This is a genomic window from Streptomyces sp. NBC_00631 (assembly GCF_045206895.1).
Classification (GTDB): Bacteria; Actinomycetota; Actinomycetes; order Streptomycetales; family Streptomycetaceae; genus Streptomyces.
In genome coordinates this window covers 2118314-2346992 of record NZ_CP107734.1, presented here as the reverse complement: position 1 = coordinate 2346992, position 228679 = coordinate 2118314, and the positions used below count along the sequence as shown (strand labels likewise).

Annotated in this window: 201 protein-coding genes, 3 rRNA genes, 2 pseudogenes and 2 riboswitches (2 of these 208 cut by a window edge); of the genes and pseudogenes, 139 read left to right on the top strand and 67 right to left on the bottom strand. The window is 71.3% G+C overall.

Annotated elements, in window-relative coordinates:
- The 4 genes in view from OHB00_RS10730 to OHB00_RS10715 are tightly spaced (each overlapping or abutting the next) and all read right to left on the bottom strand, a layout consistent with a single transcriptional unit that may run on beyond the window.
- Positions 1-558, bottom strand: the 5' portion of a protein-coding gene (locus OHB00_RS10730) for a response regulator (protein WP_406433617.1). 66 nt of this gene lie to the left of the window's left edge; 558 of the gene's 624 nt are visible here — the first part of the coding sequence; the start codon lies at positions 556-558; its stop codon lies off the left edge, out of view.
- The gene (locus OHB00_RS10725; RefSeq protein ID WP_406445717.1) at positions 555-1748 is read right to left on the bottom strand and encodes a sensor histidine kinase; all 1194 of its coding nucleotides are present in this window, start codon (positions 1746-1748) and stop codon (positions 555-557) included. Before OHB00_RS10725 ends, OHB00_RS10730 begins: the two co-directional genes overlap by 4 nt.
- The gene (locus tag OHB00_RS10720) at positions 1745-2593 is read right to left on the bottom strand and encodes an ABC transporter permease (protein WP_406433615.1); all 849 of its coding nucleotides are present in this window, start codon (positions 2591-2593) and stop codon (positions 1745-1747) included. Before OHB00_RS10720 ends, OHB00_RS10725 begins: the two co-directional genes overlap by 4 nt.
- The gene (locus tag OHB00_RS10715) at positions 2590-3456 is read right to left on the bottom strand and encodes an ABC transporter ATP-binding protein (protein WP_406433613.1); all 867 of its coding nucleotides are present in this window, start codon (positions 3454-3456) and stop codon (positions 2590-2592) included. Before OHB00_RS10715 ends, OHB00_RS10720 begins: the two co-directional genes overlap by 4 nt.
- A 146-nt stretch (positions 3457-3602) precedes the next feature.
- Here OHB00_RS10715 and OHB00_RS10710 point away from each other — a divergent pair, with 146 nt between their 5' ends.
- The 3 genes from OHB00_RS10710 to rpsD all read left to right on the top strand — a co-directional run bounded on the left by OHB00_RS10710 (position 3603) and on the right by rpsD (position 6577).
- Positions 3603-4259 (top strand): vitamin K epoxide reductase family protein, encoded by a 657-nt coding sequence (locus OHB00_RS10710; RefSeq protein WP_406433611.1) that lies wholly within the window; start codon positions 3603-3605, stop codon positions 4257-4259.
- A 43-nt stretch (positions 4260-4302) separates the two neighbouring features.
- Complete coding sequence (locus OHB00_RS10705; RefSeq protein ID WP_406433609.1) at positions 4303-5658, top strand: replication-associated recombination protein A; 1356 nt, start codon at positions 4303-4305, stop codon at positions 5656-5658.
- A gap of 304 nt (positions 5659-5962) precedes the next feature.
- Entirely contained in the window at positions 5963-6577 is a 615-nt protein-coding gene (gene rpsD, locus OHB00_RS10700) for a 30S ribosomal protein S4 (RefSeq protein WP_181803162.1), read from the top strand.
- Between the two features lie 27 nt (positions 6578-6604).
- On the opposite strand, the gene OHB00_RS10695 is transcribed toward rpsD, so the two are convergent.
- The gene (locus OHB00_RS10695) at positions 6605-8770 is read right to left on the bottom strand and encodes an ATP-binding protein (RefSeq protein WP_406433606.1); all 2166 of its coding nucleotides are present in this window, start codon (positions 8768-8770) and stop codon (positions 6605-6607) included.
- A gap of 147 nt (positions 8771-8917) precedes the next feature.
- On the opposite strand from OHB00_RS10695, the gene OHB00_RS10690 reads away from it, so the two are divergent.
- The 13 genes from OHB00_RS10690 to nusB all read left to right on the top strand — a co-directional run bounded on the left by OHB00_RS10690 (position 8918) and on the right by nusB (position 21924).
- On the top strand, positions 8918-9358 hold the full coding sequence (locus tag OHB00_RS10690; protein ID WP_406433604.1) for a DUF948 domain-containing protein: 441 nt from the start codon (positions 8918-8920) through the stop codon (positions 9356-9358).
- 12 nt (positions 9359-9370) lie between these two features.
- On the top strand, positions 9371-9718 hold the full coding sequence (locus tag OHB00_RS10685; RefSeq protein WP_406433602.1) for a hypothetical protein: 348 nt from the start codon (positions 9371-9373) through the stop codon (positions 9716-9718).
- The gene (alaS, locus tag OHB00_RS10680) at positions 9718-12390 is read left to right on the top strand and encodes an alanine--tRNA ligase (protein WP_406433600.1); all 2673 of its coding nucleotides are present in this window, start codon (positions 9718-9720) and stop codon (positions 12388-12390) included. The genes OHB00_RS10685 and alaS overlap by 1 nt, the downstream gene beginning before the upstream one ends.
- A 14-nt stretch (positions 12391-12404) precedes the next feature.
- On the top strand, positions 12405-12869 hold the full coding sequence (gene ruvX, locus OHB00_RS10675; RefSeq protein ID WP_406433599.1) for a Holliday junction resolvase RuvX: 465 nt from the start codon (positions 12405-12407) through the stop codon (positions 12867-12869).
- A gap of 123 nt (positions 12870-12992) precedes the next feature.
- Positions 12993-14690: an endolytic transglycosylase MltG gene (mltG, locus tag OHB00_RS10670; protein WP_406433597.1), complete on the top strand. Its 1698-nt coding sequence runs from the start codon at positions 12993-12995 to the stop codon at positions 14688-14690.
- Positions 14671-15510, top strand: a complete 840-nt coding sequence (locus OHB00_RS10665; protein WP_406433595.1) for a shikimate dehydrogenase — start codon at positions 14671-14673, stop codon at positions 15508-15510. The genes mltG and OHB00_RS10665 overlap by 20 nt, the downstream gene beginning before the upstream one ends.
- A gap of 188 nt (positions 15511-15698) precedes the next feature.
- Positions 15699-16883, top strand: a complete 1185-nt coding sequence (gene aroC / locus OHB00_RS10660) for a chorismate synthase (protein WP_406433593.1) — start codon at positions 15699-15701, stop codon at positions 16881-16883.
- A gap of 32 nt (positions 16884-16915) precedes the next feature.
- Entirely contained in the window at positions 16916-17398 is a 483-nt protein-coding gene (locus OHB00_RS10655; protein ID WP_406445715.1) for a shikimate kinase, read from the top strand.
- On the top strand, positions 17395-18486 hold the full coding sequence (gene aroB, locus OHB00_RS10650; RefSeq protein WP_406433591.1) for a 3-dehydroquinate synthase: 1092 nt from the start codon (positions 17395-17397) through the stop codon (positions 18484-18486). Before OHB00_RS10655 ends, aroB begins: the two co-directional genes overlap by 4 nt.
- Before the next feature lie 142 nt (positions 18487-18628).
- Positions 18629-19444, top strand: a complete 816-nt coding sequence (locus OHB00_RS10645) for a Pro-rich N-terminal domain-containing protein (RefSeq protein WP_406433589.1) — start codon at positions 18629-18631, stop codon at positions 19442-19444.
- A 320-nt stretch (positions 19445-19764) separates the two neighbouring features.
- On the top strand, positions 19765-20871 hold the full coding sequence (locus OHB00_RS10640) for an aminopeptidase P family protein (RefSeq protein ID WP_406433587.1): 1107 nt from the start codon (positions 19765-19767) through the stop codon (positions 20869-20871).
- A gap of 52 nt (positions 20872-20923) precedes the next feature.
- Entirely contained in the window at positions 20924-21490 is a 567-nt protein-coding gene (gene efp / locus OHB00_RS10635; RefSeq protein WP_365796417.1) for an elongation factor P, read from the top strand.
- Positions 21491-21492: 2 nt separating this feature from the next.
- Entirely contained in the window at positions 21493-21924 is a 432-nt protein-coding gene (nusB, locus tag OHB00_RS10630; RefSeq protein WP_406433584.1) for a transcription antitermination factor NusB, read from the top strand.
- Positions 21925-22214: 290 nt separating this feature from the next.
- Here the strand turns inward: nusB and bldD are convergent, their stop codons facing one another.
- The gene (gene bldD, locus OHB00_RS10625; protein WP_020938842.1) at positions 22215-22718 is read right to left on the bottom strand and encodes a transcriptional regulator BldD; all 504 of its coding nucleotides are present in this window, start codon (positions 22716-22718) and stop codon (positions 22215-22217) included.
- A gap of 252 nt (positions 22719-22970) precedes the next feature.
- Here bldD and pyrR point away from each other — a divergent pair, with 252 nt between their 5' ends.
- The 14 genes from pyrR to OHB00_RS10555 all read left to right on the top strand — a co-directional run bounded on the left by pyrR (position 22971) and on the right by OHB00_RS10555 (position 39691).
- Complete coding sequence (pyrR, locus tag OHB00_RS10620; RefSeq protein WP_406433582.1) at positions 22971-23570, top strand: bifunctional pyr operon transcriptional regulator/uracil phosphoribosyltransferase PyrR; 600 nt, start codon at positions 22971-22973, stop codon at positions 23568-23570.
- Between the two features lie 83 nt (positions 23571-23653).
- Positions 23654-24634: an aspartate carbamoyltransferase catalytic subunit gene (locus OHB00_RS10615; protein ID WP_406433580.1), complete on the top strand. Its 981-nt coding sequence runs from the start codon at positions 23654-23656 to the stop codon at positions 24632-24634.
- A gap of 5 nt (positions 24635-24639) precedes the next feature.
- The gene (locus OHB00_RS10610; protein ID WP_406433578.1) at positions 24640-25926 is read left to right on the top strand and encodes a dihydroorotase; all 1287 of its coding nucleotides are present in this window, start codon (positions 24640-24642) and stop codon (positions 25924-25926) included.
- Positions 25923-26492: a hypothetical protein gene (locus tag OHB00_RS10605; RefSeq protein ID WP_406433576.1), complete on the top strand. Its 570-nt coding sequence runs from the start codon at positions 25923-25925 to the stop codon at positions 26490-26492. The genes OHB00_RS10610 and OHB00_RS10605 overlap by 4 nt, the downstream gene beginning before the upstream one ends.
- Positions 26489-27631 carry a glutamine-hydrolyzing carbamoyl-phosphate synthase small subunit gene (gene carA, locus OHB00_RS10600; protein ID WP_406433574.1) on the top strand — a complete coding sequence of 381 codons (1143 nt, stop codon included), beginning with the start codon at positions 26489-26491 and terminating at the stop codon, positions 27629-27631. The genes OHB00_RS10605 and carA overlap by 4 nt, the downstream gene beginning before the upstream one ends.
- Positions 27624-30932, top strand: coding sequence for a carbamoyl-phosphate synthase large subunit (carB, locus tag OHB00_RS10595; protein ID WP_406433572.1), 3309 nt, complete (start codon positions 27624-27626; stop codon positions 30930-30932). The genes carA and carB overlap by 8 nt, the downstream gene beginning before the upstream one ends.
- 155 nt (positions 30933-31087) lie before the next feature.
- Positions 31088-32194 (top strand): quinone-dependent dihydroorotate dehydrogenase, encoded by a 1107-nt coding sequence (locus OHB00_RS10590; RefSeq protein WP_406445713.1) that lies wholly within the window; start codon positions 31088-31090, stop codon positions 32192-32194.
- Entirely contained in the window at positions 32191-33036 is an 846-nt protein-coding gene (pyrF, locus tag OHB00_RS10585; RefSeq protein ID WP_406433570.1) for an orotidine-5'-phosphate decarboxylase, read from the top strand. Before OHB00_RS10590 ends, pyrF begins: the two co-directional genes overlap by 4 nt.
- A gap of 278 nt (positions 33037-33314) precedes the next feature.
- Positions 33315-33638: an integration host factor gene (locus OHB00_RS10580; RefSeq protein WP_003977346.1), complete on the top strand. Its 324-nt coding sequence runs from the start codon at positions 33315-33317 to the stop codon at positions 33636-33638.
- A gap of 60 nt (positions 33639-33698) precedes the next feature.
- Complete coding sequence (gene gmk / locus OHB00_RS10575) at positions 33699-34292, top strand: guanylate kinase (RefSeq protein ID WP_189264612.1); 594 nt, start codon at positions 33699-33701, stop codon at positions 34290-34292.
- Positions 34293-34343: 51 nt separating this feature from the next.
- A complete protein-coding gene (gene rpoZ / locus OHB00_RS10570; RefSeq protein WP_005319902.1) occupies positions 34344-34616 on the top strand; it encodes a DNA-directed RNA polymerase subunit omega in 273 nt (90 codons plus the stop codon).
- 97 nt (positions 34617-34713) lie between these two features.
- The gene (gene coaBC, locus OHB00_RS10565; protein ID WP_406433568.1) at positions 34714-35919 is read left to right on the top strand and encodes a bifunctional phosphopantothenoylcysteine decarboxylase/phosphopantothenate--cysteine ligase CoaBC; all 1206 of its coding nucleotides are present in this window, start codon (positions 34714-34716) and stop codon (positions 35917-35919) included.
- Positions 35920-36158: 239 nt separating this feature from the next.
- On the top strand, positions 36159-37367 hold the full coding sequence (metK, locus tag OHB00_RS10560) for a methionine adenosyltransferase (protein WP_406433566.1): 1209 nt from the start codon (positions 36159-36161) through the stop codon (positions 37365-37367).
- Between the two features lie 152 nt (positions 37368-37519).
- Complete coding sequence (locus OHB00_RS10555; RefSeq protein ID WP_406433564.1) at positions 37520-39691, top strand: primosomal protein N'; 2172 nt, start codon at positions 37520-37522, stop codon at positions 39689-39691.
- Between the two features lie 99 nt (positions 39692-39790).
- On the opposite strand, the gene OHB00_RS10550 is transcribed toward OHB00_RS10555, so the two are convergent.
- Positions 39791-40360 (bottom strand): hypothetical protein, encoded by a 570-nt coding sequence (locus OHB00_RS10550; protein WP_406433562.1) that lies wholly within the window; start codon positions 40358-40360, stop codon positions 39791-39793.
- A gap of 325 nt (positions 40361-40685) precedes the next feature.
- Between OHB00_RS10550 and fmt the strand changes: the two genes are divergently transcribed.
- The 4 genes from fmt to OHB00_RS10530 all read left to right on the top strand — a co-directional run bounded on the left by fmt (position 40686) and on the right by OHB00_RS10530 (position 45203).
- On the top strand, positions 40686-41618 hold the full coding sequence (fmt, locus tag OHB00_RS10545) for a methionyl-tRNA formyltransferase (protein ID WP_406433560.1): 933 nt from the start codon (positions 40686-40688) through the stop codon (positions 41616-41618).
- Positions 41619-41702: 84 nt separating this feature from the next.
- Positions 41703-43121 (top strand): RsmB/NOP family class I SAM-dependent RNA methyltransferase, encoded by a 1419-nt coding sequence (locus OHB00_RS10540; protein ID WP_406433558.1) that lies wholly within the window; start codon positions 41703-41705, stop codon positions 43119-43121.
- Between the two features lie 273 nt (positions 43122-43394).
- Complete coding sequence (gene rpe, locus OHB00_RS10535) at positions 43395-44081, top strand: ribulose-phosphate 3-epimerase (RefSeq protein ID WP_406433556.1); 687 nt, start codon at positions 43395-43397, stop codon at positions 44079-44081.
- Positions 44082-44159: 78 nt separating this feature from the next.
- Positions 44160-45203 carry a sugar-binding transcriptional regulator gene (locus tag OHB00_RS10530; protein WP_406433554.1) on the top strand — a complete coding sequence of 348 codons (1044 nt, stop codon included), beginning with the start codon at positions 44160-44162 and terminating at the stop codon, positions 45201-45203.
- Between the two features lie 78 nt (positions 45204-45281).
- Here OHB00_RS10530 and OHB00_RS10525 read toward each other — a convergent pair whose 3' ends face one another.
- A complete protein-coding gene (locus OHB00_RS10525; RefSeq protein WP_406433552.1) occupies positions 45282-45872 on the bottom strand; it encodes a TetR/AcrR family transcriptional regulator in 591 nt (196 codons plus the stop codon).
- Positions 45873-45927: 55 nt separating this feature from the next.
- Positions 45928-47244 carry an MFS transporter gene (locus OHB00_RS10520; protein WP_406433550.1) on the bottom strand — a complete coding sequence of 439 codons (1317 nt, stop codon included), beginning with the start codon at positions 47242-47244 and terminating at the stop codon, positions 45928-45930.
- A 212-nt stretch (positions 47245-47456) separates the two neighbouring features.
- Between OHB00_RS10520 and OHB00_RS10515 the strand changes: the two genes are divergently transcribed.
- The 3 genes from OHB00_RS10515 to OHB00_RS10505 all read left to right on the top strand — a co-directional run bounded on the left by OHB00_RS10515 (position 47457) and on the right by OHB00_RS10505 (position 50558).
- Positions 47457-48410 carry a Dyp-type peroxidase gene (locus tag OHB00_RS10515; RefSeq protein ID WP_406433548.1) on the top strand — a complete coding sequence of 318 codons (954 nt, stop codon included), beginning with the start codon at positions 47457-47459 and terminating at the stop codon, positions 48408-48410.
- 141 nt (positions 48411-48551) lie between these two features.
- Positions 48552-49994: a GuaB1 family IMP dehydrogenase-related protein gene (locus OHB00_RS10510; RefSeq protein ID WP_406433546.1), complete on the top strand. Its 1443-nt coding sequence runs from the start codon at positions 48552-48554 to the stop codon at positions 49992-49994.
- A gap of 111 nt (positions 49995-50105) precedes the next feature.
- The gene (locus OHB00_RS10505) at positions 50106-50558 is read left to right on the top strand and encodes an Lrp/AsnC family transcriptional regulator (RefSeq protein ID WP_046726552.1); all 453 of its coding nucleotides are present in this window, start codon (positions 50106-50108) and stop codon (positions 50556-50558) included.
- 178 nt (positions 50559-50736) lie between these two features.
- Here the strand turns inward: OHB00_RS10505 and OHB00_RS10500 are convergent, their stop codons facing one another.
- The gene (locus tag OHB00_RS10500; RefSeq protein WP_406433544.1) at positions 50737-51477 is read right to left on the bottom strand and encodes a GntR family transcriptional regulator; all 741 of its coding nucleotides are present in this window, start codon (positions 51475-51477) and stop codon (positions 50737-50739) included.
- 237 nt (positions 51478-51714) lie between these two features.
- Between OHB00_RS10500 and OHB00_RS10495 the strand changes: the two genes are divergently transcribed.
- From OHB00_RS10495 to OHB00_RS10450, 10 genes are all read left to right on the top strand, one after another.
- Positions 51715-52875, top strand: a complete 1161-nt coding sequence (locus tag OHB00_RS10495; RefSeq protein ID WP_406433542.1) for an ABC transporter substrate-binding protein — start codon at positions 51715-51717, stop codon at positions 52873-52875.
- Positions 52872-53771: an ABC transporter permease gene (locus OHB00_RS10490; RefSeq protein WP_406433540.1), complete on the top strand. Its 900-nt coding sequence runs from the start codon at positions 52872-52874 to the stop codon at positions 53769-53771. Before OHB00_RS10495 ends, OHB00_RS10490 begins: the two co-directional genes overlap by 4 nt.
- Positions 53756-54574 carry an ABC transporter permease gene (locus tag OHB00_RS10485; RefSeq protein WP_406433538.1) on the top strand — a complete coding sequence of 273 codons (819 nt, stop codon included), beginning with the start codon at positions 53756-53758 and terminating at the stop codon, positions 54572-54574. The genes OHB00_RS10490 and OHB00_RS10485 overlap by 16 nt, the downstream gene beginning before the upstream one ends.
- 6 nt (positions 54575-54580) lie before the next feature.
- Positions 54581-55645: an ABC transporter ATP-binding protein gene (locus OHB00_RS10480; RefSeq protein ID WP_406433536.1), complete on the top strand. Its 1065-nt coding sequence runs from the start codon at positions 54581-54583 to the stop codon at positions 55643-55645.
- A 43-nt stretch (positions 55646-55688) separates the two neighbouring features.
- Positions 55689-57140 (top strand): HAD-IA family hydrolase, encoded by a 1452-nt coding sequence (locus tag OHB00_RS10475; protein WP_406433534.1) that lies wholly within the window; start codon positions 55689-55691, stop codon positions 57138-57140.
- A 92-nt stretch (positions 57141-57232) separates the two neighbouring features.
- Positions 57233-59509: a nitrate- and nitrite sensing domain-containing protein gene (locus OHB00_RS10470; protein WP_406433532.1), complete on the top strand. Its 2277-nt coding sequence runs from the start codon at positions 57233-57235 to the stop codon at positions 59507-59509.
- The gene (locus OHB00_RS10465) at positions 59499-59999 is read left to right on the top strand and encodes a roadblock/LC7 domain-containing protein (protein WP_406433530.1); all 501 of its coding nucleotides are present in this window, start codon (positions 59499-59501) and stop codon (positions 59997-59999) included. Before OHB00_RS10470 ends, OHB00_RS10465 begins: the two co-directional genes overlap by 11 nt.
- Before the next feature lie 8 nt (positions 60000-60007).
- Positions 60008-60388 (top strand): DUF742 domain-containing protein, encoded by a 381-nt coding sequence (locus OHB00_RS10460; protein WP_406433528.1) that lies wholly within the window; start codon positions 60008-60010, stop codon positions 60386-60388.
- Positions 60389-60533: 145 nt separating this feature from the next.
- Positions 60534-61322, top strand: a complete 789-nt coding sequence (locus tag OHB00_RS10455; RefSeq protein ID WP_406433526.1) for a carbon-nitrogen hydrolase family protein — start codon at positions 60534-60536, stop codon at positions 61320-61322.
- 78 nt (positions 61323-61400) lie between these two features.
- Positions 61401-63098: a flavin monoamine oxidase family protein gene (locus tag OHB00_RS10450; protein WP_406433524.1), complete on the top strand. Its 1698-nt coding sequence runs from the start codon at positions 61401-61403 to the stop codon at positions 63096-63098.
- A 13-nt stretch (positions 63099-63111) separates the two neighbouring features.
- On the opposite strand, the gene OHB00_RS10445 is transcribed toward OHB00_RS10450, so the two are convergent.
- The 3 genes from OHB00_RS10445 to OHB00_RS10435 all read right to left on the bottom strand — a co-directional run bounded on the left by OHB00_RS10445 (position 63112) and on the right by OHB00_RS10435 (position 66327).
- Entirely contained in the window at positions 63112-64041 is a 930-nt protein-coding gene (locus tag OHB00_RS10445; RefSeq protein WP_406433522.1) for an LLM class F420-dependent oxidoreductase, read from the bottom strand.
- Positions 64042-64135: 94 nt separating this feature from the next.
- Positions 64136-64822 (bottom strand): DUF5995 family protein, encoded by a 687-nt coding sequence (locus tag OHB00_RS10440; RefSeq protein ID WP_406433520.1) that lies wholly within the window; start codon positions 64820-64822, stop codon positions 64136-64138.
- A gap of 125 nt (positions 64823-64947) precedes the next feature.
- Positions 64948-66327 carry a uracil-xanthine permease family protein gene (locus tag OHB00_RS10435; protein ID WP_406433518.1) on the bottom strand — a complete coding sequence of 460 codons (1380 nt, stop codon included), beginning with the start codon at positions 66325-66327 and terminating at the stop codon, positions 64948-64950.
- 132 nt (positions 66328-66459) lie between these two features.
- Here OHB00_RS10435 and OHB00_RS10430 point away from each other — a divergent pair, with 132 nt between their 5' ends.
- Entirely contained in the window at positions 66460-67728 is a 1269-nt protein-coding gene (locus OHB00_RS10430) for an alginate lyase family protein (protein ID WP_406433516.1), read from the top strand.
- Positions 67729-67826: 98 nt separating this feature from the next.
- Positions 67827-68285 (top strand): acyl-CoA thioesterase, encoded by a 459-nt coding sequence (locus OHB00_RS10425; protein WP_406433514.1) that lies wholly within the window; start codon positions 67827-67829, stop codon positions 68283-68285.
- Here the strand turns inward: OHB00_RS10425 and OHB00_RS10420 are convergent.
- Positions 68245-69459 (bottom strand): MFS transporter, encoded by a 1215-nt coding sequence (locus OHB00_RS10420; RefSeq protein ID WP_406433512.1) that lies wholly within the window; start codon positions 69457-69459, stop codon positions 68245-68247. The genes OHB00_RS10425 and OHB00_RS10420 overlap by 41 nt on opposite strands.
- Positions 69460-69581: 122 nt before the next feature.
- Here OHB00_RS10420 and OHB00_RS10415 point away from each other — a divergent pair, with 122 nt between their 5' ends.
- From OHB00_RS10415 to OHB00_RS10370, 10 genes are all read left to right on the top strand, one after another.
- On the top strand, positions 69582-70904 hold the full coding sequence (locus OHB00_RS10415; RefSeq protein WP_406433510.1) for an ROK family transcriptional regulator: 1323 nt from the start codon (positions 69582-69584) through the stop codon (positions 70902-70904).
- Between the two features lie 246 nt (positions 70905-71150).
- Positions 71151-71281: riboswitch (FMN riboswitch) on the top strand.
- 156 nt (positions 71282-71437) lie between these two features.
- Positions 71438-72043, top strand: coding sequence for a riboflavin synthase (locus OHB00_RS10410; protein WP_406433508.1), 606 nt, complete (start codon positions 71438-71440; stop codon positions 72041-72043).
- On the top strand, positions 72040-72690 hold the full coding sequence (pnuC, locus tag OHB00_RS10405; protein ID WP_406433506.1) for a nicotinamide riboside transporter PnuC: 651 nt from the start codon (positions 72040-72042) through the stop codon (positions 72688-72690). The genes OHB00_RS10410 and pnuC overlap by 4 nt, the downstream gene beginning before the upstream one ends.
- The gene (locus OHB00_RS10400; protein WP_406433504.1) at positions 72687-73985 is read left to right on the top strand and encodes a bifunctional 3,4-dihydroxy-2-butanone-4-phosphate synthase/GTP cyclohydrolase II; all 1299 of its coding nucleotides are present in this window, start codon (positions 72687-72689) and stop codon (positions 73983-73985) included. The genes pnuC and OHB00_RS10400 overlap by 4 nt, the downstream gene beginning before the upstream one ends.
- A gap of 23 nt (positions 73986-74008) precedes the next feature.
- Positions 74009-74494, top strand: a complete 486-nt coding sequence (gene ribH / locus OHB00_RS10395) for a 6,7-dimethyl-8-ribityllumazine synthase (RefSeq protein WP_406433502.1) — start codon at positions 74009-74011, stop codon at positions 74492-74494.
- A 34-nt stretch (positions 74495-74528) separates the two neighbouring features.
- On the top strand, positions 74529-74801 hold the full coding sequence (locus OHB00_RS10390; protein WP_401439697.1) for a phosphoribosyl-ATP diphosphatase: 273 nt from the start codon (positions 74529-74531) through the stop codon (positions 74799-74801).
- Between the two features lie 44 nt (positions 74802-74845).
- Positions 74846-75694 (top strand): ATP phosphoribosyltransferase, encoded by an 849-nt coding sequence (hisG, locus tag OHB00_RS10385; protein WP_406433500.1) that lies wholly within the window; start codon positions 74846-74848, stop codon positions 75692-75694.
- 14 nt (positions 75695-75708) lie between these two features.
- Positions 75709-76164, top strand: coding sequence for a PH domain-containing protein (locus OHB00_RS10380; RefSeq protein WP_406433498.1), 456 nt, complete (start codon positions 75709-75711; stop codon positions 76162-76164).
- A gap of 256 nt (positions 76165-76420) precedes the next feature.
- Positions 76421-77749, top strand: coding sequence for a hemolysin family protein (locus OHB00_RS10375; RefSeq protein ID WP_406433496.1), 1329 nt, complete (start codon positions 76421-76423; stop codon positions 77747-77749).
- Complete coding sequence (locus tag OHB00_RS10370) at positions 77746-78834, top strand: hemolysin family protein (RefSeq protein ID WP_406433494.1); 1089 nt, start codon at positions 77746-77748, stop codon at positions 78832-78834. Before OHB00_RS10375 ends, OHB00_RS10370 begins: the two co-directional genes overlap by 4 nt.
- A 196-nt stretch (positions 78835-79030) precedes the next feature.
- Here the strand turns inward: OHB00_RS10370 and OHB00_RS10365 are convergent, their stop codons facing one another.
- Positions 79031-80893 (bottom strand): AAA family ATPase, encoded by a 1863-nt coding sequence (locus OHB00_RS10365; RefSeq protein WP_406433492.1) that lies wholly within the window; start codon positions 80891-80893, stop codon positions 79031-79033.
- Between the two features lie 508 nt (positions 80894-81401).
- Entirely contained in the window at positions 81402-81911 is a 510-nt protein-coding gene (locus OHB00_RS10360) for a uridine kinase (RefSeq protein WP_406433490.1), read from the bottom strand.
- A 357-nt stretch (positions 81912-82268) separates the two neighbouring features.
- Between OHB00_RS10360 and OHB00_RS10355 the strand changes: the two genes are divergently transcribed.
- The 7 genes and pseudogenes from OHB00_RS10355 to OHB00_RS10325 all read left to right on the top strand — a co-directional run.
- Positions 82269-83219 carry a hypothetical protein gene (locus OHB00_RS10355; protein WP_406445711.1) on the top strand — a complete coding sequence of 317 codons (951 nt, stop codon included), beginning with the start codon at positions 82269-82271 and terminating at the stop codon, positions 83217-83219.
- 79 nt (positions 83220-83298) lie between these two features.
- Positions 83299-84753 carry an amino acid permease gene (locus OHB00_RS10350; protein ID WP_406445709.1) on the top strand — a complete coding sequence of 485 codons (1455 nt, stop codon included), beginning with the start codon at positions 83299-83301 and terminating at the stop codon, positions 84751-84753.
- Between the two features lie 220 nt (positions 84754-84973).
- The gene (locus tag OHB00_RS10345; protein ID WP_406433488.1) at positions 84974-86398 is read left to right on the top strand and encodes a peptidase C39 family protein; all 1425 of its coding nucleotides are present in this window, start codon (positions 84974-84976) and stop codon (positions 86396-86398) included.
- 96 nt (positions 86399-86494) lie between these two features.
- Positions 86495-86635 (top strand): SCO1431 family membrane protein, encoded by a 141-nt coding sequence (locus tag OHB00_RS10340; RefSeq protein ID WP_406433486.1) that lies wholly within the window; start codon positions 86495-86497, stop codon positions 86633-86635.
- Between the two features lie 65 nt (positions 86636-86700).
- The gene (locus OHB00_RS10335) at positions 86701-87360 is read left to right on the top strand and encodes a TetR/AcrR family transcriptional regulator (RefSeq protein ID WP_406433484.1); all 660 of its coding nucleotides are present in this window, start codon (positions 86701-86703) and stop codon (positions 87358-87360) included.
- Positions 87361-87817: 457 nt separating this feature from the next.
- Complete coding sequence (locus OHB00_RS10330) at positions 87818-88999, top strand: acyl-CoA dehydrogenase family protein (protein WP_406433482.1); 1182 nt, start codon at positions 87818-87820, stop codon at positions 88997-88999.
- Positions 89000-89448: 449 nt separating this feature from the next.
- A pseudogene (locus OHB00_RS10325) lies at positions 89449-89670 on the top strand (phosphotransferase family protein); the annotation flags it as partial.
- Position 89671: 1 nt separating this feature from the next.
- On the opposite strand, the gene OHB00_RS10320 reads toward OHB00_RS10325, so the two are convergent.
- Complete coding sequence (locus OHB00_RS10320; RefSeq protein ID WP_406433480.1) at positions 89672-90130, bottom strand: hypothetical protein; 459 nt, start codon at positions 90128-90130, stop codon at positions 89672-89674.
- A gap of 267 nt (positions 90131-90397) precedes the next feature.
- Here OHB00_RS10320 and OHB00_RS10315 point away from each other — a divergent pair, with 267 nt between their 5' ends.
- The 4 genes from OHB00_RS10315 to fxsA all read left to right on the top strand — a co-directional run bounded on the left by OHB00_RS10315 (position 90398) and on the right by fxsA (position 94760).
- Entirely contained in the window at positions 90398-90838 is a 441-nt protein-coding gene (locus OHB00_RS10315; RefSeq protein WP_004002750.1) for an Lrp/AsnC family transcriptional regulator, read from the top strand.
- Positions 90839-91090: 252 nt separating this feature from the next.
- Positions 91091-92695 (top strand): amidohydrolase, encoded by a 1605-nt coding sequence (locus OHB00_RS10310; RefSeq protein ID WP_406433478.1) that lies wholly within the window; start codon positions 91091-91093, stop codon positions 92693-92695.
- 628 nt (positions 92696-93323) lie between these two features.
- A complete protein-coding gene (locus OHB00_RS10305) occupies positions 93324-94118 on the top strand; it encodes a polyprenol monophosphomannose synthase (protein WP_406433476.1) in 795 nt (264 codons plus the stop codon).
- Positions 94119-94196: 78 nt separating this feature from the next.
- A complete protein-coding gene (gene fxsA, locus OHB00_RS10300) occupies positions 94197-94760 on the top strand; it encodes an FxsA family membrane protein (RefSeq protein ID WP_406433474.1) in 564 nt (187 codons plus the stop codon).
- 82 nt (positions 94761-94842) lie between these two features.
- On the opposite strand, the gene OHB00_RS10295 is transcribed toward fxsA, so the two are convergent.
- The 4 genes from OHB00_RS10295 to OHB00_RS10280 form a co-directional block, all read right to left on the bottom strand.
- Entirely contained in the window at positions 94843-95217 is a 375-nt protein-coding gene (locus OHB00_RS10295) for an RNA polymerase-binding protein RbpA (protein ID WP_010046329.1), read from the bottom strand.
- 255 nt (positions 95218-95472) lie between these two features.
- The gene (locus tag OHB00_RS10290) at positions 95473-96819 is read right to left on the bottom strand and encodes an MFS transporter (protein WP_406433472.1); all 1347 of its coding nucleotides are present in this window, start codon (positions 96817-96819) and stop codon (positions 95473-95475) included.
- A gap of 41 nt (positions 96820-96860) precedes the next feature.
- On the bottom strand, positions 96861-97628 hold the full coding sequence (locus OHB00_RS10285) for a glycerophosphodiester phosphodiesterase (protein WP_406433470.1): 768 nt from the start codon (positions 97626-97628) through the stop codon (positions 96861-96863).
- Positions 97625-98278, bottom strand: a complete 654-nt coding sequence (locus tag OHB00_RS10280) for a YitT family protein (RefSeq protein ID WP_406433468.1) — start codon at positions 98276-98278, stop codon at positions 97625-97627. Before OHB00_RS10280 ends, OHB00_RS10285 begins: the two co-directional genes overlap by 4 nt.
- Before the next feature lie 101 nt (positions 98279-98379).
- On the opposite strand from OHB00_RS10280, the gene OHB00_RS10275 reads away from it, so the two are divergent.
- A complete protein-coding gene (locus tag OHB00_RS10275) occupies positions 98380-99882 on the top strand; it encodes a PLP-dependent aminotransferase family protein (protein WP_406433466.1) in 1503 nt (500 codons plus the stop codon).
- 212 nt (positions 99883-100094) lie between these two features.
- On the opposite strand, the gene OHB00_RS10270 is transcribed toward OHB00_RS10275, so the two are convergent.
- Positions 100095-101654 (bottom strand): hypothetical protein, encoded by a 1560-nt coding sequence (locus OHB00_RS10270; RefSeq protein WP_406433464.1) that lies wholly within the window; start codon positions 101652-101654, stop codon positions 100095-100097.
- 37 nt (positions 101655-101691) lie between these two features.
- Positions 101692-101886, bottom strand: a complete 195-nt coding sequence (locus OHB00_RS10265) for a hypothetical protein (protein WP_046731976.1) — start codon at positions 101884-101886, stop codon at positions 101692-101694.
- Between the two features lie 292 nt (positions 101887-102178).
- On the opposite strand from OHB00_RS10265, the gene OHB00_RS10260 reads away from it, so the two are divergent.
- The 5 genes from OHB00_RS10260 (at position 102179) to OHB00_RS10240 (ending at position 107700) form a co-directional block, all read left to right on the top strand.
- Entirely contained in the window at positions 102179-102571 is a 393-nt protein-coding gene (locus OHB00_RS10260; RefSeq protein ID WP_406433462.1) for an ankyrin repeat domain-containing protein, read from the top strand.
- Positions 102572-102872: 301 nt separating this feature from the next.
- Positions 102873-104291 carry a HEAT repeat domain-containing protein gene (locus tag OHB00_RS10255; protein ID WP_406433460.1) on the top strand — a complete coding sequence of 473 codons (1419 nt, stop codon included), beginning with the start codon at positions 102873-102875 and terminating at the stop codon, positions 104289-104291.
- Positions 104292-104519: 228 nt separating this feature from the next.
- Complete coding sequence (locus OHB00_RS10250) at positions 104520-105650, top strand: glycosyltransferase family 4 protein (RefSeq protein WP_406433458.1); 1131 nt, start codon at positions 104520-104522, stop codon at positions 105648-105650.
- Positions 105647-106852, top strand: coding sequence for a glycosyltransferase (locus OHB00_RS10245; protein ID WP_406433456.1), 1206 nt, complete (start codon positions 105647-105649; stop codon positions 106850-106852). Before OHB00_RS10250 ends, OHB00_RS10245 begins: the two co-directional genes overlap by 4 nt.
- On the top strand, positions 106849-107700 hold the full coding sequence (locus tag OHB00_RS10240; RefSeq protein WP_406433454.1) for an SGNH/GDSL hydrolase family protein: 852 nt from the start codon (positions 106849-106851) through the stop codon (positions 107698-107700). Before OHB00_RS10245 ends, OHB00_RS10240 begins: the two co-directional genes overlap by 4 nt.
- A 16-nt stretch (positions 107701-107716) precedes the next feature.
- Here OHB00_RS10240 and OHB00_RS10235 read toward each other — a convergent pair whose 3' ends face one another.
- Genes OHB00_RS10235 through OHB00_RS10215 form a run of 5 tightly spaced genes read right to left on the bottom strand, consistent with a single transcriptional unit; the run spans position 107717 to position 112182 of the window.
- Positions 107717-108586, bottom strand: a complete 870-nt coding sequence (locus tag OHB00_RS10235; protein ID WP_406433452.1) for a biotin-dependent carboxyltransferase family protein — start codon at positions 108584-108586, stop codon at positions 107717-107719.
- The gene (locus tag OHB00_RS10230; protein WP_406445708.1) at positions 108583-109200 is read right to left on the bottom strand and encodes an allophanate hydrolase subunit 1; all 618 of its coding nucleotides are present in this window, start codon (positions 109198-109200) and stop codon (positions 108583-108585) included. The genes OHB00_RS10235 and OHB00_RS10230 overlap by 4 nt, the downstream gene beginning before the upstream one ends.
- A gap of 38 nt (positions 109201-109238) precedes the next feature.
- Complete coding sequence (locus tag OHB00_RS10225; RefSeq protein ID WP_406433450.1) at positions 109239-109997, bottom strand: LamB/YcsF family protein; 759 nt, start codon at positions 109995-109997, stop codon at positions 109239-109241.
- Positions 109998-110017: 20 nt separating this feature from the next.
- The gene (locus OHB00_RS10220) at positions 110018-110866 is read right to left on the bottom strand and encodes a putative hydro-lyase (protein ID WP_406433448.1); all 849 of its coding nucleotides are present in this window, start codon (positions 110864-110866) and stop codon (positions 110018-110020) included.
- A complete protein-coding gene (locus OHB00_RS10215; protein ID WP_406433446.1) occupies positions 110863-112182 on the bottom strand; it encodes an MFS transporter in 1320 nt (439 codons plus the stop codon). The genes OHB00_RS10220 and OHB00_RS10215 overlap by 4 nt, the downstream gene beginning before the upstream one ends.
- 185 nt (positions 112183-112367) lie before the next feature.
- Here OHB00_RS10215 and OHB00_RS10210 point away from each other — a divergent pair, with 185 nt between their 5' ends.
- The 4 genes from OHB00_RS10210 to OHB00_RS10195 all read left to right on the top strand — a co-directional run bounded on the left by OHB00_RS10210 (position 112368) and on the right by OHB00_RS10195 (position 120338).
- Positions 112368-113063: a GntR family transcriptional regulator gene (locus OHB00_RS10210; protein ID WP_406433444.1), complete on the top strand. Its 696-nt coding sequence runs from the start codon at positions 112368-112370 to the stop codon at positions 113061-113063.
- Between the two features lie 134 nt (positions 113064-113197).
- Positions 113198-114727: a hypothetical protein gene (locus OHB00_RS10205; protein WP_406433442.1), complete on the top strand. Its 1530-nt coding sequence runs from the start codon at positions 113198-113200 to the stop codon at positions 114725-114727.
- Between the two features lie 106 nt (positions 114728-114833).
- On the top strand, positions 114834-115703 hold the full coding sequence (locus OHB00_RS10200) for a hypothetical protein (protein ID WP_406433440.1): 870 nt from the start codon (positions 114834-114836) through the stop codon (positions 115701-115703).
- A gap of 39 nt (positions 115704-115742) precedes the next feature.
- The gene (locus OHB00_RS10195) at positions 115743-120338 is read left to right on the top strand and encodes a hypothetical protein (RefSeq protein WP_406433438.1); all 4596 of its coding nucleotides are present in this window, start codon (positions 115743-115745) and stop codon (positions 120336-120338) included.
- 26 nt (positions 120339-120364) lie between these two features.
- Here OHB00_RS10195 and OHB00_RS10190 read toward each other — a convergent pair whose 3' ends face one another.
- Positions 120365-120847, bottom strand: coding sequence for a hypothetical protein (locus OHB00_RS10190; RefSeq protein WP_406433436.1), 483 nt, complete (start codon positions 120845-120847; stop codon positions 120365-120367).
- 433 nt (positions 120848-121280) lie between these two features.
- Here OHB00_RS10190 and OHB00_RS10185 point away from each other — a divergent pair, with 433 nt between their 5' ends.
- Genes OHB00_RS10185 through OHB00_RS10165 form a run of 5 tightly spaced genes read left to right on the top strand, consistent with a single transcriptional unit; the run spans position 121281 to position 129197 of the window.
- The gene (locus tag OHB00_RS10185; protein WP_406433434.1) at positions 121281-124115 is read left to right on the top strand and encodes a nitrate- and nitrite sensing domain-containing protein; all 2835 of its coding nucleotides are present in this window, start codon (positions 121281-121283) and stop codon (positions 124113-124115) included.
- The gene (locus OHB00_RS10180; protein WP_406433432.1) at positions 124112-124546 is read left to right on the top strand and encodes a roadblock/LC7 domain-containing protein; all 435 of its coding nucleotides are present in this window, start codon (positions 124112-124114) and stop codon (positions 124544-124546) included. The genes OHB00_RS10185 and OHB00_RS10180 overlap by 4 nt, the downstream gene beginning before the upstream one ends.
- A gap of 9 nt (positions 124547-124555) precedes the next feature.
- Entirely contained in the window at positions 124556-124951 is a 396-nt protein-coding gene (locus OHB00_RS10175; protein WP_406433430.1) for a DUF742 domain-containing protein, read from the top strand.
- 24 nt (positions 124952-124975) lie between these two features.
- Positions 124976-128611 carry a hydantoinase B/oxoprolinase family protein gene (locus OHB00_RS10170; protein WP_406433428.1) on the top strand — a complete coding sequence of 1212 codons (3636 nt, stop codon included), beginning with the start codon at positions 124976-124978 and terminating at the stop codon, positions 128609-128611.
- Positions 128592-129197 (top strand): GTP-binding protein, encoded by a 606-nt coding sequence (locus tag OHB00_RS10165; protein WP_406433426.1) that lies wholly within the window; start codon positions 128592-128594, stop codon positions 129195-129197. Before OHB00_RS10170 ends, OHB00_RS10165 begins: the two co-directional genes overlap by 20 nt.
- A 60-nt stretch (positions 129198-129257) precedes the next feature.
- Here OHB00_RS10165 and glpK read toward each other — a convergent pair whose 3' ends face one another.
- The 5 genes from glpK to OHB00_RS10140 form a co-directional block, all read right to left on the bottom strand.
- On the bottom strand, positions 129258-130775 hold the full coding sequence (gene glpK / locus OHB00_RS10160; RefSeq protein WP_406433424.1) for a glycerol kinase GlpK: 1518 nt from the start codon (positions 130773-130775) through the stop codon (positions 129258-129260).
- A gap of 56 nt (positions 130776-130831) precedes the next feature.
- A complete protein-coding gene (locus OHB00_RS10155; protein WP_406433422.1) occupies positions 130832-131569 on the bottom strand; it encodes an MIP/aquaporin family protein in 738 nt (245 codons plus the stop codon).
- A 307-nt stretch (positions 131570-131876) separates the two neighbouring features.
- Complete coding sequence (locus tag OHB00_RS10150) at positions 131877-133517, bottom strand: EAL domain-containing protein (RefSeq protein WP_406433420.1); 1641 nt, start codon at positions 133515-133517, stop codon at positions 131877-131879.
- Positions 133518-133628: 111 nt separating this feature from the next.
- Positions 133629-134819, bottom strand: a complete 1191-nt coding sequence (locus tag OHB00_RS10145) for a lipid-transfer protein (RefSeq protein WP_406433418.1) — start codon at positions 134817-134819, stop codon at positions 133629-133631.
- Positions 134816-135262 carry a Zn-ribbon domain-containing OB-fold protein gene (locus OHB00_RS10140; RefSeq protein WP_406433416.1) on the bottom strand — a complete coding sequence of 149 codons (447 nt, stop codon included), beginning with the start codon at positions 135260-135262 and terminating at the stop codon, positions 134816-134818. The genes OHB00_RS10145 and OHB00_RS10140 overlap by 4 nt, the downstream gene beginning before the upstream one ends.
- 194 nt (positions 135263-135456) lie before the next feature.
- Here OHB00_RS10140 and OHB00_RS10135 point away from each other — a divergent pair, with 194 nt between their 5' ends.
- On the top strand, positions 135457-135990 hold the full coding sequence (locus tag OHB00_RS10135) for an NUDIX domain-containing protein (protein WP_406433414.1): 534 nt from the start codon (positions 135457-135459) through the stop codon (positions 135988-135990).
- A 10-nt stretch (positions 135991-136000) separates the two neighbouring features.
- On the opposite strand, the gene OHB00_RS10130 is transcribed toward OHB00_RS10135, so the two are convergent.
- A complete protein-coding gene (locus OHB00_RS10130; RefSeq protein WP_406433412.1) occupies positions 136001-138361 on the bottom strand; it encodes a glycoside hydrolase family 31 protein in 2361 nt (786 codons plus the stop codon).
- A gap of 212 nt (positions 138362-138573) precedes the next feature.
- On the opposite strand from OHB00_RS10130, the gene OHB00_RS10125 reads away from it, so the two are divergent.
- On the top strand, positions 138574-140541 hold the full coding sequence (locus tag OHB00_RS10125; RefSeq protein ID WP_406433410.1) for an acetoacetate--CoA ligase: 1968 nt from the start codon (positions 138574-138576) through the stop codon (positions 140539-140541).
- A gap of 18 nt (positions 140542-140559) precedes the next feature.
- On the opposite strand, the gene OHB00_RS10120 is transcribed toward OHB00_RS10125, so the two are convergent.
- The gene (locus tag OHB00_RS10120) at positions 140560-140949 is read right to left on the bottom strand and encodes a hypothetical protein (protein ID WP_406433408.1); all 390 of its coding nucleotides are present in this window, start codon (positions 140947-140949) and stop codon (positions 140560-140562) included.
- A 115-nt stretch (positions 140950-141064) separates the two neighbouring features.
- On the opposite strand from OHB00_RS10120, the gene OHB00_RS10115 reads away from it, so the two are divergent.
- Positions 141065-141958 (top strand): hypothetical protein, encoded by an 894-nt coding sequence (locus OHB00_RS10115; RefSeq protein ID WP_406433406.1) that lies wholly within the window; start codon positions 141065-141067, stop codon positions 141956-141958.
- Between the two features lie 68 nt (positions 141959-142026).
- Here OHB00_RS10115 and ptsP read toward each other — a convergent pair whose 3' ends face one another.
- Positions 142027-143697 (bottom strand): phosphoenolpyruvate--protein phosphotransferase, encoded by a 1671-nt coding sequence (ptsP, locus tag OHB00_RS10110; protein ID WP_406433404.1) that lies wholly within the window; start codon positions 143695-143697, stop codon positions 142027-142029.
- Between the two features lie 110 nt (positions 143698-143807).
- A complete protein-coding gene (locus OHB00_RS10105; RefSeq protein ID WP_406433402.1) occupies positions 143808-144257 on the bottom strand; it encodes a PTS glucose transporter subunit IIA in 450 nt (149 codons plus the stop codon).
- A 537-nt stretch (positions 144258-144794) separates the two neighbouring features.
- Here OHB00_RS10105 and OHB00_RS10100 point away from each other — a divergent pair.
- The 13 genes from OHB00_RS10100 to OHB00_RS10040 all read left to right on the top strand — a co-directional run bounded on the left by OHB00_RS10100 (position 144795) and on the right by OHB00_RS10040 (position 160196).
- Positions 144795-146319 (top strand): 16S ribosomal RNA (locus OHB00_RS10100).
- Positions 146320-146610: 291 nt separating this feature from the next.
- A 23S ribosomal RNA gene (locus tag OHB00_RS10095) occupies positions 146611-149717 on the top strand.
- 93 nt (positions 149718-149810) lie between these two features.
- Positions 149811-149927: ribosomal RNA gene (gene rrf, locus OHB00_RS10090) — 5S ribosomal RNA — on the top strand.
- The 16S, 23S and 5S rRNA genes sit together here, the layout of an rRNA operon.
- A 112-nt stretch (positions 149928-150039) precedes the next feature.
- Positions 150040-150648, top strand: coding sequence for a CDP-alcohol phosphatidyltransferase family protein (locus OHB00_RS10085; protein WP_406433400.1), 609 nt, complete (start codon positions 150040-150042; stop codon positions 150646-150648).
- A gap of 128 nt (positions 150649-150776) precedes the next feature.
- Entirely contained in the window at positions 150777-153272 is a 2496-nt protein-coding gene (locus OHB00_RS10080) for a sugar phosphate nucleotidyltransferase (protein ID WP_406433398.1), read from the top strand.
- A 106-nt stretch (positions 153273-153378) separates the two neighbouring features.
- Entirely contained in the window at positions 153379-154290 is a 912-nt protein-coding gene (locus OHB00_RS10075; protein WP_406433396.1) for a DUF881 domain-containing protein, read from the top strand.
- A complete protein-coding gene (locus OHB00_RS10070) occupies positions 154287-154619 on the top strand; it encodes a small basic family protein (RefSeq protein ID WP_046727248.1) in 333 nt (110 codons plus the stop codon). Before OHB00_RS10075 ends, OHB00_RS10070 begins: the two co-directional genes overlap by 4 nt.
- 5 nt (positions 154620-154624) lie before the next feature.
- Positions 154625-155461, top strand: a complete 837-nt coding sequence (locus OHB00_RS10065) for a DUF881 domain-containing protein (RefSeq protein WP_406433393.1) — start codon at positions 154625-154627, stop codon at positions 155459-155461.
- 190 nt (positions 155462-155651) lie between these two features.
- Positions 155652-156482: an FHA domain-containing protein gene (locus tag OHB00_RS10060; protein WP_406433391.1), complete on the top strand. Its 831-nt coding sequence runs from the start codon at positions 155652-155654 to the stop codon at positions 156480-156482.
- 42 nt (positions 156483-156524) lie between these two features.
- Positions 156525-157262 (top strand): MerR family transcriptional regulator, encoded by a 738-nt coding sequence (locus tag OHB00_RS10055; protein WP_406433389.1) that lies wholly within the window; start codon positions 156525-156527, stop codon positions 157260-157262.
- A gap of 91 nt (positions 157263-157353) precedes the next feature.
- Entirely contained in the window at positions 157354-157827 is a 474-nt protein-coding gene (locus tag OHB00_RS10050; RefSeq protein WP_026253112.1) for a bifunctional nuclease family protein, read from the top strand.
- Positions 157828-158094: 267 nt separating this feature from the next.
- Complete coding sequence (locus OHB00_RS10045; RefSeq protein WP_181803611.1) at positions 158095-158739, top strand: MerR family transcriptional regulator; 645 nt, start codon at positions 158095-158097, stop codon at positions 158737-158739.
- 92 nt (positions 158740-158831) lie between these two features.
- Positions 158832-160196, top strand: a complete 1365-nt coding sequence (locus OHB00_RS10040) for a DNA polymerase IV (RefSeq protein WP_406433386.1) — start codon at positions 158832-158834, stop codon at positions 160194-160196.
- 132 nt (positions 160197-160328) lie between these two features.
- Here the strand turns inward: OHB00_RS10040 and OHB00_RS10035 are convergent, their stop codons facing one another.
- Positions 160329-160709, bottom strand: coding sequence for a PRC-barrel domain-containing protein (locus tag OHB00_RS10035; protein WP_406433384.1), 381 nt, complete (start codon positions 160707-160709; stop codon positions 160329-160331).
- Positions 160710-160823: 114 nt separating this feature from the next.
- Positions 160824-160917: riboswitch (glycine riboswitch) on the top strand.
- A gap of 180 nt (positions 160918-161097) precedes the next feature.
- Here OHB00_RS10035 and gcvP point away from each other — a divergent pair.
- Positions 161098-163983 (top strand): aminomethyl-transferring glycine dehydrogenase, encoded by a 2886-nt coding sequence (gene gcvP / locus OHB00_RS10030; RefSeq protein ID WP_406433382.1) that lies wholly within the window; start codon positions 161098-161100, stop codon positions 163981-163983.
- A gap of 65 nt (positions 163984-164048) precedes the next feature.
- Here the strand turns inward: gcvP and OHB00_RS10025 are convergent, their stop codons facing one another.
- The 3 genes from OHB00_RS10025 to modA all read right to left on the bottom strand — a co-directional run bounded on the left by OHB00_RS10025 (position 164049) and on the right by modA (position 167198).
- Positions 164049-165041: an ABC transporter ATP-binding protein gene (locus OHB00_RS10025; RefSeq protein WP_406445706.1), complete on the bottom strand. Its 993-nt coding sequence runs from the start codon at positions 165039-165041 to the stop codon at positions 164049-164051.
- 484 nt (positions 165042-165525) lie between these two features.
- Complete coding sequence (modB, locus tag OHB00_RS10020) at positions 165526-166374, bottom strand: molybdate ABC transporter permease subunit (RefSeq protein WP_406433380.1); 849 nt, start codon at positions 166372-166374, stop codon at positions 165526-165528.
- The gene (modA, locus tag OHB00_RS10015) at positions 166371-167198 is read right to left on the bottom strand and encodes a molybdate ABC transporter substrate-binding protein (protein ID WP_406433378.1); all 828 of its coding nucleotides are present in this window, start codon (positions 167196-167198) and stop codon (positions 166371-166373) included. Before modA ends, modB begins: the two co-directional genes overlap by 4 nt.
- Positions 167199-167402: 204 nt before the next feature.
- Between modA and OHB00_RS10010 the strand changes: the two genes are divergently transcribed.
- Positions 167403-167891: a molybdopterin-dependent oxidoreductase gene (locus OHB00_RS10010; RefSeq protein WP_406433376.1), complete on the top strand. Its 489-nt coding sequence runs from the start codon at positions 167403-167405 to the stop codon at positions 167889-167891.
- A 139-nt stretch (positions 167892-168030) separates the two neighbouring features.
- On the opposite strand, the gene OHB00_RS10005 is transcribed toward OHB00_RS10010, so the two are convergent.
- From OHB00_RS10005 to OHB00_RS09990, 4 genes are all read right to left on the bottom strand, one after another.
- On the bottom strand, positions 168031-168426 hold the full coding sequence (locus OHB00_RS10005) for a molybdopterin-binding protein (RefSeq protein ID WP_406433374.1): 396 nt from the start codon (positions 168424-168426) through the stop codon (positions 168031-168033).
- A gap of 51 nt (positions 168427-168477) precedes the next feature.
- Positions 168478-168999 (bottom strand): hypothetical protein, encoded by a 522-nt coding sequence (locus tag OHB00_RS10000; RefSeq protein WP_406433372.1) that lies wholly within the window; start codon positions 168997-168999, stop codon positions 168478-168480.
- A gap of 119 nt (positions 169000-169118) precedes the next feature.
- A complete protein-coding gene (locus OHB00_RS09995; RefSeq protein WP_406433370.1) occupies positions 169119-171074 on the bottom strand; it encodes an amino acid transporter in 1956 nt (651 codons plus the stop codon).
- 562 nt (positions 171075-171636) lie between these two features.
- Complete coding sequence (locus OHB00_RS09990; protein ID WP_406433368.1) at positions 171637-173196, bottom strand: Na+/H+ antiporter; 1560 nt, start codon at positions 173194-173196, stop codon at positions 171637-171639.
- 333 nt (positions 173197-173529) lie between these two features.
- Between OHB00_RS09990 and OHB00_RS09985 the strand changes: the two genes are divergently transcribed.
- The 6 genes and pseudogenes from OHB00_RS09985 (at position 173530) to OHB00_RS09960 (ending at position 180954) form a co-directional block, all read left to right on the top strand.
- On the top strand, positions 173530-175338 hold the full coding sequence (locus tag OHB00_RS09985; RefSeq protein ID WP_406433366.1) for a potassium channel family protein: 1809 nt from the start codon (positions 173530-173532) through the stop codon (positions 175336-175338).
- A 344-nt stretch (positions 175339-175682) separates the two neighbouring features.
- Positions 175683-175772, top strand: a complete 90-nt coding sequence (gene kdpF, locus OHB00_RS09980; protein WP_016434100.1) for a K(+)-transporting ATPase subunit F — start codon at positions 175683-175685, stop codon at positions 175770-175772.
- 22 nt (positions 175773-175794) lie between these two features.
- Positions 175795-177055: pseudogene (locus OHB00_RS09975) on the top strand (HAD-IC family P-type ATPase); the annotation flags it as partial.
- 5 nt (positions 177056-177060) lie between these two features.
- The gene (locus tag OHB00_RS09970) at positions 177061-177729 is read left to right on the top strand and encodes a potassium-transporting ATPase subunit C (RefSeq protein ID WP_406433364.1); all 669 of its coding nucleotides are present in this window, start codon (positions 177061-177063) and stop codon (positions 177727-177729) included.
- Positions 177729-178412: a response regulator gene (locus OHB00_RS09965; protein WP_406433362.1), complete on the top strand. Its 684-nt coding sequence runs from the start codon at positions 177729-177731 to the stop codon at positions 178410-178412. Before OHB00_RS09970 ends, OHB00_RS09965 begins: the two co-directional genes overlap by 1 nt.
- Position 178413: 1 nt before the next feature.
- On the top strand, positions 178414-180954 hold the full coding sequence (locus OHB00_RS09960; RefSeq protein WP_406433360.1) for a DUF4118 domain-containing protein: 2541 nt from the start codon (positions 178414-178416) through the stop codon (positions 180952-180954).
- Between the two features lie 27 nt (positions 180955-180981).
- On the opposite strand, the gene OHB00_RS09955 is transcribed toward OHB00_RS09960, so the two are convergent.
- A complete protein-coding gene (locus tag OHB00_RS09955; RefSeq protein ID WP_406433358.1) occupies positions 180982-181515 on the bottom strand; it encodes a universal stress protein in 534 nt (177 codons plus the stop codon).
- A gap of 235 nt (positions 181516-181750) precedes the next feature.
- Between OHB00_RS09955 and OHB00_RS09950 the strand changes: the two genes are divergently transcribed.
- From OHB00_RS09950 to OHB00_RS09930, 5 genes are all read left to right on the top strand, one after another.
- Complete coding sequence (locus OHB00_RS09950) at positions 181751-183265, top strand: glycoside hydrolase family 43 protein (RefSeq protein ID WP_406433356.1); 1515 nt, start codon at positions 181751-181753, stop codon at positions 183263-183265.
- Between the two features lie 148 nt (positions 183266-183413).
- Positions 183414-184703, top strand: coding sequence for an extracellular solute-binding protein (locus OHB00_RS09945; protein WP_406433354.1), 1290 nt, complete (start codon positions 183414-183416; stop codon positions 184701-184703).
- A 9-nt stretch (positions 184704-184712) separates the two neighbouring features.
- On the top strand, positions 184713-185711 hold the full coding sequence (locus tag OHB00_RS09940) for a carbohydrate ABC transporter permease (protein WP_406433352.1): 999 nt from the start codon (positions 184713-184715) through the stop codon (positions 185709-185711).
- Between the two features lie 65 nt (positions 185712-185776).
- Positions 185777-186541, top strand: a complete 765-nt coding sequence (locus OHB00_RS09935; RefSeq protein WP_406445705.1) for a carbohydrate ABC transporter permease — start codon at positions 185777-185779, stop codon at positions 186539-186541.
- Positions 186542-186591: 50 nt separating this feature from the next.
- Positions 186592-187644: an endo-1,4-beta-xylanase gene (locus OHB00_RS09930; protein WP_406433350.1), complete on the top strand. Its 1053-nt coding sequence runs from the start codon at positions 186592-186594 to the stop codon at positions 187642-187644.
- 107 nt (positions 187645-187751) lie between these two features.
- Here OHB00_RS09930 and OHB00_RS09925 read toward each other — a convergent pair whose 3' ends face one another.
- Positions 187752-187958, bottom strand: coding sequence for a DUF5999 family protein (locus OHB00_RS09925; RefSeq protein WP_181807334.1), 207 nt, complete (start codon positions 187956-187958; stop codon positions 187752-187754).
- 348 nt (positions 187959-188306) lie between these two features.
- Positions 188307-188891, bottom strand: a complete 585-nt coding sequence (locus tag OHB00_RS09920; RefSeq protein WP_406433347.1) for a hypothetical protein — start codon at positions 188889-188891, stop codon at positions 188307-188309.
- 557 nt (positions 188892-189448) lie between these two features.
- Here OHB00_RS09920 and OHB00_RS09915 point away from each other — a divergent pair.
- The gene (locus tag OHB00_RS09915; RefSeq protein ID WP_406433345.1) at positions 189449-190969 is read left to right on the top strand and encodes a glutamate--cysteine ligase; all 1521 of its coding nucleotides are present in this window, start codon (positions 189449-189451) and stop codon (positions 190967-190969) included.
- Between the two features lie 166 nt (positions 190970-191135).
- Here OHB00_RS09915 and OHB00_RS09910 read toward each other — a convergent pair whose 3' ends face one another.
- Positions 191136-192899 (bottom strand): substrate-binding domain-containing protein, encoded by a 1764-nt coding sequence (locus tag OHB00_RS09910; RefSeq protein WP_406433343.1) that lies wholly within the window; start codon positions 192897-192899, stop codon positions 191136-191138.
- A 119-nt stretch (positions 192900-193018) separates the two neighbouring features.
- On the opposite strand from OHB00_RS09910, the gene OHB00_RS09905 reads away from it, so the two are divergent.
- Complete coding sequence (locus OHB00_RS09905) at positions 193019-193819, top strand: CPBP family intramembrane glutamic endopeptidase (RefSeq protein WP_406433341.1); 801 nt, start codon at positions 193019-193021, stop codon at positions 193817-193819.
- Here OHB00_RS09905 and OHB00_RS09900 read toward each other — a convergent pair.
- Together OHB00_RS09900 and argG are read right to left on the bottom strand one after the other, a co-directional pair.
- Complete coding sequence (locus OHB00_RS09900; RefSeq protein ID WP_406433339.1) at positions 193809-194621, bottom strand: PhzF family phenazine biosynthesis protein; 813 nt, start codon at positions 194619-194621, stop codon at positions 193809-193811. The two genes, OHB00_RS09905 and OHB00_RS09900, sit on opposite strands and share 11 nt — an antisense overlap.
- Before the next feature lie 673 nt (positions 194622-195294).
- Positions 195295-196743 carry an argininosuccinate synthase gene (gene argG, locus OHB00_RS09895; RefSeq protein ID WP_406433337.1) on the bottom strand — a complete coding sequence of 483 codons (1449 nt, stop codon included), beginning with the start codon at positions 196741-196743 and terminating at the stop codon, positions 195295-195297.
- A gap of 142 nt (positions 196744-196885) precedes the next feature.
- Here argG and OHB00_RS09890 point away from each other — a divergent pair, with 142 nt between their 5' ends.
- On the top strand, positions 196886-197515 hold the full coding sequence (locus OHB00_RS09890) for a PadR family transcriptional regulator (protein ID WP_406433335.1): 630 nt from the start codon (positions 196886-196888) through the stop codon (positions 197513-197515).
- Positions 197516-197597: 82 nt separating this feature from the next.
- Here the strand turns inward: OHB00_RS09890 and OHB00_RS09885 are convergent, their stop codons facing one another.
- Positions 197598-198026 carry an SRPBCC family protein gene (locus OHB00_RS09885; RefSeq protein ID WP_089105600.1) on the bottom strand — a complete coding sequence of 143 codons (429 nt, stop codon included), beginning with the start codon at positions 198024-198026 and terminating at the stop codon, positions 197598-197600.
- Between the two features lie 78 nt (positions 198027-198104).
- Entirely contained in the window at positions 198105-198311 is a 207-nt protein-coding gene (locus OHB00_RS09880) for a hypothetical protein (RefSeq protein WP_406433332.1), read from the bottom strand.
- A 200-nt stretch (positions 198312-198511) separates the two neighbouring features.
- On the opposite strand from OHB00_RS09880, the gene OHB00_RS09875 reads away from it, so the two are divergent.
- Both OHB00_RS09875 and OHB00_RS09870 read left to right on the top strand, forming a co-directional pair.
- Complete coding sequence (locus OHB00_RS09875) at positions 198512-199105, top strand: Clp protease N-terminal domain-containing protein (RefSeq protein WP_406433330.1); 594 nt, start codon at positions 198512-198514, stop codon at positions 199103-199105.
- A 10-nt stretch (positions 199106-199115) separates the two neighbouring features.
- Positions 199116-200126: an EamA family transporter gene (locus OHB00_RS09870; protein ID WP_406433328.1), complete on the top strand. Its 1011-nt coding sequence runs from the start codon at positions 199116-199118 to the stop codon at positions 200124-200126.
- A 110-nt stretch (positions 200127-200236) separates the two neighbouring features.
- Here OHB00_RS09870 and OHB00_RS09865 read toward each other — a convergent pair whose 3' ends face one another.
- On the bottom strand, positions 200237-200935 hold the full coding sequence (locus OHB00_RS09865; RefSeq protein ID WP_406433326.1) for a pyridoxamine 5'-phosphate oxidase family protein: 699 nt from the start codon (positions 200933-200935) through the stop codon (positions 200237-200239).
- A gap of 36 nt (positions 200936-200971) precedes the next feature.
- On the opposite strand from OHB00_RS09865, the gene OHB00_RS09860 reads away from it, so the two are divergent.
- Positions 200972-202303, top strand: coding sequence for an aminotransferase class I/II-fold pyridoxal phosphate-dependent enzyme (locus OHB00_RS09860; protein ID WP_406433324.1), 1332 nt, complete (start codon positions 200972-200974; stop codon positions 202301-202303).
- Positions 202304-202384: 81 nt separating this feature from the next.
- On the opposite strand, the gene OHB00_RS09855 is transcribed toward OHB00_RS09860, so the two are convergent.
- Positions 202385-203338 (bottom strand): DMT family transporter, encoded by a 954-nt coding sequence (locus OHB00_RS09855; RefSeq protein WP_406433322.1) that lies wholly within the window; start codon positions 203336-203338, stop codon positions 202385-202387.
- 74 nt (positions 203339-203412) lie between these two features.
- Between OHB00_RS09855 and OHB00_RS09850 the strand changes: the two genes are divergently transcribed.
- Positions 203413-204315 carry a LysR family transcriptional regulator gene (locus tag OHB00_RS09850; protein WP_406433320.1) on the top strand — a complete coding sequence of 301 codons (903 nt, stop codon included), beginning with the start codon at positions 203413-203415 and terminating at the stop codon, positions 204313-204315.
- 6 nt (positions 204316-204321) lie between these two features.
- Here OHB00_RS09850 and OHB00_RS09845 read toward each other — a convergent pair whose 3' ends face one another.
- Positions 204322-204789 (bottom strand): pyridoxamine 5'-phosphate oxidase family protein, encoded by a 468-nt coding sequence (locus OHB00_RS09845; RefSeq protein ID WP_406433318.1) that lies wholly within the window; start codon positions 204787-204789, stop codon positions 204322-204324.
- A gap of 82 nt (positions 204790-204871) precedes the next feature.
- Here OHB00_RS09845 and OHB00_RS09840 point away from each other — a divergent pair, with 82 nt between their 5' ends.
- Positions 204872-205519, top strand: a complete 648-nt coding sequence (locus OHB00_RS09840; RefSeq protein ID WP_406433316.1) for a cysteine hydrolase — start codon at positions 204872-204874, stop codon at positions 205517-205519.
- Between the two features lie 3 nt (positions 205520-205522).
- On the opposite strand, the gene OHB00_RS09835 is transcribed toward OHB00_RS09840, so the two are convergent.
- Entirely contained in the window at positions 205523-206020 is a 498-nt protein-coding gene (locus OHB00_RS09835) for a Rieske (2Fe-2S) protein (protein WP_406433314.1), read from the bottom strand.
- Positions 206021-206223: 203 nt separating this feature from the next.
- On the opposite strand from OHB00_RS09835, the gene OHB00_RS09830 reads away from it, so the two are divergent.
- From OHB00_RS09830 to OHB00_RS09800, 7 genes are all read left to right on the top strand, one after another.
- Positions 206224-206988: a HipA family kinase gene (locus tag OHB00_RS09830; RefSeq protein WP_406433312.1), complete on the top strand. Its 765-nt coding sequence runs from the start codon at positions 206224-206226 to the stop codon at positions 206986-206988.
- A gap of 29 nt (positions 206989-207017) precedes the next feature.
- Positions 207018-207434 carry a DUF3037 domain-containing protein gene (locus OHB00_RS09825; protein ID WP_406445703.1) on the top strand — a complete coding sequence of 139 codons (417 nt, stop codon included), beginning with the start codon at positions 207018-207020 and terminating at the stop codon, positions 207432-207434.
- A 137-nt stretch (positions 207435-207571) separates the two neighbouring features.
- Positions 207572-208333 (top strand): 3-oxoacyl-ACP reductase FabG, encoded by a 762-nt coding sequence (fabG, locus tag OHB00_RS09820; protein WP_406433310.1) that lies wholly within the window; start codon positions 207572-207574, stop codon positions 208331-208333.
- A gap of 22 nt (positions 208334-208355) precedes the next feature.
- Positions 208356-209117 (top strand): SDR family oxidoreductase, encoded by a 762-nt coding sequence (locus tag OHB00_RS09815; protein ID WP_406433308.1) that lies wholly within the window; start codon positions 208356-208358, stop codon positions 209115-209117.
- Between the two features lie 210 nt (positions 209118-209327).
- A complete protein-coding gene (locus OHB00_RS09810; RefSeq protein WP_406433306.1) occupies positions 209328-210902 on the top strand; it encodes an ABC transporter substrate-binding protein in 1575 nt (524 codons plus the stop codon).
- Between the two features lie 93 nt (positions 210903-210995).
- Complete coding sequence (gene ung, locus OHB00_RS09805; protein ID WP_406433304.1) at positions 210996-211682, top strand: uracil-DNA glycosylase; 687 nt, start codon at positions 210996-210998, stop codon at positions 211680-211682.
- 212 nt (positions 211683-211894) lie between these two features.
- Entirely contained in the window at positions 211895-212419 is a 525-nt protein-coding gene (locus OHB00_RS09800; protein WP_406433302.1) for a hypothetical protein, read from the top strand.
- A gap of 18 nt (positions 212420-212437) precedes the next feature.
- On the opposite strand, the gene OHB00_RS09795 is transcribed toward OHB00_RS09800, so the two are convergent.
- Together OHB00_RS09795 and OHB00_RS09790 are read right to left on the bottom strand one after the other, a co-directional pair.
- Positions 212438-212911 (bottom strand): hypothetical protein, encoded by a 474-nt coding sequence (locus OHB00_RS09795; RefSeq protein WP_406433300.1) that lies wholly within the window; start codon positions 212909-212911, stop codon positions 212438-212440.
- 112 nt (positions 212912-213023) lie between these two features.
- Positions 213024-213536: a DinB family protein gene (locus OHB00_RS09790; protein ID WP_406433298.1), complete on the bottom strand. Its 513-nt coding sequence runs from the start codon at positions 213534-213536 to the stop codon at positions 213024-213026.
- 109 nt (positions 213537-213645) lie between these two features.
- On the opposite strand from OHB00_RS09790, the gene OHB00_RS09785 reads away from it, so the two are divergent.
- Positions 213646-214557 carry a Gfo/Idh/MocA family protein gene (locus OHB00_RS09785; protein ID WP_406433296.1) on the top strand — a complete coding sequence of 304 codons (912 nt, stop codon included), beginning with the start codon at positions 213646-213648 and terminating at the stop codon, positions 214555-214557.
- Here OHB00_RS09785 and lnt read toward each other — a convergent pair.
- Both lnt and OHB00_RS09775 read right to left on the bottom strand, forming a co-directional pair.
- On the bottom strand, positions 214475-216049 hold the full coding sequence (gene lnt / locus OHB00_RS09780; RefSeq protein ID WP_406433294.1) for an apolipoprotein N-acyltransferase: 1575 nt from the start codon (positions 216047-216049) through the stop codon (positions 214475-214477). The genes OHB00_RS09785 and lnt overlap by 83 nt on opposite strands.
- A 76-nt stretch (positions 216050-216125) precedes the next feature.
- Complete coding sequence (locus OHB00_RS09775) at positions 216126-216587, bottom strand: nuclear transport factor 2 family protein (RefSeq protein WP_406433292.1); 462 nt, start codon at positions 216585-216587, stop codon at positions 216126-216128.
- A gap of 400 nt (positions 216588-216987) precedes the next feature.
- On the opposite strand from OHB00_RS09775, the gene OHB00_RS09770 reads away from it, so the two are divergent.
- The gene (locus OHB00_RS09770; RefSeq protein WP_406433290.1) at positions 216988-217281 is read left to right on the top strand and encodes a hypothetical protein; all 294 of its coding nucleotides are present in this window, start codon (positions 216988-216990) and stop codon (positions 217279-217281) included.
- A gap of 539 nt (positions 217282-217820) precedes the next feature.
- On the opposite strand, the gene OHB00_RS09765 is transcribed toward OHB00_RS09770, so the two are convergent.
- Positions 217821-218384, bottom strand: coding sequence for an ester cyclase (locus OHB00_RS09765; protein ID WP_406433288.1), 564 nt, complete (start codon positions 218382-218384; stop codon positions 217821-217823).
- A gap of 94 nt (positions 218385-218478) precedes the next feature.
- On the opposite strand from OHB00_RS09765, the gene OHB00_RS09760 reads away from it, so the two are divergent.
- The 3 genes from OHB00_RS09760 (at position 218479) to OHB00_RS09750 (ending at position 221644) form a co-directional block, all read left to right on the top strand.
- Entirely contained in the window at positions 218479-219090 is a 612-nt protein-coding gene (locus tag OHB00_RS09760; protein ID WP_406433287.1) for a TetR/AcrR family transcriptional regulator, read from the top strand.
- A gap of 308 nt (positions 219091-219398) precedes the next feature.
- Positions 219399-220607, top strand: coding sequence for a phospholipase D-like domain-containing protein (locus OHB00_RS09755; RefSeq protein ID WP_406433285.1), 1209 nt, complete (start codon positions 219399-219401; stop codon positions 220605-220607).
- A 296-nt stretch (positions 220608-220903) separates the two neighbouring features.
- A complete protein-coding gene (locus OHB00_RS09750) occupies positions 220904-221644 on the top strand; it encodes an SDR family oxidoreductase (protein WP_406433283.1) in 741 nt (246 codons plus the stop codon).
- A 12-nt stretch (positions 221645-221656) separates the two neighbouring features.
- Here OHB00_RS09750 and OHB00_RS09745 read toward each other — a convergent pair whose 3' ends face one another.
- Positions 221657-221836 carry a hypothetical protein gene (locus tag OHB00_RS09745; protein WP_406433281.1) on the bottom strand — a complete coding sequence of 60 codons (180 nt, stop codon included), beginning with the start codon at positions 221834-221836 and terminating at the stop codon, positions 221657-221659.
- A gap of 262 nt (positions 221837-222098) precedes the next feature.
- The gene (locus OHB00_RS09740; RefSeq protein WP_406433279.1) at positions 222099-222923 is read right to left on the bottom strand and encodes a helix-turn-helix domain-containing protein; all 825 of its coding nucleotides are present in this window, start codon (positions 222921-222923) and stop codon (positions 222099-222101) included.
- 132 nt (positions 222924-223055) lie between these two features.
- Here OHB00_RS09740 and OHB00_RS09735 point away from each other — a divergent pair, with 132 nt between their 5' ends.
- On the top strand, positions 223056-223763 hold the full coding sequence (locus tag OHB00_RS09735; RefSeq protein ID WP_406433277.1) for an alpha/beta fold hydrolase: 708 nt from the start codon (positions 223056-223058) through the stop codon (positions 223761-223763).
- A 53-nt stretch (positions 223764-223816) separates the two neighbouring features.
- Complete coding sequence (locus OHB00_RS09730) at positions 223817-224203, top strand: DUF4440 domain-containing protein (protein ID WP_406433275.1); 387 nt, start codon at positions 223817-223819, stop codon at positions 224201-224203.
- Between the two features lie 217 nt (positions 224204-224420).
- On the opposite strand, the gene OHB00_RS09725 is transcribed toward OHB00_RS09730, so the two are convergent.
- A complete protein-coding gene (locus OHB00_RS09725; protein ID WP_406433273.1) occupies positions 224421-225296 on the bottom strand; it encodes an undecaprenyl-diphosphate phosphatase in 876 nt (291 codons plus the stop codon).
- Between the two features lie 315 nt (positions 225297-225611).
- Between OHB00_RS09725 and OHB00_RS09720 the strand changes: the two genes are divergently transcribed.
- Together OHB00_RS09720 and OHB00_RS09715 are read left to right on the top strand one after the other, a co-directional pair.
- Positions 225612-226769, top strand: coding sequence for a Gfo/Idh/MocA family protein (locus tag OHB00_RS09720; RefSeq protein ID WP_406433271.1), 1158 nt, complete (start codon positions 225612-225614; stop codon positions 226767-226769).
- Positions 226766-227695 (top strand): PmoA family protein, encoded by a 930-nt coding sequence (locus OHB00_RS09715; protein WP_406433269.1) that lies wholly within the window; start codon positions 226766-226768, stop codon positions 227693-227695. The genes OHB00_RS09720 and OHB00_RS09715 overlap by 4 nt, the downstream gene beginning before the upstream one ends.
- Before the next feature lie 105 nt (positions 227696-227800).
- On the opposite strand, the gene OHB00_RS09710 is transcribed toward OHB00_RS09715, so the two are convergent.
- Positions 227801-228271 (bottom strand): winged helix-turn-helix transcriptional regulator, encoded by a 471-nt coding sequence (locus OHB00_RS09710; RefSeq protein WP_406433267.1) that lies wholly within the window; start codon positions 228269-228271, stop codon positions 227801-227803.
- Positions 228272-228374: 103 nt separating this feature from the next.
- Between OHB00_RS09710 and OHB00_RS09705 the strand changes: the two genes are divergently transcribed.
- Positions 228375-228679 carry the start of a thiolase family protein gene (locus OHB00_RS09705; protein WP_406433265.1) on the top strand. It continues 868 nt past the right edge of the window, so 305 of the gene's 1173 nt are visible here — the first part of the coding sequence; the start codon lies at positions 228375-228377; its stop codon lies off the right edge, out of view.

Sequence of the window (228679 nt, the reverse complement as noted above, 5' to 3'; positions counted from 1 at the left end):
GGCGAACGCCCGCAGCAGGTGGGTCTTCACCGTCGATTCGCCGATGAAGAGCCGGCGCCCGATCTCCGCATTCGTGCACCCCTCCGCCACCAGGCGCAGTACCGCCACCTCTCGCTCCGACAACCTCGGCCGCTCCGGCCGGACCCGGAGCTGGTCCACCAGTCTCGCCGCCACCGACGGCGCCAGCACGGTCTCGCCCCGCGCAGCGGCCCTCACGGCGTCCGCCAGTTCGCCACGGGGCAGATCCTTCAGCAGGTAGCCCGCCGCGCCCGCCTCCACCGCCCGCAGGATGTCCCGGTCGTTCTCGTACGTCGTCAGCACCACCACCCGGCAGCGCAGTCCGGCCTCGGCCATGCGGACGATCGAGTCGACGCCCCCGCCGCCCGGCATCCGGAGGTCCATCAGCACGATGTCGGGGCGGAGTTGCGCCGCCAGCGCCTCCGCCTGCGGCCCGTCGGACGCGTCGGCCACCACCTCCAGGTCCGGCTCGGCGCTCAGCATCGCGCGCAACCCCTCGCGGACGACGGGATGGTCGTCGGCGAGCACGATCCGGATCACCGCGGATCACCTCCCACGGGGAGTCGTACCGTCACCGTCGTACCGGCCCCCGGCGCGCTGCGCACGGTGGCCGTCCCGCCCGCCTCGGCCGCCCGGGCCCGCAGCCCCGCCAGGCCGTAGCCGGAACACACGGCCGCCGGGTCGAACCCGCGGCCGTCGTCGTGGACGGCGACGGTGAGGCCGTCGGCGTCGTAGCACAGCCGGATGCCCACCGAGACCGAACCCCCCGCGTGCTTACGGGCGTTGGTCAGGGCCTCCTGGCACGAGCGGAGGGCGACCACCTCCGCCCCGGCGGGCAGCGGCCGTACCGGGCCGGTCACGTCCAGGCCGGCCGCCCCGTGCCGGTCCACCAGCCGGCGCAGCGCGTCCGGCAGCGAGGCGCCGTCCAGATCGGCGGGGGTGCCGCCGGCGACGAGCGCACGGGCCTCGGCGAGGTTCTGCCGGGCCGTCTCGTCCATCAGTGCCAGGTGGCGGCGGGCCTGCGGCAGGTCGTGGTCGAGCTCCGCCTCCACCGCCTGGATCAGCATCAGCAGGCTGGTGAACCCCTGGGCGAGGGTGTCGTGGATCTCGCGTGCCATCCGCTCCCGCTCCGTGAGCGCGCCGTGCGCCGCCGAGAGCCGGGAGATCTCGTGCCGGCTGGCGTCCAGCTCCGCGATCAGCTCGGCCCGTTCCTCGCTCTGCTCGATGATGCGGATGATCCAGCTGCCGATCACGACCGAGAAGACCAGACTCACGAGGGAGGTCAGGGAGTTGGCGAACAGGTCGGGGAGCGTCGGCCGCCACAGCACCGCCCAGCCCGCCACCGGAGCCAGGTTGATCACGGTGACCGCGACCAGCGCCCGGCGCCTGCGCAGGGTCATGAAGCACTGGGGGACCAGCGCGAACGACATCAGCCGGGCCTCGGGGACCAGCACCGCGGACGGCAGGAACAGCACCATCGCCCCGACGAGATAGCGCACCCCCGGCCGCTCGTCCGGTGCCTCCTGCTGGATCAGCGCCCGCCCGACCATCGCGTACCAGGGCACCAGCGGCACCAGCAGCACCGCGGCCAGCCGCTCCGGCCACCGCAGGTGCTCCGCACCGAGCACGAAGGCGAGGGTCGCCGCCCACGCGACCGCGAAGTACCCGTCCCAGAGCCGGATCGTGCGGTCCCAGGCGTGCGCGTCGCGCGCCGCGCCCCGGCCGCTCATCCGTCGCGCCGGTTCTTCCACCGGAAGGTCAGCAGACACAGCGCCAATCCTCCGACGCACCAGGCGGCCAGCACCAGGGCGATCCGCCCGAACTCCCAGTCACCCGCCTGCTCCAGGACCTTCGCCGAGTCCGGCAGGAACACCCCGCGCAGCCCCTGGCACAGCCACTTCAGCGGGAACAGGGCGCCGACGTCCAGCATCCAGCCGGGGATCGTGTCCACCGAGATGTAGACCCCGGAGATGAACTGCAGGACCAGGAAGGGGAGTACGACGACCGAGCTGGCGCTCTTCGCCGACTTCGGCACCGAGCTGATCGCGATGCCGAGCAGCGCGCACCCGGTCAGCCCCAGCACGAAGATCCACGCGAAGTCCAGCCAGCGCCCGGCGTCCGACGGGAGTGAGACGTCGTAGAGGGTCGTGCCGACGGCGAGCAGGATCGCTGTCTCCAGCACGCCCGTGAAGAGAACGAGCCAGATCTTGCCCAGGAAGTACGCGGACGGCGGCATCGGCGTGCCGCGCAGCCGGCGCAGCACCTTCTCGTCGCGTTCCACCGCGATCGAGATGCCCAGCGACTGGAAGCTGGTGGACATGATCCCGGAGGCCATCATGGCGGGCACGTAGAGCTGCGAGGCGGTGACACCGCTGCCCCGGACGTCGTCGTGGAAGATCGACGCGAACAGGAAGAGGAAGACGACCGGGAAGGCGAAGGTGAAGACCACCTGGTCGCGCTGGCGGAAGAACTGCCTGATCTCCAGGGCGCCCCGGCGCAGGCCCAGGGTCCAGGCGCCGGGCAGGCGCCCTTCCTTGCCGCGGGCCCGCACGGACCCGGCGGTCGTCGTGGTCATCGTGTGGTCTCCTGTCCGGTCAGGCGGAGGTAGACGTCCTCCAGGGTGGGGCGGTTCACTCGCAGCCCCGGTATCTCGCCGTCGAAGCGGCGCATCAGCTCGGCGACCGTCCTGGTCGGTGTCTCGGTGTGCTCCGACCGCGCCGCGCCGTCGGGTTCGGTCCACTCGACGGTGGCGCCGGTGCCGAACCGGTCCCGCAGCGCCTGCGGCTCGCCCTCGGCGACCACCCGGCCCCGGGCGACGATCGCCAGCCGGTCCGCCAGCGCCTCGGCCTCCTCCAGGTAGTGGGTGGTGAGCAGGATCGTCGTGCCCTCGTCCGCGAGCAGCCGGATCAGGTCCCAGAACCGGCGCCGGGCCGCCGGGTCGAAACCGGTCGTCGGCTCGTCCAGCAACAGCAGCTCCGGGTCGCCGATCACGCCGAGCGCCACGTCCAGGCGGCGCCGCTGGCCGCCCGAGAGGGACTTGATCCGGCTGTCCGCCTTGGCCTCCAGACCGACCAGACCGATCACCTGCTCCGGGTCGCGCGGCCTCGGGTAGTAGTGCGCGAAGTGCCGCACGGTCTCGCGGACCGTCAACTCGGCGGGCGCCGATTCGTCCTGCCAGACGATGCCCACACGGGACCTCCACGCGCGCGTGCCCGTCGCCGGGTCCGCGCCCAGGACCGAGACCTCGCCCGCGTCCCGGGCGCGGTTGCCCTGGAGGATCTCCACCGTCGTGCTCTTGCCCGCCCCGTTGGGTCCCAGCAGGCCGAACACCTCGCCCCGCCGGATGCCCAGGTCGATGCCGTCGACCGCGGTCACGTCGCCGTACCGCTTGCGCAGTCCCCGGACGTCCACCGCGAGTTCGTATCCGTGTGCTGTCATGACCCCGAGCATCGGCCGGAACCTGACTCTCCGGGACGACCGTGCGTACTTCCTTATGTCCACCGAACGGTGGACAGGGCGCCTCGTGCGGCACAATGGCCCCTGCCCGAAGAAGTTCCAACTCTCAAACAGACGGAATCGGCGTGATGAGCAAGACGACAGTCAAGGACGTCTCCACCGAGCCCGAGCCCGAGCACGCCTCCGCGGCAGCGCGCACGGAGGGCGGCAGTCGCGCCTTCGCGCTGCTGCTGGTCATCACGGGCGCCGCCGGTCTGCTGGCCGCGTGGGTCATCACGATCGACAAGTTCAAGCTGCTCGAAGCCAAGGTCGAAGGCAAGACGTTCACCCCCGGGTGCAGCCTCAACCCGGTCGTCTCCTGCGGCAGCGTCATGGAGTCCAAGCAGGCGGCCGCCTTCGGCTTCCCGAACCCGATGCTCGGCCTGGTCTGCTATGGCATCGTCATCTGCGTCGGCATGAGTCTGCTGGCCCGGGCCCGCTTCCCGCGCTGGTACTGGCTGACCTTCAACTTCGGCACGCTCTTCGGTGTCGGCTTCGTCACCTGGCTGCAGTTCCAGTCCCTGTACCGGATCAACGCGCTGTGCCTGTGGTGCTCGCTGGCCTGGGTGGCCACGATCACCATGTTCTGGTACGTGACCTCGTTCAACATCCGCAAGGGTTTCCTGCCCACCCCGAACTGGCTGAAGTCGTTCTTCGGCGAGTTCACCTGGGTGGTGCCGGTCCTGCACATCGGCATCATCGGCATGCTGATCCTGACCCGCTGGTGGGACTTCTGGACCAGCTGACAGCCCTGAGGGGATTGTCAGTGCCGTCATTTAGGGTTTCAGCGTGGAACCCGACCTGTTCACCGCCGCCGCAGAAGAACGCCAGGAGAAGGACCCGACCGGCAGTCCCCTGGCGGTGCGGATGCGCCCGCGCACCCTCGACGAGGTGGTGGGCCAGCAGCACCTGCTGAAGCCGGGATCCCCGCTGCGCAGACTGGTCGGCGAGGGTTCCGGCGGCCCGGCCGGACCGTCGTCCGTGATCCTCTGGGGGCCGCCCGGCACCGGTAAGACGACCCTCGCGTACGTCGTCTCCAAGGCCACCGACAAGCGGTTCGTGGAGCTCTCCGCCATCACCGCCGGCGTCAAGGAGGTCCGCGCGGTCATCGACGGCGCCCGCCGCGCCACCGGGGGCTACGGCAGGGAGACCGTCCTCTTCCTGGACGAGATCCACCGGTTCAGCAAGGCCCAGCAGGACTCCCTGCTCCCGGCCGTCGAGAACCGCTGGGTCACCCTGATCGCCGCGACCACCGAGAACCCGTACTTCTCGGTGATCTCCCCGCTCCTCTCCCGCTCCCTCCTCCTCACCCTCGAACCGCTCACCGACGACGACGTCAGAGGACTCCTGCGCCGGGCCCTGGGCGACGAGCGCGGCCTCAAGAGCGCCGTCGCCCTCCCCGAGGACACCGAGGAGCACCTGCTGCGCATCGCCGGCGGCGACGCCCGCCGTGCCCTGACCGCCCTGGAGGCCGCCGCAGGGGCCGCCCTCGACAAGGGCGAGACGGAGATCGGTCTGGAGACCCTGGAGGAGGTCGTCGACCGGGCCGCGGTCAAGTACGACCGCGACGGCGACCAGCACTACGACGTCGCCAGCGCCCTCATCAAGTCCATCAGGGGCTCGGACGTCGACGCGGCCCTGCACTACCTGGCCCGCATGATCGAGGCCGGCGAGGACCCCCGCTTCATCGCCCGCCGCCTGATGATCTCGGCGAGCGAGGACATCGGGCTCGCCGACCCCAATGCCCTCCCCACAGCCGTCGCCGCCGCCCAGGCCGTCGCCATGATCGGCTTTCCCGAGGCCGCCCTCACCCTCAGCCACGCCACCATCGCCCTCGCCCTGGCCCCCAAGTCCAACTCCGCGACCACCGCGATCGGCGCCGCCCTGGAGGACGTCCGCAAGGGCCTGGCCGGTCAGGTGCCCCCGCACCTGCGCGACGGGCACTACAAGGGCGCCGCCAAGCTCGGCCACGCGCAGGGCTACGTCTACCCGCACGACCTGCCGGAGGGCATCGCCGAGCAGCAGTACGCCCCGGACACCGTCAAGGACCGCGAGTACTACACCCCGACCCGGCACGGCTCCGAGGCGCGGTACGCCGACGCCGTCGAGTGGACCAGGAAGCACCTCGGTCGCAGGCGGTCCTGAGCAGCCTGTAGAATCCCTCGGAGCGCTGAGTCCCGCGCTGTCAGAGCGGGACAGTCAGCCGGAACCCCCGTCAGGGGGATCCAGGAGCGTCGCGCACCGTCGAACGGTGTCGCGGGCAGCCCACCACCATCCGCCGCACGGCGGGAGAGGTCGGTGGGCCACTCGCGTGCTGCACGTATGTGCCCAGACCAGGGGAGCGGCTGCCCACCAGGCCCGGCAACGGGTCCCGGCGGGTTTCCCCGGCTGCGGATTGCGACCTCCCTCAACCCTGACAAGCCGAAAACCCAGAAGGAAGAAAGAGACAGTGGCGAACCAGTCCCGCCCCAAGGTCAAGAAGTCGCGTGCCCTCGGCATCGCGCTGACCCCGAAGGCCGTCAAGTACTTCGAGGCCCGCCCCTACCCGCCGGGTGAGCACGGCCGCGGCCGCAAGCAGAACTCGGACTACAAGGTCCGTCTGCTGGAGAAGCAGCGTCTGCGCGCGCAGTACGACATCTCCGAGCGTCAGCTGGTCCGCGCCTACGAGCGTGCCTCCAAGGTGCAGGGCAAGACCGGTGAGGCCCTGATCGTCGAGCTGGAGCGCCGCCTCGACGCGCTGGTCCTGCGTTCGGGCATCGCCCGCACGATCTACCAGGCCCGCCAGATGGTCGTCCACGGCCACATCCAGGTCAACGGCCAGAAGGTCGACAAGCCGTCCTACCGCGTGCGTCCGGACGACGTCATCCAGGTCCGCGACCGCTCGAAGGACAAGACGCTCTTCCAGATCGCCCGCGAGGGTGGCTTCGCCCCCGACGGCGAGACCCCCCGCTACCTCCAGGTGAACCTCCGCGCCCTGGCCTTCCGCCTGGACCGCGAGCCGAACCGCAAGGAAGTTCCGGTCATCTGCGACGAGCAGCTCGTCGTCGAGTACTACGCCCGCTGATCATCAGCCGGGTGTAGCACCTCAGCGTCAGCCCGCCGTCTCCCCGCCCTTCCGGGTGGGCGAGGCGGCGGGCTTCCGCATGTCCGCGCCCTCGCGCCGCTGCCGTACCGGCCCACGCGGCGCGGGCAGCGCGTCCAGCGGCCGTACCCCGAAGTACTCCAGCGCCCGGGCCACCGCCGCGTCCCGGTCCAGCTCGGCCCCCCGCCGAACGCACTCCGCGTACCGCTCCTCACCAAGCGCCCGCCGGGCCGTCGCCTCGCACAGCTCGTGCGGGGCGTTGTAGTACGCCGAGCCGAACAGCGGCAGGCCCACAGAGGGCCACATGCGTCCCGCCGCGCCCTGCAGCACCGCCGCCTCCGCCGGATCGCCCTGCGCCACCGTCACCAGGGCGAGGAGCTCGATCGACAGCACCGAGGCGAGCAGGTCCCGGAAACCGTGCGCATGGCCCAGGCAGTCGGTCAGCAGCTCCCGGGCGGCCGCGTGGTCGCCGTCCTGCCAGGCCGCGTACGCCAGCACGTACAGCGCGTACGAGCGGGCCCAGCGCTCGCCGTGGTCCTCGCACACCCGCCGCACGTCCTCGCACAGCCGTACCGCGTCCGGCAGATCGCCGAGGAAGGCCCTGGTCATCGCCAGCTCCACCTGGCCCATCAGGACGTTGCTGTTGAGCTCACCGATCTCCTGGTAGCGGTCCAGCGCCGAACCCAGCAGCGTCTCCGCACGCGCCATGTCATCCGTGACCAGTGCCAGACAGCCGGTCCGGTGCTCCGCGTACGCCACCGCCGTCGCGTCGTCGACCAGCTCGGCCTCCGCACGGCACTCCTGGAGCGCGACCAGCGCGGGCACGGCGTCGCCCTGGAGGATCGCCACATAGCCGAGCACCCACAGCGCCTTCAGCCGGGACCGCGGATACTCCGAGTCCAGCTCCAGACTCCGCTCCAGCCAGTGCCGCCCCTCCGAGAGCCGCCCGCAGCCCGCCCAGCAGAACCACAGCGAACCCGCCAGGCACTGGCCCAGGTGCGCCTCGTCCGGCTCGGTCAGGCAGTGGTCCAGGGCCGCCCGCAGATTCGGCAGCTCGGCCTCGATCCGCGCGGCCACCTCGTCCTGCCGCGGCGAGAACCACTCCAGCTCGCACCAGGTCGCCAGCCCCATGAACCAGTCCCGGTGCCGGCGCCGCAGCCGCCCCGCGTCCCCCGTCGCCGCCAGCCAGTCCGCGCCGTACGCGCGCACGGTGTCGAGCATCCGGTAGCGCACGCCCGACCGGGTCCTCGCACGGGACACCACCGACTGGGCGAGCAGCTCCGCCAGCACGTCCAGGACCTCCTCGGAGGCCAGCCCGTCCCCGCTGCACACGTACTCGGCGGACTCCAGGTCGAAGGTACCCGCGAACACCGACAGGCGCGCCCAGAGCAACCGCTCGGCGGGCGTGCACAGTTCATGACTCCAGCCGATCGCCGTGCGCAGCGTCCGGTGGCGGGGGAGCGCGTCCGGCCCACCGCCGGTCAGCAGCCGGAACCGGTCGTCCAGCCGTTCCAGCAACTGCCCCGGGGACAGCGCCCGCAGCCGCCCCGCCGCCAGCTCGACCGCCAGCGGGATCCCGTCCAGACGCCGGCACACCTCCCGCACCTCCGCACAGTCCCGCACCTCCAGCCCCTGCGCCCCGGCACGCTCGGTGAACAGCTCCACCGCCTCGTCCTCGCCGAGCGGCGCCAGCGGGAACAGCCGCTCGCCGGCCACCCCGAGCGGCCGCCGGCCGACCGCCAGCACGGCCAGGTCCGGCAGGCTGCGCAGCAGCTCGGCGACCAGTTCCGCGCACGCGACGACCAGGTGCTCGAACCCGTCGAGGACCAGCAGGATCCGGCGGCCCGCCAGCTGCTCCAGCAGCGTCTCGCGCGGCAGCCGGGTGGTGTGGTCGGTCAGGCCGAGCGCCTCCACTACCGCGTAGTCGACGAACTCCGCATCGCGCACCGGCGCCAGCTCCACCCGCCACACCCCGTCCCGGGGCGCCGCGCCGGCCGCCGCCCGGGCCGCGAGCCGTGACTTGCCGACCCCGCCGGCCCCGGTCACGGTCACCAGCCGCCCCGACTCCAGGGCCCGGGACAGCTCGCCGAGTTCGGCGGAGCGGCCCACGAAGGCGGTCAGTTCCAGGGGCAGATTGCCGTCCGCCGAAGGGCCGGGGCGCTGAGGACCTCGCATGGGACACGGAGCGTACTTAAGCGTGTTCGGTCCGTACAATCGCTTCCCGTGACTCCGCCGCTCGCGGGCGGTAATCCGGTACGGAGCCCGACGTCCCGCGCGATAGGCTCAGTGCTCGATTGATTTCGCGGAAAGAGCGGGAAGCAGGTGCGCACAGTGTCCGGTGGAGAGGTGGCCGGCATCTTGGTGGCTGTCTTCTGGGCGATCCTGGTCTCCTTCCTCGCGGTGGCGCTCGTGAGGCTGGCCCAGACGCTCAAGGCGACGACCAAACTCGTGGCGGACGTGACCGACCAGGCCGTCCCGCTGCTCGCCGACGCCTCCGCGGCCGTACGCTCCGCGCAGACCCAGATCGACCGGGTCGACGCGATCGCCTCCGACGTCCAGGAGGTCACGTCCAACGCCTCCGCGCTGTCCACCACCGTGGCCTCCACCTTCGGCGGTCCGCTGGTCAAGGTCGCGGCCTTCGGCTACGGCGTGCGCCGGGCGCTGGCCGGCCGCAAGGCGGACGTGCCTGTGAAGGAGCCCGGGCGTACGGTGATCGTGGGCCGGACCGTCCCCGCCGCACGGCGCAAGAACCGGGGAAAGTAGGAGCCAGGCCATATGTTCCGCCGTACGTTCTGGTTCACCACCGGCGTCGCCGCCGGAGTGTGGGCCACCACCAAGGTCAACCGCAAGCTGAAGCAGCTGACTCCCGAGAGCCTCGCCGCGACCGCCGCGAACAAGGCGCTGGAGACGGGTCACCGGATCAAGGAGCGGGCGGTCGGCTTCGCACTGGACGTCCGCGACAACATGGCCCAGCGGGAGGACGAGCTGGGCGAGGCGCTGGGCATCAACGCGAACCCCGAACTCCCCGCGCCCCGGCGGCTCGCCGCCATCGAGGATCGCAGCAACCCGAAGTACGCCGACGACAGCACGACGTACTCGTACAACCGGAATGAGGACCACTGATGGAGTCGGCTGAGATCCGCCGCCGCTGGCTGAGCTTCTACGAGGAGCGCGGGCACACCGTCGTCCCTTCGGCGTCGCTCATCGCGGACGACCCGACTCTGCTCCTCGTCCCCGCCGGCATGGTGCCCTTCAAGCCCTACTTCCTCGGTGAGGTCAAGCCGCCGTGGGCGCGCGCCACCAGCGTGCAGAAGTGCGTGCGCACCCCGGACATCGAAGAGGTCGGCAAGACCACCCGGCACGGCACCTTCTTCCAGATGTGCGGCAACTTCTCCTTCGGCGACTACTTCAAGGAAGGCGCCATCAAGTACGCCTGGGAGCTGCTGACCAGCCCCCAGGACAGGGGCGGTTACGGCCTGGAGCCGGAGAAGCTCTGGATCACCGTCTACCAGGACGACGACGAGGCCGAGCGCATCTGGCACGACGTCATCGGTGTGCCCAAGGAGCGCATCCAGCGCCTCGGCATGAAGGACAACTACTGGTCCATGGGCGTCCCCGGCCCCTGCGGCCCCTGTTCCGAGATCAACTACGACCGCGGCCCCGAGTTCGGCGTCGAGGGCGGCCCCGCCGTCAACGACGAGCGGTACGTGGAGATCTGGAACCTGGTCTTCATGCAGTACGAGCGCGGCGAGGGCATCGGCAAGGACAACTTCGAGATCCTCGGCGAGCTGCCCAGCAAGAACATCGACACGGGCCTCGGCCTGGAGCGTCTCGCCATGATTCTGCAGGGCGTGCAGAACATGTACGAGATCGACACCTCCATGGCCGTCATCAAGAAGGCCACCGAGCTGACCGGCGTCCACTACGGCGACGCCCACGCCTCGGACGTCTCGCTGCGCGTCGTCACCGACCACATGCGCACGTCGGTGATGCTCATCGGCGACGGTGTCACCCCCGGCAACGAGGGCCGCGGCTACGTGCTCCGCCGCATCATGCGCCGCGCCATCCGCAACATGCGCCTCCTCGGCGCCACCGGCCCGGTCGTCCTCGACCTGATCGACACCGTGATCGCGATGATGGGCCAGCAGTACCCGGAGCTGGTCACCGACCGCGAGCGCATCGAGAAGGTCGCCGTCGCCGAGGAGAACGCCTTCCTCAAGACGCTGAAGGCCGGTACCAACATCCTCGACACCGCCGTCACCGAGACCAAGGACGCCGGTGGCAAGGTCCTCGCCGGTGACAAGGCGTTCCTGCTCCACGACACCTGGGGCTTCCCGATCGACCTCACCCTCGAAATGGCCGCCGAGCAGGGCCTCTCGGTGGACGAGGAGGGCTTCCGCCGCCTGATGAAGGAGCAGCGGGAGCGCGCCAAGGCCGACGCCCAGGCCAAGAAGACCGGGCACGCCGGTGCCGGCGCCTACCGCGAGATCGCCGACAGGACCGGCGAGACCGACTTCATCGGGTACTCCGACACCGAGGGCGAGACCACGATCGTCGGCATCCTCGTCGACGGCGTCTCCTCGCCGGCCGCCACCGAGGGCGACGAGGTCGAGATCGTCCTCGACCGCACCCCGTTCTACGCCGAGGGCGGCGGCCAGATCGGCGACACCGGCCGGATCAGGGTCGACACCGGTGCCGTCATCGAGATCCGCGACACCCAGAAGCCGGTCCCGGGCGTCTACGTCCACAAGGGCGTCGTCCAGGTCGGCGAGGTGACGGTCGGTGCCAAGGCCCATGCCTCGATCGACTTCCGTCGCCGGACCGCCATCGCCCGTGCCCACTCGGCCACCCACCTCACCCACCAGGCGCTGCGCGACGCCCTCGGCCCGACGGCCGCCCAGGCCGGTTCCGAGAACCAGCCCGGCCGCTTCCGTTTCGACTTCGGTTCGCCGTCCGCCGTTCCCACGGCCGTGATGACCGACGTCGAGCAGAAGATCAACGAGGTGCTCGCCCGCGACCTCGACGTGCGCGCCGACATCATGGGCATCGACGAGGCCAGGAAGCAGGGCGCCATCGCCGAGTTCGGCGAGAAGTACGGCGAGCGGGTCCGCGTGGTGACCATCGGCGACTTCTCCAAGGAGCTGTGCGGCGGTACCCACGTGCACAACACCTCCCAGCTGGGCCTGGTGAAGCTCCTCGGCGAGTCCTCGATCGGCTCGGGTGTGCGCCGTATCGAAGCCCTCGTCGGTGTCGACGCCTACAACTTCCTCGCCCGTGAGCACACGGTCGTCGCCCAGCTCCAGGAGCTGATCAAGGGCCGTCCGGAGGAGCTCCCGGAGAAGGTCTCCGCCATGCTCGGCAAGCTGAAGGACGCCGAGAAGGAGATCGAGAAGTTCCGCGCGGAGAAGGTGCTCCAGGCCGCCGGCGGCCTGGTCGAGTCCGCCAAGGACGTGCGCGGGATCGCCGTGGTCACCGGGCAGGTACCGGACGGCACCACCCCGGACGACCTGCGCAGGCTGGTCCTCGACGTGCGCGGCCGCATCCAGGGCGGACGGGCCGCCGTGGTCGCCCTGTTCACCGTCAACAACGGCAAGCCGCTGACGGTCATCGCCACCAACGACGCCGCCCGCGACCGCGGTCTCAAGGCCGGTGACCTGGTCCGCGCCGCCGCCAAGACCCTCGGCGGCGGCGGTGGCGGCAAGCCGGACGTCGCCCAGGGCGGCGGCCAGAACCCGGCCGCGGTCGGCGAGGCCATCGACGCCGTCGAACGCCTTGTCGACGAGAACGCCAAGTAAGGAAACGGTCGGAAATGCGCAGAGGACGTCGACTCGCGATCGACGTCGGGGACGCCCGGATCGGGGTCGCCTCGTGCGACCCCGACGGGATCCTCGCCACCCCGGTCGAGACGGTCCCCGGCCGGGACATCCCGGCGGCCCACCGCCGGCTGCGGCAACTGGTCGAGGAGTACGAACCGGTGGAGGTCGTCGTCGGACTCCCGCGCTCCCTCAAGGGAGGCGAGGGCCCGGCCGCCGTCAAGGTCCGGGCCTTCGCCCAGGAGCTCGCCAAGGGCATCAAGCCGGTGCCGGTCCGGCTGGTCGACGAGCGGATGACGACCGTGACGGCCAGTCAGGGCCTGCGGGCCTCGGGGGTGAAGTCCAAGAAGGGCCGCTCGGTCATCGACCAGGCCGCCGCGGTGATCATCCTCCAGCAGGCGCTGGAATCCGAACGGGTGTCAGGTAAACCACCCGGCGAGGGCGTCGAAGTAGTCATCTGATCGCGATACGGTAACGTTCCGCGCGATGCGATGGTTTTCGAACAGCCACCGCACAGCAAGAGGCGGAACGGTCGGTCGGCCCACCAGCCGCGTGACGCGCCGCCTCGCGGCTCTAGGGGATCGATGACTGAGTATGGCCGGGGCCCAGGCTCCGAACCGTGGCACCCGGAGGACCCGTTGTACGGGGACGACGGGTGGGGAGGACAGCAGGCCCACGTGGGCCGGCAGTCCCCCTACGGCGGCCAGCCGCAGCACTACCCGCAGCAGTCGCAGCAGGAGCAGTACGGCGACTGGGGCCAGCACCCGCAGGGCGGGTACGACCAGCAGTACGCGTACTACGACGAACAGGGCCAACTCCAGTACGCCGACGGGCACGGTCAGCAGCAGTACGACCAGCAGTACGTCGGACATGCTCCGCAGCAGTACCACCAGGGCACCTGGGACGCGACCGGCACCCATGGCCACGTTCCCTATGCGGCCGACCCCGGCGACCCCTACGGCCAGCAGCCCGTGGCCTACGGCGCCGAGCAGCCCGACTTCTACGGCACCGAGGACGCCTACCCGCCCCCGGAGCCGCCCGGCCGCCGGCGCCCCGAGCCGGAGCCCGCCGTCGAGGAGGAGGAAGAGCAGCACCCCTTCTTCACGGGCGCCGACGACGATGACGACGACGGGGACGACGACCCCAAAGGACGCCGCGGTGGTGGCCGCGGCAAGGACGCCAAAGGCGGCAAGGGCGCCAAGAAGCGCCGCAGCGGCTGCGCCTGCCTGGTGGTCTGCCTGGTCTTCGGCGGCGGCGCGGCCACCGTCGGCTACTTCGGCTGGCACTTCTACCAAAATCGTTTCGGCGCGGCCCCGGACTACGCGGGCAGTGGCTCCGGCGAGACCGTGACCGTCCAGATCCCCAAGGGCGCGGGCGGATACGAGATCGGCCGTCGGCTCAAGGAAGCCGGTGTCGTCAAGAGCGTCGACGCGTTCGTCCATGCGCAGTCGCAGAATCCGAAGGGCGACACGATCCAGGCGGGCGCCTACACGCTCAAGAAGGAGATGTCCGCCGCCAGCTGTGTGCTGTTGATGCTCGACCCGAGCAGCCAGGCCAATGTGGTGGTGACCCCGGGCGAGCGTGCGGCGGCCGTCTATGTGGCCCTCGACAAGAAACTCGGCCTTTCCGCCGGCACCTCCAAGAAGATTGCCAGGGCCGAACACAAGAACCTCGGTCTGCCGAGCTACGCGAACACCAACAGCAAGATCATGGATCCGCTGGAAGGATTCCTCTACCCGGGTACCTATCCCGCGGCCAAGGGCATGAAGCCCGACGCGATCCTGAAACAGATGGTCGCCGCGGCCAAGGAGGAGTACGCCACCTACGACCTCGCGGCGGAGGCCAAGAAGTACGACCTGGACAGCCCGCTGCAGGTCATCACGGTCGCGAGCCTCGTCCAGGCCGAAGGAAAGACGCACGACGACTTCCGCAAGATGGCGGAGGTGGTCTACAACCGTCTCAAGTCCACGAACACCGAGACGAACCAGTTGCTCCAATTCGACTCGACCTTCAACTACCTGAAGGGCACGAGCAACATCCACATCAGCGAGTCGGAGATCAACAGCAACCGGAACCCGTACAACACCTACACCCAGAAGGGGCTTCCGCCCGGCCCGATCGGCAACCCCGGCGAGGACGCGCTGAAGGCGGCACTGAACCCGACCGACGACGGCTGGATGTATTTCGTGGCGACCGACGGCGTGAACAACACAGAATTCGCAAAGACCAACGCCGAATTCGAGAGGCTCAAGGACAAATTCAATGCCAACTCGGGCAACTGACGCCCGCCGGGCCGCCGTGCTCGGTAAGCCCATCGCCCACTCCCTCTCCCCGGTGCTGCACCGGACCGCGTACGACGAACTCGGGCTCACCGACTGGTCGTACGAACGGTTCGAGATCGACGAGGCCGCGCTGCCCGGCTTCCTCGGGACGCTGGGACCTCAGTGGGCAGGGCTGTCGCTGACCATGCCGCTGAAGCGGGCGGTCATCCCGCTGGTCGACGAGATCAGCGGGACGGCCGCCTCCGTCGACGCGGTCAACACCGTCGTCTTCACCGAGGACGGCCGCCGGCTCGGGGACAACACCGACATCCCGGGCATGGTGGCCGCACTCCGCGAGCACGGCATCGAACAGGTCGACTCCGCCGCCGTCCTCGGCGCCGGCGCCACCGCCTCCTCGGCACTGGCCGCCCTGGCCCGGATCTGCACCGGCGAGGTCGTCACCTACGTCCGCAGCGAGGAGCGCGCCGCCGAGATGCGGCACTGGGGCGAGCGGCTCGGCGTCGAGGTCCGCACCGCCGACTGGGCCGACGCCGAGCAGGCCCTGCGCGCCCCCCTGGTGATCGCCACCACCCCCGCAGGCACCACCGACGCCCTCGCCACCGCGGTACCCGAACGCCCCACCACCCTCTTCGACGTCCTCTACCACCCCTGGCCCACCGCGCTGGCCTCCCGCTGGTCCATGTTCGGGGGCGCCGTGGTCAGCGGCCTCGACCTCCTGGTGCACCAGGCCGTGCTCCAGGTCGAGCAGATGACAGGGCGCACCCCCGCGCCGCTGGACGCCATGCGCCGGGCCGGGGAGAAGGCGCTCGCCGAGCGCTGACGCCGGACAGCCGAGCCGCTGACCCGGCACATCCCCGTCCGTCTGCTGGACCGGGGACCGGGTCGCGCGCCCGGACGTGGGAGGATCGGAGATGGCGGACCGGGGCCCGCGCACCCGGTCGGCCGTCGCCGTACGCGAGGACGCGCGTACGCAGGGCAGTACCAGGGCGCGAGCACTGAGGAGCATCGTTGAGCAGGCTGCGTTGGCTGACCGCGGGGGAGTCCCACGGTCCCGCCCTTGTCGCGACGCTGGAGGGCCTTCCCGCCGGCGTGCCGATCACGACCGAGATGGTCGCCGACCACCTGGCGCGACGGCGGCTCGGCTATGGCCGCGGTGCGCGCATGAAGTTCGAGCGCGACGAGGTCACCTTCCTCGGCGGCGTCCGGCACGGTCTGACCCTCGGCTCCCCGGTCGCGATCATGGTGGGCAACAGTGAGTGGCCCAAGTGGGAGCAGGTCATGGCGGCCGACCCGGTCGACCCGGAGATCCTCGCCGGGCTCGCCCGCAACGCCCCGCTGACCCGGCCCCGTCCCGGTCACGCCGACCTCGCCGGTATGCAGAAGTACGGCTTCGACGAGGCCCGTCCGGTCCTGGAGCGCGCCTCCGCCCGGGAGACCGCGGCCCGCGTGGCGCTCGGCGCCGTCGCCCGGTCGTACCTGAAGGAGACGGCCGGCATCGAGATCGTCTCGCACGTCGTCGAGCTGTGCTCCGTGAAGGCCCCGCAGGGCGTGTACCCCACCCCGGCCGACGTCGAGAAGCTGGACGCCGACCCGCTGCGCTGCCAGGACGCGGACGCGTCGAAGGCGATGGTCGCGGAGGTCGACCAGGCCCACAAGGACGGCGACACCCTCGGCGGTGTGGTCGAGGTGCTCGCCTATGGCGTCCCCGTCGGCCTCGGCTCGCACGTCCACTGGGACCGCAAGCTGGACGCCCGCCTCGCCGGGGCCCTGATGGGCATCCAGGCGATCAAGGGCGTCGAGATCGGCGACGGCTTCGAGCTGGCCCGGGTGCCCGGCTCCAAGGCACACGACGAGATCGTCAACACCCCTGAGGGCATCCGCCGCGTCTCCGGCCGGGCCGGTGGCACCGAGGGCGGCCTCTCCACGGGCGAACTGCTCCGGGTCCGGGCCGCGATGAAGCCCATCGCGACCGTGCCGCGCGCCCTGCAGACCATCGACGTGACGACCGGCGAGGCCACCCAGGCCCACCACCAGCGCTCCGACGTCTCCGCCGTGCCGGCCGCCGGCATCGTCGCCGAGGCCATGGTCGCGCTCGTCCTCGCGGACGCGGTCGCCGAGAAGTTCGGCGGCGACTCGGTGACCGAGACCCGGCGCAACGTGCAGTCGTACCTCGATCACCTGGCCATCCGGTGACCAGCGCACCGAGGGTGGTGCTGATCGGGCCGATGGGCGTCGGCAAGTCCACGGTCGGGCAGCTGCTCGCCGAGCGGCTCGGTGTCGGCTACCGGGACACCGACGAGGACATCGTGGCCGCCGAGGGCCGCACCATCGCGGACATCTTCGTGGTCGAGGGCGAGCCGGTGTTCCGGGAGATCGAGAAGCGGGCGGTGCGGACGGCACTGACCGAGCACGAGGGTGTCCTCGCGCTCGGCGGGGGCGCGATCCTCGACGCGGAGACCCGCGCCCTGCTCGCCGACCGCCGGGTGGTCTACCTCTCGATGGACGTCGAGGAGGCCGTCAAGCGCACCGGCCTGAACGCGGCCCGGCCGCTGCTCGCCATCAACCCGCGCAAGCAGTGGCGCGAGCTGATGGAAGCCCGGCGGCACCTGTACGAGGAGGTCGCCACGGCCGTCGTCGCGACCGACGGCCGTACGCCCGAAGAGGTCACCCAAGCAGCCCTGGACGTACTGGAGTTGAAGGAAGCATGAGCGAGGCAGTCACCCGGATCCAGGTCGGTGGCACGGCGGGTACCGAGCCGTACGAGGTCCTGGTGGGCCGCCAGCTCCTCGGCGAGCTGGGCGGACTGATCGGGGACAGGGCCAAGCGGGTCGCCGTCATCCACCCCGAGGCGCTCGCCGAGACCGGCGACGCGCTCCGCGCCGACCTGGCCGGGCAGGGCTACGAGGCCGTCGCCATCCAGGTGCCGAACGCGGAGGAGGCCAAGACCGCGGAGGTCGCCGCCTACTGCTGGAAGGCGCTCGGCCAGTCCGGCTTCACCCGCTCCGACGTCATCGTCGGCGTGGGCGGCGGCGCGACCACGGACCTGGCCGGTTTCGTGGCCGCCACCTGGCTGCGCGGGGTCCGCTGGATCGCCGTCCCGACCACCGTCCTCGCCATGGTCGACGCGGCGGTCGGCGGAAAGACCGGCATCAACACGGCCGAGGGCAAGAACCTGGTCGGCGCCTTCCACCCCCCGGCGGGCGTCCTCTGCGACCTGGCCGCCCTGGACTCCCTGCCCGTCAACGACTACGTCTCCGGGCTCGCCGAGATCATCAAGGCCGGCTTCATCGCCGACCCGGTGATCCTGGAGCTCATCGAGTCCGACCCCGAGGCCGCGCGCACCCCGGCGGGCCCGCACACCGCCGAGCTGATCGAGCGCTCCATCCGGGTGAAGGCCGAGGTCGTCTCCTCCGACCTCAAGGAATCGGGCCTGCGCGAGATCCTGAACTACGGCCACACGCTCGGCCACGCCATCGAGAAGAACGAGCGCTACAAGTGGCGGCACGGTGCCGCGGTCGCCGTCGGCATGCACTTCGCCGCCGAGCTGGGCCGGCTGGCCGGGCGCCTGGACGACGCGACGGCCGACCGCCACCGCGCGGTCCTGGAGTCCGTCGGTCTCCCGCTGCACTACCGCTACGACCAGTGGCCCAAGCTGGTCGAGACGATGAAGGTCGACAAGAAGTCCCGCGGCGACCTGCTCCGCTTCATCGTCCTGGACGGCCTCGCCAAGCCGACGGTCCTGGAGGGCCCGGACCCGGCCGTGCTGCTCGCCGCGTACGGCGAGGTCGGGCAGTAGATCCGGTCGTGCTCCTTCCGCCCGATTCGCCTCGCGGACCGGGCACTTCGGACCGCCTCCGGCCGTTTCACCAAACGACGACCGGGGGCGGTACCGTTCGGTAACGAGCGTGGCCGACCATGACGAGACGGAGTGGCACCGGATGCAGCACGCAGTGGGATCTCCGCTGCCGCCGCCCCATCAGCCGGGGCAGGGAACGACCGGCTGGCAACCGGCCGCACACCACCCGGGACCGCCGCAGGGCCCCGCGCCCGTGCCGCCTCCACCGCCCGCACCCCCGCAGCCGCCGCTCCCCCCGCTTCCCTCGCCGCCCGACACCACGGGCCACGTCCCGCTGCCGCCGGGCGCCCCGGTGGGCATGCCGAGCGCGCCCCCCGCGGCCACGGTCCCCGATCCGACGACCACCACCCTGGCGGTCCTCCTCATCGGTCCGGCCGGCGCGGGCAAGACCAGCGTGGCCAAGTACTGGGCCGACCACCGCCGGGTCCCCACCGCCCACATCAGCCTCGACGACGTCCGCGAATGGGTCCGCTCCGGCTTCGCCGACCCCCAGTCCGGGTGGAACGACCACTCCGAGGCCCAGTACCGCCTCGCCCGCCGCACCTGCGGCTTCGCCGCGCGCAACTTCCTGGCCAACGGCATCTCGTGCATCCTCGACGACGCGGTCTTCCCGGACCGCCCGGTCGTCGGCCTCGGCGGCTGGAAGCGGCACGTCGGCCCCGGCCTCCTCCCGGTCGTCCTCCTCCCCGGTCTCGACATCGTCCTGGAGCGCAACGCCGAACGCACGGGCAACCGCCGCCTCACCGACGAGGAGGTGGCCCGCATCCACGGCCGCATGGCGGGCTGGTACGGCTCCGGCCTCCCCATCATCGACAACTCGCAGTTGGACATCCCGTCCACGGCCCGCATCCTGGACGACGTCCTGGCGAGGGCGATAGCGAGCCCCCCGAACTGGTAATCAGCGACCAGCCGAGAAACCCAGGGGCCACGGGGCTGTATCGACATGCGGCTCCGCCGCGTGGGCGCGTGCAGCCCCCGCCGGCCGACAGTCGGGGGGCGGCCCGCGGTTTCAGGGGCGCGGGGCTGTGCCGATGTGCGGCTCCGCCGCGTGGGTGCGTGCAGCCCCTACCGGCCGGCAGTCGGGGGGCGGCCCGCGGTTTCAGGGGCGCGGGGAACTGCGCAAAAAGTCCACGGACCCGCACTTCACGACGGCGCCCCGCCACCCCACTCGGCCCCCCTCAACCGGCACAAAACGCCCATCCCTCCTACGCTCGACTCATGTCAGACGTGTACGCGGCCCGCCGAACCAGGCTGAGGGAACGCTGCCACGCGGCCGGCAGCCAGTCCGCCGTCATCTCACACCCGGCCAACGTGAGATACCTGGCCGGCGCCGCGCCCCACGGCTCCGTCCTGCTCCTCGGCAGACGCGAGGACCTCCTCGTCTGCCCCGGCCCGCTGGAGGACCGCCCCACCGAGCCCCGCCCCGACGAGTCCCTGCGGCCCCACCTCCTGGCAGGCCCCGGCGGCGACCCCGCCGTCGCCGCCGCCGACCTCGCCGCCGCCCAGGACGCCGACGCCCTCGCCGTCGAGGAGCACCACCTCACCGTGGCCCGGCACCGCGCCCTCGCTTCCGTCGCCCCGCGCCTGCGCCTGACCGACCTGGGCGGCGCCGTCGAGCAGCTGAGGGTCGTCAAGGACGAGGAGGAGATCTCCTGCCTCCGCATCGGCGCCGAGATCGCCGACCAGGCCCTCGGCGAACTGCTGGAGTCGATCCTCGTCGGCCGTACCGAACGGCACCTCGCCCTGGAACTGGAGCGCCGCCTGGTCGACCACGGCGCCGACGGCCGGGCCTTCCCCACCTCCGTGGCCACCGGCCCGAACTCCGGCCGCCGCGGCCACCGCCCCACCGACCGGCGGGTCGAGGAGGGCGACTTCCTGACCGTCTGCCTCGGCGCCACCTACCGCGGCTACCGCTGCGAGATCGGCCGTACCTTCGTCATCGGCACCTCGCCCGCCGACTGGCAGGTCGAGCTCTACGACCTCGTCTTCGCCGCCCAGCGAGCCGGCCGGGAGAGCCTCGTGCCCGGCGCCGCCTGCCGCGATGTCGACCGTGCCGCCCGCCAGATCCTGGACTCCGCCGGCTACTCCGAGGGCCTGCAACCCCTCACCGGACACGGTGTCGGACTCGAAATCGACGAGGACCCGCAGCTCGCCCCCGCGGCCATGGGTAAACTGGACGCTTGCGTGCCGGTCACCGTCGAACCGGGGGTCCACCTCCCGGGCCGGGGCGGCGTCCGGATCGATGACACGCTCGTCGTGCGCCCCGAGGCGGACGGCGGACCCGAGCTACTCACCATCACGACCAAGGAGCTGCTCGCACTCTAGGCAAGGTGCGTGCCCCGGGGTCGTCCACGTCAGTCCAGGAGATTCCGCAACCGTGGCTTCCACGAACGACCTCAAGAACGGCCTGGTGCTCAAGCTCGAAGGCGGCCAGCTCTGGTCCGTCGTCGAGTTCCAGCACGTCAAGCCCGGCAAGGGCCCCGCTTTCGTGCGCACCAAGCTCAAGAACGTGCTGTCCGGCAAGGTCGTCGACAAGACCTTCAACGCCGGCGTCAAGGTCGAGACGGCCACTGTCGACAAGCGCGACATGCAGTACTCGTACAAGGACGGCGAGTACTTCGTCTTCATGGACATGGAGACGTACGACCAGCTGCACATCGATCCGAAGGCCGTCGGTGACGCCGCGAACTTCCTGATCGAGGGCTTCACGGCCGTCGTCGCCCAGCACGAGGGCGAGGTGCTCTTCGTCGAGCTGCCGGCCGCCGTCGAGCTGGTCATCGCCGAGACCGAGCCGGGCGTCCAGGGCGACCGCTCCACCGGCGGCACCAAGCCGGCCACGCTGGAGACCGGCCACCAGATCCAGGTCCCGCTCTTCATCACCACCGGTGAGAAGATCAAGGTCGACACCCGCACGAGCGACTACCTCGGCCGGGTGAACAGCTAACCGTGGCTGCCCGCAACACGGCCCGCAAGCGCGCCTTCCAGATCCTCTTCGAGGGCGACCAGCGCGGGGCCGATGTCCTGACCGTTCTCGCGGACTGGATCCGGCTTTCCCGGGACGACACCCGGCAGCCGCCGGTGAGCGAGTACACCATGCAGCTGGTCGAGGGCTACGCCGAGCACGTCACGCGTATCGACGAGCTGATCGCCCAGTACGCGGTCGGCTGGACGCTGGACCGGATGCCGGTGGTCGACCGCAACATCCTGCGTCTGGGCGCCTACGAGCTGATCTGGGTCGACGAGACGCCGGACGCCGTCGTGCTCGACGAGATGGTGCAGCTGGCCAAGGAGTTCTCGACGGACGAGTCGCCCTCGTTCGTGAACGGGCTTCTGGGGCGTCTGAAGGAGCTGAAGCCGTCGCTGCGCCGCGAGGTGTGAGCCGATGAAACGCCGGAGGGCCTGCAGCGTGCCCTGCTGCAGGCCCTCCGGCGTTCTCGTGCGCCCAATGGGGCGGGTGGTGGGGTTCCGGGCGGCTGCGGGCCGTGTGGGGCTTGTCGCGCCCACGCGGCGGAGCCGCATATCAATACGGCCCCGCGCCCCCAGGCGTTCTGCGGCCGCCCCGGGTGAAGGCTCGCGCCGGCTGTCCCGGAAAGAAACCGCCGGGGCGGCCCGGAACCATCGAGTTCCGGCCACCCCGGCGGCACGTTTCTGCTCAGGTGTGGTGCGGGTCAGGCGTCCTCGTGGGTGGCCACCGCGCGGCGGGCGTCCGCGTCCAGGACGCCCCAGCTGATCAGCTGCTCGGTGAGGACCGAGGGGGACTGGTCGTAGATGACGGCCAGTGTGCGCAGGTCGTCCTGGCGGATCGACAGCACCTTGCCGTTGTAGTCACCGCGCTGGGACTGGATCGTCGCCGCGTAGCGCTGCAGCGGGCCCGCCTTCTCGGCCGGCACGGTGGCCAGCCGCTCCAGGTCGAGGACCAGCTTCGGCGGGGGCTCGGCGGCACCGCCGGGGGTGGTGCCAGGCAGCAGCTCCTGCACCGGAACCCCGTAGAAATCCGCCAACTCTGCAAGGCGCTGTACGGTCACGGCACGGTCGCCGCGCTCGTACGAACCGACCACCACGGCCTTCCAGCGACCCTGGGACTTCTCCTCGACACCGTGGAGGGAAAGGCCCTGCTGGGTGCGGATGGCCCGGAGCTTGGCCCCGAGCTGTTTGGCGTATTCGCTGGACATATAGCTCCCCGGACACTGTGTCGACGCGGCCGGCCTTGGTCCTGCCGCGCGGCTGGTAACTCACTGTGAGGTTACGCAGCGTTACTCTGCTGCGTCAAGCCGAATGGTCCGCACCGACTCTTCCGTGGCAGCGATGGCCGATTACGCCAGGGGGGTGATCAGGGGCCTCTCGGTCACCTGCTACCGTGGATGGCGCAAATCCGACGTCCTTTAAAGTCCGTCCCGTGAGGCGGAGAAGGGGGTCCGTTTCGTATGGACAAGCAGCAAGAGTTCGGCAAGCAGGAAAAGCCCGGCGCCGTGGCGCCGGCATCCGATGCGCGGCCCGTTCTCGAAGGCCCGGACATCGCGCGGGTGCTGACCCGCATCGCCCACGAGATCGTCGAGCGCGCCAAGGGCGCCGACGACGTGGTGCTTCTCGGCATCCCGACCCGCGGCGTCTTCCTCGCCCAGCGTCTCGCCGCCAAGCTGGAGCAGATCACCGACCGCAAGACACCCGTCGGTTCGCTCGACATCACCATGTACCGCGACGACCTGCGCATGCACCCGCCGCGTGCGCTGGCCCGCACCGAGATCCCCGGTGACGGCATCGACGGCAGACTGGTGGTCCTCGTCGACGACGTGCTCTTCTCCGGCCGCACCATCCGCGCCGCCCTCGACGCCCTGAACGACATCGGGCGCCCCCGCGCGGTCCAGCTCGCGGTCCTCGTCGACCGCGGCCACCGCGAACTGCCCATCCGCGCCGACTACGTCGGCAAGAACCTCCCCACGTCGCTGCGGGAGACGGTCAAGGTACTGCTCGCCGAGGAGGACGGTCGCGACACCGTGCTGCTCGGTGCGAAGCCGACCTCGTAGCCGGCCGAGGGATCGCACCGCCGCGGTGCGCCCAGGCCTGCCCGCAATCTCCCCTATGTGAACTGCCTTACGGAGCCTGACAGATGCAGCGTCATCTCATCTCGGCCGCCGACCTCACCCGCGACGACGCCGTCCTGATCCTCGACACCGCCGAGGAGATGGCCCGGGTCGCCGACCGGCCGATCAAGAAGCTGCCGACCCTGCGCGGCCGCACCGTCGTCAACCTCTTCTTCGAGGACTCGACCCGGACCCGGATCTCCTTCGAGGCCGCCGAGAAGCGCCTCTCCGCCGATGTCATCAACTTCACCGCCAAGGGGTCCAGCGTCTCCAAGGGCGAGTCCCTGAAGGACACCGCCCAGACCCTGGAGGCGATGGGCGTCGACGCTGTCGTCATCCGGCACGGCGCCTCCGGAGCGCCCTACCGGCTCGCCAACTCCGGCTGGATCGACGCGGCCGTCATCAACGCCGGCGACGGCACCCATCAGCACCCCACCCAGGCCCTCCTGGACGCCTTCACCATGCGCCGCCGCCTCGTCGGCCGGGACGCCGGCACCGGGCAGGACCTGGCCGGCAAGCGCATCACGATCGTCGGCGACGTCCTGCACAGCCGCGTCGCCCGCTCCAACGTCGACCTGCTGCACACCCTCGGCGCCGAGGTCACCCTGGTGGCCCCGCCCACCCTGGTGCCGGTCGGCGTCGAGAACTGGCCCTGCGAGGTGTCGTACGACCTCGACGCGGTCCTCCCCAAGTCCGACGCGGTGATGATGCTCCGCGTGCAGCGCGAGCGCATGAACGCCGCGTTCTTCCCGACCGAGCGCGAGTACTCGCGCCGCTACGGTCTCGACGGCGAGCGGATGGCGAGGATGCCCGAGCACGCCATCGTGATGCACCCCGGCCCGATGGTCCGTGGCATGGAGATCACCGCCGAGGTCGCCGACTCCGAGCGCTGCACCGTGGTCGAGCAGGTCGCAAACGGAGTCTCCATCCGGATGGCCGTTCTGTACCTCCTGCTCGGCGGCAACGAACCCGCCGTCAGCCATGCCCGCACCACCGAGGAGAAGTAAGACCCATGAGCAAGATCCTTATCCGTGGTGCGAAGGTGCTCGGCGGTGAGCCGCAGGACGTCCTGATCGACGGCGAGGTCATCGAGGCGGTCGGCTCCGGACTGTCCGTCGAGGGCGCCGAGGTCGTCGAGGCCGCCGGCAAGGTGCTGCTGCCCGGGCTGGTCGACCTGCACACCCACCTGCGCGAGCCGGGCCGCGAGGACTCCGAGACGGTCCTCACCGGCACCCGCGCGGCCGCCTCCGGCGGCTACACGGCCGTCTTCGCCATGGCCAACACCTTCCCGGTCGCCGACACCGCGGGTGTCGTCGAGCAGGTCTACCGGCTCGGCCAGGAGCACGGCTACTGCGACGTCCAGCCGATCGGCGCGGTCACCGTCGGCCTGGAGGGCAGGAAGCTCGCCGAGCTCGGCGCCATGCACGAGTCGGCCGCCGGGGTCACCGTCTTCTCCGACGACGGCAAGTGCGTGGACGACGCCGTGATCATGCGCCGCGCCCTGGAGTACGTGAAGGCCTTCGGCGGGGTCGTCGCGCAGCACGCCCAGGAGCCCCGGCTGACCGAGGGCGCCCAGATGAACGAGGGCGTGGTCTCCGCCGAGCTGGGGCTCGGCGGCTGGCCCGCGGTGGCCGAGGAATCGATCATCGCCCGGGATGTCCTGCTCGCCGAGCACGTCGGCTCCCGCGTCCACATCTGCCACCTCTCCACCGCCGGCTCCGTCGAGATCGTGCGCTGGGCCAAGTCCCGGGGCATCGACGTCACCGCCGAGGTCACCCCGCACCACCTGCTCCTCACCGACGAGCTGGTGCGGTCGTACAACCCGGTCTACAAGGTGAACCCACCGCTGCGCACCGAGCGGGACGTCCTGGCCCTGCGCGAGGCGCTCGCCGACGGCACGATCGACATCGTCGCCACCGACCACGCCCCGCACCCGCACGAGGACAAGGACTGCGAGTGGGCCGCCGCCGCCATGGGGATGGTGGGCCTGGAGACCGCGTTGTCGGTGGTGCAGGCGACCATGGTGGACACGGGCCTGCTGACCTGGGCCGGTGTCGCCGACCGCATGTCCGCCAAGCCCGCGCGGATCGGACAGGCCACCGGCCACGGCCGTCCCGTCTCGGCTGGTGAGCCCGCCAACCTCACCCTCGTCGACACGGAATACCGTGGCCTGGTGGACCCCGCGGGCTTCGCCTCGCGCAGCCGCAACACCCCGTACGAGGGACGCGAGCTGCCGGGCCGTGTCACCCACACGTGGCTGCGGGGCAAGGCGACGCTCGTGGACGGGAAGCTGACGTGACACCTCTGATCCTGCTGGCCGACGAGAAGAAGTCGGCCGCGGTCACCGACTGGTCCGCCCGCATAGGCTGGCTGGTCGGCCTCGCCCTCTTCGTCGCACTCGTCTACTGGCTGATGCGCGAGGGCTGGAAGTGGCGCGGCACCCTCCAGGGCGACCTCCCGGAGCTGCCCAGCGCGCCGGACGACCTCGGTGCCGTGAGACTGACGATGAGCGGCCGCTACCACGGCTCCACCACCGCCGGGCAGTGGCTGGACCGCATCGTGGCCCGCGGCCTCGGCTCCCGCAGCCGGGCCGAGCTCACCCTGACCGACGCGGGCCTGGACGTCGTACGCCCCGGCGCGACCGACTTCTTCATCCCCGCCGACGCGCTCCGCGAGGCCCTGCTCGGCAAGGGCATCGCGGGCAAGGTCCTCACCGAGGGCGGACTCCTCGTGGTGACCTGGGCGCACGGCGACAAACTGATCGACTCCGGTTTCCGCTCGGACCACGCGGCCGAGCACACCGAGTGGGTCGACGCCATCAACTCCATGATCAAGACACCCAGCACGGAAGGCGCCGAACGATGACGACCTCCACAAGGGGAGCCGGCAAGGTTCCCGCGGTACTCGTCCTGGAGGACGGCCGGATCTTTCGCGGCCGCGCCTACGGGGCCGTGGGGGAGACCTTCGGCGAGGCCGTCTTCTCCACCGGCATGACCGGCTACCAGGAGACCCTGACCGACCCGTCCTACGACCGCCAGATCGTGGTCGCCACCGCCCCGCAGATCGGCAACACGGGGTGGAACGACGAGGACGACGAGTCCAGCCGCATCTGGGTCTCCGGCTACGTCGTGCGCGACCCCGCGCGCGTGCCCTCCAACTGGCGCGCCAAGCGTTCGCTGGACGAGGAACTGGTCGCGCAGGGCGTGGTCGGCATCTCCGGGATCGACACCCGCGCTCTCACCCGCCACCTGCGCGAGCGCGGCTCCATGCGCGCGGGCGTCTTCTCGGGCGAGGCGATCGCCTCCGACGCCGAGCTCCTCGCGCGCGTGCAGGCCCAGCCGCACATGAAGGGCGCCTCGCTGTACGAGGAGGTCGCCACCAAGGAGGCCTACGTCGTCCCCGCGGTCGGCGAGAAGCGGTTCACCGTCGCCGCCATCGACCTCGGCATCAAGGGCATGACCCCGCAGCGGATGGCCGAGCGCGGCATCGAGGTGCACGTACTGCCCGCGACCGCCACCGCCGACGACGTGTACGCCGTCTCCCCGGACGGCGTGTTCTTCTCCAACGGCCCAGGCGACCCGGCCACGGCCGACGGCCCGGTGGCCCTCATGTCCGCCGTCCTGGAGCGCAGGACCCCGCTCTTCGGCATCTGCTTCGGCAACCAGATCCTCGGCCGCGCGCTCGGCTTCGGCACCTACAAGCTGAAGTACGGCCACCGGGGCATCAACCAGCCGGTCCAGGACCGTACGACCGGCAAGGTCGAGGTCACCGCGCACAACCACGGCTTCGCGGTCGACGCGCCGCTCGACAAGGTCAGCGAGACGGAGTTCGGCCGTGCCGAGGTCTCGCACGTCTGCCTGAACGACGACGTCGTGGAGGGGCTGCAGCTGCTCGACCAGCCGGCCTTCTCCGTCCAGTACCACCCCGAAGCGGCAGCCGGCCCGCACGACGCCGCCTACCTGTTCGACCGCTTCGTTTCCCTGATGGAGGGCCAGCGTGCCTAAGCGCACCGATATCCAGTCCGTCCTGGTCATCGGCTCCGGCCCGATCGTCATCGGCCAGGCCGCCGAGTTCGACTACTCCGGCACCCAGGCCTGCCGCGTGCTGCGCGCCGAGGGCCTCAGGGTCATCCTCGTCAACTCCAACCCGGCGACGATCATGACCGACCCGGAGATCGCCGACGCGACCTATGTCGAGCCGATCACCCCGGAGTTCGTCGAGAAGATCATCGCCAAGGAGCGCCCCGACGCCCTGCTGCCCACCCTGGGCGGCCAGACGGCCCTGAACACCGCGATCTCGCTCGACGGGAACGGTGTCCTGGCCAAGTACGGCGTCGAACTGATCGGCGCCAACGTCGAAGCCATCAACAAGGGCGAGGACCGCGACCTCTTCAAGGAGGTCGTGGCGGAGGTCCGCAAGAAGATCGGGCACGGCGAGTCCGCGCGCTCGGTCATCTGCCACTCCATGGACGAGGTCCTCGCCGGTGTGGAGGAGCTCGGCGGCTACCCGGTCGTCGTCCGGCCCTCCTTCACCATGGGCGGCGCCGGTTCCGGCTTCGCGCACGACGAGGTGGAGCTGCGCCGCATCGCCGGCCAGGGCCTGACCCTCTCCCCGACCACCGAGGTGCTCCTGGAGGAGTCCATCCTCGGCTGGAAGGAGTACGAGCTGGAGCTGATGCGCGACAAGCACGACAACGTCGTGGTCGTCTGCTCCATCGAGAACTTCGACCCCATGGGCGTGCACACCGGCGACTCGATCACCGTCGCGCCCGCGATGACGCTGACCGACCGCGAGTACCAGATCCTGCGTGACATCGGCATCGCCGTCATCCGCGAGGTCGGCGTCGACACCGGCGGCTGCAACATCCAGTTCGCGGTCAACCCGGAGGACGGCCGGGTCATCGTCATCGAGATGAACCCGCGGGTGTCCCGGTCCTCGGCGCTCGCCTCCAAGGCAACCGGCTTCCCGATCGCGAAGATCGCGGCGAAGCTGGCCGTCGGGTACACCCTCGATGAAATCCCCAACGACATCACGCAGGAGACCCCTGCCTCCTTCGAGCCCACGCTCGACTACGTGGTGGTCAAGGCCCCGCGCTTCGCGTTCGAGAAGTTCCCGCAGGCCGACTCCACGCTGACCACGACCATGAAGTCGGTCGGCGAGGCCATGGCCATCGGCCGCAACTTCCCCGAGGCCTTCCAGAAGGCGCTGCGCTCGCTGGAGAAGAAGGGCAGTCAGTTCACCTTCGTCGGTGAGCCCGGCGACAAGCAGGCGCTGCTGCACGAGGCGGTACGGCCCACCGACGGCCGGATCAACACCGTCATGCAGGCCATCCGGGCGGGCGCCACCCCCGAGGAGGTCTTCGAGTTCACGAAGATCGACCCGTGGTTCGTCGACCAGCTCTTCCTGATCAAGGAGATCGCCGACGAGCTCGCCGAGGCGCCGGAGCTCACCGCCGACCTGCTCGCCGACGCCAAGCGGCACGGCTTCTCCGACCAGCAGATCGGTGAGATCCGCGGGCTGCGCGAGGACGTGGTGCGCGAGGTCCGGCACGCGCTGAGCGTCCGCCCGGTCTACAAGACGGTCGACACCTGCGCCGCCGAGTTCGCCGCCAGGACGCCGTACTTCTACTCCTCCTACGACGAGGAGACCGAGGTCGCGCCGCGCGAGAAGCCCGCCGTCATCATCCTGGGCTCCGGTCCCAACCGCATCGGCCAGGGCATCGAGTTCGACTACTCGTGCGTGCACGCGTCCTTCGCGCTGAGCGACGCGGGTTACGAGACGGTGATGGTCAACTGCAACCCGGAGACCGTCTCCACCGACTACGACACCTCCGACCGGCTCTACTTCGAGCCGCTGACGCTGGAGGACGTGCTGGAGATCGTCCATGCCGAGCAGCAGGCCGGTCCGGTCGCGGGCGTGGTCGTGCAGCTGGGCGGCCAGACCCCGCTCGGCCTGTCCCAGGCGCTGAAGGACAACGGCGTGCCGATCGTCGGCACCTCCCCGGAGGCCATCCACGCGGCCGAGGACCGGGGTGCCTTCGGCCGCGTCCTCGCCGAGGCGGGCCTGCCGGCCCCCAAGCACGGCACGGCGACCACCTTCGCCGAGGCCAAGGCCATCGCCGACGAGATCGGCTACCCGGTCCTCGTCCGGCCCTCGTACGTGCTCGGCGGCCGCGGCATGGAGATCGTCTACGACGAGACCCGCCTCGCCACCTACATCGCCGAGTCCACCGAGATCAGCCCCTCCCGGCCGGTCCTGGTCGACCGGTTCCTGGACGACGCGATCGAGATCGACGTCGACGCCCTCTACGACGGCGAGGAGCTGTACCTCGGCGGCGTCATGGAGCACATCGAGGAGGCCGGCATCCACTCCGGCGACTCGGCGTGCGCCCTGCCCCCGATCACGCTCGGCGGCTTCGACATCAAGCGGCTGCGCGCCTCCACCGAGGCCATCGCGCGCGGGGTCGGCGTACGCGGTCTGATCAACATCCAGTTCGCGATGGCCGGGGACATCCTGTACGTCCTCGAAGCCAACCCGCGCGCGTCCCGCACGGTTCCCTTCACCTCGAAGGCGACCGCGGTGCCGCTGGCCAAGGCCGCCGCCCGGATCTCGCTGGGCGCGACCGTCGCCGAGCTGCGCGCCGAGGGGCTGCTGCCGGCCCGCGGCGACGGCGGCGAGCTGCCGTTCGACGCGCCGATCTCCGTGAAGGAGGCGGTCATGCCGTGGTCGCGGTTCCGTGACATCCACGGCCGGGGTGTGGACACCGTCCTCGGCCCGGAGATGCGCTCCACCGGCGAGGTCATGGGCATCGACTCCGTCTTCGGCACGGCGTACGCCAAGTCGCAGGCCGGGGCGTACGGGCCGCTGCCCACCAAGGGCCGCGCGTTCATCTCCGTAGCCAACCGCGACAAGCGCTCGATGATCTTCCCGGCGCGCGAGCTGGTCGCCCACGGCTTCGAGCTGCTGGCCACCTCCGGCACGGCCGAGGTGCTCAAGCGGAACGGCATCAACGCGAAGGTGGTCCGCAAGCAGTCGGAGGGTGTCGGTCCCAACGGCGAGAAGACCATCGTGCAGCTCATCCACGACGGCGAGGTCGACCTCATCGTCAACACCCCCTACGGCACCGGGGGTCGTCTGGACGGGTACGAGATCCGGACGGCCGCGGTGGCGCGGTCGGTGCCGTGCCTGACGACCGTGCAGGCGCTTGCGGCGGCCGTGCAGGGGATCGACGCGCTGAACCACGGGGACGTGGGGGTGCGGTCGCTGCAGGAGCACGCGGAGCGTTTGACGGCCGCGAGGGACTGAGGCCGTAGTGAGGCTGCGGGCCGGTGGGGGCCGGTCGCGGCCACGCGGCGGAGCCGCATGTTGAGCACTGCCCCGCGCCCCTGAAGCGGCGCGTGGCCCAGCCGTCTACCGAGGGGGGCACCGGAAAGCGGTGTCCCCCTCTTCATGAGGACATGATGTACAAGATCTTCTTCCAGCTCGTCTTCCGGCGGATGGACCCCGAAGCCGCCCACCACCTCGCCTTCCGGTGGATCCGGCTCGCGGCCCGTGTCCCCGTCCTGCGCACCTTCGTCGCGGCCGCCCTGGCTCCCCGCTACAAGGAGCTGCGCACCGAGGCCTTCGGGCTGCGGATGCACGGGCCCTTCGGGCTGGCCGCCGGGTTCGACAAGAACGCGGTGGCGATCGACGGGATGTCGATGCTGGGGTTCGACCACGTCGAGATCGGGACCGTGACCGGGGACGCGCAGCCCGGCAATCCCAAGAAGCGGCTGTTCCGGCTGGTCGCCGACCGGGCGCTGATCAACCGCATGGGTTTCAACAACGACGGTTCGCTGGCCGTCGCCGCGCGGCTGGCGACCCGTGAGGCCGTCTTCAGGACCGTCGTCGGTGTCAACATCGGCAAGACCAAGGTCGTACCGGAGGCGGAAGCCGTCGGCGACTACGTGAAGTCCGCCGAGCGGCTCGCACCGTACGCCGACTACCTCGTCGTGAACGTGTCGTCCCCGAACACCCCGGGGCTGCGCAGCCTCCAGGCCGTCGATCAACTGCGTCCGCTCCTGACGGCCGTGCGCGAGGCCGCCGACCGTGTGGCCGCGAACCGCCGGGTGCCGCTGCTGGTGAAGATCGCGCCGGACCTCGCCGACGAGGATGTGGACGCCGTCGCGGATCTGGCCCTCGAACTGGGGCTCGACGGGATCATCGCGACCAACACCACCATCGCGCGGGAGGGGCTGGGGCTGCGGTCCGATCCCGCCCTGGTGAAGGAGACCGGCGGGCTCTCCGGGGCGCCGCTCAAAACGCGCTCGCTGGAGGTGCTGAGGCGCCTGTACGCCCGCGTGGGCGACCGGATCACCCTGGTGGGCGTCGGGGGCGTCGAGAACGCCGAGGACGCCTGGCAGCGCATCCTGGCCGGTGCCACGCTGGTCCAGGGCTACAGCGCCTTCATCTACGAGGGGCCGTTTTACGCTCGCGCCCTCCACAAGGGCCTCGCCGCGCGTCTGCGCACCAGCCCGTACGCCACCCTCGCCGACGCGGTCGGCGCCGACGTGAGGAAGACCGTATGAGCCCGTCGGAGCCCTTCGGCGCGCGGCTGCGCCACGTGATGGACGAGCGCGGCCCGCTGTGCGTCGGTATCGACCCGCACGCCTCGCTGCTCTCCGAATGGGGTCTGAACGACGACGTGGCGGGCCTGGAGCGGTTCAGCCGTACCGTCGTCGAGGCGGTGGCGGACCGGGTCGCCGTGATGAAGCCGCAGAGCGCGTTCTTCGAGCGGTTCGGCTCGCGGGGGGTCGCGGTCCTTGAGCGGGTGGTGCAGGAGGCGCGGGCGGCCGGGACGCTGGTCGTGATGGACGCCAAGCGCGGCGACATCGGCTCCACCATGGCCGGGTACGCCGAGGCCTATCTGCACAAGGACGCCCCGCTGTTCTCGGACGCCCTGACCGTCTCGCCCTACCTGGGCTACGGCTCGCTCAGCCCGGCCGTCGCGCTGGCCAGGGAGAGCGGGGCCGGCCTGTTCGTGCTGGCGCTGACCTCCAATCCGGAGGGGCCGGAGGTGCAGCACGCGGTGCGCGCCGACGGCCGTACGGTCGGCGCCACCATGCTGGCCCACCTGGCCGCCGAGAACGCGGGGGAGGAGCCGCTGGGCTCCTTCGGCGCCGTCGTCGGTGCCACGGTCGGCGACCTGTCGTCGTACGACCTCGACATCAACGGTCCGCTCCTCGCGCCCGGCGTGGGCGCCCAGGGGGCGACGGCGGCCGACCTTCCCACGGTCTTCGGGGCCGCGGTGCGCAACGTGGTTCCAAACGTGAGCCGAGGTGTTTTGCGTCACGGTCCGGACGTGACGGCGCTGCGGGCGGCCGCGGAGCGGTTCGCGGGCGAGATCCGGGGTGTCGTCGCAGGTCGGTGAGGGCTCCGACGAGACGCCGGTGACTGCTCCGGTGGGCACTTCGGCGACGGCCCGAGCGTGAATACATCCTCAAATCCGGGGCAGTATGTCTGAAATGTCCGGCCTCACGGAGGCTGACCAGGACTTTTCCGCTGTTCTCGCTGACTCCGGCGGACTTGCCCGCTAGTCTCCGAGCAGAGTCCGCGGGCAAGCGTGTTGCTCGTAGCTCCCCAGGTGTGGGGCGACTAGGTTCCTCACCGGTCCGTATCCGACAGTTCGACATCCGAGGTGACGTAGGCGTGGCTCTTCCGCCCCTTACCCCTGAACAGCGCGCAGCCGCGCTCGAAAAGGCCGCCGCGGCTCGCCGGGAGCGGGCCGAGGTCAAGAATCGACTCAAGCACTCCGGCGCCTCTCTTCACGAGGTCATCAAGCAGGGCCAGGAAAACGACGTCATCGGCAAGATGAAGGTCTCCGCCCTGCTTGAGTCCCTGCCGGGCGTGGGCAAGGTCCGCGCCAAGCAGATCATGGAGCGACTCGGGATCTCCGAGAGCCGCCGGGTGCGTGGCCTCGGGTCCAACCAGATCGCCTCCCTGGAGCGCGAGTTCGGCAGCACCGGCTCCTGATCGCCGGGCTGCCCGGGACAGCCGTCCCGGGCAGCCCGCGATTGCTGGAATAATCGCTGCATGGCTGCAACATTCCGGGGGACGACCCCCGAGCCCCCGGACGTACGTCCGCGGCTGACCGTGCTCTCCGGCCCCTCCGGGGTCGGCAAGAGCACGGTCGTCGCTCATATGCGCAAGGAGCACCCGGAGGTCTGGCTCTCGGTGTCGGCGACCACCCGCAGGCCCCGCCCGGGTGAGAAGCACGGAGTCCACTACTTCTTCGTCTCCGACGAGGAGATGGACAAGCTGATCGCCAACGGCGAACTCCTGGAGTGGGCCGAATTCGCCGGCAACCGCTACGGCACCCCGCGTGCCGCGGTGCTGGAGCACCTCGAAGCCGGCGTGCCGGTCCTCCTGGAGATCGACCTCCAGGGCGCCCGTCAGGTCCGCGAGACCATGCCGGAGGGCCGGCTGGTGTTCCTGGCCCCGCCCTCCTGGGAGGAGCTGGTGCGCAGGCTCACCGGACGCGGCACCGAGGCGCCCGAGGTGATCGAGCGCCGGCTGGACGCGGCCAAGATCGAACTCGCGGCCGAGCCGGAGTTCGACGAGACACTGGTCAACACCTCCGTCGAGGACGTGGCGCGCGAGCTGCTAGCCTTGATGGACGTTGTGTGATCGTCACTGATCATGCACACTGAATCTTTCCCATCCATCGGAAGGCAGAGCGTGTCCTCTTCCATCACCGCGCCCGAGGGCATCATCAACCCTCCGATCGACGAGCTTCTTGAGGCCACCGACTCGAAGTACAGCCTCGTGATCTACGCGGCCAAGCGCGCGCGCCAGATCAACGCGTACTACTCGCAGCTCGGCGAGGGCCTCCTTGAGTACGTCGGTCCGCTCGTCGACACCCACGTCCACGAGAAGCCGCTCTCCATCGCCCTGCGCGAGATCAACGCGGGTCTGCTGACCTCCGAGGCCATCGAAGGCCCGGCTCAGTAGTACTTTCGTATTGCAGTTGACTTATCCACAGGCCCGGCAGCTGACTGTCGGGCCTGTGGTGTGTGATGGCGTCATGGAATCGACGAGTGGAGGCCCGGTGGACAAGCCGAAGGTCGTGCTGGGGGTCAGCGGCGGCATCGCCGCGTACAAGGCCTGTGAGCTGCTGAGAAGGTTCACGGAGTCGGGCCATGACGTCCGGGTCGTCCCCACCGCCTCCGCGCTGCACTTCGTCGGCGCCGCCACCTGGTCCGCCCTCTCCGGCAACCCCGTCTCCACCGAGGTCTGGGACCACGTCGAAGAGGTCCCGCACGTCCGGATCGGCCAGCACGCCGACCTGGTCGTCGTCGCCCCCGCCACCGCCGACATGCTGGGCAAGGCGGCCCACGGCCTCGCCGACGACCTGCTCACCAACACCCTCCTCACGGCCCGCTGCCCGGTCGTCTTCGCCCCCGCGATGCACACCGAGATGTGGGAGCACCCGGCCACCCAGGAGAACGTCGCCACGCTGCGCCGCCGTGGCGCCGTCGTGATCGAACCGGCGGTCGGCCGCCTCACCGGCGTCGACACCGGCAAGGGCCGCCTGCCCGACCCGGCGGAGATCTTCGAGGCCTGCCGTCGCGTCCTCGCCCGGGGAGCGCGGGAACCCGACCTGGCCGGCCGCCATGTCGTCGTCTCCGCCGGGGGCACCCGCGAGCCCCTCGACCCCGTCCGCTTCCTCGGCAACCGCTCCTCCGGCAAGCAGGGCTACGCCCTCGCCCGCACGGCCGCCGCCCGGGGTGCCCGGGTGACGCTGGTCGCCGCGAACACCGCCGGCCTGCCGGACCCGGCCGGCGTGGACGTCGTCCCGGTCGGCACGGCCGTCCAGCTGCGCGAGGCGGTGCTGAAGGCGGCCGCCGACGCCGACGCGGTGGTGATGGCCGCGGCCGTCGCCGACTTCCGTCCCGCGGTCTACGCCGCCGGGAAGATCAAGAAGAAGGACGGGCAGGATCCCGAGCCGATCGTCCTGGTGCGGAATCCGGACATCCTCGCGGAGATCTCGGCCGACCGGGCGCGGTCCGGACAGGTGATCGTCGGCTTCGCCGCCGAGACCGACGACGTCCTCGCCAACGGCCGGACCAAGCTGGCCCGCAAGGGCTGCGACCTGCTCGTGGTGAACGAGGTGGGAGAGCGGAAGACCTTCGGCTCCGAGGAGAACGAGGCCGTGGTGCTCGGCGCCGACGGCAGCGAGACTCCTGTGCCGCACGGGCCGAAGGAGGCTCTGGCCGACACCGTGTGGGACCTGGTGGCGGCCCGTTTGGGTTAACTTATTTCAGCCATATGTCAACTTTCTCGGGTGTGACATTACGGTGCGATGGCTCTGGCCAAGGCCGTCGGCCATTGGGCAGAATGCCCGTGCCGCAGGTCACAGCACTCCCGAGTGTCGAGACAGGTGGGCCGGCGGCCGAGTGCGACCGATAAACTGTTCTCGGACGATGCCCGGGTGCAGCCCCCGTGTCGTCCGCCAATGATCAGCCAGCAGCCGCTGCAACCCCAGGGAGCGTTGTGTCCCGTCGCCTGTTCACCTCGGAGTCCGTGACCGAGGGCCACCCCGACAAGATCGCTGACCAGATCAGCGACACCATTCTCGACGCGCTTCTGCGCGAGGACCCGACCTCCCGGGTCGCCGTCGAGACGCTGATCACCACCGGCCTCGTGCACGTGGCCGGCGAGGTCACGACCAAGACGTACGCGGACATCGCGACGCTGGTCCGCAACAAGATCCTTGAGATCGGCTACGACTCCTCGAAGAAGGGCTTCGACGGAGCCTCCTGCGGCGTCTCGGTCTCGATCGGCGCGCAGTCCCCGGACATCGCCCAGGGCGTGGACACGGCGTACGAGAACCGGGTCGAGGGCGACGAGGACGAGCTCGACAAGCAGGGCGCCGGCGACCAGGGCCTGATGTTCGGCTACGCGACCGACGAGACGCCCACCCTGATGCCGCTGCCGATCTTCCTGGCGCACCGGCTGTCGAAGCGGCTCTCCGAGGTCCGAAAGAACGGCACCATCCCCTACCTGCGCCCCGACGGCAAGACGCAGGTCACCATCGAGTACGACGGCGACAAGGCCGTCCGCCTCGACACGGTCGTGGTCTCCAGCCAGCACGCCTCGGACATCGACCTGGAGTCGCTGCTCGCCCCCGACATCCGCGAGTTCGTCGTGGAGCCGGAGCTGAAGGCGCTGCTGGACGACGGCATCAAGCTCGACACCGAGAACTACCGTCTGCTGGTCAACCCGACCGGCCGCTTCGAGATCGGCGGCCCGATGGGTGACGCCGGCCTGACCGGCCGCAAGATCATCATCGACACCTACGGCGGCATGGCCCGCCACGGCGGCGGTGCGTTCTCCGGCAAGGACCCGTCCAAGGTCGACCGCTCGGCCGCCTACGCCATGCGCTGGGTCGCCAAGAACGTCGTCGCGGCCGGCCTGGCCGCCCGCTGCGAGGTCCAGATCGCCTACGCGATCGGCAAGGCCGAGCCCGTCGGTCTCTTCGTCGAGACCTTCGGCACGGCCAAGGTCGACCACGAGAAGATCGAGAAGGCGATCGACGAGGTCTTCGACCTGCGTCCGGCAGCCATCATCCGCGACCTCGACCTGCTCCGCCCGATCTACGCCCAGACCGCCGCGTACGGCCACTTCGGCCGCGAGCTCCCCGAATTCACCTGGGAGCGTACGGACCGCGTGGACGCCCTGCGCACGGCCGCGGGCCTGTAACCCCGAAGCCGCCTCGCCGAAGGCCCGGTCTCCCCGCGGGGAGACCGGGCCTTCGGCGCGTCCCGGAAGCTTTCTTCCCGCTGCCGGTGTCCGGTTGCCGGAGTGGGCTCGGGCGGCGTCGGTTGTCAGTGGCGTTTGGTAAGAATGCAAGGGTGAGCAGCGAGAACGGGCAGGGGGGCGGGGGCGCCGGAGGGGTGCCGCCGGAGCAGCTCGCGCTCATTCGGGAGAGCGTGCGGGGGGCCAAGGTGCCGCGGGCCAAGCCGCGGACCTGGCGGGGGGCCGCGCTGGCCGAGCGGTTGCCGGTCGCGCGGGTGCTCGTGGACAAGGGCGTGCTCCATCTCGACCGGTACTTCGACTACGCCGTCCCCGCCGAGCTGGACGCCGACGCGCAGCCCGGGGTGCGGGTCCGGGTGCGGTTCGGGGCAGGCCGGCACCGGGTGCGGGACGGGCGCCGGGAGGGCGGGGGGCTCATCGACGGGTTCCTCGTCGAGCGGCTCGCCGAGTCCGACTACTCGGGGCCGCTGGCCGCGCTGGCCCAGGTGGTGTCGCCCGAGCCGGTGCTGAGCGAGGAACTGCTGCGGCTCGCACGGGCGGTCGCCGACCGGTACGCGGGGAGCCTCGCGGACGTGCTCCAGCTGGCCGTGCCGCCGCGCAGCGCGCGGGCCGAGAAGCGGCCGTCCCCCGAGCCGCTGCCGCCCCCGCCCGTGCCGGGTACCGGGAGCTGGTCGCGGTACGAGCACGGGGCCGCCTTCGTCGAGGCGCTGGCCTCCGGCGGTGCGCCGCGCGCGGTGTGGAACGCCCTGCCGGGGTCCGGATGGAGCGAGGAGATCGCCCGGGCCGTCGCCGCCACACTCGCCTCGGGACGCGGCGCGCTCGTCGTCGTACCGGACGGACGGGCCGCCGCGCGGGTCGATGCCGCGCTCACCGCGGTGCTGGGCGACGGACGGCACGCGCTGCTCACGGCCGACGCCGGGCCCGAGAAGCGGTACGCGCAGTGGCTCGCCGTCAGCCGTGGGTCGGTGCGGGCGGTGGTGGGGACGCGGGCGGCCATGTTCGCGCCCGTGCGGGACCTCGGGCTCGTCGCGATCTGGGACGACGGGGACGACAGCCACAGCGAGCAGCACGCCCCGCAGCCGCATGCGCGGGACGTGCTGCTGTTGCGTGCCGCGCTGGACAAGTGCGGTTTTCTGCTCGGGAGTTGGAGCTGCACGGTGGAGGCCGCGCAGCTCGTGGCGAACGGCTGGGCGCGGCCCTTGGCCGCGGGCAGGGAACAGGTACGGCAGGCCGCGCCCCTGGTGCGGACGGTCGGGGACGGAGACCTCGCGCGGGACGAGGCGGCGCGGGCCGCCCGGCTGCCGACGCTCGCCTGGCAGGCGGTCCGGGACGGACTGCGACACGGGCCGGTGCTGGTGCAGGTGCCGCGGCGGGGGTATGTGCCCCGGATGGCCTGTGCCCAGTGCCGGGCACCGGCGCGCTGCCGGCACTGCGCCGGCCCCCTGGAGGCGCGGGACGCAGGCGCGCTGGGGTGCGGGTGGTGCGGGCGCGAGGAGAGCGACTGGCACTGCCCGGAGTGCGGTGGGTTCCGGTTGCGGGCACAGGTGGTCGGGGCCCGGCGGACCGCCGAGGAGCTGGGGCGGGCCTTTCCCGCCGTACCCGTTCGGACCTCGGGTCGTGAGCAGGTGCTGGACACCGTGCCGGGGACGCCCGCGCTGGTCGTGAGTACACCGGGTGCGGAACCGGTCGCCGAGGGGGGGTATGCGGCGGCCCTGCTGCTGGACGGGTGGGCCATGCTGGGGCGGCCGGATCTGCGCGCCGGTGAGGACGCGCTGCGCCGGTGGATCGCGGCCGGGGCGCTGGTGCGGCCGCAGGGGGACGGTGGGACGGTGGTCGTCGTCGCGGAGCCCACCCTGCGGCCCGTGCAGGCGCTGGTGCGGTGGGATCCCGTCGGGCACGCGGTCCGGGAGCTGGCCGAGCGGGCGGAGCTCGGGTTTCCGCCGGTGTCGCGGATGGCGGCGGTCTCGGGGACGGCGGAGGCGCTCGCCGAGTTCCTCGGTACGGCCGGACTTCCTCCGGACGCCGAGGTGTTGGGGCCGGTGCCGGTGCCCGTGGCGCGGGCCGGGGCGCCTCGGCGGGCGGGGGCGCCGCCGCCGGGGGAGCACTGGGAGCGGGCGCTGGTACGGGTGCCGCCGGGCAGCGGGGCGGCGCTGGCCGCCGCGCTGAAGTCGGCTCAGGCCGCGCGGATGGCGCGGGGGAGCGGAGGCGGCAGCGCGGGCGGGGGCGGGGAGGCGGTTCGGGTGCGGATCGATCCGCCGGACATCGGGTGACCTGGCAGACGGCTGCCCTCCCGGATGCTTGCCGGGAGGGCAGGGGCGGGCGGATCAGCCCTTGAGGTCAGCCGTGGGGCCGTTCGGCCGTGGCGTGCGTCAGCTGTGGTGGACGTCAGCCGTTGCGTTGCGGGGGCCGGGGAAGGCGGTTGGCCTGGCCTCGTCGCGCAGGGTGGGGCTGCCGGCGGTCGGCTGGGTCGGCATGGAGCGGGCGGCCGGGACCGTCGGCACGGTGGGGAGTCCGCCGCCCACGTTGATCGTGCGGGTGCCCGACACTTCCGTGGACAGGTCGGGCTCGGCCGTGGCCGCCGTCTGGGAGGCGGCGCGCCGGGCGCCGTAACGGCGGTGCACCGCCTGCTTGGTGACTCCGAGCGCGGAGCCCACCGCGTCCCACGAGAAGCCGAGTGAACGGTCGAAGTCCACGGCGGCCGTGACCAGGGTTTCGACGCTGTCCCGGAGTTCCTGGGCGAGACGGACCGTCGGGGCGGGGGCGCGTCCGTAGACGACGAAGCCCGTGGACGGGCCGGAGCGGCGCGGGCGGTAGACGTTGCCCAACTGGGCGGTGAGCGTGCGTAGTGCGTCCACCTGGCGGCGGACCCGCTCGATGTCCCGCACCAGCAAGTGCAGGCTGGCCCGGGCCTGGGCGTCGTGGGTTGCGTGGTCGGCCATGAACAAGCCTCTCGAACCGGCGTGAAAGGAATGGGCCGCGCGTATGCGGCCCGTTGTGGTCAACTCTCTCTTGACCAACGCGTGGGCGCTCCGCTGGTCACGGTGTGGGGGCGTATGGGCATATGCGTACGCCGTGCGGCGGGGGTGCACCACCGGGGAGTTCTCCCACTCACGCACCACCCGTCCCGGTCAGCAGAGAGGTTGAGCGACCTGCGGGGGTGCCCACCGCCGGCGGCTTGCCGTGGGCTGTGGGGGTGGGTGATCGGGGCGGCATAGACTTGTTTGTTGCCCGTGTCGATGTCGTTGGAGAGGGTCGCAGTCGCCCATGAAGCTTGTCTTCGCCGGTACTCCCGAAGTCGCCGTTCCTGCTCTGGACGCTCTCGTCTCCTCCGGACGGCACGAGGTGGCCGCCGTGGTCACGCGGCCCGACGCGCCGGCCGGGCGGGGGCGCAGGCTGGTCGCTTCGCCTGTGGCCGAGCGGGCGATGGAGGCCGGGATCGAGGTGCTGAGGCCGGTCAAGCCCCGCGATCCGGAGTTTCTGGAGCGGCTGACGGAGATCGCGCCGGACTGCTGTCCGGTGGTGGCGTACGGCGCCCTGCTGCCGCGGGTCGCGCTCGACGTACCCGCCCACGGGTGGGTCAACCTGCACTTCTCGCTGCTTCCCGCCTGGCGCGGTGCGGCTCCCGTCCAGCACTCCATCATGGCGGGGGACGAGATCACGGGCGCTTCTACGTTCCTCATCGAGGAGGGGCTGGACTCCGGGCCCGTCTACGGGACCGTCACCGAGGAGGTCCGGCCCACCGACACCAGCGGTGACCTGCTCACCCGGCTCGCCTTCGCCGGGGCCGGGCTGCTCGCCGCGACCATGGACGGTATCGAGGACGGCACGCTCAAGGCCGTACCGCAGCCGGCGGAGGGCATCACCCTCGCGCCGAAGATCGGCGTCGAGGACGCGAAGATCGACTGGTCGGCGCCGGCGCTGCGGGTCGACCGGGTGGTGCGGGGCTGCACTCCGGCCCCGGGTGCCTGGACCACCTTCCGCGGTGAGCGGCTCAAGCTCATCCAGGTGACGCCGGTGCCCGAGCGGACCGATCTCGCCCCGGCGCAGATCGCCGTCGGGAAGAACAACGTGCATGTGGGGACGGGGTCGTACGCCGTGGAGATGCTGTGGGTTCAGGCCCAGGGCAAGAAGCCGATGCGGGCCGCCGACTGGGCCCGCGGTGTGCGCATCGGCGCCGGGGAGACGCTCGGCGACTGAGTCCCCGTTCCCCAGCAGCGGCTCTCCGGCGTACCCGGCGTACGCTGGGAGTCGCCTCATTCCCATGACCGGAGCACCTTTTTCGTGAGCGAGCAGTCCCGGCGGCCGCGCAGGCCCGCCAAGCCCTACCGCCGTCCCCAGAAGGACCCCGTCCGCATCCTCGCCTTCGAGGCGCTGCGCGCCGTGGACGAGCGGGACGCGTACGCCAACCTCGTGCTGCCGCCACTGCTGCGCAAGGCACGGGAGAAGGGCGACTTCGACGGACGGGACGCCGCGCTCGCGACCGAGCTGGTGTACGGGACGCTGCGCCGGCAGGGGACGTACGACGCGATCATCGCCGAGTGCGTCGACCGGCCGCTGCGCGAGGTGGACCCGCCGGTGCTGGACGTGCTCAGCCTGGGGGTGCATCAGCTGCTCGGGACCCGGATTCCCAGCCACGCCGCCGTCTCCGCCTCCGTCGAACTGGCCCGGGTGGTGCTGGGCGACGGGCGGGCCAAGTTCGTCAACGCCGTGCTCCGCAAGGTCGCGCAGGACGATCTCGACGGCTGGATCGCCAAGGTCGCGCCGCCTTACGACGATGACCCCGAGGATCATCTGGCCGTGGTGCACTCACACCCCAGGTGGGTCGTCTCCGCGCTCTGGGACTCGCTGGGGGGCGGCCGTGCGGGGATCGAGGAGCTGCTGACCGCCGACAACGAGCGGCCCGAGGTGACGCTGGTCGCCCGGCCGGGGCGGGCCACCACCGAGGAACTGCTCGGGGAGGAGGCCGCCGTACCGGGGCACTGGTCGCCGTACGCCGTGCGGCTCGCGGAGGGCGGGGAGCCCGGCGCCATCACGGCGGTGCAGGAGGGCAGGGCGGGTGTGCAGGACGAGGGCAGCCAGCTGGTCGCCCTCGCGCTCGCCAACGTGCCGGTCGAGGGCTCGGACGAGAAGTGGCTGGACGGCTGCGCAGGCCCCGGCGGCAAGGCCGCGCTGCTCGGCGCGCTCGCCGCCGAGCGGGGGGCCGTGCTGCTCGCCTCCGAGAAGCAGCCGCACCGGGCCGGGCTGGTCGAGAAGGCGCTGCACGGCAACCCGGGGCCCTACCAGGTGATCGCCGCCGACGGCACCCGGCCGCCGTGGCGTCCCGGCAGCTTCGACCGGGTCCTGATGGACGTCCCGTGCACGGGCTTGGGCGCGTTGCGCCGCCGTCCCGAGGCACGGTGGCGCCGCCGCCCCGAGGACCTCGACAACTTCGGCCCGCTGCAGCGGGCCCTGCTGCGCACCGCCGTCGACTCCGTGCGGGTGGGCGGTGTCGTCGGCTACGCGACCTGTTCCCCGCACCTCGCGGAGACGCGCGCGGTCGTGCAGGACATTCTCAAGCAGCGTCCGGAGACGGAGCTGGTGGACGCGCGCCCGTTGCTGCCGGGGGTGCCGGAGCTGGGCGAGGGGCCCGACGTGCAGCTGTGGCCGCATCTGCACGGCACCGACGCGATGTACCTGGCACTGATCCGCCGGACCGGCTGAGGTGGGGGTGGGGGCGCTCCCGGCGCCGGCCGGGTGCTTCCCCCAGAGGGGGCCCCAGCGCCCACCCGTGCCGCCCTGGGGGTACCTCCCAGGCCCTTGAGGCACTGGGGGAGGCACGACTGCCCGCGGCTGGTGAGACACGGTGGGCGAAGCGCCCGGTAGGGGCGCGGGGAACTGCGCGACCAGCCCCCGCACGCCCGCGGCTCACAACGGACCGCATCCACCCCCGAACCCCACTCGGCCCACCCCGTCAGGGCATGGCACGCTTGGGGCATGGCCGTGCAGATCAACCCCAGTATCCTGTCCGCCGACTTCGCCCGCCTCGCGGACGAGGCGAAGGCGGTCGAAGGCGCCGACTGGCTCCACGTCGACGTCATGGACAACCACTTCGTCCCGAACCTCACGCTCGGTGTGCCGGTCGTAGAGTCCCTGGCCCGTGCTACGGACACCCCGCTGGACTGCCATCTGATGATCGAGGCCCCCGACCGGTGGGCACCGCAGTACGTCGAAGCGGGTGCCTCCTCGGTCACCTTCCACGTGGAGGCGGCGGCCGCCCCGGTGCGGCTCGCGCGCGAGATCCGGGCGAAGGGCGCCCGCGCCTCCATGGCCCTCAAGCCCGCGACGCCCATCGAACCGTACGAGGACCTGCTCCCCGAGCTGGACATGCTGCTGATCATGACGGTGGAGCCGGGCTTCGGCGGTCAGGCCTTCCTCGACATCATGCTGCCCAAGATCCGCCGCACCCGGGAGTTGATCAGCAAGCACGGACTGGAGCTCTGGCTCCAGGTCGACGGCGGAGTTTCCGCGTCCACGATCGAGCGGTGCGCGGACGCCGGAGCCGACGTTTTTGTGGCAGGTTCCGCGGTGTACGGGGCAAACGACCCGGCAGAGGCGGTACGTGCACTACGCACGCAGGCGGAGACGGCCATCGCCCAGGCGTCCTGGGCGTGCGACCACTGAGGTACGGGAACGTGAACGGCTCCGATCAGGGCTGATCAAGTGCGCCGGATCTGCAAGGATGAACGGCGTATCCAGAGTGTGAACAGCAGTGAGGAGATGGCCGTGTCGGGTATGTCGGCGGGCCGGTCAGCCATGCGGATGGGACCCGCAGAGCTGGTGCAGGCGGCGGCCATGGCCCGCCGCTTCTACCTCGAAGGCAAGTCCAAGATCCAGATCGCTGAGGAGTTCGGCGTCAGCCGCTTCAAAGTGGCCCGGGTACTGGAGACTGCCCTCGAAAGGGATCTCGTACGCATCGAGATCCGCGTACCGGCCGAACTGGACGCCGAGCGCTCGGACGCGCTCCGCGCCCGCTACGGCCTGCGGCATGCCGTCGTGGTCGAGTCCCCGGCCGAGGCGGAGGAGACCCCTGACCCCGAGAACCTCGGCGAGGTCGCCGCGGACCTGCTCGGTGAACTGGTGAACGAGGGGGATGTACTCGGCCTCGCCTGGGGCCGGTCCACCATCCACATGGCGGCCGCGCTCGACCGGCTGCCGCCCTGCACGGTGGTGCAGCTGACCGGCGTGTACGACGCGGGGACCTCCGAGCGCGGCTCGGTGGAGGCCGTCCGGCGCGCCGCCCAGGTGTCCGGCGGCGACGCGCACCCCATCTACGCGCCGATGCTGCTGCCCGACGCGGCCACCGCGGTCGCGCTGCGCAACCAGACCGGGATCGCCCGGGCCTTCGAGTACTTCGACAAGGTCACGGTCGCCTGTGTCTCCATCGGCTCCTGGGAGCCCGGCATCTCCACGGTGCACGACATGCTCAGCGACGAGGAGCGCGCGCACTACGCCACGCTGGGCGTCGCCGCCGAGATGGCCGCGCACCTCTTCGACGCCGAGGGCCGCCGGGTCGGACGGGACCTGGGGGAACGGTGCATCACGGTCAAGGCCGACCAGTTGCGCCGTATCCCGGAGGTCGTCGCGATCGCGGGCGGCCAGCGCAAGGCGGCCGCGATCGACGCGGTGCTGCGGTCGGGGCTGGTCACCAGCCTCGTCACCGACACCTCGGCCGCCGACTACCTGATGACGGCGGGCACCACCCCCAGGCCCGCGCTGAACCGTGCGGACCCGGACGGACCCTGACCGGGAACAGGGCGGCGCCGCGGCAGCCGAGGTGACAACGCTGCCGTGGCGGCCGGGCGGACCCTGGAGCAGCGGCTCTCAGGACCCGGCCGGCAGTGCCGCGTCGATCAGGAGGGCGGCCGCCTCCCGGGCGACCGCGCCCACCGACGGGTCACGGTCCATCCGCGCGGACACCGCGCCCCCGTCGTACAGCAGGTGCAGCCGGCGGGCCAGGCCCTCGGGATCCGGGGCTCCGGCGTCCCGGGCGAGGTCGGTGAACAGCGCGCGGACCCAGGCACGGGAGGCGTCGGAGGCCTCCTCGATGGCGCTGCCGTGCTTGGCCTCCGCGCTGGCCGCCATGAAGGCGCACCCGTGGTAGTTCTGCTCGGAGAAGAGCTCGGCCTGTGCGTCGAAGACGGCGAGCAGCCGGTCCCGCGGGGTGCCGGCGCCCGCGACACCGCGCAGCAGCCGCTCGGTCAGCCGGGCGTGCCGCGAGTCGAGGTAGGCGCGGATGAGCTGTTCCTTGCCGCCGAAGGTGTTGTACAGCGAGGCCTTGGCCACCCCGGCGTGCTCGATGATCCGGTCGATCCCGACCGTCTGCACGCCCTCCGCGTAGAACAGCTCGTTCGCCGCCGAGAGCAGCCGCTCCCGGGCCGTGGGGGCCTTGGCGGCGGTCAGCGTCTTCGTCATGCCACTCACCTTCCCGACACTTCCAGTCTACGGATGACCAGACCGGTCTACTCAGTCAGCGCGCCGGTGTGGCGGCCTGGGGCTGCTCCGCCCGGACCGGCACCGTCTGCGGGCCGCCGGAGGCCACCTTCACCCCGGGCGCGGTCTGCGGCCCGCCGCGCAACAGCAGGGCGGCCAGGGCCAGCAGCGCCAGGCCGATGACCACCGCGCCGTACTCCTCGGAGGTCGGGACCAGTCCGCCCCCGTGCACCACCAGCGCACCGGCGGCGACCGAGGGGACGCCCATGCCGAGGTAGGCGACGACGAACAGCAGGGACAGCACGCCCGAGCTCTCGTGGGGCCTGGTCAGCGGCAGCACGGTGCGGATGCCGCCCTGGAAACCGCTGCCGAAGCCGAGGCCGGCGACGGCCGTACCGACGAAGAACAGCGCCGGCATGCGCTGGTCGACGGCCACCAGGGTGAGCGTCACCCCGGCGACGAGCGCCGCGATGCCGGTGTACATCAGGGTGGTCGCCGAGGCCTTGCGCAGGGCGAGGACCGAGCTTGCCGCCACGAACGCGAGGACGAAGAGGCCGAGGCCGCCCCAGACGGCGGAGGTGGAGCCGACCAGGGTGCGGACCAGGGCGGGGCCGAGCGAGCCGTAGAACCCGGCGAGCGCCCAGACGGCGAAGATGACGGGTGCCGCGGCGAGGGCGGCGCCACGGACCGTCCGCGGCAGCCTGATCTCGGGCACCAGGCCGGCCAGGGCGCCCGGCTTCTTGGTGACGGTCTCGTCGATCAGGGCGACGGCGACCGCCTGGGCCGCGAACACGGCCAGCAGGCCGAGGTAGATCGTGTGGGTCGGGGCGGGCAGGTACTGCACCACGAAGCCGCTGACCAGCGAGCCCGTCGCGGTGCCGAGGCCGGGGGCGAAGGCGTTCGCCACGGTGCCGCGGGAGCGGTTGATGTCCATCATCGCGGCGCCGACCGCGCCCAGCGCGGCGCCGGTGGACAGGCCCTGGACGACGCGGGCGACCAGCAGTTCGCCGACGCCCCCGGCGGTGGAGAACAGCAGCATCGCGGCGGCCTGGGCGGCGATCGCGGTGATCAGGACCGGGCGGCGGCCGACGTGGTCGGACAGCTTGCCGAGGACCAGCAGGCCGGCCAGGACGACGATCGCGTAGACGCCGAAGACGACCGTGGTGGTGATCGGGGTGAAGCCCCATTCGGCCTGGTAGGTCGCGTAGAGCGGGGTGGGCGCGCTGGAGGCGGCGAGGAAGGAGACGATGACGGAGGCGAGCAGGTAGAACGCCGCGCGCGGCGGGATCGGCCTGCGCGATGCCCTGGTCTGCTCGGTCTGCGCGGTTCGCTCGTGCGGTGCGGGGTGGTTCATCGGAGATCCTTCGCGGGGACGGGGCCGAAGACCGTCGTTCGGAGGTCCTGGGTGAGTAGACCTGTCTGTCTACCTGGCCTGGGTAACCCCGTAGACAGGTCTGTCTATTCCGTCGGTGGGGGAATTTTCGTGGAGCGTCTTCGTCCACTCGCCGCCGCCGGCCCCGAGTATGTGTACGACAGGCCGTGTGCCGATCGCATCGGGAGGACGCGTTGACCACCGAACCCCACTCCGTGCCGGGAGCCGAACCGCAGCCGGTGCTCGGTCCGTTGACCACCGCCGCGATCTTCCTGGTGCTCACCGTCCGCCCCGGCGGCGAGGAGGCGGCACGGGAGGTGCTGGGCGATCTCCGCGCGCTGGAGCGCAGCTTCGGGTTCGGCGCCCCGGAAGCCGCGCTGAGCTGCGTCGCCGGGGTCGGCTCCGCCGCCTGGGACCGCCTGTTCGACCATCCCCGCCCGGCCGGCCTGCACCCCTTCCGGCCGCTGGAAGGCCCCCGGCACACCGCGGTCGCCACCCCCGGCGACCTCCTCCTGCACATCCGGGCCACCCGGTACGACCTGTGCTTCGGGCTCGCCGCCGAGATCATGCGCCGGCTGCGCGACGCGGTGACCGTCGAGGACGAGGTGCAGGGCTTCAAGTACCTCGACGCCCGCGACCTGCTGGGCTTCGTCGACGGCACCGAGAACCCGGTCGGTGCCGCAGCCCGCCGGGCCGTCCTGATCGGCGCGGAGGATCCCGGCCATGCCGGCGGCAGCTATGTGGTCGTGCAGAAGTACGTCCACGACCTCGACGCCTGGAACGCGCTGGCCGTGGAGGCGCAGGAGCGGATCATCGGGCGTACGAAGGCCACCAACCTCGAACTGGAGGAGCCGGCCTCCCATGTGGACCTGAACACGATCACCGGACCCGATGGCGGGGAACAGCAGATCCTGCGGGACAACATGCCGTTCGGCAGCCCCGGCGGCGGCGAGTTCGGCACCTACTTCATCGGGTACGCCCGGACGCCGGACCTCATCGAGCACATGCTGCGCAACATGTTCCTCGGCACCCCGGACGCCACCCACGACCGGATCCTCGACTTCTCCACCGCACTCACCGGCACGCTCTTCTTCGTGCCCTCCGACGACTTCCTGGACGGCCTGCCCGCGCTTCCCGGCTCCCTGTAGGTTCCTCCAACAGGGCCCTGACCTGCCTGGACGTTCGTCCCGGGCATGACGTACCGGTCCGCATGGGAGAATGAAGTACGTGCTTCTCCCCTTGGCCGGCCGGTCCGGGGGTCACCTCTGATCGACTGGGATGTGCGGCACGTGCGTTTCCTCAATGACATCCAGCCCGCGTACGACCTGACGTACGACGACGTCTTCATGGTGCCGAGCCGCTCCGCGGTCGGCTCGCGTCAGGGCGTGGACCTCGGCTCGCCGGACGGCACGGGTACCACCATCCCGCTGGTCGTCGCCAACATGACCGCGATCGCGGGCCGGCGGATGGCCGAGACGGTGGCCCGGCGCGGCGGACTCGTGGTGATCCCTCAGGACATCCCGATCGACGTGGTCACCGATGTCATCACCTGGGTCAAGAGCCGCCACCTGGTGCTGGACACCCCGATCGTGCTGGCCCCGCACCAGACCGCCGCCGACGCGCTGGCCCTGCTGCCGAAGCGGGCGCACAACGCGGGTGTCGTCGTGGACGAGGACGGCCGCCCCGTCGGCGTCGTCACCGACCGGGACCTGACCGGCGTCGACCGGTTCACCCAGCTCGCCGAGGTCATGTCCCGCGACCTGCTGCTCCTCGACGCGGACATCGACCCCCGCGAGGCCTTCAACAAGCTGGACGCCGCCAACCGCAGGTACGCCCCGGCGGTCGACCGGGACGGCAAGCTGGCCGGCATCCTCACCCGCAAGGGCGCCCTGCGCGCCACCCTCTACACCCCGGCGACCGACGCGAACGGCAGGCTGCGCATCGCCGCCGCCGTCGGGATCAACGGCGACTTCGCGGACAAGGCGAAGCAGCTGCTCGACGCGGGCGTCGACACGCTCGTCATCGACACCGCGCACGGTCATCAGGAATCGATGATCAGCGCGATCAAGCTGGTCCGCGGCCTCGACCCGCACGTCCCGATCGCGGCCGGCAACATCGTCTCCGCGGAAGGGGTCAAGGACCTCGTCGACGCCGGTGCGGACATCATCAAGGTCGGTGTGGGCCCGGGTGCCATGTGCACCACCCGCATGATGACCGGCGTCGGCCGGCCGCAGTTCTCGGCGGTCCTGGAGTGCGCCGCGGAGGCGAGGAAGTACGGCAAGCACGTGTGGGCCGACGGAGGTGTCCGGCACCCCCGTGACGTCGCCATGGCGCTGGCCGCCGGTGCGTCCAACGTGATGATCGGCTCCTGGTTCGCGGGCACCTACGAGTCCCCGGGCGACCTTCAGCAGGCCGCCGACGGGCGGCTGTACAAGGAGTCGTTCGGCATGGCCTCGGCGCGGGCGGTGCGTAACCGCACGTCGGAAGAGTCGGCCTACGACCGGGCCCGCAAGGCGCTCTTCGAGGAGGGCATCTCCACCTCCCGGATGTTCCTCGACCCGGCCCGGCCGGGTGTGGAGGACCTGATCGACTCGATCATCGCGGGTGTGCGGTCGTCGTGCACGTATGCCGGTGCGGGGTCGCTGGAGGAGTTCGCCGAGAAGGCGATCGTGGGGATCCAGAGTGCGGCCGGTTACGCGGAGGGGAAGCCGCTGCACGCGAGCTGGAGCTGACCGGAGGGGGCCGGTCGCGGGGTTCCCCGCGCCTCTGACGGGGCTCGTGTTCTACTTCGTGTGCGGCTACCGCCGGCCCCGTCCTGCAACACCTGAGAGCTGAACAACCCCTTGCTGAACGATCTCGACGAACGCATCGTGCACGCCCTCGCCGAGGATGCCCGCCGCTCCTACGCGGACATCGGGCAACTGGTCGGTCTGTCCGCGCCCGCTGTCAAACGGCGCGTGGACCGGCTGCGCGCCACCGGGGCGATCACCGGATTCACCGTACGGGTCGATCCGGCGGCCCTCGGCTGGGAGACCGAGGGGTTCGTCGAGATCTACTGCCGGCGCAACACGTCGCCCGAGACCATCCAGCGGGGGCTGGAGCGCTACCAGGAGGTGGTGGCCGCGTCCACCGTCACCGGGGAGGCCGACGCGGTCGTGCAGGTCTTCGCGTCGGACATGCGGCACTTCGAGAGAGTGCTGGAGCGGATCGCGGGTGAGCCGTTCGTGGAGCGGACCAAGTCGGTACTGGTGCTGTCGCCCCTGCTGAGGAGGTTCTCCTCGGGGGCACCGGGGTGAGAGCGGGGGAGAGGGGGCGGGGGGTGCGGTGGCCTGCCGGGTGCGGGCCGGTGAGGGGTGTTCGCGCAGTTCCCCGCGCCCCTTCAGGGCGCGGTTCCACCGCCGACCAAGGGGCGCGGGGAACTGCGCGACCAGCCACGAACCACCCGCACCCGGCACGCCACCGCACCCCCACCCCCTACTCCGCGGTCTTCCTCGCCAACGCGTTGTTGCCGATGGAGTTGTGGACGCTGAAGCTCACCGCGTCCGACCGGTAGCGGTCGTCCGACCACTCCACCGGCCGCCCCTCCCGCGTCGTCGTCACCCGCCGCACCCGCAGCAGCGGGCTCGTCCGGCGGATGCCGAGCAGCTCCGCGTCCTGTGCCCCCGCCGCCACCGCGTCGATGACGTGCTCGCCGTACGCGAAGACCAGCCCCGTGTCCTCGTACAGGCGTTGGGTGACCGACGGGCACTCCGGCTCTATCGCCTCGACCGCCGGGGAGATCCAGTCCGCGTACACAGTGCGCTCCAGCAACACCGGTTCGCCGTCCAGGCCGCGGATGCGCAGTACGTGCAACACCGGTGCACCGGCGTCCAGTTGGAGACGGACCGCGTCCTCCTGGGAGGCGGGCCGGTACTCCTGGGACACCACGTGTCCCGTCGCCTCGCGGCCCATCGCCTTCGCCCACTGCGCGAAACTGCGCAGCTCCGCGAAGCTCTGGCTGCGGCGGCTGGCCAGCACCACCCGGCGGGCGCCCTGGCGGGAGCCGATCAGGCCCTCGGCGGTGAGTGCGGCGACCGCCTGGCGGACCGTGCCGCGGGAGACGCCGTACTCCGCGGCGAGCTCCGTCTCCGAGGGCAGCCGACTGCCGACGGTGTACTCCTCGCGGTCGATGGCGCGCCGCAGCTCGTCGGCGATCTCCTCGTGTCGCGCCGTCATGCTTCCCCTCTGAGTAGGCCGCTGTGCACAGCGTGACCAGCCTAATCGACGTTCCCGAGTGATTCGTGTCAGCCCGGAACCGGCCAGGACTGTGCAGGGAATTGGGGTTCAGGATTTATACGGCGTTCATGTGCCCGACATCCATGACGGGCGTACTGGGGCCAACTTGTTCAGACAAGTTCGCTCGGCGCCGCCCCACAGCGCCGCCCACCCTCGTGCGTACTCCCTGGAGAGACCGTGACCGTGTCCCTGCCGAGAACCGCCCTCCTCGGCGGCTCCCTCGCCGCCGTAGCCGCGCTCGCCCTGAGCGGCTGCGGTGCCGCTCCCGACAACGCGTCGTCCACCACCTCCGACGGCAAGAGCGCCGCCACCGCCACCTCCGCCGCCGACCTCGGCGGCATGGACAAGCTGATCGCCGCCGCCAAGAAGGAGGGCACGCTGCACATCATCGCCGTGCCCCGCGACTGGGCGAACTACGGCGCCATCATCGACGGCTTCCAGAAGAAGTACGGCATCAAGATCGAGGACGAGAGCCCCGACGGCTCAAGCCAGGACGAGATCAACGCCGTGACGTCGCGGAAGGGGCAGGACCGGGCCCCGGACGTGCTCGACCTCGGCTCGTCGTTCGCGCTCAGCGCGGCGCAGCAGGGGCTGCTCGCGCCCTACAAGGTGACCTCGTACTCCGACATCCCCGAGGGCCAGAAGGACCCGCAGGCCCGCTGGTACAACGACTACGGCGGCTACATCTCCATCGGCTGCGACGCGAAGCGGGTCAAGACCTGCCCGACCACCTTCGCCGACCTGCTCAAGCCGCAGTACAAGGGCCAGGTCGCCCTCAACGGCAACCCGACGAAGTCCGGTTCGGCGTTCGGCGGCGTCTACGCGGCGGCGCTCGCCAACAAGGGCTCCTTCGACGACATCCAGCCCGGCCTGGACTTCTTCGCCAAGCTGAAGAAGAACGGCAACTACACGCCCGTCGAGTCCACCCCGGCCACCGTCGAGAAGGGCGAGACGCCCATCTCCATCGACTGGGACTACCTGAACGCCGGTTACGCCGACGAGTTCAAGTCCAAGGGCGTGGACTGGAAGGTGTCGATCCCGACCGACGGCCAGTACGCCCAGTACTACTCCCAGGCCATCAACAAGGACGCCCCGCACCCGGCGGCCGCCCGCCTGTGGCAGGAGTACCTGTACAGCACCGAGGGCCAGAACCTGTGGCTCAAGGGGTACGCGCGTCCGGTCCTGATGTCCGCCCTGGAGAAGGCCGGCACGCTGGACAAGACCGCCGCCGCCAAGCTGCCCGCGGTCACCGGCACGCCGGCCTTCCCGACCGAGGCCCAGCAGGACAAGGCCAAGACCGTCCTCTCGACGGGCTGGTCGAAGGCCGTCTCCGGATGACGGCCACGCTCACGCGGGCCGACGTGGCGTCCGCCGCTTCCCGGAAGCGGCGGCGCCGCGCCCCCGGCTGGATCGCCGTCGCCCCGCTCCTCGTCTTCACGGCCATCGCCTTCGGGCTGCCGGCCGTGGCCATGCTGAACGGCGCCTTCACGGTCAAGGACCCGGCGAGCGGGGTCTCCTCGTACACCGGGCGGAACCTCGGCGACTCCCTCCAGGGGCCGTACCTCACCGCCCTCGTCGGCAGCGTGAAGCTGTCCGCGCTCTCCGCCCTCATCGCCGCCGTCCTCGGGCTGCCGCTCGCGCAGGCCGTCGTCAGCTCGCGCTCCCGGGCGCTGCGCGAGGCCGTGCTCACCGCCTCCGGCGTCCTCGCCAACTTCGGCGGTGTGCCGCTGGCGTTCGCCTTCGTGGCGACCCTCGGCAACGCCGGTGTGCTGACCGTGCACCTGCACCTCGCGGACCACGGCTGGGACCTGTACAGCTTCTGGGGGCTCGTACTGGTCTACCTGTACTTCCTGATCCCGCTGATGGTCCTCACCATCACCCCGGCCCTGGACGGGCTGCGCGTCCAGTGGCGGGAGGCCGCGCTCAACAACGGCGCCACCGGCCTGCAGTACTGGCGGTTCGTGGCCCTGCCCGTGCTCGCGCCCTCGCTGCTCGGCGGGCTCGTGCTGCTCTTCGGCAGCGCCTTCGCCGCCTACGCCACCGCCGCCGCCATGGTCGGCAGCGCGGTCCCGCTGGTCACCCTGCAGATCGCCGACGCCCTCTCCGGCAACGTCCTGGTCGGCCAGGAGAACGTGGCCCTCGCCCTGAGCCTGGACATGGTGCTGGTGGCCGGTGTGGTGATGGCCGTGTACCTGCCCCTGCAACGACGGAGCGCCCGATGGCTCGACGCCTGACCCCCTGGCGCTGGGCCGTCCTCGGCCTGGCCGCCCTCTACTTCCTCGTCCCGCTGGGCGCCTCCGTCCTCTTCACGGTGGACGTGCCCGGCCAGGGCGTCACCTTCGACGCCTACACCCAGATCCTGTCCGCCGACGGGTTCGTGTCCAGCCTGCTGCTCTCGCTGGAGCTGGCGGTCGCGACCATCGCCGTCGTACTGCTGCTGACGGTGCCCGCCGTGGTGGCCCTGCGGCTCAGCGCGCCCAGGCTGCGTCCCGTCGTCGAGATCGTCTGCTCGCTGCCGCTGGTGGTGCCGCCGATCGCGTTCGTCGCCGGCATCGTGACCGTGCTCAAGTGGGGCCCGGACTATCTGTCCCGGACCCCGCTGTTCGAGACGTTCGTCGCCATCCAGAACCCGGGCTTCCCGGTCGTCCTGGTCCTCGCCTACGTCGTGATGGCGCTGCCCTTCGTGTACCGGGCGCTGGACGCGGGACTGCGCGCGATCGACGTGCGCACCCTCGTGGAGGCCGCCCGCAGCTGCGGTGCCAACTGGCCGCAGGCCCTCGTCCGGGCCGTACTGCCCAACCTGCGCGGGGCGCTGCTCAACGCGGCCTTCCTCACGCTGGCCCTCGTGCTCGGCGAGTTCACCGTGGCCCGGCTGCTCGGCTTCGAGCCCTTCGCCGTGTGGATCTACGACGTCGGCGGCTCGCAGGCCCAGATGTCCGTCGCCGTCTCCGTGCTCAGTCTCCTGGTGACCTGGGCCCTGCTCCTCGCGCTCGCCGGTGCCGGCGGCCGTGACCGTACCGCTTCCTCCCGGGGATGAGACACCATGACCACCGCCACCCTTGAGAAGGCCGCGACCGTCGAGTTCCGGTCGCTGCGGCGCGAGTTCGGCGCCACCGTCGCCCTCGACGGACTCGACCTGACCGTTCAGCAGGGCGAGTTCCTCGCCCTGCTCGGCCCGTCCGGCTGCGGCAAGACCACCGCGCTGCGCATGCTCGCCGGGTTCGAACACCCCGACTCCGGCGCCGTGCTGGTGGACGGCGAGGACGTCACCCAGGTCCCGGCGCACCGCCGAGACGCCGGGATGGTCTTCCAGTCGTACAGCCTCTTCCCGCATCTGAACGCCGTCGACAACGTGGCCTTCGGGATGCGGATGCGCAAGGTGCGCACGAGTGAACGGCGGGCGCGGGCCGCCGAGTTGCTGGAGCTGGTCGGGCTCGGCGACAAGGGGGAGCGGTTCCCGCACCAGCTCTCCGGCGGCCAGCAGCAGCGGATCGCGCTCGCCCGCGCCCTCGCCCTGCGGCCCCGGGTCCTGCTGCTGGACGAACCGCTGTCCGCCCTCGACGCCAAGGTCCGGCTCAGCCTCCGCGAGGAGATCCGCCGGCTCCAGCAGGAACTCGGCATCACCACACTGTTCGTGACGCACGATCAGGAGGAGGCGCTGTCCATCGCCGACCGGGTCGCCGTGATGCGCGCCGGGCGGCTCGAACAGTGCGCCGAACCCGCCGAGCTGTACGGCCGCCCGGCCACCGCCTTCGTCGCCGAGTTCGTCGGGACGATGAGCCGGATCCCGGGGACGGTCAAGGACGGCTCGGTCGAGGTGCTCGGGCAGCGGCTGCCGGCCGACGGGCAGGTGCCGGGCACGGGCGAGGTCGACGTGCTCGTGCGGCCCGAGGCGGTCCAGGTGCGCGGGGACGGCGCCGGTACGGCCACCGTCGTCGCCACCGCCTTCCTGGGCGCGGTCGTCCGGGTCACGGTACGGCTCGCCGACGGCACCGAGGCCAAGGCCGACCTGCCCGCCCACGAGGCCGCCGAGCTGGGCGCCGGATCCGCCGTGAGCGTGTCGCTGCCCGAGCGGCCCGTGCTCGTGGCGGAACGCGTCCAGAAGTAACGCTGCCCGAAGTCCCGCCCCCCACGTGAGGAATGACAACAACGTGACCCCCCACCCCCGACTCCCGCTCCAGGCCGTCCTGTTCGACATGGACGGAACGCTGGTCGACACCGAGCGACTGTGGTGGGAGGCGGTGGAGAGCGTCGCCGGACGGTCGCTCGGCGAGGCCGACGAGCCCGACGTGCTGGGCCGTCCGGTCGAACACACCGCCCAGTGGCTGGCCGACGCCGGCGGCCGGTCGGCCGCCGGCCTGGCAGCCGAGCTGCACCGGGAGTTCGCGGACCGCGTCCGCACCGGCATCGTGCCCCGCCCCGGCGCCCTCGACCTGCTGGACGCCCTGGACGCGGCCGACGTGCCGACCGCCCTGGTCACCGCGTCACCACGCGCGGTCGCCGACCTCGTCCTCGACGCCCTTGGTCCCGGCCGGTTCGCCGCCTCCGTCACCGCCGACGACACCGGCCGCACCAAACCCGCCCCCGACCCGTACCTGGCCGCCTGCCGCGCCCTCGGCGTCGACCCGGCGGCCTGTGTCGCCGTCGAGGACACCGAGACCGGGGTCGCCTCCGCCGAGGCCGCCGGATGCGCCGTGCTGGCCGTGCCCTCCCTCGCGCCGATCGGCAGCGCGCCCGGCCGGACCGTCCGTGACACGCTGGTCGGGGTCACCCCGAGGGAGCTGAGCGAGATGGCCGTACCGGAGCTCCGCGTGATGTCCTGGAACCTGTGGCTCGGCGGCAGCCGGATCGACGACCACCGGGCCAAGCAGATCAAGGCGATCATGGACGCGGGCGCGGACGTCGTCGGGCTCCAGGAGACCGCCGGGACCAGTGCGCGGGAACTCGCCGAGGCCCTCGGCTGGCACCACCACGCGGCGGGCGAGAACCTCGGGATCATCAGCCGCTTCCCGGTCACCGCCCGCCTCGGCGACCCGGACGTCGGCTTCTACGGAGCCGCCGGGGTGCGGATCGCCGTCCGGCCCGGCCGCGAGGTCGAGATCTGGACCGCGCACCTGCACTACACGCCGTACGGGCCCTACGAGTTCCACTTCGACGGGCTCGGCGCCGACGAGCTGATCGCCCACGAGGAGGTGCGGCTCGGGCAGCTGAGGGAGGCCCTGCGGTGGATCGGGGACGGAGACGTGCCCGTGGTGCTCGTGGGGGACTTCAACTGCCCGTCCCACCTGGACTGGCCGGCGGTCCAGTGGCCGGTGACCCGGGCCGGGGAGGAGGCCGGGTTCCGTGACTCCTACCGGGAGGCGCACCCGGACCCGGCCGCCGCGCCCGGCCACACCTGGTCGCCGGTCCACCCCGTCCACGAGGACGGCAGCGGGCGACCCGAACCGCAGGACCGGATCGACTACGTGCTGCACAGGGGGCTGCGCGTACTCGGCTCCCGGACCTGGGTCACCGGCACCCCGGTGCCCTGGCCCGAAGTGGCGGGCAACGACTGGCCCTCCGACCACGCGGCCGTCGTCACCACGTTCGCCGTCGAGCCCTAACCAGGGGTTACCGGGGGCAACCATTGCGGACGGGATGACGATCCCGTAGGTTTTGCGGGCCCCTTACTGGCTGGTAACACCGGTAGGTAACCATGCGCTGGCCCCTCGGCCGACCCACCACCGTCCGTGCGCGGATCGTGGCGCTCGCGCTCGCCCCGGCCGTCGCGCTGACGGTCCTGTGGAGCTTCGCCATGGTCTCCGTCACCGCCGAGCTACGCGCGCTGATCCGGCTCCAAGGGGTGTACGACGACTTCGGCACCCCCGTCGACACCGCCGTCGGGCAGCTCCAGATCGAACGGCGGCTGTCGGCGGCCTACCTCGGCGCCCGCCTGGACACGGCCACCGCCGCCGACCTGCTCGCCCAGCAGCGGCGCACCGACCGGGCGGTGGCCGCCATGCGCGACGCCGTCCAGGGCGGCGACCGCGGGCGCCTCAGCGACCGGCAGCGCGAGGCGCTCGACGCGATGGTGACCGCCACCGGCACCCTGGAGAAACTGCGCGGGCAGGTGCTGTCCCGGCGGATCTCCTGGGACGGCGCCGTCGCCGGCTACAGCGCCCTGGTGGAACCCGGCTTCGACGTCGAGTCCGCCCTCACCGCACTCCAGGCGGGCCGGCTGGCCCGGGAGTCCCAGGTCGTCATCGAGCTGGTGCGGGTCCGGGAGTTCGTCTCGCGCGAGGACGCGCTGGTCGCCGGGGCACGGGCCGCCGGACGGCTCACCGACGGGCAGTACGACACCCTGACCGCGACCATCGAGGACCGGCGGGTCTTCGAGCGGACCTATGTCCCGGACCTGCCGTCCGACTCACGGGCACTGTTCGAGAAGTTCCAGGGCGCAGAGCTGCACCGCTCGCTGGTGCGCGGCGAGGACGCGCTGCTGCGGGCGGGCGCGGACCGGGCCGGTGCGGCCGTCGCCGCGGACACCTGGCGGTCGACCACCGACCAGGCGGTCAAGCAGTACATGCTGCTGTGCACACGCTCGGCAGAGAACTCCGCCGCCCGCGGCCGGGCCTTCGCCTACCGGGAGCTGGGCAAGACGGTCGTCGTCGGCGTGCTCGGGCTGGTGGCGGTGGCACTGTCGCTCTGGCTCGCGGTGCGCGGGGCCCGCCGTGTCTCGCGCCGCCTGGAGACGCTGCGGGACGCGGCCGATCTGCTGACCGCGCGCCAACTGCCCGCCCTGATGGAGCGGCTCAGCGCCGGTGAGGACGTGGACGCGGTCACCCAGGCGCCACCGCTGGCCGCCGGCGAGGCCGGGGACGACGAGATCGGGGACGTCGGCCGGTCGTTCAACCGGGCCCGGCTGGCCGCCGTCGAGGCCGCGGTCAGGCAGGCCACCCTGCGCCGGGGCCTGTTCGCGGTCCTCCTCAACATCGCCCGCCGCAACCAGGCTCTCGTCCACCGCCAGCTGAAACTCGTCGACACACTGGAGCGGCGCACCGACGACCCGGCCGTCCTGCGCGAACTGTTCCGCATCGACCACCTCACCACCCGGATGCGCCGGCACGCGGAGAGCCTGATCATCCTCTCCGGCGCGACCCCCGGACGACGCTGGCGGCGGCCCGTGCCGATCGCCGACGTGGTGTCCTCGGCGGTCGGTGAGATCGAGGAGTATCCGAGGGTCGTGGTGCCGCCGATGCCCGAGGTGGGGGTGGCCGCCGACGCCGTCGCCGACGTGGTGCACCTGCTCGCCGAGCTCCTGGAGAACGCCACGGTGTTCTCGCCGCCGCACACCCAGGTCACCCTGCGCACCGGCCGGGCCGGCCACGGCTTCACCCTGGAGATCGACGACCGGGGCCTCGGCCTCGACGCCGACCAGCTCACCGAGGCCCGCCGCACCCTCACCGCCCCCGACGCCTTCGACCCGACCCGCCACGACCGGCTCGGCCTCTACGTCGTGGGGCGCCTCGCCGCCCGGCACGGCATCGAGGTGACCCTGCGGGAGTCGCCGTACGGGGGGACGACGGCGCTGGTGCTGCTGCCGGGGGCGGTGCTGGCGGAGGTGGAGCCGGAGACCGGCGGGCGGGGCGGCGAGCGAGCCGGACGGCCGCACTCGGCGGACGAACGCGGAGGCCGGCCCGCGCCGGCGGTCGGTGCGGGCAGCGACGCGGGGCCCGCACCGGCCCGGCCCGCGCACCCCGCCACGGCACCGCCGCCCCCGGCCCTGCCCACCCGCACCCGCCAGGCCTCCCTCGCCCCCGAGCTGCGCGCGGAGCCGGCCCCCGGCGAGAGGCGTGACCTGGACGCCGACGAGATGCGGGCGGTCTTCGGAGCTTTCCAGCGCGGCCTGGACCGGGGGCGCAGGGGAGTGCCGACCGGCCCCGAGGAGCCGAACCACACCGAGGAAGGGACACGTGCCGACCATGACCAGTGACCACCAGCCCCAGCCACCCGGCACCGCGACCGCCCCGGACACCGGTTCCACGGCCGCCCCCGGCCCTGGTTCTCCCGAGGCCGGTCCCGGGGCCGTCGCGCAGCCCGGGAGCGATCTCGGCTGGCTTCTCGATGATCTCGTCGCCCGGACCGATCACGTCCGGCAGGCCGTGCTGCTCACTGCCGACGGGCTGCCGCTCAGCCACTCCGAGGGGATGCGGCGGCGCGACATCGAGCACCTCGCGGCCGTCTGTTCCGGCTTCCACAGCCTGGCCCGCTCGGCGGGGGACCGGTTCGGCGCCGGGGAGGTGCGGCAGACCATGGTGATGCTCGACGACGCCTACCTCTTCGTCACCCCGGCCGGACACGGCAGCCGCCTCGCGGTGCTCAGCGACGTCCGCACCGACGTCGGCCAGCTGGCCCACGAGATGGCCCTGCTCGTCCGCCGCCTCGGCCACCACCTCGACGCGGCCACGCGCTCCGCCCCCTGACGACACCGGTGAGCGACGAGCACTGGTACGAGGACGAGACCGGTTCCCTGGTCCGTCCGTACACCGTGACCCGCGGCCGTACCGAACCCTCCGGCCGGCACACCATCGACCTGATGTCGCAGGTCACGGCGGTGGACGCGGATCCGGCCCAGCCGGACGTCGACCATGCCCGCGCCGCCCTGCTCGCCCTGGTGCGGCGTGCCGCCCGGCCGGTCGTGGAGCTCGCCGCCGACGCCGACCTGCCGCTCACCGTCGTACGCGTGCTGCTCGGCGATCTCGCCGAGGCCGGCCTGGTACGGATCGACCCGCCGCGCCGGGTGGAGCCGGCCGGCCCCGCCGCCGACCCCGAACTGCTGAAGGAGATCGTGGAGCGGCTGCGGGAGCTCTGACCGCGCAACGAATCGCCGCCGCACGCCCGCCGCACGCAACGAACCGCTCACCGGCACGCAACGGCTCCTTCTTGTCCGGCCCGGCCCGCCGACCGTACGGTCTAGATGGCCCCCAGAACCCCGTCCGTACCCGGTGAGGACCCGCATGCGCACCGCCCTGCTCCAGAGCTCCGGCCGCCCCGGCTCGATCGTCGAGAACCTCAAGGTGCTCGACGAGGCCGCCGGCCGGGCCGCCGCCGCGGGCGCCGGGCTGCTCGTCGCCCCCGAGATGTTCCTGACCGGCTACGCGATCGGCGACGACATCGCCCGCCTCGCCGAGCCCGCCGACGGCGACAGCGCGGACATGATCGCCGAGCTGGCCCACCGGCACGGCCTGGCGATCACCTACGGCTACCCCGAGCGCGACGGCGACCGCGTCCACAACTCCGCCCAGCTGGTCTCCGCCGACGGCACCCGGCTCGCGAACTACCGCAAGTCCCACCTGTTCGGCGGCTTCGAGGCGGACCACTTCACCCCGGGCGACCAGCCGGTCGTCCAGGCGGAGCTGAACGGCCTCACCGTCGGGATCATGATCTGCTACGACGTGGAGTTCCCGGAGCTCGTCCGCGCCCACGCCCTGGCCGGCACCGACGTGCTCCTCGTCCCGACGGCGAACATGCACCCGTTCCAGCTGGTCGCCGAATCCCTGGTCCCGGTACGGGCCTGGGAGAACCAGATGTACGTCGCCTACGCCAACCGGGTCGGCCACGAAGGGGAGTTCGAGTTCTTCGGGCTCTCCACGCTGGCCGGACCCGACGGGGTCGCCCGCGCCCGGGCCGGTCACGGTGAGGAACTCGTCGTCGCCGACGTCGACCCGGTCCTCCTCGCCGCCTCCCGCGCGGCGAACCCGTATCTGAAGGACCGCCGCCCCGGCCTCTACGGGTCCCTGGCCTGACCTCCCTCCCTGCTCTTCTCCCCCCGGCTCTTCCTCCCCTCGCTCTTCTTTCAGCCTTTCGCAAGGAGTCCGTACCCCATGACGTCCACGGTGCCCAACGCCGTCGAGCACGCAGACGAGCAGCAGCCGCCGATCACCATGTTCGGCCCGGACTTCCCGTACGCCTACGACGACTTCCTCGCCCACCCGGCGGGCCTCGGCCAGATCCCGGCGACCGGGCACGGTACCGAGGTCGCGGTCATCGGCGGCGGCCTGTCCGGCATCGTGGCCGCCTACGAGCTGATGAAGATGGGCCTGAAGCCGGTCGTCTACGAGGCCGACAAGATCGGCGGGCGGCTGCGGACCGTCGGCTTCGAGGGCTGCGACCCCTCGCTGAGCGCCGAGATGGGCGCGATGCGTTTCCCGCCGTCCTCCACCGCCCTCCAGCACTACATCGACCTGGTGGGCCTGGAGACCCGCGCGTTTCCCAACCCCCTCGCGGAGGCGACGCCTTCGACCGTCGTCGACCTCAAGGGCGAGTCGCACTACGCCGAGACGATCGACGATCTCCCGCAGGTCTACCGGGATGTCGCCGAAGCCTGGAACAAGTGCCTGGAAGAGGGCGCCGACTTCTCCGACATGAACCGTGCGATGCGCGAGCGGGACGTGCCGCGCATCCGCAAGATCTGGGCGAAGCTCGTCGAGAAGCTCGACAACCAGACCTTCTACGGCTTCCTCTGCGACTCCGAGGCCTTCAGATCCTTCCGGCACCGCGAGATCTTCGGCCAGGTCGGCTTCGGCACGGGCGGCTGGGACACCGACTTCCCCAACTCCATCCTGGAGATCCTGCGGGTCGTCTACACCGAGGCCGACGACCACCACCGCGGCATCGTCGGCGGCTCCCAGCAGCTGCCGCTCCGGCTCTGGGAGCGCGAGCCGGAGAAGATCGTGCACTGGGGGTACGGGACGTCCCTGAAGTCCCTGCACGAGTACGGCGCGCCCCGCCCCGCCGTGACCCGGCTGCACCGCACCACCGGAAACCGGATCACGGTGACGGACGCCAATGGCGACATCCGCACCTACCAGGCGGCGATCTTCACCGCCCAGTCCTGGATGCTGCTCTCGAAGATCGCCTGTGACGACTCGCTCTTCCCGATCGACCACTGGACCGCGATCGAGCGCACCCACTACATGGAGTCCTCGAAGCTGTTCGTCCCCGTGGACCGGCCGTTCTGGCTGGACAAGGACGAGCAGACCGGCCGGGACGTCATGTCGATGACGCTCACCGACCGGATGACGCGCGGCACCTACCTCCTCGACGACGGTCCCGACCGGCCCGCCGTCATCTGCCTCTCCTACACCTGGTGCGACGACAGCCTGAAGTGGCTGCCGCTGTCCGCGCAGGAGCGGATGGAGGTCATGCTGAAGTCGCTCGGCGAGATCTACCCCAAGGTCGACATCAGGAAGCACATCATCGGCAACCCGGTGACCGTGTCCTGGGAGAACGAGCCGTACTTCATGGGCGCGTTCAAGGCCAACCTGCCCGGTCACTACCGCTACCAGCGGCGCCTGTTCACGCACTTCATGCAGGACCGGCTGCCGGCCGACAAGCGGGGCATCTTCCTCGCCGGCGACGACATCTCCTGGACGGCGGGCTGGGCCGAGGGCGCCGTCCAGACCGCGCTGAACGCGGTCTGGGGCGTCATGCACCACTTCGGCGGAGAGACCGACGCGGCCAACCCCGGCCCCGGTGACGTCTACGACGAGATCGCACCGGTCGAGCTCCCCGAGGACTGACGGGCGAGGCCGGCTAGACCCCGGCCGCTCGCGCCTTCTCGTACACCTCGGTGGCGACGTCCTTGAGTTCCCGGGCGTCGCGCGGGGTGCTCTGGAGGTCGATGAGGATCTCCTCCAGGCCGACCGCCGCGTGGGCCACGAGGTCCTCGACGATCTGGTCGGCGCTGCCCTGGAAGGGGCTGCGGTCGGAGCCGTCGTAGGCCTTGGGCGTGTACACGGCGTTGACCCGCACGACCGTCTGGATCCGTTCCTTCCGGCCGCGTTCGGCCGCCAGGTCCTGCAACTCCTGCCACTGCGCGGCGAGCTGCTCCACGCCCATGCCGACGGGCAGCCAGCCGTCCGCGTGGTCGACCAGCCGGCGCAGGGCCTTCCTGCCGTGCGCGCCCAGCATGATCGGGATCGGCCGGGCGGGTTTGGGGCCGACCACGGCCGAGGCGATCTTCGTGATCCGCCCGTCGTAGCGCACGGGGTCGGGGCCCCATACCGCCCGGCACACGTCGATGACCTCGTCGAGCACCTTGCCGCGGTCCTCGAACGGCCGGACACCGGCCGCCGCGTACTCGTCGAGGGACCAGCCGGTGCCCAGGCCCGCCACCACGCGGCCGCCGCTCGCCGCGTCCAGCGAGGCCAGGGACTTGGCCAGTTGGAAGGGGTTGTGCAGGGGCGCCACCAGCACACTGCTGCCCAGCCGGGCCCGCTCGGTGGCCGCGGCGGCGAGAGTGAGCGTGACCAGCGGGTCGGCCACGCCCCGGTAGTTGTCGGGCCAGGGAACGCCCTCCATGCCGTACAGCCCCTGGGTGGCGGGCTCCGGGAACAGCGCCCGCTCGAAGACCCACAGGCTCTCGTAGCCGACCTGTTCGGCGGCGCGTGCCACGTCGGGGACGTCGGTGCCGAGGGAGTACTGCCGCATCTGGGGAAGCGAAAGGCCGAGCCGAACGGTCATACCGGTGCTCCTTTGCAGTCGAGTGCCTGCCGTGAACGTACGGCGGACGTCGGGGATTCCGGTCGCGGCTCGCGGCCGATCGGATCAGGCCACCTCAGTCGCCCAGCGGCGTGAGCAGCATCCGGCCTGCCAGGCCCACGGCCGCGTCCAGCCGCTCGGTGAACTCCTCGACCAGTTCCTCGAACCCGCGCAGCGCCCACAGCGCCCGAGCCGCCGCCCAGGTCGCGTCCCGGGCCCGCTCCAGGCTCCAGGAACCGAGCAGATGGGTCAGCGGGTCGGCGATCTGGAGCAGGTCGGGGCCCGGCATCAGATCCTCGCGGATGCGCTCCTCCAGTGCGACGAGCAGGTCGCCCACGCGGTCGAACTCGTCCTCCAGATCGGCCGGTTCACAGCCGAGCGTACGGCAGGCGTCGACCACGGCCAGCGCCAGGTCGTGGCCGATGTGCGCGTTGATGCCGGCCAGCGCGAACTGCAGTGGGCGGACCCCGGGATGGCGCCGGAACTGGAACAACGGCCGCCAGCAGGCCGGGGGTCGGCGGCCCGCCGCCTCCGCGGCCACGGCGGCCAGGTAACGCTCCGCGAACCGTACGTCGAGGGTGGCCGCGGCCCCGGGGTCCGTGAACCGGCCCGCGTCCAGGCGCCGTTCGACCTCCTCCGTGACGGCGAGGTACACCCGGTTGAAGACCGCGATCCCGTCCCGCTCGGGCAGGTCCGCGTCCAGGGCGCGCATCCGGGAGACGACGGTGCCGACCGGGGCGGTGAGGTGTTGCGACTGCGCCATGGGGGAAGGGTCCCAGCCCCGGACCGGCCCGCGCGGCGACGGGCCCGGCACTTCCCCGGAACGGGGGAACGGGCCCCGCCGGCGCGGAGGGCGAGCGGGGCCGTGCGAGAGGTGGTGCCGACTGCCTACGGCCGGGTGTCGTCGTAGGAGCTGGTGCCCTCGTCGAGGAGCGGTTCCCGGCCCTTGAGGTGGGCCGGGGCCATCGCACGCAGGGCGTGGTAGCCGATGATGACCACCAGGGTGCCGAGGGCGATGCCGCTGAGGGAGAAGGTGTCGGTGAACTTCATGCTGACGTTCCCGACGCCGATGATGATGCCGGCCGCCGCCGGGACCAGGTTCAGCGGGTTGCGCAGATCGACCTCGGCGTGCAGCCAGATCTGGGCGCCGAGCAGGCCGATCATGCCGTAGAGGATCACCGTGATGCCGCCGAGGACCCCGCCCGGGATCGCGGCCACGATCGCGCCGAACTTGGGGCAGACGCCGAAGAGCAGCGCGAAGCCGGCGGCGGCCCAGTAGGCGGCGGTGGAGTAGACGCGGGTCGCCGCCATCACGCCGATGTTCTCGGAGTAGGTGGTGTTGGGCGGGCCGCCCACCGCGGTGGAGAGCATCGAGGCGACGCCGTCGGCCGAGATCGCCGTGCCCAGCTTGTCGTCGAGCGGGTCGCCGGTCATCTCGCCGACCGCTTTGACGTGCCCGGTGTTCTCGGCGACCAGGGCGATGACGACCGGCAGGGCGACCAGGACCGCCGACCACTGGAAGGACGGGCCGTGGAAGGACGGCAGCCCGATCCAGTGGGCCTTGCCGACGCCGGAGAGGTCCAGGCGCCAGTGGTCGGTGACCTTGCCGCTCGGGCTCATGGAATGGATCCTGCCGAAGATCCGGTCGAGGGCCCAGGACAGGACGTACCCGAAGACCAGGCCCAGGAAGATCGCGATGCGGGACCAGAATCCACGCAGACAGACGACGGCCAGACCGGTGAACGCCATCACCAGCAGGGCCGTCCACTGGTCCTGCGGCCAGTAGGTGGAGGCGGTGACCGGCGCGAGGTTGAAGCCGATCAGCATCACCACCGCGCCGGTGACGATCGGCGGCATCACGGCGTGGACGACCCGGGCGCCGAAGCGCTGGACGGCCAGCCCGGTCAGGAACAGCACGGCGCCGACCACGAGGATCGCGCCGGTCACGGTGGCGCTGGTGCCGCCCTGCGCGCGGATGACGGCGGTCACCCCGACGAAGGACAGCGAGCAGCCCAGGTAGCTGGGGACCCGGCCGCGCGTCGCCAGCAGGAAGATCACGGTCGCGACGCCGGACATCATGATCGCGAGATTGGGGTTCAGACCCATCAGGACCGGGGCGACGAAGGACGCGCCGAACATGGCGACCACATGCTGGGCGCCGAGCCCGATCGTGCGCGGCCAGGAGAGCCGTTCGTCGGGGCGAACCACCGCTCCGGGCGCGGGCGTGCGCCCGTCGCCGTGCAGTTTCCAGCGCACACCGAGATCCATGGTGGGCTTCGCTTTCCTTGTACGTGAAGTTGGTCCGCACCATTGTCACGGCTACCTGGGGGTCCTACGCTCGCACGGTCCTACTCATGAACTACGTTCACGTATCTGATCGATATGGAATGGGAGTGCTCGATGAGTGGAAGATCCCGCGCGGCCGCTCTGCTGACGGCTCTGATGGCGTTCGGAGCCGTCCTCGTCCCCTCCGCGCACGCGACGGCCGGGGTCCCCAAGGCTCCGGACACCGCCGTCCTCGACGGCAGCCGCCTCCAGCGGGCCAAGGCCGAACTGGACCGCGGGGACCCGCGACTGAGGCGCGCGCTGCGCGACCTGACGACCCGCGCCGACGCCTGGCTGGACCAGGGCCCCTGGACGGTCGTCGACAAGCCCAGGCCCGCCCCGGGCGGCGACGTCCACGACTACCTCAGCCAGGCCCCCTACTGGTGGCCCACCACCACCCCCACCGCAGGCAACCCCTGGGGCTGCCCCTACGTCCAGCGCGACGGCCTGCGCAATCCCGAGGTCGACAGCGGCACCGACCGCCAGGACGTCGAGAAGGTCTTCGACTCGACGTACGACCTGTCCCTGGCCTGGTACTACACCGGCAAGCGGGCGTACGCCGAGAAGGCCGGGCGGATCCTGCGCACCTGGTTCCTCGACCCGGCGACCCGGATGAACCCGAACCTCGACCACGCCCAGTTCATCCCGTGCAAGTACGACGGCCGGGCCATCGGGATCATCGACTTCTCCCAGTCGTACACGAGCGTGGCCGACGCGCTGGCGATCCTCGGCGCGGGGGCGCCCGGCTGGAGCGCCGCCGACCGGGCGGCCATGCGGAGCTGGAACACGGACTTCCTCGACTGGCTGAAGGACAGCGCCTTCGGCAAGGAGGAAGGGGCCGCCGCCAACAACCACGGCACCTTCTACGACATGCAGCTCGCCGCCCTCGCCTACGCGACCGGTGACAAGGCGCTGGCCAGGAGGACCGTGCTGGACGCGCGGGCCAGGCGGATCGACCCGCAGATCGCCGGGGACGGCAGCCAGCCGCAGGAGCTGGCCCGCACCAGGAGCTGGCACTACTCGACCTTCGATCTGGTCGCCTACACCCGGCTCGCGGCCATCGGCCGGCATGTCGGCGTGAACCTCTGGGCCTACCGTGGACCGGACGGCCAGAGCCTGTTCAAGGCCGTGGACTACCTGCTGCCGGCCGCGACCGGGTCGGCCGCCTGGCCCCACCCGGAGCTGGAGTTCCACCGCTACGCGGCCAGTGACGTCGTGCACGCGGCGGCCGACGCCGGCGACCGGGCGGCCCAGCAGGCGGTACGGCGGCTGGAGGCGCCGCCCGGGGGCGACCTCTGGGCGCTGCGGCCCGCCGCCGAGCAGCTGGACTCCATCGCCGGCTGAGGCGGGGCACGGGTTCGGCCGCCGGCCGGACCTGCCGGACAGGGCTCCTGAGCGCTCGCTTAGGATGGCGTCGTACCCGATGCTCAGGAGCCCCTCCCGTGACCGCCGAAGCCGTGCCCGCCCCCGCCCTCGCCCACGGCCGGCTGCTGCCGGTCAGCGTTCACTTCGACGACCTCGACGCGCTCGGGATGCTGCACAACGCCCGCTACCCGCTGCTGGTCGAGCGGGCCTGGACCGAGCTCTGGCAGGGGCACGGCATCCGCTTCGACGGCGACTGGGCCACCGCCGGGGACGCCTGCAACGTGGTCAAGGAGCTGCTGATCAGCTACGAGACGCCGGTCACCAGGTCGGGCACCTACGCGGTCCACCTCTGGCTCGAACGGCTGGGCACCACCGGCCTGACCTACGGCTTCCGCTTCTGCTCGCCCGACGGCGCGACCACCTACGCGCGGGGCACCCGGGTGCTCGTCCGGCTGGACGCGGCCACCCTGCGCCCCGCGCCGTGGAGCGAGCCGTTCAGGGCCGTGGGCCGGGAACTGCTGCGGCCTCGGGGCTGACCTCCCGACGCGCGCCCCGCGCCCCGGCGCGCAGCACGCCCGCGAACGCCACCAACCCCAGGGCCAGCGCCGTGACCAGGCAGAACGACACCACCAGACTGGTCGCCTGGGCGATGCCGCCGATCAGGCTGGGGGCGATCAGGCCCGAGGTGTAGGTGATCGTCGCCACGCCCGCGATCGCCTGACTCGGGTTCGGCCCGGCATGCCCGGCCGCCGCGAAGCACAGCGGTACGACGACCGCGATGCCGAGGCCCATCAGCGCGAACCCGGTCATCGCCACCGCGGGCTGCCCGGCGAGGACCACCAGCAGCCCGCCGAACGCGGCCAGCACACCCCCGGCGCGCACGGTACGGACCGCACCGAAACGGTTCACCACCGCATCCCCGCTGATCCGGGCCACCGCCATGGCCAGCATGAAACCGGTGGTGGTGGCGGCCGCGAGCCCGGCCGAGCTGTCCATCCGGTCCCGCAGGAACACCGCCGACCAGTCCAGACTCGCCCCCTCCGCGAACACCGCGCAGAAGCCCACCGTGCCGATCAGCAGTGCCGACCGGGGCGGCAGCGTGAACCGCGGCGGCGGCTCCTCGTCCTCCCCGGCCTGGACGTCCAGGACGAAGCCGGCCGTCAGCACGCCGAGCACGGTGAGGACCGCCGCCGCCAGGGCGAAGTGCACACGCGCGTCGGTGCCCAGATGCGCGGCGAGAGTGCCCGCGGCCGAGCCGATCAGGGTGCCCGCGCTCCACATGCCGTGCAGCCCCGACATGATCGACCTGTCGAGCAGCCGCTCGATCTCCACGCCGAGCGCGTTCATCACGACGTCCGCCATGCCCGCGCTCGCGCCGTACACGAACATCGCCAGGCACAGCAGATACAGGTTGGTCGCCAGAGACGGCAGGACCAGCGACAGCGTCCACATCGCGATCAGCCCGCGCAGCGCCGCACGGCTGCCGAAGCGGTGGCTGATCCGGCCGGCCAGCGGCATCGCGCACGAGGCGCCGAACGCCGTGAAAGCGAGCGCGAAACCCAGCTGGCCGGCGCTGAGCGAGGCATGGTCCTGGATCCACGGCACCCGGGTCGCGAACGAGCCGGTGACGGCGCCGTGCACGGTGAACACGGCCGCGACGGCGTACCGCGCCCGCCTCACCTCACGCTGCTCGTGACCCACGTCTTTCATGTTCCTGTCCCTCCCCGGGAGGTGCCGCCCCGCTGTCCGCCGTAAACTATCAGGGACCCTGCCTGATAGATAGGTCGTCAAGTGGCCGTCCTGCGCCGTGCGGATCTGGGAGGATGCCCGTCATGCCCGCCTCACCGAGCACCGCCCGGGCCATCAACGACCGGCTCGCCCTGAGCCTGCTCCAGGAGCAGGGGCCGCTGACGGCAGGCCAGTTGAAGCAACTGACCGGACTGTCCCGGCCGACGGTCGCCGACCTCGTCGAACGGCTCGCCGTGTCCGGCCTGATCGCGGTCGTCGGCGAGTCCGGCGAGCAGCGCCGGGGACCCAACGCCCGGCTCTACGGCATCGTCGCCGACCGCGCCTACCTGGCCGCGCTCGACGTGCGCACCGAGAGCGTCTCCGTGCTGGTGTCCGACCTGGTGGGGCGGGTGCTGGCCGAAGGGTCGGTACCGGTCGGGCCGGAGGAGGGGGAGGCGGCGGCGGTGGAGCAGGCGGTGGGCCTGGTGGAGCGCGCCGCCAAGGAGGCGGGCGCTTCGGAGGACACGGGGCACCTGCACACCGTGGGCATCGGCGCGCCCGGGCTCGTCGACCCCGCCACCGGCGAACTCCGCGACTCGGCCGGCCTGCCCGCCTGGCACCGCCGCCTGGTCGCCGCCCTCCAGGAGCGATTCCCGCAGGCCCGCGTCAGCATCGAGAACGAGACCAACCTCGCCGCCCTCGCCGAACAGCGGGAGGGTGCCGCCCGCGACCGTGACACCTTCGTCCTGCTCTGGCTGGACGACAGTTGCGGCGCCGCCGTCGTCCTCGACGGCACGCTCCGTCGCGGCGCCTCCGGCGGCACCGGCGAGATCGGTTTCCTGCCGGTGCCGGGCACCCCCGCGCTACCGACGGCCACCGACTGCTCCGGCGGCTACCACTCCCTGGTGGGGGCGGCGGCGATCGTGGAGCTGGCGGGGGAGTGCGGGATGCCCGTGGACGGAGCACCCGCATCCGGTCCGACCGCCGCATGGCTGGTGGGAGAGGCGGTACGGCTCGCGGCCGAAGGCGACGGCGGCCCGGCAGCGCCCCGGAGGGGCGCGGGCCGTACCGACACGCGGGTCCGCCGCGCGGGCGCGGCCGGCCTCGACGGACCCGCAGACCACCGGGGACCTGACCCGGCACTCGCCGCGGACCGCTTTCTCGATGCCCTCGCCGACCGCATCGCCCTCGGCGTCGCCGCCGTCGTCGCCATCCTCGACCCGGGCTGCGTGGTCCTCGGCGGCGAGATCGGGCCGGCCGGTGCGGCCGCGCTCGCCGCACGCGTGGCGGAGCGGATCCGCCGGATGTCGCCGCTGACCACCGAGGTGCGGGCAAGTGCCCTGGGCGGCGCGGCCGTTCTGCGCGGCGCCCTGCTGACGGCACGGCAGCGTGCCCAGGACGAGCTGTTCGCGCCGCGGGAGCGTTGAGTCCGCGTGGGCGACCCGGCGACGGGCAAGGGCCGTCGTCACCGTCACCGGGTCCGCCTGAACCCTAAAAGGACTAGACCAGTAGGGTCAATAGAGGTGAATCGGAGTCAAGAGTCCCGGTCCGGGCGCCGGTTGGGCACATGGCCGTCCGCCTGGGAAGTCCAGCGGCACGAGCTGTGAGGCACCCCACACGGGTCCCCTGTATGGACCGCTGTCGGGCGTGGCACACTGGCCGTGTACCAGAAGCAGCGCACTCCGGGGTCGGTGAAACTCCGAACCGGCGGTTACAGTCCGCGACCCGTCCGCTTCCAGCGGCCGGTTGACCAGGTGAAATTCCTGGACCGACGGTTAAAGTCCGGATGGGAGGCAGTGCGCGGCGGGCGAGCATGTACGTGTGCGCGCCGCCGTATCTGGTCTCGTCCCTCGCGGACGGGGCCTTCTCGGCGTCGCCCTCGGTGTGATCGTCCGTCCATTCTGTCGTTCGTCGACAGGCCCCGGAGTCCGTGCCCCGTTGAGGCAGGAGGACCCGGGAAGTGTTCACCGGAATCGTCGAAGAGCTGGGTGAGGTCACCGCCGTCGAGAACCTCGGCGACGCGTCCCGTTTCCGGCTCCGTGGCCCCGTAGTGACCGAGGGCGCGCAGCACGGCGACTCCATCGCCGTGAACGGCGTCTGTCTGACCGTCGTGGAGCACGAGGGTGACGAGTTCACCGCCGACGTCATGGCGGAGACCCTCAAGCGTTCCTCCCTCGGCGCCCTGGGCGTCGGCTCCCGGGTCAACCTCGAACGCCCCACCGCGGTCGGCTCCCGCCTCGGCGGCCACATCGTGCAGGGCCACGTCGACGGCACCGGACAGGTGCTGGCCCGCACGCCCTCCGAGAACTGGGAGATCGTCAAGGTCTCCCTCCCGGCCGACCTCGCCCGCTATGTCGTCGAGAAGGGCTCCATCACCGTCGACGGCATCAGCCTCACCGTCGTCGAGGCCGGCCCCGACTACTTCACCGTCAGCCTCATCCCCACCACCCTCGACCTCACCACCCTCGGCCACAAGCAGCCCGGCGACCCGGTCAACCTGGAGGTCGACGTCGTCGCCAAGTACGTGGAGCGCCTGCTCGCGAACACGCAGGGAGCGGACCGGTGAACTGGCTGAACTCCCAGGCCTTCACCCTGTTCGGCCAGCACATCATCTGGTCCGACATGATCGGCAACGTCCTCGGCCTGATCACCCTCGCCCTCGGCTGGCGCCGCTCGCTGCTCACCTGGCCCGTGCAGTTCCTCTCCGGCCTGGTCCTGTTCGTCGCCTTCTACGGCCACCTCGCCGGCAGCGCCGGCAAGCAGGTCGTCGTCATGGTGGTCGCCCTGTACGGCTGGTGGCAGTGGAACCGCGACAAGGGCCGGACCGAGGACGGCGGCGACGGTCACATCGTCCCGCGGTTCGCCACCTGGCGGGAGCGCGGCGCGATGGTCGCCGCCGCGGCGGTCGGCACGGTCGCCGTCGCCCTGCTCTTCAAGGCCTACCCGTCGCTGTCCTGGGACCCCTGGCCGGACGCCTACATCTTCGTCGGCACTGTCGTCGCCATGTACGCGCAGGCCCGCGGCATGGTCGAGTTCTGGATCGCCTGGCTCCTGGTCGACGTGGTCGGCGTCCCCCTCAACTTCGCCAACGGCTACGCCTTCTCCGGCTTCGTCTACGTCATCTACGGCGCGCTCGTCCTGTGGGGCATGCGCGACTGGTGGCTGCGCTCCCGCCAGGGCTCGCGGCCCGCTCTGGAAGGAGCACCCGCATGACCGCGGCACCGATTCTCTACAGCACCGACGCCATCGACGGCATCGAGGACCTCACGCTCGACCCGGTCGAGCAGGCCATCGCCGACATCGCGGCCGGCCGCCCGATCGTGGTCGTCGACGACGAGGACCGCGAGAACGAGGGCGACCTCGTCATCGCCGCCGAGAAGATCACCCCCGAGATCGTCGCGTTCATGATGAGCGAGTGCCGCGGCCTGATCTGCGCCCCCATGGAGGGCGAGGAACTGGACCGGCTCGATCTGCCGCAGATGGTCGGTGACAACACCGAGTCCATGAAGACCGCGTTCACGATCTCCGTGGACGCCTCCGCCGCGCACGGCGTCACCACCGGCATCTCGGCCGCCGACCGCGCCACCACGCTCCGGCTGCTGGCGAGCGGCCAGGCGGAGCCGACGGACCTCGTCCGCCCCGGCCACGTCTTCCCGCTGCGCGCCCGGCCCGGCGGCGTCCTGGTCCGCAACGGCCACACCGAGGCCGCCGTCGACCTGGCACGCCTCGCGGGCCTGCGCCCGGCCGGTGCCATCGTGGAGATCGCCGGTGAGGACGGCCGGATGCTCCGCCTCCCGGAGCTGATCCCGTTCGCCCGCAAGCACGGCCTGACCATCATCTCCATCGCGGACCTCATCACCTACCGCCGGGCCGCCGAGCCGACCGTCCGCCGCGAGGCCGAGGTCAACCTGCCGACCAAGCACGGCACCTTCACCGCCTACGGCTACCGCTCCACCACCGACGGCGTCGAGCACGTCGCCCTGGTCCACGGCGAGATCGGCGACGGCGAGGACGTTCTGGTCCGGGTCCACTCCGAGTGCCTCACCGGGGACGTCTTCGGATCCGCCCGCTGCGACTGCGGCCCCCAGCTCGACGAGGCCCTGGACCGCATCCAGGACGAGGGCCGGGGCGTCGTCGTCTACCTGCGCGGCCACGAGGGGCGGGGCATCGGACTGCTGTCCAAGCTGCGCGCGTACGAACTCCAGGAGCGTGGCCGCGACACCCTCGACGCCAACCTCGAACTCGGGCTGCCCGCCGACGCCCGTGACTACGGCGCCGGCGCCCAGATCCTGGCCGACCTCGGGGTGCGCAGCGTCCGCCTGATGACCAACAACCCCGACAAGAGCAACGCGCTGCTGAGCCACGGCCTCAAGATCAGCGGACGCGAGCCGATGCCCGTGCAGGCGGGCGAGCACAACCTCCGCTACCTGCGCACCAAGCGCGACCGGATGGGCCACGACCTGCCCTGGCTGGACGCGGCCCCCCTGTCCACCTGCAGCAACCAGTAAGCACACCGAGGAGACAAGAGAACGTGAGCGGCAAGGGTGCACCTGAACTGTCCGTACGCAACGTCAGCGACCTGCGGGTCGCCGTCATCGCGTCCCAGTGGCACGAGAAGGTGATGGACGGCCTGGTGGACGGCGCCCTGCGCGCCCTGCGCGATCTGGGGATCGACGAGCCGACCCTGCTCCGGGTCCCCGGCAGCTGGGAGCTCCCGGTCACCGCCAAGGTCCTGGCCGGGCGCGGCTACGACGCGATCGTGGCCCTCGGCGTCGTCATCCGCGGCGGAACCCCGCACTTCGAGTACGTGTGCCAGGGCGTCACCCAGGGCCTCACCCAGGTCTCGGTGGAGACCGGCGTCCCGGTCGGCTTCGGCGTGCTCACCTGCGACGACGAGGAGCAGGCCCTGGACCGGGCGGGCCTTGAGGGCTCCAACGAGGACAAGGGCCACGAGGCGGTGACGGCGGCGGTGGCGACGGCGGCCACCCTCCGCTCAGTATCCGAACCCTGGCACTGAGCGAGGCGGCCTTTGGCGTAGTCTGGCGCTCACCATGTCCAAGAAGACTTTCGAGGAGCTCTTCTCCGAGCTCCAGCACAAGGCCGCCCACGGCGACCCCGCCACCTCCCGCACCGCCGAGCTGGTCGGCAAGGGCGTCCATGCCATCGGCAAGAAGGTCGTCGAGGAGGCCGCCGAGGTCTGGATGGCAGCCGAGTACGAGGGCAAGGAAGCGGCCGCCGAGGAGATCTCGCAGCTGCTCTACCACGTCCAGGTGATGATGGTCGCCCGCGGCATCTCGCTGGACGACGTCTACGCCCACCTGTAAGTCACCCGCCGCACAACCCCCTCCGAGCAAAGGAAGCCGACCTCATGCTGCGCATCGCCGTCCCCAACAAGGGTTCCCTCTCAGGCCCTGCGGCGGACATGCTGCATGAGGCCGGCTACCGGCAGCGGCGGGAGTCCAAGGAACTCCGCACCGTCGACCCGGTCAACGACGTCGAGTTCTTCTACCTCCGCCCCCGCGACATCGCGATCTACGTCTCCTCCGGCCGCCTCGACATCGGCATCACCGGCCGTGACCTGCTCGTCGACTCGGGCGCCGACGCCGAGGAGATCCTCCCGCTCGGCTTCGCCCGCTCCACCTTCCGCTTCGCCGCCAAGCCCGGCGAGGCGAACGGCCTGGCGGACCTCAAGGGCAAGACGGTCGCCACCTCCTACGAGGGGATCGTCGCCGGGCACCTCGCCGACAACGGCGTCGACGCCTCCGTCGTCCACCTCGACGGCGCCGTCGAGACCGCCATCGAACTGGGTGTCGCGGAGATCATCGCCGACGTCGTGGAGACCGGCACCAGCCTGCGCAACGCGGGCCTGGAGGTCTTCGGCGAGCCGATCATGAAGTCCGAGGCGATCGTCGTCCGCCGTACCGGCGCCGACGCCGAGGAGCCCAAGGTCCAGCAGTTCCTGCGCCGCCTCCAGGGTGTCCTGGTCGCCCGGACCTACGTGATGATGGACTACGACTGCCGGGTCGAGCAGCTGGAGAAGGCCGTCGCCCTCACCCCCGGCCTGGAGTCGCCGACGGTCTCCCCGCTGCACAACGAGGGCTGGGTCGCCGTCCGCGCCATGGTCCCCACCAAGGACGCCCAGCGGATCATGGACGACCTGTACGACATCGGCGCCCGCGCGATCCTGACCACGGCCATCCACGCCTGCCGCCTCTGAGGGATCCGCGCGAGATGTCCGAGCTTCCTTCGCTGCCCGTCACCTTCCGGCCGGGCCACACCCGCGCCATCCTGCTCACCGCGGGTGTCGCGATCTTCGTCACCATCTCCGGGGTCGCGCTGCTCCTGGAGCAGCTCGGCCCGGGGGAGAAGCTCAGCTTCGTCGTCACCGGCGCGCTGATCTTCTGGGTGCTGGCCCAGCTGGCCCGGGTGAAGGTGGTCGCCGACGAGTCCGGGGTCACCGTCGTCAACATCGCCGGCAAGCGGCGCCTGGAGTGGGCCGAGATCCTCCAGGTGAACCTCCGCCCGGGTGACCCGTGGGTCTTCCTCGACCTCAGCGACGGCACCAGTCTGCCCGCCCTCGGCATCCAGCCGGGCATCGCCAAGCAGCGCGCCATCGCCGACGCCAAGGCCCTGCGCGCCCTCGCCGAGGCCCACGCGGTCCACGACCCCGAGAAGCATCAGGGCTGAAATCACGCAACTTCGGGGTCGTCCGGGGGCCGTCGCCCCTGCCGCACCGGCCCCTGTCTTGATTAATCTGTTGGCGGAGGCTTTTCACGTCCCGCCTCCACCCCTGTCGCGCGCCCGGCGCACAGGGGTTCCTGCTACCCGAGGAGTGACCCTCTCCGGCGATGGACGGATCGTCCTGTAGTACCTGCGCCGCCCCCTCCCGACATACCGCGGACCGCCTTTCGGCAGTCCGCGAGGCTTCGGAGGCGGCGGCATCATGACCACCCCCCTGCTGCTCCTGGCTGCCGCGTTCCTGCTCATCCTCGCCAACGGCTTCTTCGTGGCCGCCGAGTTCGGCCTGGTGACCGTGGAGCGGCCCGAGGCCGAGAAGGCCGCGGCCGACGGCGACAAGCGCGCCCGTACGGTCGTCGAGTCGCTGAAGGAGCTGTCCTTCCAGCTCTCCGGCACCCAGCTGGGCATCACCATCACCTCCCTCGTCGTCGGCATGCTCGCCGAACCGGCACTGGCCGGGCTGCTGCGCGGCCCGCTCTCCGCGATCGGCCTTCCCGACGGCGCCGTCTCCGGTATCGCCGTCGTGGTCGGCATGCTGCTGGCCTCGGCGATCCAGATGGTGATCGGCGAGCTCGTGCCCAAGAACTGGGCGGTCTCCAAGCCCCTCCAGGTCGCGCGCTTCGTCGCCGGCCCCCAGGCCCGCTTCTCCCGCCTGTTCCGCCCGGTGATCGCCGCGCTGAACACGGTCGCCAACCGGCTCGTCCGCGCCCTCGGTGTGGAACCCGCCGACGAGCTGGCCTCCGCCCGCACCCCCGGCGAACTGGTCTCCCTGGCCCGGCACTCCGCCCAGGCCGGCGCGCTGGAACAGGACACGGCCGACCTGTTCGTCCGCACCCTGTCCCTGGGCGAGCTGACCGCCCAGCACGTCATGACCCCCCGGGTGAAGGTCAGCGCGCTCCAGGACACGGCGACCGCCGAGGACGTCGTCAACCTCACCCGGGCCACCGGTCTGTCCCGCTTCCCGGTCTACCGGGACAAGATCGACGACATCGTCGGCATGGCCCACCTCAAGGACGCGCTGGCGGTTCCCGTGCACGACCGCCTGCACACCCCGGTCGGCCGGATCGCCCGGCAGGCCCTCCTCGTCCCCGAGACCCTGCCGGTCCAGCCCCTCCTCGCCCGGCTCCGCTCCGAGCAGCCCATCGCGGTCGTGGTGGACGAGTACGGCGGCACGGCGGGCGTGGTCACCCTGGAGGACATCGTCGAGGAACTCGTCGGCGAGGTCCGTGACGAGCACGACAGCCCGGACGCGCCGGAACTCGCCGCCGCCCCCTCCCAGGACGGCAGACCCGCCTGGGACGTCGACGGCAGCGTCCGTGTCGACATCCTCCAGCGGATAGGCCTGGACGTGCCGGAAGGCCCTTACGAAACGGTCGCGGGCCTGGTCGCCGATCTCCTCGGCCGTATCCCGGCGCCCGGCGACCGCGCGGAACTGCCCGGCTGGCGGCTGTCGGTCCGCCGGGTCGGCCACTACCGCGCGGAACGGGTCCGCCTGGTCCGCACCGCCCCCGCCGTCGCGGAGGCCGCCCGATGAGCGTCCTCCAACTGGTCTTCGCCGCGCTGCTGGTCCTGGCCAACGGCTTCTTCGTGGGTGCCGAGTTCGCTCTCGTCTCCGTCCGCCGCAGCCAGATCGAACCCCTGGGCACGGCCCGCGCGCGCCAGGTCCTCTACGGCCTGGAACGCCTTCCGCAGATGATGGCCGCGGCCCAGTTCGGCATCACCGTCTGCTCGCTGACGCTGGGCGCGGTGGCCGAACCGACGGTGGCCCACCTGCTGGAGCCGCTGTTCGAGGCCGTCCACCTGCCCGACGGCATGATCCACCCGCTCGGGTACGTCATCGCACTGGCCGCCGTGGTCTTCTTCCACCTGGTCATCGGCGAGATGGTGCCGAAGAACCTGGCCATGGCGGCGCCGGAGAAGGCGGCGCTGTGGCTGAGCCCCGGCCTGGTGGCGTTCGCCCGCGTCTGCCGGCCGATCACCGTCGCCCTCGGCGCCTGCGCCCAGGGCATCCTGAAGCTGTTCCGGGTCGAGCCGAAGGACGAGGTCGAGGCCGTCGTCACCAGCGAGCAGCTCAACCGGCTCCTGGAGGACTCCGGCCAGGCGGGCCTCCTCGACCCCGAGGAACAGGAGCGGCTGGAGGACGCGCTGGAACTGGGCTCGCGCCCCGTGACGGACGTGCTCCTGCGACGCGAGTCCCTGATCACGGTCCCGCCGTCGGTCACCCCGGGCCAGATCGTCGAGCTCACCGCCCGGACCGGCTACTCCCGCTTCCCGGTGGCGGCCGAGTCCGGTGCCTTCATGGGCTACGTGCACGTGAAGGACGTCCTCGACCTGGAGGACTCGGACCGTGCGGTACCGCAGCAGATATGGCGGCCGATGACGACGCTACGGGCTGAGCTGCCGCTCGACGACGCGCTGACGGTGATGCGCCGGGCCGCGACCCACCTGGCCCAGGTGGCCGACGCGAACGGCAGGGTGCTGGGCCTGGCGGCGCTTGAGGACGTCCTGGAGCTGCTGGTCGGTGAGGTCACGGACCCGGCGCACCGGGAGCGGCCGGCACCGCCGCGGGCTCCCGAGCCGAGGGTGAGTGGGGAGCCGGAGGAGGCCATGGCCGGGTGAGGTCGTAGTTCGGCCGCGGGTGCGTGGGGGCCGGTCGCGCCCACGCGGCGGAGCCGCACATCGGATACAGCCCCGCGCCCCTTACGGGGCGCGTCCCAGCTGCGGGCAGTCGTGCCGCTGGGGCGGCACGGGTGGGCGCTGCGGCGCCCGGCCAGCGCCGGTGAGCGTCCCACCCCCGGCCCCACCCCACCCGCACCTACATCCCGGCCGCCGGATCCTGCGGTCCCCTCCCCGACAGCACCTCCCCGTACGCCTGCATCAGGTCCGGCAACCGCAACGTCGCCAGGTCGTCCCGCGTCAGCACCCCCGGATACGCGGACAACCGCAGATCCCGGTACGCACAGCTCTTCTCGTACAGCGTCCGCAGGAACCGCCCGTTCCCCAGTTCGTCGATCCACCCCTGGTCGACCACGTGCCCGGCGATCGACCGCAGCTCCTCCAGCGCCTCCTCGTCCCACGCGTCCCCGTTCTCGGCGGCCAGCACCTCGCCGATCGAGGTCAGTTCGAGGGGGCGGTAGGAGGGAAAGTCCACACGGGTCGTGAAGCGCGAGGAGAGCCCCGGGTTGGCGGCCAGCAGGCGGTCCATGCCCTCCGGGTAGCCGGCCAGGATCACCACCAGGTGGTCGCGGTTGTCCTCAGCCCGCTTCAGCAGCACCTGCAGCGCCTCGTCGCCGTACGCGTCCCCCTTGCCGTAGCCGGAGTTGGAGAGGGAGTAGGCCTCGTCGACGAAGAGCACTCCGCCGATCGCGGAGTCGATGAGTTCGTTCGCCTTCACGGCGGTCTGGCCCAGGTACTCACCGACCAGATCGGCCCGCTGCGCTTCGACGAGGTGGTCCCCGCCCAGCAGCCCCAGCGCGTAGAAGACCCGCCCGAGGATCCGGGCGACGGTGGTCTTCCCGGTCCCGGACGGTCCGGAGAAGACGAAGTGGCGTTTCGGCGGCTGCACCGGCAGCCCCTGCCCGGCCCGTAGCCGGGCCATGTTCAACTGCGCGGACAGCGCCTTGACCTGCCGCTTCACGGGCTCAAGCCCGACCATGCGCTCAAGTTCGGCGAGCGCCTCCTCAAGTAACGCGGGGTCGGTCGGCCCGGCCGGCAGCGGGGGCACCGGCACGGACTTCTCGCGCACCGCCGGATCGATCACCGACGGCATCGCCCCGGCCGGCGGCTCCGGGTCCCCGAGCCGCAGATCGCGCCCCTCGGTACCGAAGAGCGGGTCGAGCATGTCCGGCCCGTCCATGACGTCCTGCCCGACGCCGGTGAGGGTGATCGCCGCGAGGTCGGCGGTGTCGTCGTACCCGTCGCCCTCGGCTATGGCGGCCAGTCGGGCGGAGGTGTCCATGAAGGCGGGGTCGACGCGGTGCACGGCCCGGTAGAGGGGGAGCGCGGCGGCGCTGCGGCCGGTGCCCTCGTGCGCCCGGGCCAGCCAGTAGCGCAGCTCCTTGCGCTGCGGCTGCTCGCTGCGGCAGCGCATCAGCGCGGCGGCCAGGTGCGGTTCGGCCTGGCCGTACATTTCGAGGCGGACCCGGGCCATGCCGCCGAACAGGCCCGCCTCGATGCCGAGCATGGAGTCGTCGAGGAGCGGGTCGGTGTGCCGAACCAGCTGCTCCCAGTCCTTGACCAGGTAGGCCCGGCAGGCGTGCAGGAAGCGCACCTGGGGGTCGGCGTCCACGCGCGGGAGGCCGGCGAGGGCCCGGTCGAGCTCCGGGACGTGCCGGCCGTCCAGCCAGTGGGAAGCATGGGCGAGCAGCAGGTCACGCGGGCTCTCCAGGACCGGCTGCACCCACCAGCCCAGCCAGTACCAGGAGTTCAGAGTGCGGCGATGTCGGCCGCGCTGCTCGCCGAAGCGGTCGCGGTGCCGGAACATCCGCAGCAGCGCGGTCGTCGTGTCGACGCGCAGCGCGTGCAGCCCGAGCCAGGCGTCGGCCATCCCGGGATCCATCCGTACCGCGGCGCGGAACTCCTCCTCCGCCTGCGGATAGGCGCCCATCGTGTAGGCGTCCACGCCTCGCAACCAGGCGAGGTCGGCCGGGGCCTCGGGGCCCCGCGTGCCGAAATCCATCACGTCCCCCACAGACCGTGCCCTCGTGGTCCAGGGGATGTCAGGTGGCCCAGGCCGGGCTCGCGGGCCCTGGCACTCCCTGATCCGGCCTGATCCACCTGACACCCCCTCGCCCCCGGGCTCCCCCCGATGGCTGCCGTTGGTCGAACCGCTGTGCCGCGGAACGGAGTTGCAGGTGCGCGAAGCAGCCGTTCGAAGGTCGCACCGAGGGCATCGTACCTGCGGTTCCACCGCCCGCCGAAGGGTGCCGCACAGGCCGTTTGACGAGGTGGGGGCAGAGAGGGCGCACGCGGTTCGGTGACCGAGGGTGAGCGGAAGAACGCACGTGGCGCACACAAAAGGGGTAAAGGGCAGAACGAAGCCCCCGATCACGGGGGAACAACCGGGGGCTTCGCGTCTCTGTTGCGGCTTCGAGGGCCGCTTATTCAGAACGTAAGACCTGTACGGCCCCCGGGTCAAGCCGAGTTGAGGTACTCGGGCAACTTCTTGGAGCCGCGTCTTCACAAGTTCAGCACACCGCGGACGGCCCGTCACGGTGGGTGACTGTCTGGTCTGGGCCAACGGTTCTCGCAGGCCCCGGCAGTACCTCATATCCCTTGCGTGACTGTGCCACCAGGAGGTCGGCGTAGGGCCTTGAGGGGTCTTCGCTGAAGTGTTCGTGTTCCGCCCTGACCCACTCGGCCCAGAAGTCCCGTTGTTCCGCGCCGTCCCGCGCCCTGCCGCGCGTCCAGGACTCCTCGCGCGGCAGCTCCATCCACAGCAGCCGTGCCAGAAAGGGGCGCAGTGCCCGGCGGCCGGCGCCGACGCCCTCGACGAGGATCACCGGGGCCGGCGGCAGGGGGCGGGGCGGGCCGAAGCGGCGGGCGTGCCAGTCGTAGGGGGAGTAGTGCGCCGTTCCGCCGTGGCCGAGCGGCTCGATCACCTGGGTCAGCAGCCGGCCGGTCCAGGCGAACGGCTCGTCGTGGCTGGCGATGTCGTCGAGGTGCAGCACCGGTGCCCCGCCGAGGGCGGCGGCCAACTGCCCGGCGAAGGTCGTCTTTCCGGACCCGGCGTGCCCGTCGACGCCGACGAGGCGGACCGGGCCGCAGGAGGGTGGCAGGGCCCGGAGTGCGGAGGCGAGCTGGTGAATGGCCGTTCCCTAGGTGTGCTGCGGTGTGGGGTGTTTTCCGGAAACATTCTAGTAGTGCGGCGCATAGCGGGCGTTTGCGCCCCCGCGAAGGTCTCGTCTTGAACTAATTTCGAGCCGTTCTTTGCCGTCCCCATTAATATTTCCGAGCGGCTGACCGATATGTCGATCTCGTGTGTTTCCGGTGTGCCCGGCCCTGAGTAGGGTGCCTTCAGCGTGCACGCGTCGAACGGGGACGGACAGGGGAAGATGGTCGCGGAGTTATTCGAGGGGCAGTACGTATGGCATCCGGCGGCCGATGACCGCTTGCTCGCGAGCGTATGTGTGGACGTGCGCGCCGGAAGATATCTGAGTGCCCGTGAGTCTCTGGCCGAGACGCGTGCCGACTTCGCCCTGCGCGCCCACCGTTCCCTGGTCCTCGCCTCCGAGGCGGCCGGCACCGATCTGGTGGAGCGCTGGCTGGCCGAGGAACCGGGCCCCGAGTCCGCGCTGATGTGGGCCCGGGTGGCCGTGCAGCGGGCGATCCGGGCCGCCGACGCCCGTGACGAACGGGCCGAGGCGCTGGAGCGGATAGCCCTCGCCGCCTGCGACCGGGCCAGCGCCATGAACCCCGCCGATCCCACGCCCTGGGCCGCCAAGCTGGCCATGGCCCGGCTGCACCGCCCGCACGATCCCGCCCCCGGTGGCCTGCTGACCTCGCCGCCCGGCCCCTGGCGGCTGTTCGCGCACACCCTCACCCTCGACCCCTGGCACCGCGAGGCCCACCACCGCTTCCTGTCCTTCTTCTTCACCCGGTACGGCGGCTCGGTCAACGCGGCCTGGGACGTGGCCGCCTTCCTCGCCCAGCGGGCCCCGACCGGCTCGGCGTTACGGCTGTTGCCGCTGGTCGCGTTGGTGGAGAGCCACAACCCCACCCAGCTGCTCGCCGAGCGGGTCTGGGAACAGCCGCAGTGGCGCAGCACCGCGTTGTCGATCTACCACAACTGGCTGCCCACGGTGGCCGGATACCGCTTCACCCCGGTGCTCGACCTGGCCTACCTCGCGCACGCGCTGGTCATGGCGCAGTGCGCGTTCGAGGCCCGGGCGGTCTTCACGGCCATGGGGCCGTACGCCTCACGCATGCCCTGGAGTGTCTTCGGCGAACCGGCCGACCAGCTCTCCCGGGCCCGCCGCGCCTGCGGCCTGCCCATCCCCTCCTAGACTCCCAGAGAAAGGCCGGCACGTGTCAGAACGCACAGCGCACCCCGTCACGCTCGACGACGACGCGACCCTGCACGCGATGGGTTATCCGCGGAAACTCACCCGCCGATTCAAGGCCTTCGACAATTTCGCCATCTCCTTCACCATCATCAATATTCTCTCCGGGATCTTCTCGTCCTTCGGATTCGGCATGAACGCGGGCGGCCCCCGTATTCTCGTGTTCGGCTGGATCGGCGTCTGCGTGATGGTGCTGTGCATCGGCGCCGCCATGGCGGAAGTCGCCTCGGCCTATCCGACGAGCGGCGCCCTGTATTTCTCCGCCGGTAAACTCGCCAAACGGCACAAGGGCGCCTGGTCCTGGTACACGGGCTGGCTGAACTTCGTGGGCCAGATCGGCGGCACGGCCGCCACCGGATACGCGGCGGCCACCTTCATCCAGGCGTTCATCGCCCTGCAGTGGACCTCGTACACCCCGACCGCTCACCAGACGGTCCTGATCACGGCCCTGATCATCGTCGTCCAAGGGCTCGCCAACACCTACACCGTGCAGCTCGTCGCCCTGCTGAACCGGATTTCCGTGTGGTGGCTGCTGATCGGACTCGTGGTGATCGTGAGCACACTGACCGTGATGCCGGACCACCATCAGTCGGCGTCCTTCGTGACGCATTTCGTGAACAACACCGGTTTCACCAACGGCCTTTACGGCGGTCTGCTCGGGCTCCTGGTCACCAGCTGGACCTTCACCGGCTTCGACGGCAGCTTCCACATGTCCGAGGAAACCGTCCAGGCGACCGTCAACGCTCCCAGAGGGATCATCCGTTCCATCGGGTATTCGGCGATCACCGGCCTGATCCTGATGCTCGCGCTGGTGTACAGCATCGGCGACTACGTCAAGGTGGCGAGCTCCTCCGCGCCGCCGGTCCAGATCCTCATCGACGGACTCGGCATGGGCTGGGCCAAGGCGATGCTGCTCGTCGTCATCGGCGCCATGCTCTTCTGCGGCCTCGCCAACCTCACCAGCAACACCCGGCAGATCTTCGCCTTCTCCCGGGACGGTGCCATGCCCGGCTCCCGCCTGTGGCACACGGTCTCGCCCCGCACCCGGACCCCGGTCAAGGCCGTCTGGCTCGCGGTGGCCTGCTCGCTCGCCCTGGTGGTGCCGGGCTGGTGGTCGCACACGGCGTTCACCGCGATCGTCAGCGTCAACGTCGTCGGACTGTTCCTCGCCTACGCCGTGCCGGTCTTCCTGCGGCTGCGCCTGGGTGACGACTTCCGGCCGGGGCCGTGGAACCTGGGCCGCTGGAGCAGGCCGGTCGGCTGGCTGGCGGTGGTCTGGATCCTGCTCAGCAGCATCCTGTTCATGCTGCCGCAGGCCTCGCCGATCACCGTCGACTCCTTCAACTACGCGCCGATCGCCCTGGCCGTCGTCCTGGCCGTGGCCACGGTCTGGTGGTTCGCCACCGCCCGCCGCCGCTTCCAGGGCCCGGTCAGCTACGGGCGCCCCGACGAGGTCGCCGCGATGGATCTCATCTGAGCCGCCCGGAGGGATCCCGTCCGAGCCGCGGAGGGATCCCGTCCGAGCCGCACGAAGGGGCCCCGGCGACCGCGCCGGGGACCTTTCGGCGGACGAGACCAATATTGGTGGGCGTGGCATGGGCGGAAGTGCTGGCAGGGGCATGGCGCCTGCTCCATAGTTGGCCCACAGCCCTTGCTCCGGATCAGCCGTGACGCGCACACCTGGGGGTCCTCCACCCATGAGCAGAGCCGAACAGCCGTCCCGCAGAACCGTTCTGGCAGCCGCCGCCGCCGTCGCGGCCGCGGCCGTGGCCCAGGGAGTGGTCCCCGCGGTGCCGGCGGTCGCCGCCCCGGAGGCCGACGCCGACGAGACCGCCCGGACCGAGACCCGCCGGGCCGGGAACGGGCGCACCGGCCACGGCCGGGACGGCACCCGCCCGATCGACTACCGTTCCTGGACGACGTACAGCGACTGGCGGACCGGCACCGCCAAGGGCGCCAGGGCCGTCGCCGGAGACCGTCCCGGAGTGGTGATCGGCACCCCGGCCGGCACCACCTCCTACACCGACCCCCACACCGGCACCACCGCCACCTGGGAGTACGCCACCTGGACCGGCCCGGTGCACCAGTCGGCCGCCCCCGCCACCGAGACCATCGCCTCCTGGAACGCGGACACCCCGGCCGGCACCTGGATCAAGGTCGAACTGCACGGCACCTACTCCGACGGCACCGACACCCCCTGGTACGTGATGGGCTGCTGGGCGGCCGGCGACCAGGACATCAAGCGGACCTCGGTGGACGGCCAGACGGACGGCAAGAGCACCATCTGGACCGACACCTTCGCCATCGACGACGCCACCACCGGCCTGCGCCTCACGTCGTACCAGCTGCGCCTGACCCTCTACCGCAAGCCGGGCACCAAGCTCACCCCCACCGTGTGGCGGATCGGCGCCATGAGCTCCGACATCCCGGACCGCTTCACCGTCCCCGCCTCCACCCCGGGCCTGGCCCAGGAACTCAAGGTCCCGCGGTACTCCCAGGAGATCCACAAGGGCCAGTACCCCGAGTACGACAACGGCGGCGAGGCCTGGTGCAGCCCCACCTCCTCGCAGATGATCGTCGAGTACTGGGGCGGCCGGCCCACCGCCGCGCAACTGGCCTGGGTCGACCCGTCGTACTCCGACCCCCAGGTCTGCTACGCGGCCCGCTACACCTACGACTACCAGTACGGAGGGTGCGGCAACTGGCCGTTCAACGCCGCCTACGCGTCCACGTACAAGGACCTCCAGGGCGTGATAACGCGACTGGCCTCGCTCACCGACCTGGAGACCCTGATCGCGGCCGGTATTCCGGCCATAACGTCGCAGTCGTTCCTGGCGAGCGAGCTGACCGGGGCCGGTTACGGCACCTCCGGGCACCTGATGACCGTGATCGGCTTCACCGCGGACGGCGACGTGATCGCCAACGACCCGTTCTCGGCCGACGACGACGCGGTCCGGCGGGTCTATCTGCGGCGGGAGTTCGAGAACATCTGGCTGCGGACCAAGCGGTACAACGCCAGCGGCAAGGTCGTCTCCGGCACCGGGGGGGTCTGCTACCTGTACTTCCCGGCCTGCCCGAGCCCGGCCCAGCTCAAGGCGCTCGCGGCGGTCGGCGTGCGCTGACCTGGCACGGCAGCGGCCCCCTGGCGTTCTGGGGGCCGCTGTCCTGTGACCGAACTCTCCGCCGCAAAAGCCGCAATCAATGGCATGGTGGACGTCATGACCACGCACTCCGCCACCGCCGCCCAGGCCCGTACCGGCGGCCCCAAGGACAACGGCCCGAAGGTTCTGGAACACGTCATGGGCTGGACCCTTGTCGTGGTCATCGCGATGTTGGTGACTCAACTCGGTCTGCTGTGACCTGACCCACGACCCGACCTGACATACTGCGGATGTCCCGCAGCCCGTTGAGACCAGGGTCGAAATTGAATATCAGTCAACAGCGTGCCGCCACCCGTCCCCGGGCGCGCGGCACCGAGCGTTCCGTGGCTCGTCGTGCCGAACTCATCGCCATCGGGCGGAAGTTGTTCGCAGACACCTCGTACGACGCGCTCTCCATGGACGACATCGCCAAGCAGGCGCATGTCGCCAAAGGGCTGATCTACTACTACTTCCAGTCCAAGCGCGGCTACTACCTGGCGATCATCCAGGACTCCGTCGCCGACCTGGTCACCTACGCCGCCAGCGGTCTTGAACTGCCCCAGGTGGACCGCGTCCACCGGACCATCGACAGCTATCTGCGCTACGCCGAGCACCACCAGGCCGCGTACCGCACCATCGTCAGCGGCGGGGTCGGCTTCGACACCGAGGTGCACGCCATCCGGGACGGGGTGCGCGAGGCGATCGTCGCGACCATAGCCGAGGGTGCCTACGGCCGCACCGACATCGCCCCGCTCGCCAGGACCGGCCTGCTCGCCTGGCTGTGCAGTGTGGAGGGTGCCACCCTCGACTGGATCGACCGGCCCGTACTCTCCCGCGAGACCATGTGCGAGCTGCTGGTCAAGACGCTCGGCGGCACCCTGCGCGCCATCGAGGAACTGGACCCGTCCTACCGCGCCCCGGCCCCGGCCCGCCGGGACACCTGACGTGGACGGGGCGGAGGGCTCGTGGTCCCCCCGCCCCGAGTCCCCCCGTGAAGGGGCCTGGTTGATGGCCTTGATCAGCTCACCGTTGGTGGTGTCGCCGCTCAGCTCCCAGGGGAAGGTGCCCCCCCAGGCCCTGCTGGGGTCACCCCGGGCCCGCGCGCCGATTGGCATGAACGCGGTAATGCGTTGGTCATGAACCCTAGGAGGACTAGACCAGTCAGGTCAATGGTTCGGACCAATTTCGCGACTTTCGGATGTTGGCCTGGAATTCCTGAAGTAAGCGGTCGTTAACTGGTGACGGGAGGTCCCCGATCGGGCATACTCACTGCGCAGCCGCAGGTCAGCAGCTTCCGAGACCCGGAACGCCGACCCGCGGCCGCACCCGAACGACAGGCGGAGCCGCCCCCTATCCCGCGGGCCGTGACCGCCGCTGCCCGACAGGGAGGAGAGCGACGCCATGTCCGACCGCGACCCGCAGCCGGTGGAGCGTCAACTGCCCACGGACGAGGCGAGGGACCTGCTGGCGCTGGTCCGTGAGATCGCCCACCGCGAAATCGCGCCGAAGGCGGCCGAGGAGGAGGATGCCGGGCGATTCCCGCGCGAGGTCTTCACCCTGCTCTCGGAATCAGGCCTGCTCGGCCTGGTGTACGACTCCGGGTACGGCGGTGGTGACCAGCCCTACGAGGTCTACCTCCAGGTCCTGGAGGAGCTGGCCGCGGCCCGCCTCACCGTCGGCCTCGGCGTCAGCGTGCACACCCTCGCGAGCTACGCGCTCGCCGCCTACGGCACCAAGCAGCAGCAGGTCGAGCACCTGCCCGCGATGCTCGGCGGCGGCCTGCTCGGCGCCTACTGCCTCTCCGAGCCGGCCTCCGGCTCCGACGCGGCCTCCCTGCGCACGAAGGCGGTCCGGGAGGGCGACGACTGGGTGATCAACGGCACCAAGGCCTGGATCACGCACGGCGGCATCGCCGACTTCTACACGGTCATGGCCCGCACCGGCGCCGAGGGCTCGCACGGGATCACCGCCTTCCTGGTCCCCGGCGACGCCGAGGGCCTCAGCGGCGCGGTCCCCGAGAAGAAGATGGGCATGAAGGGCTCGCCCACCGCTCAGGTCCACTTCGACGACGTGCGCGTCCCCGACGAGCGGCGCCTCGGCGAGGAAGGCCAGGGCTTCGCCATCGCCCTGGCCGCCCTGGACTCCGGGCGGCTCGGCATCGCGGCCTGTGCGATCGGCCTGGCCCAGGCGGCCCTGGACGAGGCGGTCGGCTACGCCACCGGGCGGCGGCAGTTCGGCCACCCCATCTCCGACTTCCAGGGCCTGCGCTTCATGATCGCCGACATGGCGACCCAGATCGAGGCCGGCCGGGCCCTCTACCTCGCGGCGGCCCGGCTGCGCGACGCGGGCCGGCCGTTCGCCAAGCAGGCCGCCATGGCCAAGCTGCACTGCACCGACACCGCGATGAAGGTGACCACCGACGCCGTCCAGATACTCGGCGGGTACGGCTATACGGCGGACTTCCCGGTCGAGCGCTACATGCGCGAGGCCAAGGTCCTGCAGATCGTCGAGGGCACCAACCAGATCCAGCGGATGGTCATCGCCCGTCATGTGGCGGGCCCGGAAAGTCGCCCAAGTCGCTGAACTGTCCGCGGGTGACCGTCGGAGCCGCCAGCCTGACCCACTCCGGGTCGTGGCGGCCCGGCAGGGCACGGCCCCGGTCCGCCCAGATCCGCATCAGGTCGCGGTAGATGGGCGGATCCTGCGGCTGGGGCGGCGGAAGCGATGCCGCGGGCGGGGGCACGAAGATCCGGCGCTGACGGCCGAGGGCGGTGTAGGTGGTCGTCATACCTGGCCAACGCCCGGGCGGCCGCGCCGGTCACCGATCCCCCGAATCGCGCGTGAGTTCACGGACGTCCGGTCCCGGATCTGGCCTCCCCCCATTTCCTGACGTACCGTCAGCCGGGCCGTCTCCAGCCTTCGGGAGGCCTGCCGTGGCTGTCGCCAAGGGGTCGTTCAGTCACTCGCGCGGGTGACCTTGATCGATTGCGTGCGCGGGTGGGGAACGTGACGCCGATGAGAACGCAAGTACCCGCGTCGAGGCCCGCTACGCGCGCCTCACCGGCCACACCCCGGGACATGGACTTCTGCACCCTGTACGCCGCCCTGCGGCACGCGATCGTCATGCTGCGCGTCGCCTGCCGGCAGGTGTACTTCAAAGAGGCCGCGTCCCCGCGGATCCGGACACCCTGATCCTGCACCACGGCAGTCTGCGGGCCATGGTGCAGGGGGGTTACTGGGACGCGGTGCGGTGACTCAGGCGGCCTGACGGCTGACGAGCGCGTCGCCGTGGCGTATCGCCGGTACGCGCATCGGGCGCGAGCTCGGGCCGCCGACGTGTGAGAAGGGCTGCGTCCGCCAGTCCAGACCCTGCGGGAGGGTGAGCAGGAGGGCGGTGTCCTGCTCCTGCGGCTCGACCGACTCGTCCGCGGACGGGGCGTCGCCCGCCGCGCGGCCCGTACCGGCACAGACCGTGAGGCCGAACGGGTTCCACGGCGAGGCGCACAGCGCGTGCTCCGGCAGGAACTCCTCGTCCGCCAGCAACGCGATGGACTGCGCGCAGTCCGGGCAGATCACCCGGAACATCTCGAAGGTGTCGTAGGTGTCCAGCTCCTCGGCCTCGTAGAGGTCGGGTTCGACGCCCTCCGGCTCGGGCTCGACGACCAACTGCGGGCGCTTGGGCACGGTACGACCAGGGCGCTTAAGACTCTGCATGGGTAACTCCCCCTCGGGCTGGGCCGATACGGCGCTGCGGCCTCGACCACAGCAAGCACTTCCCGTCCCGTCTCGGCGGTAATCACGAGAACGTCACGGAGCCCGTTCGGGGGCTGTGGCCTTCGTCACATGCCGAACGCAGGTGCCCGCTGCGGTGGATTTGTCCCTCAGGCGGCGCACAACCCGCTCTCTCCGACATCACGAACCGGCCATGACCTGGGCCGCTGAGCTACCGGAGGAGATCAGGCGCACGGTAGCTTTTGCGCCATGGAGGAGCTGGACCGTCAAATCGTGCAGCTGCTCGTCAAGGACGGGCGGATGAGCTACACGGACCTGGGCAAGGCCACGGGTCTGTCCACGTCGGCCGTGCACCAGCGGGTGCGCCGGCTGGAACAGCGTGGCGTCATCCGCGGCTACGCCGCGGTCGTCGACCCGGAGGCCGTGGGGCTGCCCATGACGGCGTTCATCTCGGTGAAACCGTTCGACCCCAGCGCCCCCGACGACATCGCGGACCGCCTGGCCGGCGTCCCCGAGATCGAGGCGTGCCACAGCGTGGCGGGCGACGAGAACTACATCCTCAAGGTACGGGTGGCGACCCCGCACGAACTGGAGGAACTGCTGGCCAGGCTGCGCAGCCTGGCCGGGGTCTCGACGCGGACGACGGTGGTGCTGTCGACGCCGTACGAGGCGAGGCCGCCGAGGATCTGACCGCCGCACCCGCCGCTGCGGCTGCCACCGCCGTGGGCAGGCGTTCCTCCTCCAGTGCCTTAAGGGCCTGGGAGGTGCCGCCATGGCGGAACGGGTGGGCACGGCCGACAGTGCCGGGTGCCTTGTGAACATGCTCCGAGTGTCGACTGCAGGTGGTTCGTGGCTGGTCGCGCAGTTCCCCGCGCCCCTTTGGGACGCGTTGAGGGTGCCCCTCGTTCAGAGTGATCGGTGTGAGGGGCGAGACTGGTCCCCATGAGTGAGCGCGCCCCCGAGCCCAAGACCGTCCTCCTCCGCCGCGGCGAGGTTCACAGTCCCGCCGATCCGTTCGCGACCGCGATGGTCGTGGAGCGGGGGCAGGTCGCCTGGGTCGGGTCCGAGGGTGCCGCCGACGCCTTCGCGGAGGGCGTCGACGAGGTCGTCGACCTGGACGGGGCGCTGGTCACCCCTGCCTTCACGGACGCCCATGTCCACACCACGTCCACCGGCCTCGCGCTGACCGGTCTCGACCTGTCCGGGGCCGGCTCCCTGGACGCGGCCCTGGTGCTGGTGCGGGACTTCGCCGCCGCCCGCCCGGACGACCGGGTCCTGCTCGGGCACGGCTGGGACGCCTCCCGCTGGTCCGGCGGTCGCCCGCCGACCCGCGCCGAGCTGGACGCGGCCACCGGCGGACGCCCGCTCTACCTCTCCCGTATCGACGTCCACTCGGCGGTCGTCACCACGGCCCTGCTGGACCTCGTCCGGGGCGTGGTCCCGGGCGCCGACGCCCCGCTCACCGGCGACGCCCACCACGCCGTACGCGCCGCCGCGTTCGCGGCCGTGACGCCGGCCCAGCGTGCCGAGGCCCAGCGCGCCGCCCTCGCGCACGCGGCCTCCCTCGGTATCGGCACCGTGCACGAGTGCGGCGGGCCGAAGATCTCCTCCGAGGACGACTTCACCGGACTGCTGCGGCTCGCCGCCGAGGTGCCCGGCCCCCGGGTCGTCGGCTACTGGGCCGAGGAGAACGCCGAGAAGGCGCGCGAGCTGGGCGCGCTCGGCGCCGCCGGTGACCTGTTCGTCGACGGCGCCCTCGGCTCCCACACCGCCTGTCTGCACGAGCCGTACGCCGACGCCGGCCACACCGGCGCCGCCTACCTGGACGCGGACGCCGTCGCCGCCCATGTCGCCGTCTGCACCGAGGCCGGTCTGCAGGCCGGGTTCCACGCCATCGGCGACGCCGCCATGACCGCCGTGGTGGCGGGCGTGCGCGCCGCCGCCGAGAAGGTCGGCCCGGCCCGCGTCCGCGCCGCCCGGCACCGCGTCGAGCACGCCGAGATGCTCACGCCCGAGCACATCGCCGCGTTCGCCGAACTCGGCCTGTTCGCCTCTGTACAGCCGGCCTTCGACGCGCTCTGGGGCGGCGGGGACGGCATGTACGCCCAGCGACTCGGCGCCGAGCGGGCCCACACCCTCAACCCGTTCGCCGCCCTCCTCAGGGCCGGGGTCCCGCTCGCCTTCGGCTCCGACAGCCCGGTCACCCCGCTCGATCCCTGGGGGACCGTGCGGGCCGCCGCCTTTCACCACACCCCCGAGCACCGGGTCTCGGTCCGCGCCGCCTTCACCGCGCACACCCGCGGCGGCTGGCGGGCGATCGGCCGGGACGACGCGGGCGTGCTGGTCCCCGGCGCGCCCGCGGACTACGCGGTCTGGCGCACCGCCGAACTGGTGGTGCAGGCGCCGGACGACCGGGTCGCCCGCTGGTCGACCGACCCGCGCTCCGGCACGCCCGGCCTGCCCGACCTGACTCCCGGCCACGAGCTGCCGGTCTGCCTGCGCACCGTGGTGGGCGGCCGGACCGTCTTCGTACGACCGGGCGAGTGACCCGCCGCATTCGTACGGCCGGGCGAGTGATCTCCCGGGGTGGCGCGGCCGTGATCGACGGCCGCCGCCCCGTCGCGCGACCTGCGCATCCTCCGCGCTGACCAGGGGTTTGAGGCTTTTTCCGCAGGTCAAACGGCTGTTGACAGCCAGCGGCAGCGGGCCGGTAGGTTCGGCCAAGTCCACCACCGGACGCCCGACCGGGGAGCAGTTCGCGCACTCGTCGCAGCGCCGCTGGGTCAGGGACGGTGTGCCGCACCGGGGCACCGTCACTGGGAGCCAGGCTCAGCGCCCGCGCCGACGAGGGAACGTTCCGGCCGGTCGGGAGGTGTGACCCGGGTGGGGCCCGGACGCTCAGTAGACAACGGCTTTCGGTCGACCCGCAGCCAGCGGGTCCCAGGTCGGCCCGAAGGGCGCCGGGCCCCCATCCGTAGGAAGAAGAGTGGCTCCGAGGGGGAACAAAGTGGCGCCGCGGGGGAACACGGTGGCGAAAGCGCGGATGACGGGCACCCGAAACGGGCATCCTTACCCCGTTCTTGCGGAATCGACACCACCATACGAATGAGCTGTCACGTCAGTGCAGGCCGTGGCCACTATGGTGGTCCCCTGCGTACGACATGAAGGGGCAGCAGTGAACGACGGCGACGGGACCCTCGCGGCACAGGCCCAGGGGAGGCGGTTCGGCCCGCTCGGCACGGCCTTGGTGATCATTCCCACGTACAACGAGTCGGAGAACATCAAGTCCATCGTCGGCCGGGTGCGGCAGGCCGTCCCCGAGGCGCACGTGCTGGTGGCGGACGACAACAGCCCCGACGGCACGGGCAAGCTCGCCGACGAACTGGCCGCCGAGGACGACCATGTCCAGGTGCTGCACCGCAAGGGCAAGGAAGGGCTCGGCGCCGCCTACCTCGCGGGCTTCCGCTGGGGCATGGACAACGGCTACGGCGTGCTCGTCGAGATGGACGCGGACGGCTCCCACCAGCCGGAGGAGCTGCCCCGGCTGCTGACCGCGCTGAAGGGCGCCGACCTGGTGCTCGGCTCCCGCTGGATGCCCGGCGGCCGGGTGGTCAACTGGCCGAAGTCCCGTGAGTTCATCTCCCGCGGCGGCTCCCTGTACTCCCGGCTCGCGCTCGATCTTCCGCTCCGGGACATCACGGGTGGCTACCGCGCCTTCCGCCGCGAGACCCTGGAGGGCCTGGGCCTCGACGAGGTCGCCTCGCAGGGCTACTGCTTCCAGGTGGACCTGGCCCGCCGCGCGGTCAAGGCAGGGTTCCAGGTCGTCGAGGTGCCCATCACCTTCGTCGAGCGCGAGTTCGGCGACTCCAAGATGAGCCGCGACATCCTGGTCGAGGCGCTGTGGCGGGTCACCTCATGGGGTTTCACCGAGCGGGTGGGCAGGATGTCCGGCAAGGGCAGGCCGTCCTAGCGGACGCCCGGGAACCTCACAGTTCCGGCTGATCATCCCCTTATGCCGCACTGAGCCGGGCCCAGGCACACTGGGTGCATGACGACTGGCGCGCAGACCCCTCCGTACTCCACCCGGCCCAGGCGCTCCCGGCTCCGCAGATACCTGCCGCTGGGTCTCGCGGCGTGGCTGGTGCTGGAGATCTGGCTGCTGACGGTGGTCGCGGGTGCGGCGGGCGGCATGACCGTGTTCCTGCTGCTGGTGGCGGGCTTCGTCGCCGGCTCCGTGGTCATCAAGCGCGCCGGCCGGCGCGCCTTCCAGAGCCTCAACGAGGCGATCCAGCGCGGCGGCTCCCCGGAGCGCGGCGGCGGCAACGGCCTGATGATGCTGGGCGGCCTGCTCCTCATGATCCCCGGTCTGGTCTCCGACGCCCTCGGTCTGCTGCTTCTGCTGCCGCCGGTCCAGAAGGCGGTCTCCCGCCTCGCGGAGAGCACCTTCGACCGCAGACTTCGCGCCGCCGCCCCCGGCACCCTGGGCAACGCCTTCCAGCAGGCCCGCATGCACCGCCCGGACGGCAAGGTGGTCCAGGGCGAGGTGATCCGCGACGACGGCCCCGAGCCGGGGGACGCGTCGGCGGGAGAGCGGCCGCCGCTGACGCGGTGACGAGAACAACCGAGGGCGCCGTACGTTCGATGAACGTACGGCGCCCTCGGTTGTGTGTTATGTCGGCTTCCGGTATACGGAACTATGCGGACTTGCGGCTGTCCCTGGGATGAATCGCGATGTTCATCGCCCCGGAACGCAGAACCGCCAGACGCTCCTCAAGGACCTCTTCGAGTTCCTCACGGGTGCGTCGCTCCATCAGCATGTCCCAGTGGGTACGCGCGGGCTTGGCCTTCTTCTCTTCCGGGCCGTCGCCGTCCACGAGGAGTGCCTGGGCCCCGCAGACCTTGCACTCCCACTCCGGCGGGATCTCCGCCTCGACCGAGAAGGGCATCTCGAAACGATGTCCCTTCTCGCATGCGTACTCCACGGCCTGGCGCGGGGCCAGGTCGATACCGCGGTCCGTCTCGTAGCTGGTCACCACGAGGCGCGTACCGCGAAGAGCTCGCTCACTCATGAATCGTGCCTCCCGGGCTTGTCGCCCACAGGACAGGTGTCGCTGTCGTCGTCATCCGGTCAACGTCCGGTCGGCGGTAAAGATTCCCGTTCCGGGTCATGCGTCGCCGTCGTAGCCGCCCCTTGTTGTACCCACCAGCGCCCGGTTTGTCACATCTGCTAACAGATGTCACCCAGCGTTTCGGTATCTTTGACGCGCAGTAACGGTACGCCTGGCAGGCCAAACGCGTACACTACCGCCCTTCCGCGTTGAACGCTAAATCTTCTGTGGGACCGGGTTTCCGGCCTCGCCGATCGCCCGTCGCACCGGCACCCGCGCGAGCAGCGCGAACCCGATGACGAAGAAGGCCACCAGCGAGATGATCGCCGAGCGGTAGCTCCCGCTCAGCTGGTAGGTGATCCCGAACAGCAGAGGTCCCAGCCAGCTCATCCCCCGATCGCTCATCTCGTACGCCGCGAAGTACTCGGCTTCTTTTCCTGGCGGCACGAGATGGGAGAACAGGGAGCGGGACAGGGCCTGGCTGCCGCCCAGAACGAGACCGATGGCGGCCGCCAGGACGAAGAACCACGCCGGCGCCCCGGCCGGCAGGAAGTACCCGGCCGACAGCGTCACGGTCCAGGCCACCAGCGAGCCGAGAATCGTGCGTTTCGCCCCGTACGTCCTGGCCAGCCGGCCCATCGTCAGGGCGCCCGCCACGGCCAGCACCTGCACCAGCAGGACGGCGCCGATGAGCGTCGACTGGCCTAGCCCGAGCTCCTCGGAGCCGTAGACGGACGCCTGGGAGATCACGGTCTGGATGCCGTCGTTGTAGATGAGGTACGCCAGCAGGAAGGAGAGCGTCAGCGGATGGCGGCGCATGTCCCGGGCGGTCGCCGCGAGTTGGCGCAGACCCGGTGCCGTCGCCGCTGCCGTCCGGCCGCCCCGGTCGCGCAGCCGCCGCAGCGGAATGAGGGTGAAGGCGCCCCACCACACGCCCGCCGCGGCCAGGCAGATGCGGACCGCTTCCGTCTCGGAGAGGCCGAAGGAGTCGTGCGCGGAGTAGAGGACCAGGTTGACGATCAGCACCAGGGAGCCGGACGCGTAGCCGAAGGCCCAGCCCCGGGAGGAGATGGTGTCGCGTTCCTCGGGCGGGGCGATCTGGGGCAGGTAGGAGTTGTAGAGCATCAGGGCGACGGACTGGGCGGCGTTCGCGACGATCAGCAGCAGTCCGCCGAGCAGATAACGGTCGCCGTCCAGGAAGAACATGCCCGTCGTCGCCGCGGCTCCGGTGTACGCGGCCGCGCCGAGGAGCTGCTTCTTGCGGCCGGTGCGGTCGGCCGCGCTGCCCACCAGGGGCATGAGCACGACCGCGACGATCACCGACAGGGAGACCGAGTAGGCGAAGAAGGAGCCCGCCCGGACCGGGATGCCGAGCGGATGCACATAGCCGTCGGCGTCCGCCGCGTGGCCGGCGACCGACGTGAGGTACGGGCCGAGGAACACGGTGAGGACGCTCGTCGAGTAGACCGAGCACGCCCAGTCGTAGAAGTACCAGCCGCGCTGTTCGCGCCGCAGCTCGGTGGCCTCGTCGAAGACCCCCGTCCGCACGGTTTCGGTGCCCACCCGTGCCCTCGCCTCTCCCGCAGCAGTGCCGCCCGCGCGCCTCAGAACCAGACGCCGCGCTTCTGCATGACCTCGCGCAACGTGTCGATGTGATCGGTCATGATGCCATCGACACCCAGGTCCAGGAGGCGGTGCATCCGCTGGGGCTCGTTGATGGTCCACACGTGGACGTGCAGCCCGCGCGCGTGGGCGGCGCGCACGAAGCGCCGGTCGACCACCGGGACCCCCGACTGGGACTCGGGCACCTGGGCCGCGACCGCCGACCGGCGAACCGCCGCGGGCAGTCCCCAGGAGCGCAGCCGCAGCCCGACCACACCGCGGGTGCCGAACGAGGTGGCGAGACGCGGCCCGGCCAGCCGCTGCGCCCGCAGCACCCGCGCCTCCGAGAACGACCCCACGCACACCCGGTCGTAGGAGTCCGTCTTCTCGATCAGGTCGAGGAGCGGCCGCAGGGCCGGCTCCGCCTTGGCGTCCACGTTCCAGCGGACCTCCGGGAACTCTTCGAGCAGCTCCTCGAAGAGGGGGAGCGGCTCACGGCCGGCCACGCGCGCGTGCCGTACGTCCTCCCACGGCAGGTCGGCGATCCGGCCGGCGCCGTCGGTGACCCGGTCCAGGGTGTCGTCGTGGAAGGCGACGAGCCTGCCGTCCACCGTGGCGTGCACATCGGTCTCGATGTACCGGTAACCGAGCTCGACCGCGCGCCGGAACTGCGTCACGGTGTTCTCCAGCCCGTCCGCGGCTCCGCCCCGATGGGCGAAGGCGATGGGGCCGGGGTGGTCCAGGTACGGGTGGCGTGTCGGCGTGCTCACCGACGCAGTATCGCGCGCTCGGGTGACCCCGTGGCAACGACCGCGCTGCGGCCGGATGCCGCCGGGACGGCGAACACCTTCAGGAACATCTGCGCGAGCGGGCCGATGGCCACGGCGTAGAGCAGGGTGCCGGCGCCGACGGTCCCGCCGAGCGCGAAGCCGGTGACGACGACCGCGACCTCGATCGCCGTACGGAGGAGCCGGATCGAACGGCCGGTACGCCGGTGCAGCCCCGTCATCAGGCCGTCCCGGGGGCCCGGCCCGAAGCTTGCCGCGATGTACAGTCCGGTCGCCGCCCCGTTCAGCACGATCCCTGTCGCCATCAGCGGAATCCGCACGGCGAACGCGTGCGCCGCGGGCAGGGCGGCGAGCGCCGCGTTCATGGCGAGGCCGATGACGAAGACGTTGGAGACCGTGCCCAGGCCCGGCCGCTGGCGCAGCGGGATCCACAGGAGCAGCACGGCCGCCCCCACGATGATCGACACCGTGCCGATGCTCAGCCCGGTGTGCTCGGCGAGCCCCTGGTGCAGCACGCCCCAGGGCTCCAGCCCGAGGCCCGCCTCGACGAGCAGCGCGGAACTCACGCCGTACAGCGTGAGCCCCGCATACAGCTGGACCAACCGCCGCCCGACCCGGCCTTGCGTGGACAAGAGATACCCCCCTGGTGGTAAAGGTGGCCTGACTCATGTCACTCTGTGGCTTGAGAAGGAATGCCATCCATGGCCAATTCGGGGAAGGTGGACTGATTCTCATGGCGCAGTGGACCTCGGCGGTGGGGCCCGCGCAGCTCGCCCGGCTGCTCAACTCGCAGCAGGACCGCCCAGCCGGCCCCGGCACCCGGCGTCCGCCCGCCTATCGCGCCCTCGCCGACGGCATCCGGCTGCTGGTCCTGGAGGGCCGCGTCCCGGTCGCCGCCCGGCTGCCCGCCGAACGCGAACTGGCCCTCGCCCTGTCCGTCAGCCGTACGACGGTGGCGGCCGCGTACGAGGCGCTTCGCGCGGAGGGCTTCCTGGAGTCCCGCCGGGGCGCGGGAAGCTGGACCGCCGTCCCGGCGGGCAACCCCCTCCCGGCCCGCGGCCTGGAGCCCCTGCCCCCCGAGGCGCTCGGCTCGGTGATCGACCTGGGCACCGCCGCGCCGCCCGCGCCCGAGCCGTGGCTGACCCGCGCGGTCCAGGGTGCCCTGGCGGAACTCCCGCCGTACGCCCACACCCACGGCGACTACCCGGCCGGGCTTCCCGTCCTCCGGTCGATGATCGCCGAGCGCTACACCGCGCGCGGCATCCCCACCATGCCCGAGCAGATCATGGTCACGACGGGTGCGATGGGCGCGATCGACGCGATCTGTCATCTCTTCGGCGGCCGCGGCGAGCGCATCGCCGTCGAGTCACCGTCGTACGCCAACATCCTCCAGCTGATGCGGGAGGCGGGCGCCCGGCTGGTACCGGTGGCGATGGCCGAGGGGCTGGGCGGCTGGGACCTGGACCGCTGGCGCCAGGTGCTGCGGGAGGCGGCGCCCCGGATCGCCTACGTCGTCGCCGACTTCCACAACCCCACCGGGGCGCTCGCCGACGACGACCAGCGCCGCCGCCTGGTGGACGCGGCCCGCTCGGCGGGGACGGTGCTGGTCGCCGACGAGACGATGAGCGAGCTGTGGCTGGACGACGACGTGGAGATGCCCCGCCCGGTGTGCGGCTTCGACCCGGCGGGCTCCACCGTCATCACCGTCGGCTCGGCCAGCAAGGCGTTCTGGGCGGGCATGCGCATCGGCTGGGTGCGGGCGGCACCCGACGTGATCCGCAGCCTGGTCGCCGCGCGGGCCTACGCCGACCTGGGCACGCCGGTGCTGGAGCAGCTCGCGGTGAACTGGCTGTTCAGCACGGGAGGCTGGGCCCAGGCCGTCGACCTGCGCCGGGCCCAGGCCCGCGAGAACCGGGACGCCCTGGTGACGGCGGTACGCCGGGAGCTGCCAAGCTGGGAGTTCGAGGTGCCGAAGGGCGGCCTGACCTTGTGGGTCCGGGCGGGTGGCCTGTCCGGCTCCCGGCTGGCGGAGGCGGGGGAGCGGGTCGGGGTACGCGTCCCGTCCGGGCCGCGGTTCGGGGTCGACGGCGCCTTCGAGGGCTATGTACGCCTTCCGTTCACCGTGGGGGGAGCGGTGGCGGAGGAGGCGGCGACGCGACTGGCAGCCGCGGCGCGGTTGGTGGAGTCGGGGGCGAGCGGAGGGGGCGCGGAGGCGCCGCGGTCTTTTGTGGCGTAGCGGCGGGACGGCTCTGGCAGTTCTTCGGCTGCGGGTGGGTGGGGGCTGGTCGCGCCCACGCGGCGGAGCCGCATATCGGATACAGCCCCGCGCCTCTTACGGGGCACGTCGCAGCCGCGGGCAGTCGTGCCGCTGGGCGGCACGGGTAGGTGCTGGGGTTCCCCCTCTGGGGGAGGCACCCTGCCAGCGCCGGTGAGCGTCCCCGACCCACTTCAGCCCTCAGCCACCGCGGCTTCCAGGGGAGCCCCCGCCTGCTCCACCATCCCGCTCCGCGGCGGCAGCAACGCCAGCACCGCCTCCCGGTCCCCCTCGCTCGTCGCGTCGTCGTACGGATCCGGAGTCGCCGGCACCTGGAGTCGCAGTACCGGCCCGTGCCCCAGCCGCGCATACCCCCGCCCGGGCGGCACCTGGGCCAACGGAGTCGTGTGCGGCGGAGCCCCGAGCGCCGCTGTCAGCTCGTCCGGCAGCGCCGGTCCCAGCACGACACGCGCACGCGTGTGCTGTCGTACCGCCTCGCTCAACGCGTCCGCGCTGTCGAGCTGTTCGGCGACCACCACGGTGACGTTCGCCGCGCGGCCGTGCCGGAGGGGGACCTGGAGGAGGGTCTGCGGGTCATGGTGGCCGTCCGCCGAGGCCAGGTGGACGAAGGCGCTCGGGCGGTCGAGGAGGATCCACAGAGGCCGGCGGCAGTCGTCCGGCGGCGGGTGACCCGCCTGGCGCGCGCGGTTGAGCGCGATGAGCCGCCGCTCCGTCTCGTTCGCGGCCCACTCCAGGCTGGCCAGCGCCCCGGCGAGCCCGCACTCCACGGCGAGGACCCCGTCCCGGCCGGCCAGGCACAGGTACTCGCCGGTGCCGCCGCCCTCGACGATGAGGACGTCGCCGTACTGGAGGGCCTGCAGGGCGATGGAGCGCACCAGGGTCGAGGTGCCGCTGCCGGGGCGGCCCAGGACCAGCAGGTGCGGCTCGGTGGAGCGGGCGCCGGTACGCCAGACCACCGGCGGCACGTCACGCTGCTCCTCGCCGTACGCGAGCGGGAGCGTGCGCTGGACCTCGCTGGGATCGGTGAAGCCGAGGACCGTCTCGCCCGGCGCGGTGACGAAGCGCTGGGCGGCGATGTCGGTGGGCAGCGGGGCGAGGACGGTCACCGTGAGCCGGTTGCCCTCCTCGTCCCACGCGAAGTGGTACTCGCGGCCGCGCCCGGACTTCGCGGTGAGCAGGTTCTCGATCCGCGCGCGGGCGTCGGGCTCACCGTCGGGGAAGTACGCGGGGTAGCGGAGCAGGAGCTGGCCGAGGCGGCCCGCGTCGTCGAACTCGTGGGAGAGGAAGGCCTTCTCCCACTCCCCGCCGTGTGCGTACAGCGGCGCCGGGTCCTCGGCGGCCGAGAAGTACGGCACCAGGGCCTCGTACAGGGACTGGAGCCGCTGGGTCTGCGACTCGTCGGGGCCCTCCGGCGGGGGCGGGTTGCGGTCACGGCCCTGCCAGGCGCTCGCCGCCATCAGGGTGATGACGGCGAGCAGCGGTCCGTACGGCACCAGCGCCACGACCAGGACGACCGAGGCCGCCAGGAACAGCAGCGGCCCGCGCTTGTCCTTCGGGGTCTCCGCCCACCTGCGCCGCCCGGCCGAGGCCAGCCGGCGCAGCCCGCGTGAGACGGTGATCAGCGGATGGAGGACGTCGGTGGCGCTGTCGGCGGCCGTCCGGGCCAGCTCCCGGCTCCGGACGAGCTGCGCGCTGCCGTTGCTCAGAATGCGGGGAAGAGGGCGCCGGGCCACTGCTGTCTCCTCACGGTGCGTACGGTCGGGAGGGGGGTCAGAACTTGATGCCGCCGAGCAGGCTCGCCAGGCTCTCGCCGCCCGCCTTGATGCTCGGTGCGATGGCCGTGCTGGCGAGATAGAACCCGAAGAGTGCCGAGACCGTGGCGTGCGACGGCTTCAGTCCGTCCTTGCGGAAGAAGAGGAAGACGATGATGCCGAGCACGATGACGCCTGAGATGGAGAGGATCATTTGAGATCTCCTGGTGTCGAAGGGGGACAGTCACCATGAGTTCTTCCAGGATCACAGCAGGTATCCATACGATTAAAGGTGCAATCGGGTGAAATGATGGGAATTTCACTCCATTGGTGGAATGTGGCCGTTCGGCGCGGCCGCGGTGATCTTTACCTCGGGCAGATCCGGTCATGTTCACCCTGGGCCAGTACGCTGGCGATTCACTCGTACGGCTCCACGGCCCGCCCGTTGCCGTACGCTCCCTCCGTCCATGCAAGTCCCGCAGCGCACAGGAGAGGCGGTCCGGCCGATGAGCGAAGCCCCCGACCCCGAGGTCGTGGAGCTGGCGACCAAGATCTTCGATCTGGCCAGGCAGGGCCGGACCGAAGCGCTCGTGGCGTATCTCGACGCGGGCGTTCCGGCCAACCTCACCAACGACCGCGGTGACTCCCTCGTGATGCTCGCCGCCTATCACGGCCATGCCGACGCGGTGCGCGAGCTGCTCGCCCGCGGCGCCGAGGCGGACCGGGTCAACGACCGAGGCCAGACGCCACTCGCCGGAGCGGTCTTCAAGGGCGAGACGGACGTGGTCAAGGTGCTCGTGGAGGCAGGCGCGGACCCGGCGGCGGGCACGCCGTCGGCCGTCGACACCGCGCGGATGTTCGGCAAGGTGGAGGTTCTGGAGCTATTCGGTACCTCCTGACCCATCTGTTCTGACCAGCTAAAACACACAAAACGGGGGAGGCGGTACAGGGCCGCCGAAATTTCGGTCGCGGCAGGTCGAAGTGCCGAGTCATCATGACGTCGTGATTCACGGACGCGATGGCTGGGCAGCTGTTGCCGCACCGCGCGGGCCGTGATGCGGCCCGCATGGGCCACTGACGAGAGGCAGAGAGAAATGGTCTACAGCAAGCAAGAGACGGCGGGCGCTCCGACGTTGTGTCACGCGGCCAGGTAGTGCGTGTTCTCCGGTTGCGTCGACGCTTGATGTGAGGCTGTTTCCCATGTTCGATCCGGTCATAGCGCCCAGCGGTACGCTGCTCGGCCTGCTTCAGCGGGGCCGCGGCGACGGCACGCTGCACGCGCTCACCGCCCCGCGCGCCGAGGCGCTCGCGGCGCTGAACCACTGCGTGCTCCGCGACCCCCGCCACGACTGGCAGGTGGAGAACCGCTCCCTGTACTACGCCCGGCTCTACCTCGACCTGCACGGCGAGCTGGACGCCATCGAGGCGCACCTCTTCGATCCCGAGGACGTCCTCGACACCGAGGAGTCCCGCACCGGCCTCGCGCTGGCCGTGCTCGGGCACCTCGCCTCCTACGGCAGGCGGGACGCGCTCGAACTGCTGCGCAGGTACGCCGCCACCGGCTCGAACTGGGCCTGGGCCCTGGACGAGCTGGCGCTGCGCGACGACGACGCGGGCCTGCGCGCTCTCGCCGCCCCGGTGCTCGCGCGGTTCACCACGGACGCCGAGGGCGAGGCCGAGCTGGCCGTCGCCGTACGGGACGCGTTCGAGCCACGGCCCTGGCGGCTGTGGGCCGAGGATTCCCGCGAACCGATCGCCACGCGCGTGCGTGCCGCGCAGGAGACCGGCTGTTTCGACCGCTGGCAGCGCCAGATGCGACCCGCCGGGCCCCGCCCGGGGTGGAGCGTGCGGGCCGTCCTCGAATGGGCCCAACAGGGCGTCGAGCGGGGCGCGGCCCTCCATGTGCCGGCCGCCCGCTGTCTGGTGGCCGTGGCCGGACCCGAGGACCGGCCGGAGATCCTCCAGGCCGCCAAGGACGGCACCGACGGAGCCCGCTGCACCGCCCTGCGCTACCTCGCCGACAGCAACGACCCCGACGCGCTGAACCTGATCGAGGTGGCGGTCGCCGACGGCACGGCCACCGTCGTGGAGGCCGCCGTCGACGCCTTCGAACGCATGCGCAGTATCGCCGCCGTCGACCGTGCCCGCGGCTGGGCCCGCCGGCCCGACGTCCTCGGCGCCGCCGCCGGCCGGATGCTGGCCTGCCGGGGCGGGACCAAGGACAGCGAACTGGTCCTCGCCGCGCTGCGGGAAGCCGTCCGCGGCGAAGGCCCCGACGCGCCGACCCTGTGGACCCTCGTCGACGGCACCGGACGCCTCGGCATCGTCTGCGCCGCGCCCGTCCTGCGCCACGTCTACCGCGAGACCGCCTCGTCCCACCTGCGCGGCCGCGCGGCCCGCGCCCTGGCCGCCACCGACCCCTCCTTCGCCACCGGCTTCGCCGTCGAATGCCTGTGGGACTGCGAGGAGACCACCCGCGAACTCGCCGCCCGGCACGCCGAGACCGGTGACGCCCGGGTCGTCGAACAGCTCCGCCGGCTCGCCGCCGACCCCGCCGAGGAGGCGGAGGTGCAGACGGCCGTACGCAGCCGCATCGGACCGGACACGGCCGCCATGTGACCCGCCACCGCGCCGGATCACTGCTCCACCACGGGAACCACGGGGGATCCCGCACACGTTCCATACGCGGAAGACCGCCCGCCGGGTGAACAACCGGTGACCGGCAGACCGGCCCGGCATGGCCACCGGCTGGCCCGCTCGGGTGTACAGGGCAACGCTCATGGGACGTTTAACAACCGGAAAGATCCACTTTGACGCGGCCACGTCCAGCGCGGCGACAACACCGGTATGCGTGTCGTCATCGTGACCGAATCCTTTCCCCCCGATGTGAACGGCGTGGCCCACTGCGCGCTCCAGACCGCCCGACACCTCGTCGATCGCGGTCACGCTCCCCTCGTCGTCGCTCCCGCTCCCGCCCCCGGAAACAGGCTCGCCGCGGCCGCCGCGCCCTGCCCTGTCGTCCACGTCCCCTCCCTACCGCTCCCGGGCTATCCCCAGGTCCGCGTGGCTCTCCCCAGCCGCAAGCTCGCCGCCGCACTGATCGAGCACCGTCCCGACGTGGTGCACCTGGCCAGCCCCTTCATCCTCGGCGTCCGCGGCATGGCCGCCGCCGCCCGGCTCGGCATCCCGACCGTCGCCGTCTACCAGACCGACCTGGCCGGATACGCCCGGACCTACGTGGGCGCCGGCGAGGCGGCCGCCTGGCGGCGGATCCGGTCCGTCCACGGCGCCGCCGACCGCACCCTCGCCCCGTCCACGGCCTCGATCAGCGACCTGGAGGCGCACGGCGTCCCCCGGATCCAGCTGTGGCAGCGCGGAGTGGACACCGTCCGCTTCCGTCCCGAGTTCCGCGACGAGGCGCTGCGCCGCGAGATCGCCCCGAACGGCGAGGTGATCGTCGGCTACGTCGGCCGTCTCGCCCCCGAGAAGCAGGTCGAACTCCTCGCCGGGGTCTGCGGCCTGGAGGGCGTGAAGGTCGTGATCGTGGGCGACGGGCCCGCTCAGGCCCACCTCACCGAGGCGCTGCCCGGCGCGGTCTTCCTCGGCCGCCGCACCGGCGATGACCTCGCCCGGATCTTCGCCTCGTTCGACGTCTTCGCGCACACCGGCCCCTTCGAGACGTTCTGCCAGACCGTGCAGGAGGCCATGGCCAGCGGTGTCCCGGTCGTCGCACCGGCCGCCGGCGGCCCGATCGACCTGGTCGACCACGGTCGCACCGGGTTCCTGGTCCCGCCGCGCGACGCCGGTGCCGTACGGGAGGCCGTGGCCTCCCTCGTCGCCGACGCCGGGATGCGGGCCGCGTTCGGCCTCGCCGCGCGGACCACGGTCGAGGGCCGTACCTGGGCCGCGGTCGGTGACCAGCTGATCGGCCACTACGAGGACGTGCTCGCCGCGCGCCGGCCGGTGGTGGCGGCATGAGCGTCACCTCGTCGGGGCCGCTGCGCATCGTCCGGCTGGCCAACTTCGTCGCCCCCGCCTCCGGCGGTCTGCGCACCGCGCTGCGCGAACTCGGCAAGGGCTTCGTGGCGGCCGGGCACGAGTCGGTGCTGATCGTGCCGGGCGAGCGCTACTCCGACCGGTACGAGGAGCAGGGCCGGGTCATCACGCTGCCCGGCCCTGTCCTGCCCGGCACCGGCGGTTACCGCGTCCTCGTCGACAAGAAGCGGGTCCAGAGCCTGCTGGAGCACCTCGCTCCGGACCGCCTGGAGGTGTCCGACCGCACCACCCTGCGCTGGACCGGCCGCTGGGCCCGGCGCGCCCGGGTCCCCGCAGTGATGGTCTCCCACGAGACCGCCGACGGAGTCCTGCGCACCTGGGGCATGTCCGAGAACATGTCCCGGCGCACCGCCGACGCCCTCAACATCCGTACGGCGCACACGTACGCGCGGGTGGTGTGCACCACCGAGTTCGCCGAGCGCGAGTTCCTCCGCATCGGCGCGCGCAACGTCGTACGCGCCCCGCTGGGCGTCGACCTGGTGGGCCGCCACCCCTCGTTGCGCGACCTCGACCTGCGGGCCCGGTACGCGCGCGAGGACGAGGCGCTGCTCGTCATGTGCTCCCGGCTGTCCGTGGAGAAGCGGCCCGGCACCGCCCTCGACGCCCTGGAGGCGCTGGTACGGCGCGGGCGCCGGGTGATCCTGGTCGTCGCCGGCGACGGGCCGCTGCGGGCCCGCCTGGAACAGCGGGCGCGTGAGCGCCGGCTGCCGGTGACCTTCCTGGGACACGTCTCCGACCGGGACACGCTGGGCGCGCTCCAGGCGTCCGCCGACGTCGCCCTGGCTCCCGGACCCGCGGAGACCTTCGGGCTCGCCGCCCTGGAGGCCATGGCCTGCGGGACGCCCGTGGTCGCCAGCGCCTCCTCCGCGCTGCCCGAGGTGATCGGGTCGGCCGGGGCCACCGCGGCCGACCGCGGGGAGGCGTTCGCCGACGCCGTGGAGATGCTCCTGGAGCGGCCCGGCGCCGAGCGCCGGGAAACGGCACGCGCGCGTGCGGAGTGCTTCGGCTGGGGAACGGCCGTGGAGGCGTTCCTCGCCGCGCACGACGCGCCGGTGCTGTGCCGTCGGGACGAGGACGCGGCGACGGCGCCGGTCCGCCGTGTCGTGCCGGAGGGCGTGGCATGAGAGCGGTTCGCTTCGTGGCGCTCGGGGACTCGCTGACCGAGGGCGTGGGCGATCCCGCCGGCGACGGGTGGCGCGGCTGGGCCGCGCTGCTGGCCGGCGGACTCGCCGCGAAGGACGTGGAGTTCACCAACCTCGCGGTCAGCGGGGCGCAGACCCGGGACGTGCTGGAACGCCAGACCCCGGTCGCGCTGGAACTGCGCCCCGACATCGTCGCCGTCGTCATCGGCGTCAACGACACCCTGCGCTGCACCTTCGACATCCACGCGGTGGCCGAGCGGCTCGACGAGGTCTACGCCGCCCTGACCGCGCAGGGCGCGATCCTGCTCACGGCGTGCCTGCCCGACCCCGGTTCGATGTGGGGGCTCCCGGGCGCTCTGGCCCGCCCGCTGGCCCGCCGGGGGCGTGCGGTCAACATGGTGGTGCACGCCCTGTCCGAGCGGTACGGGGCGGTCCATCTGCACGCGGCGGAGGGAGCATGGCTGACCGACCGCGCGATGTGGAGCGCGGACCGGCTGCATCCGGGTGAGCGCGGGCACCGGCAGCTCGCCGTCCGCTTCCACGCCCTGCTCGCCCCGCTGGGCATGGCGACGGGGACGGCGCCGTCCCCGGAGCCCGAGTTCCCGCCGCCGACGACGAAGGCGAGTCTCCTCTGGCTGGCCACGGCCGGCACCGCCTGGGTGATCAGGCGCTGCCGGGACCTGCTGCCCCAGCTGCTGCGGCTGGCCGTCGACGAGATGCGGCACCGCCGCAAGGGCACCAGTGCCCGTCTGGACCTGAGCGCGTCCGCCGCGGTCTCCGCCGCGCTGGCCGCCCTCCAGCCCCCGGAGCGGCCCGCCGACGCCGCGTGACGGGCCGCTGAGGGGTTCAGCGACGGCGTACGGCGACGAAGCGGACCGGGATGCCCGGGACGGCCTGGGCCGCCGCCGGAAGGTCGGCGGCGCGGACCACCGCGATCACCGGATAGCCGCCAGTGGTCGGATGGTCGGCCAGGAACACCACCGGACGGCCGTCCGGCGGAACCTGCACGGCGCCGAGGACCATGCCCTCACTGGGGAGTTCACCAGGACGGGACCGCTCCAGGGCGGGGCCTTCCGTGCGCAGCCCGATGCGGTTGCTCGCCGACGACACGCGGTACGCGCGCGAGGTGAACGTCCGGACGGCCGCGGGCGTGAACCAGTCGGCCCGTGGGCCGAGCGCCACCCGCAGCACGAGTTCCGCCGGCGGGGACGGGTGCGGTACGACGTCCACGCGCGCGTGCGGGCCCACGGGTGTGCCCAGCGGCAGCACCGCGCCATCCGCCAGCGGGGCGGGACCGAGCCCGGAGAGCAGATCCGTCGCCCGGCTGCCCAGCACCGGCTCCACGGCGATCCCGCCGGAGACCGCCACATAGCTCCGTACGCCGGACCGGGCCGGTCCCACGTCCAGCAGTTCCCCGGCCGCAACCACGACGGGCGCGCCCCAGGCGGCCGGACGCCCGCCCACCGTGACCGGGCACGGCGCACCGCCGACCGCCACCACGACGGTCGAACGCGGCCGCACCGCACACCCGTTGAGCGTCGTCTCCAGAACGGCCGCGGCCGGTGCGTTGCCGACCAGCCGGTTGACCAGCGCCGCGGCGGGCGCGTCCAGCGCCCCGGAGCGCGGCACCCCCAGATGCGCGTACCCGGGCCGCCCCCGGTCCTGCACGGTGGTCAGCGCACCGGCCCGTACGACGACGAGCGCACGGTCGGTCATACGTCCCCCACCGGCACGAACCGCACCCGCGTCCCCGGCGCCAGCAGCGCGGCGGGCACGCGCGCGTGATCCCACAGCACCGCCTCCGTCGTCCCGATCAGCTGCCAGCCGCCCGGCGAGGACCGCGGGTACACACCGGTGTACGGCCCGGCCAGCGCCACCGCGCCCGCGGGCACCGCGGTACGCGGAGTGGCACGGCGCGGCACGTCGTAGCGGGCCGGGAGCCCGGCGAGGTAGCCGAAGCCGGGCGCGAAGCCGCAGAAGGCGACCGTGAACTCGGTCGCCGCGTGAATCCGGGCCACCTCCCGCTCGGGCACCCCCCAGTGGGCGGCGACCTCGGCGAGATCCGGGCCGTCGTACCGCACCGCCAGCTCGATCACGGCACGCGCGCGTGGGGGAGCGGGCGGGAGCACGGTGGCGGCCAGTTCGGTGGCCCGGCGTGCCGGGTCGTCGAGGCCGTCCAGCAGGACCGTGCGGGCCGCGGGTACGATCTCGCGCACCGTCAGCGAGCCCTCCGCGCGACGACGCAGCAGTTCGGCGTGCAGGGCCTGGGCCGCCGCGCCGGAGCCGACCTCGACGAGGAGGGCGTCGTCGCCGACCCGGTGGATCGTCATGGGCGTGGCCGTCTGGGTGCTCACCCTGGTGCCGGTGCTCATGCGAAGGCCGTGACGGTCACGCCCGCTGCCGCGAGCCGCGCACGCACCCTCCGCGCCAGCTCCACGGCGCCCGGGGTGTCGCCGTGCAGACAGAGCGAGCGTGCGCGTACGAGGATGCGCGCGCCGGAGTGCGCGGTGACCGCGCCGGAGCGCGCCAGTTCCACAGAGCGCTCCACGACCGCCTCCGGATCGCTCACCACCGCGCCCTCGCGCCCGCGCGGGACCAGCGTCCCCTGGTCGGTGTACGCGCGGTCCGCGAACGCCTCCGTGACGGCCGGCAGCCCCGCCGTCCCCGCCAGCGCGAGCAGCCGGGAGCCGGGCAGCCCCAGAACGGGCAGCGAGGCGTCCGCGAGGAGCACGCCGTCCACCACCGCGGCGGCCTGCTCCTCGTCGTGCACGACCCGGTTGTAGAGCGCGCCGTGCGGCTTCACGTAGGCCACGCGCGCGCCGGCGGCACGGGCGAAGACCTCAAGGGCGCCGATCTGGTAGGCCACCTCGGCCGCCAGCTCGGCGGGCGGCACGTCCATCGCGCGCCGCCCGAACCCCGCCAGGTCCCGGTAGGAGACCTGGGCGCCGATCGTCACCCCGCGCTCGGCTGCCATCTCGCACACCCGCCGCATGGTGGCCGCGTCCCCCGCGTGGAAGCCGCAGGCCACATTGGCGCTGGTCACGACCGACAGCAATTGCTCGTCGTCGGTGAGCCGCCAGCGGCCGAAGCCCTCGCCGAGGTCGGCGTTCAGGTCGATCGAGGTCATGGATGCGCTGTCTCTCCTGTTCAGGCCACGCGGTACTGCTCGTCGCGGGCGTCGCTGATGAACATCTGGCCCGGCGCGTGCGTGATGGCGAACGGCGGCCGGGACGCCGTCACCGCGGCCTGCGGGGTCACCCCGCACGCCCAGAACACCGGTATGTCGTCCGGGGCGGCGTCCACCGGGTCGCCGAAGTCGGGCCGGCCCAGGTCGTCGATGCCGAGCGCCGAGGGATCGCCGCAGTGCACGGGACCGCCGTGCACCGCCGGGAGCAGACTGCTCTCCCTGATCGCGGCCGACAGATGCTGCGGCGGCACCGGGCGCATGGACACCACCATCGGCCCCCGCAGCCGTCCCGCCGGCCGGCACGGCCTGCTGGTCACGTACATGGGAACGTTCCGGCCCTGCTCGACATGGCGTATCGGCACGCCCGCCTCGGCCAGCGCCCACTCGAACGTGAAACTGCACCCGAGCAGGAACGACACCAGGTCGTCCCGCCAGTACGCGCGCACGTCCGTCGGCTCGTCCACCAGCTCCCCGTCCCGCCACACCCGGTAGCGCGGCAGGTCGGTACGCAGGTCCGCGCCCTCGGCGAGTTCCGTGCCGACAGCGCCGGCGTCGGTGACGTCGAGCACCGGACAGGCCTTCGGATTGCGCTGGCAGAACAGCAGCATGTCGTACGCCCAGTCGGCGGGCACCGAGATCAGGTTGGCCTGTGTGTGACCGGCCGCGACCCCGGCCGTGGGGCCCGTGAGGCCCTCCCGGAAGCGGGCCCGGGCACTTCTGGGGCTCCACGCGCGCGCGTGCTCGTCGACGAGGGTGACGGGAAGATCGTGGCTGGCCAGGGCGAGCAGGTGATCTCCCGTACGGTTCACGTCAGTTCCTTTCCGCGCGTCTCCGGCAGCCCGAACAGGGCCAGGGCCGCCAGTGCGTAGCCGGCCGCGCCGAAGACCAGCGCGCCGCCCACGCCCCAGCTGTCGGCCAGGAAGCCCACCAGGGTCGGGAAGACCGCGCCCACCGCGCGGCCCGCGTTGTAAGTGAAGCCCTGCCCGGTGCCGCGCACCGCGGTCGGGTACAGCTCGCTCAGGTACGAACCGAAGCCGCTGAAGATCGCCGACATGCAGAAGCCGAGCGGGAAACCGAGTATCAGGAGCAGTGTGTCGGCGCCGCCCGGGATGTTCGCGTAGGCCAGCACGCAGACTGCCGACAGCACCGCGAACAGCCAGATGTTCCGGCGCCGGCCCAGCCGGTCGGTGAGGTAGCCGCCGGTCAGATAGCCGAGGAAGGCTCCCGAGATCAGGAAGGCCAGATAGCCGCCGGTGCCGACGACCGACAGCCCGCGCTCGGTCTTGAGATACGTCGGGACCCAGGTCGCCAGCGTGTAGTAGCCGCCCTGGACACCCGTGGACAGCAGACCCGCGAAGACCGTAATGCGCAGCAGCCCGGGCTCCTCGGCCGTGCCCGGCCGGAAGATGGCGGCGAACGAGCCGCGCCCCGGGCTCTGTTCGCGTACCGCGACCGCCTGCGGGGCGTCGTGCACCCGGCGGCGCAGCCACACCACGAGGAGCGCGGGCAGCGCGCCGGTCCAGAACATCACCCGCCAGGCCAGGTCGTCACCGACGAACGAGAAGACCAGCGTGTACACGACCACGGCGAGGGCCCAGCCGACGGCCCAGGAACTCTGGACGGCACCCAGAGTGCGGCCGCGGTGGCGGGCGCTCGCGTACTCGGCGACCAGGATCGCGCCGACCGCCCACTCGCCGCCGAAACCGAGGCCCTGGAGAGCGCGGAACACCAGCAGAGTCTCGTAGTTGGGCGCGAAGCCGCAGGCCACCGTGAACACCGCGTAGGTGACCACGGTGATCATCAGCGCGCGGACCCGGCCGACCCGGTCCGCGAACACGCCCGCCGCGGCGCCGCCCACCGCGGAGACCACCAGGGTGACGGTGGTGAACAGGCCCGTCTGGCCGCTGTCCAGACCGAAGTACGCCGCGAGCGCGACCATGCTCAGCGGCAGGGTGAAGTAGTCGTACGAATCCAGGGCATATCCGCCGAACGCGCCGGCGAACGCGCGCCGGCCGCGCGGGCCGAGGGCGCGCAGCCAGCCGAACGTGCCGTCCTCGGCGGTGCGTTCACCCCCGCCGGGATGCGCGTCGGAGGTCAGGGCCTGCGGTGGAGGAGTCGTGCTCATGGGCACCTCGCAGTTGAGGGACGGAGGGTGCGGGGACTGAGCAGTGCGGGTCCGTGCGAAGGGGCGTATCGAGGGGCGATCGAGGGCCGTACTGAGATGAGCGTGATGAGCACCGTAGAGGATCGTTCAACGATTCTTCAATACCCACGTTGTCTCGTTCCGGTGTCTGCGGTTGAATTCCGGGCATGGCAGAGCAGCTGACGGGACTGGCCGACGACCGCGCCCTCCTCGGGCGGACCAGCACCGCCGAACGGGTCTCCGACATCCTCAGAAGCCGCATCGCAGACGGCTTTTTCCCGCCAGGCACCCGCCTGTCGGAGGACGGCATCGGCGGCGCGCTCGGCGTCTCCCGCAACACCCTGCGCGAGGCGTTCCGGCTGCTCACCCATGAGCGCCTGCTGGTCCACGAACTCAACCGGGGCGTCTTCGTCCGGGTCCTGACCGTCGAGGACGTCGAGGACATCTACCGCACCCGCGCCCTCGTCGAGTGCGCCGTCGTACGCGGCCTCGGCGAGCCGCCCTACGCGCTGGAGGCCCTGTCCGCGGCGGTCGCCGAGGGGCAGTCGGCGGCCGCCGCGGATGACTGGAAAGCAGTGGGTACGGCCAATATCCACTTCCACCGGGAACTGGTCGCCCTGGCCGGCAGCGAACGCACCGACGAACTCATGCGCAGCGTCTTCGCGGAACTCCGCCTCGCCTTCCACGTGGTCGACGACCCCCACGCCCTGCACGAGCCGTACCTGGCCCGCAACCGGGAGATCCTGGGGTCACTCCAGGCCGGCGACAGGCGCAGGGCGGAGCACCTGCTTGAGACCTACCTCACGGACTCCCTGGAACGAGTGGTGGAGGTCTACCGACGCCGGGTGGACAGCGCCCCGTAGGGGCGCGGGGAACTGCGCGACCAGCCACAGGCGACCCGCACTCCGACGCACCACCTGCAGTTACCCGGCGCTCCCGGCGGAGCCGCTCCGCGTCGTTTGGGCCGATGTCAGACCCAGGACCTAGTCTGTGCACCGTGACTTCGCCTGCATCGACGGACAGCGTTCCGCCCCAGCTCAGCGCGGGGCCGCGCCCCGCACCGGGCCCGGCCGCCGACGAGGGGCTGGCGCGGCGGCTGCGCGCGCTCGCCTGCACGGCACCGCTGCACGACCTCGACGCACGCAAGGCGAACCTGGCCGGCGAGTACTCGGTGTACGGCATGGCCGAGGTGGCTCTCTCCGCCATCGACCTGGTCACCCTGAACATGGACTTCGACACCGGCGCCGACCACGAGCAGATCGTCGCCCGGCTGATCCCGCGCATCTCCGCCCAGACCCCGCACCGCCCCGTCGCCGAGCACGAGCGGGTGGCCCGCTGGGTCCTGGAGAACCTGATCAACGTCGGCAGCGTCGACCGCGGCTTCCGCGCGGTGTACGGCACCTTCGCGCCGGACGGGTCGTACGTCCGCCGGGACTACGACTTCAAGCTCATCGAGGAGGTGCCGGGCCCCGGCGGCACGGTGTACCTCCGTACCACCGACGAGGCGGTCAACGTCCTCGTCGGCGCCCTGGACACGGACGTCACCAGCGCCCAGATCGCCGCCGAGGTCAAGCTGGAAGTGCTGATCAACCGCGGCCGGCTCGCCGATGCCCAGCTCGCCGCGGAGCAGGCCCGCTACCGGACCGTGCAGTACTCCGAGAGCCTGCGCCGGGCCCTGGAGGCCACCCGGCGCAACGTCCGCGCGGTGGACTGGCTCAACGCCGTCCCCGACATGATCGCCGAGGCCCTGGACCACGTCGCCGACCGGTACCGGCACGAGAACGCGATCCTCACCAACATCCGCAAGGCCCGCGACGAGACCGAGGAGCCCGAGAACAAGCGGCGCGCCGCCGAGCTCGTCGACATCGTCAAGGACTGCATCCGCCGGCACACCCAGTTGCAGTCGCGGCTGCTGGAGGCGGGGCCGCTGTTCCGCGCGGAGCAGGACCGGCAGGCGTTCGCGACACCCATGACGACGTCGGGGACAGACCTCTACGGTCACCTCCTCGCCCCGCTGCTGCCGTTGCCGCTGGAGCAGGCGAACCGGGTCACGGGGGCGTTCTTCGCGCACGGCACCGGGCTGCGCACGCCGGTGTCGGTGCGGGTGGGAGACCTCGTCGACATACTGCTGACGCCGCCGGTGGAGCGGGAGCACCTCGGCGCGGAGATGCCGGAGCCGGACCTCATCGCCACGCCGGACGACAGCCGGTTCAGCGAGGAGCAGCTGGCCGACGCCATGCGGTTGCTGGATCTTCCGGCGGAGGCGCCACGCAGGTTGTCGGGGTTGCTGGCGGAGGCGCGACGCGTGGGGGGCGACGATCTGGCCTACCTGGTCGCGTTGCTGGCGGTGCATGCCGCGAGCCCGGCCGTGGGCACCGCCTACCGGCAGGGTGAGGAGAAGCTGCTGTTCGCCGTGGACGACGGTACCGAGTTGGACGACCCGGGCTTCGGGGGTGCCGATCTGATCGTGGGGACTGCGTTGTTGGACGCGGTGGGGATGGCGGCGGACCGGACCGAGGCCGCGTGATGTCGTGTGCCGGGCGCAAGCCGTCTGTGGCTGGTCGCGCAGTTCCCCGCGCCCCTGGCGGGGCGCCTGCGTCGACCACTGTTCTCAAGCTCAAGGAGTTGTCCTCGTGAACGAGTACGTTGAGGCCGACGCGTCCGCCGGGCCGGCCAACGCTGCCGTCACGCCTGCCGATGCCGCCGATGCCGCTCGGCTCGTCGCCTTCGGGCTGCAGCCCAAGCTGCAGCCCGCGCGTGATCAGGAGTACACCGAGCTGCTGCGGCGGTACCGGGAGGACCCTCCGTTCGCGCGGCTCGCCGATGCCGTCGCCGCCGGTCTCGGGCTCGTGGTGCTGGAGGTGTCGCCCCGCGCCGGGATGGCCGTGACCGCCGCCGAGGACTCGGTGTTCGCCGTTCGCATGGGCGACTACGCGCGCCGTACGTCGGCGGACGGCAGCGACCGGTTCCTGCACGGGCTCGCCCATCTGGCCGTCGCCGCGCTGGCGTTCCCGCGCCCCGAGGACCTCGCCGACGACGGCTACATCGGCCGGATCACGGTCAACGGTGTCGACGCCTTCGTCCGGCAGGCCTGCCGTCGTCTGGAGGAGCGGGCGGAGGAGCTGGGGGAGAACACCGACCCGGCCACCGACGCGCCCGGTCTGGAGGCCGCCTGGCGGATCTGGGCCAGACGCAGCGCGACCGGCGCCACCAAGGACGCCCGCCGGCTGGCCGGTTCCACCACCGGCATCATCGGCAAGGCGGTCGCCTTCCTCACCGACTCCGGGTTCCTCCAGCGCACCGGCGACGACCAGGGCGGCACCTACCGCACGACGGCCCGCTATCAGCTCCAGGTCCGGGACATGGCAGGCAGCGCCGCCATGACCGAGCTGCTGGAGCTCGGCGTCGTCCCGGTCACCGACGGCACGGCCAGCCTGCTGCCCGCCGCCGACACCGAGGACCTGGATCTGGTCGCCGACGCCGGCCTGCCGTTCCACTCCTGAGCCGTCACCACCCTTTCCCACGTCTTACGAGAGTCCGCCATGTACGAGCTGTCCCGGGTCCGCCTCTACTCCATCGGGCCCGCCGGTGCGCGCTACGCCGACACCGTGCTGGACCTGCGGGGTGTCGGTGAGCCCGTGCCCGACCCCGCCCCCACCCAGGCGGAGTTCTTCGAGGAGGAGCCGGTCGGCCCGCCGCGCCGGCCCGCGCCCGCCGGGGTGCTCTTCCTGGAGAACGGCGGCGGCAAGTCGGTGCTGCTCAAGCTGATCTTCTCGGTGATGCTGCCGGGGCACCGGAACACCCTCGGCGGGGCGAGCTCGGGTGTGCTGCGGAAGTTCCTGCTCGCCGACGACTGCGGGCATGTCGCCCTGGAGTGGCAGCACACGCTCACCGGCGAGTGCGTGGTCGTCGGCAAGGTGAGCGAGTGGCGGGGCCGGCAGGTCTCCAACGACCCGCGGAAGTTCGCCGAGGCCTGGTACTCGTTCCGGCCGGGCCCGGGGCTGTCGCTGGACAATCTGCCGGTCGCCGAGTCCACCGCCGTACGGCCGCCCGTGGAGGGCGCCTCAGGGGCACAGGGGCGGCGGCGGACCATGAAGGGTTTCCGGGACGCCATCACCGAGGCCGGCAAGGCGTACCCGCATCTGGAGGTGCACTGGGAGGAGGTCCACGACCGCTGGATCGAGCACCTCGGCGACCTGGGGCTCGACCCCGAACTCTTCCGCTACCAGCGGGAGATGAACGCCGACGAGGGCGAGGCCGCCGGCCTGTTCGCGGTGAAGAAGGACTCCGACTTCACCGACCTGCTGCTGCGGGCCGTGACCGACACCCGCGACACCGACGGACTCGCCGACCTGGTCGGCGGCTTCGGCAACAAGCTGGGGCGGCGCGCCGAGCTGATCGCCGAACGCGACTTCACCGCCGGGTCGGTGGACCTGCTCGGGCGGATCGTGGAGGCCGCGGAGACCCGGTCGCGGGCACGTGAGATCCACACGGGCGCCGAGCGCCGTACTCGAACGCTGGCGCGCCGGTTGTCCGCGCGGGGCGTGCGGGAGCGGGTGCGCGCCGCCGACCTCGCCCAGCGGGTCACGGCCGCCGCCTACGCCGTCACCCACTCCGAGGGCGCCAGCGAGCGCAGCGCGCTGATCGCCGCCGAACTCGCCTACCGGCACGCCTCCCTGGCGCTGGCCGTCGGCGAGAAGTCCGCCGCCGCCCAGAAGCGCGAGCTGGCCGACGCGAGGACCCTGCACTCCGCCTGGCAGGCCGCCGAGATCGTGCTGCGCCACCGCGCCGCCGCCGACCGCGTAGCGCGCGTGGCCGCCGCCATCCAGGAGGCCGAGCGGGACGCGGCCCCCGCCCTCGCAGCCCGCGCCAAGGCCGCCGTCGAACTCGTTCGGGCCCTGCACACGGCCGCCGAGAGCGCCGAGCACCTCGCCAACGAGGAGGAGGAGCGGTCCGCCGCTCTCCAGGGGGTCAGCGACACCGCGCACCGGGACTCCACCTCGGCCGCCACCGAGGCACAGCGCGCCCGCAGCGAGGTGGGGCATCTGCGCCAGCGCCTCAGCGAGGTCGAGCAGGAGACCGCCGAGGCGGTCCGCGCGGGCTGGCTCGACGACAGCGCCCCGGACGCCGACCCGGCCCGGGCCGCCCTCGCGGCGAGCGACGCCGAGAAGACGGCCGTGGCCGCCTGGGACACCGCCCGCGAGGCCTCCCGCCGGGCGAGCGAGCACGCGCGCGAGGCGGCCTCCGCGGAGTCCCGCGCCGAGCTCACCGCGGCCCGCGCGGCGGACGCGGCGACGGCGGCCGAGCGGACCTACGACGCGGAGAAGCGGCTCGCCGAGGCCCTGGCGGCGGAAGAGCGGCTCACCGAGCTGCTGGGCCTCACCGGCTCCCGTACGACCATTCCGCGGCCCCGCCAGGAGGACGGCGACGACACGCTCACCCCCGAGGAACTCGACCGGTTCGCCGACGAGTTGCGGGAGCTGCTCGACGACGCCGTCGGATCCGCCGAGCGGCACCTGTTCGAGCTGCGGACCGCCGCCGCCGACGACTCCCGGATCCTCGGCGCCCTGGGCGACGGCGGGCTGCTGCCGCCCGGCCCCGACGTCCTCGCCACCGTCGAGTTCCTCGGCGAGCACGGCATCCCGGCACTGCCCGGCTGGCGTTACCTCGCCCAGGCCGTCGACCCCGCCGACCACGCGCGCGTGCTCGCCGCCCGCCCCGAACTCGTCGACGGCGTCATCATCACCGACCCCGACACGCACGCCCGCGCCCGCGAGGCACTCCGTGAGGCGGCCCTGCTGCCGCGCTCCGCCGTGGCCGTCGGCACCGCCGCCGCCCTGCTCGCACCGACCCCGGCCGACGACGCCACCCCGGGCGACGTGTTCCTCGTACCGCCGAACCCGGCCATGCACGACGAGCACGCCGCCGACGAGGAGCGGCAGGCCCTGCGCGCGCGGGCCGCCGAGCGTGACGAGGAGATCCGCACCCTCGCCGCACGGCTCGGCAAGGACCGCGAGCTGGCCGCACGCCTCGCCTCCTGGCGCACCGGCTGCCCGGCCGGGCGGCTCGTGGAGCTGGCGCAGGAGGCCCGGGACGCACGGGCGTTCGCGGAGGAGTCCGAGGCCGAACTGGCCGAGGCGCGGACCGTGCGGGCGGAGGCCGAGGAGGCCGCCGCCGAGGCCGCGCAGGTGCGCGACGAACGGCAGGAGGGGGCCCAGAAGGCCCGGCGCGCCGCCGACGCCCTCGCCGGCCTCGCCTTCCGGCTGCGCGAGCGGGCCGGCTGGCAGGTCAAACTGCGCGAACTCGCCGACGAGGCCGCCGAGTCGGAGGCCCGCGCCCAGTCCTGTCTGGAGCGCGCCCGCGCCGCCGACGAGGACCGGCGCGGAGCCCAGCGGGCCGCCGACGACGCCCGCCGCACCGCCCGCGCACTGCGCGCCGAGCGCTCCGAGATCGCCGGCGCCCCCGACGACGTGCCCGACGCGGACGAGGACGCCCCCAAGTCCTCGCTGCCCGCCCTGCGCGAGGCCTACCGGGCCGCCTCACAGGTGTACGAGAAGGTCGGCGTCGGCGCCGACCTGCGCGCCGAGCAGGCCCGTTCGGAGAGCGACGAGAGCGCCGCGCTCGCGGAACTTGAGCGACTCAGCAACAAGGTCCGCACCCGCGCGGAGCAGCTGCTCCAGTCGCCCGACGGCGCCGACGGGCCCTCCCGGCAGGCCGCCGCCGCCCGCGCGGAGGAACTGGTGCAGCTTTTGGAGACCCGCATGTCCACCGCGAGTGAGCAGCTCGGGCGGCTCCGCGGCGAGGCCGAGCGGCACGCCCCCGAGGACGGCGAGGCGCACACCGCACTGCCCGAGGAGCTTCAGCCGCGCGACGCCGAGCACGCACAGGCGCTGCTGCGCACCGCGACGGCCGAACTCGCCTCTCGCACCGAGGCCTTGGCCCAGGCCCGGGAGGCGCACGCCGAGCTGCTGGACGCGCACCGCGCGGCCGAGGACGCGGCGGGCGGCTTCGACGAGATCGCCGCCATGCTCCGCGACCTGCTGCGCGAGCACACCGCCGAGGAGGAGCAGCAGGAGCCGGAGCCGTACCCCGGCAGCCTGGAGGAGGCCCGGCACTCCGCCGCCGAGGCCCGCAGGTCACTGCGCGGCTGCGCCGGTGACCTGTCCGCCGCCGAGGCCGCCGTCCGCGAGGCGAGCGATGTCCTCGTACGGCACGCCAACGCCACGCGGTACGAGGCGGTACGGACCCCAGCGCGCCAGCAGATCCGGGAACTGCCCGCCTCCGCCCTGCCCGAGCACGCCCAGAAGTGGGCGGACGCCTTCGCGCCCCGGCTGCGGGTGCTGACCGACGAGCTGGCCCAACTGGAGCGGAACCGGGACTCGATCGTGGACCGGCTGCGGGGGCTCGTCGAGTCCGCGCTCGCCACCCTGCGCTCCGCCCAGCGGCTCTCCCGGCTGCCCGAGGGGCTCGGCGAGTGGTCCGGACAGGAGTTCCTCCGCATCCGCTTCGAGGAGCCCGACCAGGCCACGCTCACCGAGCGGCTCGGAGAGGTCGTCGACGAGGCGACCCGGGCCGCCGTGAAGAAGAACTCCGATCTGCGGCGGGACGGCATGTCCCTGCTGCTGAGAGGAGTCGCGGCCGCGCTCCAGCCGAAGGGCGTCGCCGTCGAGATCCTCAAGCCGGACGCGGTGCTGCGCGCCGAGCGGGTGCCGGTGGGGCAGATGGGGGACGTGTTCTCCGGTGGGCAGCTGCTGACCGCCGCCATCGCCCTGTACTGCACGATGGCCGCGCTGCGGTCCAACGACCGGGGACGGGACAAGCACCGGCACGCGGGAACGCTGTTCCTCGACAACCCCATCGGGCGCGCCAACGCGACCTATCTGCTGGAGCTTCAGCGAGCCGTGTCGGATGCGCTGGGCGTGCAACTGCTCTACACGACGGGGCTGTTCGACACCACGGCGCTGGCCGAGTTCCCGCTGGTCATCCGGCTGCGCAACGACGCGGACCTGCGGGCGGGCCTGAAGTACATCAGCGTGGAGGAGCATCTCCGGCCCGGGCTGCCGCAGCAGCCGCGGGCGGGAGAGGCCGTGCACAGCGAGATCACCGCCACGCGGATGTTCAAGAAGCCGTCCGTCTGACGGCTCCGTCCCCGCCGGACACGGCGTCAGGGGTGCGTCAGCTGTCCGGCCGGGCCGCCCCGCCGCCGTATCCGCTCCTGCTCGCGCTCGGCGGCCCGCTCCTGCCGCCGGGCCGCGCGCCGCTCGCGGCGGAGCGTGCGAGCCGTGCTGCTCGGTTCCGAGACCACGCCGTTGCGCTGGTTCCACACCTGACGTGTCACCAGGACGTCGACCGCGCTCCAGGTGGCCACCACGGTGCTCGCCACGCTGCTGATCACCATCGGGAACGCCAGCCAGGACTGCGCCATCGTGCAGAAGAACGCCACCATGGCCAGCGTCAGCGTGACAGCGATGATGATCACCGCCCGCACCGTCGCCGTCCGCACCGGATCCGGCATCCGGTACCGCTTGGCAGGCTCCTCGACCCACAAGGGCCGGTACTGCGGCTGTTGTTGCCGCACCGTCGAGCGCACCGCCGAGTGCGCCGCCGTACGGTCCTCGGGCGCCAGGCGCCGCTCAGCTGTCCCCATCAACGTGTCACTCCCCATCGCCGGCAAGCCCTCGCACCGGTGTCCGACGACCCCGGCTCCCCAGTGGCTGCCCGGCTTGCGCTGTTTTACGCCGCCCGGGTGCGAGATGCGCCTGCTGTGGCCGAATCCGCACCCATCACCCATCTACAAGGACGATCGAACTCGCCCGATGATTCCCAACCGGGGAAAAATTCCGGCCAACTGATCCTTCGTGTGGTTCCCACCCCACTCGTGTGAAGTCGGCGCGATCGCGGTGGCAATCTCCCGCAATGCCCGGACAACTCATCCTGTCCTTCCGCCATGACCGGCCACCGAGGCGGAAGTTCACCGTCCGGACAGTTCTTCGAGTTATCCCTGTGACGGTAGTAGGCTCGCGCCGTTTGTTGACGTACATGTGTACCCCCGGCCGGCGGGGGTCGAGCTGGGGGAGGCCATGCGCTTTCGCGGGAAGTCGATCCGCCGGAAGATCGTGGCGCTGCTTCTCGTGCCGCTGGTGTCGCTGACGGCCATCTGGGGCTTCGCGGCCGTGCTCACGGGACGCGAAGTCACCCACATGTTCCAGGTGTCGTCGATCGTGGAGGACCTCGGCTACCCCACCGAGGACGCGGTCCGCGCCCTCCAGCAGGAACGCCGGCAGACCCTTGTCTATCTCGCCGACCCGCGAGCCTCCGACGCGCTCACCGCCCTGAACCGCACGCGTGCCGCCACCGACCGGACCGTGGCCGAACTCCGCAAGAACGCGAAGGAACAGCACGTCCGCGACGGCCTGGACGCCGACGACAGTGACCGGCTCACCGCCGAACTCGACGGCCTCGACGGCATCGAACCCCTGCGCCGCAGCGTCGAGCAGGGCACCGTGGACCGCGCCCAGGCCCTCGACCTCTACAACGCCGTCGTCGATCCCTGCTACGTGATGCTCGGCTCCCTCGACGGGATCGACGACGTCGAGATGGACAAACAGGCCCGCGCCCTCGTCAACATCGCCCGCGCGCGGGAACTCGTCTCCCGTGAGGACGCCCTGCTCGGCTCCGCTCTGGTGGTCGGCAGGGTCTCCCGGGAGGAGACCCGCGAGATCTCCGACCTCGTCGCCCAGCGCACCCTCCTGTACGACATCAGCCTTCCGCTGTTGCCGGCCGCAGAACGCGACCGCTTCGACCGCTTCTGGAAGAGCGCCACCACCGCCCCGCTGCTGGCCGCCGAGAAGTCCGTCCTCGCCGCCGGGTCCGGCACGCCGGACGACGTCAGCGCGAAGAGCTGGGACACCACCGCGGGCAATGTGCTCGACGAGCTGCGCACCCTCGACGACCAGGTCGGTGACCGCTTCCAGGACCGCAACCGGCCCGTGGCCGTCACTGTGATCGTCCAGGCGGCCGTCGTCGGCGTCCTCGGCCTGGTCGCCGTGGTGTTCTCGCTGGTCGTGTCGGTCCGGGTCGGCCGCAGCCTCATCCGCGACCTGAGGCTGCTGCGCACGGACGCGCACGAGGCGTCCGGCGTCCGGCTGCCGAGCGTGATGCGCCGGCTGTCCGCGGGCGAACAGGTCGACGTGGAGACCGAGGTCCCGCGCCTGGAGTACGACAAGAACGAGATAGGCGAGGTCGGCCAAGCCCTCAACACCCTGCAGCGCGCCGCCGTGGAGGCCGCCGTCAAGCAGGCCGAGCTGCGCGCCGGCGTCTCCGAGGTCTTCGTCAACCTCGCCCGCCGCAGCCAGGTCCTGCTGCACAAGCAGCTCACCCTGCTCGACACCATGGAGCGCAGGACCGAGGACACCGACGAACTCGCCGACCTGTTCCGCCTCGACCACCTCACCACGCGGATGCGCCGGCACGCGGAGGGTCTGGTCATCCTCTCCGGTGCCGCTCCCTCCCGGCAGTGGCGCCGGCCCGTCCAGCTGATGGACGTGGTGCGGGCCGCGGTGGCCGAGGTCGAGGACTACGAGCGCGTCGAGGTCCGCCGGCTGCCCCGCGTCGCCGTCACCGGCCCGGCCGTCGCCGACCTCACCCACCTCGTGGCCGAACTCCTGGAGAACGCCACGGTGTTCTCGCCGCCGCACACCGCCGTGCAGGTCATCGGCGAACGCGTCGCCAACGGCTTCACCCTGGAGATCCACGACCGGGGTCTCGGCATGGCGGCCGAGGCACTCCTGGACGCCAACCTGCGGCTCGCCGAGACCCCCGAGTTCGAGCTCTCCGACACCGACCGGCTCGGCCTGTTCGTGGTCAGCCGCCTCGCCCAGCGCCAGAACGTCCGTGTCTCGCTCCAGCCGTCCCCGTACGGCGGCACCACCGCGGTCGTCTTCATCCCCGACGTACTGCTGACCGACGACGTCCCCGACACCAACGGGGTCGGCTTCCGCCTCGACCGCGGCCGCGCAGCCGGGGAGACCGAACCCGAGGAGAGCCGCGGCGCCTCGCCGGCCCAGGTGCCGGGAGAGCGGCCCGGGCTGCCGGCCGCGCTGCTGGACGGTCCGGTCGAGCTGGAGGCACCCGTCGACCTGGACACGCTGGACGACTTCCCGGGCGCCCTCACCGACGACGACAGCGAGCGCGGCGGGATGTTCCGCCCCCGCCGCTCCCTCGCTCGCGCCGACGACGCCACCACGCCCGCCGTGACCGAACTCCATCAGCCGGCCCGGGAGGGCACCGACGGCTTCGGGGACGAGCACCCCGGCGGCCTCGTGCCGCTGCCCGGACGGCGTACGCCCAAGCTGGTCAGCTCGCACGGCAAGCCCGTCACCGAACAGCGCTTCCGCCGCGTCGACCCGGACGAGCGGGACCGGGCGGACCAGGGCGGCCCCGAACCGGGCGGCCTCGCCCCGCTGCCCTCCCGCCGCCGCACCGACCCGTCCTCGCACCGCGCCATCGACTCGGCCGACCGGGTCGAGGAACGCATGCGGCCCCAGGCCGGCGGCCCGGGCGAACCCTCCGCACCCCCCGCCCTGCCCCAGCGCAACCGCCGCTCCGCGGCCACCCCCGGCAGCGGCACCGAAGACTCCGTCCCGCCCCTCGGCAGCACACCCCCGGAGGCCGCGTCCGGCAACCGGCCGCTGCCCAGGCGGGTACGGCAGGCCAACCTGGCCCCACAGCTGCGACAGGAACCCGCGGCACCCGCCGTGCGCGAGCCGGACCCCGCCGAGCGTGACGCCGACGAGGTCCGCAGCCGCATGGCCTCGCTCCAGCGCGGCTGGCAGCGCGGCCGTGCGGAGAGCGCCGACGACGACGGCTCCCGGAACAGCACAGCACAAGGAACGACAAAGGGGGACGGTCGATGACCGATCCGAAGGCGACCGGCCACACGGCGACGAACAAGGGCGAGCTGAACTGGCTGCTGGACGACCTCGTGGACCGGGTCGCCAGCATCCGCAAGGCCGTGGTGCTCTCCGGCGACGGCCTGCCCACCGGTGTCTCCAAGGACCTCTCCAGAGAGGACGGCGAGCACCTGGCCGCCGTGGCCTCCGGCTTCCACAGCCTCGCCAAGGGCGTGGGCCGCCACTTCGAGGCCGGCAGTGTCCGGCAGACCGTCGTGGAGCTCGACGACGCCTTCCTGTTCGTCACGGCCGCCGGCGACGGCAGCTGCCTGGCCGTCCTCTCCGACGCCGACTCCGACGTCGGCCAGGTCGCGTACGAGATGACGCTCCTGGTCAAGCGGGTCGGCGTACATCTGGGGTCCGCTCCGCGCACCGATCTGCCCTCGGGCGGGTAGTGGGATGACATGAGCGGAGACGGTCAGGGAAGAAGTCACTGGTTCGACGACGAGGCCGGACCGGTCGTCCGTCCGTACGCCATGACACGGGGCCGCACCACCAGCGCGGGCCAGCACCGGCTCGACCTGATCGCGGTGGTCGTCACGGAGCCCCACGTGGACGACGCGGAGGACGACCGGACGCTGTCCCCGGAGCACGTGGACATCGTCGAGCTCTGCCGCGACGCCCCGCAGTCGGTCGCCGAGCTGGCTTCGGAACTCGACCTCCCCATCGGCGTGGTCCGGGTCCTCATCGGCGACCTCGTCGACGGGGAACTCGTCCATGTCAACCGGCCGGTGCCCCCGGCCGAGCTGGTGGACGAGAGTATTCTGCGCGACGTGATCAACGGCCTCCGGGCGCTGTGACCGGCGTGGAAGCGGAGTGGTGACGTGACAGGCTGGCAGTTCTGGGTCGACCGTGGCGGTACGTTCACCGATGTCGTCGCGCGGCGCCCGGACGGCAGCCTGCTCACACACAAGCTGCTCTCCGACAACCCCGCGCGATACGCCGACGCGGCCGTGGCCGCGGTACACGAGCTCCTCGGCGGCTCCGGCGGCCCCGTCGACGCCGTCCGTATGGGCACCACGGTCGCCACCAACGCCCTTCTCGAGCGCACGGGCGAGCGCACTCTCCTCGTCATCACGCGCGGCTTCCGCGACGCCCTGCGCATCGCCTACCAGAACCGCCCCCACATCTTCGCCCGCCGCATCGAACTGCCGGAGCTGCTGTACGAACGGGTCGTCGAGGCGGACGAGCGCGTCGCCGCCGACGGCACCGTCCTGCGCGCACCCGACCTGGAAGCCCTGGCGGGCCCGCTCCGGGCGGCGTACGACGACGGGATCCGCGCCGTCGCCGTCGTCTGCATGCACAGCCACCTCTACCCCGCCCACGAGCAGGAGATCGGTGAGCTGGCCGCCCGCACCGGCTTCCCGCAGATCTCGCTGTCGAGCGAGGTCAGCCCGCTGATGAAGCTCGTCCCGCGCGGCGACACCGCCGTCGTCGACGCCTACCTGTCGCCCGTGCTGCGCCGCTACGTCCGCCATGTCGCCGACGAACTCGAAGGCGTGCGGCTGATGTTCATGCAGTCCAACGGCGGCCTCGCCGAGGCCGGGCAGTTCCGCGGCAAGGACGCCGTGCTCTCCGGACCGGCCGGTGGGATCGTCGGCATGGCCCGGATGTCGCAGCTCGCCGGCTTCGACCGGGTCATCGGCTTCGACATGGGCGGCACCTCCACCGACGTCTCCCACTTCGCGGGCGGCTACGAACGGGTCTTCACCACGCAGATCGCGGGCGTCCGGCTGCGCGCTCCCATGCTGGACATCCACACCGTCGCCGCGGGCGGCGGCTCGGTGCTGCACTTCGACGGCTCCCGCTACCGCGTCGGCCCGGACTCGGCCGGCGCCGACCCGGGCCCGGCCTGCTACCGGGGCGGCGGCCCGCTCGCCGTCACCGACGCCAACGTCATGCTCGGCCGGATCCAGCCCGGCCACTTCCCCCGCGTCTTCGGGCCGGAGGGGAACCAGCCCCTGGACGCGGACCTCGTCCGCGACCGCTTCACCGACCTTGCGCGGGAGATCCGCGAGCAGACCGGCGACGACCGCACCCCCGAGCAGGTCGCCGAGGGCTACCTGAGTATCGCCGTGGCCAACATCGCGGGCGCCGTGAAGCGGATCTCCGTCCAGAAGGGCCACGACGTCACCCGCTACGCCCTCACCACCTTCGGCGGAGCCGGCGGGCAGCACGCCTGCATGGTCGCCGACTCGCTCGGCATCCGCACCGTCCTGGTGCCGCCCATGGCGGGTGTCCTGTCCGCGCTCGGCATCGGGCTCGCCGACACCACCGCCATGCGTGAACAGTCCGTCGAGGCCCCCCTGGAGCCCGCCGCCATGGCCGGCATCCGCAAGACCGCCGACGCGCTGGAAGCCGCGGCCCGGGCCGAGCTCCTCGCCGAGGACGTACCCGAGGACCGCGTCGAAGTCACCCGCCGCGCCCAGCTCCGCTACGACGGCACCGACACCACCCTCACCGTCGAGCTCACCCAGCCCGACGCGATGAAACACGCCTTCGAAGAACGTCATCGCGCCACGTACTCCTTCACGCTCGACCGCCCGGTCGTCGTGGAAGCCCTCTCCGTGGAAGCCACCGGCATCACCCAACCCCCCGATCTCTCCGCCCTCGCCCCTTACGAGGGCACTCCCGCCACCCCACGGACCGTCCGCCTCCACACCGGCGGCACCTGGTGCGACGTACCCCTTCACCGCCGCGAGGACCTGCCCCCCGGCGAATCCGTCACCGGCCCGGCGATCATCACCGAGGCGGGCGCCACGACCGTCGTCGACGACGGCTGGCGGGCCGCGGCGAGCGACGACGGGCATCTGGTCATGGAACGCGTGGCGGTCACGCAGAGTTCCGAACTCGACACAGAAGCCGACCCGGTTCTCCTTGAGGTCTTCAACAACCTGTTCATGTCGATCGCCGAACAGATGGGCGCCCGCCTGGAGTCGACGGCCCAGTCCGTCAACATCAAGGAGCGTCTGGACTTCTCCTGCGCCCTGTTCGACCCGGACGGAAACCTGGTGGCCAACGCCCCGCACATCCCCGTCCACCTGGGCTCCATGGGCACCAGCGTCAAAGAGGTCATCCGTCGCCGCGGCACCTCGATGCACCCCGGCGACACCTACGCCGTCAACGACCCGTACCACGGCGGCACCCACCTGCCCGACGTCACCGTGATCACACCGGTCTTCGCCACGCAGGGTGACCGGATCCTCTTCTACGTCGCCTCCCGCGGCCACCACGCCGAGATCGGCGGCATCGCCCCGGGCTCCATGCCCGCGAACAGCCGCACCATCGACGAGGAGGGCGTCCTCTTCGACAACTGGCTGCTCACCGAGAACGGCCGGTTCCGCGAGGCCGAGACGCGCCGGCTGCTCGCCGAGGCCCGCCATCCCTCCCGCAACATCCCCACCAATCTCGCCGACCTGCGCGCCCAGATCGCCGCCAACCACAAGGGCGTCGACGAAGTCGGCCGGATGATCGAGGAGTTCGGCCTCGACGTGGTCCAGGCCTACATGCGGCACGTCCAGGACAACGCCGAGGAAGCGGTCCGCCGGGTCATCGACGCCCTCGACGACGGCGCCTACGCCTACGAGACCGACTCCGGCGCCGTCATCCGGGTACGCGTGCGCGTGGACCGCGACAGGCGGCGCGCCACCATCGACTTCACCGGCACCTCCGCCCAGCTCGGCACCAACTTCAACGCCCCGTTCGCCGTCGTCAACGCGGCCGTGCTCTACGTCTTCCGCACCCTCGTCGCCGACGACATCCCGCTCAACGACGGCTGCCTGCGCCCCCTCGACATCGTGGTACCGCCCGGTTCCATGCTCGCCCCCGAACCGCCGGCCGCCGTCGTCGCGGGCAACGTCGAGACCTCCCAGGCCATCACAGGCGCCCTCTACGCGGCGCTCGGCGTCCAGGCCGAGGGCTCCGGGACCATGAACAACGTCACCTTCGGCAACGAACGCCACCAGTACTACGAGACCGTCGCCTCCGGATCCGGTGCCGGCGACGGCTTCCACGGCACGAGTGCCGTACAGACCCACATGACCAACTCCCGGCTCACCGACCCGGAAGTCCTGGAATGGCGGCTGCCGGTCCGCCTCGACGAGTTCGCCGTACGGCGGCACAGCGGCGGCGCGGGCCACTGGCACGGCGGGGACGGCGCGGTCCGCCGCGTCCGCTTCCTCGAACCCATGACCGTCTCCACCCTCTCCCAGCACCGCCGCGTACCGCCGTACGGCATGGCAGGGGGCGAGCCGGGCGCGCTCGGTGCCAACCGGGTGGAACGGGCCGACGGCACGGTCACCGAACTCGGCGGCAGCGATGCCGCGAGCGTCGGCCCCGACGACGTACTCGTCATCGAAACCCCAGGTGGCGGCGGGTATGGACGCCCGTCACCCGGCACCCGATCCCCTCAACGACCCTCTCGAGCAGGAGAAGAGAACGATGATCTTCGGGCGATCTGAGCGCGGCAAGCCCCCGGTCGAGCCCGTCACGCTCAAGATCCTCGTGGCCGGCGGCTTCGGCGTGGGCAAGACGACCCTGGTCGGCGCGGTCAGCGAGATCAGGCCGTTGCGCACCGAGGAGCTGCTCACCGAGGCCGGGCGACCGGTCGACGACACCTCCGGCGTCGAGGGCAAGCACACCACTACGGTCGCCATGGACTTCGGCCGCATCACCCTGCGCGAGGACCTGGTGCTGTACCTCTTCGGCACGCCCGGCCAGGAACGGTTCTGGTTCATGTGGGACGAGCTCGCCGAGGGCGCGCTGGGAGCAGTCGTGCTCGCCGACACGCGCCGCCTGGAGGACTGCTTCGCCGCCGTCGACTACTTCGAGCGGCGTTCCATACCCTTCCTCGTCGGTGTCAACTGCTTCGATGACGCGGCCCGTTACCCGGCGGACGCGGTACGCAAGGCCCTCGATCTCGGCCCGGACGTACCGGTCGTGCTCTGCGACGCCCGGGACCGTGAGTCGGTCAAGGACGTGCTCATCGGCGTCGTCCGGCACGCGATGGCGTACGCGGCGGACCACCGGCAGGCCGTCACCACCTGAACGGCGGCGGCACGGCCCGCACCCCCGCCGACCGGGGTACGGGCCGTGGTCCCGGGGTGGTTACTCGCCGTCCTCCAGCCAGCCGAAGCTCTTCTCCACCGCCTTGCGCCAGTTCGCGTACTCCCGCTCGCGCACCGACGCCGCCATGGCGGGCGTCCACTCCACGTCCCTCTGCCAGTGCGACTTGAGCTCGTCCAGGTCGTTCCACACGCCGGTGGCCAGGCCGGCCGCGTAGGCCGCGCCCAGGCAGGTCGTCTCGGAGACCCGGGGCCGGATCACCGGTACCCCGAGGACGTCGGCCTGGTGCTGCATCAGGAGGTTGTTCCCGGTCATGCCGCCGTCCACCTTCAGGGTGGTGATCTGCACGCCGGAGTCCTGGTACATGGCGTCCACGACCTCCCGCGTCTGCCAGCTCGTCGCCTCAAGCACCGCGCGGGCCAGGTGCGCCTTGGTGACGTACCGGGTGAGCCCGGTGACGACGCCGCGCGCGTCCGCACGCCAGTAGGGCGCGAACAGGCCGGAGAAGGCGGGCACGATGTAGGCACCGCCGTTGTCGTCGACGCTCGCTGCCAGCGTCTCGATCTCGTCGGCGGTGCGGATGATGCCGAGCTGGTCGCGGAACCACTGGACGAGCGCGCCCGTTATGGCGATCGAACCCTCCAGGCAGTACACCGGAGCCTCGTCGCCGATCTTGTAGCCCATCGTGGTCAGCAGCCCGCTCTTCGACGGCACCGGCCGGTTGCCGGTGTTGAGCAGCAGGAAGCTGCCCGTCCCGTAGGTGTTCTTGGCCGTGCCGACGTCGTAGCAGGCCTGTCCGAAGACCGCCGCCTGCTGGTCGCCCAGCGCGGATGCCACCGGCACCCCGGCCAGCTGGCCGACAGCGGTGCCGTACACCTCGGCGGACGACCTGATCTCGGGCAGGATCGAGGCGGGGACGTTCATCGCGGCGAGGATGGCGGGGTCCCACTGGAGGGTCTCCAGGTTCATGAGCATGGTGCGCCCGGCGTTGGTGACGTCGGTGACGTGCCGGCCGCCGCCGGTGCCGCCGGTGAGGTTCCAGATCAGCCAGGAGTCGATGGTCCCGAAGGCGATCTCACCGCGTTCGGCCCGGTCCCGCAGCCCGGGGACGTTGTCCAGCAGCCAGGCCGCCTTGGGGCCCGAGAAGTAGCTGGCCAGGGGCAGCCCGGTCTGCTCGCGGAAGCGGTCCTGGCCGTCGCGGCCGCCGAGTTCACGGCACAGGGCGGCGGTGCGGGTGTCCTGCCAGACGATCGCGTTGTGCACCGGCTTGCCGGTGGCGCGGTCCCACAGGACGGTCGTCTCGCGCTGGTTGGTGATGCCCAGCGCACTCAGCTGGTCGGGGCGCAGACCCGCGTTGGCGAGCGCCCCGGCCACCACGGCCTGCACCTTGGACCAGATCTCGGTGGCGTCGTGCTCCACCCAGCCCGGCTTGGGAAAGATCTGGCGGTGCTCGCGCTGGTCGACGGCGACGATCGCGCCGTCGTGGTCGAAGATGATGCAGCGGCTCGACGTGGTGCCCTGGTCGATTGCGGCGACGTACTTCTCGGCGGTGTCCGTCATGGCTGCCCCTTGGTCGCTGGGTCGGAAGGCTGCGCGGGTGGGAGGGCCGCGCCGAGTCAGAAGGCCACGTTGTAGATGACGCCCGCGAGCGCCCCGCCGATCAGGGGGCCGGCGACCGGGATCCAGGCGTAACCCCAGTCCGAGGTGCCCTTGTTGGGGATCGGCAGGAAGGTGTGCACGATTCGGGGGCCGAGGTCGCGCGTCGGGTTGATGGCGTAGCCGGTCGGGCCGCCGAGCGACAGCCCGATGCCGACGACCAGCAGGGAGACGATCAGCACGGTGGTGCCGGACTCGCCGAGCCCCTTGGTCAGTCCGAACGCGAGGATCGGCAGGACGAGCGCGATCGTCGCGATGATCTCGGTGATGAGGTTGGCGACCGGATTCCGGATCTCCGGGATCGTGGAGAAGATGCCGAGCGTCGGCGTCGGCTCCTCTCCTGACTTCTCGTCGCGCACATTGGCCTGGAACTGGGCCAGGTAGACCAGGTACGTCAGCAGGGCCCCGAGCATCGCGCCGACGAACTGCCCGAGCAGATACACCCAGACCTTGTCCCACACCCCGGTGTCGACGGCGATGCCGATGGTGACGGCGGGGTTCAGCTGCCCACCGGAGAGCGGAGCGGCGGTGTAGGCGCCGGCCAGGACGCCGAATCCCCAGCCGAACGCGATCACCACCCACCCCGCGGCCCGGGCCTTGGAGTGTCTGAGGGTGACCGCGGCGCAGACGCCGGCACCGAACAGGATCAGGATGGCCGTACCGATGACTTCGCCGACGAATATGTCTCCGTTGCTCATGGCGGCTCCTAGGGCGCTGGCCGGGGGATCGACCCCGGCGCATTGAGCAGGAACGGTTCCCTTGGCGACGTCAGCCGAAGGCAGGGAAGGTCCCGCGCCCCGCCCGGCGTCTGTGACGAGCGTGCCGTGGCAGCCGAATCGCCCATGGGGGAACGAGCCTTGAGACAGGAGCGGCCCATGGCGCAGTGCCTGAATACGCCGAGAATGTACGGCGATGTCGACCGACACCGGAAGTTTTCACCGGCACTCAGGGGCCGTCAAGGTCGGTGACGGCAACGATGACAGGCGGCCCGCCGGCAGGCAGCTGTCACGGCTCCACCGCCGCGTACCCGGCCTGCGCCGGGTACGCGCCCGAGCCGCGCCGGATCTCGTGTCCGGGCAGTCCCGCCCGCCCCAGCACCCAACTCGCCCCGTGCAGCGCCTTGGCGGCCTTCTTGAGCGGCGCCAGACACGCGGCCGCCTCCCGGTGGTCGGCCACACTGCCCGGACCGCACACGACGGTGGCCAGGGACAGCGTGACGGGACGTCCGCCCGCGGACCAGGGCGCGTCGAGCACGGCGGCGACCGGATCGAGTCCCGCCTCGTCGGCGAGCACCAGGAAGTCGTCCCCGCCGATGTGCCCCACGCGCGCGTGCCCGACGGCCGCCTCCTGCAGTGCCCGCCCCACCGAACGGATCAGCTCGTCGCCCGCGGCGAACCCGGCACCGTCGTTCACCTGCTTGAAGTGGTCGATGTCCAGCCAGCTCAGCGCGAAGCCGCGGCCGCCCGCGAGCCACCGGTCCGCCTCGCCCGTGATCGCGTCCGAGCCGGGCAGCCGCGTCAGCGGGTTGAGCCCGGCCGCCTCCTCGACCCGGGTCTCCGCGAGCGCCCGTACGAGGTCGGCGAGGCGTACGACGCCCACACAGCGCCCGAACCGGTCGACGACCGCCACATCGTCCGAGGTGCGGTCCGGGCCGCCGGCGGCCACCACGTCCAGCGCCTCCCACGCGGTCGCGTCGACACCCACGGTGCGCGGGGCGTCGCCCAGCTTGAAGGCCGGGCGGTCCGCGTACAGGGCGTGCCCGTAGCGGCCGGACATCGACAGCAGGAACCGGGAGCGGTGCACCGACCGGACAGGGGCGCCCGTCTGGTCCACCAGGAGCACACCGGAGACGTCCGGGGAGCCGGTCAGCAGCGCCCGCACCTGCAACGCGGAGGCGGTGACCGGCAGGAGCGCGGCGGGCCGGACGAACTCCCGGACGGGCGGCCCGGAGCGCGGTGGCGGCACGACGGCGGGGGAGAGCGGCGGAACGTACACCTCCGAGACCGGGATCCGGGCAGGGGGCGCGAACAACTCGCCCTGGGCCAGTTGCGCCCCGGCCTCAAGCGCCGCCGCGTGCTGGAGTTCGGTCTCCACGCCTTCGACGGCCACCAGGGCGCCGAGTTCCTCGCACAGGGTCCGCATCGCCCGCACCGCGGCCGGCCGGGCGAGCAGTGAGGCGTCGAGCTTGACCAGGTCGGGGGAGAGGTCGGTGAGCAGCCGCAGCGGCACGTCCCCGTCGCCGATGCCGTCCGCGCTGATCCGGAAGCCCTGACCGCGCAGCACCGCCACGGCCTCCAGCAGGGCCCGCTGCGGCACGTGCGTGTACGGCGGGACGATGTCCAGGGTGACCTCCCAGGGCATCCGCCCGGCCTCGCGGACGGCTTCGGGTAGCGGCCCGATGCCGCCCAGGTCGGCGAGGGTGGCGGCGAAGACGTTGATGTGCAGGGGCAGCAGCGTCTCCTTGCGGGCCGCCGAGCGGAGGGCCAGCACGGCCAGCTTGCCGTCGAGTTCGGGATTCCGGCGGGCTTCGGCGAGGATGTCGCCGGTCTCGGGGCGGGCGAGGATCTCCAGTGCGGTGATCCCGCCGGTCGTCAGATTCACCACCGGCTGGAAGGCGAAACGGAGAGCATCCGTCCAGGTGCGCACGGGAGCATGATGACGCCGGCGGTGCGCGCCCAGGGGCAGTTCACGAGACGTTCACGCACCATTTCGGGGTGGTCACGCAGGGTATGGGCCCTGCGCTGTCACCCCGGCCCGTCAGCGCACCGCTATGACGGACGAACCGTGCCCGAACAGCCCCTGATTGGCCGTGATCCCCACGCGCGCGTGCGCCACCTGCCGGTCCCCCGCCGCGTCCCGCAACTGCCAGGTCAACTCGCAGACCTGGGCGAGCGCCTGAGCCGGCACCGCCTCCCCGAAGGACGCGAGCCCACCGCTGGCGTTGACCGGTATCCGGCCGCCCGGGGCCGTCGCGCCCTCGCGCAGCAGCTTCGCCGCCTCGCCTTCGCCGCACAGCCCCAGATCCTCGTACCACTGCAGCTCCAGCGCGGTGGACAGGTCGTACACCTCGGCGAGCGACAGCTCCTCGGGGCCGATACCCGCCTCCTCGTAGGCGGCCCGCGCGATCGACCCACGGAAGGAGTCCGGCGACGGCGCGACCGCCGCCGCGGAGTCGGTGGCGATGTCCGGCAGGTCCAGCACCGTGCTCGGATAGCGGGGCGTGACCGTGGAGACCGCCCGGATCCGCACCGGCCGCGCCGCCCCGTGCCGGCGCGCGAACTCCAGGCTGGACAGCACCAGCGCGGCCCCGCCGTCGGAGGTGGCGCAGATGTCGAGCAGCCGCAGCGGATCGGCGACCACCTGGGAGGCGGCGACCTCCTCGGCGGTGACCCGCTTGCGGTAGCGGGCGTACGGATTGAGCGCCCCGAGAGCCGAGTTCTTCACCTTGACCAGGGCGAAGTCCTCGGGCGTGTCTCCGAACACCGCCATCCGGCGGCGCGCGTACAGCCCGAAGTACGTCGGATTCGTCGCCCCCAGCAGCCGGAAGCGCAGCCAGTCGGGATCGTCCGGCCTCTCTCCTCCGGCGGGCCGGAAGAAGCCCTTGGGCGCCGCGTCCGCGCCCACCACGAGCACCACGTCCGCGAGACCCGCCAGGATCTGTGCCCGTGCCGCGGCGACCGCCTGGGCCCCGGACGCGCAGGCCGCGTACACGCTCGCGACCCGCGCCCCCTGCCAGCCCAGCGCCTTGGCGAAGGTCGCGCCCGCCACATAGCCGGGATATCCGCCACGCACCGTGTCCGCGCCCACGATCGAGCCGATGTCCCGCCAGTCGAGGCCGGCGTCCGCCAGTGCAGCGCGTGCCGCCGCCGTCCCGTACTCGACGAAGCCGCGTCCCCACTTGCCCCAGGGGTGCATGCCCACGCCGAGCACCGCCACGTCCGCCGTCATGCCGTCACCCCCGTCGGCCGCCAGTGCCAGGTCGTCCAGGTCGTCTCCGCGTCCTCGGCCAGAACTCCGGGGACGACCTCGACCGCCATGCCCACCGCCAGATCCGCGGCGGTGATCCCGGGAACCGCCTGTCCGAGCACCACGATCCGCTCGGTCTCCAGCTCCACAGCGATCAACGCGTACGGCTCCCACGGAAGTTCCGGGTCGCTCACATACGGTGACGGAGGTCGGTATCTGCTGTCGGTGTACGACCAGATCCGCCCGTGCCGGGAGAGCGGCACCTCCTCCAGCTCGCCGCCCGCGCACCCGGGGTTGCGGCAGCGCACGTCCTCGCGCGGGAAGAAGACCGAGGCGCAGGCCGCACAGCGGGTCCCCAGCAGCCGGAATCCGTCCCCCTCACCGGTGAACCAGCCGACGACCGCCGGCGTACGTGTAGGCGACAAAGCTCCTCCAGAAGTCCGGATCTGACGGAACGTCAGAAGTGTGCCACGGGTCGCCGGAGTTGGGCAGGCCGCGCCGGCGGACCTCACCGCTCCTCCCGCTCCCGGCGCCAGGTCGTCAGATGTCGGTTCACTTCCGGAATGATGTGCTCCGCCGCCCGTAAGACGTCGTTCTCCTGATCGGATAAAGTCCGCGCGTGTCCGAAAATCAGCACCCAATCGCCAACTCCGCTCCGGGCTCGCACTGTTCGAGCTGCGGAGCGGCCTACGGAGAGGGAATCTCCGGCTGGCCCCGCACCTGCCCGGCCTGCGGCCACGTCGTCTACCGGAACCCGCTGCCGGTGGCGATCGCCCTCCAGCCCGTCTACGACACGAAGGGCACCGCCCTAGTCGTCATCACCCGTACCGTGGCCCCCGCGCGCGGCGGCGTCGCGCTGCCCGGCGGCTACGTCGACGACCGGGAGGACTGGCGGCACGCCGTCGTCCGTGAGCTCAAGGAGGAGACGGGCATCGACGCGGCCGCCCGCGACGTACGGCTCGTCGACGCCATGAGCTCACCCGACGGGCACCTGCTGCTCTTCGGGCTCCTCCCGGAACGCCCGGCCGAAGGCCTCCCGCCGTCGGGCCCGACCGACGAGACGCAGGGCTGGCACCTCCTGCGCCGCCCCGAGGAGCTCGCCTTCCCGTTGCACAGCGTGGCCGTACGCGCGTGGTTCGAGGGCCGCTACTGAGCCCTCCGGCTCATTCCAGCCCCCTGACTCGGACGGGGTGGGACGGCTCGCGCACGCCGTTCTCGTCCTCGCGTCGCACGACCACCCGCCGGCCCTGCCACCGGGCGACGTAACGCTCGACCTCCGGCTCGTCCCAGCCGTCGCCCGCGTCCGGCACGAACAGCCCGCCTCCCGTCCGCCCCCGGACGGGCGCCCACACCTCAAGCCGCGTCCCGCCGTCCTCGTCCCGCACGGGCAGGACGGCACCCGCGCGTGCCAGCACCGGGATCCGCGACAGCGGGGCATCGAGGAGCACCTGCCCCGGCCCCTCGTACGCCTGCTCGGTCACCGTGTCGTACCAGCGCCCACGGGGCAGCTGCACCGCACGCCGGTCGGTACCCGGACCCAGCACCGGAGCCACCAGCAGGGCGTCGCCCAGCAGGAACGCGTCCTCGCAGTCGCGCAGCGCCCGGTCCTCCGGCGAACCCCACCACACCGGCCGCACATACGGCGCTCCGGTCCGCCGCGCGAGCTGCGCCAGCGTCATGAAGTACGGCAGCAGACGCCGCCGTTCGAGAAGCGCCACGCGCGCGTGCTCCAGCACCTCGGCCCCGAACTCCCACGGCTCCCGGCGCCCCGCCCGCATGCTCGCGTGGGTACGGAACAGCGGCAGATAAGCGCCCAGCTGGAACCAGCGCAGAAACAGCTCCGGGGACGGACTCCCGTCGAAACCGCCCACGTCCGGCCCCGAGTACGGCACCCCGCACAGCCCGAGCCCCAGCACCAGCGACAGCGACGCGCGCAGCCCCGGCCAGCCGGTGGCGACGTCTCCGGACCATGCGCCCCCGTAGCGCTGCACACCGGCCCAGCCCGAGCGGGAGAACAGGAAGGGCCGCTCCCGTGGCGTGATTTCGCGCAGGCCCTCGTAGGCCGCCCGCGCCATGCAGAGCGCGTAGACGTTGTGCGCCTCCCGGTGATCGCCGCCCCTGCCCTCCAGGGCGTGCCGGGTCGAGCGCGGCAGCGTCGACTCGCCGAAGGCGCTGAAGGACGTGGGCTCGTTCATGTCGTGCCAGAACCCGGCGAAGCCCAGCGCGAGCCGCTCCTCGTACAGTCCGCCCCACCATGAACGCACGCGCGCGTCGGTGAAGTCGGGGAAGACCGTCTCCCCGGGCCACGCCACCCCCTGCACCGTCCGCCCCGACGCGTCACGGACGAAGGCGTCGACGGCCGTCCCGCTGTCGTGGACCGCGTTGCCCTGCTCGGCCTTCACCGCCGGATCGACGATCGACACCAGCCGGATCCCGTCCCGCCGCAACTCCTCCGCCAGCGTCGGCAGCTTCGGGAAGCGCTCGCGATCGACCGTGAACACCTGATGGGCGTCGAAGTGGTCGATGTCCAGATGCACGGCGTCCAGCGGCAGGCCGCGTTCCTGGTAACCGGCGACGATCCGCCGCACCTCCTGCTCGCTGCCGAAACCCCAGCGCGCGTGGTGATGGCCCAGCGCCCACGCCGGCGGCAGCGCGGGCGCGCCCGTGAGCGAGGCCCAGGTGTGCAGCACGCGCGCGGGGGTGCCCACCATCACCCAGCAGCGCAGCGGACCGCCGTCCATCCGCAGCTCGCAACGCCCGGCCCGGTCGTGCCCGGAACCGGCACCCTCCTCGCCCTCCAGGAGTGTCACCGTCCCGTCCCAGGAACTGTCGTGGAACACCAGATGCGCCGCCGCGTCCGCCACCACCAGCTGGACCGGCATGGTGATGTACAGCGGATCGTCACCCGGCCCGAAGGCGCGGCCGGGATCGGTGTTCCACAGCCGGTACGTGCCGTCCCGCAGCCGCGGCCCCGAGGCACGCCCGCCCAGTCCGAAGAACCGCGCGTCCGCGGCCACCTCCGACCGCTGCACCCAGCGCGCCGGACCCCCGCCCACCGGCTCCCACCAGCGCGGCGGCAGCTCCCGCCGCAGCCTCACGCCACCGGGCGTGCACACCTCCACCGCACCGTGCCGCGAGACGCTGACCGTCACCCGCTCCGCCACGACCCGCCAGCCGCCGTTGGTGTCCGGTTCGAGGACCGCCCGCGGATCCGGCTCCGGGCAGTGCCCCGCGAGGGCGTACGACGGTTCGGGACCGGCCCCGTCCCAGGCCCAGAAGACGGCCCCGTTCACGGCGACCATGATGCGCAGCTCGGACCGGCTGAACCGGATCACACCGCCGCCCGGCCCCGGCTCCGCGTCCTGCACCGGCCCCGGCACCCGGGCCCGCTCCGCGCCCCGTGCGGGCAGCCCGGCGGCATCGATCCGCCTCCTGCGCCACGCCGCCCGTACGGTACGCAACCCCTGAGCCGCGTTCCTCGAACCGACCACTCTTACCGAACGCACCAGGTCACGACCGTCCATGCTGCTCACCCTGCCACTCAGCGCTCCACACGCGCGTGCCGTTCAACTGCCGTTCACCCGTGCCGGGACCACATCTTCACGACACGGACTATGTGGAGCGCGCCCTGGTGTAGAAGTCGATCACATGGCATCGTCCCTGTCAGCCGCGTCACGCGCACACCCCAGCCGTGCGCGTCCCACGCACACCAGCGCAGAAGCCCGGGAGCCGCCCCATGTCGACCGCGAACCCCCAGCCGCTCTGGCAGCCCGATCCGCAGCGGATCGCCCAGGCACGCGTCACCAGGTTCCAGACCTGGGCGGCGGAACACCACGGAGCCCCCGCCGACGGCGGATACCCGGCCCTGCACCGCTGGTCCGTCGACCACCTCGACACCTTCTGGAAAGCCGTCACGGACTATTTCGACGTGCGGTTCTCGACGCCCTACGCGCGCGTGCTCGGCGACCGCGCCATGCCCGGCGCCGAGTGGTTCCCCGGCGCGAGGCTGAACTACGCCGAGCACGCCCTGCGCGCCACCGCCACCCGCGCGGACGAACCCGCCCTCCTGTACGTCGACGAGACCCACGAACCCCGCCCGGTCACCTGGGCGGAGCTGCGCCGCCAAGTGGGCTCCCTGGCTGCCGAACTCCGCAGCCTCGGCGTCCGCCCCGGCGACCGTGTCAGCGGCTACCTCCCGAACGTCCCGCAGGCCGTGGTCGCCCTCCTCGCCACCGCGGCCGTGGGCGCCGTCTGGACCTCCTGCGCCCCGGACTTCGGCGCCCGCAGCGTCCTGGACCGCTTCCAGCAGGTCGAACCCGTGGTCCTGTTCACCGTCGACGGCTACCGGTACGGCGGCAAGGAACACGACCGCCGTGAGATCGTCGCTGAACTCCGCCGCGAACTGCCCACCCTGCGCGCCGTCGTCCACATCCCGCTGCTCGGCACCCCGGCCCCCGAAGGCGCCCTGGAGTGGTCGGCCCTGACCTCCGCCGACACCGAGCCGGAGTTCGAACAGGTCCCGTTCGACCACCCCCTGTGGGTGCTGTACTCCTCGGGCACCACCGGCCTGCCCAAGGCCATCGTCCAGTCCCAGGGCGGCATCCTGGTCGAACACCTCAAACAGCTCGCACTCCACTGCGACCTGGGCCCCGAGGACCGTTTCTTCTGGTACACCTCGACCGGCTGGATGATGTGGAACTTCCTGGTCTCCGGCCTCCTCACGGGCACCACGATCGTCCTCTACGACGGCAGCCCCGGTCATCCCGACACCGGCGCCCAGTGGCGCGTCGCCGAGCGCACCGGAGCCACCCTCTACGGCACCTCCGCCGCATACGTGATGGCCTGCCGCAAGGCCGGCGTGCGCCCCTCCCGCGACTACGACCTCTCCCGGGTGAAGTGCGTCGCCACCACCGGCTCCCCGCTGCCCCCCGACGGCTTCCGCTGGCTGCACGACGAGGTCCGCGACGACCTCTGGATCGCCTCGGTCAGCGGCGGCACGGACGTGTGCTCCTGCTTCGCGGGCGCCGTACCCACCCTCCCCGTGTACACCGGCGAACTGCAGGCACCAGGCCTCGGCACCGACCTCCAGGCCTGGGACCCGGCCGGACATCCCGTCATCGACGAAGTGGGCGAACTGGTCGTCACCAACCCCATGCCGTCCATGCCGATCCGCTTCTGGAACGACCCCGACGGCAGCCGCTACCACGAGAGCTACTTCGACACCTACCCCGGCGTGTGGCGCCACGGCGACTGGATCACCGTCACCGCACGCGGCTCGGTGATCATCCATGGCCGCTCCGACTCCACGCTCAACCGCCAGGGCGTGCGGATGGGCTCGGCGGACATCTACGAGGTGGTCGAGCGCCTCCCCGAGATCAGGGAGTCCCTCGTCATCGGTGTCGAGCAGCCCGACGGCGGCTACTGGATGCCCCTCTTCGTCCACCTGGCGCCGGGCGCGGTCCTCGACGAGGCCCTGCTGAACCGCGTCAAGCAGGCCATCCGCGAACAGCTCTCGCCCCGGCACGTCCCCGACGAGATCATCGAGGTCCCCGGCGTCCCGCACACCCTCACCGGAAAGCGCATCGAGGTCCCGGTCAAACGCCTGCTCCAGGGCGCGCCTCTGGAGAAGGCCGTCAACCCCGGCTCCATCGACAACCTCGACCTGCTGAGCTACTTCGAGGACCTGGCCCGCAAGCGCGCCTGACCTTCCCGAGCGCCGCGCTCACCCCCCGTAGGCGCCCTCGGACTCGCCCAGGACGGCGGCGAAGTCCGAGGGCAGCCGCATCGCGTCAGCGGGCTCCAACCCGGCGGCCGTGATCCGTACACCCCGCCCGGCCGACAACCGGAAGCAGGTCCCGGCGGCCACCCACCAGCCGTACGACCGCAGTCCATCGAGCACTCTCCGCCGTCCGTCGGCGGAACCGTCACGGCCGGCCTCCTGCTCACCGCCGCGACCGCCGCCTTCACCGTCGCCGAGATGCTCCACGCCACCATCTCCTGGGAGCTCTCCGTCGCCCTCGCACCCGACACCGCCCAGAGCGCCTGCCCCACTCGCCGTCACCGCCGCCATCGCCACCGGACCGCCCGGCTGGGCCACCTTCGGCGTCTTCATCGCCCTGACCTGCGCAATCCAGCCCCGCCAGGTGCGTGACCGGCTTCCACGCCCGCGTTGTCAGTGCCGCCGATTACTGTGAGTGAGCATTGACCGAGCGCACACAGGGGGAATCATGGCGCACACCGACCACCGGACCATGCGACGCGTCCTGCGCCGCGAAATCGCCGGCACCATCGGCCTGCTGACCGACGAGCACGACTTCCGCGCCATGCGGCGCTACCGCACCTTCACCTTCGACGACCACCTCACCTACCTCCGCCAGATGGAAGCCGTCCTCAGGACCCGCGCCGCCGAGGGCACCCACACCACACTCGCCCTGTTCGACCCCGAGGAATACGCAGAGTTCTGCACGGCCACCGGGCTCGACCCGGACAACCCGGCCAGCCGCACCCGCTTCACCGCCGAACTCGCGGCCACCGGCGCCACCGTCCCGTACGACGGCCGACCCCTCACCGACCTCGTCCCCGCTCTCGTCGACGAGGCGGTACGCCAGGCCACCTGGGAGTACGCCAGCACCCTCCTCGCCCGCCTCGGACCCTGCGCCACCTGCGGCGAGGACGTCGGACGCGCCGCCTTCACCCGCGCCTCCCACCTCCTGACCCGCATCCTCGACACCGCCCCCGCAGGCAACCGGCACCTCGTCTGCAGCGTCTCCGGACCACCCGAAACCCTCGTCACCGTCCTGCACGCCGACCAGAACAGCGAAGGCACCACCGACCTCGACGAGGCCGAAGCCCTCGAATTCACCAGCGTCCTCGCCCTCGGCCTCGCCACCAACAGCCCCGGTGGACTCGTCATGCGCACCACCGCCCCCGCCACCCCCGACCGCGTCTACGGCTGGCGACTGCGCGGCAACAACCTCGCCCCCCTCACCGCCGGCGAGGTCTTCGACGCGTACTGCACCGACGTCGAATCCGGAGACCTCATCTCACCGGAATCAGACGTCGACTACTGCGCACCGCCCGACCTCGGCGACCAGGAGACGACACCGGGCCACCACCACTGAAACCACCAGGGGCGCTCCACCCGCCTGTGAGCGCCCCTGGAAAGAAAGCCGATCACGGCCCTGGCCGACTACTCGCCGGACAGCACCGCCTGGGCCGCCACCCGGGCCTCCTCCGCACTGTCCGTGGCACGCGCCGCCGCCGCGGCCCGCTCGCACTGGGCCAGCGTGTACTTGGCCAGCATCGCCCGGACATAAGGAATCGACGCCGCACCCATGGAGAGGGAGGTGACACCCAGACCCGTCAGCACACAGGCCAGCAGCGGATCCGACGCGGCCTCACCGCACACGCCACAGCTCTTGCCCTCGGCCTTCGCCGCCTCCGCCGACAGCGCGACCAGGTCGAGCAGCGCGGGCTGCCACGGATCCTGCAGCCGGGACACCGCACCCACCTGACGGTCCGCGGCGAAGGTGTACTGGGCCAGGTCGTTCGTCCCCAGCGACAGGAACTCGACCTCCTCAAGGACCGAGCGAGCCCGCAGCGCGGCCGACGGAATCTCCACCATCGCGCCGAACTTGGCCCGCAGCCCAGCCTCCCGGCAGGCGTCCGCGAACGCCTTCGCGTCGGCGCGGTCCGCCACCATCGGAGCCATCACCTCAAGGTGGACGGGCAGCCCCTCGGCCGCCTTCGCCAGCGCCGTCAGCTGGGTGCGCAGCACCTCGGGGTGGTCGAGCAGCGTCCGCAGACCACGCACGCCCAGCGCCGGGTTCGGCTCGTCCGCCGGCGTCAGGAAGTCCAGCGGTTTGTCCGCGCCCGCGTCCAGCACCCGCACGACGACCCGGCCCTCCGGGAACGCCTCCAGCACCTGACGGTAGGCCTCGACCTGCTTCTCCTCGGAAGGAGCACTCTTGCTGTCGTCCAGGAACAGGAACTCGGTACGGAACAGACCGACACCCTCGGCACCGGCCTCCACCGCGGCCGGCACGTCCGCGGGCCCGCCCACGTTGGCCAGCAGCGGCACCTTGTGCCCGTCCGCGGTCGCACCCGGGCCGGTCGAGGCGGCCAGCGCCGCCTTCCGCTCGGCGGCCGCCGCCTGCAGCGCCGCCTTCCTCTCCGCACTCGGGTTCACGAAGATGTCCCCGGTGCTGCCGTCGACGGCGACCACGGTGCCCTCGGTGAGCTCCCCGGCACCCGGCAGCGCCACCACGGCCGGCACACCGAGCGCCCGAGCCAGGATCGCGCTGTGGCTCGTCGGCCCGCCCTCCTCGGTCACGAAACCGAGTACCAGAGCCGGGTCGAGCAGCGCCGTGTCCGCCGGCGCCAGATCCCGCGCCACCAGTACGTACGGCTCATCACTGTCCGGGACACCCGGCATCGGAACGCCCAGCAGCCGGGCGACGATACGATTCCGCACGTCGTCCAGGTCGGCCACCCGACCGGCAAGGTACTCGCCCGCTCCGGCCAGCAGCTCGCGGTACGCGGCGAACGCGTCGTAGACGGCACGCTCGGCGGTGCTGCCGACCGCGATCCGGCGGTCCACGTCGGACATCAGCTCGGGGTCCTGCGCCATCATGGCCTGCGCCTCAAGCACCGCCTGGGCCTCGCCGCCCGCCAGATTGCCGCGTGCCATCAGGTCGGCGGCCACGGCGTCCACCGCCTGCCGGGCCCGCCCCTGCTCCCGCTCCGCCTCTTCGGCGGGGATCTGCTTGGCAGGCGGCTCCAGCACCGCCGTTCCCATGTGCCGAACCTCGCCGATCGCCACACCGTGGCTCACGCCGACGCCTCGCAGCGTTGTCTCCATCTCACCCGTCTCCGAATAGTGCGGCGGGTCCCGCCGCCGCGGTGGTCGTCATGTCGCCGCTTTCTCCGTACTACGACGGCAGGGCGGCGGGGTCGTCGGTCCGGGACGAATCAGTTCCAGGCGAACAGGGTGTCGCCGGCCTTCACGTCATCGTCTTCGCGGAGCGCGGAGAGGGAGTCGGCCGTGGCCTCCAGGGCCACGACAGGGCAGACCGGAGACTTCCCCGCGGCCTCCACCTCAGCCGGGTTCCAGCGCACCACGGCCTGGCCCCGGGTCACTGTGTCCCCCTTGTTGACGAGCAGCTCGAAACCCTGCCCGTTGAGCTGCACGGTGTCGATACCGAGGTGGGTGAGTACACCGTGGCCACTGTCGTCGACCACGACGAACGCGTGCGGGTGCAGGGAGACGACGACTCCGTCCACGGGCGCCACGACCGCGGACGGCTCACGCACGGGGTCGATGGCGGTACCCGGGCCGACCATGGCCCCGGCGAAGACCGGATCCGGCACTGCGGCCAGTCCGACGGCACGTCCTGCGAGCGGGGACGTCACGGTGGTCATGGGAAGCCTCCCAGAAGTGGAGCTGCGTACGGGCCGTCACTGCCTGTTCCGGACGGCACTGACCAGCAGCGTATGTCATATGAAGTGGCGGTTCCGCATGGAAGCTACCAGCTAGTGGTCTAGACCACCAGCCTATTGGATTTGCACGGCCTTCGGGGCTCCGTGTACAGTCGTACTCCTGCTTGGGGCGAGGCGGTGCGGTAAAGCGTCGCCACCCGAACAGCACTCAAACTTGTCAGATCCTAACTCGGGATCACTTTTCGCATGTCTGCGGGAGGGTGGTCAGAGAGACGGAAAAACACTGATAGAGTTTGGAACACCGAAGGGAAGCCCGGAGGAAAGCCCGAGAGGGTGAGTACAAAGGAAGCGACCGTTCCTTGAGAACTCAACAGCGTGCCAAAAGTCAACGCCAGATATGTTGATACCCCGTCCGTCGGACACTGTCCGATGGTCGAGGTTCCTTTGAAGAAAAATACAGCGAGGACGCTGTGAACGGTCGGATTATTCCTCCGGCCTGTTCCGCTCCCGTGAGAAGCATTCACGGAGAGTTTGATCCTGGCTCAGGACGAACGCTGGCGGCGTGCTTAACACATGCAAGTCGAACGATGAACCACTTCGGTGGGGATTAGTGGCGAACGGGTGAGTAACACGTGGGCAATCTGCCCTGCACTCTGGGACAAGCCCTGGAAACGGGGTCTAATACCGGATATGAGCCTGGGAGGCATCTCCCGGGTTGTAAAGCTCCGGCGGTGCAGGATGAGCCCGCGGCCTATCAGCTTGTTGGTGAGGTAGTGGCTCACCAAGGCGACGACGGGTAGCCGGCCTGAGAGGGCGACCGGCCACACTGGGACTGAGACACGGCCCAGACTCCTACGGGAGGCAGCAGTGGGGAATATTGCACAATGGGCGAAAGCCTGATGCAGCGACGCCGCGTGAGGGATGACGGCCTTCGGGTTGTAAACCTCTTTCAGCAGGGAAGAAGCGAAAGTGACGGTACCTGCAGAAGAAGCGCCGGCTAACTACGTGCCAGCAGCCGCGGTAATACGTAGGGCGCAAGCGTTGTCCGGAATTATTGGGCGTAAAGAGCTCGTAGGCGGCTTGTCACGTCGATTGTGAAAGCCCGAGGCTTAACCTCGGGTCTGCAGTCGATACGGGCTAGCTAGAGTGTGGTAGGGGAGATCGGAATTCCTGGTGTAGCGGTGAAATGCGCAGATATCAGGAGGAACACCGGTGGCGAAGGCGGATCTCTGGGCCATTACTGACGCTGAGGAGCGAAAGCGTGGGGAGCGAACAGGATTAGATACCCTGGTAGTCCACGCCGTAAACGGTGGGAACTAGGTGTTGGCGACATTCCACGTCGTCGGTGCCGCAGCTAACGCATTAAGTTCCCCGCCTGGGGAGTACGGCCGCAAGGCTAAAACTCAAAGGAATTGACGGGGGCCCGCACAAGCGGCGGAGCATGTGGCTTAATTCGACGCAACGCGAAGAACCTTACCAAGGCTTGACATACACCGGAAACGTTCAGAGATGGGCGCCCCCTTGTGGTCGGTGTACAGGTGGTGCATGGCTGTCGTCAGCTCGTGTCGTGAGATGTTGGGTTAAGTCCCGCAACGAGCGCAACCCTTGTCCCGTGTTGCCAGCAGGCCCTTGTGGTGCTGGGGACTCACGGGAGACCGCCGGGGTCAACTCGGAGGAAGGTGGGGACGACGTCAAGTCATCATGCCCCTTATGTCTTGGGCTGCACACGTGCTACAATGGCCGGTACAATGAGCTGCGATACCGTGAGGTGGAGCGAATCTCAAAAAGCCGGTCTCAGTTCGGATTGGGGTCTGCAACTCGACCCCATGAAGTCGGAGTCGCTAGTAATCGCAGATCAGCATTGCTGCGGTGAATACGTTCCCGGGCCTTGTACACACCGCCCGTCACGTCACGAAAGTCGGTAACACCCGAAGCCGGTGGCCCAACCCCTTGTGGGAGGGAGCTGTCGAAGGTGGGACTGGCGATTGGGACGAAGTCGTAACAAGGTAGCCGTACCGGAAGGTGCGGCTGGATCACCTCCTTTCTAAGGAGCATCTAGCTGCCGCAAGGCAGTCAGAGCCACTACGTCGGCAAACGTCCGACGGTGGTCAGCTCATGGGTGGAACGTTGACTACTCGGCACACTCTCAAGATCTCCTGTTAGTACTGCTTCGGCGTGGAACACGGGTGGACGGTGAGAGAGTGTCGGGCACGCTGTTGGGTGTCTGAGGGAATGAATTCCCTCGATGCCGGCCCCGGTAAAGCATCAGCGAAGCTGGTGTGTGACGGGTGGCTGGTCGTTGTTTGAGAACTGCACAGTGGACGCGAGCATCTGTGGCCAAGTTTTTAAGGGCGCACGGTGGATGCCTTGGCACCAGGAACCGATGAAGGACGTGGGAGGCCACGATAGTCCCCGGGGAGTCGTCAACCAGGCTTTGATCCGGGGGTTTCCGAATGGGGAAACCCGGCAGTCGTCATGGGCTGTCACCCGCTGCTGAACACATAGGCAGTGTGGAGGGAACGAGGGGAAGTGAAACATCTCAGTACCCTCAGGAAGAGAAAACAACCGTGATTCCGGGAGTAGTGGCGAGCGAAACCGGATGAGGCCAAACCGTATGCGTGTGAGACCCGGCAGGGGTTGCGTATACGGGGTTGTGGGATCTCTCTTCTGTCGTCTGCCGGCGGCAGGGCGAGTCAGAAACCGTTGATGTAGGCGAAGGACATGCGAAAGGTCCGGCGTAGAGGGTAAGACCCCCGTAGCTGAAATATCAACGGCTCGTTTGAGAGACACCCAAGTAGCACGGGGCCCGAGAAATCCCGTGTGAATCTGGCGGGACCACCCGCTAAGCCTAAATATTCCCTGGTGACCGATAGCGGATAGTACCGTGAGGGAATGGTGAAAAGTACCCCGGGAGGGGAGTGAAATAGTACCTGAAACCGTGTGCCTACAAGCCGTGGGAGCATCCTTGTGGTGTGACTGCGTGCCTTTTGAAGAATGAGCCTGCGAGTTTGCGGTGTGTTGCGAGGTTAACCCGTGTGGGGTAGCCGTAGCGAAAGCGAGTCCGAACAGGGCGTTTCAGTAGCACGCTCAAGACCCGAAGCGGAGTGATCTAGCCATGGGCAGGTTGAAGCGGAGGTAAGACTTCGTGGAGGACCGAACCCACCAGGGTTGAAAACCTGGGGGATGACCTGTGGTTAGGGGTGAAAGGCCAATCAAACTCCGTGATAGCTGGTTCTCCCCGAAATGCATTTAGGTGCAGCGTCGTGTGTTTCTTGCCGGAGGTAGAGCACTGGATAGGCGATGGGCCCTACCGGGTTACTGACCTTAGCCAAACTCCGAATGCCGGTAAGTGAGAGCGCGGCAGTGAGACTGTGGGGGATAAGCTCCATGGTCGAGAGGGAAACAGCCCAGAGCATCGACTAAGGCCCCTAAGCGTACGCTAAGTGGGAAAGGATGTGGAGTCGCACAGACAACCAGGAGGTTGGCTTAGAAGCAGCCACCCTTGAAAGAGTGCGTAATAGCTCACTGGTCTAGTGATTCCGCGCCGACAATGTAGCGGGGCTCAAGCGTACCGCCGAAGTCGTGTCATTGCAGCAATACTCCCAACGGAGGCTGTGATGGGTAGGGGAGCGTCGTCTGCCGGGTGAAGCAGCCGCGTAAGCGAGTTGTGGACGGTTGACGAGTGAGAATGCAGGCATGAGTAGCGATTCACACGTGGGAAACGTGTGCGCCGATTGACTAAGGGTTCCTGGGTCAAGCTGATCTGCCCAGGGTAAGTCGGGACCTAAGGCGAGGCCGACAGGCGTAGTCGATGGATAACCGGTTGATATTCCGGTACCCGCTGTGAAGCGTCAAACATCGAACCCATTAATGCTAAGGCCGTGAAGCCGCCCTGATCTCTTCGGAGTTGAGGGGAGTGGTGGAGCCGCTGACCCAAGGTGGTAGTAGGTGAGTGATGGGGTGACGCAGGAAGGTAGTCCAGCCCGGGCGGTGGTTGTCCCGGGGTAAGGGTGTAGGCCGTGCGGTAGGTAAATCCGTCGCACATCAAGGCTGAGACCTGATGCCGAGCCGATTGTGGTGAAGTGGATGATCCTATGCTGTCGAGAAAAGCCTCTAGCGAGTTTCATGGCGGCCCGTACCCTAAACCGACTCAGGTGGTCAGGTAGAGAATACCGAGGCGTTCGGGTGAACTATGGTTAAGGAACTCGGCAAAATGCCCCCGTAACTTCGGGAGAAGGGGGGCCATGCCTGGTGAGGGAATTTACTTCCTGAGCTGGGGGTGGCCGCAGAGACCAGCGAGAAGCGACTGTTTACTAAAAACACAGGTCCGTGCGAAGCCGTAAGGCGATGTATACGGACTGACGCCTGCCCGGTGCTGGAACGTTAAGGGGACCGGTTAGCTCCATTTCGGTGGGGCGAAGCTGAGAACTTAAGCGCCAGTAAACGGCGGTGGTAACTATAACCATCCTAAGGTAGCGAAATTCCTTGTCGGGTAAGTTCCGACCTGCACGAATGGCGTAACGACTTCTCGACTGTCTCAACCATAGGCCCGGTGAAATTGCACTACGAGTAAAGATGCTCGTTTCGCGCAGCAGGACGGAAAGACCCCGGGACCTTTACTACAGTTTGATATTGGTGTTCGGTTCGGCTTGTGTAGGATAGCTGGGAGACTTTGAAACGCGGACGCCAGTTCGTGTGGAGTCGTCGTTGAAATACCAGTCTGGTCGTGCTGGATGTCTAACCTGGGTCCGTGATCCGGATCAGGGACAGTGTCTGATGGGTAGTTTAACTGGGGCGGTTGCCTCCTAAAGAGTAACGGAGGCGCCCAAAGGTTCCCTCAGCCTGGTTGGCAATCAGGTGTTGAGTGTAAGTGCACAAGGGAGCTTGACTGTGAGACCGACGGGTCGAGCAGGGACGAAAGTCGGGACTAGTGATCCGGCGGTGGCTTGTGGAAGCGCCGTCGCTCAACGGATAAAAGGTACCCCGGGGATAACAGGCTGATCTTCCCCAAGAGTCCATATCGACGGGATGGTTTGGCACCTCGATGTCGGCTCGTCGCATCCTGGGGCTGGAGTCGGTCCCAAGGGTTGGGCTGTTCGCCCATTAAAGCGGTACGCGAGCTGGGTTTAGAACGTCGTGAGACAGTTCGGTCCCTATCCGCTGTGCGCGTAGGAGTCTTGAGAAGGGCTGTCCCTAGTACGAGAGGACCGGGACGGACGAACCTCTGGTGTGCCAGTTGTTCTGCCAAGGGCATGGCTGGTTGGCTACGTTCGGGAGGGATAACCGCTGAAAGCATCTAAGCGGGAAGCCTGCTTCGAGATGAGGACTCCCACCCACTTGATGGGGTAAGGCTCCCAGTAGACGACTGGGTTGATAGGCCGGATCTGGAAGCCAGGTAACTGGTGGAGGTGACCGGTACTAATAGGCCGAGGGCTTGTCCTCAGTTGCTCGCGTCCACTGTGTTGGTTCTGAAACCACGAACAGCCCCATGCCCCGTTTTTCCGGGGTGTGGTGCGGCTGAGAGTTTCATAGTGTTTCGGTGGTCATAGCGTGAGGGAAACGCCCGGTTACATTCCGAACCCGGAAGCTAAGCCTTACAGCGCCGATGGTACTGCAGGGGGGACCCTGTGGGAGAGTAGGACGCCGCCGAACTCCTTTTAGAGCTCTGGCTCTTGGGCAACTGGCCCGAGAGCCAGAGCTTTTTTGCGTTGAGGTAGGGTCAGGGGGCAAAGTTGGCTCGTTTCCCACCACAGGAGGCTCCCGGGTGGAGGTCCAGGAGACCCGTGTCCAGACGGACCGGGTCCTCACCATCCCGAACATCCTCAGCATGGCCCGTCTCGTCGGCGTACCCCTCTTCCTGTGGTTGATCCTCAGGCCCGAGTTCGGCGGGCCCAAGAGCGACGGCTGGGCCCTGCTGGTACTTCTCTTCAGCGGTGTCAGCGACTACCTGGACGGCAAGCTCGCCCGGCGCTGGAACCAGATCAGCAGCCTCGGCCGGCTACTGGACCCCGCCGCGGACCGGCTCTACGTGCTCTCGACGTTGGTCGGACTCACCTGGCGTGAGATTCTGCCGCTCTGGTTGACGGCAGCACTACTGCTGCGTGAGCTGATCCTGCTGGTGATGGTGGGGATCCTTCGGCGGCACGGCTATCCGCCGCCCCAGGTGAACTTCCTGGGTAAGGCCGCGACGTTCAATCTGATGTACGCGTTCCCGCTCCTCCTGCTCAGTGACGGAACCGGCTGGATCTCGTCACTGGCTGCTATTTTCGGATGGGCGTTCGCAGGGTGGGGTACAACCCTGTACTGGTGGGCAGGAGTGCTTTACGTGGTGCAGGTCCGCCGCCTGGTTCGTGCGGACGCCACAGCCGACTGAAGCCTCGGCGATTGTCCGGACGCAGTGGCCCTCGAATGCTCTCGATGGCCCGCGGCGGAAATGTGAGGGACAATCTTGACGGGTGAAGTCGGCTAGACCGTCATCTCTTAGAGGAGGACGCTTCCGACATGAAGGCCGTCGTGATGGCCGGTGGTGAAGGCACACGCCTTCGCCCCATGACCTCCAGCATGCCCAAGCCGCTCCTTCCGGTCGTGAATCGGCCGATCATGGAGCATGTGCTACGGCTGCTCAAAAGGCATGGGCTCACCGAGACCGTCGTCACTGTGCAGTTCCTGGCATCGCTGGTCAAGAACTACTTCGGGGACGGCGAAGAGCTCGGCATGGAGCTCACCTATGCCAACGAGGAGAAGCCACTCGGTACCGCCGGAAGCGTCAAGAACGCCGAAGAGGCGTTGAAGGACGATGCTTTCCTTGTCATCTCCGGCGATGCGCTGACCGACTTCGACCTCACCGAACTGATCAACTTCCACAAGGCAAAGGGCGCGCTCGTCACGGTCTGCCTGACGCGTGTGCCCAATCCGCTGGAATTCGGCATCACCATCGTCGACGAAGAGGGCCAGGTCGAGCGCTTCCTTGAGAAGCCGACCTGGGGCCAGGTCTTCTCCGACACGGTGAACACGGGCATCTACGTCATGGAGCCCGAAGTATTCGACTATGTCGAGGCCGATGTTCCCGTCGACTGGTCCGGCGACGTCTTCCCGCAGCTGATGAAGGAAGGCAAGCCCGTCTACGGCTACATCGCCGAGGGCTACTGGGAGGACGTCGGTACCCACGAGTCGTACGTGAAGGCGCAGGCCGACGTCCTGGAGGGCAAGGTCGACGTCGACATCGACGGCTTCGAGATATCCCCGGGCGTATGGGTCGCCGAGGGTGCCGAGGTGCACGCGGACGCCGAGCTGCGGGGGCCGCTGTACATCGGTGACTACGCCAAGGTCGAGGCCGGCGCGGAAATCCGTGAGCACACCGTCGTCGGGTCCAATGTCGTCGTGAAGAGCGGCGCCTTCCTGCACCGGGCCGTCGTCCACGACAACGTGTACGTCGGGCAGCACAGCAATCTGCGGGGTTGTGTCGTCGGGAAGAACACCGACATCATGCGGGCCGCGCGGATCGAGGACGGGGCGGTCATCGGCGACGAGTGCCTGATCGGTGAAGAATCGATCGTTCAGGGCAATGTCCGGGTCTATCCCTTCAAGACCATCGAGGCCGGCGCCTTCGTCAACACCTCGGTGATCTGGGAGTCCCGCGGCCAGGCCCACCTGTTCGGTGCACGGGGTGTGTCCGGGATCCTGAATGTCGAGATCACTCCGGAACTGGCCGTACGGCTGGCCGGCGCGTATGCCACCACCCTGAAGAAGGGGGCCACGGTCACGACGGCCCGTGACCACTCCCGCGGTGCGCGGGCGCTCAAGCGGGCGGTGATCTCGGCGCTCCAGGCCAGTGCCATCGACGTACGCGACCTGGAGAACGTGCCGTTGCCGGTGGCGCGGCAGCAGACCGGGCGGGGCAGCTCCGGCGGGATCATGATCCGGACGTCGCCCGGGGTTCCGGACTCCGTCGACATCATGTTCTTCGACGGGCAGGGTGCCGACCTCTCCCAGGCCAGCCAGCGCAAGCTGGACCGGATCTTCGCGCGGCAGGAGTACCGGCGTGCGTTCCCCGGTGAGATCGGCGACCTGTACTTCCCGGCCAGCGTGTTCGACTCGTACACCGGGTCGCTGCTGCGGAACGTCGACACGACCGGGATCGCCGAATCGGGCCTCAAGGTCGTCGTGGACGCCTCCAACGGCAGCGCCGGGCTCGTCCTGCCCAGCCTGCTCGGCAAGCTCGGTGTGGACTCCCTGACCATCAACCCCGGCCTGAACGAGGCCAGGCCCACGGAGACGGCCGACCAGCGGCGGGCGGGGCTGGTGCGCCTCGGCGAGATCGTGGCGTCCTCGGGTGCCGCGTTCGGCGTGCGGTTCGACCCGGTCGGTGAGCGGCTGTCCCTGGTGGACGAGAAGGGCCGCATCATCGAGGACGACCGGGCCCTGCTGGTGATGCTCGACCTGGTCGCCGCCGAGCGGCGCAGCGGCCGCGTGGCGCTTCCGGTCACCACGACCCGGATCGCCGAGCAGGTGGCCGCGTATCACGGTACGCAGGTCGAGTGGACGACCACCTCTCCGGACGACCTCACGCGCGTGGGCCGCGAGGAAGGCACCATCTTCGGCGGTGACGGCAAGGGTGGATTCATCGTCCCGGAGTTCAGCAGTGTGTACGACGGCACGGCCGCGTTCGTACGTCTGATCGGTCTGGTGGCGCGGACGCAGCTCACGCTCAGCCAGATCGACGCCCGGATCCCGAAGGCGCATGTCCTCAAGCGGGACCTGGCCACCCCGTGGGCTGTCAAGGGCCTGGTCATGCGGCGTGTCGTCGAGGCGGCCGGTGATCGTTTCGTCGACACGACCGACGGGGTGCGGGTCGTCGAGACCGACGGGCGCTGGGTGATGGTGCTGCCCGACCCTGCCGAGGCGGTCACTCATCTGTGGGCCGAAGGTCCGGACGACGCCTCCGCGCAGGCCCTGCTGGACGAGTGGTCGGCGACGGTGGACAGCGCCGGACGGTAAAACCGCTGCACGCGTGCGTGCCGGACACGTGTCCCCACGGGGGCCGGTCCGGCACGCCGGTGGGGCCGTTCGGAGGTACTGGTCGCAACGTGCGACGATGTGCGGCATGCCGCAGCAACCCCCCGTTCGGAGCAGCGTCTCCCGGCCGTCGCGCCCGGACGCCTCCATGTCGTTGATCACCAACGTCATGGATCACAGCCTCGACGACGGGTATGCCGAGGCGGCCGCGCGGAAACGGGCCCAGGGGGAGGCCGGCGGCATGCCGAAGACCCTCCGGGCCAGGCTGGGCCTCGCCGGCGGTCTGGTACTGGCGGCTCTGGTGGTGACCGTGGGAGCGGCACAGGCGCGCGTGACTGCGCCCGTGGTGGCCAAGGAGCGCCAGGAGCTCATCGACAGGATCGACCGGGAGACGGCGGCCGCGGACAAGCTGGAGACCAACGTCGACAAGCTGCGGGACGACGTCAGCGCCCGCCAGCGCGCCGCGCTGAAGGACAGCGGCGGCAGCGGGCAGGCGGACCTGGTGGACGTGCTGTCGGGCGCCACGGCGGTGCACGGTCCCGGCGTGAAGCTGGTGGTGAACGACGCCAAGGAGGCCTCCTCCGGCGGCGACGCCGGCAATCCCCGGGAGACCTCCGGGTTCTCCGACACCGGCCGGGTGCGGGACCATGACATGCAGCGCGTCGTGAACGGGCTGTGGGCCTCGGGCGCCGAGGCGATCTCGATCAACGGGCAGCGGCTGACCGCCCTGTCCGCGATCAGGGCCGCGGGGGACGCGATACTGGTCGACAACAGGCCGCTGGTACCGCCGTACACGGTGCTGGCGGTGGGAGACGGGGAGAGGCTCGGCTCCAGGTTCCAGGACAGCTCCGACGGCTTGTATCTGCACGCCCTGGAAGAGAACTTCGACATCCGGGCGACGATCTCCACGGAGAGTGACGTCCGGTTGCCCGCCGCGCCGAGCGTGATCGTACGTACGGCACAGCCGTACACCGAGAAGACTGAGAAGGGCACATCGTGATCGCCGTACTTGGCCTCGTCGTGGGCGTCGTGGCCGGACTGTTGGTCCGGCCCGAGGTCCCGGCGGTCGTCGAGCCGTATCTGCCGATCGCCGTCGTCGCGGCGCTCGACGCCGTCTTCGGTGGTCTGCGGGCCATGCTGGACGGGATCTTCGACGACAAGGTCTTCGTGGTGTCGTTCCTGTCCAACGTGGTGGTGGCCGCGCTGATCGTCTTCCTCGGCGACAAGCTGGGAGTGGGCTCGCAGCTGTCCACGGGGGTCGTCGTGGTCCTCGGTATCCGTATCTTCTCCAACGCCGCGGCGATCCGGCGCCACGTCTTCCGGGCGTGAGCGGCATGAGCCAGCACGAGAAGGAGCCGGAGCACCGGCTGCGCAGAGAACTCCCGGCCGAGGTGCCCGTCACGGTGCCGGAGGGCGAGTCGGCCGGCGAGGCGAAGCCGGAGGCCCGGCTGACCGGGCGCCAGAGGCTGGTTCAGGGACTGTGGCCACCACGGGTGAGCAGGGCTCAACTGATCGTCGCGGTGCTGCTGTTCGGGCTCGGGTTCGGGCTCGCCGTGCAGGTGGCGTCGAACAGCGACAGCGACAGCGCGCTGCGCGGGGCCCGGCAGGAAGATCTTGTTCGCATCCTCGATGAACTGGACGACCGTACTCAGCGTCTTGAGGACGAGAAGACAGGACTCGAAAAGCAGCGTCAGGAGTTGCAGAGCAGCTCCGACCAGGCGGCGGAGGCCCGCAAGCAGACGGCCGAGAAGGAGAGGCAACTCGGCATTCTCGCGGGCACCGTGGCGGCGCAGGGTCCTGGCATCACGATGACGGTCGACGACCCGAAGGGGACGGTGCAGGCGGACATGCTGCTCGACGCGATCCAGGAGCTGCGCGCGGCCGGCGCGGAGGCGATCCAGGTCAACGGGGTGCGGGTGATCGCCGGCACCTACCTCACCGACTCCGGCAAGAGCGTCAGCGTCGACGGGAACAAGATCACTCAGCCCTACGTTTTCAAGGTGATCGGCAAGCCGCAGGACCTCGAACCGGCTCTCAACATCCCCGGAGGCGTGGTGCAGACCCTCGAAAAGGAACAGGCGACTGTGACGGTCGAGCGGTCCACCAAGATCGTCGTGGATGCCTTGCGACCGGCGAAGCAGCCTGACTACGCTCGGTCGTCCTCACAGTGAACCGGTGGTGCATGGGGGACGTCCGGCGAGGGCATGAGGATGCGGGGGGTCGGCGCACCGGGGAACCGGAGCGTGGTGGAAACTGTCTGGTGGATACGGACGTTGTGTGGTTGTCCGGGTCGGCCGGTTTATTCAGTCAGGGTTCGTCCTGCCCCACGGGCGGGTCTGTTTCGGTCAAGGGGAATCGCCCGTGAAGTTGTTTGCGAAGTTGTTCGGCAAGAGCGCGCGAGAGGGTAGCGACAACGCGACCGCTCGCCATCGGGCACAGCCCGACGCGGAGGGCCAGCGCCCGCTGTTCCGGGACCAGGTGGCTGGTCCGGGGGGTGACATTTCGGGAGGTCAGGGCGCGCGGTCAGTTGACCCGTCCCAGTCCGGCGGCATAGGTTTCGGGCAACCGTCAACCTCAGGTGCGGGTGGAGGGTTTACCTCCGGCCCGTACGCGTCCAACGCCCCGGCGGGGCAGCCGCGGCAGGAGGATCCGTCCATGTCGGCCCTGGTTTGTACGAGGTGCGGTAACCGCAACGCGGAGAACGCCCGCTTCTGTTCCAACTGCGGAGCCCCGCTGCGCGCGGGCGCCGTCCCCGAGCGTGCGTCGGAGACGACGTCCACGATCTCGATCTCCGGTCTGGAGGCCTACGACGCCGAGGTCACCGGCCAGACCCAGATGCCGTCGCTCTCGCCCGAGGCGCAGGCGGCGGTCGACGCGCTGCCGCTCGGCTCCGCGCTGCTGGTCGTGCGCCGTGGCCCCAACTCGGGCAGCCGCTTCCTGCTGGACAGCGACCTGACCACGGCCGGACGCCACCCGCAGAGCGACATCTTCCTGGACGACGTCACGGTCTCGCGTCGGCACGTGGAGTTCCGCCGCCAGCCGGACGGCTCGTTCACGGTGGCCGACGTCGGCAGCCTCAACGGCACGTACGTCAACCGCGAGCGCATCGACCAGGTCGCTCTGTCGAACGGCGACGAGGTCCAGATCGGCAAGTACCGGCTGGTCTTCTACGCGAGCCGGCAGGGCATCTGACCCCGCCGGACCTCGTCCGGGGGACCCCAGGGAAGAAGGTCCATGCTGCACACACCGAGCGGCGGTACCGGTCACGGCACCGCCGCCACGGAACCCGGGCTGATGAGCATCGGCACGGTGCTGAACGTGCTGCGCGACGAGTTCCCCGAAGTCACCATTTCCAAGATCCGTTTCCTGGAGTCGGAAGGGCTCATCGAGCCGCGCCGGACCCCTTCCGGGTACCGGAAGTTCAGCCCCGGGGACGTGGAGCGCCTCGGACACGTCCTGCGGATGCAGCGGGACCACTATCTGCCGCTCAAGGTCATCCGGGAGTACCTGGAGGCCATGGAGCGCGGCGAGGCGGTACAGCTGCCCGTGCTGGGACGGCAGCGGGACGGTGAGGCCGTGCCGACGGCTCCCGAGGCCCCGACGGTCGCGCGGATCGGTCGGCGCGAGCTGCTCGCGGCCGCCGACATCGACGAGGACTGCCTCGCGGAGTGGGAGTCGTACGGACTGATCGCTCCGCTGGAGGACGGCGTGTACGACGCCGAGACGCTCACCGTGGCCTCGCTCGTGACCGAGCTGGGCAGGTTCGGGATCGAGCCGCGCCATCTGCGGGTGATGAAGGCCGCCGCCGACCGCGAGGCGGGCCTGGTGGACCAGGTGGTGGCCCCGCTCAAGCGCCATCGCAACCCGCAGACCCGGGCCCATGCGGAGGCCCGTACGAAGGAGCTGGCAGCGCTCACGGTGAAGCTGCACGCCGCGCTGGTGCAGACCGCGCTCGGGGTGCGGCTGCCGTGACTACCACGACAGGACCCGGGCGGAGGCCGGATCGGGCGCGCGTTCCGGGCCCGACTACCCAAACGTCCCGGGCACGGCCTAGGGTTGCTGTGTGAACGAGCTCGATGTCGTAGGTGTCCGGGTGGAAATGCCCTCCAACCAACCGATCGTGCTCCTGCGCGAAGTGGGAGGCGACCGTTACCTCCCCATCTGGATCGGGCCGGGGGAGGCGACGGCGATCGCGTTCGCCCAGCAGGGCATGGCGCCCGCCAGGCCGCTGACCCACGACCTGTTCAAGGACGTGCTGGAGGCCGTCGGCCAGGAGCTCACCGAAGTGCGCATCACGGATCTGCGTGAAGGCGTCTTCTACGCGGAGCTGGTCTTCGCCAGCGGGGTCGAGGTGAGCGCCCGGCCGTCCGACGCCATAGCGCTGGCACTGCGCACCGGAACGCCGATCTACGGCAGTGACACGGTGCTGGACGACGCGGGCATCGCGATTCCGGACGAGCAGGAGGACGAGGTGGAGAAGTTCCGCGAGTTCCTCGACCAGATCTCGCCCGAGGACTTCGGCACCAGCAGCCAGTGAGAGACCCGAGCGGCCCGTCACCCACCGGATGGTCGGTGCCGGGCCGGTCCGCGGCTGGTCACAGCCGAAACTCATGGGCAATTGCCAGCGGCCACTGAGAGCGTCCTACGGCTTCCCGCCAGAGCATTCGGCTAGCCTTTCCCCGCGGTGGGGCACGGGAAACCACTCCTAGGGTGATTATCACTCGGCGTGCCGAGTGTGGCGATCGTTGACGCACCCCTGGTGACTGCCTACCGTCGAGAAGGCAGGTCAAGGACGGAGGTCGGCGTGAGAAGCAGCGGCGACGGTATGGCTGGGGGTGCCCCCGGACGCGGTTTCGGGGAGAGCGGTCCGTCCCCGCTTCACAGCAGCACCGCCGGTCACGCCCCACAGCGGCCGACCGCGGTGCCGAGCGGCGGAGGGGCGGCGTCCATGGCCACCGAGGAGATCGGCTACCGCGGGCCCACGGCCTGTGCGGCGGCCGGCATCACCTACCGGCAGCTCGACTACTGGGCCCGTACCGGCCTGGTCGAGCCCAGCGTGCGGCCTGCCTACGGGTCGGGCACCCAGCGTCTGTACAGCTTCCGGGACGTCGTCGTCCTGAAGATCGTCAAGCGGTTCCTGGACACCGGGGTCTCCCTCCAGAACATCCGCACCGCTGTCCAGCACCTGCGGGAACGCGGTTTCCGTGACCTGGAGCGGATGACCCTGATGAGCGACGGCGCCACGGTCTACGAGTGCACCTCGCCCGACGAGGTCCACGCCCTGCTCCAGGGCGGTCAGGGCATCTTCGGGATCGCGGTCGGCGTGGTGTGGCGGGACGTGGAAAGCGCGCTCTCCCAGCTGCACGGCGAGCGCGTCGACACCGGGGAGACGCTCGTCGGCCACAACCCCGCCGACGAACTGGCCAGGCGACGCAACCGGGCGGTCTGAGGTCCTGGCCCGAAGCCTCCTGAACGTCTTCTGATGCCCCGGCACGGTTCCGTGCCGGGGCATTGTCAGTGGCGTGGTGCAGCATCGGAGATGTGAGAAACGCGCCCACGATCCTGCATCTCGACATGGATGCCTTCTTCGCCTCGGTGGAGCAGGCGTCCAAGCCGAGTCTGCGCGGGAAGGCCGTGGTCGTGGGCGGGCTCGGGCCACGCGGTGTGGTGGCCACCGCGTCGTACGAGGCCCGGGTGTTCGGGGTGCACTCGGCGATGCCGATGGGGCAGGCACGGCGGCTGGCGCCGAACGCCGCGTATCTGGTGCCGCGCTTCGGGCTGTACCGGTCGATCAGCGAACAGGTGATGGCGCTGCTGCGCGGACTCTCGCCGCTGGTGGAGCCGCTCAGCCTCGACGAGGCGTTCGTGGACCTGGAGGCCGCTGAGGCCGCCTGGGACGCGGCGTCGGCGCGACTGGTGGGAGAGAGGCTGCGCGCTGACATACGGGTCGTCACGGGGCTCTCCGGGTCCGTCGGGCTCGCCGCCTCCAAGATGCTCGCGAAGATCGCCTCCGAGCAGGCCAAGCCGGACGGGCTGGTGCTGATCGAGCCCGGCACGGAGCGGGCGATGCTGGGACCGATGCCGGTGCGGATCCTGCCGGGCGTGGGGCCCGCGACGGGGGACCATCTGCGGCGGGCCGGGATCACCACGGTCGACGAGATCGCCGAGGCGGGAGAGGACGAGCTGGTCCGGCTGCTCGGCAAGGCTCACGGGCACGCCCTGTACGCGATGGCGCTCGCGCACGACGAGCGGCCCGTGGTGGCCGAGCGGGAGACCAAGTCGGTGTCGGTCGAGGACACCTACGACGTGGACATCCACGACCGGATGCGGGTGGGTCTTGAGGTGCAGCGGCTGGCCGGCCGTTGTGTGCGGCGGCTGCGGGAGGCGGGGCTGTCGGGGCGGACCATCGTGCTGAAGGTACGCCGGTACGACTTCTCCACGCTGACCCGGTCGGAGACGCTCAGGGGGCCGACCGACGACCCGGCGGTGGTGCGGGAGGCGGCCACGCGGCTGCTGGACTCGGTGGACACGACAGGGGGTGTGCGGTTGCTGGGGGTGGGGGTGTCAGGGCTGGCCGACTACACGCAGGAGGACCTGTTCGCGCAGGCGGCGGCCGGGGAGGGGGCGGCGGAGTTCGCGGCGGAGGAGGACGTGGCGGAGCCGGTCGCGGAGCAGGAGGCGGTCGCCGAGCGGCGGTGGCCCGCGGGGCACGATGTGCGGCACGCCGAGTACGGGCACGGATGGGTGCAGGGGAGCGGGCTGGGGCGGGTGACGGTGCGGTTCGAGACGCCGGGGTCTTTGGAGCCGGGAAGAGTGCGGACGTTCCGGGTCGGGGATCCTGAGCTGGAGCTTGCGGAGCCGTTGCCGTTGGTGCCGGGGGTTTCGGCGGCCGGGGTGCGTACGTGAACGCGTGTCGGGGCTGGGGTGAGGACGCTTACCGGCGCTGTCAGGGTGCCGCCGCGCCCACCTGCGCCGCCCCGGCGGCACGACTGCCCGCGGCTGAGGCGTTCCTCGTAGCGACCGGACCCGGCGTCGGTCTCACGCCCCCGCGTCCTCCGTTCCCGCCAGTTTTCCGAAGTCGTGGTCCGGGTGGTCGCGGGGTGGGGGAGCTGTGTCGAGGCCGTAGTGGTGGTAGAGCTGGAGTTCCTGTTCTGGGGAGAGGTGGCGGCCCACGCCGAAGTCGGGGGCGTCTTTGATCAGGGCGCGGTCGAAGGGGACGTGGAGGGTGCCCTCGACCAGTTCGCTGGGCTCCAGGGGCACGAAGGCGTCCCGGGAGAACAGGCCGGTGCGTATGGCCGCCCACTCCGGCACGCCCGTCGCGTCGTCGAGGTACACCTCGTCGATCGTGCCGATCTTCGTGCCGTTGCGGTCGAACGCCTTGCGGCCGATCAGGTTGCGCGGATCGATGTCGGTCTGCACGGGCCCTCCACTTGGTCGCAACTCATCCGTAAGCACTACAAAAGAGCACATTGAACGAGGCGGCCACTCGAAGGCTGCGGCGTTGCCCCCGCTGGTAGGCTGGCAAGCGGCTGCTGACCCCGTGCGGGAGAGTCCTCCGGGCAACCGGAGGCGCCGAAGGAGCAACTCCTCCCCGGAATCTCTCAGGCTCACGTACCGCACGGACGAGGTCACTCTGGAAAGCAGGGCGGATGTCGACGGTGTCCGCTCTCACCGACGGTGAAAGCCGGTAGTCCGCAAGGGCGCACCGGCGAAGCTCTCAGGTTGAGATGACAGAGGGGGAGGCCGTCGGGGTACCCGTGCCGGGGTACCCCTCGAAGGTCGCGTCAGACCAGGAGGCCTCCGCAAAATGACCGCCCAGCGTGTTCCGCTCTCCGAGCTTGAGCAGGGTATTCCCTTCGAGCAGCGCCATATCGGCCCCGACCACGAGGCCCGGGCCAAGATGCTCGCCCAGGTCGGGTACGGATCGCTCGACGACCTGACCGCGGCCGCCGTGCCGGACGTGATCAAGAACGCCGACCGGCTGGACCTGCCAGGCGCCCGGACCGAGGCCGAGGTGCTGGCCGAGCTGCGGTCGCTGGCCGACCGGAACCAGGTGCTCGGCTCGATGATCGGGCTGGGCTACTACGGGACCTTCACGCCGCCCGTCATCCTGCGCAACGTGATGGAGAACCCGGCCTGGTACACGGCCTACACGCCGTACCAGCCGGAGATCTCCCAGGGCCGGCTGGAAGCGCTGCTGAACTTCCAGACCGTGGTCGCCGACCTCACCGGGCTGCCCACCTCCGGTGCCTCGCTGCTCGACGAGGGCACGGCCGCCGCCGAGGCCATGGCCCTGTCGCTGCGCATGGGCAAGAACAAGAAGGGCGTCTTCGTCGTCGACGCGGACGCGCTGCCGCAGACCGTCGCCGTGATCCAGACCCGGGCCGAGCCGACGGGCGTGGAGGTCGTGGTCGCCGACCTCACCGACGGCATCCCGGCGGACCTCGCCGCGCGGGAGATCAACGGGGTGCTCGTCCAGTACCCCGGCGCCTCCGGTGCCGTACGCGACCTCAAGGCCGTCGTCGAGCAGGCGCACGAGGCCGGCGCGCTCGTCACCGTCGCCGCCGATCTGCTGGCGCTGACCCTGCTGACCTCGCCGGGCGAGCTCGGGGCCGACATCGCCGTCGGCACCACCCAGCGGTTCGGTGTGCCGATGGGCTTCGGCGGGCCGCACGCCGGTTACATGGCGGTCCGTGACAAGTTCGCGCGCAGCCTGCCCGGGCGGCTCGTGGGCGTCTCCGTGGACGCCGACGGGAACAAGGCGTACCGGCTGGCGCTGCAGACCCGCGAGCAGCACATCCGGCGGGAGAAGGCCACCAGCAACATCTGCACCGCGCAGGTGCTGCTCGCCGTGATGGCCGGCATGTACGCCGTCTACCACGGCCCCGAGGGGCTGCGGGCGATCGCCCAGCGCACCCACCGGTACGCCACGATCCTCGCCGCCGGGCTCAAGGCCGGCGGTGTCGAGATCGTGCACGGCGCCTACTTCGACACCCTCACCGCCCGCGTGCCCGGCAAGGCCGCCGAGGTCGTCGCCGCCGCCCGCCAGAGCGGCGTCAACCTGCGGCTCGTCGACGCCGACCACGTCTCCATGGCCTGTGACGAGACCACCACCCGCGTCCAGCTGGACGCCGTCTGGACGGCCTTCGGCGTCGAGGGCGACGTCGAGGCGCTGGACGCGGTCACCGAGGACACGCTGCCGGAGGCGCTGCTGCGCACCGACGGCTACCTGACCCACCCGGTGTTCCAGCAGCACCGCTCCGAGACCGCGATGCTGCGCTACCTGCGCAAGCTCGCCGACCGGGACTACGCCCTGGACCGCGGCATGATCCCGCTGGGCTCGTGCACGATGAAGCTCAACGCGACCACCGAGATGGAGCCGGTGACCTGGTCCGAGTTCGGGCAGCTGCACCCGTTCGCGCCCGCCGAGCAGGCCCAGGGCTACCTGACCCTCATCCGGGAGCTGGAGGAGCGGCTCGCCGAAGTCACCGGGTACGACAAGGTGTCGCTGCAGCCCAACGCCGGGTCGCAGGGCGAGCTGGCCGGACTGCTCGCCGTACGCGCGTATCACCGGGCCAACGGCGACGCGCAGCGGACCGTGTGCCTGATCCCCTCCTCCGCGCACGGCACCAACGCCGCCAGCGCCGTCATGGCCGGGATGAAGGTCGTCGTCGTGAAGACCGCCGAGGACGGCGAGATCGACGTCACGGACCTGCGGGCGAAGATCGAGCAGCACCGCGACGAGCTCGCGGTCCTGATGATCACGTACCCGTCCACGCACGGGGTGTTCGAGGAGCACGTCGCCGACATCTGCGCGCAGGTGCACGAGGCCGGCGGCCAGGTGTACGTCGACGGGGCCAACCTGAACGCCCTGGTCGGGGTGGCCAAGCCGGGGCACTTCGGTGGTGACGTCTCCCACCTCAACCTGCACAAGACCTTCTGCATCCCGCACGGCGGCGGCGGTCCCGGCGTCGGTCCGGTGGCCGTACGGGCCCACCTGGCGCCGTACCTGCCGAACCACCCGCTGCAGCCCGCCGCCGGGCCGGAGACGGGTGTCGGGCCGATCTCGGCCGCGCCGTGGGGCTCCGCGGGCATCCTGCCGATCTCGTGGGCGTACGTCCGGCTCATGGGCGGCGAGGGGCTCAAGCGGGCCACGCAGGTCGCCGTGCTCAGCGCCAACTACGTCGCCAAGCGGCTGGAGCCGCACTACCCCGTGCTCTACACCGGGCCCGGCGGGCTCGTCGCGCACGAGTGCATCATCGACCTGCGGCCGCTGACCAAGGCGACCGGAGTGAGCGTCGACGACGTCGCCAAGCGGCTGATCGACTACGGCTTCCACGCGCCGACGATGTCCTTCCCGGTGGCCGGCACGCTGATGATCGAGCCGACCGAGTCCGAGGACCTCGGCGAGCTGGACCGGTTCTGCGAGGCGATGATCGCCATTCGGGCGGAGATCGACAAGGTCGGCGCGGGGGAGTGGCCCGCCGACGACAACCCGCTGCGTGGTGCTCCGCACACCGCCGGTGCGCTGGGCGGCGAGTGGAAGCACGCGTACAGCCGGGAGGAGGCCGTCTTCCCCGGCGGGATGTCCGCCGCCGACAAGTACTGGCCGCCGGTGCGCCGCATCGACCAGGCCTTCGGCGACCGGAACCTGGTGTGCTCGTGCCCGCCGCTGGACGCGTACGAGGACTGACGTACCGGGACGCACAGGTACGCACAGGGTTCGGCAGAGGCCCCGCTTCGGCGGGGCCTCTCGCCTTACGCCGGGTAGGCGTGCGTCTGGGCCGCCTTCACCGTGGCCCAGACCGGAGCCCCCGGGTGCAGGTCCAGTTCGGCGGCGGCGACCGTGGTGAGGTCGGCGGCGAGGGCGAGTTCGCCGGTCAGGTCGGCGCGGATCTGGTCGCCGTGGGTCTCCAGGCCGGCCACCTCGCAGCGCCAGAGGTTGCGAGCGCTGGCGCCCGTGGGGCGGTCCCGGAAGAGGGTGACGGCGCTCGGCGGGAAGGCGACGAAGACGTCACCGGTGAGGTCCTCGGTGGTGGTGATCGCGGGGCCCGTGGTCAGCTCCACCGTGTGGCCCTCGGCCCGGCCCCGGTAGAGGTTGAGGCCGACCAGGTGGGCGATGTAGTCGGTGCGCGGGTGGCGGGCGATGTCGGCCGGGGTGCCCTGTTGGACGACCCGGCCGTCCTCGACGACGATCAGGCGGTCGGCCAGCACCATGGCGTCCAGCGGGTCGTGCGTGACCAGTACGGCCACGGCCTCGAACTCGGCCAGGTGACGGCGGAGTTGGGAACGTACGTCGAGGCGGGTGCGGGCGTCGAGGGCGGCGAGGGGTTCGTCCAGGAGCAGCAGGCGCGGGCGGGTGGCCAGGGCGCGGGCCAGCGCGACGCGCTGGGCCTGGCCGCCGGAGAGACGGCGGGGTCTGACGCCGGCGTGTTCGGCGAGGCCCATGCGGTCCAGCCAGGCGGCGGCCTGGGTGCGGGCCTCGGCCTTTGTCGCGCCTTGGCAGCGGGGGCCGAAGGCGACGTTGTCGAGGGCCGTGAGGTGAGGGAAGAGGAGGTAGTCCTGGAAGACGACGCCCACCGGGCGGGACTCGGGGGGCGTGCGGTCCAACTCCCTACCGTCCAGGCGGAGATGGCCGGCGGTGAGGGGGGTGAGGCCGGCCAGGGCGCGGAGGGCGGTGGTTTTTCCGGCGCCGTTGGGGCCGAGGAGGGCGACGACCTCGCCGGGGGCGGCGGTGAGGGTGATGTCCAGGTGGAAGGTGGGGCGGGTGACGACGAGGTGGGCGTGGAGGCCGGGTGTGGCCGGGTGCGGGTGTGTGGTCGGGTGCCGGTGCGTGGTGGGTACCCGGCCTTCGGCCGGGTACGGGTTCCCACCCGCACCACCCGTGCGGGTATCAGTGTCGGGTGCGGGTGGCCCCTGCGGGGGCGGAGCGCCGTCGGCGGCCGCGGGCAGGTCGTGGGATGGGTGGGTGCCGTCTGTGGCTGCTGGCAGGCCGTCGGACGGGTGGGTGCCGTCGGCGGTTGCGGGCAGGGCGTCGGATGAGGGGGTGCCGTTGGCGGCCGCGGGCAGGCTGTCGGATGGGTGGGTGCCGTCGGTGGTTGCGGGCAGGGCGTGGGACGAGGGGGTGTCGTCGGTGGTGGGTAGGGCGTGCGGTGGCTGCTTCTGGGGAGGCTGCATGCCGTCCGGTGTTGTGGGGTGTGAGTCGGTCATCGGGGTGTCGTCCAGCGGGTCGTCCTCATGATGCCGTCGTCCAACGGTCCCGCAGCGCCGCGAGTACCGCGATCGACACCGTCAGCAGGACCAGGCTGAGCGCGATCGCCGCGTCGGGGTCGTTCTGCAGGGCGAGGTAGACGGCGAGCGGCATGGTCTGGGTGCGGCCGGGGAAGTTGCCGGCGAACGTGATCGTCGCTCCGAACTCGCCGAGTGCGCGGGCCCAGGCCAGGACCGCGCCGGCCGCGATACCGGGGGCGATGAGGGGAAGCGTGACCCGGCGGAACGCCGTGAAGCGGGAGGCGCCCAGGGTGGTCGCCGCCTCCTCGTAGCGGGGGTCGGCGGCACGGAGCGTGCCCTCGACGCTGATCACCAGAAAGGGCATGGCCACGAAGGACTCGGCGACCACCACGCCCGCCGTGGTGAAGGGGAGGGTGATGCCGAACCAGGAGTCCAGCCACTGGCCGACCACACCGTTGCGGCCGAGGGCGAGGAGCAGGGCCACACCGCCCACCACCGGGGGCAGGACGAGCGGGAGGGTGACCAGCGCGCGGACGAAACCCCGGCCGGGGAACTCCGTGCGGGCCAGCAGCCAGGCCAGGGGGACCCCCAGGACCAGGCTCACGGCCGTCGCCGCCGTCGCGCAGACCAGGGAGAGCTGGAGTGCCTGCCACACCTGCGTACTGGTCAGCAGGGACGGGAGGCTGCTCCACGGGGCCCGCACCAGCAGGGCGACCAGCGGCAGGAGCAGGAAGGCCAGAGCTACCGCTCCGGGGAGGAGGAGCGGCAGCGGTACAGCTGGCCGAACCCGCCGGCGCCGCGGCCCGCCCGTGAGGGTGCCGGTCGCTGCGCCGGACTCGTCGGCTTTCGTCACGGCTTGAGGAACCCGGCGTCGTTCAGGACCTGCTGGCCCTCGGCGGACTGCACCAGGGCGATGAACGCCTTGGCCACCGTGGGGTTCGGGGCGTTCTTGAGAAGGGCGATCGGGTAGTCGTTGATCGCGTCGGCGGACTCGGGGAACTCCACGCCCTCCACCTTGCTGCCGGCCGCCTTCACATCGGTCTTGTAGACGACCGCGGCGTCGGCCTCCTTCAGCACCACCTTGTTGAGGGCGGACTTGACGTCCTCCTCGTAGGAGACCGGGGTGAGCTTGAGCTTGCTGGCGTCCAGGGCCTTCTGCGCGGCGGCACCGCACGGCACCGTCTTGTCGCACAGCACGACCTTCAGCGACGACTTCGTCAGGTCCTTCAGCGAGGAGACCTTGTCGGGGTTGCCCGGCAGGGTGGCGATCTCCAGCTGGTTGCGGACGAAGGTGGCCGGCGCGGTGGCGGTGTCCTTCTTGTCCGTCACGAGCGCCATGGTCTTGGGGCTCGCGGCGGCGAAGACGTCGGCCGGCGCACCGCTGGTGATCTGCGCGGCGAGCGTGTCACTGCCGCCGAAGCTGAAGTTGACCTTGGTGCCCGGGTGGGCCTTCTCGAAGTCGGCCTTCAAGGTCGTGAAGCTCTCCTGGAGCGAGGCCGCCGCGAACACGGTGATCGAGCCCGACAGCTTGGGCGTCGCCGCCGACGACGGGTCCGACTTCGTCGTCGCGGACGAGTCGCCGTCGGAGGAGGAACAGGCGCTCAGGGCCAGCAGGGCCGCGACGGAGGCACCGGCCACCTGGAGCGTCCGCCGGGTCCGGCGCACGGAACGGGTCATCACGAGTGAACTCCTCTGATTTCTCTGGGAAAACTTGTCGCGCCCTGCTGCGACCTGGGTACCGGCCACCTGGCGATGATACTGCCGCATTTGCCAGGCGTAAGTCTCTTGTCACATCGCATGAGCTGCATACTCAGGACCTGAATCTGGCATGTGCGTTTGTACGGTGGCGTGCGGGTACCGTCATCCGGGAGGTGGCCGCCCATGACGCTCGCCGAACTCGCCCTCACCGGAGACCTGGCACGACGGGCCCGGCTGACCGTGCCCGACCTCCTGCGCCGGCCCCAGCACCGGGTGCGGGTCAGCTTCGAGTGCGCCACCAGCGGCATCCAGCGCCACGGCTTCACCGGCCCACGGCTGTACGACGTCCTCACCGGCGCCGGACCCGGATTCGACCCCGGCCGGCGCAAGGACCGGCTGCGCTTCCTCATCGCGGTCACGGGTGCCGACGGGCACCACGCGCTGCTCTCCTGGGCCGAGATCGACCCCGATTTCGCCCACGCCCCCGTTCTGCTCGGTGTCAGCATCGACGACACTCCGCTGGACCGGGCGGGCCCGCAGCTGGTGCTTCCGCAGGACCGCTGCGGGGCCCGGCACATCAGCGGCATCACGGAGATACGGGTGGACGGGGAGTACGGCGGCCGGCCGCCGGCGCCCGCCACACCCGGCCGCGCGTCGGCGCAGGGTCCGTGAACCGCACCTCGTCGTGCACGTCGACGTCGTGCACTACCGGATGCTGCGGGTGGAGCACTTCACCGGCCGGGACCTGTCCCGGCGGAGCGGCCGGCTGGACCCGCGGGCGCCCCCGGCGTGCGGGTGGGCGGAGCAGCGGTCAGACGCGGTCGATGTGCACGTTCGTGGACTTCACCCGGGCGGTGGCCTCCATGCCGACCTCCAGGCCGAGTTCCTCGACCGCCTCCCGGGTCAGGAGGGAGACCAGCCGGTGCGGGCCGGCCTGGATCTCCACCTGGGCGGCGACGTCGCCCAGCTTGATCGCGGTGACGATGCCGGGGAAGGCGTTGCGGACCGAGGTGTAGGAGGTGTCCTCCTCGCCGCTGCCGGCCTTGGCCAGTGCGACGGAGAACGCGGCGAGGTCCGCGCCGTCGATGAGCCGCCGGCCGCCCTCGTCACGATGGGTGGCCATCCGGCCCGCGTCGGCCCAGCGGCGGGCGGTGTCCGGGCTGACGCCGAGCAACCGTGCCGCCTGGCCGATCGTGTAGGACTGCATGCAGGTCACGATAGGCCCAGTCGGCGGGGCACGTGGTCAGGGGGTGGGCGGTCAGAAGAGGCCGGACGCTTCGAGGACGGCGCGCGCGTTCGTGTCGTCGATCTCGTGTCCGAGCCGCGCCAGCACCTCGGCGCCCCGGCGCAGGGTGCCGCGCTCCACCGAGCGCCGGACACCGGTGTCCAGTTCGTGCCAGAGCAGCGGGTTGGCGTGCAGGACGCCCGGGTCCAACTCCAGGCGGCTGCCGTGCGTGTCGCGCAGCACCAGGTGCGCGGAGACGTCCCCGTACCGGCCGACGTAGACGAGGGCGTCGGTCCGGACGGTACGGCGGCGGAGCGGGCCGCGTACGGCCAGCCAGCCGGGGCCGGCGGTGACCCGGGCGGGCAGCAGCATGGTCAGGACGGCGGCCGACAGGGCGACCCAGAGCAGGGCGCGGGCCGTGGTGAGGGTGCCGGCGTCCCAGTCCACCAGGAGCGTCAGCCCGCCGAAGCCGAGGGCGCAGCCGACGGCCAGCAGTGCGCTGCCGCGCCAGGTGCGGTCGCCCGCTGCCCGGCCCCTGCGTGTTCTGTCCGCCATGAGGCCGACGGTAGGGTCCGGTGACCGCTCCGGAGCTTGCCCTGACGGGCTTCTTATGCGGACCGAGCGGTTATTGACGGGATTCTTACGCGCCGGGCCCCGCGCATCGTCTCCCGCCCTCAGCCGGTGTGGACGCGTGGTCGGCGGGCCCGGTCCGGCTCCGCCTCGCGCAGCACCTCGCGGGTGACCGGGGCGACCTCGCCCTGACCGAAGAGGAAGAAGCGCAGGAAGTTGGCGAACGGGCCGCCCTCGGTCCACTCGAAGTAGATGTGCGGGATGCAGCCGGTCTCGTCCCGGACGTGCAGCAGCAGCGCGGCCAGGGCGTTCGGGATGGAGGCCGACTCCAGGGTCAGCACGCGATAGCGGTTGTGCAGGACCTCGCCGCGGACGGTGAGGCCCGCCTCGAACTCGGAGGGGTCGGTGACCGTCACCTCGACGAAGACGAAGTCCTCCTGCTCGGGCATGTCGTTGTCGGCCCGGATCTGGTCGACCTTGTCGCGGTACTCGGCCTTGTCGCGGGCGTCGGGCTCGTTGGCGATGAACCGTATCCTGCGGCTGGCCATGTCCCTGATGAACCGTTCCGCCATGTCGTCGAGCGTCACGCTCGTCACGCGCAGTTCGAAGGCGCGGGCCAGCCGGGACAGCAGCGACACCAGGATGATGCCGACGATGAAGCAGGCACCGATCTTGACACCGTCGGGGCGTTCGATGACGTTGACGACGGTCGTGTAGAGGAACACCGCCGAGATCACCGCGAAGGCGACGGTCCACTTGCGCTGTCCGGCCTTGCGGGCGGCGATGGTCACCGCGATCGCGGCGGAGCTGATCAGCACCAGGACGCCGGTGGCGTAGGCGCCGCCCTGCGCGTCCACGCTGGCGTCGAAGATCCAGGTGACCAGGAAGGCGATCAGGGTGAAGACGATGACCATCGGGCGTACGGCGCGGGCCCAGTGCGGGGCCATGCCGTAGCGGGGCAGGTAGCGGGGCATCAGGTTGAGCAGACCGGCCATCGCGGAGGCGCCGGCGAACCACAGGATGCAGATGGTCGAGACGTCGTAGACCGTGCCGAAGGCGCTACCCAGGTACTGGTGCGAGAGGTAGGCGAGGGCACGGCCGTTGGCGTCGCCGCCGGGCTTGAACTCCTGCTCAGGGATCAGCAGCGTGGTGATGAAGCTGGTCGCGATCAGGAAGCAGCTCATGATCAGGGCGGCGGTGGTGAGCAGCTTTCTGGTGTCCCGGATGCGGCCGGTGGGCTGCTGCTCGGTGTCGCCGGGCTCGCCCTTCACGTGCGGCATGACGGCGACGCCGGTCTCGAAGCCGGACAGGCCCAGGGCCAGTTTCGGGAAGACGATCAGGGCGACGCCGATCATGACGAAGACGTTGCCGTGTTCCGCGGTGAGGGCGCTGGTCCAGTCGGTGATGACGTGCTCGGCGGTGATCACGTGGTAGAAGCCGACGATCACGACGACGACGTTGAGCGCGAGGTAGATGCCCACCAGGGCGACCGCGACGCCGATCGCCTCCAGGAAGCCCTTGAGGAAGACCGCGCCGAGCAGGGCCACCAGGAACAGCGTGATGATCATCTGCTTGCCCTGCAGCGCATCGGTGAGATGCGGGTTCTCGACCAGGTGGGTCGAGGCGTCCGCCGCCGACAGGGTGATGGTGATCAGGAAGTCGGTGGCGGCGAAGCCGAGCAGGGTCAGCACGAAGAGCTTGCCCTGCCAGAAGGAGAGCAGCCGCTCCAGCATGGCGATGGAGCCCTCGCCGTGCGGGCTCTCCTCGGCGACGCGGCGGTAGACCGGCAGGGCGCCGGCCAGGGTGACTATGACGAGCACGATGGTCGCGATCGGCGACAGCAGGCCGGCGGCGAGCGCCGCGATGCCTGGCTGGTAGCCGAGGGTGGAGAAGTAGTCGACACCGGTCAGGCACATCACCCGCCACCAGCGCTGGCCCTGGTGTGCGGGTTCGGGCTGTGCGTGGGGACCGGTGTGGCCGCCGCTCTTGCCCATGTCGGACAGCCCCTCCAGCATCCAGGCGCGCAGGCGACTGGGAGGGGGGTGCTCGGTCGTGGCCATGGGGACGGCTCCTGGTGTCCGGCGCGGTGTGGTGGGGCGCAGTTCGATTCCGGCCATCACGCGGACGGCGGCACCAGCGTAAGCAGAGCGTGACGTGTGGGCCCACGGATCGGAGGGCGTTGGGCGTCAAGCTTGCGTTAAGAATGCCCTGACGGGCGGGGGTCGCGCAGCGGGAAAGAGCGGAGCGGAGACCGTGGGGGGACGTTGGGCTGTCCGTGGGGCGGCGGGCGGGCGCGGGGGTCGGACACCGAGCGTTATCCCGAACGACGCGGTGCGGGCGCGGTGCAGGCGTCCCCGCAGGCGCCGGTTTCCCGCGTGGACTCTCGTCGCGGGCGGCCCGTCGAGGTCCCGTCAAGTCCCGTCAGACCGGCCTGAAGGGGCGTCAGGAGCGCATCGTCGCCGATCGCCCGTGGCCGGAGGCGGCCTCGACTGACCGGCAAACCGCCCTGGCGTGCGGTTGCGGCTGCTCGCGGTGGTGCTGACCGGGCTGGGCCTCCGGCCTCGGCCGGTGGAGTTCCGCTGACGACGCGCGGCCCCGCGACCGGCCCCTGCCCGCGGAGCGCTACGCGTCCGCCAGCCTGGCCTCCTCCAGGTCCAGCGACCGCTGGAGCCGTCGTCGGGTCGTGTCACTGATCGTGTGCTCGTCGTACAGGCGCCGCAGCTCCGCCGCCTCCACGGCTATCAGGTCGCGGCGCAGCTGCCGGTAGACCAGGTCGGCCGACTCGGCGGTGCTGTCGGTGAGGCGGTCGCGGGCGTCGTCGAGGCGGGCGTGGAGGCCGCGCCGGAGCCGGTCGAGGACCACGTCCGGTACGGCCTCCAGCTCGGACAGCTCCGCCAGCCGCCGGATGCCCGCGTCGGCCAGCCGGCAGCGGGCGGCGGCCTCCTCGCGCTCGGTGTGCTCGGGCTCCAGGGCGATCCCGGAGCGGCGCACCACCGAGGCCAGGGAGAACCCCTGGACGACCAGGGTGACCACGACCACGGAGGTGGTCAGGACCAGGACCAGTGGCCGCTCGGACAGCGCCGAGCCGTCCTTCGCCGTCACCGGGATCGACAGCGCGGCCGCCAGCGGCACCACGCCCCGGGTGCCGGCCCAGGTCAGCACCACCGGCAGCCGCCAGTTCAGCCGCTGGATGCCGCCCTTGCGCTGCACGACCGCCGACAGCGGCGCCAGCCACAGCAGCCGTACCGCGATCAGCGTGCCGGCCACCGCCAGCGCGTACAGCGGCCACGCCCTGTCGCCGTCGGACAGCGCCCGCACCTGCGCGGGCAGCGCGAGCCCGATCAGGCTGAAGACCACACTCTCCAGCAGGAACACCACCGTGCCGTACACGGCGTCCAGCTGGAGCCGTATGCGGGCGTTGGTGAGCCGGTCGCCGCGGCCGCCCAGGACGACCCCGGCGACCACCACGGAGGTGACGCCGGAGGTGTGGGCCGCCTCCGCGAGGACGTACGCCGCATAGGGCGTGACCAGGGAGATCACCGTCTCCAGGACCGGGTCCTCGGTGCGCCACCGGATCACCGTGACCACGGCGGCGACGAGCGCGCCGATCAGCGTGCCGCCGCCCGCGAGCAGCAGGAACTCGCCGCCCGCCGCCCCCCAGTCCGCCGCCGCGGCGGCCACCGCGACGCTCACGGCGACCCGGTAGAGGACCAGGGAGGTCGCGTCGTTGAAGAGGCTCTCCGCCTGGACCAGCATCTGCACCCGCGGCGGCAGGGCGAGCCGGCGGCCGAGCGCGGTCACCGCGACCGGGTCGGTGCTGGCCAGGATCGCGCCCAGCACCAGCGCCATCGGCCAGGACAGCGGGGTGACCAGCGAGGCGACCACGCCGACGGCCGCCGCCGAGGCCAGCACCAGCCCGACCGCGAGTACGCCCACCGGCTTCCAGACCGCCCGGAGCTCGCGCCAGGGGAGTTCCTCCGCGCTGGCGTAGAGCAGCGGCGGGAGGACGACGAGACCGATGACCTCAGGGCTGATCCGGATCGTCGGAGCGCCCGGCAGCAGGGCCACGGCGAGGCCTGCCACGACGAGGAGGGAGGGGGCGGGAATCCGCCATCGGCGGGCGAAGGTCGCCACCACCGTGGCCAGTACCACGAGTGCGAGAACCGTACCCACGCCGCGCATGCCGTCCCTCTGGGGCCCAGGGCCGGTCCACGGGGGACGGGCCCGACAGGAGCCACCGTGACTCCCGGCCGACCAGACTTCCCGGCACACCTCTCTCATCCTATCCGGCCGCGGCCCGCTGCCCAGGCCTTACGGCACGCTTCTCTTCGAGGCGACGAACGGTGTATCGCGCGGCCGTCTGAAGGGGCCGCCCCTTTTCTTGACATGCTCTTGACGGAATTTTGAACGGTGGTCGGCGGCCCGGCCGGAACCGGCGTCAGGGTCGGTGCCGTTCAGGCTGATGTGACGTCAACCCTCCCTGTACCAGCGGCTTCCGGAGAGAGAACCGGGCACATGGTGATCTGCGGCGACGACGGCCTCGCACACCGCCTCGCCGTCGAACTGGACGCCGTGTGCGGTGAGGTCGTCACCGTGGTCCTGCCGTCCGCCGACGACGAGCACGGCGCCCGGCTCGCCGCCCTGCACCGCGACCCGACGTCCGCCGTCAACCTGCACGTCTCGGGCCGCCCGGACGAGGCCACTCTGCGCGCGGTCGGCGTGGCACGGGCCGCCGCGCTCGCCCTGACCTACCGCGACGACCAGGTCAACGTCACCGCCGCCCTGCTCGCCCGCACGGTCAACCCCTCTGTACGGCTGGTCGTGCGGATGTTCAACCGGGAGCGCGGCAGCCATCTGGAACGGCTTCTGGACCGGGCGGCCGGCCTGTGCGACACCCCCGCACCGGACACCTCCACCACCGTGCTCTCCGACGCCGACACCGCCGTACCGGAGCTGGTCGCGGCAGCCGCCGTGGGCCACGGCCACACCCTCCAGGTCGAGGGCAAGGTCTTCCGCGGTGTCGTACGGCCCGCGGGCACCCCCACGCACGCCACCGACCTCGCCACCCTCGCCGTGCTCTCCGGCGCCCACGAGGACGACCCGGCCAGCCAGGACAGCGCCGAGACGGCCGGCGAGGACGGCACCCAGCTGCTGCCGGACGACCCAACGGCGTACCACCGGCAGTCCACGCACGGGCGGCTGATGCTGGAGGAGGTCGTCCATCTCGACACGACCGAACCGGCCCGCCGGGTCCGGCGGTTCCGGCCGGTGCGCTGGGTGCGGGCCCGGTTGGCCCACCTGCCCTGGCGGGTCTTCCGCTCCCGGCAACTGGCCGCGGTCTACGGCTCGTTGGCCGCCGTGGTGGTCGCCCTGTCCACCGCCACCGCGCTCTTCGCGGACGAGCATCCATGGTGGAAGAACTTCTATCTGCCGCTGCTGGACATCTTCACGATGGGGGATCCGGCGACCGAGGAGTCCCCGGCCCGCCGCATACTCCAGCTCCTCGCCGGCTTCGTCGGGCTCGCCGTGCTGCCGCTCGTGGTCGCCGCGACCATGAACGCCACCGAGGCGTTCCGCACCGCCTCCGTGAACCACCCGCCCGACGACGACGTCAGCGGCCACATCGTCCTGGTCGGCCTCGGGATGGTCGGCACCCGGGTGCTGGACCGGCTGCGCACCACCGGCCACCAGGTCGTGGCCATCGAGCGGGACCCACGCGCCAGGGGTGTCGCGCTCGCCCGCGAACTCGGCGTCCCGCTGGTCCTGGAGGACGCCACCGCCCCCGGCGTCCTCGAACTCGCCCGGGTCCGGCAGTGCGGCTCCCTGCTCGTCCTCACCCGTGACGACGGCCAGAACCTCGACATCGTCATGGCCGTCCGCGAGGCCAACCCCGGGGTGAGGGTGGTCACACGGCTGTACGACGACGCCTTCGCCGCGACCGTCCAGCGCACGTTGCGCGCGTCCTACCCGGATGCGCTCACCCGGAGCAGAAGCGTTTCGGCGCTGGCCGCGCCCTCTTTCGCGGCGGCGATGATGGGGCGCCATGTACTGGGGGTGATGCCCGTGGAACGCGGGTCGCTGCTGTTCACCTGCGTGGACGTGGCCGGGCATCCGGAGCTGGAGGGACGCTCGGTGCACGAGGCCTTCCGGCGGCGGGAGTGGCGGGTGCTGGCGGTGGGGCCGGTCGGCGGGAGCGCCCCGGGACAGGCCGCCTTCGACTGGCGGCCGGCCCAGGGACGAGTGCTGGAGGCGGGGGACCGGGTGGTGATGGCCACCACCCGGCGGGGGCTCGACGTGCTGATGGCGGGGGCGCGGTGGGCCTGAGGCGGGGGCTGCTCCAGGCCGGACACCTTGAAGACGCCCAGCAAGCGGCTGACCCAGGCGGCCGGCGGGAAGGCCGAGCCGGGGCCAGGGGTTTTGACGGCCGAACGGCGGCTTGTGGTCGTGAGGCGGCCGAGGCTGCGTAAGAGTCGCGTCAAAGGCGTGAACACCGCCGTAAGGGACCCGTCAACGGCGGCTGAATCCGGCCGGAAAGACGCTTACCTCTAACAGTCCGCGTCTGTTCCGAACCTCATTCAGGAGTTCACGATGGCCGATCTGGCCTTCGTCGTCACCGTGCTCGCGGGTTTCGCGCTGGTGGCCCTCGTCGCCAAGGGGGTGACGAAACTGTGACCGCCGAGAACATCGTCGGCCTTGTCGTGGCCGTCGCCCTGCTGGGCTATCTCGTCCTCGCCCTGATCTTCCCGGAGAGGTTCTGAGACAGGCATGGGTCCCGTAACCGCCACCCTGCCGCCCTTCGCCGACTACGCCGGCACCCACCTGACGATGGTCGTGCTGGTCGCCCTGCTGGTGTGCCTGATCCCGACGACGATCGGTGCGCTGCTGTCGGCGATCGGCATCGCCGGCATGGACCGGCTGGTGCAGCGCAACGTGCTCGCCATGTCCGGCCGTGCGGTCGAGGCCGCCGGTGACGTCTCCACGCTGCTGCTGGACAAGACCGGCACCATCACCCTCGGCAACCGGCAGGCCTCCGAGTTCGTGCCGGTGCACGGGGTGACCGAGGCCGAGGTGGCCGACGCGGCCCAGCTGTCGTCGCTGGCGGACGAGACCCCCGAGGGCCGCTCGATCGTCGTCCTGGCGAAGGAGGCGTACGGGCTGCGGGAGCGGCACCAGGGCGAGCTGGCGCACGCCGAGTGGATCGCCTTCACCGCCCAGACCCGGATGTCGGGCGTGGACGTCGACGGACGCAGGATCCGCAAGGGCGCGGCCGGTTCGGTCATCGCCTGGGTGCAGGAGCAGGGCGGCACCGTCGCCGAGGACGCGGACACCCTCGCGGGCCGCATCTCCGAGGCCGGCGGCACCCCGCTGCTCGTCGCGGTCGACGACGCCGAAGGCGCCCACGGGTGACAACCCGCTGACCGCCAAGGCGATCGCCGAGGAGGCGGGCGTCGACGACTTCCTCGCCGAGGCCACCCCCGAGGACAAGATGGCCCTCATCAAGCGGGAGCAGGCCGGCGGCAAGCTGGTCGCGATGACCGGTGACGGCACCAACGACGCGCCGGCGCTGGCCCAGGCCGACGTGGGCGTGGCGATGAACACGGGTACGTCGGCCGCCAAGGAGGCCGGCAACATGGTCGACCTCGACTCCAACCCGACCAAGCTCATCGAGATCGTCGAGATCGGCAAGCAGTTGCTGATCACGCGGGGTGCGCTGACCACGTTCTCCATCGCCAACGACGTCGCGAAGTACTTCGCGATCATCCCGGCGCTGTTCGCGGCCGTCTACCCGGGGCTGGACAAGCTCAACATCATGGGCCTGTCCTCGCCGGACTCCGCGATCCTGTCAGCGGTCGTCTTCAACGCGCTGATCATCGTCGCGCTGGTGCCGCTCTCCCTGAAGGGCGTGCAGTACCGGCCGGTGAGCGCCGACAAGCTGCTGCGGCGCAACCTGACGATCTACGGCATCGGCGGCCTGATCGCCCCGTTCATCGGCATCAAGATCATCGACCTGCTCATCTCCCTCATTCCCGGAATCGGCTGAGCGCCATGAACAACTCCGTCATGAACACTGCCCGGTTGCTGGGTGCGGGGCTGCGGGCGCTGCTCGTGCTGACCCTGGTGACCGGTGTCATCTACCCGCTGGTCGTCACCGGCATCGCCCAGGCCGCGTTCCACGACAAGGCGAACGGCTCCGAGATCACGTCGGACGGCAGGGTCGTCGGCTCGTCCCTGATCGGGCAGTCGTACGACCTGCGGCTGGAGAAGGGCCGGCAGACCGCGGACGCGGACCTGCGGTGGTTCCAGGGGCGTCCGGCCGACGGGCTCGGCAGCAACAGCATCAACACCCGCTACAAGCTGATCCTTTCGGGTGCGACCAACCTCGCCGCCGACAGCAAGGTGCTGATCCAGCAGGTGAAGGACGCCAAGGCCGCCGTCGTCAAGGACAACTCGGTGCCCGGCCACCCGGTCAGGCCCTCCCAGGTGCCGGCCGACGCCGTCACCTCCTCGGGTTCCGGCCTGGACCCGGACATCTCCCCGGCCTACGCCGAGCTCCAGGTCCACCGGGTCGCCGAGCGGAACGGCCTGTCGGTCGCCCAGGTGGAGAAGCTGGTGAAGGACCACACGGACGGCCGCACCCTCGGGTTCATCGGTGAGCCCCGGGTGAACGTCCTCGAACTCAACATCGCGCTGAAGGAACTGACCAAGGGCAGCTGATGACCCGAGTGCTGGTCGTGGAAGACGACCCTCAGCTCGTACGGGCACTCGTGATCAACATGCAGGCCCGCCGGTACGGAGTGGACGCGGCGCCCGACGGCGCCACGGCCCTCCGGCTGGCGGCCGCGCGTCAGCCGGACGTGGTGATGCTCGACCTCGGACTGCCCGACATGGACGGGGTCGACGTCATCAAGGCGCTGCGCGGCTGGACCCGCATACCGATCCTGGTGCTGTCCGCGCGGCAGGCCTCCGACGAGAAGGTCGCCGCGCTGGACGCGGGTGCCGACGACTACATCACCAAGCCGTTCAGCATGGACGAACTCCTCGCCCGGCTGCGGGCCGCGGTCCGCCGCACCCAGGAGGTGCCGCTCGCCCCCGAGACCACCCGGGTGGAGACGGACGACTTCACCATCGACCTGCTCGCCAGGAAGGCGGTGCGGGCGGGTCACGACGTACGGCTCACCCCCACCGAGTGGCATCTGCTGGAGATCCTGGTCACCAACCCCGGCCGGCTCGTCACGCAGAAGCATCTGCTGCGGGAGGTGTGGGGCGTCACCCAGAGCGCCAAGACCAACTACCTGCGGGTCTACATGGCCCAGCTCCGCCGCAAGCTGGAGGCGGACCCCTCGCATCCCCGGTACCTGATCACCGAGCCCGGCATGGGCTACCGCTTCGAAGGATGACATGGCACGCGGCAGGCTTCGGATCTACCTCGGCGCGGCTCCCGGCGTGGGCAAGACCTACGCCATGCTCTCCGAGGCCCACCGCAGGAACGAGCGCGGCACGGACTGTGTCGTCGCGTTCGTCGAGCACCACGGGCGTCCGCGCACCGAGGTGATGCTGCACGGCCTGGAGGAGATCCCGCGCAGGGAACTGGAGTACCGGGGTTCGGTGTTCACCGAGATGGACGTCGACGCCGTGCTCGCGCGCCGCCCCCAGGTCGCCCTCGTCGACGAACTCCCGCACACCAACATCCCCGGCTCCCGCAACGCCAAGCGCTGGCAGGACGTCGAGGAACTGCTGGCCGCCGGGATCGACGTCGTCTCCACCGTCAACATCCAGCACCTGGAGTCGCTCGGTGACGTGGTGGAGTCCATCACCGGGGTACGGCAGCAGGAGACCGTGCCCGACGAGGTGGTCCGGCGTGCGGACCAGATCGAGCTGGTCGACATGTCACCCCAGGCGCTGCGCCGGCGGATGGCGCACGGCAACATCTACCAGCCGGACAAGGTCGACGCGGCCCTCTCGAACTACTTCCGGCCCGGCAACCTCACCGCCCTGCGCGAACTCGCCCTGCTCTGGGTCGCGGACCGGGTCGACGAGTACCTGAACGAGTACCGCAGCGAGCACCGGGTGTCGGCGATCTGGGGATCGCGGGAGCGGATCGTGGTCGGCCTGACCGGTGGGCCGGAGGGGCGGACGCTGATCCGGCGGGCCGCCCGGCTCGCCGAGAAGGGCGCCGGCGGCGAGGTGCTCGCCGTCTACATCTCCCGCAGCGACGGCCTCACCTCGGCCTCCCCGAAGGAACTCGCCGTCCAGCGCACCCTGGTCGAGGACCTCGGCGGCACCTACCACCACGGCGTCGGCGACGACGTTCCGGCCGCGCTCCTCGACTTCGCACGCGGGGTCAACGCCACCCAGATCGTCCTCGGCGTCTCCCGGCGCCGCGCCCGGCAGTACCTCTTCGGGCCGGGCGTCGGCGCCACGGTCGCCCGGGACTCCGGTCCCGACCTCGACGTGCACCTCGTCACGCACGACGAGGCCGGCAAGGGGCGGCTCCCGCTGGGCCGTTCGGCGCGGCTCGGCCGGTCCCGGCTGATCTGGGGCCGGCTGACCGGGGTCCTCGGGCCGGTCCTGCTCACCTGGCTGCTGACCTCGGTCGCACCGGACATGGGCCTCGCCAACGACATGCTGCTGTACCTCGCCCTGACCGTGGCCGCGGCCCTGCTCGGCGGTCTGCTGCCGGCGCTCACCTCGGCGGTGGTCGGCTCCCTGCTGCTCAACTGGTTCTTCACCCCGCCCGTCCACACCCTCACCATCGCCGACCCGAAGAACATCGTCGCCATCGCGATCTTCGTCGGGGTCGCCGTGTCGGTGGCCTCGGTGGTGGACCTCGCGGCCCGGCGCACCCAGCAGGCGACCCGGCTGCGCGCCGAGTCGGAGATCCTCTCCTTCCTCGCGGGCAGCGTGCTGCGCGGCGAGACCAGCCTGGAGGCGCTCCTGGAGCGGGTGCGGGAGACCTTCGGCATGGTCTCGGTGGCGTTGCTGGAGCGGGCGGCCGACGTGGCGCCGTGGACCTGCGCCGGCAGCGTCGGGCCGCGGCCCTGTCAGTCGCCCGAGGGCGCGGACGTCGACGTGCCGGTCGGCGACCACCTGACCCTCGCCCTGTCCGGGCGCGTGCTGCCGGCCTCCGACCGGCGGGTGCTGGCCGCCTTCGCCGCGCAGGCGGCCGTCGTGCTCGACCGGCAGCGGCTCCGGCAGGAGGCGGACCAGGCGAAGGAGCTGGCGGAGGGCAACCGCATCCGCACCGCCCTGCTGGCCGCCGTCAGCCACGACCTGCGCACTCCGCTGGCCGGCATAAAGGCCTCGGTGTCGTCGCTGCGCTCGGACGACGTCGACTGGTCCGAGCAGGACCGGGCGGAGCTCCTTGAGGCCATAGAGGCGGGCGCCGACCGGCTGGACCACCTCGTCGGCAACCTCCTCGACATGTCCCGCCTGCAGACCGGCACGGTCACGCCCATCGTCCGCGAGACCGACCTGGACGAGGTGGTGCCGATGGCGCTCGGCGGGGTCCCCGAGGACAGCGTGGAACTGGACATCCCGGAGACGCTGCCGATGGTCCACGTCGACAGGGGACTCCTGGAGCGGGTCGTCGCCAACGTGGTCGAGAACGCCGTCAAGTACAGCCCCGCGGACACCCCCGTGCTGGTGAGGGCCAGCTCCATGGCCGACCGGGTGGAGATGCGGGTCGTGGACCGCGGACCCGGCGTCCCGGACGAGGCCAAGGAGCGCATCTTCGAGCCGTTCCAGCGGTACGGCGACTCACCGCGCGGCGCGGGGGTGGGGCTGGGCCTCGCGGTGGCCCGGGGGTTCGCCGTGGCGATGGGCGGCACGCTGGCCGCCGAGGACACCCCGGGCGGCGGCCTCACCATGGTGCTGAGCCTGCCCACCGCACCGGGCCGCAGACCTGGGCGGCCGGACCTGCCGGCGGCTGTGGTGTCGTAGCGCGGCGGGCTGCCGCAGGGCTCGGTGCTACGACAACTGCCGTGAGTCCAGCGGCAGATGCCAGCTGTTGCGGCGGTGCGCGGACGCCAGGGCGGCCTCCAGCGGAGAGGGCGGCACGGCCAGGACCGGGCAGTGCGCGTGGGACAGGCAGTAGCGGGCCACCCGGCCCGAGAACGCCCGGTGCCAGCCGCGCCGGCCCGCGCCGACGACCAGCACGTCGTCCTCCCGGTCCGCCGTCTCCACCAGGGACGGTCCCGGGGTGCCGCGGATCACGAGACCGTGCAGCGGGACCCCGGGCCCGGCGTCGCCGAAGACCTCGTCCAGCACCTCCAGCAGCCGCTGCCGGGCCGGCCCCTGCCACGCGTCGACCAGCAGCATCGAGGCCGCCGAGCGCCGTGCCGCCAGCTCACCGCCCGGCGGCTCCCAGACCAGCACCGGCCACAGCTCCGCACCCCGCCGCCGGGCCTCCGCCGCGCCCCGGCACAGGGCCGTGACGCTGCCCAGCGAACCACTCACGCCGACCACGACCCGAACGGGCGCGCGGACGTCGTCACCGGACATGGCTCACCGTTCTTCCCCTCTTCCCCAGTCGTCTCTTCCGCAGTCGCCCCGGGCAGTTCCGGGGCCGAACGGGTACCCCGGCCCGGTCCCATGACACTGCGCCGAACGGGCGACGGCCGGGGCCCGAGCCTGTGACGGCTGCCTTGTCCGGCCCCGAGCGGGCTCCTACAGTGCGCTCCGTAATGTTCGCCGACCTCGCCGAAACTTTCGGCGCGGCTTGGGGAGGGGCACACACATGCGGACGTACGACAACCCGGTCATCCCCGGCTTCCACCCCGACCCGAGCGTGTGCCGGGTGGGGGAGGACTACTACCTCGTCTGTTCCAGCTTCGAGTACTTCCCCGGCGTCCCGCTCTTCCACAGCCGGGACCTGGTGCACTGGCGGCAGCTCGGCAACGTCCTCGACCGGCCTGGGCAGTTGACGCTGCCGGACGACACCCCCGCCTCGGGCGGCGTGTACGCGCCGACCATCCGGTACCACGACGGGCTCTTCCACGTCGTCACGACCGATGTCAGCGGCGGCGGCAACCTCCTCGTCACCGCCGAGCGGCCCGAGGGGCCCTGGTCCGACCCGGTGCGGATCGACCTCCCCGGCATCGACCCGGACCTCGCCTGGGACGAGAACGGCGACTGCTGGTGTGCCGTCGCGGGGGTCGCGGTCGCCCGGCTCGACACCCGGAGCGGGAAGGTTCTGGAAGGGCCGCTGCCGATGTGGTCCGGTACCGGGCTGCGGGACCCGGAGGCACCGCACCTCCACCGGGTGGGCGGCTGGTGGTACCTGCTGGTCGCCGAGGGCGGCACCGCGCTCGGGCACGGGGTGTCCGTGGCCCGCGCCCGCTCGCCGCGCGGGCCCTGGGAGCCCGCGCCCGGCAACCCGCTGGTCTCGCACCGGGGCACCGGGGAGCCCGTCCAGTGCACCGGGCACGCCGACCTCGTCCAGGCCGCCGACGGCAGCTGGTGGGCGGTGCTGCTCGGCACCCGGCCGCGCGGCTGGTTCCCCGAGTTCCATGTGCTCGGCCGGGAGACCTTCCTGGCCCCGGTGGAGTGGGTGGACGGCTGGCCGCGCATGGGCCGGGTGCGGATGCGGCACGAGGCTCCGGCCGCCTGGCACCCGGTCGAACAGCCGCCCGTACGGGACGACTTCACGGACCCGGCCCTCGCGCCGTACTGGATCTCCCCGCGCAGCAGGCCGGACGGGTCCTGGTCGCTGGCCGAGCGGCCCGGGTGGCTGACACTCACGGCCACCGGGGACAGCCTCGACCGTCCCGGGCACACCTTCGTGGGCCGCCGCCAGCAGCACCCCGACTGCCGGGCCGCCGCACTGCTCGACCCGGGCCCGGGACGCGCGGGCCTGTCGGTCCGCATCGACGAGGCCCACCACTACGACCTTGAGGTGAGCGGGGGAGTGGTGAGCGCGGTGGCCCGGATCGGTCCGCTGCGGCAGCGGCTCGCCGAACACGCCGTGCCGCCCGGTCCGTTGACCCTCGTGGTCGAGATCCGTACGACCCGGGTGCCGCCGCCCACCGCCACCGAACCGGGACAGGACGACGCGACCGGCGTCCGCCCCGCCGGGCCCGATGCGGTGACCCTTTCGATCGAAACGTCCGACGGTGTCGTTCGGCTGGCCGAACTCGACGGCCGTTACCTCTCCACCGAGGTGGCCGGCGGGTTCACCGGCCGGGTCATCGGCATGTACGTCACCGAGGGGCGGGCCGCCTTCGACTGGTTCGCATACCTGCCCATCACCTGATGCGCGACACCTTGACGCTCCTGATCCGCCTTTCTAGAGTCGCCGTTCGGAACGTTCGATGAAAATGTCGAATGTTTCGAAAAACGGCGGCCTCAGAACACCACCGATCCAGGACGGCGTCGGTCGTCCTTACCCCAAGGAGCGCATCATGGGCGACCCGGCACTGTCCCGTCGCGGTTTCCTGGCGGCCACCGCGGCCGCCGGTCTGGGCATGACCGCCCTCAGCGGCTGTGGTGGCTCGGACTCGGGGTCGTCGGACGGGACGACCACGATCGAGTGGTGGAACATCTCCACCACCGAACCCGCGAAGACCGTCTGGGCCGGTCTGGCCAAGAAGTTCGAGGCCCAGAACCCGAAGGTGAAGATAAAGATCACCCAGCTGGAGAACGACGCCTACAAGACGAAGATGACCTCGCTGACCGCGTCGGGCAAGCTCCCGGACATCTTCCACACCTGGGGCGGGGGCGTGCTCCAGCAGCAGGTCGACGCCGGCCTCGTCGAGGACGTCACCGACAGGACCAAGCCGTGGGCCGACGGCCTGCTCTCGGTCGCCAAGGCGCCGTACATCCTCGACGGCAAGACGTACGGCATCCCGTTCGACATCGGCATGATCGGGTTCTGGTACAACAAGGCGCTCTTCAAGCAGGCCGGCATCAGCGAGCCGCCGACCACCTGGAGCGGCTTCCTCGACGCGGTGAAGAAGCTGAAGGCGAAGAACATCACGCCGATCGCGCTGGCCGGCAAGGAGAAGTGGCCCGAGATGTACTACTGGGCCTACCTCGCGATGCGAACCGCCGGCATCGACACCCTCAAGAAGGCCAACGACGACAAGGACTTCACCGACCCCGGGCTCGTCCAGGCCGGACAGCATCTCAAGGACCTGGTCCAACTCCAGCCGTTCCAGAAGGGGTTCCTCGGCGCCGCGTACTCCACGCCGACCGGACAGGCCGCCACCATGGGCAACGGCAAGGCCGCCATGGAGCTCATGGGCCAGTGGGCCCCGTCCGTCGAGGCCGACTCGGGCAAGGGGATCGGCGCCAACCTCGGCTTCTTCCCGTTCCCGGCCGTCGAGGGCGGCAAGGGCGCCATCACCGAGGTGTTCGGCGGGGGCGGCGGACACGCCCTGCGCAAGGGCGCCCCGCAGGCGGCCGTCGACTTCCTGAAGTTCTTCGCCTCCGCGGCCACCGACCTCGAACTCGTCAAGAAGACCGGCACCCTCCCGATCCTCCCCGCCGCCGAGTCGGCCCTCTCCGACCCCAACACCAAGGCGGTGGAGGCCCAGTTGAAGGCCGCCACCGGCTTCCAGCTTTACCTCGACCAGGCGTACGCGCCGGCCGTCGGCCAGGAGGTCAACGACAGCGTCTCCGCGCTGATCGCCGGCTCCAAGTCTCCCGAGCAGGTCACGCAGTCGATCACCAAGACCGCGAAGGAAGCGTAGTAACCGCCGATGACCTCGACCTACCTCCCGGACAAGCGGACCGGACCCGATCTCGCCCTCCCGTCCCCGGCCGCCGGCTCGGCCCGCGGCCGGGCGCGTCGGCGCCTGCTGAACTGGCTCACGGCGGTCGGCTTCCAGGTGCCCGCCCTGGTGCTGTTCATGGGGCTCGTACTGCTGCCGATGCTGTTCGCGCTGTACGCCGCCTTCTTCCGCTGGGGCGGCTTCGGCATGCCCTCCGACTACATCGGCGGCGACAACTTCACCCAGCTCTTCCAGGACGACGTCTTCCTCGGCGACCTCTGGCGCTGCGGGCTCCTGGTCGTCCTGTCGCTCGCCCTGCAACTGCCGTTCGCGCTCGCCATGGCCGTCGCGCTCAACCAGCGATTCCGCGGCCGGGCCGTCTACCGGATGCTGTTCTTCGCGCCGTACGTCCTGTCCGAGGCCATCACCGGGGTGCTGTTCAGCATGATCTTCGCTCCGGACGACGGACTCGCCGACCACATCCTCGGCAGCATCGGCCTCGGCGGGCTGGGCGGTGAGTGGTTCGCCGACCCGCACTACGTCATGGCCACCGTCTTCCTGGTCATGACCTGGAAGTACTTCGGCTTCCACATGATGCTCTACCTGGCCGGACTCCAGTCCATCCCGGCCGAGTTGACCGAGGCGGCCCTCATCGACGGCGCCGGACCCTGGCAGCGCTTCCGCAACGTCACCCTGCCGCTGCTCGCGCCCACCCTGCGCATCAGCGTCTTCCTCTCCGTGATCGGATCGATCCAGCTCTTCGACCTGGTCTGGGTGACCACCCAGGGCGGCCCCGACCACCACTCCGAGACGATGGCCGTGACCATGTTCCAGTACGGCTTCAAGCGCTACCAGGTCGGCTACGCCAGCGCGATCAGCGTGGTCATGTTCGGCATCTGCCTCGTCTTCGCCCTCGCCTACCAGCGGTTCGTGCTCCGCCGCGACCTCGAAGGCGCCACCACGAACATGAGGGGGGACGGCAAGTGACCAGAAAGACCAAGGCCGTACGGACCCTGCCGTTGCACCTCGTCCTTGTCGCGGTCGGCGCGGTGATGGTAGTACCCCTGCTGTACGCCGTCCTGTCCGGCTTCAAATCCACCGGCGAGCTCTCCAGCAACCCCTTCGGACTGCCCAGGCACTGGCTGACCGGCAACTACACCGGCATCCTCGGCTCCGGCGACTTCTGGCGGCTGCTCGGCAACAGCACGCTGATCGCGGTGGGGACGACCGTGCTGGTGGTCGCCGTGTCGGCGCTCGCGGCCTTCTCCTTCGCGCGGTTCGCGTTCCGCGGGCGGGAGGTGCTGTTCACCTTCTTCACGATGGGGCTGATGTTCCCCTTCGCGGTGGCCGCCCTCCCGCTGTTCCTCCTGCTGCGCTATCTCGGCCTGCTGGACAACCCGTTGGGCGTGATCCTGCCGCAGGCGGCCTTCGGGCTGCCGATGACGATCATCATCCTGCGCGGCTTCTTCCGGCAGATCCCGGGGGAGTTGGAGGAGGCGGCCACGCTCGACGGGTGCAGCGCCTTCGGGTTCTTCTGGCGGGTGCTGCTGCCCATGGCCCGGCCGGCGCTCGGCACGGTCTCCGTGCTGGCCGTCGTCACCAGCTGGAACAACTTCATGCTGCCGCTGCTGGTTTTCACCGACTCCAAGTGGTGGACGCTGCCGATCGGCGTGCAGCAGTTCCAGGGCCAGTACTCGGCGGAGTACGCCCGCGTCTTCGCCTATCTGGTCCTCGCCATGGTTCCTGCCCTGGCCTTCTACTCGGTCGCCGAGCGCCAGCTGGTCGGCGGCCTCACCGCCGGCGCCACCAAGGGCTGAACCCGCACTGGTCATCTCCACGGATCATCCCAACTGATCGGAGTCGCACGATGTCCCGTACACGTCTCAGACTCGCCGGTGCCCTCGGGGCCGTACTCGTGGCCGCCGGGATCGCCACCGGGCCCGCCGCCCAGGCCCACGACCGGCAGCCCACCCTCGCCGAACTGGCACAGCGCCACGGCCGCTACTTCGGCAGCGCCACCGACAACCCCGAACTCACCGACACCGCCTACACCAGGCTGCTCGGCACCGAGTTCGACATGATCACGCCCGGCAACGGCATGAAGTGGTACGCCACCGAGCCCCAGCAGGGCGTCTTCGACTGGGCCAACGGCGACCAGATCGTGAACCTGGCCCGCAAGAACCACCAGAAGGTCCGCGCCCACACCCTGGTCTGGCACAGCCAGCTGCCCGACTGGCTCACCTCACGGGACTGGACGGCCGGCGAGCTCCGGGCGGTCCTCAAGAACCACATCCAGACCGAGGTACGGCACTACCGGGGCAAGGTCTACTCCTGGGACGTCGTCAACGAGGCTTTCAACGAGGACGGCAGCTACCGCGAGACCCTCTGGTACAAGACGCTCGGCCCCGGCTACATCGCGGACGCGCTGCGCTGGGCCCACCAGGCCGACCCGCACGCCAGGCTCTACCTGAACGACTACAACATCGAGGGCCTCGGCGCGAAGAGCGACGCCTACTACGCGCTCGCCCAGCAGCTGAAGGCCGAGGGCGTCCCCCTGGACGGCATCGGATTCCAGGCCCACCTGGCCCTCCAGTACGGCTATCCGTCCACCCTGGAGGACAACCTCCGCCGCTTCTCCCGCCTCGGCCTGGACACCGCGCTCACCGAGGTGGACGTGCGCATGCAACTGCCGGCGACCGACGAGAAGCTGGCCGAGCAGGCCACCTGGTACGCCGATCTGACCAAGGCCTGTCTGGCGGTACGGCACTGCGTGGGCATCACGGTCTGGGACTACACGGACAAGTACTCGTGGATCCCGGCGTTCTTCCCCGGCGAGGGCGCGGCCCTGCCCTGGGACGAGCAACTCGCTCCCAAACCGGCCTACTTCGCACTGCGCACAGCACTCGATCACACGGGGTGACGGTCCCCGGACGCACATCGGGGCCGGTGCGCACCTGGGTGTGCGTCCGGCCCCTGCTGGTCACCGGGCGGAGCGGCGGGGCCGCCCGGGGTGGTGCGGCAGGTCTCTCAGGCGGCGGTCACCACACGGCCGGCACCGAGCGGGCGGTGCGGCGCGATGATCTGGCCGTCGGGCAGGAGCTCACCGGTGTCCTCGAAGAGCAGAACGCCGTTGCACAGCAGGCTCCACCCCTGTTCCGGGTGGTGCGCCATGAGGCGGGCGGACTCCCGGTCGGCGGATTCGGCTGTCGGACACGGCGGCTGGTGCTGGCACATGGATAGGGTCTCTCGCTTGGTCGTGGTCATGTCGGTCCCCCGTGCTGATGAGTCGGTCGGAAACCAGTGTTGCCTTCCGGGCGTTGCTCCGCAGGGATTTCGCCGCACCGCTTCTCACAGGTTGGAGACGCGTCACCCGCGCGGACGGTTCATCCCGACCGTGCTGCCAATTCGGATGGTTTCACATGGCCGGATGGGGCTAGTCCGAACGGTGGGCCATTGTGAGGAGAAGGTTATGTCGGCTCTTAGGAGCGGTGAATTGCTCGTACGAGCGGAACGGAAAGGGAAACACCCGTACCCCGCCACTCGACCGCGAGTGACGGGGTACGGCACGGTGTGGCGACGGCGTCAGGCGGGCGTGATGAGCAGGGGCGACGGCGTGATCCGGTCGGTCAGCACCGGGAGCAGTTCGGCGACCAGGTGTGGCCGGTGCGCCGCGATGCCGGGCGGGGCGGGTGCCAGCGGCACGAGCAGGTCGGTGGCGGCGGGGTGCCCCTCGGCGCCGTCGGCCGTGCGGTCGCCGTGCAGCCACAGGGTGAGCATGTAGAGGCCGGGCAGGGACAACAGGCGTGGCTGGTACGTCTGTTGCAGGGCCTCGGCCTGGTGCAGGGCCCGTTCGGTGGAGGCGATGTAGGGGCCCTCGAAGAAGTGCGAGAACGCCCAGCCGTCCGGGGTGAGCATCGTGTCGGCCGCGGCCACCGCCCGGTCGCCGCAGCGGATCAGGAAGCGCCAGCCGGCCAGCCGGGTGGCGGACACGCCCTCCGGCGTGATCCGGTCCAGCACGTGCACGGGAAGCGGGAGTTCGGGGGTCACGGGCCCCTGGGCGGTGCGCAGGGAGGGGGTCCGGGCCTCGCGGACCGCGGTGGGGGACCCCAGGGCGGTGAGGACGGAACGCAGTGCGGGCGCGGGGGCAGGAGGGACTTGCAGCGGCATGGTGGGTCGCCTCTCATTCGACAGGCGCGGTGGCGCGAGGGCGGGGGCGGACGGCGCTGTCAGCTCACAGGAGGTCAGAGAGGCGGGGGCCCGGTTCGGTGAAGAGGGGCGCGGGCGTTGCCTGCCGCACGTCACTCGGACGGCAGGAACCAGGACCGTGGGCGCCAGCCTTCTGCCTTGTCCGCGGAGTTTATACGACGCCTGTTCAGGTGGTGTTTCACCAGGCCGTCTCACAGAACAGAACAAGGCGCAATTCAGCCGATGATTCGTGCGGAATCCTCCCGATTTCCTGCCCATCGGAACCCCGCTGACCTCGGATTTCGAGGCTGTCGCGGTCGGCCGGATGCAGTCGGCGTTTTTCACGAGGGCAACGGGGAACCCGAAGTTGCGTGCTGCGCCATGCCTCGTGAATGTGCCGCGGGACACATTCCAACAGAGTAGCGGGTACCGGTGGTGCGCGCGACGTTATCGATCGCGTCCGCTGGGCATCATCCCACCTGGACTCGGGACACCGGCGGCCGGAAGCCCGGCCCGCCCATTCGAGGAGGGACGCTTCGATGGGGGAGAAGGTCGTGGCGGGCCGGTTCGACCTGTCCGATCGCCGGCGCTACCGCGAAAAGCTCCGTGACTGTCTGACGGGGCTGGAGCGGCTGCTGGTGGAGAAGCGGTTCGACCGCCCGAAGAACCTCATGGGTGTCGAGATCGAATTGAATCTGGCCGGCGCCGACGGCATGCCGAGAATGCTGAACGGACAGGTTCTGGAACGTATCGCGAGTCGCGATTTCCAAACAGAACTCGCCATGTTCAATCTGGAAGTGAACATAGCTCCACACCGGCTCGAAGGCCGGGTTTTCGACCGGCTCGCCGAGGAACTGCGTACCTCGCTGTCGTACGCCGACCGCAAGGCGGGCGAGGTGGACGCCGGGATCGTGATGACCGGCATCCTGCCCACCCTGGAGCGCGACGACCTGGTCTCCGCGAACCTCTCCGAGGTGGACCGGTACACCCTGCTCAACGACCAGATCGTGGCCGCCCGGGGCGAGGACTTCCTGCTCGACATCGAGGGCGTCGAGCACCTCGTGTGCACGTCGAAGTCGATCGTCCCGGAGGCCGCCTGCACGTCCGTGCAGCTGCACCTGCAGGTCACCCCGGCCCGCTTCGCCGATGTGTGGAACGCGGCGCAGGCGGCGGTCGCCGCGCAGATCGCCGTAGGCGCGAACTCCCCGTTCCTCTTCGGCCGTGAACTGTGGCGGGAGTCCCGCCCCCCGCTGTTCCTCCAGGCCACCGACACCCGGCCGCCGGAGCTGCAGGCCCAGGGCGTCCGGCCGCGCACCTGGTTCGGCGAACGCTGGATCACCTCGGCGTACGAGCTGTTCGAGGAGAACCTGCGCTTCTTCCCTGCCCTCCTGCCGATCTCCGACGAGGAGGACCCGCTGGCCGTCCTCGACGCGGGCGGCGTGCCGAAGCTCGCGGAGCTCGTCCTGCACAACGGCACGGTGTACCGCTGGAACCGGCCGGTCTACGGCATCGCCGACGGTGTCCCGCACCTGCGCGTCGAGAACCGCGTACTGCCGGCCGGGCCCACCGTCACCGACGTCGTCGCCAACGCGGCGTTCTACTACGGCCTGGTCCGGGCCCTGGCGGAGGAGTCCCGCCCGGTGTGGACACGGCTGCCGTTCGCGGCGGCCGAGGCGAACTTCGACGCGGCGTGCCGGCACGGCATCGACGCGCGTCTGATCTGGCCGCGGCGGGCGCGGTACGGCGGCGGCACGGCGGAAGTGGACGCGGTGACCCTCGTCCGCGACGAGCTGCTGCCGCTGGCTCGGGCCGGACTGGACGGGTGGGGCGTGGACCCCGCCGACCGGGACTTCTATCTCGGCGTGATCGAGGAGCGCTGCCGCCGGCGGGTCAACGGGGCGTCCTGGCAGGCGGCGACGTTCCACCGGGCGCGGGAGCAGGGGCTGCCGAGGGATGCGGCGCTGGCGGCGATGACGCGGAGGTATGCGGAGCTGATGAACGAGGGCGACCCGGTGCACACGTGGCCGGTGGGGTTATTGGAGCCGGTGCCGATGGGATGAGCCGTGGCCGGGGGTGCGATGGGTCGCCGGGCGCGGCCCCGTCGTGCGTTTCGCGCAGTTCCCCGCGCCCCCTTGCCGGGGGCTGGGCCGACGTCGTTGGCCGCGGGTCCGGTGTGGCTGGTCGCGCAGTTCCCCGCGCCCCTGACCGGGGCGCTGTCGCTCGGGCTCAGCCGGTTGCTCCCGCTGCCACGATCGCCTGGAGGATGACCGTCTGGATCTGGGAGGGGTCGTCGACCTGGTGGCCGGAGCCCCCGGTGGCCCCGGCCATCTGCTGGGCCTCCTGCCTGGAGGCTTCGGGGCCCACGGCGATCACGATGAGGGGGACCGGCTTCGCCGGGTCGGCGAGCTTGCGCAGCTCGTTGATCAGGGCGGTGCGGGAGATGCTGCCCGGGTCCTGGTTCACGCCGTCCGTCAGGAGGACGAGGGCGTTGAACTTGCCCTTGGCGTAGGTGGACGTGGCCTCCTTGTACGCGGCGAGGGTGGTGTCGTAGAGGCCTGTCGCGCCGTTCGGGACCGGGTGGAGGTTGTCGAACGCCGAGGAGAGGAGGTCGCGTTGGGTGGTGCTGCCCCTGCGGTCGCCGAGGCGCTCGGTGGGGACGAGGACGCGGTAGTCCTTGTCGCCGTCCAGCTTGGTGGAGAACTCCCAGAGGCCGATCTCGTCCTCGGACGTGAAGGTGGCGAGTGCCCGCTGGAGGGACGCCTTCGTGACGTCCATGCGGGAGCGGCCGGTGCCGGCGACCGGCTCGTCCATGGATGCCGACGCGTCGACCACCGTCGTGATCCGGGCGTTCTGCACGGTGATCGTCCAGGTGCCGAGGGCGTCCCGCACGGCGGACTCCGAGGCCGGTCCCACGGCGGGCTCGGAGTACGGCTGCGGGCTGCTGCCGCCGGCCGTGTCGACCAGCGTGCTGGACGCACTCCCGCCGTCCGTGCGGAAGCCGTGCCTCGCCAGCAGTTCCTCCTGGTCCGGCTGTTGCACGTAGGTCATGAAGCGGAGCGCGGCCCGGCTCTCGTCGGTGCTCAGCTCCGGCTCGTCGACGAGGGCGTAGGGGTAGTCGAGCGCCGGTGAGCCGTCCTTCGGGTAGAAGAGGTCGAGACGGCGGGCGGAGTCGGTCTCGGCGTTGTGGGCGAAGGCGGCCTGCTCGGTGAGGACGAGCGCCTGGTTGCGGTCGGGGTCGGCCTGTTCCGTGCCCGAGGAGTCGCGTGGCAGGGTGCCGACGACCTGGGCGTCCGTGTCGGAGACGCGCCGCGAGAGCGTCTTCATCATGGCGGCGGCCTGGGTGGCCCCGCCCTTCACCTTCGCCGCGGCCGTACTGAGCTGGGTGAGCGCGAGCAGCCCCGCCGCGCTGTGCGTGGGATCGGCCGCGCCGAGCTTCAGCGAGTCGCTCCGCATCGCCGCCCCGACCAGCTGCAGCCAGCTGTAGGTCCGGTCCGGCCACCCCAGCGACCTCGCCGCCGCCGGCACCATCGCCACCGCGACCGGCGTCGCGGCCACGTTGCCGACCGAGGTCACCTGCGTCGCCCCACCGTCCGCCGCGACCCGGTCCAGCCACAGCGAGGAGTCCGGAACCCACACCTGCGCCTCCGGCTTCCGGCCCGCCCGGAGCGTGTCGGTGACCTTGTACGACTCCTGGGCGCTGACCGTGACCGCGATGCAGCGCCCGTCGGAGGTGACGTCCTGCCGACGGGCCCGCTCGGCTGCCGCCGCCAGTGTGGGGGCGAGGTCGGGGGAGGCCGCGACGGTCACCCGTACGGGATCGTCGTGGCAGGATGCGCCGAACGAGATCAGCCCGCTCTGCACGGCCGCCGCCGTACCCCCGGCGACGGTCAGGACCAGGGCGGTCGCCATGGCCACCGTGCGTCGGCGGACACGGGGACGGGGGTCGGCCGCGCCCGCCCGGTGTTGATCGGGCAAGCTGTGACGTCCCATGACGGTGGTGCCCTCCCTGTCCCCCCGACAGCCCGGCGCGCACGGTCTTCGTAACTGCTTTCGAGACAGTAGCGGGGCGAGGACGGGCATGGGACGGGATTGCTCAACTGGAGGCAGGAGTGCAGGTGGAGGCGGACCAGGTGGCCGATACGTACCCACTGGAGCGGCCCTCGCAGCGCATGTTCAGGGACGAGACGCTGCTCGTTCTGGGGCTTTCGCTCGGTGCGAGCGGAGTGTCCGCACTGATCAGCTTTGTCGGATCGGTCACCAAACCGGGTGGCCTCAAGGACCAGGCGGCGACCCTCAACGCGTCGGCCGCGCCGGGCCGCCCCTGGCTGGATCTCGCCTGGCAGCTCTTCGGTATCGCGACGGCGCTCGTCCCCGTCGCCCTCGTCGCCCACCTGCTTCTCCGTGAGGGTTCGAGCCTGCGCACGCTCGGCTTCGACCGCACCCGCCCCTGGCCCGACCTCGGGCGCGGCGCCGGCGTAGCGGCGGTGATCGGCAGCACCGGAATCGCCTTCTACCTGGCCGCGCGCGGCCTCGGCTTCAACCTCACGGTGGTACCCGAGGCACTGCCCGGCGTGTGGTGGAAGTATCCCGTGCTGATCCTCTCCGCGATGCAGAACGCGATCCTCGAAGAGGTCATCGTCGTCGGCTATCTGCTGCGCCGGCTGGACCAGTTGGGCTGGAGCGCGGGGACCGCCCTGGTGGCCAGTTCCGTACTGCGCGGTTCGTACCACCTCTACCAGGGGATCGGCGGCTTCGTCGGCAACATGGTGATGGGCGTCGTCTTCGTCTACCTGTACCGGCGGTGGGGCCGGGTCGGTCCCCTGGTGGTGGCGCATTCCCTGCTCGACATCGGCGCGTTCGTGGGCTACGCGCTGCTGGCCGGCAAGGTGGGCTGGCTGCCTACGGCGTGAGCAGCTCGCCGTCGATGACGGTGACCGCGCGTCCGCTCAGCAGGGTGCGGCCACCGCGCAGCGAGGTGCGCACGAGTCCGCCGCGCCGGGACGCCTGGAACCCCCTCAGGTCGGCGGTGCCGAGCCGGCCGGACCAGTGCGGTGCCAGAGCGGTGTGCGCACTCCCGGTGACCGGGTCCTCGTCGATCCCGACGTTCGGGAAGAAACACCGGGACACGTAGTCGTACCCGCGCTCCGGGTCGTCGGCGCGGGCCGTCGCGATGATCCCGCGCGCGGAGTAGGCGCCGAGGGCCCTGTGATCGGGCGACAGTCCCAGCACGGTCTTCTCGTCCGCGAGCTCCAGCAGCAGATCGCCGACGTTCGCCCCGGTGTCGAAGGCGGCGACGGGCTCGGCCCCGAGTGCCTCCGCCACCCCCTCGGGCGCCTCCACCCGGGTCAGCGGTGCGGTGGGGAAGTCGAGGGTGACCGTCCCGTCCGGGCCCGGTGAAGCGACCAGCACCCCGCTGCGGGTCGCGAACCGCACGGGCCCCGTGTGCGCCCCCGTGGTGCTCATCACATGGGCGGTGGCCAGCGTGGCATGCCCACACATCGCCACCTCCGTCACCGGCGTGAACCACCGCAACGCCCAGTCCGCCTCCCCGCCCTCGGGCAGAGGGTGCGCGAACGCGGTCTCGGCGTGGTTCACCTCCATGGCGACGTTCTGCATCCACCCGTCATCGGGAAAGCCGTCCAGCAACACGACCCCGGCCGGATTCCCGGCAAAGGCCCGCTCGGCAAAGGCATCGACGATTCGAATCCGCATGCCCCAGACGCTAGACCGCGGCCGCACCACCCGCCCAAGGCCAATCCCGCACGACTGGCCTCGTTCCCACATCTGGACGCGACACCGCCGCAACCGCACCGGGGCCGTTGCGGCGACCAGCGGAAAGGGCCGTGAGTTCCTGGCGGCAGTCGGGAGAGAGGACGCAGAGGGTTCGGAGCGCGAGGACGCCCGAGGGACGGGGGACTGGCGATGCCCCCGCTCGGGGCGGGCGGCTGTGTCGGTGTGCGGCTTCGCCGCGGCGACGGGATGGGGGAGTGGGGCGTCAGCGCCCCCTAAGGGGCGCGGGGAACTGCGCGACTGGCCACGACGGTGCCGCACGGATCCTGGGATCGCGAGCCGCGAGGGCGCGCCCGTCCGGGGCGGGCGGCTGTGTCGGTGTACGGCTTCGCCGCGCCGGCGGGATGGGGGAGTGGGGCGTCAGCGCCCCCGAAGGGGCGAGGGGAACTGCGCGACTGGCCACGACGGTGCCGCACGGATCCTGGGATCGCGAGCCGCGAGGGCGCGCCCGTCAGGGGCGAGGGGAACTGCGCGGCGAGCCACGATGGTGCTGCACTCACCATCCGACTGCAAGCGTCCCGGGGTGGGCAGGTCCGTGACCGCCGTGGCAAAAGGGCCGACCCCGCAGGCGGGTCGGCCCTCCTGAGCGGCACGCTCAGTCCGTGCCCAGTTCCATCGCGGCCCGGTCGAGAAGCTCGTCGGCGTCCGGCGCGGCCTCGCCGCGGGAGGCGATGGCCTCGGCGCCGCCCTTGGGCAGGGAGCCGATGAGGCCCGTCGCGGCCGCCTGCGCCGCACCGATCGCCGGGTTCGCGGCGCCGATGAGACCGAGCCCCGCGTACTGCTCCAGCTTCGCGCGGGAGTCGGCGATGTCGAGGTTGCGCATGGTGAGCTGGCCGATCCGGTCGACCGGACCGAACGCGGCGTCCTCGGTGCGCTCCATCGACAGCTTGTCGGGGTGGTAGCTGAAGGCGGGGCCCGTCGTGTCGAGGATGGAGTAGTCCTCGCCGCGCCGCAGGCGGAGGGTCACCTCGCCGGTGACCGCCGCGCCGACCCACCGCTGCAGCGACTCGCGGATCATCAGCGCCTGCGGGTCCAGCCACCGGCCCTCGTACATGAGCCGACCGAGCCGGCGCCCCTCGTTGTGGTACTGCGCGACCGTGTCCTCGTTGTGGATCGCGTTGACCAGCCGCTCGTAGGCCGCGTGCAGCAGCGCCATGCCCGGCGCCTCGTAGATCCCGCGGCTCTTGGCCTCGATGATCCGGTTCTCGATCTGGTCGGACATGCCGAGCCCGTGCCGGCCGCCGATCGCGTTGGCCTCCATGACCAGCTCGACGGCGGTCTCGAAGTCCTTGCCGTTGATGGTGACCGGCCGGCCCTGGTCGAAACCGATCGTCACGTCCTCGGGCAGGATCTCGACCTCGGGGTCCCAGAACCGTACGCCCATGATCGGCTCGACGGTCTCGATGCCGTTGTCGAGGTGCTCCAGGGTCTTCGCCTCGTGCGTGGCGCCCCAGATGTTGGCGTCGGTGGAGTACGCCTTCTCGGTGCTGTCCCGGTAGGGGAGCCCGTGGACGACCAGCCACTCGGACATCTCCTTGCGGCCACCGAGCTCGGTCACGAAGTCCGCGTCCAGCCACGGCTTGTAGATCCGAAGGTGCGGGTTGGCGAGCAGCCCGTACCGGTAGAACCGCTCGATGTCGTTGCCCTTGAAGGTCGACCCGTCGCCCCAGATCTGGACGTCGTCCTCCAGCATGGCCCGCACCAGCAGCGTGCCGGTGACGGCACGGCCCAGCGGGGTGGTGTTGAAGTACGCCCGCCCGCCCGAGCGGATGTGGAACGCGCCGCAGGTCAGCGCGGCCAGGCCCTCCTCGACCAGCGCGGCCTTGCAGTCGACGAGGCGCGCGATCTCGGCACCGTAGGTCTGCGCACGGCCGGGCACCGAGGCGATGTCGGGCTCGTCGTACTGGCCGATGTCGGCGGTGTAGGTGCACGGGACGGCGCCCTTGTCGCGCATCCACGCGACCGCGACCGAGGTGTCGAGCCCGCCGGAGAAGGCGATGCCGACGCGCTCGCCGGCGGGAAGGGAGGTGAGGACCTTGGACATAGGAAGATTATGCATGAGACCGCATGGTCATGCAATGCCCCTGCTGGCGGGCGTTCGGGGCTTGTCATTCGAATGCTTCCGATATATCGTTGAGCCATCGCGAACGGTACGCGACAGATCAATGATGGATGGAGTGATTGCCATGCGTTCCCATGGATTCGAGCGTGGACATGGACAGGACCGCCCGCACGGCCGGGGCGGCTTCGGTGGGCGTGACGGGCGCCGTGCGGCGTTCGGGCCCTTCGGTCCGGGCGGCCCCAGCTTCGGCCCCGGTGGGCCCGGTTTCGGACCGGGGCCCTGGGGGCCGCGAGGGCGCGGTGGTCCCAGGGGGAGGGCGCGGCGCGGTGACGTACGGGCCTCGATCCTGGCCCTGCTGAAGGACCGGCCGATGCACGGTTACGAGATGATCCAGGAGATCGCCGAGCGCAGCGGCGGTGCGTGGAAGCCGAGCCCCGGCTCGGTCTACCCCACCCTCCAGCTGCTGGAGGACGAGGGCCTGATCGCCAGCGCGAGCGAGGGCGGCAAGAAGCTGTTCTCCCTCACCGACAGCGGCCGCGCGGCCGCCGACGCGGGGCCGGACGCCCCCTGGGAAGAGGCTTCCCGCGGGGTCGACTTCGAGGCCCTGGGCGAGATCCGCCAGGCCGGCTTCGGCCTGATGGAGGCCTTCGGGCAGGTCTGGAAGACCGGCAGCAAGGAGCAGCGCGACAAGGCGCTGGCCGTCATCAACGAGACCCGCAAGAAGCTGTACCTCATCCTCGCCGACGAGGACTGACCCTTGTCGGGTGCGAGGTGCGCCACCGGGCGCCCCGCGGAACTGTCCGCGGGGCGCCTGCGTGTCCGCGGCGCGGGGCGGCTCAGGCCACCAGTCCGCCCAGCTTGCGCAGCGACTCGTTCAGGGCCGCCGTCGCCGAGTCCTTGAGCTTGCCCGCCATCAGCGACACGGCCGCGCCCGTGAACTCCCCGTCGATCCGCACCCCGGTCGCGTCCCCGTCCGGGGTCAGCGTGTACCGCGTGGCGACGGTCACGGCCATCGGGCCCTTGCCGCGGATCGCCAGCACCCGCGCCGGCTCCAGCTCCTCGATGGTCCACTCGACCTCCGCAGGGAAGCCCATCAGCTTCATGTTCTCCTGGAAGGTGCCGCCCACCGCCAGGGTCTCGGGGCCGCCCTTGGGAAAGTTGGTGTGGGTCGCGTTCCACTCGCCGTACGCCGACCAGTCGGTGAGCTGTGCCCACACCTTCTCGGCCGGTGCCTGGATGCGTGCCTCCGCGCTGACTTCGGCCATCGGGCCACCCCTTCGTGTCTGGCTACGGTGTCGCGGAACGTAGCCGCAGGGCCTCGAACATTCAATACTGATGAACCGTCAGGAAATGTGCGGACCCACCCGCTGTACCAGTGCCGCGCCGAACAGGTCCCACGCGCGCGGGAACGCGCTCTCGTCGTGGCAGTGCCAGGCGCCCCGGAACAGGTCCGCGAGCAGTGCGTCCGGCGGGGCGTACGCCCGGTGCGCGTACTGCCTGCCGTCGGCCGCGGGCAGGGCGACCAGCCGGCAACAGCACCCGCTCTCCACGTCAGGGGGGAGACGTACGGCCGGTGCGCGACGGTTGCCTGAGGGGCGCCCGGCAAGACGACGCGCGCCCCGGTGGCCGGAATCGGTCTGATCTCATCCGTAAGGAGGAGATTCCGGCCATCGGTGTCCACTCTGCGTGGGACGCGAAAATGCTTCCCCCCGCCGATGACTCCGGCCCCCGGGATTGATGAGGTAGGGGAGTGCAACCCCGTATCCCCCGCCAGCCCGCCCAGGACCAGGGCAGTATCCACGCGGACGACGATGCCGGGCTCGGTGCGGAGCTGGCAGCGGTGGTCGCCGGTGCCCGCCGCCGGGCCGTACGGGACGGGGACCGCCAGGTCGACACCGCCCATCTGCTGCACTCGCTGATCGAGTACGACCCCGAGGTGCGCGCCGCCATCGGTGACGCGCCGCAACTCGCGCGCCTGCTCGGCTACCTCGTGCAGCGCAGTATCGGCTACGGCCTGCGCTGGCAGGGCGGGGTCGAGGACTCCGGCGCGCTGCCGGCCCTCCCGCACGCCGAGGGCAGGGGCGACGGCGCCCGGTCGCCGGTGGCCGCGGCCGCCCTGGAGTACGCGCGCGTCCGCGCCCGGCACCGTGGCGCCGCCCGCTCCGACGGCATCGACCTGCTCGCCGGCCTGGTCCTCGATCCCGAGTCCCGGGCCGTGGAGGTGCTGGAGCGCGCGGGCGTGGCCGCCCGTGAGCTGGCCGTGCGGATAGACGGGGACGGAGCGGTCGGGGCCCTGGGGGCGGTCCCGGACACCGAGGCCGAGGGTCGCACGTCCAGCCGTTGAGACAGGAGTCATGGAGGGTGACGCTCATGTCGCCCGCTGGCATCATGTCCCGGTGCACACCACGGACAACAGCCATGGAAAGGGCCTCGGGCTCTCCCTCGCCCTCGGGTCGGCGCTCGCCTTCGGCGGCTCCGGCGTCGCCGCCAAGCCCCTGATCGAGGCCGGGCTCGCGCCGCTGGACGTGGTGTGGCTGCGGGTGACGGGCGCCGCCCTGGTGATGCTCCCGCTCGCCGTCCGCCACCGCGACCTGCCGCGCCGCCGGCCGGCGCTGCTCGCCGGGTTCGGCCTGCTGGCCGTGGCTGGCGTCCAGGCCTGCTACTTCGTTGCGATATCCCGGATACCGGTGGGCGTCGCGCTGCTCGTGGAGTACCTCGCTCCGGCGCTGGTGCTCGGCTGGGTCCGGTTCGTGCAGCGGCGGCCGGTCACCCGCGCCGCCGCGCTCGGTGTCGTCCTGGCGGCAGGCGGCCTCGCCTGCGTGGTGGAGGTCTGGTCGGGGCTGCGGTTCGACGCGCTGGGGCTGGTGCTGGCGCTCGGGGCGGCGTGCTGCCAGGTGGGGTACTTCGTGCTCGCCGACCACGGCGGGGCCGAGGGGGCGGACCCGCTGGGGGTGATCGCGTACGGGCTGCTGGTCGGGGCCGGCCTGCTCACCGTGGTGGCCCGGCCGTGGGAGCTGGACTGGTCGGTGCTGGGCGGCTCCGCGCGGATGGACGGGGCCGCGGTGCCGGCGGCTGCGTTGCTGGCCTGGATCGTGCTGGTGGCGACCGTCGTCGCCTACATCACCGGGGTGCTGTCGGTACGGCGGCTGTCTCCGCAGGTGGCGGGGGTCGTGGCCTGCCTTGAAGCGGTAGTGGCGACGGTGCTGGCCTGGGTGCTGCTGGGGGAACATCTGTCGGCGCCGCAGGTGGTGGGCGGGGCGGTGGTGCTCGCCGGGGCGTTCATCGCGCAGTCGTCTGCGCCCGCCAAGGGCTCGGCTGAGCCCTTGGCACGTCATGAGGGTGTGGTACGGGAGCCGGCTGTCTGAGCGTTGCCGGCTGCCGGTTCGCTGCGGCTGGTCGCGCCCAGGCGGCGGAGCCGCACCTCAGATACAGCCCCGCGCCCCTTTCGGGGCGCTTCCCTTGCCGGAACGCCGAATCAGACGCTCTTCAGGTACGGCGGCACCGTGACGTCCGCCGCCAGGTCCCCGTTCGCGATCGGCGCGTCGTACCCCTTGCGCAACGGCAGCACGCCCGCCCAGTGCGGGAGGTCCAGGTCCTCCGGCTCGTCGTTCGCGCCGCCCGCGCGGGTCTTGGCGGAGACCTCGTTCAGGTCGAGGCGGATCACCGCGGTCGCGGCCAGCTCCTTCTTGTTGGCGGGGCGGGAGTCGGCGGCCCGGCCCGGCACCACGTGGTCGACCAGCGCGTCCAGCGCGCGGTACTTCTCCTCGGGGTCGGTGACCTGGTGGGCGATGCCGTGCACCACCACGGAGCGGTAGTTGACCGAGTGGTGGAAGGCCGAGCGGGCCAGCACGAGGCCGTCGACATGGGTGACCGTCACGCACACCGCGAGTCCGGGGTCGGCCTGGCCGGTCATCCGCAGCGGACGCGAGCCCGTCGAGCCGTGCAGGTACAGGACCTCGCCGACCCGGCCGTACAGCGTCGGCAGCACCACCGGCGCACCGTCGCGCACGAAGCCGAGGTGGCACAGGTAGCCCTCGTCGAGGATGGCGTGCACCAGTTCCCTGTCGTACGACGCCCGCTCGGCGGAGCGGGTGGGAACGGTGCGGTCGGTCTTCGCATAGGCCGCGGACTGGGCGGGCTGGGCCGGCACGGTCCCCTGCACGGCTGTCTCCATTGCGTTCCTCCATTGCACTAGTGCATAATCTGCTTTGTGCTAGGAGAATATCGGATCGAAGGGCGCGGCGCAGCGGAGATTGCGGCCAGCGTCGAGCGCGCGGTGGGTTCCGGAGGGCTGGAGCCGGGGCAACTGCTGCCCCCGATGCGGGAGTTGGCGAGCAGACTCGGGGTGAATCCCAACACGGTCGCGGCCGCGTACCGCACCCTGCGCGAGCGCGGGGTCATCGAGACCGCCGGCCGGCGGGGCAGCCGAGTCCGGCCGAAGCCGGCCACCACCGGGCGGGACCAGCTCCCCGACGTCCCGGCCGGGGTGCGCGACCTGTCCTCCGGCAACCCCGACCCCGCGCTGCTCCCCGCCCTGGCGCCGGTACTGGCGGCGGTGGCGGCCGAGTGCGACCGCGCCCCGGTCCTCTACGGCGCCGACCCCGTCGAACCGGACCTGGAGCGGATGGCGCGCGCCGAGCTGGCCGCCGACGGCGTGCCCGACGGGCTGCTCACCGTCACCTCGGGATCCCTGGACGCCGCCGAACGCGTCCTGCTGGCCCACCTCAAGCCCGGCGACGCGGTCGCCGTCGAGGACCCGGGCTGGGGCCGCACCCTCGACCTGATCCCGGCGCTCGGGCTGCGCACCGTCCCGGTGGCCGTCGACGACGAGGGGCCGCGTGCCGACGCCCTGCGCCGGGCGCTGGAGTCCGGAGCGCGCGCCCTGATCGTCACGGCCCGGGCGCACAACCCCACCGGCGCCGCGGTGGGCGCCGCACGCGCGCGTGCCCTGCGGTCCGTCCTGCGCGCTCACCCGCACACCCTGCTGGTCGAGGACGACCACGGCCACGGCATCGTCGACCTCCCCCTGCACCCCCTGGCGGGCGTCACCCGCCACTGGGCCTTCGTCCGCTCGGTGGCCAAGGCCTACGGCCCCGACCTGCGCCTGGCCACCCTGACCGGTGACGAGGTCACGGTCGACCGGGTGCGGGGGCGCCAGCGCCTGGGCCCGGGCTGGGTGAGCCGGCTGCTGCAGCGCACGGTGGTCCGGATGTGGGCCGACGGCGCGGTGAACGGCCCCGAGGTGGCGGCGGCGTACCGGGCCCGCCGTGAACTCCTCGCCGACGCGCTCGCCGGGCACGGCGTCGAGGCTCACGGCCGCAGCGGCATGAACCTGTGGGTCCCGGTTCCGGACGAGACCGGCGCGGTGTCCCGGCTCCTGCACGAGGGGTGGGCGGTGGCCCCGGGGGCGCGCTACCGGTTGTCGACCCCGCCGGGGATCCGCGTCACCGTCTCGACGCTGACCCCCGAGGAGGCCGGTCCGCTGGCGGCGGCGGTGGCGAGAGCGGTGACACCGGCGAAGGGGGGCCGGATCCAGGCTTGAGCGCCCTGCTCGAGGCGCGGCGACGGACCGGCCTTCCTCTGCGGCGCCATCGTGGCTGGTCGCGCAGTTCCCCGCGCCCCTTCAGGGGCGCGGGGAGGCACTCCCCTTGGACCTCATCTGAGTGAGTGCGGCACCCGCGATGACGATCAGGGCGCCCACCGGAGTGCTCCACCGCAGCGACTCGCCCAGCACCGCGACCCCCGCCGCGGCGGCGATGACCGGGATGAAGTACGTGACCATCTGGGCGGTGGTCGGCCCCACCTCCGCCACCAGCCCGTACTGCAGGAGCACCGCCAGCCCTGTCCCCAGCGCGCCCAGCGCGGCGATCGCCAGCAGCGGGACCAGGGCGAAGTGCGCCGGGACGGATGTGAACAACGGTGTCACCACGGCCAGTTGGACCGTCGCCAGCAACAGCTGCGCTCCCGTCATCGCCAGATGCGAGTCACCCGTCCCGGCCAGCGTCCGCCGGACGTAGATCCACCCGATCGGATAGCTCAGCGAAGCCAGCAGTGCCCTCGCGGTCCCCGAGAAGTCCAGGCCGTGGAACCCCTCCCAGGCCCCCAGCACGGTCAGCACACCGATGAACCCCAGGCCGAGTCCGGCGAGCCGAACCCTCGTCGGCCGGTCCTCCGACAGGGCCACCAGCGACAGGACCATCCCCCACAGCGGCGAGGTCGCGTTGCAGATGCCCGCCAGCGTGGACGGAATCGTCTGCTCCGCGTAGGCGAAGAGGGCGAAGGGCAGGGCGTTGAGCAGGAACGCGGCGACCGCCAGATGCCCCCAGGTGCGGGCCCCGCCCGGCAGCCGCTGCCGCTTCACGGTCATCGCCGCCGCCAGGACCGCCGTACCGAACACCAGGCGGCCGAGAGTGACCTGGAACGGTGCGTAGCCCTCCGTCCCCACCTTGATCAGGAGGAAGCTGAAGCCCCAGATCAGCGACAGCGCGCCGAAGCGCACACGCCAGTCGAGGCGGGGGAGGGAAGAGCCGGCGGCAAGCGCCGGCTCGCTGGTCGCGGCGGTGGTCACGGTGGTCATGACGTCCACCTTGCGGGAGCCGATGCCTTAGCACAATCGAGATTTCCCGGCGGGTACCTCTTAGAATCGCTTACATGTTGAATCTGGAGCGCCTGCGCACCCTGGACGCCCTCGCGCGGCACGGCTCGGTCAGTGGCGCCGCCGAGGCCCTGCACGTGACGACGTCGGCGGTGTCCCAGCAGATGGGCAAGCTGGAGCGCGAGGTGGACCAGCAGCTCCTCGCGAAGAACGGCCGGGGCATCCGGCTCACCGACGCCGGGCGGCTGCTCGCCGAGCACGCGGCCCGGATCCTCTCCCAGGTCGAGCTGGCCCAGTCCGACCTGGAGGCGCACCGGGGCCAGGTCGTCGGCGAGCTCCGGCTGTCCGCGTTCCCGACGGCCGCCCGCGGCCTGTTCCCGAACGCACTGGCCGCCCTGCGCGCCCGGCACCCGGCGCTGCGCGTCCGCTCCAGCGAACTGGAACCGGAGAACGGCATCGCAGGCGTCGTCCGCAGCGACCTCGATCTCGCCGTCGTCCTGGACTGGTACAACAAGCCGATGCCCGTACCCGACGGGCTGGTCAAGGCGCCTCTGCTGGACGACCCCGCCGAGGTGGCGCTGCCGGTCGGGCACCGGCTCGCCGACCGCGACGAGGTCGACCTCGGGGAGTTCGCCGAGGACGAGTGGATCACCTGGGGCGAGGGCGAGTTCTGCCACGAATGGCTGATGTTCACGCTGCGCTCGCGTGGCATCGAGCCCATCGTGGGGCACCGCGCGGCCGAGACACACACCCAACTCAACCTGGTCGCCGCCGGGTTGGGGGTCTGCATCGCCCCGCTGCTGGGCCGCCACCCGGTGCCGGAGGGCGTGGTCATGGTGCCGCTGAAGCAGCGGGTGCGCCGCCATGTGTACGTCGTCTGGCGGGCGGACGCCGACCGCCGCCCCTCGATCCGGGCGGCGGTGCAGGCCCTGCGCGGCGCGGCCGCGGAGGTCGCCTGAACCGCCTTACGCCGAGCCGAGCTTGCGGAAGTCCCAGGAGGCGATCTTCGTCGGGGTGAGCCGCGCCCAGGCGTGCCGGCCGTCGTGCGGCATCTCGTCCAGACCGAAGTTCTTGCGGGCGAAAACCGTCTCGATGTAGTCGAGTTCGGCGACCAGTTCACCGGTGCGCGGGACCTCGCCCACGAACTCGACGGTCCCTCTCAGCTCGACGCCGCGCAACTGGTCGTACTCCTCACCGGAGTCGACCACGACCGCCACGCGCGGGTCGCGGCTGAGGTCCTTCCAACGCTGGCTGCGCACCACCGAGTAGAGCCACAGCGACCTGCCGTCCCAGGCGAACCAGAGGGCGCTCACGTGCGGGGCGCCGGACGCCGAGACGGTCGCGACCCGGCAGGTGCGCTGTGTGGTGAGGAACTCGTCCAGCTCGCCGGACGTCATCATGATCTTCCGGCCCCGGCGCTGAGTGTCGGTCATGCGGCCCCCTCTTGTCTTCTTCCGTTCCCGCGCGATGGCGGTTAGTGTCGCCCGCCCCGCACCAAGGCGGAAGGGGGCGTCAATGCCGTCGTCGTACGAACGGCTCGCGGAACTCCTCGACCCCGTGAGCACGGTCCTGCTCACCGTGGAGTGCCAGCAGGGCGTGGTGGGCCCGGACGGCGCGCTGCCCGAACTCGCCCGTGAGGCACGGTCGTCGGGAGCTCTCGACAACATCGCCCGCCTTGTCGCCGCCGCACACGGCACCGGTGTCCAGGTGATCCACGCGGTCGCCGAACGCCGCCCGGACGGCCGGGGCGCGAACCGCAACGCCCGTCTGTTCCGCGCCGCCGAACGGCTGCCCGTCCAGCAGCTCTCCGGCACCACGGCGGTCCGCGTCGCGCCCCCCATCGAGGTCTCGGCGGAGGACCTCGTCGTACGACGGCTGCACGGTCTCTCGCCGATCGAGGGCACCGACGTCGACCCGCTGCTGCGCAACCTCGGCTGCCGCACCCTCGTCGTCACCGGTGTCTCGGCCAACGTGGCCGTCCCGAACGCCGTGTTCGACGCGGTCAACCGGGGCTACACGGTCGTCGTCCCGGCCGACGCCATCGCGGGAGTGCCCTCCGAGTACACCCCCGCGATGGTCCGCAACACCCTCGCGTTGGTCGCCACGGTCGCGACCACGGACGAGGTGCTCAGGTGCCTCGGACGGCCGCGCCGGCGATCCTGAGGATCAGGCCAGCGAGATCTGGTCGCCGGAGACCGTGATGTTGGCCGCCGTCAGACCCGTGGTCGCGGGGCCCTGCTTCACACTGCCGTCCGCTATGGCGAACTTGCTGCCGTGGCAGGGGCAGACGATCTCGCCGTTGGCGATGCTGGTCACCGCGCAGCCGGCGTGCGGGCACTTCGTCGAGAACGCCTTGTACGTGCCCGACGCCGGCTGGGTGACGACCACGGCCTGGTCCTTGTAGATCGTGCCGCCGCCCTCGGGGATGTCCGTGGTCTTGGCGAGCGCGGTGCCGCCGGCCGCCGCGGAGGAGCCGCCGGTCGAGCCGTTGCTGTCCTGGGTGGTGGAGCCGGCGCCCGTGTTGCTGTTCGTGGTGGTCGTGCCCGACGAGTCGTCGGACGATCCGCAGGCGGTCAGCGCGGCGGCGAGCCCCGCCGCTCCGGCCGCCGCCATGATGGCGCGGCGAGCCGGGGTGGCCGAGGGGTTGAGCGGTGCGCTGGTCATGTGAGGGGTTCCCTTCCGCGAAGCTACTCGTTGATCTGTCCAGGGGTACGGTCTTCGGGCACCACCTGTTCAGACGGCATCCAGATAGTGGCCCCCTGGACATGAGGCTTCGGTAAAACGGCGCTGTCGGTTCGCTGTCGACCTGGACGGACCGGGGCGGGCCGGTGGCCGGGCCGTCGCCGGATCCCCAGTAACCTGGGGCGATGCTCAAGGAAGTCACCGCGACGCGCTACATCACGCCCCTGCGTGAGGGCGGCTCGCTGCCGGGGCTCGTCGAGGGTGACGACTTCGGTACGTATGTCCTGAAGTTCACGGGCGCGGGGCAGGGTCGCAAGACGCTGGTCGCCGAGGTCGTCTCCGGCGAGCTCGCCCGCCGGCTCGGGTTCCGGATGCCCCGGCTGGTCACCGTCGAACTGGATCCGGTGCTGGGGCTCGGCGAACCCGAGCAGCAGGTGCAGGACCTGCTGCGGGGCAGCGGCGGCACCAACCTCGGCATGGACTTCCTCTCCGGTGCCCTCGGCTTCGACCCGCTCGCCTTCGCGGTGAGCCCCGAGGAGGCCGGGCGGATCGTCTGGTTCGACGCGCTGGTCAACAACGTCGACCGCTCCTGGCGCAACCCCAACCTGCTGATGCACCGCGGCGACCTGTGGCTCATCGACCACGGCGCCACCATGATCTGGCAGCACAACTGGCCGTCGGCCGAGGCGTCCGCCGCGCGTCCGTACGACGCCTCCGACCACGCGCTCGGCGGGTTCGCCCCCGATGTGCGGGCGGCCGCCGCGGAGTTGGCGCCCCTGGTCACCGAGGACCTGCTCGCCGAGGTCACCGCCGAAATCCCGGACGTGTGGCTCGCCGCCGAGCCGGGCTTCGACACGCCCGACGACCTGCGGCGCACCTACGCGCGGCCGCTGCTCGCCCGGGCCGCCGTCATCCACGAGCGCATCACCGGCATCGAGGGGACCAGGTGAGCGAGACCCACATCAACGTGGCCGGGCACATGACCGAGCGCCACATCACCCGGACCGGTCAGGGTGGTGACCGTGACGTCTTCGAGTACGCCCTGCTGCGCGTCGTACCCCGCGTGGAGCGCGGCGAGTGCATCAACGCCGGTGTGATCGTGTACTGCCGGGCCAAGGCGTACGTCGGTGCCCGCACCCATCTCGACGAGGCGCGGCTGCTGGCCCTGGACCCGGACGCGGACGTGGCCGGGGTGCGGGCCGCGCTCGGGGCGGTGGAGGGGATCTGCGCCGGTGGGGCGGCGGCGGGGCTCGCGGCCGGTGACGACCCGGGGCGGCGCTTCCGCTGGCTGGTCGCGCCCCGCTCCGCCGTCGTACAGCCGGGGCCCGTGCACACCGGGCTCACCCTCGACCCGGCCGCCGAGACGGAGCGGTTGCTGGACCTCCTGGTGAGGTAATGGATCACACCGCGCGGTGTGACGTTGACACCGCGTGCCATGGCTTCTAGCGTCACGTCTGTCGAAGGTACTAAGCGGTCGCTCACTATCCGGCCGGGTTCTCGATCAGGTGTTCTCAAGGGCGAGGAGAAACAGCAATGTCCAGCACTGAGCAGCGGGTAGCCGTCGTCACCGGTGCCGCACGCGGCATCGGCGCCGCCACCGCCGTACGACTGGCCGCCGAGGGCCGCGCGGTCGCCGTGGTCGACCTCGACGAGGCCGCCTGCAAGGACACCGTCGAGAAGATCACCGCGGCCGGCGGCAAGGCGATCGCGGTCGGCGCCGACGTCTCCGACGAGGCCCAGGTCACCGCCGCCATCGCGCGGGTCGTCGAGGAGCTGGGCGCCCCGACCATCCTGGTCAACAACGCCGGCGTGCTCCGCGACAACCTGCTGTTCAAGATGTCCGCGTCCGACTGGGACACGGTCCTCAACGTGCACCTGCGCGGCTCCTTCCTGATGACCAAGGCCGTCCAGCAGCACATGGTCGAGGCGGGCTGGGGCCGGGTCGTCAACCTGTCCTCCTCCTCGGCACTCGGCAACCGCGGCCAGGCCAACTACTCCGCCGCCAAGGCCGGTCTGCAGGGCTTCACCAAGACCCTCGCCATCGAGCTCGGCAAGTTCGGCATCACCGCCAACGCGGTCGCCCCCGGCTTCATCGCCACCGAGATGACCAAGGCCACCGCCGAGCGCGTCAAGATGGGCTTCGAGGAGTTCAAGGCCGCCGCGGCCACCCAGATCCCGGTGCAGCGCGTCGGCGAGCCCGAGGACATCGCCAACGCCATCGCCTTCTTCACGAACGAGGCCGCCGGCTTCGTCTCCGGCCAGGTGCTGTACGTGGCCGGCGGACCGCTCGACTAGAAGATCACTGGGGAACACCGACATGACTGAACTGCCCGAGCTGTCCGGCAAGGTCGCCATCATCACCGGCGCGAGCCGCGGCATCGGATACGGCATCGCCGAGGCGCTGATCGCCCGCGGCGACCGCGTCGCCATCACCGGCCGCAACGAGGACGCCCTCAAGGAGGCCGTGGAGAGCCTCGGCTCCGAGCGTGTCATCGGCATCGCAGGCAAGGCGCACGACCTGGCCCACCAGAGCGAGGTCGTCGAGCGCACCATGGCGGCCTTCGGCCGCGTCGACCACCTGATCAACAACGCCGGTACCAACCCGGTGTTCGGCCCGATCGCCGACGTCGACCTGGACGTCGCCCGCAAGGTGTTCGAGACCAACGTGATCTCGGCCCTCGGCTTCGCCCAGAAGACCTGGCACGCCTGGCAGAAGGAGAACGGCGGCGCCATCGTCAACATCGCCTCCGTCGCCGGGCTGTCGGCCTCGCCGTTCATCGGCGTGTACGGCATCAGCAAAGCCGCGATGATCAACCTGACCCAGCAGCTGGCGCACGAGTTCGCTCCCGGCGTCCGGGTCAACGCGATCGCCCCCGCGGTCGTCAAGACCAAGTTCGCGGAGGCCCTGTACGAGGGCCGGGAGGCGGAGGCCGCCGGGGCCTACCCGCTCAAGCGGCTCGGCGTGCCCTCCGACATCGGCGGCGCCGCCGCGTTCCTCACCTCGGAGCAGTCCGACTGGATCACCGGCCAGACGCTTGTCGTCGACGGCGGCGTCTTCCTGAACGCCGGCATGGCCTGACGGACCGTCCGGGCGTCGTTTTCGTCACAGATATGTGCCGCACATGTGAGGAAAACGGCGCCCGGACGGCCGTGCGGGATCCGCACAGTCACATGACAACGTCGTCATAGCACATTCGATCAACGCCCGTGTTTCCGGGGTGCTTCAAGGCGCGCAACGCTGCGGTATGGTCTGCCGCCGACCCCTGGTATGGCGGATCGAGGAGTGCGCGTGTTCAACCGGAACCGAGGCCTGCGAAGAGTCGCCGCGGTCGCGTCCGTATCCCTGGTGGCCGGGTGCGGCGTCCTCACCGGCAGCACGGGCAACAGCGGGCCGATCGTCGTCGGTACGACCAGCGCACCCAGCACCCTCGACCCCGCGGGATCGTGGGACGGCTCCTGGGAGCTGTTCCGGAACGTCTACCAGACGCTGCTCGCCTACCCCGACGGCGCCACCACCCCCCAGCCCGACGCCGCGCACGACTGCGCCTTCACGGACTCCGGCGACCGCACCTACCGCTGCGAACTGCGCTCCGGCCTGAAGTTCGCCGACGGCGACAAGCTCGACGCCGCGGCCGTCAAGTACTCCATCGACCGGATCCGGACCATCAACGCGCCCAGCGGCCCGGCCGGACTGCTCGGCAGCCTGGACCGGGTGCAGGCGATCGGCGAGCGCCAGGTGGTCTTCCACCTCAACAAGGCCGACGCCACCTTCCCGTTCGTGCTGGCCACCCCGGCCATGTCGATCGTCGACCCCGACGACTATCCCGCCCACTCGCTGCGCAAGGACGAGTCCGTGCACGGCTCCGGGCCGTACACCCTGAAGTCCTACGACGACGGCAAGCAGGCCGAGCTGGTCCGCAACGACAGCTACCAGGGCTTCGCCGACCGGCAGAACGACGCGGTGACCATCCGCTACTTCCAGGACTCGGCCACCATGGTCAAGGCCCTCAGGTCCGGGGGCATCGACGTCACCTACCGCGGCCTCGCCGCCTCCGACATCGTCGCCCTGGAGGCGCACAGCAGCACCGACCTGCAGCTGATCGACGGCACCGGCACCGACATCAGCTACCTGGTGTTCAACCCCGAGGACCCGTGGGCCAAGCTGCCCGCCGTGCGCAGGGCCGTCGCCCAGCTCGTCGACCGCGCCGCGATCGCCCACACGGTCTACAAGGACACCGTCGACCCGCTGTACTCCATGGTGCCGGCGGGCCTGACCGGCCACACCACCGGTTTCTTCGACGACTACGGCGACCCCAGCACCTCCAAGGCCCACAAGATCCTCGCCGACGCCGGTATCACCCACCGCGTCCCGCTCACCTTCTGGTACACCACCGACCGCTACGGCTCCGAGACCGGCCAGATGTTCCAGGAGCTCAAGCAGCAGCTGGACGACTCCGGGCTGTTCACCATCACCCTCAGAAGCCGCCCCTGGAAGAGCTACGTCCTCGGTTACCAGAAGGGCGAGTACCCGGTGTTCGGCCGCGGCTGGTTCCCGGACTTCCCCGACGCCGACAACTTCATCGCCCCCTTCGTCGGCGAGCAGAACGCCCTCGGCACGCCCTACCCGTCACCCGTGATCACCGGCAAGCTGCTGCCCGAGTCGCGCAGCGAGAGCGACCGCGGCGAGGTCGTCAAGGAGTTCGAGGAGGCCCAGCAGATCCTCGTCAACGACGCCCGGCTGATCCCGCTGTGGCAGGGACGGCAGTACGTCGCGGCCAGCGACGACATCTCCGGCGGCGAGAAGGCGCTCGACCCGTCCACGATCATGATGATGTGGGAGCTGCACCGCAAGACCAGCTGGTGAAACGGCCGTCCGGCACCGGTTGTCAGTGGTCGCCTGTAGGTTTTCCGGTATCAGCAGGATCTGCAAGTGACCGCAATTCGTGAGGACGTTGACGTGACCGACATCGCCATGCTGCCCGAGTCCTGGCGCGGGGTTCTGGGCGGCGAACTCCAGCAGCCCTACTTCAAGGAGCTGACCGAGTTCGTCGAGGAGGAGCGGGCGAAGGGCCCCGTCTACCCGCCGCGCGAGCAGGTCTTCGCCGCGCTGGAGGCGACCCCTTACGACCAGGTGAAGGTGTTCATCCTCGGCCAGGACCCGTACCACGGCGAGGGCCAGGGCCACGGGCTGTGCTTCTCCGTCCGCCCGGGGGTGCGGATCCCGCCGTCCTTGCGGAACATCTACAAGGAGATGCGCGAGGAACTGGGCTGGGAGTCCGTGCCGGACAACGGCTACCTGATGCCGTGGGCCCAGCAGGGCGTGCTACTGCTCAACGCGGTCCTCACGGTCCGCGCCGGTGAGGCCAACTCGCACAAGAACAAGGGCTGGGAGAAGTTCACGGACGCGGTGATCCGCGCGGTGGCCGAGCGGCCCGACCCGGCGGTCTTCGTCCTCTGGGGCGGCTACGCGCAGAAGAAGCTCCGGCTGATCGACGAGACCCGGCACGTGGTGATCCAGAGCGCGCACCCGTCCCCGCTCTCGGCCACCAAGTTCTTCGGCACCCGCCCCTTCACCAAGATCAACGAGGCGGTGGCGGCGCAGGGCCACGAGGCGATCGACTGGCGGATCCCGGACCTGGGCTGAGCGGTACAGAGGATGCGAAGCCGACCGAGGGGCAACCCCCTGGGGGCGCGGGGCTGTGCCGATGTGCGGCTCCGCCGCGCGGGCGCGATCAACCCCCACCGGCCGGCAAGCCGACCACCGGACCCGCGGTCCAACGGCGCCGCCTGACAAGAAAAACTGACGGCGCCGTTTACCGTCGGCACCACACAACGGCTTACAGCCCGGAGGGCCCCGTGGCGGAGCGACAGGAGCGTACGGCACCCGATGCCGTGCTCACGCGGATCGGGCAGGTCGTGATGCTGCACCACGCCGGGGACCGTGAGGAGGCCCGCCGGCGCCTGCTCGACCTGTGGGCGGAGATCGGCGAGCACGGCGCGCCGCTGCACCGCTGCACCCTGGCCCACTACCTGGCCGACACCCAGGACGACCCGTCCGACGAACTCGCATGGGATCTGCGGGCGTTGTCGGCGGCGGACGAGGCGGCGGACGAGGCGGCGGAGGAAGCGGAGGGAGCGGTGGGGCTGCGCGGCTTCTACCCCTCCCTGCACCTGAACCTCGCCGCCGACTACGTGAAGCTCGGCCGCACCGAGGCCGCCCGCAGCCATCTGCACCGGGCCCGCGGCGCGGCCACCGCGCTCGGCGACGACGGGTACGGCAAGGGGGTCCGGGCCGCGATCAGCCGCCTGGAACTGCGGCTCGGGGACGACGGCGACCCGGGCGCCGACTCCTGGGGCCCGCCGCGGCAGCGACCCAGGTAGGGCCGCGCCGACGGCGTCTCAACGCTCGTACGTCTGCTCGCAGATCCGGGCCTGTGGGCTGTCCGCGGCCCAGCCGCCGTACTGCTTGCCGAGGGCGCACACGTCCGGGGCCTTCGGGACGGAGTGGGAGAGGCCCGGGAGGCCGGCCTGCGGGCTGCCCGACCGGTGTGCCGGGTGGCGGTGCTGAGGGGCGGCGTGCGGGGCAGCCGGGGGGCGGTGGTGAGCCGGGGGAGCGGGCACGGGGGCGTGCGGGGCGGCCGGTACGGCCCGGTGGGCCGGACGGGACGGGCCGACCATCTCCAGGGCCTCCTTGACCGGCGCCTGCACCACCCTCGGGTCGGCGCTGCCGTCCGGGCGGGGCACCGACGGCAGCGAGGGTGCCGTACCCGGAGGCGGTCCGGGCGCCGCCGGGCGCTGGACCGTCACACAGCCGGAGAGGGCCGAGACGGTCACGGTGACCAGGAGCGCTGCGGTGGTCGTCGTTCGATGCACCCGCGCAACTCTGCTGGGTCGGCGCGGGGGTTGACACCGGCGACAGGACTTTGGTGCCCCGCACGGGTGATCTCGTGCCCCGTACGGGGGGCGAGCGGGTGCGAGGCTGACGTCAGTCGCCGGTCGCGCCGTCGATCCGCTCCCGGATCAGGTCGGCGTGGCCGTTGTGCCGGGCGTACTCCTCGATCATGTGGGTGTGGATCCAGCGCAGGCTGATCTGTTTCCCGGTGCGGCGGTGGCGGCCCTTGGAGAGGTCGTCCAGACCGAAGCCGGCCGCGGCCTGCCGGGCGGCCTCGATCTCGGCCTGCCAGGCCGTGTACGCCTCCTGCCAGGTGTCCGCCTCGCCCAGGTGGAAGTCGCCGTCCGGGTCCGTGTCGCTCCAGTAGAGCGCCGGCGCCTCCTCGCCGGTGAGGACCCTGCGGTACCAGGACCGCTCCACGTCGGCCATGTGCCGCACCAGCCCCATCAGGGACAGCGGGGACGGCTCCACGGAGGCGGTCCTGAGCTGGGCGTCGGTCAGGCCCTCGCACTTCACCGCGAGGGTCTGCCGGTGGAACTCCAGCCAACCCTCCAGCATGGCGCGGTCACCGGCGTCGACTGCGGGTATGCGGCGTTCGGTCGTCATGCCCGGCATCCTGACCCACTCCGGCCGATCCCACCACGGATTATCGCCCGTATGCTTCCGCTCAGGTACACGTGGGCAACCGCTACAGGCAACGGCTGGGGGAGTGTCAGTGAAGGTCGGCTGCATCGGGCTCGGCGACATCGCGCAGAAGGCCTATCTGCCGGTGCTGGCCACCCAGCCGGGGCTCGAACTCCACCTCCAGACGCGCACCCCCGCCACCCTCGACCGGGTCGCCGACAGCCTCCACCTGCCCGCCGGCCGCCGGCACGCGACCCTCGACGGCCTCCTCGCCCAGGACCTCGACGCCGCCTTCGTGCACGCGGCCACCGTCGCCCACCCGGAGATCGTCACCCGGCTGCTGGAGGCGGGCGTACCGACGTACGTCGACAAGCCTCTCGCCTACGGACTCGAAGACTCCGCGCGCCTTGTGACGCTCGCCGAGGCGCGGAACGTGTCGCTGTTCGTCGGCTTCAACCGCCGTTACGCGCCGGGCTACGTGCAGTGCGCCGACCACCCCCGCGACCTGATCCTGATGCAGAAGAACCGCATCGGGCTCCCCGAGGAACCCCGCGCCATGATCCTCGACGACTTCATCCACGTCGTCGACACCCTGCGCTTCCTCGCCCCCGGCCCGGTCGAGGACGTGACCGTCCGGGCCCGGCTGGCCGACGGCCTGCTGCACCACGTGGTGCTCCAGCTCGCCGGGGACGGCTTCACCGCGCTCGGCGTGATGAACAGGCTCAGCGGCTCGGCGGAGGAGATCCTGGAGGTCTCCGGGCAGGACACCAAGCGCCAGGTCCTCAACCTCGCCGAGGTGATCGACCACAAGGGCCAGCCGACGGTCCGGCGGCGCGGCGACTGGGTGCCGGTCGCCCGGCAGCGCGGCATCGAACAGGCCGTCCTCGCCTTCCTCGACGCCGTCCGCGCCGGGAAGGTGCTCAGCGCCCGGGACGCACTGGCGACTCATGAACTGTGCGAGCGGGTGGTACGAGAGGTTCGGCGGCACCCCGGCGCAGCCTGACCGTCCGCAGCCCCTCGGCCAGGCACCAGGCCGCAAGCACCAGCAGCGCGCCGTCCACCGGCCAGTCGCCGTACCGCACGAACGGGGTGACTCCGCGGGCGATCGGCACCTCGTAGACGCGCGCGGTGCTCGCGTCGGTGCCGAGCCAGGGACCGATGCGCTCGCCGCCCGGTCCATAGACGGCGGAGACCCCGGTCAGGGTGGCGTGCACCATGGTCCGGCCGGTCTCGGCGGCCCGCAGGGCGGCCAGCGAGGCGTGCTGCTCGGGCGCCCAGCTGTCCTGGAAGGACGAGGTCGACGACTGGCCGATCAGCACCTGCGCGCCGTCCTGCGCGAGATGCCGGCTCATGTCGGGGAACGCCGTCTCGAAGCAGACCATCGGGCCGACCCGCAGGCCGTGGCCGACGTTCATCACCACCTGCTCGGTGCCGCGCCGCCGGTCCTCGCCGGCCGCCTTGCCGACCGAGGTGGCCCAGCCGAGCAGGGAACGGGCCGGTATGTACTCGCCGAACGGAACAAGGCGCATCTTGTCGTACCGGTCGCCGGTCGGGCCGTCGGCGCCCACCAGGATGGAACTCTTGTAGATGCCGGGCCGGTCGGAGCGCCGGGCGTCGACGTTGACCAGGATGTCCGCGCCGGTCTCCCGGGAGAGGGCGGCGATCCGCCGGGCCAGATCGGGGCGGTCCCCGAGGTCGTACCCGACACTGCTCTCGCCCCAGACGATCAGATCCGGATGCTGCCCCACCAGCTGCCGGGTCAGCTGCTCCTCCCTGTCGAACCGCCGGTCGCCGCTGTCGGTGCCGTCGACGATGCCCGGCTGTACGACGGCGATCCGGACGTGACCGTCGACGTCCGGGCGGGGTGACCACACCCAGGCCGCGGAGGTGGCGGCGGCCGTGGCCACCAGCGAGGCCACCGCGGGCACCCGTGCCTCCCGCACGGACAAGAGCACGGTGACCGCGACATTGACGGCCACCACCAGGAAGCTCAGCAGCCACACCCCGCCCACCGAGGCCAGCCGCAGCGCCGGCGTCACCTGCCACTGGGTCGCGCCGAGCATGCCCCACGGCCCGCCGAGCCCCTGCCAGGACCGCACCAGCTCCACCATCAGCCAGCCCGACGGCAGCACCAGCACCGCCACCGCGGCCCGACCCGGCGACGGCACCCCGCCCAGCAGCCGGCGCGTCACCCAGCCCCAGGGCGCCCAGAACACGCTCAGCAGGCCGGCGATCAGGAAGATGAAGACGTGCAGGCTCGGCAGCAGCCAGTGGTGCACGGCGACCATGAACCCGAACCCGCCGCACCAGCCGTCGTACGCCGCCCGCCGTCCGGTCGGCGCCGAGCGCGCCAGCAACAGCCACGGGACCAGCGCGACATAGGCGAACCACCACAGCGACGGCGCCGGAAAGGCCAGCACCGGCAGGGCGCCCGCCAGCGCCCCGACGCAGGAACGCCGCCACGGGGAGGTGAGCCAGCGCTCGACGGTCCTCATCCATCGCCTCCTGCCTGCGGGTCCTTCCAGTGTGCGGGACCGGACGGGATCTCCGACAGGGGGCATGGGCGCGGGCTCAGGCGGGCAGCCTGCGCCACCTCTCCTCGACGACCACCTCGCGCAGCCGCCAGCCGTCCCCGGTGCGCAGGAACGCGAAGGAGTAGCGGCCGCCGCACACGAAGTCCGGGGCGGTGGAGGCGCCGTCGCCGCCGGCGAAGCGCATGGGGTTGACGTAGTCGGCCCGCAGGTGGGCGGTGTCGCCGGTGTCGTGGTCCAGATTCCCGAACCGCACCCGGCGGTTGACGATCAGATGCTGCCGCATCGAGAAGAGGGTCAGATTCTCCGCGAGCCACCCGGACACCTGCCCGGCATCGCCCTCGATTCCGCCGGCGGAGCGGTAGTCGGCCCGCCCGTCCGCCGTGAACAGCCTCCGGTACGCCGTCCAGTCACCGTCGTCGACGGCGGCCGCGTACTCGGTGACCAACTCGTCCACGGCCAGCCGGTCCATCACGGTCGCGAGCTCCACACGCTGCGTCATCGGGTCAGTGTTGGGCACGGGGCGGACGGAGCCAAGGGGCACGGGCCATATTCGGAGGTGTTCGAACGGAAGTACCCCCGGCCCAGGGCAGGTGAACGGCCGGTCAAGGCGCCACCGCGCGTGGACCATGCCCTGACGAACCTGGGGCAGAGCCTGGTCGAGGGCCCGATGGCGGCGCTTGGACGCTGGGTGGTCAAGGACGGGGGACGAACTTCTCGAAGCTCAGGAGAGCGGTACCGACGGCGGCCTGACTCCGGAGGCGACGGTGGGCGTACCAACGGGCCCATACACCGCCGAGCTTCAGCCCGCTGTCCTGGCCGCCTTCCGGCGCACAGGTGCGGCGGTGAACCTGCCGGGTTTCCGTCGCACGCAGGCTGCCGCGAACGGCGCGGAACCCGGAATGCGTAACCTGTTGGCTCGTTTCCCCGGTCCGGTGCTCAACCCCGGTGAACCGTGGGCCGACGCCGCTCTGAAGGAAGCGACCACCGCTGGGGAGCCGTGGCAGCGGCTGCTGGAGCATGCGGCCCCCGCGACGGCCGACGCACCATCGGCGAAGTGGAGACGCACCGGATCGGCCCTGCTGGACGCCGTAGGCCCGGAGGAGACGCGGCGGGCAGTTCTGAGATGGTTCAGACTGGCCGAGCTGGCCGGACCCTCCCGCTCCTCGGCCGTCCGCACCTTCCAGCCGATGTGAACGCGTACTTCGACCCCTACCACTCCCACGTGCTGCGTGGACTCGCCTGGATGCTTTCCTCCTTCCGCCTCGGCCGGACGTCGTCCATGCCCTCGCCGGCCTCGTCGAGACCTCCCTGGGCCATCGGTCCGGAGACGCTCCCCGCGCCCCTCAGGTGGCTGAGGCGGGCATTGTCGCCCTGGCTCTGATCGGGGACCGGACAGCACGGACGGAGCTGGAGACCCTGAGCAGGTGGATCACGCACAAAGGCGCATCGCGGCGTATAGAGAAATCACTTGCGGTGCTCTGATCAGGCCGCGGCCGTCCGTACCGACCCCCGGATCACCATGCCGTGAGCCACATCGCCTTCGCCGAGCGCGCCGACGGGACCGCGGTGTGGCCGGAGTTCGCGGTGGCGGCGCGCACGAACCCCGCCACTGACCCCGGTGGCGGCCGAACTCCACGACGGGCCGCGGGACGTCGCCGGGGCTGCTGTGGCCACCGGGCGTGGCCGCCCGGGGCCGGAGACGGATGCGGCGGGCCCAGCCGCTGCCGGGACCTCAGCCGTGCAGCACAGCCGCCGCAGCGGCGGCGGCCTCGGCGGTCGTACGGGCGGCGGCGCGGCCCGCCCGACCGGTCAGCCGCCAGGCGACCATGCGCAGTGCCGTGGGCGGCGCTGGGGGAAAGACACCGAGCTGGCCGAGCATCGTGATGTCGTCGCGTACGGCCTCGTGGTGGACCACCTTTCCGTCCCGCAGGCCGAGCACATGGAACTGCTCGAAGTCGATCTCGCGTCCGGTAGGGGGTACGGCTTGGTCGAGCGCGCCGTCGCGGTAGCGGACGAAGGGACCGGTGTGGCGGCCCCGCATACGCAGCCGCACCCAGATCGCGTCCTCGCCGAGCGCGGTGCCCAGGACCGGGAAGCCCAGGTCGCTGAAGGCGGAGCGCATCCAGGCCCCCGACGCGAGGACGCCGGCCGGGCCGGGCATCGCGCAGGCCGCGGGTGCCACGGCCGCCTCGCGGTTGCGGAAGTCCTCGTGGACCACCTCGGCGGCCAGTGCGGGATCACCCGTCTCCAGGACTCGGAAGAGTCCGTGGGCCAGTTCGGTGGGTTCCATTCCCATGGTGCTGCTGCCTCTCGTCGGCCCTGCGATCGCGGTGATGACCGTAATTGAGGTTATAGCACGCCTAATGAATTCGTCGCGATAGAATGCGATCATGCCGTCGAAGCGCTCCTACGTCTCTCCGCTACGTGAGCAGGCTGCCGCACGGACACGTGAGCTGATCCTGAGCCACGCGACGCGGCTGTTCGCCGAGCGTGGCTACGGACGGGTGACCGTCGCCGACATCGCCGCGGCGGCGGGCGTGGCCTCCAAGACCGTCTTCACGAGCGTCGGGAGCAAGAGCGACATCCTGAACCGCGTCGTCGACGAGGGCGTGAACGCCTCCGGTTACGCGCGGGCGATGGAGGCGCTGCTCGCCGAGCGGAGCCCGGAGTCGGTTCTGCGTCTCCTGGCCCATGGCACCCGGGTGGGCAACGAGAGCCAGTTCACCGTGCACGAGGCGATCCGCAAGGCGCTGCCGGTCCACGAGGACGGCGAGGCCCTGTGGGAGCGGGCCACCGCCGACTACCGGGACGCACTGCACACCGCAGCCCGCCATCTGCACGTCCTGCCTGCGCCGCCCGCGCACTCGGTGGAGGACACGGCGGGCCTGCTCTGGCACTGCTTCGGTCCCGCCGGCTGGCGCGCCCTCGTCGTGGAGAGCGGCTGGACCTGGGACCACGCTGAGGAGGCCCTCTACCGCACGGCGCTCGCCGCCCTTCGCTGACGCCCTCGCGAGGCGAGGGCCGAGGGGCGAAGGCGCGGCGAGCGCCGAAGCGTGGGGACGGGGGCGGAGGGCCTGAGCCGACGGACGCGCCGACATCCCCCGCGAGTGCGACGACGCCGGGCCCGCCGGCTGCCTGCGCACCGGGGAGCACGGGGCCTGTGCCGCCGCCGAGCGCGTCCGGGCGGCCCGCCGGACGCACCGGGTCGACCGCTGGACTGATGCCGGCACGGCCGGGCATCCGCTAGGTCGGGCTCGGCCCGCGCCGAGCCCCTGACATCCGTTCTCGACGGTCCAGTGGGAGATTCGGCGTGATACTCGACGGCATACCGGCAGCCTCCGTCTCCGGCACCGGGCCCGACGCCGCGGCGCGCAAGCAGCGCCTGCGGCGCCGTCTGGAACGGCTCATCGGAGTGGCCGCCACCGAAGGCAACGAACTGCTCCCACTGCGCAACGGCGACGAGATCTTCCCCGCCATGCTGGAGGCGATCGGCTCCGCCCGGCACACCGTCGACATGATGACGTTCGTGTACTGGCGTGGAAAGGTCGCCCAGGACTTCGCCGCGGTCCTGGCCGACCGCGCCCGCGCCGGGATACGCGTGCGGCTGCTCCTCGACGGCTTCGGCGCCAAGGAGATCGAGCGTCGGCTGCTGGATCTGATGAGCGATGCGGGCGTGCAGGTGGCCTGGTTCCGCAGGCCCGTGTGGCTGTCGCCGTTCAAGCAGAACCACCGCTGTCACCGCAAGGCCCTCGTCGTCGACGAGCACACCGCCTTCACCGGCGGCGTCGGCATCGCCGAGGAATGGTGCGGCGACGCCCGCACCCCCGCCGAGTGGCGCGACACCCACGTCCGGGTACGCGGTCCGGCCGTGGACGGCATCGCGGCCGCGTTCGCTCAGAACTGGGCGGAGTGCCACGACGAACTCTTCGACGACCGTGACCGTTTCGCACCGCACCCGCAGCCAGGCTCGTCGGTGGTGCAGGTGGTCCGGGGCTCCGCGAGCATCGGCTGGCAGGACATGCAGACCCTCATCCGGGTCGTGCTCGCCTCCGCCGAGGAACGCGTCCGGCTGGCCACCGCCTACTTCGCCCCCGACGACTACTTCATCGGGCTGCTGGGCGAGACCGCCCGGCGCGGCGTGCGGGTCGAGATCCTGCTGCCCGGTCCACACACCGACCAGCGCGCTTGCCGGCTCGCCGGCCAACACCACTACACGCGGCTGCTGGAGGCGGGCGTACGGATCCGTCAGTACCAGCCGACCATGATGCACGCGAAGATCATCACGGTGGACGGTGTCGCCTCGCTCATCGGATCCACCAACTTCAACCGGCGTTCCATGGACCACGACGAGGAGGTCATGCTCGCGGTCCTCGACGAGGAGTTCACCGCACGACTCGACCGCGACTACGACGCGGACCTCGAACGCAGCGTGGACATCGACCCCACGCGGTGGAGACGACGAGCTTTCCTGCAACGTGTCAAGGAAGCGGCCGTCCTCCCTGTCCGCCGCTTTCTGTGAATGTTTCCCGGCGCCTTCTCACCCTCACCCTCGCGGCCTTCGTGCTGGTCAAGTGCCTTTCTGGCCGAAGCACACGATCCTGCGGAGGCCGCCGGGTACGCCGACGACCGGATCGTCGGCATCACGGATGTGATCCCGCTCGCGGCCCGGCTCCATGAGGTGGCGCGGGCCGGTGACGTCGAGCCGGCAGCCGGCCTGTTGCCCGAGGAGCGGCCGTAGCCTGTGGCGGACTGGGTGTCCGCGCGTCCACAGTCGTAAGATCGCCGTCCGGTCGGTCCGAGGAGAGGTTGTCGGCGATGGCACGTCCCGTCACGGTGGTCACCGGTGGCAGCCGGGGGATCGGCGCCGCGACCTGCCTGCGGCTCGCGGGCGGCGGGCACGATCTGGCGATCGGTTACCTCCGGGACGCCGGCGCCGCCGAGGCGGTCGCGGAGGGGGCGCGCGAGGCCGGGGCCCGGTGCGCCGTCGTTCAGGTGGACACGTCCGTGGAGGCCGACGTGGAGCGGCTGTTCGACACCGCCGAGCGGGAACTGGGCGCTGTCACCGGGCTGGTGAACAACGCCGCCGTGACCGGGCCGTTCGGGCGGCTGGCCGACGCGGAGACCGCGGATCTGCGCCGGGTCGTGGAGATCAACCTGTTGGGCGTGCTGCTGTGTTCACGCCGGGCGGCCCGGCTGATGGGGCCGCGCGGGAACGGCGCGATCGTGAACGTGTCCTCGGCGGCGGCCACCCTCGGAAGCCCCGGCGAATACGTCCACTACGCGGCGACCAAGGCGGCCGTCGACACCCTCACCGTGGGCCTCGCCAAGGAACTCGGCCCGGACGGCGTACGGGTCAACGCGGTGGCGCCCGGCGTGATCGAGACGGAGATCCACGCGGCGATGGGCGACCCCGGCCGGGCCGAACGGGTCGGTGCCACCACGCCGTTGGGCCGCGCCGGCCGGCCCGAGGAGATCGCCGCCGCGATCGCCTGGCTACTGTCGCCCGAGGCCTCCTACACGACCGGCACGGTGCTGCGGGTCTCCGGCGGCCGCTGAACCCTCAGCCGGTCAGGCCGCCTCGATGATCTGCTCGCGGATCGCCTCGGCCCACTCGACCACCAGCAGTTCGTACTCCGTCCGGTCCTGGGCCGACAGCGTTCCGCCCGTACGCAGCCACAGCGCCCGGATGTGCTCGTTGACCTCGGCAGCAGACCGCACGGAACCAGGGGTTCGGGAATCGGGGGACATACCGAACAGCCTAGGGGCAAGAACTGACCGTGCGCTACCGGGCCACTACGCAGACCGTATGGGGTTGGTCACGGGCGATGCGGCGGGCGGACGGCCACGCCTTGGCATTTGCCAGGCCGACGTGCGCGGCACCGATCGGGCCGTGCGGCCCGGTGCGGGCCTTCGCCCTCGCCGGAGCCGGTGCGGCGATCCCAAACCCCAGGAAAATCACGGAAGCCGAGGGTTGGCCGAGACACGGCACCCGGCCGTCCTCCTGCCGTCCTCACACCGACGGCAGCGCCGCGGCGAGCAGCGCCAGCTTCTCCGCGCTGTCGCTGCCGGGGTCCGGATGGTAGACGACGAGCGTCTGCCCCACCGTGCCGCTGACGTCCAGCCGTTCCCGGTTCAGCCGCAGGCGCCCGACCTGGGGGTGGTCGACGACTTTGGCCGCGCCGTCGCAGGACGCCACGTCGTGACGGGCCCACAGGCGCGTGAAGTGCGGGCTGGCCAGGGAGAGTTCACCGACCAGGTCGATGACACGGGGGTCGTCCGTGTCGGTCCCGACGGAGCGGCGGAAGCCGGCGACCATGCCGGCACCGGCCTCCTCCCAGCCGGGATGCAGGGCCTGCTCGGCAGGGTCGAGGAAGATGTCGCGCAGCCGGTTGGCGCCGACCGAGAAGCGCGGTGACAGCGCGGTCGCCATGGCGTTGACGGCGAGGACGTCGAAGTAGCGGCCCTCGACGAGCGCGGGCAGCGGGAGGGCGGCGATCAGCTGGGCCATGCCCGGCGGGACGGTCTCCGTGCGGGCTCGGCGCCGACGCCGGCGGGGCCGGTCGGCGCCGAGCCGCAGCAGATACGCCGTCGCGTCCTCGTCGAGCCGCAGTACGCGGGCGAGGGACTCCAGGACCTGCACGGAGGGATTGCGGTCGCGTCCCTGCTCCAGGCGCAGGTAGTAGTCGGCGCTGATGCCGGCCAGCATCGCGACCTCCTCCCGGCGCAGTCCGGGCACCCGCCGCACCCCCAGCACGGGAATGCCGACCTGCTCCGGCGTGACCAGCTCGCGGCGGGCGCGCACGTAGGCGCCCAGCAGGTTCGGTTCGTCGGTCATCCCGCCACCGTAATGCGGCCGCCTCGCTGCTGCCTGGTCCTGTCACCCCCAGGATCACCGGGGCTCTGCCCCGGGCGGCGCCGGGCCGCGAGCGTGGCCGTCGACGGCGACGAGCAACCGAGGAGCGCGATCATGTCGACGTATCTGCTGGTACACGGTGCCTGGCACAGCGGGGAGTGCTGGGAGCGGGTGGTCCCCTTGCTGACGGCCGCCGGGCACCGGGTGTACGCGCCCGACCTGACCGGTCACGGCGAGAAGACCCGGCTGCTCGGCCCGGACGTCGGCCTCGACATCCATGTGGCCGACATCGTCGGGCTGATCAGGGACGAGGGCCTCACCGACGTCGTCCTCGTCGGACACAGCTACGCGGGGCTGGTCGTCTCGTCCGTGGCCAACGAAGTCCCGGACCGCGTCGGGCACCTGGTCTACCTCGACGCCATGGTTCCGGAACACGGCGAGACCGCGGCGGACATCCAGCCCGTGACCCGGGCCCTGATCGACCGGGCGCTCGCGTCCGACAGCGGCTGGCGGGTTCCGCCGCTGCCCGAACTGCCGCCGCCGTACGGGCTGTTCGGGGTGACCGAGGCGGCGGATGTGGCGTGGCTGCGCACCATGCTGTCCGACCAGGCGGTGCTCAGCTTCCAGCAGCCGGTGCGCCTGGACGATCCGGCCGTGCACACGATCCCGCGGACCCACATCCACTGTGTGGCGAACGTCCCGGAGGGCGTCGCCCGCCGTCCGGTCCCCGCGGCCCAGCCGGCGTGGGAACTGCCCACCGGCCACGACTCCATGATCACCATGCCGGCCGGACTCGCCGAGCTTCTGCTCAAGCTGGGCTGATCCCGCGGGATATTCACTGGGCCGGGGCGGCGAGGTGTCCGTAGGGTCAGTCCATGACGGACGGGAACCAGGCCGAGAACGAGCGGGCGGTACAGGCGGCCGTGGCCGCGGAACTGCGGCTCCTCGATCCCGAGGTGCGCGCCTCGCCCGCCCTTGTCCTGGAGTCGCTCGATCCGGAGTTCACCGAGGTCGGCGTGTCCGGCCGGCGCTGGGACGCCACCTCGATCCTGACGGTGACCAGCGGCGGATCGGTGTCCCCGGAGTCACCGGTCGAGGTGAGCGAGATGTCCGGGACCGTACTGGCCCCGGGCATCGTGCACCTCACCTACTTCGCGGACAACCAGGGCCGCCGGGCCTGGCGCAGCTCCCTGTGGCGGTTCACGGAGACGGGCTGGCGCATGTACTACCACCAGGGGACACCGGCCGCCGACCATGCCTGAGCGTCCGCCGCGTCCCGAAGGGGCGCGGGGAACGGCGCGACCGGCCACGACGAAGCCGCGGCCGCGTGCCGGCCCGGTCCGGCGTTTCCAGGGGACACCCGCCGTCGACCATGGCCGAGTGCGCGCCGCGTCCCGAAGGGGCGCGGGGAACCGGGTGGCCGGCCACGACGAAGCCGCGGCCGATCGCCGGCCCGGTCCGGCGTTTCCCGCGGAGCGTCTAGCTCGCCGACTCCGCCGCGTGCGGGCTCAGGACGTCCGCGGAGACCAGGGCGATGATGACGATGCCGAGGGCGATGCGGTACCAGACGAACGGCATGAAGCTCTTGTTGGAGATCCACTTCATGAACCATGCGATCACCGCATAGCCGGACGCGAACGCGATCACCGTCGCGAACAGCGTGGGGCCCCAGGCCACCTGGCCCTCGCTCACCGAGTCCTTGACCTCGAAGGCGCCGGAGGCCAGCACGGCCGGGATGGCGAGCAGGAAGGAGTAGCGGGCCGCCGCCTCGCGCTTGTAGCCCATGAACAGGCCGCCGCTGATGGTGGCGCCGGAGCGGGAGACGCCGGGGATCAGGGCGCAGGCCTGGCAGAGGCCGTAGATCAGGCCGTCCTTGACCCCGAGGTTCTCCAGCGTCTTGCGCTGCTTGGGCGCCCGGTGCCGGCCGCCCGTCTCGTCGCGGGCGGCGAGCCGGTCGGCGATGCCGATGACGATGCCGATGACGATGAGCATGGTCGCGGTGATGCGGAGGTCCCGGAACGGGCCCTCGATCTGGTCCTTCAGCGTCACGCCCAGCAGACCGATCGGGATCGAGCCGATGATCACCAGCCAGCCCATCTGGGCGTCGTGGTCCCGCCGCCGCGCCTTGTCGAACAGCGACCGGAACCAGGCCGAGACGATCCGACCGATGTCCTTGCGGAAGTAGATCAGCACCGCGGTCTCCGTGCCGATCTGGGTGATCGCGGTGAAGGCGGCACCGGGGTCCTTCCAGCCGGAGAAGGCCGCGGTCAGCCGTAGATGCGCGCTGGAGGAGACGGGCAGGAACTCGGTCAGCCCCTGGACGAGGCCGAGGACCAGCGATTCAAACCAAGACATGAAGGTACGGCGTCCCAGGGGTGTGGAAGGGGCTGGCGGTCGCGCGGCCGCACGCCATCACACGGCTGCGCGTGAGCACGCGGGCGCACGTGATCATGCGCGCGCAACGGCAGCCTAGCGGGCCGGGCGACAGCGGGGACACAGGGGGTTCGGCAGGTGGCCGGACCGCCGGGGGTGTTGACCGGTCAAGGTGCCGACGCTTACGTTTCAGCAGGAGAAAGCGCTTGCTCCCGCACAGAGGGGTGCGTGTGCGGCGCACTTCGGGCGGGAGTTCGCCCATCGCCGGTACACGCCCGAGGAGTGCTGATCACGCCCATGCCCCGCTCGCCCCGCTCAGCAGCCCCCTTCACCGGCCGGCGCGTCCGGGCGGCCGTCGTCGGCGCCGGCGCCATCGGGCGCGGCTCGCATCTGCCCGCCCTCGCCCAGCTGGCCGCGGAGGGCGAGACCGAGGTCGTCGCCGCCGTCGACATCGATGCCACCGCGGTCGAGGCGTTCTGCGCCGAGGGCGGCATTCCGCACGCCTACACCGACCTTGACCGGATGCTCGCCGAACAGCGGCCCGACCTGGTCACCATCGGCACCCCGCCGACCCTGCACCGGGACCAGACACTGGCCGCGCTGCGGGCCGGTGCCTGGGTGTGGTGCGAGAAGCCGCCCGTGCCGAGCCTCGCCGACTTCGACGCGGTCGAGGCGGAGGAGGGCACGGACGGCGGGCCGTACGCCTCGATCGTCTTCCAGCACCGGTTCGGTTCCGGGTCCACCCATGTACGGCGGCTGCTGGCCGAGGGGGCGCTGGGGCGCCCGCTGGTCGCCCACTGCCAGACCACCTGGTACCGGGACACTGCGTACTACGCGGTGCCCTGGCGGGGCCGCTGGGCGACCGAGGGCGGCGGTCCGGCGATGGGCCACGGCATCCACCAGATGGATCTGCTGCTCGACCTGCTGGGGCCGTGGAGCGAGGTGCGGGCGATGGCCGGCCGGCTGGTGCACGACGTGGAGACCGAGGACGTCTCCACCGCCCTGGTCCGGTTCCCGAACGGCGCCCTGGCCACCATCGTGAACAGTGTGCTCAGCCCCGACGAGGTCAGCCGCATCCGCATCGACTGCGAGCGCGCGACGGTCGAACTGACCCACCTCTACGGCCACGCCAACGAGAACTGGCGCATCACCCCGGCACCCGGTGTCCCCGCCGAAGAGGCTGCGGCCTGGCAGGACTTCGGCCCGGACGTGCCCAGCTCGCACCTGGCCCAGCTGCGCGAGCTGATCGCCGCCATGCGGGCGGGGGAGCGGCCGCGCAGCAGCGGCACCGACGGGCGCACCAGCCTGGAGCTGATCACCGCGCTGTACAAGGCGGCGTTCACCGACACGACCGTCCGCGCGGGCGAGATCGGTCCGGGTGATCCTTATTACACGGCTCTGCACGGGGGTGCCCCGGGCTGGGCGCCGGCCGAGCGCGAGGAGGTGTCAGCGTGAGCGGCGAGCTGCGGATCACGCACACCCACGGCGACCGGGTCACCGTGACCGAGCCGGTCACCGGGGTGCAGCTCTTCTCATACGTCTACCGGCCCGAGGCGGCCTGGGAGGCGTCGCGGCCCTACCTGCACCCGGTGCGCACCCTCGCCGGAGACGTCGTCACCGACTACCGGCCCAATGACCACCGCTGGCACAAGGGCCTCTCCCTGACCGCCTCGCACCTGTCGGGTGCGAACCTGTGGGGCGGCAACTCCTATGTCCACGGCCAGGGTTACGTGGCCATCCCGGAACGCGTCGGCTCGATGCGGCACGCCGGCTTCGACGAACTGTCGTCCGCCGACGGCCGGACGGTCGTCGCGGAGCGGCTGACCTGGCATCCCTACGACGGGACGCTGTGGGCGCAGGAGCGGCGCCGTATCGAGGTCCATGACGTGGATCCCGAGGCGCGTTCCTGGGCGCTCACCTGGACCAGCGAGATCACCAACTGCCGTGCCGAGCCGCTGCTGTTCGGGAGCCCGACCACGGCCGGGCGAGAACAGGCGGGCTACACCGGCCTGTTCTGGCGCGGTCCGCGCGCCTTCCGGGACGGCCGGGTCATCGGCCCGCAGGGGGAGGGTCCGGAGCTGATGGGCTCCCAGTCGTCCTGGCTGGCCCTGGCCGGGGAGCACGACGGCGTCGACGGCCATGCCACCGTCGTCGTCGAACACGCCCCGGAGAACGACCACTCGGGCACCGACGGCGGCCATCCCGCGCACTGGTTCGTGCGCAACGACCCGTTCGCCGGCATCGCTCCCTCCTGGGCCTTCCACGACGAGCTGGAACTGGCCCCCGGCGACACCCTCCGGCGCCGCTACCGGGTCGTCGTCGCCGACGGCGGCTGGGAGCGTGCGGACATCGCCAAGTACCTGGAGGCGCATCCCTGGTGAGCGCCGGGGAGGCCACGTGCGTGGCGGCCGGGACGCGGTGGCATGAGGTGGGCGGGTTCGGGCTCCGTGGACGGCTCGGCCTCTTCCGCCGGAGGAGTGGGCGGCTCAGGCGGCTTCCGGTCCGGTGACGGTCCAGCCCGGTGCCTGCGGGTGGGCCGTCAGGTCCTCGTGCCGCACCTGGTCGCCGCAGGCCACGCAGGTGACGACCGGGGCGAGCGGCTTCCCGCAGCTGTGCTCGATCACCATGGGGCGGTCGCCGTCCGGGTGGAGATGGCGGTCGCCCCAGGCCATGAGGGTCATGAGGACCGGCTCCAGTTCGAGACCCGCCTGCGTGGCCCGGTACTCGAAGCGCTGCGGCCGCTCGCTGTAGACGCGTTTGGTGAGGATCCCGGCGTCGACGAGGCGGCGCAGCCGGGTGGCCAGGATGTCGCGAGGCGCGCCGATGTTGCGCACCAGCTGGTCGAAGCGGCCGTTGCCCAGGCACACCTCTCTCAGGACCAGCAGGGAGTACTTCTCGCCGACCAGTGCCAGGGTGTCGGCGATCGAACACGGTCGGGGGTGCTTGGGCGCGGCCATGAGGACAGTCTAGTGGAGGGTTGGATTTTCCAACTCTCAGAGTTATGGTGAGTTCGGTTTTCCTACTCACCGGTAATCGAGACTGGCAATCGAGGCCCCCGTGATGCGTGACGCAGTCATCGTCGAAGCCGTACGCACCCCCGTCGGGAAGGGCAGGCCGAACGGGTCCCTGGCACACGTCCACCCCGTCGAACTCCTCGCCCACACCCTGCGCACCCTCGTCGAGCGCTCCGGCGTCGACCCCGCCCTCGTCGACGACGTGATCGGCGGCACCGTCGACCAGGTCGGCGAGCAGGCGATGAACACCACCCGGTACGCCGTCCTGTCCGCGGGCTTCCCCGAGACGGTCCCGGCGACCACGGTGGACCGCCAGTGCGGCTCCTCCCAGCAGGCCGTGCACTTCGCCGC

Bases quoted from the DNA above. Each gene is read 5' to 3' on its own strand.
- OHB00_RS09925 (WP_181807334.1), bottom strand. From the start codon at position 187,958: ATGTGCCAGCACCAGCCGCCGTGTCCGACAGCCGAATCCGCCGACCGG.
- bldD (WP_020938842.1), bottom strand. From the start codon at position 22,718: ATGTCCAGCGAATACGCCAAACAGCTCGGGGCCAAGCTCCGGGCCATC.
- OHB00_RS09930 (WP_406433350.1), top strand. From the start codon at position 186,592: ATGTCCCGTACACGTCTCAGACTCGCCGGTGCCCTCGGGGCCGTACTC.
- OHB00_RS10685 (WP_406433602.1), top strand. From the start codon at position 9,371: ATGTTCCGCCGTACGTTCTGGTTCACCACCGGCGTCGCCGCCGGAGTG.
- OHB00_RS10375 (WP_406433496.1), top strand. From the start codon at position 76,421: ATGACCACCCCCCTGCTGCTCCTGGCTGCCGCGTTCCTGCTCATCCTC.
- OHB00_RS10055 (WP_406433389.1), top strand. From the start codon at position 156,525: ATGCTGCACACACCGAGCGGCGGTACCGGTCACGGCACCGCCGCCACG.
- OHB00_RS10185 (WP_406433434.1), top strand. From the start codon at position 121,281: ATGCGCTTTCGCGGGAAGTCGATCCGCCGGAAGATCGTGGCGCTGCTT.
- OHB00_RS10655 (WP_406445715.1), top strand. From the start codon at position 16,916: ATGGGCGTCGGCAAGTCCACGGTCGGGCAGCTGCTCGCCGAGCGGCTC.
- OHB00_RS09720 (WP_406433271.1), top strand. From the start codon at position 225,612: ATGCCCCGCTCGCCCCGCTCAGCAGCCCCCTTCACCGGCCGGCGCGTC.
- OHB00_RS09745 (WP_406433281.1), bottom strand. From the start codon at position 221,836: ATGTCCCCCGATTCCCGAACCCCTGGTTCCGTGCGGTCTGCTGCCGAG.
- OHB00_RS09855 (WP_406433322.1), bottom strand. From the start codon at position 203,338: ATGACCACCGTGACCACCGCCGCGACCAGCGAGCCGGCGCTTGCCGCC.
- OHB00_RS10720 (WP_406433615.1), bottom strand. From the start codon at position 2,593: ATGACCACGACGACCGCCGGGTCCGTGCGGGCCCGCGGCAAGGAAGGG.
- OHB00_RS10145 (WP_406433418.1), bottom strand. From the start codon at position 134,819: ATGACGGCGGACGTGGCGGTGCTCGGCGTGGGCATGCACCCCTGGGGC.
- OHB00_RS10590 (WP_406445713.1), top strand. From the start codon at position 31,088: ATGTACAAGATCTTCTTCCAGCTCGTCTTCCGGCGGATGGACCCCGAA.
- OHB00_RS10725 (WP_406445717.1), bottom strand. From the start codon at position 1,748: ATGAGCGGCCGGGGCGCGGCGCGCGACGCGCACGCCTGGGACCGCACG.
- OHB00_RS10420 (WP_406433512.1), bottom strand. From the start codon at position 69,459: ATGAAAGACGTGGGTCACGAGCAGCGTGAGGTGAGGCGGGCGCGGTAC.
- mltG (WP_406433597.1), top strand. From the start codon at position 12,993: ATGACTGAGTATGGCCGGGGCCCAGGCTCCGAACCGTGGCACCCGGAG.
- OHB00_RS09920 (WP_406433347.1), bottom strand. From the start codon at position 188,891: ATGCCGCTGCAAGTCCCTCCTGCCCCCGCGCCCGCACTGCGTTCCGTC.
- OHB00_RS10365 (WP_406433492.1), bottom strand. From the start codon at position 80,893: ATGGATTTCGGCACGCGGGGCCCCGAGGCCCCGGCCGACCTCGCCTGG.
- OHB00_RS10235 (WP_406433452.1), bottom strand. From the start codon at position 108,586: ATGACCGACCGTGCGCTCGTCGTCGTACGGGCCGGTGCGCTGACCACC.
- OHB00_RS10250 (WP_406433458.1), top strand. From the start codon at position 104,520: ATGCGTGTCGTCATCGTGACCGAATCCTTTCCCCCCGATGTGAACGGC.
- OHB00_RS10470 (WP_406433532.1), top strand. From the start codon at position 57,233: ATGCGCTGGCCCCTCGGCCGACCCACCACCGTCCGTGCGCGGATCGTG.
- OHB00_RS10260 (WP_406433462.1), top strand. From the start codon at position 102,179: ATGAGCGAAGCCCCCGACCCCGAGGTCGTGGAGCTGGCGACCAAGATC.
- OHB00_RS09735 (WP_406433277.1), top strand. From the start codon at position 223,056: ATGTCGACGTATCTGCTGGTACACGGTGCCTGGCACAGCGGGGAGTGC.
- argG (WP_406433337.1), bottom strand. From the start codon at position 196,743: ATGTCCAAGGTCCTCACCTCCCTTCCCGCCGGCGAGCGCGTCGGCATC.
- OHB00_RS09865 (WP_406433326.1), bottom strand. From the start codon at position 200,935: ATGGAGACAGCCGTGCAGGGGACCGTGCCGGCCCAGCCCGCCCAGTCC.
- OHB00_RS09850 (WP_406433320.1), top strand. From the start codon at position 203,413: ATGTTGAATCTGGAGCGCCTGCGCACCCTGGACGCCCTCGCGCGGCAC.
- OHB00_RS09740 (WP_406433279.1), bottom strand. From the start codon at position 222,923: ATGACCGACGAACCGAACCTGCTGGGCGCCTACGTGCGCGCCCGCCGC.
- OHB00_RS10665 (WP_406433595.1), top strand. From the start codon at position 14,671: ATGCCAACTCGGGCAACTGACGCCCGCCGGGCCGCCGTGCTCGGTAAG.
- OHB00_RS10355 (WP_406445711.1), top strand. From the start codon at position 82,269: ATGGTCGCGGAGTTATTCGAGGGGCAGTACGTATGGCATCCGGCGGCC.
- OHB00_RS09835 (WP_406433314.1), bottom strand. From the start codon at position 206,020: ATGACCAGCGCACCGCTCAACCCCTCGGCCACCCCGGCTCGCCGCGCC.
- OHB00_RS10340 (WP_406433486.1), top strand. From the start codon at position 86,495: ATGACCACGCACTCCGCCACCGCCGCCCAGGCCCGTACCGGCGGCCCC.
- OHB00_RS10105 (WP_406433402.1), bottom strand. From the start codon at position 144,257: ATGACCACCGTGACGTCCCCGCTCGCAGGACGTGCCGTCGGACTGGCC.
- OHB00_RS09960 (WP_406433360.1), top strand. From the start codon at position 178,414: ATGGCACGCGGCAGGCTTCGGATCTACCTCGGCGCGGCTCCCGGCGTG.
- OHB00_RS09750 (WP_406433283.1), top strand. From the start codon at position 220,904: ATGGCACGTCCCGTCACGGTGGTCACCGGTGGCAGCCGGGGGATCGGC.
- OHB00_RS10295 (WP_010046329.1), bottom strand. From the start codon at position 95,217: ATGAGTGAGCGAGCTCTTCGCGGTACGCGCCTCGTGGTGACCAGCTAC.
- OHB00_RS10455 (WP_406433526.1), top strand. From the start codon at position 60,534: ATGCGCACCGCCCTGCTCCAGAGCTCCGGCCGCCCCGGCTCGATCGTC.
- OHB00_RS10190 (WP_406433436.1), bottom strand. From the start codon at position 120,847: ATGGGGACAGCTGAGCGGCGCCTGGCGCCCGAGGACCGTACGGCGGCG.
- OHB00_RS10610 (WP_406433578.1), top strand. From the start codon at position 24,640: ATGAGCAAGATCCTTATCCGTGGTGCGAAGGTGCTCGGCGGTGAGCCG.
- OHB00_RS09770 (WP_406433290.1), top strand. From the start codon at position 216,988: ATGCGTAACCTGTTGGCTCGTTTCCCCGGTCCGGTGCTCAACCCCGGT.
- OHB00_RS10350 (WP_406445709.1), top strand. From the start codon at position 83,299: ATGGGTTATCCGCGGAAACTCACCCGCCGATTCAAGGCCTTCGACAAT.
- OHB00_RS09840 (WP_406433316.1), top strand. From the start codon at position 204,872: ATGCCGTCGTCGTACGAACGGCTCGCGGAACTCCTCGACCCCGTGAGC.
- OHB00_RS10115 (WP_406433406.1), top strand. From the start codon at position 141,065: ATGGCGCACACCGACCACCGGACCATGCGACGCGTCCTGCGCCGCGAA.
- OHB00_RS09845 (WP_406433318.1), bottom strand. From the start codon at position 204,789: ATGACCGACACTCAGCGCCGGGGCCGGAAGATCATGATGACGTCCGGC.
- rpe (WP_406433556.1), top strand. From the start codon at position 43,395: ATGGCCGTGCAGATCAACCCCAGTATCCTGTCCGCCGACTTCGCCCGC.
- OHB00_RS09870 (WP_406433328.1), top strand. From the start codon at position 199,116: ATGGAGGGTGACGCTCATGTCGCCCGCTGGCATCATGTCCCGGTGCAC.
- OHB00_RS09970 (WP_406433364.1), top strand. From the start codon at position 177,061: ATGAACAACTCCGTCATGAACACTGCCCGGTTGCTGGGTGCGGGGCTG.
- OHB00_RS10370 (WP_406433494.1), top strand. From the start codon at position 77,746: ATGAGCGTCCTCCAACTGGTCTTCGCCGCGCTGCTGGTCCTGGCCAAC.
- OHB00_RS09710 (WP_406433267.1), bottom strand. From the start codon at position 228,271: ATGGCCGCGCCCAAGCACCCCCGACCGTGTTCGATCGCCGACACCCTG.
- carA (WP_406433574.1), top strand. From the start codon at position 26,489: ATGACGACCTCCACAAGGGGAGCCGGCAAGGTTCCCGCGGTACTCGTC.
- OHB00_RS10215 (WP_406433446.1), bottom strand. From the start codon at position 112,182: ATGAGCACGACTCCTCCACCGCAGGCCCTGACCTCCGACGCGCATCCC.
- OHB00_RS09725 (WP_406433273.1), bottom strand. From the start codon at position 225,296: ATGTCTTGGTTTGAATCGCTGGTCCTCGGCCTCGTCCAGGGGCTGACC.
- OHB00_RS10550 (WP_406433562.1), bottom strand. From the start codon at position 40,360: ATGGCCGACCACGCAACCCACGACGCCCAGGCCCGGGCCAGCCTGCAC.
- alaS (WP_406433600.1), top strand. From the start codon at position 9,718: ATGGAGTCGGCTGAGATCCGCCGCCGCTGGCTGAGCTTCTACGAGGAG.
- OHB00_RS09910 (WP_406433343.1), bottom strand. From the start codon at position 192,899: ATGGGACGTCACAGCTTGCCCGATCAACACCGGGCGGGCGCGGCCGAC.
- OHB00_RS10500 (WP_406433544.1), bottom strand. From the start codon at position 51,477: ATGACGGCGCGACACGAGGAGATCGCCGACGAGCTGCGGCGCGCCATC.
- OHB00_RS10240 (WP_406433454.1), top strand. From the start codon at position 106,849: ATGAGAGCGGTTCGCTTCGTGGCGCTCGGGGACTCGCTGACCGAGGGC.
- OHB00_RS09890 (WP_406433335.1), top strand. From the start codon at position 196,886: ATGCGTTCCCATGGATTCGAGCGTGGACATGGACAGGACCGCCCGCAC.
- OHB00_RS09815 (WP_406433308.1), top strand. From the start codon at position 208,356: ATGACTGAACTGCCCGAGCTGTCCGGCAAGGTCGCCATCATCACCGGC.
- OHB00_RS10330 (WP_406433482.1), top strand. From the start codon at position 87,818: ATGTCCGACCGCGACCCGCAGCCGGTGGAGCGTCAACTGCCCACGGAC.
- OHB00_RS10485 (WP_406433538.1), top strand. From the start codon at position 53,756: ATGGCTCGACGCCTGACCCCCTGGCGCTGGGCCGTCCTCGGCCTGGCC.
- OHB00_RS09900 (WP_406433339.1), bottom strand. From the start codon at position 194,621: ATGCGGATTCGAATCGTCGATGCCTTTGCCGAGCGGGCCTTTGCCGGG.
- OHB00_RS10180 (WP_406433432.1), top strand. From the start codon at position 124,112: ATGACCGATCCGAAGGCGACCGGCCACACGGCGACGAACAAGGGCGAG.
- OHB00_RS09950 (WP_406433356.1), top strand. From the start codon at position 181,751: ATGCGGACGTACGACAACCCGGTCATCCCCGGCTTCCACCCCGACCCG.
- OHB00_RS09825 (WP_406445703.1), top strand. From the start codon at position 207,018: ATGACCGAGCGCCACATCACCCGGACCGGTCAGGGTGGTGACCGTGAC.
- OHB00_RS09995 (WP_406433370.1), bottom strand. From the start codon at position 171,074: ATGGCCACGACCGAGCACCCCCCTCCCAGTCGCCTGCGCGCCTGGATG.
- OHB00_RS10080 (WP_406433398.1), top strand. From the start codon at position 150,777: ATGAAGGCCGTCGTGATGGCCGGTGGTGAAGGCACACGCCTTCGCCCC.
- OHB00_RS10195 (WP_406433438.1), top strand. From the start codon at position 115,743: ATGTACGAGCTGTCCCGGGTCCGCCTCTACTCCATCGGGCCCGCCGGT.
- pyrR (WP_406433582.1), top strand. From the start codon at position 22,971: ATGGACAAGCAGCAAGAGTTCGGCAAGCAGGAAAAGCCCGGCGCCGTG.
- OHB00_RS10275 (WP_406433466.1), top strand. From the start codon at position 98,380: ATGGCGCAGTGGACCTCGGCGGTGGGGCCCGCGCAGCTCGCCCGGCTG.
- OHB00_RS10210 (WP_406433444.1), top strand. From the start codon at position 112,368: ATGGCAGAGCAGCTGACGGGACTGGCCGACGACCGCGCCCTCCTCGGG.
- OHB00_RS10130 (WP_406433412.1), bottom strand. From the start codon at position 138,361: ATGGACGGTCGTGACCTGGTGCGTTCGGTAAGAGTGGTCGGTTCGAGG.
- OHB00_RS10005 (WP_406433374.1), bottom strand. From the start codon at position 168,426: ATGCAGTCCTACACGATCGGCCAGGCGGCACGGTTGCTCGGCGTCAGC.
- OHB00_RS10430 (WP_406433516.1), top strand. From the start codon at position 66,460: ATGAGTGGAAGATCCCGCGCGGCCGCTCTGCTGACGGCTCTGATGGCG.
- OHB00_RS10345 (WP_406433488.1), top strand. From the start codon at position 84,974: ATGAGCAGAGCCGAACAGCCGTCCCGCAGAACCGTTCTGGCAGCCGCC.
- aroB (WP_406433591.1), top strand. From the start codon at position 17,395: ATGAGCGAGGCAGTCACCCGGATCCAGGTCGGTGGCACGGCGGGTACC.
- OHB00_RS10445 (WP_406433522.1), bottom strand. From the start codon at position 64,041: ATGACCGTTCGGCTCGGCCTTTCGCTTCCCCAGATGCGGCAGTACTCC.
- OHB00_RS09990 (WP_406433368.1), bottom strand. From the start codon at position 173,196: ATGCGCGGCGTGGGTACGGTTCTCGCACTCGTGGTACTGGCCACGGTG.
- OHB00_RS10315 (WP_004002750.1), top strand. From the start codon at position 90,398: ATGGAGGAGCTGGACCGTCAAATCGTGCAGCTGCTCGTCAAGGACGGG.
- OHB00_RS10265 (WP_046731976.1), bottom strand. From the start codon at position 101,886: ATGATCCTCTCCATCTCAGGCGTCATCGTGCTCGGCATCATCGTCTTC.
- OHB00_RS10075 (WP_406433396.1), top strand. From the start codon at position 153,379: ATGCCGCAGCAACCCCCCGTTCGGAGCAGCGTCTCCCGGCCGTCGCGC.
- OHB00_RS10010 (WP_406433376.1), top strand. From the start codon at position 167,403: ATGACGCTCGCCGAACTCGCCCTCACCGGAGACCTGGCACGACGGGCC.
- OHB00_RS10310 (WP_406433478.1), top strand. From the start codon at position 91,091: ATGAGTGAGCGCGCCCCCGAGCCCAAGACCGTCCTCCTCCGCCGCGGC.
- OHB00_RS09945 (WP_406433354.1), top strand. From the start codon at position 183,414: ATGGGCGACCCGGCACTGTCCCGTCGCGGTTTCCTGGCGGCCACCGCG.
- OHB00_RS10525 (WP_406433552.1), bottom strand. From the start codon at position 45,872: ATGACGAAGACGCTGACCGCCGCCAAGGCCCCCACGGCCCGGGAGCGG.
- OHB00_RS10175 (WP_406433430.1), top strand. From the start codon at position 124,556: ATGAGCGGAGACGGTCAGGGAAGAAGTCACTGGTTCGACGACGAGGCC.
- OHB00_RS09830 (WP_406433312.1), top strand. From the start codon at position 206,224: ATGCTCAAGGAAGTCACCGCGACGCGCTACATCACGCCCCTGCGTGAG.
- OHB00_RS10645 (WP_406433589.1), top strand. From the start codon at position 18,629: ATGCAGCACGCAGTGGGATCTCCGCTGCCGCCGCCCCATCAGCCGGGG.
- OHB00_RS09775 (WP_406433292.1), bottom strand. From the start codon at position 216,587: ATGACGCAGCGTGTGGAGCTCGCGACCGTGATGGACCGGCTGGCCGTG.
- OHB00_RS10225 (WP_406433450.1), bottom strand. From the start codon at position 109,997: ATGACCTCGATCGACCTGAACGCCGACCTCGGCGAGGGCTTCGGCCGC.
- OHB00_RS10125 (WP_406433410.1), top strand. From the start codon at position 138,574: ATGTCGACCGCGAACCCCCAGCCGCTCTGGCAGCCCGATCCGCAGCGG.
- OHB00_RS09730 (WP_406433275.1), top strand. From the start codon at position 223,817: ATGACGGACGGGAACCAGGCCGAGAACGAGCGGGCGGTACAGGCGGCC.
- hisG (WP_406433500.1), top strand. From the start codon at position 74,846: ATGCTGCGCATCGCCGTCCCCAACAAGGGTTCCCTCTCAGGCCCTGCG.
- OHB00_RS10695 (WP_406433606.1), bottom strand. From the start codon at position 8,770: ATGCGAGGTCCTCAGCGCCCCGGCCCTTCGGCGGACGGCAATCTGCCC.
- OHB00_RS10615 (WP_406433580.1), top strand. From the start codon at position 23,654: ATGCAGCGTCATCTCATCTCGGCCGCCGACCTCACCCGCGACGACGCC.
- OHB00_RS09885 (WP_089105600.1), bottom strand. From the start codon at position 198,026: ATGGCCGAAGTCAGCGCGGAGGCACGCATCCAGGCACCGGCCGAGAAG.
- OHB00_RS10255 (WP_406433460.1), top strand. From the start codon at position 102,873: ATGTTCGATCCGGTCATAGCGCCCAGCGGTACGCTGCTCGGCCTGCTT.
- OHB00_RS10380 (WP_406433498.1), top strand. From the start codon at position 75,709: ATGTCCGAGCTTCCTTCGCTGCCCGTCACCTTCCGGCCGGGCCACACC.
- ptsP (WP_406433404.1), bottom strand. From the start codon at position 143,697: ATGGAGACAACGCTGCGAGGCGTCGGCGTGAGCCACGGTGTGGCGATC.
- lnt (WP_406433294.1), bottom strand. From the start codon at position 216,049: ATGAGGACCGTCGAGCGCTGGCTCACCTCCCCGTGGCGGCGTTCCTGC.
- OHB00_RS09965 (WP_406433362.1), top strand. From the start codon at position 177,729: ATGACCCGAGTGCTGGTCGTGGAAGACGACCCTCAGCTCGTACGGGCA.
- gmk (WP_189264612.1), top strand. From the start codon at position 33,699: ATGGCTGCAACATTCCGGGGGACGACCCCCGAGCCCCCGGACGTACGT.
- OHB00_RS10390 (WP_401439697.1), top strand. From the start codon at position 74,529: ATGTCCAAGAAGACTTTCGAGGAGCTCTTCTCCGAGCTCCAGCACAAG.
- pyrF (WP_406433570.1), top strand. From the start codon at position 32,191: ATGAGCCCGTCGGAGCCCTTCGGCGCGCGGCTGCGCCACGTGATGGAC.
- fabG (WP_406433310.1), top strand. From the start codon at position 207,572: ATGTCCAGCACTGAGCAGCGGGTAGCCGTCGTCACCGGTGCCGCACGC.
- OHB00_RS09790 (WP_406433298.1), bottom strand. From the start codon at position 213,536: ATGACGACCGAACGCCGCATACCCGCAGTCGACGCCGGTGACCGCGCC.
- OHB00_RS10320 (WP_406433480.1), bottom strand. From the start codon at position 90,130: ATGCAGAGTCTTAAGCGCCCTGGTCGTACCGTGCCCAAGCGCCCGCAG.
- OHB00_RS10000 (WP_406433372.1), bottom strand. From the start codon at position 168,999: ATGGCGGACAGAACACGCAGGGGCCGGGCAGCGGGCGACCGCACCTGG.
- OHB00_RS09760 (WP_406433287.1), top strand. From the start codon at position 218,479: ATGCCGTCGAAGCGCTCCTACGTCTCTCCGCTACGTGAGCAGGCTGCC.
- glpK (WP_406433424.1), bottom strand. From the start codon at position 130,775: ATGACGGACACCGCCGAGAAGTACGTCGCCGCAATCGACCAGGGCACC.
- ruvX (WP_406433599.1), top strand. From the start codon at position 12,405: ATGCGCAGAGGACGTCGACTCGCGATCGACGTCGGGGACGCCCGGATC.
- OHB00_RS10490 (WP_406433540.1), top strand. From the start codon at position 52,872: ATGACGGCCACGCTCACGCGGGCCGACGTGGCGTCCGCCGCTTCCCGG.
- OHB00_RS09765 (WP_406433288.1), bottom strand. From the start codon at position 218,384: ATGGGAATGGAACCCACCGAACTGGCCCACGGACTCTTCCGAGTCCTG.
- OHB00_RS09915 (WP_406433345.1), top strand. From the start codon at position 189,449: ATGGGGGAGAAGGTCGTGGCGGGCCGGTTCGACCTGTCCGATCGCCGG.
- OHB00_RS09955 (WP_406433358.1), bottom strand. From the start codon at position 181,515: ATGTCCGGTGACGACGTCCGCGCGCCCGTTCGGGTCGTGGTCGGCGTG.
- OHB00_RS10440 (WP_406433520.1), bottom strand. From the start codon at position 64,822: ATGGCGCAGTCGCAACACCTCACCGCCCCGGTCGGCACCGTCGTCTCC.
- OHB00_RS10640 (WP_406433587.1), top strand. From the start codon at position 19,765: ATGTCAGACGTGTACGCGGCCCGCCGAACCAGGCTGAGGGAACGCTGC.
- OHB00_RS10165 (WP_406433426.1), top strand. From the start codon at position 128,592: ATGATCTTCGGGCGATCTGAGCGCGGCAAGCCCCCGGTCGAGCCCGTC.
- OHB00_RS10155 (WP_406433422.1), bottom strand. From the start codon at position 131,569: ATGAGCAACGGAGACATATTCGTCGGCGAAGTCATCGGTACGGCCATC.
- fxsA (WP_406433474.1), top strand. From the start codon at position 94,197: ATGACGACTGGCGCGCAGACCCCTCCGTACTCCACCCGGCCCAGGCGC.
- modA (WP_406433378.1), bottom strand. From the start codon at position 167,198: ATGACCCGTTCCGTGCGCCGGACCCGGCGGACGCTCCAGGTGGCCGGT.
- OHB00_RS09935 (WP_406445705.1), top strand. From the start codon at position 185,777: ATGGTAGTACCCCTGCTGTACGCCGTCCTGTCCGGCTTCAAATCCACC.
- OHB00_RS10400 (WP_406433504.1), top strand. From the start codon at position 72,687: ATGACCGCGGCACCGATTCTCTACAGCACCGACGCCATCGACGGCATC.
- OHB00_RS10450 (WP_406433524.1), top strand. From the start codon at position 61,401: ATGACGTCCACGGTGCCCAACGCCGTCGAGCACGCAGACGAGCAGCAG.
- OHB00_RS10065 (WP_406433393.1), top strand. From the start codon at position 154,625: ATGAGCCAGCACGAGAAGGAGCCGGAGCACCGGCTGCGCAGAGAACTC.
- OHB00_RS10520 (WP_406433550.1), bottom strand. From the start codon at position 47,244: ATGAACCACCCCGCACCGCACGAGCGAACCGCGCAGACCGAGCAGACC.
- gcvP (WP_406433382.1), top strand. From the start codon at position 161,098: ATGACCGCCCAGCGTGTTCCGCTCTCCGAGCTTGAGCAGGGTATTCCC.
- OHB00_RS10230 (WP_406445708.1), bottom strand. From the start codon at position 109,200: ATGACGATCCACCGGGTCGGCGACGACGCCCTCCTCGTCGAGGTCGGC.
- OHB00_RS10415 (WP_406433510.1), top strand. From the start codon at position 69,582: ATGCCCGCCTCACCGAGCACCGCCCGGGCCATCAACGACCGGCTCGCC.
- OHB00_RS09985 (WP_406433366.1), top strand. From the start codon at position 173,530: ATGGTGATCTGCGGCGACGACGGCCTCGCACACCGCCTCGCCGTCGAA.
- OHB00_RS09940 (WP_406433352.1), top strand. From the start codon at position 184,713: ATGACCTCGACCTACCTCCCGGACAAGCGGACCGGACCCGATCTCGCC.
- OHB00_RS10120 (WP_406433408.1), bottom strand. From the start codon at position 140,949: ATGAAGACGCCGAAGGTGGCCCAGCCGGGCGGTCCGGTGGCGATGGCG.
- OHB00_RS10465 (WP_406433530.1), top strand. From the start codon at position 59,499: ATGACCAGTGACCACCAGCCCCAGCCACCCGGCACCGCGACCGCCCCG.
- fmt (WP_406433560.1), top strand. From the start codon at position 40,686: ATGAAGCTTGTCTTCGCCGGTACTCCCGAAGTCGCCGTTCCTGCTCTG.
- OHB00_RS10480 (WP_406433536.1), top strand. From the start codon at position 54,581: ATGACCACCGCCACCCTTGAGAAGGCCGCGACCGTCGAGTTCCGGTCG.
- OHB00_RS10245 (WP_406433456.1), top strand. From the start codon at position 105,647: ATGAGCGTCACCTCGTCGGGGCCGCTGCGCATCGTCCGGCTGGCCAAC.
- OHB00_RS10715 (WP_406433613.1), bottom strand. From the start codon at position 3,456: ATGACAGCACACGGATACGAACTCGCGGTGGACGTCCGGGGACTGCGC.
- OHB00_RS10435 (WP_406433518.1), bottom strand. From the start codon at position 66,327: ATGGATCTCGGTGTGCGCTGGAAACTGCACGGCGACGGGCGCACGCCC.
- OHB00_RS10710 (WP_406433611.1), top strand. From the start codon at position 3,603: ATGAGCAAGACGACAGTCAAGGACGTCTCCACCGAGCCCGAGCCCGAG.